The organism is Luteimonas suaedae (assembly GCF_008312895.1).
GTDB classification, from domain to species: Bacteria; Pseudomonadota; Gammaproteobacteria; order Xanthomonadales; family Xanthomonadaceae; genus Luteimonas; species Luteimonas suaedae.
On sequence record NZ_VSSP01000003.1, the window covers coordinates 1 to 230,075 of the forward strand.

Genomic DNA, 230,075 nt, shown 5'->3' on the forward strand with positions numbered 1-230,075 from the left:
AAGTGATGCGGTTGCGCCGGGCTCTGGCGCGAGCTGAGCAGGAGCTCGAGATCCTTAAAAAAAGCCGAGGCGTACTTCGCGAGCGCACCGAAGCGCGGTGCGCCTGGATCCAAGCGCAGCAAGCGGACTATTCGGTGAGCGCCTTGTGCAGGGCATTGGGCGTTTCGTGAAGCGGCTTCCATGCCTGGCAGACACGCTCGCCCAGCGCCCGCCAGCAGGCCGATACGCGACTGGCGGCGGTGATGCAGGCCATGCACATGGAACATCGGCAGGCCTATGGCACACACCGCTTGTGGCGCGTGCTGGTCGCTCGTGGAGAAGATTGCGGACGGCATCGTGTCGCACGCCTGCGGCGCCGGCATGGCATCGTCACCCTGCGACGGCGGCGCTTCGTGCGCGCTCGTGCGCCATACCAGCGTATGCTTGCCGCCCCCAACCGCCTTGCCTGGCCGTTCACCAGCCCCGCTCCCGACCGGGTGTGGGTCGGCGATATCACCCACATCCCCACGCGCGAAGGTTGGTTGTACTTGGCCGCCGTGCTGGACGTGTGCAGCCGGCGCATCGTCGGATGGGCGATGGCCTCGCAGCAGCCCCGGGATCTGGCCGAACACGCTCTGGACATGGCCCTCGTGCAGCGTCGGCCGGCACATGACGTGGTCCTTCATCACGACCCCGGCAGCCAATACACGAGCGCCCGTTACCGGGCGAAAGTGGAGGCAGCGAGTATCGTGTTGAGCATGAGCCGACCCGGCATGTGTTACGACAATGCTATGGCGGAAAGCTTCTTCAGCACGCTCAAACTGGAACTCGTACCAGACAAGGCCTTCGCCTCACGCGAAGCTGCCCGCCTCTCTGTGTTCGATTACATCGAGACCTTCTACAACCGAACGCGCATGCACTCGGCTCTGGACTACCAATCGCCCGTTCAATACGAAGAGCGGTTCAATCACCTAGGGTATGTGCCCTAGGTCCACTGTCCGAAGAACCGGGGCCACTCCACCCCGACCCCGTTCTTTCTCCACCCCTGTTTTTCAGAGCCCCCCGGGCAGAGCCCCCCGGGACTCAGCAGCGGTCGGCGTCGACGACGCCTTGCGTTCTTGGTACGTTTCCGCCCGACGGCAGCACAGTGGATGCGTCGCCGATGTGCTGAACTAATCGCCAGCGCGGTTTTGAGACAAGCGGGCTAGCTCTCTATGGTGAGGAAAGTCACCAAGGGCCGTCTTCACCAGCGTGCTCCGGTGTATCCCCGCGCCGCCGCCGCCCTGACGCAACGATCGAAGCGCAGCGAACCAATTTGCGCGACCATTGCCATTCAGGCGGAGCTGGGAGACATCGCCTCCCGCACGCGCCCAGATATCCTGCTCGATGGGCCCGATTGGATACAGGTCCGTCAAAATGTCCTCCAACTGACGCCATTCTTCCCTGCGGTTATCGCCTAGAACGCCGAAAGCAGCGCTCTTGGCGCCTCCGCGATCCAGTGCGATAGGGAAGTTGTTCTCCAGATCGCTGGCTTTGAAGATTGGATGCTGGCGTCCTGGTGCAGCGCCACGGACCTTTTCGGCGATATGGCTGAAGACCTCGAAAATTCGAATCAGTCCGTCTCCTTCCGTAGCGGCATCGCCACGCAGGGCACCGAGGAGATGCTGCGTGAACAAGCTGTTGGATGCACCTGCCATCACGAGCGAAAACTCCGATGCGCGGGACGATGCGATGAGCACACGGCCGGATCCTTGCGCCAGCCGCACTAACGATTTCTCGCTGAAACCGAGATCAACCGATTTGGCGTCCCTGCTACCCTTGAAGCATCCTGCTCCACCGGAATGGCAAGCATCAATGAAGACGACAAGACGTTGGGCCTTGATGCGTGTAAGCGCGGCGGAAAACTCTGCTTCCAGTAAAACTGTCGCTGAAAGGTCGCTCGGATCGCAGTCTATCGGAACGAGCGCGCTCTCCCTATTGCTAGGATCACCGAGAAGAGCGCCGTGGCCAGAGAAGAAAATCACTACGGTATCATCGACGCCAGCCCGGCCGGCGAGCGCGTCGAGTTCATGGCGGAGCGCCTCCAACGTGGCTTGGCCATCGAGCAACATGATGACGTTGCGCGGATCGTAGCCACAATGGGCTTGCGAGGTAAGCACTGCTGTGATGTCGCGCGCGTCATTGGTGACCATGGCTGGCAACGGCGAAATATTCGGGTAGGCCGCTACCGCCACGACCAACGCGTGTGCTCGCGAAAACCCGGTGCACTTTTCGGAGTTTGCCGGACTATCCATACTCATAGACGATCTCTATCTAAAGGCCACTAGAAGAAGTAGCGGTCGTTCTCCAAATAACGAATCCTGTCATTAGCGGGATAGTCATCACTTATCTCTCTAAGCAGTCGTCGCAGGCGCGGCCGCTTGCCTCGCCGAACTTGGGAGACCGCGTCGCGCCACTGCGATTTCCCGTTTCCGTGTGTCTGCAACTCGGCAACCTGACCGCCAGCCCGACTCCAAAGCTCATTGTCATTGGGCCCAGCCGGGTAGAGATCGATTAACAGTTCCTGCAGCAGATGCCATTTTTCTTCGTTGGTAATGGGCGACAACCCTAGCAAGAAGGCGTCCCATATGCTGATCATGTCGCGGCAGATGCGCAGCGCCTGTTTCACGTCCTGCCGCCCGTTACGAACGAGTTGGACCAAGCTGTCAACGGCTTTGCGCCAGCGCCGATCAAGGACTAGGCGGCCTATCGCTTCCGCGTCGGCTGTTGCCAAAGAGCGCTGCATCGTAGACATGACATCCAACCATGCAATGAAACGTGCTTCATCATGATTGGGCAATACAGCCATTATCCGAATGGCCGTCCCAATACCGTTCGACGTCAAGGCACGTAGCTGCCGGTCCAAGCTCTCCCCGTCGAGAATGGCAGCTTCGAGGCATGGCTCGGGAGCGCAAGCCGAGCTGTCTGCCACCGCACGCTCAAGCCAGCCGGCCGCTGTTGTCTTGAGCAAATCGGTACGCACGGGCTCGTTAACGCTTTGCCAAACTTCGATGCGCCGAGGGTGATTGTTGAGATCGGCAACCGGCGTTTTGGCCAATGCCGCGATCAACTCCGCGTTGGCTTGTCCGCTATCAAGCAGCATCTCGATTACGGTACTGAACGACCGCTGTGGATCGGCTGGACCTTTCCATGCCTCGGCATTGATCGCCAGGGCACGTGCCCAAAGTTCCTGAGCAGGCTTGCTGGTGAAGTCGATATCCTTCAGGAGCTTCGGCTTGCGCGCAACCTCCTCGGCTGCAATCTGCACAACACGAGATTCGACCAGTTCCAGCGCAAGTGCGATCTTCTGGCTTGGCGTGGCCAGCCGCAGTGCGGCCTTGACACCCTCAAGGCACTTCGAGTCGGTGTCTACCTCCAATTGCTTTAGAACCGCATCGCGTGGCGCAAGGCTAGCTCCAACTGCAGCCCCGTGCAGACGCATCCAATCTTTCGACAAGCCGAGCACCCTTACCGTCTGAGCAGCATTGAGACTTATCTTTTCTGGAACTATCTCGGAAAGGCGCGCCTCCAGGTCGTGATCGCGGGGCAGACTCGCACCCAATTCTGCAAGCGTCGCTGGTCGCGCATGCGCCCATCGCCAAAATGCTGCCGAAAAGGATTCGGAATTTACGCTGACCGCAGTAGTGATGCCTCTAGTGATCGCCGAACGCCATGCTTCGACTGCAGCCACAGGAGAGAAAACATTGTCGAAGATCGACAGCATGTCCTCATCGTCACTCTCCAAGAAACTATTCTTAGCAGCCCAGTTTTCCAGTGCTGCCCACAGTGATCTCATGGCTGGAAAACCGGACCCGTTTAAATTTCTGAGTAGCAGTACGTCGCGAACGGAAGCATCGCCCAAGCGCGACAAGAGCCTCATGAGCACCTTAGTCTTACCCGCAGATCCTGCCGAAGGATCGGGTGAAAGTCGATCCACGAGACGAATAGTGCTTATGCACTCATCGAGTTTTGGCGTCGCATGCCCGGCGAGGTCGTACGCCTGGAGGAGGAGCGGAAAATCCGAAAATCTGTCAAGACACGCGCCTATTTCACGTGCAAAATTGAGCACTGGTTTGGGTTCGAATCCACCACTCAGAATTTTCGCCGCGCGCGACACCGTCGCCGGAACCTCGATCCCAATGACCCGATGGCCCGTCCAACGAATGGCCAAACTGGTTGGTGTGCAGACGAGCGCCGGTTTGGGCATTTCGACGAGGTCTTGTGGCGTGAAGCTAAGCCTAAAGGCGAAGCTGGCACGCAGTTCCGGCCAAAAGTGAAACCAAAGCGCAACCACCAGTTCCTCGAAACCTTGAGTTCCTATCCGAACGACTTGGCCGGCGCCTCGCTCCGCCAGCGCTGCGGCAGCAGGAAGTAGGTCAAATGCCTCCGGCAAGCCCCCCGTTGGTGCTGGAACCACGCAGGTTTCCAGATTCGCCGGCAGCTCTGGCGTGGCGATTAACAACGCGAGTAGCGGCCTCAAATCCGTCGTCTCGACTATCTCATCTAGCGGCACGATCAACGCATGAGACAGGACCATGCCAGCCCGTTTCGCTGTGGGATCTGCAAAGGTACGTGCAAGCACGTAGTGATCACCATGAGGGAAGCCGCTTAGAAAGGGCGACCAGTTCGCACCGGGCGGAGCGGTGTCGGGCAGGTCAAGACGCGCGGTCAACGCAGCTGAAATTCCTCCCCCATCACTGGCCAACCGAAGTCCGTGACCCCCGCGGACCTCGCCATAGATCGCCTGCTCGACATTCATATCGGACGCTGCCGCGACATTCAACAGCCGTTTGCGAGAAGGAGTTGAATCGGGAGAGTCAGATCCGTCTTGCGCGTGCCATCAGGCAAGACAACGTAGCCGAACTGCTCGGGACCACGCGCCGCATAGACAGCATCACGGCCATGGGGGCTGAGTGGGCGTTCCAGAGCAGAAAGCCCGAGAATGGAGGGCTTGGCCCAAGTGCTTGCCACGTAACTTGATAACATGGGCAGTCGTTGTGCCAACACTGTAGCCGGCAATTCGTCAGTATCCAGCTCATCCCAGCAGCTCAGGAGCACGCAGAACTTACTTTGCAACGGTTCGTGGCTCGTTGCGCCACTAATGTAGACGAGCATCTGCATCAACTCGATCAATCTGGCCTGATCCGAGACTTGAACCTCGCGGTTGTTGCCTTCGGCTCCTTTAAGCTCTCTTAGCGGACGCGACAGGATGTCGTCGCTAACGCGAGTTTGTTGGAGCCGTAAGAGAAGAAGCCATGCCGGCGCGGCGATGACGCGGTCGCGCCACGCCACCGGAACCCGCCGCGTGGCAGACATGGCTTTTATCTGCTCGCCGCCGTAGTCAGGCCACACAAGTTCTGCCGTACGCCCTCCCACATCAATGACCGGCCAGACGCTATCGACGTAAGTGGTGGTAGGTGTATGGTGCGCGGCCATCCCTTCATTCAGGCTATCCATCGCAGCCTCGAAAGGTTCTAGATTGGTAGCTGCGCCATTCATGCGCAACTGCCCATCACCTTTCATCAGACGCTTCAATAGCTGGGCGCCATAGTGTGTCTTTCCCACCCCCGACTCACCGACCAGCAGTATCGAAGTGTCGCTCACGCTCATTATTTTCTCGCACCGAACAAGAATAGCGGGTCTGAATTCGTAGCTCTCACTGGCGGCAAGCTGATACGTCCGCGTCGAACGCTCAGCGTCCAATCGAGCAGCTCAATAAGTCCTTGGCCCGTGCCGGTAGTTTTGTCTTCTCCAGCCAGTATACTGACAGAGAACTCGACCGCATCTGGCATCAAGCCAAGTACGGTGCCGCGGATTGACGCTTCCATTTCCGGCGAAATAGCAACATCCGACTTCGTCCAAACGAGCGCTAATGGACGGGCGCCACGTTCGGCAGCTATACGCTGGGCAAGAAGTTGAAGAGATCCACGAGCAGAACCCATGTTGGTGCCGGAAAGAGACTCGCGATCAGCGATCAGTAAAAGAGCATCCGCGTGTTCGGAAATCCAGCGAGCGCCTTCTCCGTCGGGGGCATCACGGTTTACCGCCCACTTCTGAAACCACTCTCCTGGAGCATCGGTGAACAGATAGTCCCTCTTGTGGACGGCAGTGCTTCGGAAAGCAAGGTGGAGCAAACCCGGCGCGCGCCCGCCACGACTCGTTGTATGCGGCGGGAACCCAGGCTGTTGTCCCGGCGCCCATCGAAGCGCACTCGCCACAGCTTCCCAACCCGCGAGCGAGTAAGACCCTGCGAAAGAGCGTTCGCCGGCTGTAGCGTGACCCTGGCCGATCAGCAGATACCAAGCTGCGAGTAATGTCGACTTGCCAGCGTTCTGAGGCCCGGCGATGCCGACGACCAGCGGCTTCGCGCGTCCGGCCACGAATCCGACGTCAACTAATCCAAGAGCACTACCGGACCAGGGGAAAAGAAGCTCATTCGTCACGCCCTCGTCGGGTATAGACTCCACCTCGTCTCGGCCTTTCCAAGATGGACAGGCGGCGCGATTCAGATGCCCCAGGTCACAGCTGCTTTCGGGCGCAAAGCAGGTCTGTCGTGAGCAGGCGTTCATGAGGTTCTACGCGCCCGCTTCTTCGGCCTAGGCCCTTCCTGAGCGGCCCGCGCAGCTTGCAGCTCCCTAAAGAGCCAGATCGCCCATTCGGCGATGGTTAGCGACGTCGCAGCTGGTATACCGACATGGTCACGAAACGACTGGCCATCAGGTAAAGGCCTGTTGGCCTGATGACCAAGGAATCCGATGAGGAGACTACGGCCTGCGGGCTCGGGCACCAGTTCCGCCGCAACGTGGCGCAAGGCAACTAGGTCGCTAGAACTCGACGCTTCACTCAAAAGATCGCGCAAGGTTCGCTTCTCTGGGGCGGCTAGCGGTGGCAAGCTCAAGACCGCCTCGTGGAGAAAGGCTATAACACTGGCAGGCGAGAACGTTGGAACCTGCCGATGAAGATCGAATGCCATCAATGCCGCCGCAGTATAGGTCGGCATAGTGCGATAGCTGGCTCTGGCACTCGGCGAGTAGAGCGCCTCTTTCCACCAAATCAGATTTGTCCGTCGCTGAAGGCCTGCGGTTGCGGCACTGACGGACTGTAGCGTGTTGTCCACATGCTCGGAAACGGCTTTGGCTAATTCGCTGAGTGGACGGGACAAGTCGATAGGACTGGTCTTGAGCCCTTCTGCAATTTCATTGAAGGCTCCTGCCAGAAGCCCAGTGAGCTTGGGTGCAAACTGGAGGGCCCAGTTCTGCCCGTTGTTCGGCCAGTATTGATTTCCATCCGTGGCTTCTCCAGCAGCATTGGCCGGACCAACGGCCGCGTCGACAAGCTTAGTTAGAGTCCTCTTGTTGATACTCGGCGCAGTCGTCGCAACCTCGATTTCCTCTGAGGCCGAGAACGTCATGGCCGTGACGCTGATCGACGCAGGCGTGGCCCATTCGGCCTCGGCTCGGGCCTCAACACTCTGTTCGACCTCATCAATCACGTCGGTCCAGATCGCACGCTCGTTTTCGGCTTCCATGAAGGGGAGCGTATTGCGGGCACAGGTTGTGAAAGCGAGGCCAACCTTGTCATTGTCATTCGCTGCTTGGACGAGAGCGTCCAATAGGATTGCCCGGATCACTTCGATGGGCGTGCTGGAAAAGGTATTGACGTAGGTCGCCCAGCGCCTCTGAAGGGCATCAACGACCTCCCTGATGACCGGGTCGTTGGCCGGAGCTTCGGGGTCAAAGGCAATTAGCGCGAAAGGCGCGGCCTTGGAAGGGTTCTTTTTCAGGGCGACCGCGAGATCGGCCGCAGTTTCTCTAAGCCTCTTGAGCTTGGCATCGTCGCCGCCTACATTGATGAGGCCCGCGCTTAAAAAGCGGATCAGGATATCTGTAGTCACTTAACCCCCCTGAGATTCTTCAGAACGCAATATTAATGTCGCTAGCACCCTCCGGATTTAGCCTCACTTACTGAGTCCATTCATCCGCACTTCGAGTACCCACAATTCAAACAAGTCGCACACCCATCCATCAGCACCACGGCCTTGGTGCTGCACTTGTGGCACATGGTGGCGGACGGCGGGAACGAGGCGCCCTCGCCGGTGATGGCGATGTCTTCGGGGTGATCATCGGCGGAGGCGTCGGGGTCGGGGCGGAGAGCGCCCTCACCCCGGCCCTCTCCCGCTGTCGCAGGAGAGGGAGCAGAGCTACCGCCTACGTCAGAGTTTTTTTTTGAGCGCGCTTCGAACTGCTTGCGCTTCTCGGCGATGAGGGCGCGGGTGGTGTCGCTCATCTCGGGGTCGTGCATCATGCCGATGGACTTGAGGTGGTCCTCGACGATGTTGCCGAGTTCGGCGACCAGCGAGGGCATGTACACGCCGCCGGCCTTGAAGTAGCCGCCCTTGGGGTCGAACACGGCCTTCATCTCGTCGACGATGAAGGTGACGTCGCCGCCCTTGCGGAACACGGCCGAGAGGATGCGGGTGAGCGCGACGATCCACTGGAAGTGCTCCATCGACTTGGAGTTGATGAAGATCTCGAAGGGGCGGCGCTGTTCGTGCTCGGTGCCGGCGTTGAGCACGATGTCGTTGATGGTCACGTACATGGCGTGTTCCACCAGCGGCGACTTGATCTTGTAGGTGCTGCCGATCAGCACTTCCGGGCGCTCGATGCGCTCGTGCATCTGGATGACGTCGGCCCTGGGCAGTTCGGCCTCGGCGGTCTCGCGCTCGACGGCGGTGGCGGGCACCTCGCGGGTCTTGTCCTCGGGGGTGACGACGGCGTAGCCCTTGATTTTCTTTTCGATCCTGACGGCCATTGCTGATCTCTTGCGTTGCTTGTGGTGCGGTGGGTGGGTGTGGCGGGTGGGGGTTTGGGGTGTTGCGGGTTGCCCTCACCCCAACCCCTCTCCCGTGAACGGGAGAGGGGCTTATGCGGCGCTACCGTTTGGATGCCGGCTTGCGGGTGGTCTTGGTGGCGGCCTTGCGCGGGGCGGCGGGTTTCGCTGCCTTGCGGGGGGCGGCTTTCTTTGCGGTCTTGCTTGGTGCGGCGGTCTTCTTGGCAGCCTTGCTGGCGGTCTTGGCGGCGGTCTTGGCGGCCGGGGCCTTGCGTGTGGCCGGCTTGGCGGGCTTGCTGGCGGTCGCTTTCTTCGCCGCGGCCTTCTTTGCCGGGGCTTTTTTGGCGGTGACCTGCTTGCTGGTGCTCGTCTTGGCCGCCTTGGCGGTGGCCTTTTTGCCGGCGCCCTTCTTCTTCAGCGCGGCCACTTCGGCCGCGGCGCTGGCCCTGGCGGCGGCGAGCGACTTCTTCGCCTTGCCGACGCGCTTGCCGACGGCCTTGCCGGCCTCGTCGGCGCGCTTGCTCACCGTCTTGCGCGCCTTGGTGGCGGTCTTCTTCGCCTCGGCCATCGCCTTGCGGGCGCGCTGGGCGACATTGTTGCCGACGGCCTGCGCCTTGTCGGCGACAGCCCCGGCCGCGCCGGCGATCGTCGCCGCCACTCCATTCCCGTTGCTCATCGGTGTTTCCTCGTCATGGTCCGGGCACCTTTGCCCGTGGAGCGGAATGTAGCGCGAAGTTTGGGTGGTGTATGCAAGTGGGGCGACGCGGGTGATGGGGCTGTGCGGGTTGCCCTCACCCCAACCCCCGCTCCGCGCCCCGGCCCTCGCCTCCGGCTCGGGCGTTCGCGGATGCGCGAACCCGTGGTTCGCAAGCCGCATCCGCTCACCCCGCAAACGGGAGAGGGGCTAAGGCGGTTAGAACTTGCCGTAGTAGCCTTCCTTGAGGGCGTCGAAGAGGTTGGCGGCGCTGTGCACCTCGCCGTCGTATTCGATCTGCTCGTTGCCCTTCACCTCCACCACTTCGCCGTCCTCGAGTTCGAAGCGGTAGGTGGTGTTCTCCAGGTCCTTCTCCTTGACCAGCACGCCCTGGAAGGCGGCCGGGTTGAAGCGGAAGGTGGTGCAGCCCTTCAGGCCCTGGTGGTAGGCGTAGGTGTAGATGCTCTTGAAGTCCTCGTACGGGTAGTCCGTGGGCACGTTGGCGGTCTTGGAGATGGAACTGTCCACCCATTTCTGCGCGGCGGCCTGCACGTCGACGTGTTCCTTGGGGCTGATGTCGTCGGCGGAGACGAAGTAGTCGGGCAGCTGCGCGTCGGGGGCGTCGGAGAACGGCATCGCCTTGGCGTTGACCAGGTGGCGGTAGGCCAGCAGCTCGAAGGAGAACACGTCCACCTTCTCCTTGCTCTTCTTGCCCTCGCGGATCACGTTGCGGCTGTAGTGATGGGCGAACGAGGGCTCGATGCCGTTGCTGGCGTTGTTGGCCAGCGACAGGCTGATGGTGCCGGTGGGGGCGATCGAGCTGTGGTGGGTGAAGCGGGCGCCGGTGTCGGCCAGGGCGTCCACCAGCTCGGGGGCCACGGTGGCCACCTGCTGCATGTAGCGCGAGTACTTGGCGTGCAGCACCTTGCCGGGGATCTCCTGGCCGATCTTCCAGCCGTCGGCGGCCATCTCCGGGCGCTTGCGCAGCATCTCGGCGGTGACGGTGAAGCGTTCCTCCATGATCGGCGCCGGGCCCTTCTCCTGCGCCAGCGACAGGCCCATCTCCCAGCCGGCCACGGCCATCTCGCGGGCCACGCGCTCGGTGAATTTGCAGCTCTCCTTGGAGCCGTACTTCATCCCCAGCATGGTGCCGGTGGAGCCCAGCCCCAGGAAGCCCATGCCGTGGCGGCGCTTGCGCATGATCTCGTCGCGCTGCTGCTGCAGGGGCAAGCCGTTGATCTCGACCACGTTGTCGAGCATGCGGGTGAACACGCGCACGACTTCCTTGTATTCCTCCCAGTCGAACGCGGCCTGGTCGGTGAAGGGGTTGCGCACGAACTTGGTGAGGTTGACCGAGCCGAGCAGGCAGGCGCCGTAGGGCGGCAATGGCTGCTCGCCGCACGGGTTGGTCGCGCGGATGTTCTCGCACCACCAGTTGTTGTTCATCTCGTTGACGCGGTCGATCAGGATGAAGCCCGGCTCGGCGTAGTCGTACGTCGAGACCATGATCATGTCCCACAGGTGGTGGGCGCGGATCTTGCCGTAGACGCGACAGGCGACCAGGCCGTCGTCGCGGGTCACGTAACCGGCGTGCTGCGGCCACTCCTTCCAGATCACCTGCTCGGGGTCGGCCAGGTCGACGTCGCCGGCTTCCTTCTCGTTGATCGGGAACACCAGCGGCCAGTCGGTGTCGTTCTCCACCGCCTCCATGAAGCCGTCGGTGATCAGCAGCGACAGGTTGAACTGGCGCAGGCGGCCGTCCTCGCGCTTGGCGCGGATGAAGTCCTTGGCGTCGGGGTGGCTGATGTCGAAGGTGCCCATCTGCGCGCCGCGGCGGCCGCCGGCCGAGGACACGGTGAAACACATCTTGTCGTAGATATCCATGAACGACATCGGCCCGGAGGTGTAGGCGCCGGCGCCGGCGACGAACGCGCCCTTGGGCCGCAGGGTGCTGAACTCGTAGCCGATGCCGCAGTTGTGGATCACCAGCAGGCCGGCGTTGCCGGCGAGATAGTTGTTGTGCTTCTCGACGGTGAAGTCGAAGAACGTCTCCGGCAGGTCGAGCGCGCGCTCGATCGCCTCGACCGGGCGCAGGGTGCGAGCGAACGCGATCGGCGCGGCCAGCTGCGGGAAGCGCTGCGCCCAGCGGTCGAGCCAGATGCGGCTGACCGCGGGCTTGCGGTGATAGCCGTGATAGAAGCCCAGTTGCTGGCGCTCCTGGTGGCCCAGCCCGGACGCCAGCGCGTCCAGCGCATCGCGCAGCTCGGCCGGCACGGCGTAGTGGTCGTACTGCCCCGACTTGCAGGCGTGCGCGGCGATGCGGCCGCGCTTGCCGCTGTCAGCCATGTAGCGCGCCACCTCGGCCAGGAACGCCGAATCGGAAATCTTCAGCATCGCGCCGCCGGCATCGCGCACTTCGTGGCCGCGATAGTCGTGGTTGCGCGGCTTGCGCACGGTCAGTGCGCCGTGGACGCCGAACAGGCCCAGCAGCGCCTTGAGCTGGCCGGCGAAGGCGTGGTTGGCGGTGGCGATGGTGACGCTGCCGCGCTCGCGCGAGACGGTGCCGTCGGTGTCGATCAGGCCCGCCAGGAACGGCAGGAAATGCCGCTCGGGGTGCTGCGCGATCCAGGCCGGCACGTGCAGGTGCGCGGTCTTGGCGCCGATCTGGTCGTCGATCAGCTCGGCGGCCCGCGAGGCGGCGAAGCTGGACACGGTGAAGTCCCAGACCGGGGTGCCGTTCGGCGTGGTCGTGCCGACCACCTGGGCGCGGGCGTTGCAGAACCCGGCGAAGAAGGCGGCATAGCGCTCGACCACCTCGCGCTCGGCGGCACGGATCTTGAACACCAGGCGCTGGCCCAGCGCCTGCGCCTTCCGCTGCCAGGCCTGGCGGGTGGGACGGTACTGGTGCCGCTTCGGGTAGGCGCAGCCGTCGCCCAGGTGCGCGCCGGCGAACCAGGCGTCGCGCTTGCCGTCGTCGTCGGCGGTCCACGGGAAGCTGTGCTGCACCAGGGCATCGTCGCTGCGCACCTCGTCGGCGCGCACGTAGCGCAGGCCGCCGTCGCGGTACACCAGCACCGGGTGGCGCACCGAGGTGGTCAGCTCGACGCCGTTGGCGCGGATGCGCAGGTTGTCCTCGCGCGCGACGTGCGTGGTCAGGTGCCGCTGGATGGTGCGCATCTCGAAGCGGCGCGCGTCGCGGTCGTAGCACAGGATCTGCGCGTGGCGGCCGGCGACGGCTTCGTCGGCGGTCACCAGGCCCTGGTCGGTGTAGACCCAGGTGCCCGGCGCCACGCACCCGGCCTTCAGCGTCAGCCCAGCCTCGTGCACCTTCTCCAGGATGCCGTCCATTGAGTCGCCGATGGTGCCGGAGACGGTGCAGTTGATGGTGCTGGTGGCCGGCTTGTGCTCGAGCGCGCCGGCATTGGAGGTGATGCGGCCGGCGGGGATCGCACCGCGGCGCAACGCCCACAGGAAGCGCTCGTACCAGTACTGGCGCTTCTCGGCGTTGGGCTCGGCATCGGCCAGGGCGTGGGCGACGCGCTGGTAGGTGCCGTCGATATCGGCGTCCACCGGGTCGCCCTGCTTGGTCTTGAGGCGGTATTTCTTGTCCCAGATGTCCATCGATGCCGGCTGCATCGGGATCTCGAGCGCCTTGTCGTGTTTCACCGCCTCCAGGCGTACCGTGCTCATGACTGCTGCTATCTCCTTGGTTCCGGTGCGGGTCGTGCCCGCCTATTATTGTTGTCGGTGCCGCCACGCGTGGTGAGCGCCGACGGCGAAGCCGCGACGGTGTGGCTCACGCGCCGCGGCGTTCCTGGCTTTTCGTGCTGCCGTTCACATCCTTGCGCATCAGGGACGAACCCTGCGGCGATTGGAGTTTTCCGAGCGAATCCCCATAACTTGGGCTATATCCACCCCGACGACCCCAAGATGTAGTGGCGAGCGGGATTCAAGCTACGCCCGGTGTCGACGGAAGTCAACACTCCGTTGGGCCGGATCGCACCTCGGCGATTCCGCTGCCGTTGCGCCCTGCGCAGGCACGATGCAGGGGTTCGGGGACACGTTGCGCGGCCGCCTTGATCGGGTCCGGCGACCGCCGCATTTCACGTTTCTGCCACCGCATCTACGGGATAAACAGACTTTCATGCGCCCATTGCCCACACTCCTCGCCCTCGTCGCCGCTGCCGCGTTCGGCGGCCTTGCCGCGGTCGCGATCCAAGACGCCGTGCAGCGCCCGGCGCTGGCGCAGCCGGTGCCTGCCACGGCCTCCGTCGAGGCGCCGGCCCTGGCCTCCTCCAGCGAGGTCCCGACCGGAGTCGCCGGCAGCGCGGCGCTGCCGGTGGCGGTCGAGGGCCAGCCGGTGCCGTCACTAGCGCCGATGCTGCAGCGGGTCACGCCGGCGGTGGTCAGCGTGCAGACCAAGCAGCGGGTGCGGGTGAGCCCGTTCGGCAACGATCCGTTCTTCCGCCGCATGTTTCCGGAGCTGAGCCAGGAGCGGATCGCGCAGTCGCTGGGCTCGGGGGTGATCGTGGACGCGCGCAACGGCTACGTGCTGACCAACCACCACGTGATCGAGGGCGCCGACGAGGTTTCGGTCACCCTGGCCGACGGCCGCACCCTGGAGGCCGAGTTCATGGGCTCGGACGCCGAGACCGACGTGGCGCTGATGCGGGTGCCGGCCGAGGACCTGACCGAGGTGCCGCTGGCCGACAGCGGCACGCTGAACGTCGGCGATTTCGTGGTCGCGGTGGGCAATCCGTTCGGCGTCGGCCAGACGGTGACCTCGGGCATCGTCTCGGCGGTGGGGCGCAGCAACATCCCCGGCGTCGGCTTCCAGAACTTCATCCAGACCGACGCCAGCATCAACCCGGGCAACTCCGGCGGCGCCCTGGTCAACCTGCGCGGCGAGCTGGTCGGCATCAACACCGCCAGCTTCAACCCGCGCGGCAGCGAGGCCGGCAACATCGGCCTGGGCTTCGCCATTCCCTCCAACCTGGCCGGCAGCGTGATGCGCCAGCTGGTGACCACCGGCGAGGTGCGCCGCGGCACCCTGGGCCTGGACACGCAGACGGTCGATGCGCGCCTTGCCGAGGGCCTGGGGCTGCCGGCGGCGCGCGGCGCGGTGGTGACCCGGGTGCACGCCGGCTCGGCCGGCGCCGAGGCGGGCATCCAGACCGGCGACGTGATCGTGGCCGCCAACGGCCAGCGCGTGGACAACAGCGAGACCCTGCGCAACATCCAGGGCCTGCAGGCGATCGATACGCCGATCACCCTGGAGCTGCTGCGCGACGGCAAGCCGCTCAAGGTCAGCGCGCGGCTGCGCGAGATCCCGCGCGACGGCGCCAGCTACGATGCGCGCCTGGCCGGCGCCGTCCTGGCCGACCTGCCCGAGGCGCTGCGCCGCCAGAGCGACCGCATCAGCGGCGTGCTGGTGGAGGATGTGGAGCCGGGCAGCCGCGCCGCGCGCAACGGCCTGCGCGCCGGCGATGCGATCCTGGCCACCACCGGCGGCCAGTTCCACGACCTGGCGGGATTCCGCGCGGCGCTGGCCGATGCCCCGGACGACCTGGTGCTGCTGGTGCAGCGCGGCCGCGGCCGCTACCAGGTCCCGCTCAAATGACATAGCACGTCCCTTCCGTTCCTCCCACCGACCCACAGGAGACACCACGATGAGCCCGACCTCCAGCGACAACGTGAAGCAGAACCTCGGCGATGCCGGCAGCCGTCTCAAGCAGGCCGCGCACGACGCCGGCGACGCCATCAAGGGCGCGGCGCACGTGGCCGGCGACGAGCTCAAGCTCGGCCGGGCGAACGTGAAGGCCGACCTGGCCGACAGCGCACTGTCCGGCCTGTCCGCACTGGAAGGCCTGGGCGACGCCGGTCGCGAGCAGATGGACCAGGTGCTCGACAAGGGCCGCGACCTGGTCGACAGCGCCGCCGACCTGATCCGCGAGCGGCCGCTGGCCTCGTTCGGCGTCGCCTTCGCCGCCGGCTGGATCATCGCCAAGCTCGCCCGCAGCGGCGACCGGTAAGCTGGCGGTCCGCACGGCACGGGACAGGCAGTGAACGAGGACCTCCGCAACGGACCGGGCGACGGCACCGGGACGGGCGACGACGGCGCCGGCGACGACGCCGGCAAGGCGCCGCACCTGGACGAAAGCGTTCGCCGCATCGGCAAGGCGGGGCGCGCCACGCTCAGCTCCGGCGTCGATGTCGGGCGCGCGTTGCGCAAGCTGGTGTCGGCGGACCTGGCGCTGTCGCGCAGCGCGCTCGGCCGCGCGTTGGCGTGGTGCGCGGTGGCGATCATCTTCGGCGCCTCGGCCTGGCTGCTGCTGATGGGCGCGACCATCGCGGTGCTGCAGGCGCTGGGGCTGTCGTGGTTGGCGTCGATCGCGATCACCGCGGCGATCAGCCTGGCGGTCACGGGATTCGCCGGATGGCGGGTGGCGGCGTTCTTCGACCTGGCCGGCCTGCACGCCACGCGCAGGCAGCTGGCGCGGCTGGGGCTGTTCAACGAGGACGACGACGACGAGGACGACGCCCCGTCCGGCACCCGCACCCCGGCACAGAAGCGGGCGGACGCGGCATGAACTTCGAAGGCCTCAAACGCCGCGTCGAGCGCAGCGAACAACTGGTCGAGGGGCGCCTGGAGCAGACCCGCAGCGACTACGACGACCTGCGCGGGCAGTGGCGCGAGGCGTGGACGCCGACCCGGATCCTGGTGGCCGGCGTGGTCAGCGGTTTCGTCGCCGGCAATTCGCAGCCGAAACGGGCGCTGCGACGGCTCGGCAAGCTCGGAAAGGTCGTGGGCGATCCGCGCTGGCTGCGGCTGATCAGCTCGGTGACCGGGTTGCTGGGCTCGATCCAGGCGATGGTCGCCGCGGCCACCGCCCGCAAGGCCGCGGACACCGCGGATGCCGCCGCCGAGGAGGCCGCGGACGTGGCCGAGGACGCCGGCGCGAAAGGGACCGCGCCGCCGCCCGGCGGCAGTGGCGGCAGTGGCGCGCAGGCAGATGCGGATGCTCCGGCCGCCAGCGCCGAACCCGAAGCGGTGCCACCGTCCGATCGCCGCAAGCCGGACCAGCGCTGGGACACGCAACCCTCGCCCGCGGAAGCGGCCACCGAAATATCCGAGCGCTGAACGTGACGACCGGGCCGGCGCATGCATCCGGGCCGACCGGTTCGAACATGCCGGATGGCACACGTCCCCTTGAGCAGGCCAACCTGGGGCACGCCAACTTGAGCAAGCCGAATTGAGCACGCCGCAGGTGCCACCCGCCCCGGACGAGCAACCGCCGCTGCCACCGGCACCGCCGCGGCCGCGCGCGCCGGCGTCGGTCGTGGTGCTGGCGATGCTCGCCACCGTCTACACGTTGTGGGCCGCGCAGGCGGTGGTGGTGCCGGTCTTGCTGGCGATGTTCTTCGCCCTGGTCGGCAACCCGATCCTGCGCGCGCTGCGGCGGGTGTGGATCCCGCGCTTCGTCGGCGCGCTGCTGGTGCTCACGATCGGCATCGCCGCCACCTTCCTGCTCGGCCGCCAGCTGGTGGTCCCGGCCAGCGAGTGGATGCAGCAGGTGCCGAAGGAGTTGCAGCTGCTCACGCCGAAGCTGCAGCAGATGGCGCGGCCGATGCAGCGCGCCAACGAGGCGGCGCGTTCCTTCGCCCAGGCCGCCGACGGCGACCAGGCGCATCGCGTGCAGATGGTGACCGTGCGCGAGAACGATCCGTGGGAGCGGCTGTCGGCCACGCCTCGATTGCTGGGCGCGGTGCTGGCGGTGGTGCTGCTGACGTTCTTCTTCATGGTGTACGGCGAGAGCCTGCAGCGGCACGCGATCGCGCTGCTGCCGCACCGGCACCAGAAGCGGCTGACGGTGGGGATCCTGCAGTCGATCGAGGCGGAGATCTCGCGCTACGTGCTGACCATCGTCCTGATCAACACCCTGCTCGGCGCCGCCGTGGCCGGCGTGCTGGTGTGGCTGGGCATCGGCCTGCAGGAAGCGCTGCTGTGGGGCACGATCACCGCGCTGCTCAACTTCGCGCCGTACGTGGGCCCGGCGATCGGCGCGGTGCTGATGCTGCTGATGGGGTTCGTGACCTGGGACGAGGTGGGGCCGTCGTTGCTGCCGGTGATCGCATACATCGCGCTGCAGACACTGGAAGGCCAACTGATCACGCCGATCGTGCTCGGCCGACGCATGGCGCTGTCGCCACTGGTGCTGATCCTGACGCTGATGCTGTTCGGGTTCCTGTGGGGTATCGTCGGGTTGCTGCTGGCGGTGCCGCTGCTGGTCTGCATCAAGCTGGTGCTGTCGCGGATCGGGGGCTTCGAGGGCTGGGCGCGGCTGCTGGAGTGACCTGCGGCTACCGCGGCTTCAGTTCGCGCTGCCAATAGGCCTCCAGTTGACGTGCCTTGCGCGGCGTGAGTTCGCGGCCCAGCGCCGCTGGCGATTGGCCCGCCTCGGCGGTCTCGCCAAGGCGGTAGAGTTCGCGCGCCAGCTCGACCCGGGCACGCTGGTCGATACGCAGATTGCCGAACGGGTCGAAGTACGAATCCACGCGGCTGCGATCCAGCACGCCATCCCAGGTCGGCATCCGCCGTGCCGCGTCGTCGGCCGCGATTGCGCGATAGCGCTCGATCGCGGCGCCGGCGTCGATCTCACCGGTCAGCAGGTCGTAGCGCGTTCGCAGCAGGTCCGTCTCCGCGTCGCGCCGCTCGGTTTCGAGCGCGGCCAACACCGTCGCCAGCCAGTCCCAGTCGACATTGCCCGTGGATGCCTGCGTCCCGAGCAGGTTGAAACTGGCGACCGCGATCCGGTGCCGGCGCGTGGTCAGGCGTTCGACGGCCTCGGGCGCCGGCGCGCCATAGCGGGAGGGCTGCACGAGGCTGATCGCAGGATCGTCGGAAAGGATCGCCTCGATGTCGTGCTTGTGGAATTCTCCGACCACGACCAGCACTGTCTGCCCCGGGCGCGCCTTCGCGGCCGCCGCGATCCGGCGCGCCTGCATGAACGTGCGGTAGAGGAACATGCGCCGCGGCAGATCGCGCGACATGCGTTGCGGCCAGCCGCGGATCCAGGCATCGGCCTCCGTCAGCGTCCCGCGATCGTCGGCTGCGAACAGCGTGCGACGCAGTTTGTCCGGCTGGGGAAACGAGAGAAAACCATGAAAGCCCTCCGGCGCCCGCACTTCGGGCGGTGTCGACAGGTCCAGCCCCCAGCCGAGCATCTGGTCCTCGTGCGACGGGATCCAGTCGAACGGACAGACCTCGATGCCGTGTTCGCGTGCATATGGCAGCACGATGTCCTGGATCTCGTAGGTGAACTCGTAATGGTCGTTGCGCGCGTACTGTTCCGGTGGCCGCTCGATGCAGACCGCATCCGGCGCCACGCGCTCGATGAACGCCGCCAGCATCCCGGGCTGGTCCTCCTTGGCCACGAGCTGCACGGCGTGATCGACGCCCAGGATCACCACCCGCGCCGGGGAATCGGCTGCCCTTGGCGTCGCCGCCCAAGTCGCGGCGGAGAGCGTGGAAGCCAGCGCCAGGAACAGCGCGAACAGGCGTAAAAGATGCATCGAACACCTCGAATCGGCGAATGCGGGAGAGGAAAAAGCGCGGCCCGGCCGGCATGCCGGCCCCTGACATACGTGGATGCCCGGCGGCCACGGATCGTCGCAGCAGCCTGAGCGTCCGCGTGCCGCTGCCGCCCCGCCCGAGATCCGCCGGCGGCGGCAGAACCGGTCGCGGTAGCGACGGAAGCCTCCGGCATGCGCCCTCTCCCTCACCGTAGGAGCGCGCCATGCGCGCGATGCCGCGGGCATTTCGCCGTCCGCGAATTCCGGCGACCGGCGCGCCTGCCGGTCCAGAATGCGGCATCCACCGGATCCTGCGGCACCCGCGGCATCGCGCGCATGGCGCGCTCCTACGGGCGGCGCATCCGGATGCACCTGCTCTATTCGAATATCCCGGGCGCGACTTCCATCGCTCCCACAAGGATTCGATCCGCCGCATTCCACTGTGGGAGTGGTGGTGGCATGCCGCCACCGGGAAGTCGCGACGAGCCCGCGCCCCGGGGGCGATACAATGGTCGCGTGAGTTTCCCCGTCCGCGCCATCACCCTCGATCTCGACGACACCGTGTGGCCGTTCGCGCCGATCGCCGCGCGCATCGAGCAGGTGCTCGACGACTGGCTGCACGCGCATGCGCCGCGCACCGCCGCGCGCTTTCCCGCCGAGGCGATGCGGGCGCTGCGCGAGCGCGTGTTCGACGAGAACGCGCACCTGCTGCACGACCTCACCGCGCTGCGGCGCATGACCCTGGAGCGGGCGCTGCGCGAGAGCGGCGACGACGCGGCGCTGGCCGAACCGGCATGGGAGGTGTTCTACGCCGCGCGCAACCAGGTGGAGTGCTATCCCGACAGCATCGACGCGCTGCGGCGCATCGCCGCGCGGGTGCCGGTGGCGGCGCTGACCAACGGCAACGCCGACCTGGAACGCATCGGACTGTCGGAGCATTTCGCGTTCCGGCTGACCTCGCGCGACCATGGCAAGGCCAAGCCGTCGCCGTGCATCTTCCATGCCGCCTGCGCGCGCCTGGACTGCGCCCACGGCGACGTGCTGCACGTCGGCGACCACATCGAGATGGACGTCGCCGGCGCCGCGCGCGCCGGGCTGCGCAGCTGCTGGATCAATCGCGAAGGCCGCACCTGGGCGCATCCCGAGATCACTCCCGACCTGCAGTTCGACACCCTCGCCGCGCTGGCCGACTGGTTGGACGCGCAGGCCGCCCACGACCACGACAGGACCGACGCCGCATGAACTTGCCGACCGGATTCGTTTCGCCCGACGCCGCCGCGCAGCCGCGCGCGCTGCACCTGCTCGATCGCGACGCTCTGCCCGCCTGGTGCGAGCGCCAGGGCGCGGCGACCACGCGCTGGCTGCAGGCGCAGGGCTGGGACGCGCCGCCGGGCAGCGTGCTGCTGCTGCCGGGCGAGGACGGTGACGTCGCCGGCGCCGCGCTCGGCATCGGCGACCGGCTCGATCCGTTCGCCTACGCGCACGCGCCGATGGCGCTGCCGGCGGGCGACTGGCGGCTGGCGGACACGTTGGACGCCGATGCGCACGCGGCGCTGCTGCTCGGCTGGGGCCTGGGCAGCTACCGCTTCGACCGCTACAAGCAGGCGCCGCGGGAACCGGCGCGGCTGGCCGTGGCCGAATCGGACGCGGAACGCTTCGACATCCTTGCCGCCTGCTGCCGCGTGCGCGACCTGGTCAACACCCCGACCGAGCACATGGGCCCGGAGGAGCTGGAAACCGCGACGCGCGAGATCGCACAGGCGCACGGTGCGCAGTTCGAGAGCATCGTCGGCGATGCGCTGCTGGCGCGGAACTTCCCGGCGATCCACGCCGTCGGCCGCGCCTCGCACCGTGCGCCGCGGCTGCTGCAGCTGCAGTGGGGCGACGCCGCGGCCCCCCATCTGGCGCTGGTCGGCAAGGGCGTGTGCTTCGACACCGGCGGCCTGGACGTGAAGCCGGCCGAGGGCATGCGCAACATGAAGAAGGACATGGGCGGCGCCGCGCACGCGCTGGCGCTGGCCGGACTGGTGATGGCGCGCAAGCTGCCGGTGCGCCTGACGCTGCTGATCCCGGCGGTGGAAAACGCGCTCGGCCCCGACGCCTACCGCCCCGGCGAGGTGATCGCCACGCGCAAGGGCATCAGTGTGGAGATCGACAACACCGACGCCGAGGGGCGGGTGGTGCTGGGCGATGCGCTGGCCTATGCCGGCGAGCAGGACCCGGACCTGCTGATCGACTTCGCCACGCTTACCGGCGCGGCGCGCATCGCGCTCGGCCCGGACCTGCCGGCGCTGTACAGCAACGACGATGCGCTGGCCGACGCCTGGCTGGAGGCCGGCCTGCAGCAGCGCGATCCGCTGTGGCGGATGCCGCTGTGGCGCCCGTACCTGCGCTACCTGACCAGCCGCATCGCCGACCTGGCCAACGCCGGGTCGCGCATGGCCGGCTCGATCACCGCGGCATTGTATCTCGAGCGCTTCGTGCCCGCGGGCCGGACCTGGGCGCACGTCGACGTGTTCGCGTGGAACGACAATGACCGTCCCGGCCGCCCCGCCGGCGGCGAGGCGCAGGGCCTGCGCGCGGCCTGGGCGATGTTGAAGCAGCGCTACGGCTGAGCGGCGGTTCTCGCGCGGCTGCCAGGATGCGCACCGCCTGCCGTTCGCAGGAGCGCCTCATAGGCGTGATGCCGGCGCGGCGACAGATCGCTGCACGTCCAACTGCGCGGGTATCGCGCGCATGGCGCGCTCCTACGTGGATGTAGGAGCGCCTCATAGGCGCGATGCCGGCGTGGCGACAGATCGCTACACGTCCAACCGCGCGGGTCTCGCGCGCATGGCGCGCTCCTACGTGGGTGTAGGAGCGCCTCATAGGCGCGATGCCGGCGTGGTGACAGATCACTGCACGTCCAACTGCGCGGGTATCGCGCGCATGGCGCGCTCCTACGGGTGGCAGGGGCGCCTACGCGTGTGACGCGTCAGGCCGGCAGGTCGAACAGCAGCACGTCGGCGAGGGGGTCGCCAGCGGTTCCGGCGATGCGCAGCTCGCCGGGCGTGCCGACGATGCCGAGCGCGTCGCCGGCCTCTAAGCCCTGGCCGTCGACCTCGGCCCTGCCCTGCGCCAGGTGCAGCCAGTAGCGGCGTGCGGGGTCGAGCGTCCAGGTCACCGACTCGCCGGCGCCCAGCTGCACGCCACGCAGCCAGGCCTGCTGGCGGATGGCGAGGCTGCCGTCGGCGCCGTCGGGCGAGGCGAGCACCGCCCAGCGGCTACGGCGTACGGCGGGATCGAACGCCCGCTGCGCATAGTCCGGCGGCACGTTGAGCCGGTCGGGCTGGATCCAGATCTGCAGGAAATGCACCGGCTCGCTGTCGGAGGCGTTGAACTCGCTGTGCTCGATGCCGGTGCCGGCGCTCATCCACTGCAACTCGCCCGGACGCAGCACGCCCTCGCCGCCGCTGTCGTCGCGATGCGCGAGCGCGCCCGACAGCACGTAGCTGAGGATCTCCATGTTGGCGTGGCCGTGCGACGGAAATCCGGAACGGGGCGCCACCCGGTCCTCGTTGATGACCCGCAACGGCCCCCAGCCCATCCACTCCGGATCGTGGTAGTGGCCGAAGGAGAACGTGTGGTGGCTGTCGAGCCATCCGGCCTCGACGTGGCCGCGTGCGCTGGCGGAACGGAGAATCGGCATGATCGGATAGATAAGTTCGAGTGGCCTTACGGTGGATGAATCGATGCGACGGCTGCGTCATCGGCGCGGCGAATGCCGCCGGTACCCGAAACCCGTCATCGTGGCGCAAGCGCGCTGCGGTCCGGAATAAATCCATCGGCGTGGATCGGCCGTCATGTTCCGCGCCCACTGCCGCTTCGCCGTACCCTCACCCCAACCCCTCTCCCAAAGGGAGAGGGGCTTTTCCCTTCTCCCTTTGGGAGAAGGTGCCCGAAGGGCGGATGAGGGTACGGCGAAGCGACGACGGCTCCAATCGCCGCCAACGCACCGGGCCGGGAATCGAGTCGCCGTCCCGATGCGCGGCGCCGCGCCTACTCGGCCGCGGCCACCGAAGCCTCGGTGGTGATCCGCAGCTGCACCTCGTCGCCGACGTGCGGCGCGTGCATGCCGAGGTCGAAATCGGTGCGCTTGACGGTGGTGGTGGCGTCGAAGCCGATCGCCTCGCGCTTGGTCATCGGATGCGGGCCCATCTCGTTGAGGGTGACATCGAGCACCACCGGCTTGCTGATGCCCTTGATGGTGAGATCGCCGGTGACCTTGAGCTTGCCCTCGCCCGCCGATTCGACCGCGGTGCTGCGGAAGGTGGCTTCGGGATGGTTGGCGGCGTCGAAGAAGTCGTCGCTGCGCAGGTGCTGGTCGAACTTCTCCACATGCGAGTTCAGCCCGGACAGGGGCAGGGTGACCTCGACGCTGGAGGCGGACACGTCATCGGCGTCGTAGACGATGGCGCCGTCGACATCTCCGAAGTGGATGATGGGGTTGGAGAAGCCGAGGTGATTCCACTGCGCCACCACGTCGGTGTGGTTGGGATCGATCTGGTAGGTCACCGGCGCGGCGAGGGCCGGGGCGGCAGCCAGCGACAGGGCGACGGCGAGCAGAGCGTGCTTGAGGGGGACGATCTTCATGGCTGGGTTGCTCCGTTTCGAGGTTCGACCGGTGGAAGGTGAACGGCTGCCGTGACAGCCGCTAGAGGATCTGGACCGCCGACGCGGATCACGCGATGCGGCAGGCCTCGTCGAACGACAGCCGCGGCGAGCGCCCGAAGATGCTGGCCGGGTCGCCCTTGCCGAGGTTGACGAGGAAGTTGGAGCGGATCGCGGTGCCCTTGAAAAAGGCCTCGTCGACCTTGGCGGCGTCGAACCCGGTCATCGGCCCGGTGTCGAGGCCGAGCGCGCGCGCGGCGAGGATCAGGTAGGCGCCCTGCAGCGAGCCGTTGCGGAAGGCGTGGTCGCGGCGGTTCTCGCGCGGGCCCTCGAACCAGCTCTTGGCATCGGTATGCGGGAACAGGTACGGCAGCTTCTCGTGGAAGTCGAGGTCGTAGCCGACGATCACCACCACCGGCGCGGCCATGGTCTTCTTGCGGTTGCCCTCGTCCAGCGCCGGCTCCAGTTTCGCCTTGGCTTCGGCGGACCGCACGAAGACGAAGCGCGCCGGCGACTGGTTGGCGCTGGTCGGTCCCCACTTCAGCAGGTCGTAGAGCTGATGGAGGGTGTCGTCGCTCACCTCGCCCGAGAACCGGTTGTAGGTCCGCGCACTACGGAAGAGGCGGTCGAGGGCTTGGGCGTCGAGGACATCGGACATCGGGAAATTCTCTCCTGGCGCGGCTTGGCCGCTCGTGAAGTCGACCCGCAGTGTAGAGTTCCGCCGATCAAGCCGCACCCTGGATCCCGGAACGGATGGTCACATTCGTGGAACGAACCGCCGCCGCACCCGCGCCATCGTTGCCGTCGATGCAATGCTGGGCGGTGAGCGACGGCCGTGCCGGGAACCTGCGCCAGGCCGAGGCGCTGGCGCGTGCGCTGGCGCCGGCCGCCGTGCGCGACTGGCGGCTGGCGCCGCGCGCGCCGTGGCGCTGGGCCGCGCCGCGGCGGCTGCCGGGCAGCGAGGGTGCGTTCGGCGGCGACTTTGCCGCGGCCCTGTCGGCGCCGCCCACGCTCGCCGTCGGCTGCGGCCGCCAGGCGGCGCTGGCGACGCGGCTGTTGCGCGCCCACGGCGCGAGGACGGTGCAGATTCTCGATCCGCGGCTCGATCCGGCGCACTGGGACCTGGTGGTGGTGCCCGAGCACGATGGACTGCGCGGGGATAATGTCGTCACCCTGCTCGGCAGCCTGCATCCGGTCGACGACGCCTGGCTGGCGCGGGCACGCACCGAGTTCGCCGCCTTCGCCGACCTGCCGCGCCCGCGCACCGCGCTGCTGCTCGGCGGCAGCAGCCGGCACGCGCGCTTCGACCGCACCAGCTTCGAGGCGCTGGCCTCACGGCTGGACGCCGCGCTGGCGCGCGACGGCGGCAGCGTGTTGCTGACCGCTTCGCGGCGCACGCCGCCGGAGCTGCGCGATGCGCTGCGCGGCCGCTATGCGAACACGCCCGGTATCGCCTGGCTCGGTGGCGACGACGGGCCGAACCCGTACCCCGGGCTGCTGGCCTGGGCCGACCGCATCGTCTGCTCGCCCGATTCGGTCAACATGATCTCCGAGGCCTGTGCCACGCGCGCGCCGGTGTTCGTGCCCGATCCGGCGCGCGTCAGCGGCCGGCCGCGGCGATTCCTCGACACGCTGCTGGCGCGCGGCCGCATCCGCGCGATGGACGCCTCGCTCGCGTCGTTCAAAGCGGAACCGCTGCGCGAGACCGCGCGCGTCGCCGCCGAAGTGCGATCGCGCTTGGCCCTCCCGTAGGAGCGCGCCACGCGCGCGATGCCGCGGGCACATCGCCGCCGACGACTCCGATGACCGGCATGGTTGCCGGTCCGGAATCGCGGCATCCGCCGGATCCTGCCGATACCCGCGGTATCGCGCCCATGGGGCGCTCCTACGGCGGCGGCGATCCGGTCGTAGGAGCGCGCCGCGCGCAATGCCCGCGGGCACATCGCCGCCGCCGACTCCGATGACCGGCGTGGTTGCCGGTCCGGAATCACGGCATCCGCCGGATCCTGCCGATACCCGCGGTATCGCGCCCATGGGACGCTCCTACGGCGGCGGCGATCCGGTCGTAGGAGCGCGCCATGCGCGCGATGCCGCGGGCACATCGCCGCCGACGACGCCGATGACCGGCGTGGTTGCCGGTCCGGAATCGCGGCACCACTGGATCCTGCCGGCTCCCGCGGTATCGCGCCCACGGCGCGCTCCTACGGGGACGTGGCTCCGTCGGCATTTCGTTACATCCGTGCGACCACCAAGCAGCCGTCGCGCCGCTGCGCAGTGGGGAAAACCCCAGGGGCAGCCACAGACAGGAAGGGCCGCGCTACGGCCCCGTGACATCCGCAACGATCTCCGCGGCGATCTCCTCCAGTCGCGCCTGGATCATCTCCTCCGGCAGCCACTGCCCGCGCACCATCACGCCGACGCGGCGCTGCACGTTGGCCACGTCCTCCAACGGATTGGCCTCGAGCAGGATCAGGTCGGCGCGACGGCCGGGCTCGACCGTACCGAACGCATCGGGCGTGCCGAAGTAGGCCGCGGGATTGCGCGTACCGGTGACCAGCACCTCGTACGGCGTGAGACCCGCGGCCACCATCATTTCCATCTCGTGATGGATCGAGAAGCCGGGCACGTTGAAGAACTGCGGCGCGTCCGAGCCGAGCGCGATCGGCGCGCCGCCGTCGTGCAGGGCCTTGAGCAGCTGCCGCCGCACCTCGACGAGCCGCTGCGCCGCTTCCGGCTGGAAATCCTCGCGCGCCGCGAACTCGTGCTTGGAACGCACCCAACTGTCGCGTACCTCCTGCGGCATGTAGCGCATTTCGGGCCAGGCGATCATCGCCTCCGGCGATTCGGGCGACGCCAGATGCTCGACGAGGCTCAGCGTCGGCACGTTCCAGGTGCCCGCCTCCAGGGTGCGCCGCACGGCCTCGGGAATGCGATCGGTGTCGATCAGGCCGGCCCAGCCGCTACCGAAGAACCCGGGATCGCCGCCGCCGGTGTCGGCATCATCCGGCACCAGGAACTCGGCATAGCGGTCGAGATGGTCGATCGAGGTCTGCCGCGCTTCCAGCGCGCGGCCCAGTCCGACGCCGTCCGGGATGTGCCCGCCGAACGGCATGCCGATCGCGTGCGCGGTCTCGGCCATCGGTCCGTAGGCCTCCGGCGGAACGTTGCCGAGCTTGACCAGGTCGAACCCCGCCGCCTCGTATTCCCGCACCGCCTGCTCCGCCGCTTCCGACGTGCCCGCCTTGTCCGGGTTGAGCCACGGGCTGGCCGTGAACAACGTCGGCCCGAGCAGATCGCCATCGGCGAGGCGCTCGCGCAGCTCCAGGTGATAGGCATGCCCGGCCATGTTGCGCACCGTGGTCACGCCGTTGGAGACGTACAGGAACAGCACGTCCTCCGCATAGCCGGGATCGTCCGGCCCCGGTACGTGGCCGTGCATCTCGGCCAGGCCGGGCATCAGCCAGCGCCCGGCGCCGTCGATGCGCTGCGCGCCCTCGGGAATCTCCACCTCGTCCGCCGGCCCGACCGCGGTGATGCGGTCGTCCTCGACGATCACGGTGTGGTCCTCGAGCACGACCTCGCGGTCCATCGGCAGCACGTTGACGCCGGTGAAGGCGACCATGGAGGTAGCCGAACCATCTGCCGGCTCGGCTGCAGGCGCACCTTGCGCCTCCGCCTCGGGGGCTGGCCCCGACGGCGTGCATGCGCAGAGCGCGGCGAGCGCCAGCCCGGCGAACCAGCGAGGAAATCGGCAAAGAGCTAGGGAGGTTTCCGGCAACGACCGCATCAGCATGCTCCGGTGGGGCGGAGCCTCGACCCTACCCAGCCGATCGACTGCGATGCAAGCGGCCGGGCGATCAGGCGCTCCATGGCCCGTGCGGATGTGCGCGCCGAATCCCGCCGGCCGCGCGGGAGTTGCGGCCCGGATCAGGTCATTCCCCCCGTGCCGGCAGGCCGAGTTGCTGCCAGGCGGAGCGGATCGCGGCGCGCGCGGCGGCCATGGGCTCCGAATCCGGCACCAGCCGCGGGCGGCGGTCGAGGGTGCGCCCCAGGCCGAGCGCGAGCAGGGTGGCATGGGCGCGGGTCAAGGCGTCGGCCGTGCCGGCATCGACCAGGCCGGCTTCGCGCAGCGCCTCCAGCAGCGCCGGCGTGGCGCGCGGGCGAAGCAGCGCCGGATGTGCATGCGCCTTGCGCAGCACCAGGTACTGCAGCAGGAACTCGAGATCCACCAGACCGCCCTCGCCCTGCTTGAGATCGAAGCCGGCCTTGCCGCTGCGGTCGAGTTCGGCGCGCATCTTCGCGCGCATGCCGGCGATGTCGTCGCGCAGCTTGCCGGCATCGCGCGGGCGCGCCAGCGCACGCTCGCGCACGCGCTCGAAGTCGGCGCACAGGCTGTCGTCACCGGCGACGCAGCGCGCACGCACCAAGGCCTGGTGCTCCCAGGTCCAGGCACGCGTGCGCTGGTACTCGCCGTAGCTGGCCAGCGACGACACCAGCAGGCCGCTGGCGCCGTCCGGGCGCAGACGGATGTCGACCTCGTACAGCTGGCCGGCGCCGGTGGCGGTTCCGAGCAGGGCGACGACCTTCTGCGCCAGCCGCGCGAACCAGCGGGTGGCGTCGAGCGCACGCGCGCCGTTGGACTGCGCATCGGCCGGGGCGTCGTAGAGGAACACCAGGTCGAGGTCGGAGCCGATGCCGAGTTCTTCGCCGCCGAGGCTGCCGTAGCCGAGCACGGCGAAGCGCGCGCCATCGATCGCGCCATGCGCGGCGCGCATCTCGCGCTGCGCCAGTTCCAGCACCACCGCGACCGTGGCGTCGGCCAGCCACGCCAGTTGCCGCGCGCTGTCCTGCGCCTGCTGGCGGTTGTCGAGCGTGGCCAGGGCGATGCGGAAGCTCAGCGTCTGCCGGGTCTCGTTGAGCGCGAACAGGGCGGCTTCCAGGTCGCCGCGCTTGAGCGCCGCGCGGCAGGCGGCGGCGAGCTGCGCGCGCGAGGGCAGCGGCCCCTCGGCGCGGGCATCGAGCAGCTCGTCGAGCAGCAGCGGATGCGCAGCCACCCGCTCGGCCAGGAAGGCGCTGCGGGTGACCAGGTCGATCAGTCGCGCCAGCGCCTGCGGCTGTTCGTCGAGCAGGGCGAGATAGCTGGTCCGGCGCAGGATGTTCTGCACCAGCGCCAGCAGCCGGCGCACCGCCAGCAGCGGCCGGTCGGCGGGCGCGCTGGCCTGCAGCAGCACCGGCATCACCCGGTCCAGCCGCGCGCGCGCGCCGTCCGCCAGCTCGCGCACGTTCGGCGAGCGTACGAAATCGCGCAGCGTGGCATCGACGGCGTCGGCTTCCATGTCCGCGAACCCGGCGGCAACCAGCACCGCCGCATCGCCGTCGTCGGGCAGCGCGCGCCAGTAGCCGGCGATGTCGCTGTCGACGGCCGGCTGCTGCCGGCGCTGGGCGAGCAGCGCCTCGAACTCCTGCGCCACGCGGGCGCGATGGCCGCCGAGCACTTCCAGCAACGCCTCCCAATCGGCATAGCCGAGGCCGGCGGCGATGCGCGCGCGCTCGAGCGGATCGGCCGGCAATACATGGGTCTGCGCGTCGCGCAGCATCTGCAGCCGGTTTTCCAGCCGGCGCAGGAAACGGTAGGCCGCGACCAGCGCCTCGGCGCTCTCGGGCGGGATCTGGCGCGCGTCGCGCAACGCGCGCAATGCCGGCTGCAGGCGGCGTTCGCGCAGCGCCGGCTCGCGGCCGCCACGAATCAGCTGCAGCACCTGGGCCAGGAACTCGATCTCGCGGATGCCGCCGGCGCCCCGCTTGATGTCGCCTTCGTGCGCCTTGCGCGCGACCTCGGCGGCGATCGCCGCCTTCATGTCGCGCAGGCCGTCGAGCGCGCCGTAATCGAGGTAGCGGCGATAGACGAACGGCCGCAGCGTGTCGATCAGCCGCGCCCCGGCCGCGGAGTCGCCGGCGACCACCCGCGCCTTCTGCCAGGCGTAGCGCTCCCAGTCGCGGCCTTCACGCTGGAAGTAGTGCTCCATCGCCGCGAAGCTCAGGGCAACGCGCCCGGCACCGCCGAACGGGCGCAGGCGCAGGTCGACGCGGTGGCAGAACCCGTCGGCGGTGACCTCGTCGAGCAATTTCGCCAGCGCCTGGCCGAGACGGGCGAAGTACTGCTCGGCCGCCAGCGGGCGCGCGCCGTCGCTTTCGCCGTTGCGGGCGTAGCCATAGACGAGGTCGACGTCGGAGCTGAAGTTGAGCTCCTCGCCGCCGAGCTTGCCGAGCCCGAACACCACCAGCCGCACCACGTCGCCGTCGGCGTCGCGCACGCTGCCGTGGCGCTGGACGAATTCGGCCTCGAGCGCGGTCAGCGCCGTCTGCAGGCAGGCATCGGCCAGGCGGGTGGTGCCGGCCAGGGTGGCATCGACATCGTCGAGCCCGAGCACGTCACGCCAGATCAGCCGCGTGGATTCGGCGGCCCGGTAGCGGCGCAGCAGTCGCGGCCATTCGGCGCGGTTGTCTTGGTGCAGGGCGGGTGGCGGCAGCGGCTCGGCGCCATCGTCGCCGAGCAGGCGCGGGACCAGGCCGGGCTGCCGCGCCAGGGTGTCGATGGCGAAGTCGCTGGCGACCGCGATCTGCCGCAATCTGCCGGCCGCGCCATCCGCATCGAGCGCGCCGGCATCGTCGCCGAGCGCGTCGCGCAGGCGCGACGATGCGCGTTGCACGATCGTCTCCAGGCATGCGTGGTGGTCCATGTGGCGATTGTGGCATTCCGTGCGGGACGCCCGACCGTCGGATCCCGCAGTCTGGACGTGCGTCATCCCTTGAAGAAGTTCTTCGTGGGTTCCGAGGTCCGCACGCCTCCCGCCGCCTCCGTCGTAGGAGCGCGCCATGCGCGCGATGCCGCGGGCGCTTCGCCGCCGGAGACCTCTGATCACCGGCGTGCTTACCGGCTCGAGCCGACGGGCGCGATCCACCGGATACTGCGGCAGGACCGGCATCGCGCGCATGGCGCGCATAAAAAAGCCCGCAACCGGAAAACCGGTCGCGGGCTTTGCTCCCTCCCCCACGTCGGGTGCAGGGCAATCGTGAATGAAGTGTTATGCAACTTGCACGCTGCAGTGCAAAACGATACTTCCAAGTACAAGAACGCCCGCCGTGCACGCATATCCTGAAATCGGTTTCAGTGCATCCGCGACAATCGCTGTTCAGGCGTTCTCGTGCGCTCAGCGCCGATACCAGGCCAGGCAGGTGCCGATGACTGACGGCGGCGTCGCCGAACTTCCCTTCAATCTGGCCGCGGGCCGCGGCGCAGGTCGCGCAGGATCTCGCGCGCGGCGTTGCGGCCGGGCAGGCCGGTGACGCCGCCGCCGGGATGGGTGCCGGAACCGCACAGGTACAGGCCGTCCAGCGCGCCGCGGTAGTCGCCCTGCCCCAGCAGCGGCCGCGCCGAGAACAACTGGTCGAGCCCGAGCGCGCCGTGGAAGATGTCGCCGCCGACCAGGCCGAATTCGCGTTCCAGGTCCAGCGGCGACAGCGCCCGGTAGCCGAGCACGCTGCGCCTGAAGTTGGGCGCGACGGCGTCGACGGTGTCGAGCATCAGTTCGGCCACGGTGTCGCGGTGCGTGTCCCAGCCGCCGTCAACGTCCGGATGCACGTGCTGGCAGAACAGGCTGGCGACATGTTGCCCCGGCGGGGCGAGCGAGTCGTCGAGGGTCGAGGAGATCACCAGTTCCACCACCGGCGCGCGCGACCAGCCGGCGTTGTGCGCCTTCGACTTGGCGTCGAAGTACGCCTGCTCGAAATAGCCCAGCGACGGGCCGATCAGGATGCCGCTCTGGTGGTGCGGCTGCAGTTGTTTCCCCGGCGCGGCGCTGAAGTCCGGCAGTTCGGCCAGCGCCACGTTCATGCGGAAGGTGCCCGAGCCGCAGCGGTAGCCGGCGATGCGTTGCGCGGTGTCGTCGTCGAGCTGCGCGCGCGGCACCAGGCGCTGGTACAGCAGCTTCGGGTTGAGGTTGGAGACCACGGTCTTGGCGCGCAGTTCGCGGCCGTCGGCGAGCGCGACCCCGACCGCGCGGCCGCGGCCGCTGGCGGCGGGTTCGACCAGCACCTGCGCGACCTCGGCGCCGGTCTCGATGCGCACGCCGCGGGCCTCGCACTCGGCCGCCATCGCCTGCGTGATCGCGCCCATGCCGCCGACGGCATGGCCCCAGGCACCGGACTTGCCGTTGACCTCGCCGAACACGTGGTGCAGCAGCACGTAGGCCGAACCGGGCGTGTACGGACTGGCGAAGTTGCCGACGATCGAGTCCCAGCCCAGCGCCGCCTTCAGCGGTTCGGACTCGAACCAGCCGTCGAGCAGGTCGCCGGCGGACTTGGTGAACAGGTCGAGCAGGTCGCGGCGGCCGCGCAGGTCCAGCCGCCGCAGCTGTTTGGCGGTCGCGTACGACGCCAACCAGTCGGCGAGCACGAAGCGGTCGGAGACGTTCGGCGGCGTGCGCAGCATCAGTTCGCGCAGCACCGCGACCACGCGATCAAGCATCGCGGTGTAGGCCGGCAGGCGCTCGGCGTCGCGGCGCGACCAGCGCGCCACCTCGGCCTGCGTGTGTTCGCCGCCGAGCCGGAATGCGCGCCCGTCGGGCAGCGGCAGGAAGTTGGCGTACGGGCGCTCGACCATGCGCAGGCCGTGCTCGGCCAGGCGCAGGTCGCGGATCACCGCCGGATTGAGGAGGCTGACGGTGTAGCTGGCGGTGGAATTGCGGAAGCCGGGATGGAACGCCTCGGTCACCGCGGCGCCGCCGACGATCCCGCGCCGCTCCAGCACCGTCACCCGCAGGCCGGCGGCCGCCAGGTACGCGGCGCAGACCAGGCCGTTGTGGCCGCCGCCGATGATCAGGATGTCGCTGTCGTTGCCCGTCATGCCGCTCCCGGGTGATGGCGTCCACCACCGCGTGTCGAGCCGCCATTGCGCCCGAAAGCCGGCCATCCGGCAAGTCAGACCACAAGCAACGGCGAACCACCCGTCCGTAGGAGCGCGCCATGCGCGCGATACCGCGGGTGCATCGCCGCCGGCGACTCCGATGACCGGCGCGCCTGCCGGTCCGGAATCGCGGCATCCGCCGGATCCTGCCGGCGCCCGCGGTATCGCGCGCATGGCGCGCTCCTACGGTTACGCTGGCCGCGTTTTTTTGCCGAGCCGTTGCGCGAAACCACGCGCGTCGCCACCGAAGTGCGGCGGACCCGGGCCGGCCGATGGCGCCGGTTCAGGACGTGCGCAACATGCGCTCGACCGCGTCGGCCAGGCGCGCCGCCGCCTGCGGCCGGCCCAGCGCGGCGGCCGCGGCGGCGGCCTGCGGCAGCGCCGTCGGCGAGGCGAACAGGTCCGCCAGCAGCGCCGACAGCGACTCCGCCGTCAGCTCCGGCTCCGGCACGCACCAGCCGACGCCGGCCTGCGCCAGCGTCTCGGCGTTGCGGCGCTGTTCCTCGCGCGAGCCGCCGTGCGGAATCGGCACGAAGATTCCCGGGCGCCCGACCACGAGCAGGTCGGCGGCGGTGGTCGCGCCGGCGCGCGCGATCACCAGATGCGCATCGCGCAGGCGCGCGCCCATGTCGTCGAAGAACGGACGGATCTCGGCATCGACGTCGGCTTCGCGCAACCGCGCGACGATCGCGTCCGCATCCTCGCCCTTGTATTGCAACGCGAGCTTGACGTGCCGGCGCACCGCTTCCGGAAGCCGCAGCAACGCCGGCGGCACCACCTCGCCGAACACCCGCGCACTCTGGCTGCCGCCGACCACCAGCAGCCGCAGCGGCGTGTCGGGCGCGATGGCGGGATACGGCGCGCGCGCATCGAGGATCGCGCGCCGCACCGGATTGCCGGTCTCGACGATGCGCGCGGCATCGAAGCCGTCGGCGCCGGCGATCGTCGGGAACGAGGTCGCCAGGCCATCGGCTAAACGCAACAGCTGGCGGTTGGCCAGGCTCAGGCGCGTGGCCTGCTCGTGCAACAGCAGCGGCAGGCCGAGGCTCTTGGCCGCCAGCGCCGGGGCGAAGCTGGGATAGCCGCCGAAGCCGACCATCAGCGCGGCGCCACGGCGCTTCAGGTCGCCGCGCGCCTGCCAGGCGGCGCGGGTGATCGTCGCCATTGCCGCCAGCTTGCCGCCGATCCCGCCGGCCAGGCTGCGCGCCGGCAGCACCACGTGTGGCAGGCCCTCGAGCGCCTGCGTGTACGCGGCGCCGCGGCGCTCGGTGTAGATCACCGCCCCATGGCCGCGCGCAAGCAGCTCGCGCGCCAGCGCCTCGGCCGGAAACAGGTGCCCGCCGGTGCCGCCGGCGGCGAGGGCGATGGTGGTGGCGGGAGGCGCCGGACGCTGCATCGTGGCGATCCGAAAAAAGAGCCGCGACTATAGCGAAAGCGAGAAACGAGTGAAGAGGAGTGAGAACGAGTGAAAAGCGCCACGCACTCCTCGCTCTCCTTCATCCGGCCAAGGGCAGGCTGATCAGCGCCCGCATGCCCCGGTCACCGTTGCGCAACACGACGTCGCCGCCGTGGTGGCGGGCGATGGTGCGGGCGATCGACAGGCCCAGGCCAACGCCGCCCGTTTCGCGGTTGCGCGAGTGCTCCATGCGGAAGAACGGCTCGAACACCTGGTCCATGGCCGCCTGCGGAATGCCGGGGCCGTCGTCGTCGATGACGATGTCCACGCCTTCGCCGGCCCGTACCACGCGCACCCGCGCGCGCTCGCCATAGCGCACGGCGTTCTCGACCAGGTTGCGGATCGCGCGCCGCAGCGCGTCCGGGCGGCAGCGGTAGTGCAGCTTCGGCCCGCCGAGGAAGCGCACCTGCTGGCCGAGCTCCGCAAGGTCGTCGCAGAGGCTCTCGACCAGCGCCGACAGATCCACCGTGCGGGTCGTCTCGACCGTGGCTTCCTCGCGCGCGAAGGCGAGCGCGGCCTCGGTCATGGTCTGGATCTCCTCGATGGTGGCGAGCATCTTCTCCTGCACTTCCGGATCGGACACGAACTCGGCACGCAACCGCAGCGAGGTCAGCGGCGTGCGCAGGTCGTGGCCGATCGCGGCGAGCATGCGGGTGCGGTCGTCGACGAAGCGCTGCAGCCGCGCCTGCATGCGATTGAAGGCCTCGGCGGTGTGGCGGATGTCGTCGGGACCGGACTCGGGCAGCGGCGGCACCGACTCGCCGCGGCCGAGCAGTTCCGCGGCCGCCGCCAGGCGCCGCATCGGCCGCGTGATGCCGCGCGCCGCCAGGATCGCGATGACCGACAGCGCGAGCGCGGTGATCAGCAGCGACAGGATCGACTGCCGCGTCCACGCGCCGTTGGGAATGGACTTGGCGTACGCGGCATTGAGCCAGCTGCCGTCGTCCAGGCGCACCGCCAGGCCCATGCCTTTCGCCTCGCCGAGATAGACGAACCGGGCCGGCCGCGACAGCGGCCAGGCGTGCGAGGACAGCGCCGTCCATTGCAGCGCGGCCCCGCCGGGGGTGGCGGCGCTGGCGGTGGCGATGGGCGCGACGCTGCCGGCGTCGTCCTTGGCGGGTTTGAGGCTGGGCAGCGGCGTCGCCAGGTGCACCCAGGCGTCGTCGCGCCAGGCCGTGGCGTCCGTCGGCTCCCGCGGCGTGGTCCAGAACCGCGTATAGGCGGTGCCGCTCACCTGCAGGATCTCGTCCCGCAGCGCGGGGGGCGTGGTCTCCAGCAACAGGGCGAGCGAGGCGGTGCGGCTGAAGAATTCGTTCTTGGCCGCCGCGCGCAGCGCGTGCCCGCGCTCGTCCCAGGAGATCAGGAATCCGATCGCCTGCGACAGCGCGAGCGCCAGCAGCAGGAACGCGATGAAGCGCGCCGCCAGGCTGCGTCGCCAGATGCGCCTCATGCCCGCTCGACCTCGGCAGTGAAGCTGTAGCCGCCGCCCCAATGGGTCTTGATCAGCGCCGGGTTGCGCGGATCGGCCTCGATCTTCTTGCGCAGCCGGCTCACCTGGTTGTCGATGCTGCGATCGAAACAGTCGGCTGCGCGGCCGACGGTGAGTTCGAGCAGCTGGTCGCGGCTGAGCACCAGTCCCGCATGGTCGAGGAAGGCGCCGAGCAGGCGGAATTCCGCCGTGCTCAGCGGTACCGCGACGCCGTCGGCGCCGAGCAGTTCCCGGCGCCCGACGTTGAGTTCCCAGCGATCGAAGCGCAGCGCCTTCGCCTTCACCCGGCTGCGCTGCGGCGGCAGGCTGTTGACCCGTCGCAGCACCGCCTTGATGCGGGCCAGGAGCTCGCGCGGATTGAACGGCTTGGTGAGGTAGTCGTCGGCGCCCAGCTCCAGGCCGATGATGCGGTCCAGGTCCTCGGCCATGGCGGTGAGGAAGATGACCGGGATGTCGGTGCTGCCGCGCAGGTGGCGGCACAGGCTGAGGCCGTCCTCACCGGGCATCATCACGTCGAGGATGATCAGGTCCGGCGCGCTGCGTTCGAGCAGCCGGCGCAGGGCCACGGCGCTTTCCGCGGTGCTGATGCGGTAACCGTGCCGGTCGAGGTACTTCCCCACCAGATTGCGGATGTCGCGGTGGTCGTCGACGATGGCGATGTGCGGTGCGGTCTCCATGGGGCGCTCCATCATCACGCGGGAAACGGCCGCGGTGGCCGCCGGACGCGGATCACATCGTGGACGATGTCCCCGGCCGGTCTGTATCAAAGTATGTCACCGGCCGCCGACGCGACATCTTGCGATGACTCGCTGCGTCGATGGGCACAGCGTTGTCGCGGAAGGCGATCAGACCGTACGGCATGCATGCGACGGGCACCGCGACCCAAGCACGAGGCGCGGCCGGCCGGCAGCGCGTAGGATCGACCACAGGTGACCCCAGACAGGAGACCCCATGCACCGCGCCCTCCCCCCCGTACTCGCCCTGCTGCCGCTGCTGGCGCTGGCAGGCACTGCCCGCGCGCAGGACGCCGCCGCCGACGGCGAACAGCTCTACCGCACGCGCTGCGCCGCCTGCCATGCCCTCGATCCTGCCCAGAACCGCATCGGTCCGCACCTGGCCGACGTGGTCGGGCGCGCCGCCGGCAGCGTCGAAGGCGCTCGCTACACGGATGCGATGCGCGAGTCCGGCATCGTCTGGGATGCCGAAACGCTGGATGCCTACCTGGCCAATCCGCGCCAGCGGGTGCCGGGCACCAGCATGATGTTCGCGCTGCCGGACGCGACACAGCGGCAGGCCATCATCGCGTTCCTGCAGGATCGGCCCGCGGCGGAATGATGCTCTTTCCCCCTTTGAAAAAAGGGGCAGGGGGGATTTGCCCGGCGCCCGACGAAGCCAAAGCCAGAGCAAATCCCCCTCGATCCCCCTTTTTTCAAAGGGGGAAGATGCGGACCCCTTTTGGAGAAGGGGAACAACGGAATCCAACACCAAGGAGCCCAGCATGGCCCGACTTAACGTCAATGGCACGACCCACGATGTCGACGCCGATCCCGGCACCCCGCTGCTCTGGGTGCTCCGGGAGCAGCTCGGCCTGACCGGCGCCAAGTACGGCTGCGGCATCGCCCAGTGCGGCGCCTGCACCGTCCACATCGACGACATGCCGGTACGCGCCTGCGCGCTGCCGGTGGACGCCGTCGACCCGGAACAGCGGATCGTCACCATCGAGGGCCTGTCGCCCGACGGTTCGCACCCGGTGCAGCAGGCCTGGCTGGCGCTCGACGTGCCGCAGTGCGGCTATTGCCAGACCGGCATGATCATGGCCGCGGCGAGCCTGCTGGCGCAGAACCCGAACCCGAGCGATGCCGACATCGACGCGGAGATGACCAACATCTGCCGCTGCGGCACGTACAACCGGGTCCGCGCCGCGATCAAGCGCGCTGCCGGCGGCGGCCAGCCGGCGCAGGGTTGAGGAGACGAACATGACGATCACCGACACCAAGTCCCGCGGCGCCGCCCGCGACCGCCGCAAGCACAACGACGGCAGGCTCGACGACATCAGGCTCAACGACGGCAGGCCCGCCGGCGTCAGCCTCTCGCGCCGCCGCTTCCTGATCGGTTCGGCCACCGCGCTCGGCGGCCTGTCGCTCGGATTCCACCTGCCCCTGATCGGCAGCGCGGCGGCGGCGGAGCCCGGCGCGGCGGCGCGCGAGGTCAACGCCTGGGTCGTGATCCAGCCGGACGAGACCGTGGTGGTCCGCGTCGCCCGCTCCGAGATGGGCCAGGGCACGCTGACCGGCCTGGCGCAGCTGGTCGCCGAGGAGCTCGAATGCGACTGGGCGAACGTGACCACCGAATACCCCACGCCCGGCCAGAGCGTGGCGCGCGACCGCGTCTGGGGCAACTTCTCCACCGGCGGCAGCCGCGGCGTGCGCGAATCGCACGACTACATGCGCCAGGGCGGCGCCGCTGCGCGCGAGATGCTGATCGCCGCCGCCGCGAACGCATGGGGCGTGCCGGCCGGCGAATGCACCGTGGCCAAGGGCGTGATCACCCACGGCGCCAGCGGCCGCAGCACGACCTACGGCAAGGTGGCGACGGCCGCCGCGCAGCTGACACCGCCCACCGATATCCCGCTCAAGGATCCGCAGGACTGGACCATCGCCGGCAAGCCGCTGCCGCGGCTGGACACGGCCGACAAGCTCACCGGCAAGCAGGTCTACGGCACCGACGTGCAACTGCCGGGCATGCTCAACGCCGCCGTCCGCGCCTGCCCGTACTTCGGCGGCAAACTCGAAAGCTTCGACGCCGCGGCGGTTGCCGGAATGCCGGGCGTCCGCCACGTGGTCCGGGTGGACGACACCGCGGTCGCGGTGGTGGCCGATACCTGGTGGCGCGCCAAGACCGCGCTCGACGCGCTTCCCGTGGTCTGGGACGAAGGCCCGAACCGGGCGCTGACCAGTGCGACGATCGCCGACATGCTGGCCGAGGGCCTGGACGCCGACGACGCCTTCGTCGGCACCCAGGCGGGCGATGCACGCGCCACGCTGGCCGCGCACGCCGGCAAGACCGTCACCGCGACCTACGCCGTTCCCTACCAGCACCACGTGACCATGGAACCGATGAACGCGACGGCGCTGTACACGCCGGAGAAGTGCGAGGTGTGGGTGCCGACGCAGAACGGCGAGGCCAGCCTGGCGGCGGCGGCCGAGGCCGCCGAGCTGCCGGTGGAACGCTGCGAGGTGTACAAGCTGCACCTGGGCGGCGGCTTCGGCCGGCGCGGCTTCCAGGACTACGTGCAGCAGGCGGTGCGCATCGCCAGGCAGGTCCCGGGCACGCCGGTGAAGCTGATCTGGTCGCGCGAGGAGGACATGCTGCACGGCGTCTATCACCCGACCACGCAGTGCAAGCTGACCGGCGCGCTGGACGACGACGGCAACCTCGCCGCGCTGCACATGCGCATCTCGGGCCAGTCGATCCTGGCCGCGGTGCGGCCCGAAGGCATGCAGGGCGGCATGGACCCGGTGGTGTTCCAGGGCCTGTTCCTCGACAACCCGGAAGGCAGCTTCGCCTACGACGTCGAGCACCTGCTGATCGATCATGCGATGCGCAACCCGGCGGTGCCGCCCGGCTTCTGGCGCGGGGTCAACCTCAACCAGAACGCGATCTACGTCGAATGCTTCATGGACGAGCTGGCGCATGCGGCCGGCGTCGATCCGCTGGCCTTCCGCCGCAGGCTGATGGCGAACCATCCCAAGCACCTGGCGGTGCTGGACGCGGTCGCCGAACGAGTCGGCTGGGACAGCGCGCCGCCGTCGGGCGTGCACCGCGGCCTGGCGCAGATCATGGGTTTCGGCAGCTACGTCGCCGCGGCGGCGGAAGTCTCGGTCACCGATGGCCAGCTCAAGATCCACCGCATCGTCGCCGCCACCGACCCCGGCCACGTGGTCAATCCGGCCCAGGTCGAGCGGCAGGTGGAGGGTTCCTTCGTCTATGGGCTTTCCGCGGGCCTGTTCGGCGAATGCGTCGTCGACGGCGGGCGCATGGTGCAGGAAAACTTCGATACCTACCCGGTGATGCTGATGGCGGACATGCCGGCGGTGGAAACGGTGATCGTGCCGTCCGGCGGCTTCTGGGGCGGCGTCGGCGAGCCGACCATCGCGGTGGCGATGCCGGCCGTGCTCAACGCGATCTTCGCGGCGACCGGCAAGCGGATCCGGACGTTGCCGCTGAAACAGCATGATTTGGCGTGAAAGCGAAAAACGACTGGCGAGGAGTGAGAAACGAGAGCCTCTTTGTCCCCTCTCCCCCGCAAGTGGGGGAGAGGGAGCCGATCAAGCGGCCGCGCCGGTTGCTCCCTTGGTGAACGCTCCACCCGGATAACGATGGCTGCCAATCCCTACCTCGCCCTGCTGCTCGCCGTCCTGGCCGTTTTCCCGGTGCAGGCCGCGCAGCCTGCGCCGCCGGGGGCGAGCAGCTGCTCGGGCTGCCATGCGCCGGGCGGTGCGGGCGACGGGATCCCGGGGCTGGAAGGCCTCGACGCCGAGCGCATCGTCGCCGACATGCGCGCATTCCGCAGCGGCGAACGCGAGGCGACGGTGATGGACCGCATCGCCCGGGGCTTCACCGAGGACGAAACCCGCGCCATCGCCGAGTGGCTGGCCTCCGGCGAGGGCGAGCGAGACGCGACCGGGAAAGCGACCACCGGTCAGGACCCAGGAGCGCCGGATGCCGAGCCGTAGACATGTCCTGCAGGGCCTCGCCGCCGGCGCCGCCGTGGCGGCGCTGGGTCCGGTGCCGCGCCTGCGTGCGGCCGCGCCGCCGCGCGTGGTGGTGGTGGGCGGCGGCTTCGCCGGCGCCAGCTGCGCGCGCGCGTTGAAGCGGCTGGATCCCGGTCTCGACGTGGTCTTGGTCGAGCCGGCGGCACGCTACACCGCCTGCCCCTTCAGCAACACGGTGATCGCCGGCCTGCGCGATCCCGAGGCCCAGGTGTTCGGCTACGACGGCGTCGAGCGCGCCGGCGTGCGCCTGGCCCGCAGCAGCGCCAATGCGGTCGATGCCGACCGGCGCCGCGTGCGCCTGGACGACGGCACCACGCTGGACTACGCGCGCCTGGTGCTGGCGCCCGGCATCGAATTGCGCTTCGACGCCCTGCCCGGCTACGACCGCGCCGCCGCCGACGTGATGCCGCACGCCTGGAAAGCCGGCGAGCAGACACTGCGGCTGCGCCGCCAGCTCGAGGCAATGGAGGACGGCGGGCTGGTGGTGCTTTCGGTCCCGGCCAATCCGTACCGCTGCCCGCCCGGCCCCTATGAACGCGCGAGCCTGATCGCGCATTACCTGAAGACGCACAAGCCGCGCTCCAAGCTCATCGTGCTGGACGCCAAGGACCAGTTCTCCAAGCAGTCGCTGTTCGAGGCCGCCTGGCGCGAGCTGTACCCGGACCTGCTCGAATGGGTGCCGCTGTCGATGGGCGGACAGGTCGTCGAGGTCGATCCCGGCGCCATGACCCTGGTCACCGACTTCGACCGCTATCGCGCCGACGTCGCCAACGTTATCCCGCCGCAGCGCGCCGGCGCGATCGCGACCGCCGCGGGCGTGGCCGACCGCACCGGCTGGTGCCCGGTCGATCCAGTCACGTTCGAATCCCGGCTGCAGCCGGGCATCCACGTGATCGGCGATGCGATCATCGCCGGCGCCATGCCCAAGTCCGCCTTCGCCGCCAACGCGCAGGCCAAGGTCTGCGCGGCGGCAGTGGTCGACCTGGTCCGCGAGCGCACGCCGGCCGAGCCCCGGCTCATCAACACCTGCTACAGCCTGGTCGCGCCCGACCACGGCATCTCGATCGCCGGCGTCTACCGTCCCGGCGATGAGTTGCTGACCGAGATCGAGGGCGCGGGCGGCGTCAGCGCAGCCGACGCGCCGCAGGCGACGCGCGCGCTGGAGGCGATGTATGCGGAAAGCTGGTTCCGGACGATCACCGACGAGGTGTTCGCATGAATCGCCACGCGACGAGCCGCCGGAAATCGGCACGCGTAGAGCCGAGCTTGCCTGCGCGAAGTGACACGCTTGCGAGCTGTCCTGTCGACAGCTCGCGTGGCGCTGCGCGCCCGGCCAGGAAAGGCCGGGACGGACGGTCCGGAGCCGGTACGGGTGCGCCCGGGATGGCGACCGTCGTCTGTCCGAATGCCGGAACAGCGGAGCAGGCTCCGCTCTTTGGGACGAGCACTCAAGTATCGACCTGGATGGGAATGAAAGGCGTGCGACAACTGGTGCTGTGCCTTGGCCTGGCAAGTGCGGCCGCATGCGCAGCCGGGGCGCGGGACGCACCGGTGCATGCCGCCGCCAAAGACGGCGCGCTTGCCCGGCCGCCGGGCGTGCGTGCCGGTGACGCGACACGCGGTGCGGCGCTGATGAACGACCGCCACAGGAGCCTGTGCCTGCTGTGCCACGCCGGGCCGTTCCCCGATCCGCACCTGCACGGCACGCTCGCGCCCGACCTGATGGGGATCGGAAGCCGGCTCTCGGAGGACCAGCTGCGCCTGCGCATCGCCGACATGAAGGCAATCAACCCGGAGAGCATCATGCCGACCTACCGCCGCACCTCGGACGATGCCGACGGCGGCGACGCCAGGCGCATCCCTGCCGCCTGGCGCGGCAAGCCGGTGCTGGAGGACGACGAGATCGAGGATCTCGTCGCCTACCTGGCGACGTTGAAGGAATGAGCATGCGCGACGAGACGTACCGAAAACCGGGCGCGTTCGGACGGCGCGACTTCCTCGTCGCTGCCGCGGCCGGGCTGGTCGTGCTGGCGCTGCCCGCGCGCGCGGCGGCGCGGCCGTCCCTGGACGAGGCGGTGCGCAGCTTCACCGGCGGCGCCGAGGCGCCCGCTGGCGGAATGCGGCTGGAGATTCCGTCGCTGGTCGAGAACGGCAACGCCGTTGGCGTCACGGTGAGCGTGGACAGCGCGATGAGCGCGGACGACCACGTGCGTCGCATCGCGCTGTTCAACGAGATGAACCCGCAGGCGGACATCGCCGTGTTCCACCTGGGTCCGCGCGCCGGGCGGGCGCGGATCGCGACCCGGATCCGCCTGGCGACCGCGCAGACGGTCATCGCCGTGGCGGAGATGGGCGACGGCAGCTTCCGCTCCAGCGAGACGAACGTGATCGTGACCCTGGCCGCCTGCATCGAGGACCTGTCGTGACCCGCGCCCTGATCAACGTGCCCAAGACCGCCGGTCGCGGCGAGATCATCGAGATCAAGGCGATGATCTCGCACCCGATGGAAACCGGTCACCGGATGGGGACAAACGGCGTCGCCATCCCGCGCGACATCATCCACCGTTTCAGCTGCCGCTACGGCGACGAGGAGATCTTCGCCGCGGACCTGTTCCCCGCGATCTCCGCCAATCCGTTCCTGGCCTTCAGCACCGTCGCCACCACCAGCGGCACACTGACCTTCACCTGGACCGACGACGCCGGACAGACGTATACCGAGTCGGCCGAGATCACGGTGGAGTGATGGCGCGGCGCACGCGGCACACGGTCGCCATCTGCACCGTGCTGGCGGTCGCCGCGGCGGTGGCGGCGGACATCCCGCGTGACCAGCGCCGATCCGGCGCCGACTTCATGTCGGCCGAGACGCGGGCGATGCAGGACGACGACACCGGCAACCCCGGCATGCTCTGGGTGCTCGAAGGCGAACAGGCTTGGGACACGCCGCAGGGCGCGGGCGACGTCGCCTGCAGCGGCTGTCATGGCGACGCAGCCGACAGCATGCGCGGCGTCGCCGCACGCCATCCAGCCTTCGACGAAGCGCTGGAACGGCCGGTTGACCTCGCGACCAGGATCAACCGATGCCGAAGCACGCACCAGCAGCTCGAGCCGCTGGCGCACGAGAGCCGCGAACTGCTCGCCCTCACCGCCTACGTCGCGCACCAGTCGCGCGGCCTGCCGGCCGCGCCGCCGCCGGATCCGCGCTTGGCGCCGTTCCGCGCGCACGGCCGGCAGTTGTTCGAACGCCGCATCGGCCAGCTCGACCTGGCCTGCTCGGCCTGCCACGACGACCACTGGGGCGAACGGCTCGGCGGCAATCCGATTCCACAGGCGCATCCCACCGGCTACCCGTTGTACCGCCTGGAGTGGCAGTCGCTCGGCTCGCTGCAGCGGCGCCTGCGCAACTGCATGATCGGCGTGCGCGCCGAACCGTATCCGTTTGGCGCTCCGGAAATGATCGACCTGGAGCTCTACCTGATGCAGCGCGCCGAAGGCCTGCCGATCGAGACGCCTGCCGTGCGGCCGTGATCCCGAACGCATCGCCGGCTGCACAAACGCCGGCAAAGAAAAACCCCGCCTCGCGGCGGGGTTTTTCGTGTTGCGGTGACGCGACGGGCGTTTGGATCAGAAATCCATGCCGCCCATGCCGCCCATACCGCCCATGCCACCGCCGCCGCCGCCGGCGGACTCTTCCTTCTTCGGCAGCTCGGCCACCATCGCCTCGGTGGTGATCATCAGGCCGGCGATCGAAGCCGCGTTCTGCAGCGCCGAGCGGGTGACCTTGGTCGGGTCCAGGATGCCGAACTCGATCATGTCGCCGTACTCGCCGTTGGCGGCGTTGTAGCCGTAGTTGCCCTTGCCGTCGGCCACCTTGTTCAGCACCACGCTCGGCTCTTCGCCGCAGTTGGCGACGATCTCGCGCAGCGGCGCTTCCATCGCGCGCTTGGCGATGTTGATGCCGTGGTTCTGGTCCTCGTTGGCACCCTTCAGGTCGCCGATGGCCTGCAGCGCGCGGATCAGGGCGACGCCGCCGCCCGGGACCACGCCTTCCTCGACCGCTGCGCGCGTGGCGTGCAGGGCGTCCTCGACGCGGGCCTTCTTCTCCTTCATCTCGATCTCGGTCGAGGCGCCGACCTTGATCACCGCCACGCCGCCGGCCAGCTTGGCCACGCGCTCCTGCAGCTTCTCGCGGTCGTAGTCCGAGGAGGTCTCCTCGATCTGGGCCTTGATCTGCTTGATGCGCGACTCGATGCCCGCGGTGTCGCCGGCGCCGTCGATGATGGTGGTGTTTTCCTTGGTGATCTGCACCTTCTTGGCGCGGCCGAGGTCGTTGATGGTGGCCTTCTCGAGCTGCAGGCCGACTTCCTCGGAGATCACGGTGCCGCCGGTCAGCACGGCCATGTCTTCCAGCATCGCCTTGCGACGATCGCCGAAGCCCGGGGCCTTGACGGCGCACACCTTGACGATGCCGCGGATGGTGTTGACCACCAGGGTCGCCAGGGCCTCGCCCTCGACTTCCTCGGCGACGATCAGCAGCGGCTTGCCGGCCTTGGCCACGCCCTCGAGGACGGGCAGCAGGTCACGCACGTTGGAGATCTTCTTGTCGTGCAGCAGGATGAAGGGATCCTCCAGCTCGGCCGACATCGACTGCTGGTTGTTGATGAAGTACGGCGACAGGTAGCCGCGGTCGAACTGCATGCCCTCGACCACGTCCAGCTCGTTGTCCAGGCCCGAGCCTTCCTCGACCGTGATCACGCCTTCCTTGCCGACCTTCTTCATCGCGTCGGCGATGATGGTGCCGACCGACTCGTCGGAGTTGGCGGAGATGGTGCCGACCTGGGCGATCGCCTTGTCGTCGGCGGTGGGCTTGCTGATGTTCTTGAGCTGCTCGACGGCGGCGATCACCGCCTTGTCGATGCCGCGCTTGAGGTCCATCGGGTTCATGCCGGCGGCGACCGCCTTCATGCCCTCGCGGATCATCGCCTGCGCCAGCACGGTGGCGGTGGTGGTGCCGTCACCGGCGTTGTCGGAGGTCTTGGAAGCGACTTCCTTGACCATCTGCGCGCCCATGTTCTCGAACTTGTCGGACAGTTCGATTTCCTTGGCGACGGACACGCCGTCCTTGGTGATGGTCGGGGCGCCGAAGCTCTTCTCGAGCACGACATTGCGGCCCTTCGGGCCGAGGGTGGCCTTGACGGCATTGGCGAGAGCGTTGACACCGCGCACCATCTTGGCGCGCGCATCTTCACCGAAACGGATTTCTTTGGCTGCCATTTGAGACTCCGGAATTCGTGATGAGTGATTCGTGATTCGTAAGAGCGGAAAAGCGTGGTTCGGGTCGGAGGCGGGTGCTTCGCGAAGCAGTTGCTTCTAGCGAATCACCTATCACCAATCCCGAATCACGGCCGTTCTCGGCTCAGCTGAGAACGGCGAGGATGTCGTCCTCGCGGACCACCAGGTACTCGGTGCCGTCCAGCTTGACCTCGGTGCCGCTGTACTTGCCGAACAGCACCTGGTCGCCGGCCTTGACCTTCGGCGCGCGGACGCTGCCGTTGTCGAGCGCCTTGCCCTCGCCGGTGGCGACGACTTCGCCCTTGATCGGCTTCTCGGTGGCGGAGTCCGGGATCACGATGCCGCCGGCGGACATCTTTTCTTCTTCGGTACGCTTGATGACCACACGGTCGTAGAGCGGCTTGATATTGCTCATTTCGATCCTCGCTAAGTGATTGATCGGTTTGGAAAATGGGTGGCGACTTTAGCACTCTCGCAAGGAGAGTGCCAGGCGCGCGGACGGCAAAACCCGGCAACGCCGGGATGGATGCGAGATGGGCCCGCCGGTCCGCCTTTCAAGGCCTTCCGGCGAAAAAATTTCGCGGCGCGGGGTCGGCGGGGGGGTACGGACGGACCGAGCGCCGGCTGCGGGTCGTCAGAAGCGCCAGGCCGCCATCAGCATGGTCTCGCCGTCGTTGGGCTGGTGCAGGCTGGCATTGGAGATGTGCCGGGCCAACACGGAGAAGCGGTCCCAGCGCCAGCCGGCGGTGGTGATGAACTGCGGATCGCCGGACAGGGCATCGGTCTCGCCGGCCTGCGCCCCGAGGCCGAACCCCAGGGTCAGGCCGTTGTCGGTGCGCTCGTAGCGCAGTCCGGCATGGGCGACGGTCACGTCGTCCTCCAGGTCCAGCCGGGTGTCGTCGCGCCCGCGCACGTGGATCGCGCCCAGTTCCCAGTGCAGGACCGCATCGTCCATCGCCCGCCACGCCGGCAGCCATGCCGCGGAGATCACCGGCGTGGTCTCGTTGCCGCGGGTGACCGAGACGCCGCCGCCGATCTCGAATCGCGACTGCGCCAGGGCCGCGGAAGCCGGCAACGCGAACAGCGACGCCGCTGTCAGCAACACGGCGAAGGAGGGACTGGAACCATGCATGGAGATACCGGATGGGGGGGACAGGGGGCGCATATCTTAAACCCACCGGTACAGGATACGTGCGTTGCGGGCAGCGGCGGCCACGAAGGCCGGCATCATGACGCCCGCAAGGCCACACGGCCGCCACGGATCGCCGCCGGCGGGCCTCGGCTACCCTATACGCCCCCGCGCATGACCTTCCCGCCTTGAACGCCCTGCTCTGCCTGTGTGCCTGCCCGGATCGCGATGTCGCCGCACGCATCGCCGACACGCTCGTCGGCGAGCGCCTGGCAGCCTGCGTCAACGTGTTGCCCGGGGTGCGGTCGGTGTACCGCTGGCAGGACACGGTCGAGCATGACGACGAGGTGCTGCTGCTGATCAAGACCGCCCCGGCGCGGCTGGATGCGCTGACGGCACGCATCGTCGCCCTGCATCCGTATGAACTGCCCGAGGTGCTCGCGGTCGAAAGCGCCGGCGGCCTGCCCGCCTATCTGGACTGGATCGCACAGGAAACCCGCGTGGAGCCGCAACCGTGACGTCGCACCTGTCGAACTACCGGCATGTCCTCGCCGTGCTGGCGGCGTGCCTGCTCGGCACCACGGCCACGGTCGCGGCCGCGGTCGACGAGAGCGACCTGCTGCCGGTCGACGAAGCCTTCGTACTGACGGCCGCGGCACCCACGCGCAACCGCATCGAGCTGGACTGGAAGATTGCCGACGGCTATTACCTGTACCGCCACCGCATCGATGTCCGGCGGCTCGACGAAGGCTTCAAGATCAACCCGCTGCAACTGCCGGCCGGGCACAAGCACCACGACGAGTTCTTCGGCGAGGTCGAGACCTATCGCGACCGCCTGACCGCGGCGGTTACCGGCGCGCCCGACGACGGGATGACGACGCTGCCCCTGCAGGTCAAGTACCAGGGCTGCGCCGACGCCGGCGTGTGCTATCCACCGCAGACGCGGACCATCCACGTCGCCCTGCCTGCCCAGGCCGCTCCGCCTGCCGCGGGCTCCGCCAGCGCCGGCGACGGCTTCGCCGCGCTCGGCCGCGCGCTGTCGGGCAACGGCGTCATCCCGTCCGGCACCGCCGCGGACGGGACCGTACAGGCGTTGCCGCTGCCGCCGGAACAGGCGTTCGCTTTCGAGGCGATCGCCGGCGACGGCGACACCATCCTGATGCGCTTCACCCCGGCGCGCGGCTACTACCTGTACCGCGATCGCAGCACGTTCGCGCTCGACGGCGCCGACGGCATTGCCGCGGGCGCGCCGGCATGGCCGCGCGGGGTCGACCATCACGACGAACACTTCGGCAAGGTGGTGGTGTACTTCGACCAGGTCGACGTGCCGCTGCCGCTGCGGCGCACCCGCGCCGACGCCGCCGAGGTCACCCTCACCGCGACCTTCCAGGGCTGCCAGGACGAGGGCATCTGCTATCCGCCGATGACCCGCACGGTGACCGTGGCGTTGCCGCCGACTCGCACCACCCCCGCCCCTGTAGGAGCGGTTTCAGCCGCGACAGGGATCTCCCCGGAGGCGGCGGCGGCATCGGTCGCGGCTGAAGCCGCTCCTACAGGGACGGCCGGGGCGGAACGTGCGGGCGATGCCGCCGATGGCGGTCTGCCTCCGGCAGCGGAGGCGGGCGCACCGGCGGCGGCGGCCCCCCTGGCCGACGACAGTCGGCTGGCCGCCGCACTGGCCGGCCCGGATCGGCTGCTGGCCCTGCTCGGCTTCTTCGGCGCCGGCCTGCTGCTGGCGTTCACCCCCTGCGTGCTGCCGATGATCCCGATCCTGTCGGGGCTGATCGCCGGCGCCGGCACGCGCCTGGGCACCGGCCGCGCACTGCTGCTGTCGTTCGTCTACGTGCTGGCCAACGCGCTGGTGTTCACCGTGGCCGGGGTGGTCGCCGCGCTGCTCGGCGCCAACCTGCAGATCGCGTTCCAGACGCCGTGGATCATCGCCCTGTTCGCGCTGCTGTTCGTGGCGCTGGCGCTGTCGGCGTTCGGCCTCTACGAGCTGCAACTCCCGGCGGCTGTGCGCGCTAGGCTCGGCGCGATCAGCGACCGCCAGCGCGGCGGCTCGCTGGCCGGAGTGGCGGCGATGGGCGCGTTGTCGGCGCTGATCGTCGGCCCCTGCGTGGCGCCGCCGCTGGCCGCCGCGGTGCTGTACATCGGCGAGAGCGGCGACCCGGTGCTGGGCGGGACCGCGTTGTTCGTGCTGGCGATGGGCATGGGCCTGCCGCTGCTGGCGTTCGGCGTCGCCGCCGGGCGCGGGCTGCCGACCAGCGGGCCGTGGATGGTGGCGGCGCAGCGGGTGTTCGGCTTCGTGTTCCTGGGGCTGGCGGTGTGGATGCTGTCGCGGATCCTGCCGGGTCCGGCCACCCTCGCCCTATACGGCCTGCTGGCGCTGGCCGCGGCCGCATGGGCGCTGGCGGCAAGCACGGAAACGCCGCGCACGCGCCTGCTGGCGCGCTTCGCCGGCCTGGTGCTGGCGGTGATCGGCGCCGCGCAGCTGCTGGGGGCGATGTCGGGCGCGCACGATCCGCTGCGACCGCTGGACGGCATGACCGCGGCGCGACAGCCGCAGGCGGAGCTGCCGTTTCGCAGGATCAAGACCGTGGCCGACCTCGACCTGGAGATCGCCGCCGCGCAGGCCGCCGGCCGGCCGCTGCTGTTCGACTTCTATGCCGACTGGTGCGTGGCCTGCAAGGAAATGGAGAAGTACACCTTCCCGCAGACCGAAGTGCAGGACGCGCTGGCCGGTTTCGTGCTGCTCAAGGCCGACGTGACCGCCAACGACGCCGAGGACCAGGCGCTGATGCGCCGCTACGGGGTCGTCGGCCCGCCGGCGACGCTGTTCTTCGTCGACGGCGGCGAGCGCCGCGACCTGCGGCTGTTCGGCTTCGAGAAGGCCGCGGCGTTTGCCGCGCGCGTACAGCGCGCCACGGGCGAGGCGCGCTGATGCGTTCGAGCACCAAGATCGTGCTGGTGGCGGTGGCGGCGGGCACGCTGGGCGTGGTCGCCGGCCTGCTGACCCGCGGGCCCGGTCCGCTGCTGCGCACAGAACCCGGACAGCGGATCGCCCAGCAGGTGCTGCAGGCCAATGCGCCCGCGGCTCCGGAGGGCGTGGCGACGGCGAAGCGCGGCGGAACGCTGCCGAAGTTCGCCGTGGCGGCCCTGGACGGCGGTGACATCGTCCTGCCGGACGACTTCGCCGGCCGTCCGCTGCTGGTCAACGTCTGGGCCAGCTGGTGCGGTCCCTGCATCCACGAGATGCCGGAACTGGAGCGCTACGCCCGCGCGCAGGGCGAGGACGGCACCCGCGTGCTCGGCATCGCGCTGGACGATCCAGCGGCGGTGCGCGACTTCCTGCAGCGGGTCCCGGTGTCCTATCCCTTGGCGATCGACACCCCCGGTCGCGCCGACGCCGGCGTGCGCCTGGGCAACCCGCGCGGGGTGCTGCCGTACTCGGTGCTGGTCTCGGCGGACGGCCGGGTGCTGAAGCAGCGCATCGGGCCGTTCGAGGACGGCGAGGTCGACGGCTGGGCACGCTAGCCCGGCCGCCTCTGCGTAGGAGCGCGCCATGCGCGCGATACCGCGGGCATTTCGCCGCCCGCGAATTCCGGTGACCGGCGCGCCTGCCGGTCCGGAATCGCGGCATCCACCGGATCCTGCCGGCACCCGCGGTATCGCGCGCATGGCGCGCTCCTACGGGTACGGAGGCGCCGAGCGCGCGGGAGCACGGCCGCCGCTCGCGGCGCGCGTTGCAATTAGAGCGGAAACTCAAACAAACGCTTAAATTCGGCGAAGATCGGCGAACTGGACAGCATCAACAGCTTGGCCCAGACTGCGCGCCTGCTTCCGGTCCCGGCCCCGATGGCGAAACTGCTGCTCCTGCACGGCCCCAACCTCAACCTGCTCGGCACGCGCGAGCCGGAGGTCTACGGCCGCACCACGCTCGCCGAGATCGACGCCGACCTGGCGCAACGCGCCGGGGCCGCCGGCCACACACTCGAGAACCTGCAGTCCAACGCCGAACACGTGCTGGTCGAGCGGGTGCAGGCGGCACGCGAAGACGGCACCGCCTTCCTGCTGATCAACCCGGCCGCGTTCACCCACACCTCAGTGGCGCTGCGCGACGCGCTCGCCGCGGTGGCGATCCCGTTCATCGAGGTGCACCTGTCCAATCCGCATGCGCGCGAACCGTTCCGCCACAGCAGCTACTTCAGCGACCTGGCCGTCGGCGTGATCTGCGGCTTCGGCGCCGACGGTTACCGCTACGCCCTGGAGGCGGCGCTCGCCCGCCTGCCCCGCTGAACCCACGAATCCCATGTCCCCGCCCGGCGGCGAACGCCGGGACACCACAGAGGCCACCATGGACCTGCGAAAAATCAAGAAGCTGATCGACCTGCTCGAGGAGTCCAACCTCTCCGAGATCGAGATCAAGGAAGGCGAGGAATCGGTACGCCTGTCGCGGCTGCAGACCGGCCCCACGTACGCACCGCCGGCGGCGCCGATGCCGGTCTCGCGCGGCGCCGAGCCGACGATGCCGATGCAGTCCCCGGTCGAGGCTGCCACCGGCGGCCGCGGCGGCGCCGCACCCGCGCCGACAGCGGACGCGGGCAGCGCGGCGCTACCGGAAGGGCATACGGTCAAGTCGCCGATGGTCGGCACCTACTACGCCTCGCCGGCGCCGGACAAGCCGGCCTTCGTCAGCGTCGGCCAGGCCGTCAAGGCCGGCGAGACGCTGGGCATCATCGAGGCGATGAAGATGTTCAACCCGATCGAGGCCGACATCGAAGGCACCGTACTCGCGATCCTGTGCGAGAACGGCCAGCCGGTGGAGTTCGATCAGCCGTTGTTCGTGATCGGCTGACGGGCCGGGAATCGGGAATGGAGAATCGGGAATCGAAGCGGCCACATGAGCGGCTGGAGGTCTGGCGGGACGCCATGGATCTCGTCGAGACGGTTTATCGATTCTCGTCAGCCTTTCCCGACACTGAGCGCTACGCGCTGACCGGCCAGCTCCGGCGCGCGGCGGTGAGCGTGCCCTCCAACATCGCCGAAGGCGCGGCGCGACGCTCGAAAGCCGAATACCTGCGCTTTCTTTCGATCGCCCGCGGCTCGCTGTCGGAACTCGACACCCAAACCCAGATCGCCATCCGCCTTGGCTATGCGAAGCACGACGACGCGCTCGCCGAACTCACGGATCGCGTATTCGCCAGACTCACTGCGCTAATGAACGTACTCGGCAAACCAGGAGTCTCGGCGCAACCCGGCTCTTGCGATTCCCCATTCCCCATTCCCGATTCCCGGCCCTCCCATGCTTGATAAAGTCGTCATCGCCAACCGCGGTGAAATCGCGCTGCGCATCCTGCGCGCGTGCCATGCGCTCGGCATCCGCACGGTCGCGGTGCATTCCACCGTCGATCGCAACCTCAAGCACGTCGCCATGGCCGACGAGTCGGTCTGCATCGGCCCGGCGCCGTCGGCGCGCAGCTACCTGGACATGCCGGCGATCATCGCCGCGGCCGAGGTGACCGACGCGCAGGCGATCCACCCCGGCTACGGCTTCCTCAGCGAGAACGCCGACTTCGCCGAGCGCGTGGAGCAGTCCGGCTTCGTCTTCATCGGCCCCAGGGCCGAGACCATCCGCCTGATGGGCGACAAGGTCGAGGCGATCCGGGCGATGAAGGAGGCCGGCGTGCCCTGCGTGCCGGGCAGCGGCGGGCCGCTCGGCGACGACGCCGAGGCCAACATCGCCATCGCCCGCGAAATCGGCTACCCGGTGATCGTCAAGGCGGCCGGCGGCGGCGGCGGGCGCGGCATGCGCGTGGTGCACACCGAGGCGGCGCTGTCCGCGGCGGTCGTCACCACCAAGCAGGAAGCCAAGGCCGCGTTCGGCAACGACATGGTGTACATGGAGAAGTTCCTGGAGAACCCGCGCCACGTCGAGATCCAGGTGCTGGCCGACGGCCAGGGCAATGCCATCCACCTGGGCGAGCGCGACTGCTCGATGCAGCGCCGCCACCAGAAGGTGGTCGAGGAGGCGCCGGCGCCGGGGATCAGCGAGGACGAGCGCGCCGCGATCGGCAAGGTCTGCGTCGAGGCCTGCCTGCGCATCGGCTATCGCGGCGCCGGCACGTTCGAGTTCCTGTACGAGGACGGCCGCTTCTATTTCATCGAGATGAACACCCGCATCCAGGTCGAGCACCCGGTCACCGAGCTGGTCACCGGCATCGACCTGGTGCGCGAACAGCTGCTGATCGCCGCCGGCCAGCCGTTGTCGATCCGGCAGCAGGACGTGGTGCTGCGCGGGCATGCGATTGAATGCCGGGTCAACGCCGAGGACCCGGACAGCTTCATGCCCTCGCCCGGGCTGATCCAGCATTTCCATGCGCCGGGCGGTCCGGGCGTGCGCGTCGACTCGCACATCTACGAAGGCTATCGGGTGCCGCCCGACTACGACTCGATGATCGGCAAGCTGATCGTGCACGGCGCCGACCGCGAGCAGGCGATCGCGCGCATGCGCGTGGCCTTGAACGAGATGGTGATCGACGGCATCAAGACCAACATCCCGCTGCAGCAGCGGATCATGCGCGATATCGGCTTCCAGTCCGGCGGCCAGAACATCCATTACCTGGAAAAGCGGCTGGCCGAGCGCCGCGACAAGTCGCTGTCGATCGGCTGAGGCCGGGACAGGGAGCACCGCTACGCAAGCGGCGCTTCACATGTGGGAGCGACGGCAGTCGCGACTTGTCGACAGCGGCTGCCGTCGCTCCCACACGATCACCCGGTCAGCGGAACTCGATCGCCGCATCCGGCTCGTCGAGCGGATCCACCGGCACCATCTGCAGTTCCGAAGACGGCGACGCCTCTTCCGGAGCGATGCGCCGGCTCCCCGGGATCGGCTGCACGCCGACGCCGGAGGACTGGCTCACCACGGTCACGTACTCGCTGGAACCGTCGGGCCAGACCACCTTGAAGGTGCTGCCCGGCGGCAGCGACGAAAACGGCGCCCCGCTCTGCGCCCGGTAGACCGCGGCAATCTGCGATGCCCCGCTCATCCGGATCTCGGTCGGTGACTCCGCCGTGGTCACGGCGACTTGCGACAGTTCCCGGTAGTTGTCGTTGAGCGCATCGATCATGACCCCGGCCGCGGTAACCGAATAGGCGACGAACAACAGCACCCAGCAATAGAACTTGAGCTTGTGCACGAAGCGTTTGTTTTTCATTTCGGTACTCCCTCGCTCCTCAGCAGCGAGTCAATCATGTCATCGACGACATCCGCCCCCTGTCGCGGAATCGCAGCGTCGTAAACGAACGTCTGGAAATCCTGTTCCTCGTCCTGCGAGCAGATGCCGCCGTTGGCGCAATAGTTCGTCATCAGCGGACCCTCCCCACTGCAGTCCTGTCCCAACTCGCATCCCGCCAGTTGCCATGCCAGTTCGGTGAGCTGGCTGCCGGCCACCTGACCGGCATGGGCGTCATCGCCGGCCGCCATCACCCCCATCGCCGGCGCCAGTGCGGTATAGGCCTCCGGGTCGGCCGAGCGCTGCACGCGATCGGCCAGGTCGCGGCGGTAGGCCTTGCTGTCGTCGAGCGGTTCGCCCATCGCCAGCAGCGCGGCCTCGGCCGCCAGGCTGCCGGCCTCGGCGGCCTGCGTGCGGCGGAGCAGGATCGTCTGGTAGTCCAGCCGGTCCTCCGGGGCGAACCGCGCGCAGCGACGGCTCACGCGCTCGCGCGCGGCCACCATCGCCGCGGACGCGCGCAGCTTCATTTCGCCGAACAGGCGGGTGTCGCCGGCGTAGGCAGCAGGATCGCCGGCGTACGGCGCGCAGTACTCGTAGACGCGGCTGACCAGCCAGATGGCGTCGGCCTCGCCGGCACGCGCGGCCGGGATCAACGACTGCAGGTAGACATAGAGGTCGGGGGCCCGCGCGAATTCCCGGCGCAGGTGGCGACGCCGGTCGGCCGCGCCCGGCGAAGCGCGCGTGTCGCCGTCGTCGGTCACGGGCGTGGGCGTGGCGATCACCGGCGCGCCGGCGACGGGCGCGCCCCCGAGATCGGCGGCACCGGCCATCGCCGGCACCGGCCCGGCGGAGCGCTCACCGGCGCGCTGATACAGCGCGACGCCGACGAGCAGCGCCAGCGCGGCAACGATCAGCAGCGGCTTGTTCCAGGACATGAGCGTATCCCTTCGCGGCAACCGGCACGACCGCATCCGGACTGCCGTCGTCAGCATGTCGGGCATCTGCGGAAGACCTCGCTGCACCTCAAAGGACCCGTCTCCTGCGGTGGACCGACGTACCAGACGACCGGCACGGCGCGGCCGATCGGACGAGGCCGTCGCACCGGCCTCTTCACCGGCCCGCCCGCCTCGCAGGAGGCCATCTTAGAGCAATTTTCGCGGCGCCACCGCGCCGCGCCGGGCGCGTGAAGGCTTTCCGGCGCAGCGCCCTTTACGCCCGGGGCCGGGCACCGCACCATTCGCCTCCCCCTCCCGGTGCCCCCCCGCCATGCCCCATCTCGAACTATCGCTGCGATGCAGCGAGGACGAACAGCCGCGTTACGAGCGCGCCCTGGCCGATGTCGGCGCGCTGGCGGTGACCATGCTCGACGCCAACGCCGATACCGCCGACGAACACGCGATCCTCGAGCCGGGCGTCGGTGAAACGCCGCTGTGGAACACGCTGGAGCTCAGTGCGCTGTTTCCGCACGACACCGATGCGCTGGTGCTGCTCGCGGCTCTGGAAGCCTTCGATCCGGCGCTGGACTGGACCCGTGCCGCGTTCCGCAACGTCGACGACCAGGACTGGGAACGCGCCTGGATGGACCGCTACACGCCGCTGCGGTTCGGTGCGCGCACCTGGATCGTGCCCTGGAACAGCGACCTGCCGGACGAGGCGGCGCACGCCGATGCCGCCGTGGTGCGGCTCGATCCCGGCCTCGCCTTCGGCTCCGGCACCCATCCGACCACCGCGCTGTGCCTGCAATGGCTCGATGCGCTCGCCGCCGAGGGCGCGCTACAGGGCCGCGAAGTGCTCGACTACGGCTGCGGCAGCGGCATCCTGGCGCTGGCGGCGCTGAAGCTGGGCGCCGCGCGCGCGACCGGCGTCGACAACGACCCGCAGGCGCTGCTGGCCAGCGCCGACAACGCCGAGCGCAACGACGTCGGCGCGCGCCTGCAGGTCTCGCTGCCGCAGGACGCGCCGGCCGGCCCCTATCCGGTCGTCGTCGCCAACATCCTCGCCACTGCGCTCGATGCGCTCGCCGAACCCCTCGCCGAACGGGTCGCGCCGGGCGGGCGCATCGCACTGTCCGGCGTCCTCGACGGGCAGCAGGAAGACGTGCTGCGGCGCTACCGGCCGTGGTTCGAATCGCTGGCGGTCACGCACGAAGGTGACTGGGTTCGCATCGACGGCGTGCGCCGACGTGGTTGAATACAGGGCGGACCCGCCCGCCTTCGGGCGGATCGCGCTGCGCACGGGGAGAAGCACGGATGTCGATGCATGACCGGACAATGACCCGGCGTCACGGGCGGACGACGCTCGTGGCTCCGTTGTCGCGGCCGGTGCCCGGCGAGCGTTAGCACGCCATGTTCATCAACTGCCCGAACTGCGCCGCACTGGTGGCGACCGACTTCGCCACCGATCTGCCGCCCGAGCGCTGCCCGCGCTGCGGGTTCGCCCTGCGCGAAGCGGTCGCGCCGCCAGCTGCCGCCAGTCCCGCGCCGGTCGAACCTCCCACGCAGGTGGCGCCGCCTGCGCCGCCACCTGCAGCCGCCGACACGCCTGCGCCGCCCGCTGTGCCACCGCCCCCGCCCTCGTCGGCACCGCCGCCGCCCGCGCCCGCCAGGTCTCCTGCCGCGACAGCGCAGCCAGTGCCGACCGCTGCGACCGTGCCCGCGGATCGTGGCGACGACGCCAACACGTCCACCGATGACCCGAACGCCGCCGCAGGCGGCAACGGCGCGCCCGCAGCCGAGGCACGCCCGCCGGCCGATACCGCTGCCGCTGCCGCAAACACCGCCGCAAGCGCAGAAGCCCCGGCGACGCAGGCATCGGAGCAGGAAAGCCCGGACACGCCCGCCACGCCGGCGCCCACGGCAGGCGACGCCACGCGCCAGGTCAAGCCCGCACCCAGCTTCGCCCAGCGCCACCTGCGCGCTGCCGCGGGCACAAAGGCACTGCGCCGGCGCTGGCCGGCCGTGGCCGCGGTGGTCGCGCTCGCGCTGTTGCTGGTGTTGCAACTGCTGCTGGCCGATCGCGCCCGGCTCGCGGCCGATCCGCAATGGCGGCCGCTGCTCGCTGCGGTGTGCGGCACGATCGGCTGCACGCTGCCGCCATGGCGCGAGCCGGAATCGATCGCCCTGTTGCAGCGTGACGTGCGGCCGCATGCCGAGCTGGCGGGCGTGCTGCGGGTGAACGCGACGATCCGCAACGACGCGCGCTGGACGCAGGCTTGGCCGCACCTGGTCCTGCGGCTGTCGGACATCGACGGCCGTACGTTGGGCCAGCGCCGCTTTTCGCCGGAGGAGTACCTTCAACAGCCGCCTGCCCCGGCGGGAATGTCCAGCGGACAACGCGCCACGATCCGCCTCGACGTGCTGGAACCCTCGCCGCATACGGTCGCGTTCAACTTCGACTTTGAATAGCCGCGCACATCGCGATCGTGCAGTGCGTCTTGGCGCGCCCGCGCCGGGCGCGCTAGACTCGCTCCCCCGTCGAAGGTCCGACGCCGCCTCTCCAGCGCGGCATGCGACTGCTGCGACGGTTGCAGCAACGCGCCACCCGGACACGATCTTGAACGCCGAACGCCCCGATTCCAGCAACCGCTCCGGACAACGCACGCCTTTGCGCGATCACGTTGCCAATTCGGTGCGTCGTTACATCGGCGATCTCAACGGCAGCGGCGCCGACAACCTGTACGAGATCGCACTGCGCGAACTGGAGATCCCGTTGTTCGTCGAGGTGCTGAACCACTGCGACGGCAACCAGAGCCGCGCCGCGGCGATGCTCGGCATCCATCGCGCCACCCTGCGCAAGAAGCTGCGCGACTACGGACTCAACTGAAAAGCGTAGGAGTGAGTGGAGAGGAGTGAGAAACGAGCCTTGACCCGCTTTTACTCGTTTCTCACTTCTCTTCACTCGTTTCTCGCCTTTCGCCTTCCGCCGCGGACGCTATAATTCCGGCCCCGCGCCGCCATTCCCCACCCATGACCCTCGACCGACTGCCCGTGCGCCGGGCCCTGCTGTCCGTGTCCGACAAGACCGGACTGATCGACCTGGCCCGCGCGCTGGCTGCCCGCGATATCGAGCTGCTGTCCACCGGCGGCACCGCCCGGACGCTGCGCGAGGCCGGCCTGCCGGTACGCGACGTCTCCGAGGTCACCGGGTTTCCCGAGATCATGGATGGTCGGGTCAAGACCCTGCACCCGAAGATCCACGGTGGCCTGCTTGGCCGCCGCGGCACCGACGACGCGGTGATGGCCGAGCATGGCATCGCCGCGATCGACCTGCTGGTGCTGAACCTGTATCCGTTCGAGTGCGTGGCGTATCAGCCCGACGCGAAGTTCGATGACATCATCGAGAACATCGATATCGGCGGCCCGGCGATGCTGCGCGCGGCGGCGAAGAACTTCGCCCGCGTCGCCGTGGCGACCGATCCGACGCAGTACGACGACATCATCTCCGAGCTCCAGGCGAACGACGGCACGCTGTCGCAGCGCACGCGGTTCGCGCTGTCGGTGGCGGCATTCAATCGCGTCGCCCAGTACGACGCGCGCATCAGCGACGTGCTGTCGGCGATCGCCGAACCCTCAGACGCCGGCGCCGCGGGCCGCGCCACGTTCCCCGCGCAGAGCAACGGCAACTTCGTCAAGGTGATGGACCTGCGCTACGGCGAGAACCCGCACCAGCAGGCGGCGTTCTACCGCGACCTGTGGCCGGCCCCCGGCACCCTGGCCACTTTCGTCCAGCTGCAGGGCAAGGACCTGTCCTACAACAACATCGCCGATGCCGATGCCGCCTGGGAATGCGTGCGCCAGTTCGACGCGCCGGCCTGCGTGATCGTCAAGCACGCCAATCCCTGCGGCGTGGCGGTCGCCGGCGACTGCGGCGACGCCTACGAGCGCGCCTACGCCACCGACCCGACCTCGGCCTTCGGCGGCATCATCGCCTTCAACCGCACGCTCGACGCCGCCACGGCCAAGGCGATCCTCGACCGCCAGTTCGTCGAGGTGCTGATCGCCCCCGACCATGCAGCCGACGCGCTCGCCTGCTGCGCCAAGAAGGCCAACGTGCGCGTGCTGCGGATCCCGCACGGCGAAGGCCGCAACAGCATCGACGTGAAGCGCGTCGGCTCCGGCTTGCTGATGCAGACCGCCGACGTCCGCGAGATCGCGCGCGAGGAACTCAGGGTGGTCAGCCGGCGCGCGCCGGACGACATCGAACTGGCCGACCTGCTGTTCGCCTGGCAGGTGGCCAAGTACGTCAAGTCCAACGCCATCGTCTATGCGAAGGACGGACGCACCGTCGGCGTCGGCGCCGGACAGATGAGCCGCGTGGTCAGCGCGAAGATCGCCGGCCTGAAGGCCGAGGAGGCAGGGCTGGCCGTGCCCGGATCGGCGATGGCCAGCGACGCTTTTTTCCCGTTCCGCGACGGCATCGACGCCGCCGCCTCGGCCGGCATCCGTGCGGTGATCCAGCCCGGCGGCTCGATGCGCGACGCCGAGGTGATCGCCGCCGCCGATGAGCACGACATCGCCATGGTGTTCACCGGCGTGCGCCACTTCCGGCACTAGGGCTCGTCGATGACGCTGCTGCTGTTCCTCGGCGGTCTGGCAGCGCTGTTGGGCGGCGCGGAAATGCTGGTGCGCGGCGCCTCGCGGCTCGCCGCCGCGACCGGGCTGTCGCCGCTGGTGATCGGCCTGACCGTGGTCGCCTTCGGCACCAGCGCACCGGAACTGGCGGTCGGCATCGGCGCCGCGCGCAGCGGGGTGGCCGACCTGGCGGTGGGCAACGTGGTCGGCAGCAACATCACCAACGTGCTGCTGATCCTCGGCATGAGCGCGCTGATCGCGCCGTTGGTGGTGGCGCGGCAGCTGGTGCGGATGGACGTGCCGGTCATGATCCTGTGCTCGGTCGCGGTGATGGGGCTGACGGTGGATGGGCACCTGTCGCGCATCGAGGGCGGCGCGCTGTTCCTGGCCTGCCTCGGCTACCTGGGCCTGCTGCTGCGCACTGCGATGCGCGGCGACGACGACGAACCGTCCGACGACGCCCCCGCGCAGGTCCCCCGCGGCATCGCCAGCCGTGCGCTCGACCTGGCACTGGTCGCCGTCGGCCTGGCCTTGCTGGTGCTCGGCGCCGGCTGGCTGGTCGACGCCGCCACCAGCGTCGCCGCGGCGATGGGCGTCAGCGAACTGGTCATCGGACTGACCGTGGTGGCGATCGGCACCTCGTTGCCGGAGATCGCCACCGCGCTGCTGGCGGTGCTGCGCGGCCAACGCGACATGGCGGTCGGCAACGTGATCGGCAGCAACGTGCTCAACCTGCTGCTGGTACTGGCGCTGACCGCGGTGGTCTCGCCGCAGGGCCTGGCGGTGGGCGCGGCGGTGGTCCGCTTCGACCTGCCGGTGATGACGGCGGTGGCGCTGGCCTGCCTGCCGATCTTCTACACCGGCCACTGCATCCGCCGTTGGGAGGGCGCGGTGTTCCTGGCCTACTACGCCGCGTACATGGCCTACCTGCTGCTCGACGCGGCCGGGCACGACGCGCTGCCGGCCTTCAGCGCGGTGATGATGCGCTTCGTGGTGCCGCTGACCGCACTCACCCTCGTTATGCTGGTGCTGCGCGCGCTGCACCTGGGCCGCGCACGTGGATCGCATTCGGAAGAGGACGGGCAATGAAGTTACTGGTGATCGGTTCCGGCGGCCGCGAACACGCGCTGGCCTGGAAACTCGCGCAGTCCGCGCGCGTCGACGAGGTGCTGGTCGCGCCCGGCAATGCCGGCACCGCGACCGAGGCGAAATGCCGCAACGTCGACGTCGCCGCCGGCGACATCGAGGGCCTGCTGGCGCTGGCACGGCGCGAGGCCGTCGCCTTCACCGTGGTCGGCCCGGAAGGCCCGCTGGTCGCCGGCATTGTCGACCGCTTCCGCGAGTCCGGCCAACGCATCTTCGGCCCCACCGCCGCCGCCGCGCAGCTGGAGGGCAGCAAGGCCTTCGCCAAGGACTTCCTCGCCCGCCACGGCATTCCCACCGCGCACTACGCGGTGTTCACCGAGGCCGAGGCCGCGCTGGACTACGTGCAGCAGAAAGGTGCCCCGATCGTGATCAAGGCCGACGGCCTGGCCGCCGGCAAGGGCGTGATCGTGGCCATGACGCTCGCCGAGGCCGAGGCCGCGATCACCGACATGCTGTCCGGCTACGCCTTCGGCGAGGCTGGCGCGCGGGTGGTGGTGGAGGAGTTCCTCGACGGCGAGGAGGCCAGCTTCATCGCCCTGGTCGACGGCAAGACCGCGCTGCCGATGGCCACCAGCCAGGACCACAAGCGCGTCGGCGACGGCGACACCGGCCCCAACACCGGCGGCATGGGCGCCTACTCGCCGGCGCCGGTGGTCACCCCCGACGTACACGCGCGCATCCTGCGCGAGGTGATCGAACCGACCGTGCACGGCATGGCGGCCGACGGCGTGCCGTTCACCGGCTTCCTCTACGCAGGGCTGATGATCGACAAGGCCGGCGCGCCCAAGGTGATCGAGTTCAACGTGCGCTTCGGCGACCCCGAGACGCAGCCGGTCATGCTGCGCCTGCAGTCGGATTTCGCCGACCTGATCGAGGCCGGCATCGACGGCCGCCTGGATACCGTGCAACCGCAATGGGACCCGCGCGCCGCACTCGGCGTGGTGCTGGCCGCGGAAGGCTATCCCGGCAAACCGCGCACCGGCGACGCCATCAACGCCTGGGACGTGCCCGAACCCGAAGGCAGCAAAATTTTCCATGCCGGCACCCGCATCGAGGGCGAACACGTCGTCACCGCCGGCGGCCGTGTGCTGTGCGTGTGCGCCCTGGGCGAGACGGTGACCGAGGCGCAGCGCAATGCCTATGCCGAAGTCGCCGGCATCTCCTGGCACGGCGAGTTCCACCGCCACGACATCGGCTGGCGCGCGATCGAACGCGAGAAGCGCGGGCACGAACAGGAAGCTTCGTAGGAGCGATGGAAGTCGCGACCTGCACACTGCGTTCATGGGCTTTCCGGGTCGCACAGCATCGCTCCTATAGCCGACACAGCGCGCGTTAATTTCACTTCAGCCCGCAACTTAAATTAACGATCAGCGCAGCGCTCAGCCGGGGCTTCGTCCCGGAACGCAACAGCTGTTCCGGTCGATGCCGAGAGACCTAAACCACCCGCATATCTCCGCAGGCACCAATCAGTGCGCTGTGCCGTCGCCGCCTTCCGGCGCCGGCTGCAATTCCTCCGCCAACGCCTCCAGCTCGGCGATCTCCGCTTCCAGGGCATCGTAAAACTCGCTCTGGCGCGTCATCAGCGCCTCGATCTTGGCGGAATGTTTCAGCTTCGACAGCTCGCCGTCGAACAGCAGCCACTGCGTGGTCAGCAACTCGACGTTGTTCTTCGCGTAGTGCCGCATCTCCTTGAGCTGCGCCACCGTATCGTTGACATGCTCGAATGGGCTCTTGTGTTCCGCGGACATGGCGACCTCCTGACTTTCAAGGGTCTGCCTCAGGGTAGCCGCGCGAAGCTGGCCGGGAGCCGAATGCGCAAGCATCCCCCCGGCAAAGCCGGAAGGGTTCTCATAGCTTGGTCCAGAGACTTGTGCAGGACATGGGCAGCAAGCAGACGACTCAGCCAAGCGAGGATTGACCGGAACAGGGAGAACGACCGCCGCCACATCGACCCGCTACACTCCCGCCAAACCGCGAGGAGGCCGCATGGCGCAGGACAAGCCGGACGAGGCATCGACCGAAGGAACGCCGCCCGCAGCGGGGTCGGGGCCCGCGGCGCCGGTCACCCACAGCCAGTTCGGCCTGCTGAAGCAGCGGCGGTTCCTGCCGTTCTTCAACGTTCAGGCAATCAACGCGCTCAACGACAACGTCTTCCGCCAGGCGATCATCGGCATGCTGTTCTGGCTGCAGGCCAGCGACGAGCAGATGGCGCTGTACGCGAGCCTGGCGCCGGCGGTCTTCATCCTGCCCTACTTCCTGTTCTCCGGCATCGCCGGGCAGGTGGCGGAGAAGCTGGAGAAGCACCGGCTGATCCGGATCACCACCGCGATGGAGATCGTGATCATGCTGGTCGCGGCACTGGGCTTCATGGCCCAGAGCCTGCCTGTGCTGCTGGTGGCGCTGTTCTGCACCGGCGTGCAGTCGACCCTGTTCGGGCCGGTCAAGTATTCGATCCTGCCCTCGGTGCTGCGGCCGGAGGAACTGACCGGCGGCAACGGCCTGGTCGAGATGGGCACCTCGATGTCGATCCTGATCGGCATGATCGTGGGCGGCCTGCTGTTCAAGCTGGCCGGCGACCAGGCGCCGTGGGTGGCCGGTGTGGCCGTGGTCTCGCTGGCGGTGCTCGGCAACCTGATCGCGCGGCTGATCCCGCGCGTCGACGCCGGTGCGCCGGACCTGAAGATCAACTGGAATCCGATCCCCGAGTCGGTACGCATGCTCAAGCTGGCGCGCAAGCAGCTGGCGGTGCGCAACGCGGTGCTCGGCGTGTCGTGGTTCTGGTTCGTCGGCACGGTGCTGACCTCGCAGCTGCCGGCCTATGCACGGATCCACCTGGGCGGCGACGAGACGTTGTACATCTTCGCGCTGGCGCTGTTCTCGATCGGCGTGGGCGTGGGCTCGCTGCTGTGCGAGAAGCTGTCGGCACGCACAGTGGAGATCGGCCTGGTGCCGCTGGGTGCGTTCGGCATGACCGTCTGCATCCTCGACCTGTACTTCGCCCGCACCGGCTTGGCGCCGGCCGGCGGGCTGGACGCGCTGGGCTTCCTGGGCGAGGCCGGCAGCTGGCGGATCGTGGCCGACCTGGTCGGCATCGGCCTGTTCGCCGGTTTCTTCGTGGTGCCGCTGTTCGCGCTGATCCAGAGCCGCTCGCCGAAGCACGAACTGTCACGGGTGATCGCCGGACTCAACATCCAGAACTCGGGCTTCATCGTGCTGGCCGCGATGTCGGCGTTGGCCGCGCAGCAGCTGCTGGGCTGGAGCATCCCGCAGGTGTTCCTGGCACTGGCGATCCTCAATGCGCTGGTGGCGATCTGGATCTTCACCATCGTGCCCGAATTCCTGATGCGCTTTCTCAGCTGGCTGCTGGTGCGCGCGCTGTACCGGCTGCGCATCCGCGGCATCGAGGCACACGTGCCGGACGAGGGCCCGGCGCTGCTGGTGTGCAACCACGTCAGCTACATGGACGCGCTGATCCTGGCCGCCGCCATCCCGCGGCCGGTACGCTTCGTGATGTACCACCGCATCTTCAACATCCCGGTGCTGCGCTGGATCTTCCGCACCGCCCGCGCGATCCCAATCGCCGGCGCGAAGGAGGACCCGGCACTGATGCAGCACGCGTTCGACGAGGTCGATCGGACGTTGGCCGAAGGCGAGATCGTGGCCGTGTTTCCGGAGGGGCGGCTGACCGCCGACGGCGCCATCGCCCCGTTTAAGTCCGGCGTGGAGCGGATCCTCGCGCGCCGCCCGGTGCCGGTGGTGCCGATGGCGCTCAAGGGCATGTGGGCCAGCATGTGGAGCCGCAACGATTCGCGGATGGGCCGGATGCGCGTGCCGCGGCGGTTCCGCGCCCATGTCGAGGTGGTGGCCGGGGCGCCGCTGGACGGCGGCGCCGCGACGGCGGCGCAGTTGGAGGCCCGGGTGCGGGCGCTGCGGGGCGATGACGCCTGACCCTTGTAGGGAGCGCCCCATGGGCGCGATACCGCGGGTGTCGGCAGGATCCGGTGGATGCCGTGATTCCGGACCGGCAGGCACGCCGGTCGCCAGAATTCGCGGGCGGGCGAAAGTCCCGCGGTATCGCGGGCATGGCCCGCTCCTACGAGGCAGGTCCGACAGCGATCTGGCCGGTGGGAACGCGTCAGCCGACCCAGCCAGCGATCACGAACAACGCGATCACCGCCAGCCACAGCAGCAGGATGCGCCAGACCAGGCTCATGGCATCGCGCAGTTCCGGCAACTCCGGCGCCGCCGCGACCGGCGGCGGCAGGCCGGCGTCGACGTAGTCGGCGGCCTCGTCCGCCAATTCCTCGCGCACGCTGGCGCGGGCGAGGCGATCGAGAAACCCGCTGTCGAGACCGAACGCGTCGCTGCCGGCTTCGCGCCACGCGCCGACCACCACATCAAAGTTGCCCACCAGCGCCAGCGACACCGCCAGTAGCTGGGTCACCGGCCAGTCCAGCAGTGCCAGCAGGCCGCGGGCGCCGGCCGCCGTCCGCGCCGGCAGCGCCGCCGAGGCCTCGCCTTCGGCGGCGAGCGCCGTCAGGCGGTACAGCAGCGCACCGAAAGGGCCGAGCAACAGGAACCAGAACAGGACGCCGAACCAGCGTCCGCGGGCATTGCGGAACACCCGCGCCACCAGGTCCGGCCCCGTCAGCGACGGCGCTGCGGCATGCGGCCACAACCGCGCCGCGGCGGCGCGCCGTGCAACCGGGTCCGCGGCATCGGCCACCGCCTGCACGTCGAGATCGAGATCGCGCGGCCCCCAGGCGTAGAACAGCACCGCGACCCCGAACAGCAGCGCCGGGAAGCCGAGCATGCGTTCGTCCAGCGCGAACTGGAACAGCGCCACCAGCAGCAGCGGCGGCAACAGCGCCAACGCGATGCCGAAGCGGCCCTGCCACACGCCTTCCTGCGGGAACTGCCCGTCGAGCCAGCGCAACCAGCCCTGGTACCAGCCGTACTGGCGCAACGATCCGGCAAGCGCCGGCGCGACATGACCGAGCACCAGCGCGACGACGACGGCGAGCAGTGTGGCGAACATGTCGGGAGTGTAGCGGGAGCGAAGAGCGAGGAGCGAGGATCCAGGAACGAGGAGAGAGAAACGGGAGACGGGGGGACGGAAGACGGGACCAAAGGCGGCCGTTCGTCGACGATGGTCGCCCCGGCGCAGGCGGATCCATCGTTATCCGGCCGCACCGTCGTCCGCTCCCGCGTCGCCGTCCGGCCCGTATCGTCGTCCATCCCGCACCGTCATCCCGGCGTAGGCCGGGATCCAGCTTGTCCTTCGGCGCAGGTCGAGATGGATCCCGGCCTACGCCGGGATGACGAGCGGGGCCTCGTCCGGTGTCGGCGCTTGCCACAGATGGAAGCCGGCCGGCGGCGGAAATACGGGCGTGATTCCGCCCGCTGCGCCCGCGCTTGCGTTCGAGTCGACGCGCCCGGGCTTGCCGCCGGCAGACCTATCGTCCGCGGCTCCCCCGGTTCCACCAGTCCTCGATCAGCCAGTGCGAGATCGAGATCCCCGGCGACAGCAACGGACCGTCGTCTCCGGATTCGCCGCGCAGGGCGGCGCCGATCTCGTCGCGTCCGAACCAGCGCGCGGCCTCCAGTTCGTCGCTGACCACCGGCGGGTCGGGTTCGGCATCGGCCTCGAAGCCGAGCATCAGCGAGGACGGGAACGGCCACGGCTGCGAGCCCAGGTAGCGGCTGGCGCGCACCCGCACGCCGGACTCCTCGAACACCTCGCGCACCACCGTCTGCTCCAACGTCTCGCCGGGCTCGACGAAGCCGGCGAGCACCGACCAGCGCCGCGGCGGCCAGCCGGCCTGCCGGCCGAGCAGCAGGCGCTCACCATCGGAAACGGCGACGATCACCGCCGGATCCGTGCGTGGATAGTGCTCGAGATCGCAGTGCGCGCAGTGGCCGAGCCAACCCGCGCGCGAGAACGTCAGGGCCTGCCCGCAGGCGCCGCAATGGCGATGGCGGACACGCCAGTACAGTACCGCGCGTGCCTGCGCATAGGCGGTCGCCTCCAGCGCGGGCCAGGCAGCGGCGGCGGTACGCAGGTCGATCCGTGCCGGCGCCTCGACGGCGAGCGCCGTGGACGGCAGCGCGAACCAGCCCTGTCCCGCATGCAGGCCGAGGAACATCGCCTGCGCCGGATCGACGGCCGCTAGCGCCGCCGGCGGCGGCACGAATCGCCCCTGCCGCGCATCGGCCAGGGCGCAACCGTCGGCATCGAGAAACAGCAGGGTCGCCTGCGGCCACAGGGTTGCGAGCGCGTCCGGATCGTTGCGCAGGTGCTCGGCGCGATCGAGCGCGCCGTCGACGAAGGCGAAGGACATGGGGTGGTGATTGGTGATTCGTGATTGGTGATTCGAAAAAGCGTTCCCGCCTGCAGGCGGCAGGACGGATGATGCCATCATCCCGCTTCCCGAATCTCCGCAGTCATCAGGGAACCCCTGAACTGCCGGCATCCCCTAGCGTTCAGCAGCCGAATGGCGGACCAAGCCGGAACGACGAGGTGTCGAGCCCCCTCCCGAATCACCAATCACCAATCACCAATCACCAATCACCAATCACCAATCACGGCCTGCGGCCACCGGCCGCAGGCCTACACCGTAAAACTGCTGCCACAGCCGCAGGTGCTCTTGGCGTTCGGGTTGCGGATGGTGAACTGCGCGCCGTGCAGGCTCTCGACGTAGTCGACCGCCGCGCCCATCAGGTACTGCAGGCTGAGCGGATCGACCAACAGCACCACGCCGTCGGTGTCGACCGCCAGGTCCTCGTCGGCCTGCTGCTCGTCGAACTCGAATCCGTACTGGAAGCCGGAACAGCCGCCGCCCTGGATGTACACCCGCAGCTTCAGTGCCGGGTTGCCTTCCTCGACGATCAGTTCGCGCACCTTGGCCGCCGCCGCCGGGGTGAAGTCGAGCGGGCGCTGCAGGGCCTGGTAGCCGGTCGGTTCGGATTGCATCGTGGTCATGCGCTCAGGATGGGGGGCGCAGTGCGCTGGTTCAAGCACCAGGCGCAGAACGGGCCGTCGCATCGGCCCATGTGAACGACTGCTCGACCTCCGCGCCGCCGGCCGGATCCAGGTGCGCGCTCACCCGCACCGGCGAGAAGCCCTTCGGCAGCAGGATATCGCCCTCGACCTGCTGGAAGTACTTGAACGAGTACTCCACCGGCGGCGCGTCGTGCTGCTGGCGCAGGTCCACCCAGTCCAGTTGCTCCAGCTTGCCGTCGCGCGTGCCCTCGATCGAGAGCTTCAGTCCGCCGCGGCTGACCGCGCCGCGATTGAGGTTCTGGGTCAGGGTGGCGGTGAAATGCCAGACGCCGTCGCCGCTCGGCTGCAGCAGCAGTTCATGCACGGACAGGCCGCGGCGCTGCGCGGTGGCGCCGACGAAGCGTTCGTAGAAGGCGACGTCCGCGCGCAGGCCCGCGATCTCCTCCTCGCGCTCGGTCAGCGCGCTCTGCAGGTCGCGGTTGGCGTCGCGGCTGATCTGGTCGGAACGCGTGAGCGTGGTCACCCGCTGCTCCAGGTCCTCGATCTGCGCCTGCTGCGCGCGCAGCTGGGCGCGGGGATCGGCGGCCGGTCGCCCGCCGAGCACCACCGACAGCCCCCAGGCCCCGAACGCCAGCGACACCAGAAGCACGGCGATCACGATGTAGGTCAGGCGCGGGTGCGGATCGTGGTGCGGGGCGGGCGCCGCGGCGGCAGCCGGTGCCGGCTGCTGCGGGGCGGGCGCATCGGAAGCATCGGGAGGCGGCGCGTCGGTCATCCCGAACGGTATAGCCAGCGCCCGGAGCCGGCGTCAACACGACGCGCCGCCGCGGGTTCGCCCGCATTCACCGGATTCGCGTCTCATCCCACGCCTCCGGGCCGACGCGGCGTCCAGGTCTGAGGCCGAGTGAACCCTTGGTGGGAGTGGCGGCGGCATGCCGCCGCCGGGAAGTCGCGACGGGCCGCCCGCGGCGTCGCGACTTCCGTCGCTGCCATATGCGCGCAGTCGCGACGTCCCGGCACGTATCCATGCCCCGCCTGAAACATGGGCGAATGTCGAGACTACCCGGAGCGCCTGCCTATACTGCGCACAGGCGCGCGCCACCCCGGCGCCCGCGGCGGAGATCCCATGTCCGAGGCACACCTGTTCGCGATCGGCGTGCTGCTGGCCTGGCTGGCCGGCATCCGCGTCTACCTGACCGTGTTCGGCGTCGGCCTGGCCGGCGCGCTCGGCTGGCTGGAGCTGCCGCAGGCGCTCGAGGCCACCACCTCGCCCTGGGTCCTCGGGGTCTCCGGCGTGCTGGCGCTGGCCGAGTTCTTCGCCGACAAGATCCCCGGCGTCGACTCGGCCTGGGATCTGCTGCAGACGCTGGCCCGGGTCCCGGCCGGCGCCTTCCTGGCGGCCGCGGCGCTGTCACCGGACGGCGAGCTCGGCGCGGGCATGCTCGCCACCGGCGCCGGTGTGGCGCTGACCAGTCATTTGCTGAAATCCGGCTCGCGGGCGCTGTTGAACGCCTCGCCGGAACCGTTCAGCAACTGGACCGCCTCCGTCACCGAGGACGCGGTGGTGGTGGGCGCCCTGGCGCTGGCGTTCACCCACCCCTGGATCGCGTTGGCACTGGTGACCGGCATCGGCGTGCTGGTCGCCGTGGCGATCTGGTGGCTGTGGCGGCGCCTGTTCCGGCGCGCGCCCCGCTCCGTCCCCGGCTGAATCCCGCGTCCGGGTCGTCGATCCTGAATACGGATCGCGTGACTGCGGGCGGGCGCACGGAAGCCGGCGGCCACGATCGCGCATAATCGCCGCTCCTGCAGCAGCAAACCTGCCGCCGCGCCACGCGATGCCCATGGGTCGCGCCGGACCGTGCGGCAGCGGACCGACGGCCACGGCCGGGGCAGTTGCCTGCGATCACGGATGGCGGCACAGTCGTACGAATGGGGATGGCAGACGATACGCGACGCGCCGAGTTTCCACCGGCGCACTACTGGCGACGCTGGAGTTCGGACGCGGCTGCCCCGACGCTGCCGGCCGCGGACGACGGCGACGCCATCCGCGAGGAACTGGCGTTGCGGGCGGCCAGCGCGCGCCCGGCCGCGGCGGCCAGCGGCGAGCCGCCCTACCGGGTCTTGATCGTCGAGGACGACCGCAGCCAGGCGCTGTTCGCGCAGAGCGTGCTGCAGGGCGCCGGCATGCAGGCGCAGGCGGTCTCCGACGCCGACCAGGTGATGGCCGCGCTGAAGGCGTTCCAGCCCGACCTGGTGCTGATGGACCTGCACATGCCGGCCATCGACGGTGCCGAGCTCACCAACATGATCCGCGGCAACGCGCGCTATGCGCATACCCCGATCGTGTTCCTGACCGGCGATCCCGATCCCGAACGTCAGTTCGAGGTGCTGGAGATCGGCGCCGACGATTTCCTCAGCAAGCCGGTGCGACCGCGACACCTGATCGCGGCGGTGGAGAACCGGATCAAGCGCGCGCGCGAGCTGCAGGCGCAGCGGCCCGACGACGGTCGCCATTCCACCACCGGCCTGCACACCCGCAACCGCATGCTGCAACGCCTGGCCACGGCGATTCCCGCCGGCGGCGACGGCGCGCTGTACTTCCTCGAGATCGACGGCACCGCCGCGCTGCGCGACCGGCTCGGCTACGCCACGCTGGAGTCGGTGCTGCTCGAGGCCGGGCACCGGATCGCGGAACTGGCTGGCGGGCATCCGGCGGCGCGACTCAACGACAACACCTTCCTGATCCATGTCGAGCGGACCCATGGCGAGCGCGGACAGGCCGCGTCCGCGCCGCACGATCCGCTCGCTTGGGCGCGCGGCCTGCGCGACGGCCTCGGCGGCCGCCCATTCGACGCCGGCGGTGAGCCGCTGCGGCTGCGGGTGCGGATCGGCTACGCCACGCTCGCACACGGATTCGAGGACGCCGGCAGTGCGCTCGCCGCCGCCGAGCAGGCGCTGCGCGCCTCACGCAACGATCCCATCGGCATCGCCGCCTATGCCCCGCCCGACCCGGGCACGCTCGAGCGGGCCCATGGGTTGTCGGACATGATCGCCGACGCGCTCGCCGGCGACCGGCTGGAGCTGGCCTACCAGCCGATCGTCGCGGTGTCCGGTGGCGAGCAGGCGCAGTACCAGACCCTGCTACGGCTGCGTGACGCCGAGGGCAGGTTGTATACCGCCGGCGAGATCCTCCCGGTCGCCGAAGCCGCCGGGCTGCTGCAGGACATCGACCGCCGCGTGCTGGAAAAGGCATTGCTGCTGCTGCAGCAGCAGCAGGCACGCGGCATGCCGTTGCGGTTGTTCGTGTCGCAGTCGCCACGCAGCCTGGCGCGCGAAGGCCATGCCGCCTGGCTGCTGTCGGCACTGCAGGAGCTCGGGATCGACGGCGCCAGCCTGGTGATCGACGTGCGTCAGGAGGACGCCCTGATGCATGCCGTATCGCTGCAGGAATTCTGCACGACGATGGCGTCCGCCGGCACGCAGCTGTGCCTGAGCCAGTACCGTCCCGACGGCGACGTCGACACCCTGCTCGCACAGCTGCCGCTGAACTTCGTGCGGCTGGCGGCGGACTTTTCCAGCAAGCTCACCGACAGCGCCGTGCGCGACGCGATGCGCGATGCGATCGAACGCGCGCACCGGGTCGGGCTGCAGGTCATCGGCCAGCAGGTCGAGGACCCGCAGGCCGCCGCAACGCTGTGGATGAGCGGTATCGATTACATCCAGGGCAACCTGGTGCAACAGGTCGCGGACGACCTCGACTTCGACTTCCATCATTCGGTGCTCTAGACCATGGTCACGCTGACAAGGACACGTCCCTCCTCGTTGATGTTGCGCTGGCTGGCGCTCGGCGCCGCCTGCGGCGCGGCAGTGATGCTGCTGCTCGATTTCATCGGCATGGCCGGCCCATGGCAGGGCATCGCCCTGGTGCTGGCGTTGCTCGCCACCTTCGCCTGCAGCGCCACGATCTACATGATGCAGGCGCGCGACCGCGAGTTCGACGAGGCCGAGGAGACCGTGCGCCGCAACGAAGCCGAGCGCGTCGACCTGCAGGCGCAGCTGGAACGCCATACCCAGCTCGAGCAGGACCTGCGCCAGGCCAAGCAGGCAGCGGAATCGGCGGTGCTGGCCAAGGGCGAGTTCCTCGCCACCATGAGCCACGAGATCCGCACGCCGCTCAACGGCATCGTGCCGATGCTGGACCTGCTGATGCACGCGCGGCTGCCGGCCGACCACGCCGAACTGGTGCGCACCGCGTACACCTCCTCGCAGCAGATGCTCCGGATCGTCGACGACATCCTCGACTACTCCAAGCTCGAGGCCGACAAGCTCGAACTGGAGATCACCGGCTTCAACCTGCGCGAGCTGCTGGAAAGCGTGTTGCAGCTGATGGAGCGCCCGGCGCAGAGCAAGGGCCTGCGCCTGAGCCTGCACATCGATCCGGCGGTGCGGCTGCCGGTGCGCGGCGATCCGGTGCGGCTGCGCCAAGTGGTGGGCAACCTGGTCAGCAACGCGGTCAAGTTCACCGAGCGCGGCTCGGTCGCGGTCAACGTGCGCCGCATCGGCGAGAGCGCCGCGCAGCACCAGCTGCGGATCGAGGTGCGCGATACCGGCATCGGCATTTCCCAGGCGGCGCAGGGGCGCCTGTTCCAGGCCTTCAACCAGGCCGATGCCTCGACCACGCGGCTCTACGGCGGCACCGGCCTGGGATTGGCGATCTCCAAGCGCATCGTCGAACTGATGAGCGGGCATATCGGCGTGCAGTCGGCGCCCGGCCAGGGCGCGACCTTCTGGTTCGAGGTGCCGCTGCTCAAGGTACACGGCGACATGCCGACCCAGGACCGGCTCGCCGACGGTGGCCGCCTGCTGCTGCTCAGCGCCGATCCGCGCCTGCGCCTGCGCCTGTCGATGCACCTGCCCAACTGGGGCCTGCGCGTGAGTGCGGTCGAGACCACGCAGGAAGCGCTCAACCGTCTGCGCGCCGCGGCCACCCAGGGCGCGCCCTGGGCGTACTCGATCGTGCTCGCCGACCTGGCCGGCATGCGCAACACCGCGCTGGCGCTGCACCGCAATCTCGGCCGCCAGGCGGTCTACGGCGACCTCAAGCTGGTCTGCCTGTACGGCGACGACCCGGTGCCGGAGGAACTGCGCGCCAGCGCCACCGTGCTCAGCCGCCAGGCGCCCGACGCCGACCTGCGCGCCGCACTGATCGGCGAGACCGCGAGTGACGAGGATCCGCCCATGATCGCGACCGCGACCGCATCCGAAGCGCCGGCGTCCGCCGCCGACGCCGGGCAGTCCGCGCAGGCGCCGGTCGCGACGAACGCCCCCGCGCCGGCACGGCCCGTGCGCAGCCCGCGGGTGCTGCTGGTCGAGGACAACCCCGTCAACCTCATGGTCGGGCAGCGGCTGCTGTCGGTCCTCGGCATCGCCTGCGACACCGCCGGCAATGGCGAGGCGGCGCTGATGCGGATGTCGGCTTCGCGCTACGACATCGTGCTGATGGATTGCCAGATGCCGGTGATGGACGGCTATACCGCGACCCGGCAATGGCGCGAAAGCGAAGCCGCCGCCGGCGACCATCGCCACGTGCCGATCATCGCCATGACCGCCAATGCCATGGCCGGCGATCGGCAGAAATGCCTGGATGCCGGCATGGACGACTACCTGCCCAAGCCGGTGACCCGCAGCGAACTGGAGCGTTGCCTGAGCCACTGGTGGAACCCTGAACTGGCCGCGCAGGACACCGGCCTGGAGCAGGCCGAGGAGATCGGCTTAGACCACCTGCCGGTCCAGGGCGGCGATGCGTTCGCTGCGGCGCCGCCGCCGGCGGCGGACATCGAAGCGGAAGCGGAACCGGCAATCCCGGCCGCGGTTTCGGAACCGGCCGCTACGGCGCCGGTCACCGCATCCTCCGCCGAGGCCGAACAGCTCGCGCCTGCGGTCGTGGACACGGCCGTTGCAGCCTCGCCGGCACCGGAGGCTCCCGAAGCGATCCCGACGCCGACCTCGTCACCTGCGCCGGCCACGACACCGCCCCGGGCCGAGTGGGCACTGATGCCGATCACCGGCGCGGCCCCCGACGACGGCTCACCGGCATCCCCCGCCCCGGCATCGCCCCCGGCCCAAGCATCGACCCCAGCGCAGCCATCTCCGGCCCAGCCGCCCACCGCCGCACCACAGAGCGGGCGAACGCCGGCATCGGCCGATTCGGCCGCCACGGCGCGCCCGCCGGCACCGATCTCCGCGAAGCCGACGCGGACGGCGATGCCGTTGCCGGCGCCGCTCACCGCCCCGGCGCGAACTCCGCCGGTGGACGCCGCCGACAGCACGGCGACCGGTACCAGCATGGCAACGGCCACCGGCGAACCCACGCCGTCGGCCCCGACCACGCCAACGACCGCCAGCGAAGCTCTGGCGGCAGCCAAGGCCTCATCACCGCCGCCACCCGTGCCCGCCGCACCGCCGCGTCCGCCACCGCCCCCGGTCATCGACCAGGACGTGCTGGACGAACTGCGCTCGATGCTCGGCGACGAAGTCGACCGCCTGATCGAGGTCTTCCTCGAGGATACGCCGCGTCTGCTGGCGCGCCTGGAAATCGCCGCGGCCGGCCCGGACTACGACGCGCTGCGCGATGCCGCGCACTCGCTCAAGTCCTCCAGTGCCAACCTCGGCGCGATGCTGCTCTCGGCGGCCGCCAGGCGCATCGAGCACGGCGCGCGCGAAGGCACCCTGGCGCGTCCCGCAGTCGCGGTCGCACTGGTGACCAACGAGTTCGCCCGCGCCCGACGCCTGCTCCGTTCGGGCAGCCGCACCACCCCGGCCTGACGCGCGCCGCCTCTCACGGAACCGGGCTAGAGCGGGCGTAGACCCGTAGGAGCGCGCCATGCGCGCGATGCCGCGGGCGTCTCCGGTACGGATCATGCTGGTCCCGCCGCGAACCGGAAAGCGCACCGGTGGACGGAATTGCGTGGCGGTGCCATGCCCGCGGCATCGCGCGCATGGCGCGCTCCTACGAAGCAGCGGCGCGGGCCGCAACCGAACCTACTCGTCGATCTTGCTCTGCAGGTAGTTCTGCTCGCCGACGCGCTCGATCAGATCGATCTGGGTCTCGATCCAGTCGACGTGCTCTTCCTCCGACTCGAGGATGTCGGCGAACAGCTTGCGGCTGACATAGTCGTGGACCTGCTCGCAGTACTTGATCGCGTCGCGCAGCAGCGGGATGGCCTCGAGTTCCAGGGCAAGATCGCAACCGAGGATCTCGCGCGGGTTCTCGCCGATCTTGAGCTTGCCGAGCGCCTGGAAGTTGGGCACGCCTTCGAGGAACAAGATGCGCTCGGACAGCAAGTCCGCATGCTTCATCTCGTCGATCGACTCCTCGTATTCGTGCTTGGCGAGTTCGTGCAGCCCCCAGTTCTTCAGCATCTTGGCGTGCAGGAAGTACTGGTTGATCGCGGTCAGCTCGTTGTAGAGCGCCTCGTTGAGATATTTGATGACTTGTGCGTCGCCTTTCATGGGGGAGTCTCCGCAACGGAACGACCCCTACTCTAGCGCTGCGGAGAATCGCATGACGGAACGCGAATCGTGCGCATTTTTTTCTGCGCTGACGCGGGCTTCATGCCGCCCGGGCGATCACCGCGAAAGCCGGCGCGTCGGCGGTGGCGGCCTCGCACCCGGAAGCCGATTGCGCCTGCGCCAACACCTCGCAGGCGGTCGCCACGCAACTGCCGCAACAGGCACCACAACCGGTGCGCATGGTCAGCTCGGGCATGCCCGAACAGCCGGCCGCGGCGGCTTCGTGGATATCGCGTTCGGTGACGGCGTTGCAAAGGCAGACGTACACGGGCAGGCAGGATTTGAGGACGAGACCGCATTCCGCCAGAAACGAGAATGATTGTCAATTAACAGGTGCGGCCAGGCTGCCGCCCGGATCAGGCGCAGCCCGAATCGGTGCTCCTGCCGTTCATGACACCCCCCAGACCGGATTTGGCCCGCTGCCGCCGGGCACCGTGGCGGTGCGGCTCGATCTTCACGAACGGCACCGCCTGCGGCCCGGCCACCTGCCGGGCGAACGGCGCCAGATGCCGCAGCGCATGAGCATAGACACCGCGCTTGAACACGACCACATGGTCCAGCGGGTACCAGAAGTCGACCCAGCGCCAATTGTCGAACTCCGGCTTCTCGGTCAGGTCGAGCTTCAGGTCGCGGTCCTCGCCGGTGAACTGCAGCAGGAACCAGACCTGCTTCTGGCCGATGCAGACCAGGCGGTCGTTGCGCCGGATCGCCCGCTGCGGCAGCCGGTAGCGCAGCCAGCCCGGGGTCACGCCGAGCACGGCAACGTGCTCGGGCAGCAGCCCGGTCTCCTCGTTCAGCTCACGATACATCGCCTCGAGCGGCGTCTCGTCGGTGTTCATCCCGCCCTGCGGGAACTGCCACCCGTCGTGACGCACCCGCCGGGCCCAGAACACCCGGCCATTGGGATGCATCAGTACGATGCCGACATTCGGTCGATAGCCGTCCGGATCGATCACGATGCGGACTCCGGAAATTTCACTGTGTCCGACTCTGCCACGGCCGGGGGGTATCGACAAGCGCGGTGGCGCGGAATTGACGCGAAGGTCCAGGGCATGGACAATTTGCGGTTCGCCGCGCCGCAAGCGCACGGCCCATGGCTATGTAGCTCAGCCGGTTAGAGCACAGCACTCATAATGCTGGGGTCGGTGGTTCGAGTCCACCCATAGCCACCATTGTCTTGCCCTCCTGATTCTCTGGGCGTCCGCGATACTGCCTGCGCCGTCGCCTCACGGCGTGTTCCGGTTCCGCTGCGGGCTTTCCCGCCGTTCGGGCGGCACCACTACACGGATCACCGCATGGACATCTTCAAGGTCTTCACCATCGAGGCCGCGCACCGGCTGCCGAACGTGCCCGAGGGGCACAAATGCGCACGCCTGCATGGGCATTCGTTCCGGATCGAGATCCATGTCGCGGGCGAGCCCGGACCGGAGACCGGCTGGGTGATGGACTTCGCCGACCTGAAGGCCGCCTTCCATCCGCTGTACCAACAACTCGATCATCACTATCTCAACGAGATCGAGGGGCTGGAGAACCCGACCAGCGAGCGACTGGCGATCTGGATCTGGGAGCGGCTCAGGCCGGCGCTGCCGATGCTGAGCGAGGTGGTGGTGCACGAGACCTGCACCTCGGGCTGCCGCTACCGGGGGTGAGGCAACGCGCTTGCGCGCTGCCCGATCGGCAGTTCGCGCGTTGCCGAACGCCCGGGCATGGAGAGCTGGCTGGGCGACCCGGAGCCTGGCGGGTTGCTGCGCCCTGGAGGGCAACGGACCGTTCACCTGAAGCGGCATGCTCGGTCTGCGAGTTCATGACCCGAACGGCCCTGCAGGCCGAAAGGCGCCAACCCCTTGAAATTCAAGGAATCCTGAACAGGAGCATGCCGTTCGTCGGCACAATGTTGCATCGCAACATAAGTCGCCATATGCTGCACCGCACAAACCCGGCAATCCCTGCCGGTCCACCCAAACGCAGGAATCCGCCATGTATCAGTTCAATGAGCAGTTCAACGATCAGTTCACCGCCGCCACCCGCCAGTTCGGCGAGACCGCATCGCAGGTCGGCCAGCTGGCTCTGGAAAACGCCGAGAAGGTGTTCGGCCTGCAGCTGAGCACCCTGGAAGCGAATGCCAACGCCACCTTCGCCTTCCTGGGCGAGTTCGCCGAGGTCCGCGATCTCGACGGCTACAAGGCCGTGTTGCCGAAGGGCGTGCAGGTTGCGCGCGAGAACGTCGAGCGCAGCATCCACGCCGGCCAGGAAGTCTTCGCCCGCACCCTGAAGACCAACGAGGCCATCGGCCAGATCGCCAAGGGCCAGGTCGAGGCCGCCACCGAGCAGGCCCAGTCCGCCACCGCCAAGGCCACCAAGGCCGCCGGCAAGAAGGCCTGAAGCACCACGGCCTGAGCACCGGCCGACGGCCGCCTCCTCTCTCCGGGAGGCCGTCGCCGAAACCAAAACCCCGGCCGCAACTGCGGCCGGGGTTTTTTGTTGTCCGGAAACCACCTGGTCACGGCGGCGGCGCACGCACGCTCTCGCGGCCCTCGGATCAGGCGCTGGGCGGCGGCAACCCGGGCTGGTCGCCGCCTTGCGCGCCGCCGGTAGCCGGTTCCCGCGCGCCCAGGTCGTCCGGCAAAGGCTCGTCGAGCTTGTCGCCGAGCACCCGACGCACGATCACGAAGAACACCGGGATCAGCAGCAGGCCGAGGAAGGTCGCGAACAGCATGCCGCCGATCACGCCGGTGCCCAAGGCATGGCGCGCATTGGCGCCGGCGCCGGAGGACAGGGCCAGCGGCGTCACGCCCATGATGAAGGCGAAGGAGGTCATCAGGATCGGACGGAAGCGCAGCCGCGCCGCCTCGACCACCGCATCGCGCAGGGTCTTGCCCTCGGTCCGCTGCTGCACCGCGAATTCGACGATCAGGATCGCGTTCTTCGCCGCCAGCCCGATCACCGTCACCAATCCGATCTTGAAGAAGATGTCGTTGGACAGCCCGCGCAGCATGGTGAACGCCACCGCGCCGAGAATGCCCAGCGGGATGATCAGCAGCACCGAGACCGGGACCGACCAGCTCTCGTATAGCGCCGCCAGCGCCAGGAACACCACCACCACCGACAGCACCAGCAGCAGGGTCGCGGCATTGCCGGCCAGGATCTCCTGGTACGACAGGCCGGTCCAGTCGAAACCGATGCCAGCGGGCAACTCGTCGCGCACGATCTCCTCCATCGCCTGCATCGCCTCGCCGGAACTGCGCCCCGGCGCCTGCGAACCGACGATGTTGACCGCCGAGTAGCCGTTGTAGCGGGTCAGCGCCGGCGCGCCGGTGGTCCACTCCGGCGTCACCACGTTGCTGAGCGGGATCATCGCGCGGGTGCCGTCTTCGGCGACTTCACCGGCGGGCGTATAGAACCGCCCGAGCGAGCCCGGATCGGTGCGGTAGGGCGCGTCGGCACGCATGTTGACCCGCTTGATCCGGCCTTCGGCGACGTAGTCGTTGACGTACACCGGCGCCAGCATCAGCTGGATCGCACTGTAGACGTCATTGACCGACAGGCCCATCGCCTGTGCCTGCACGCGGTCGACGTGGAGCCGGAGCTGCGGCGCGTCCTCCAGGGTGTTCGGGCGCACGCCGGTCAGCGCCTCGTTCTGCGCCGCGCTGGCGAGCAGCGTATTGCGCGCCTCGGCGAGGGCATCGCGGCCGGCGCCGGCGCGGTCCTGCAGGTACATGTCGAAGCCGCCGAACTGGCTCAGGCCGCGCACCGTCGGCAGGTTGACCACGAAGATGCTGGCGTCGCGGACACCGGACAGCGCGCCGTTGGCCCGCTGGATGAATTCCTCGGCGCTGAAGTCGCGCTCGCTCCAGTCCTTGAGCCGGATGAAGGCCATGCCGACGTTCTCGCCGCGGCCGACGAAGCTGAAGCCGGCGACCTGCATCATGCCCTCGTAGCCGTCCATCTGCTCCAGCGTGCCGCGCACCTCTTCGAACACCGTCCGGGTGCGCTGCAGGGTTGATCCCGGCGGCAGCTGCACGATCGCCAGCGCATAGCCCTGGTCCTCTTCGGGCAGGAAGCTGCCGGGCAGGCGCACGTACAGCAGCCCGCACACCACCGTCAGCGCCACGAACACCGCCATCCAGCGCGGCGCGTGCCGCACCGCGCTTCCGATGTGGCCGACATAGGTGCGGTTGATCCTGTCGTAGTACTTGTTGAACGTACGCACGACGACGTTTTCCTTCTTTTCGCCGTGCGGCGGGTGCTGCTTGAGGAAGGTCGCGCACAGCGCCGGGGTGAAGCCGAGCGCCAGGAACGCCGAGAACCCCATCGAGATGGCGATGGTCAGCGCGAACTGCTTGTAGATCTCGCCCGACGCGCCGCCCTGCAGGGCGCTGGGGATGAACACCGCCGCCAGCACCACCGTGATCGCCACCACCGCGCCGGTGATCTGCCCCATCGCCTTGATCGTCGCCTCGCGCGGCGGCAACTTCTCCTCGGCCATGATCCGCTCGACGTTCTCGATCACCACGATCGCGTCGTCGACCACGATGCCGATCGCCAGCACCATCGCGAACAGGGTGAGCTGGTTGACGGTGAAGCCGATCATGCTCAGACCGAGGAAGGTGCCCAGCAGCGCGACCGGGATCACCAGGGTCGGGATCAGGGTGGCGCGCAGGTTCTGCAGGAACAGCAGCATCACCAGGAACACCAGCACCACCGCCTCGGCCAGGGTCTTGAGCACCTCCTCGATCGAGATCCTGACGAAGGTGGTGCTGTCGTAGGGCGAGAACCAGTCCACGCCCTGCGGGAAGCCGGGCGCCAGCTCGTCCATGCGCGCGCGCACCGCCTCGGCCACGCTGAGCGCATTGGCGCCAGGCAGCAGCTGGATGGCAAACGCGCCGGTCGGCTGGCCGTTGTACCGGGTGTCGAAGCCGAAGCCGGAGGCGCCGGTCTCGACCCGGGCGACGTCCCGCAGGCGCACGGTGGAGCCGTCGGCGTCGGCGCGCAGGACGATGTTCGCGAACTGCTCCGGGGTGCTGAAGCGGCCCTCGGCGGACACGGTGGCGGTGAAGCCCTGGCCGGGCGGCGCCGGGTCGGAACCGATCGCGCCGGCGGCGAACTGCACGTTCTGGCCGCGCACCGCGGCCAGCACCTGGCTCGCCGACAGGCCGTAACCCTGCAGCCGATCCGGGTCCAGCCAGATGTTCATGGCGTACTCGGAGCCGAACTGCTGGGTGCTGCCGACGCCCGGCACGCGCGCGATCTGCTCGAGCACGCGCGAGCCGATCAGGTCGTTGAGCGCGTTGCGGTCGACGTCCGGGTTTTCGGAACGCAGCGCCACCACCATCAGGAAGCCGGCGTTGGCCTTGGCCACCACCACGCCCTGCTGCACCACCTCGGAAGGCAGGCGAGGCGTGGCCAGCGAGATCTTGTTCTGCACCTGCACCTGGGCGATGTCGGGATCGGTGCCGGTCTCGAAGGTGAGGGTGATGTTGGCGCCGCCGGACGAGTTGGAGGTGGAGTTGAAATAGAGCAGGTTGTCGATGCCGGTGAGCTGCTGCTCGATCACTTGGGTGACCGCGCGCTCGGTGGTCTGCGCGTCGGCGCCGGGATAAGTCGCCGACACCGTCACCTGCGGCGGCGCCACGTTCGGGTACGACTCCACGCCCATGTTGAGCACGGCGATGATGCCGCTCAGGGTGATCAGGATGGAGACGACCCAGGCGAAGACCGGGTGGTTGATGAAGAATCTCGGCATGGCCGGTCAGTCCCGCGGCTCGGCTTCGGTGTCGGTGTCGGTGTCGGTGTCGGTGTCGGTGTCGGTGTCGGTGTCGGTGTCGGCGCCGGCCGCGGCCGCGGCCGGCGCGGCGGCCTGCCCGGCTTGCGCACCCTGCGCCGGGTTCGCCTCGCCCTGCGGCTGCCATGGCACCGGATCGGCGGGCTGGCCGACCCTTGCCTTCTGCACGCCGGACACGATTACCCGCTCGCCCGCCTCCAGGCCCTGGGCCACCACCCAGTGGCCGTCCTCGGCACGTTCGGTGCGGATGTTCCTGCGCGCGACGTTGCCATCCTGCCCGACCACCAGCACGTAGGCGCCGGACGCGTCGCGCTGCACCGCCGGCTGCGGCACCAGGAACACGCCGCGCTGCTGGCCCAGGGTCGCCTTCAGGGTGACGTACGCGCCCGGCAGCAGCACCTTGTCCGGATTGGGCAGCGTGGCCCGCAGCGAGACCGCGCCGGTGGCCGGGTCGACCACGTCGCCGGAGAAATCCAGCTCGCCCGGGTGGGCGTAGGCGCTGCCGTCCTGCAGCAGCACCTGCACCTGCGCCGGCGCGGAGCGGTCCAGCTGCAGGCCGCGGATCCGCGCGAGCTCCGACACGCCCATCGAGAAATTCACGTACAGCGGATCGATCTGGTCGACCGTGGCCAGCAGGGTCGCGGCGCCCTGCCCGACCAGCGCGCCCTCGGTCACCTGCTGGCGGCCGGCGCGCCCGGAGATCGGCGCGCGCACGGTGGCGTAGCCGAGATTGATGCGCGCCGATTCCACCGACGCCTGCGCCGCCTGCACCGCGGCCGAGGCGCTGCGTTCGGCGGCCAGGGCGTTGTCGAGGTCGGCGCGGGAGATGAAGTTGTCCGGCGCCAGGCCGCGCGCACGCTCGGCGCTGGCACGGGCGTTGGCGAAATTGGCCTGGGCCTGGGCCAGCGCCGCCTGCGCCGAGCCGAGCTCGGCCCGGTACGGGGCCGGGTCAATCACGAACAGCACCTCGCCTTCGCGCACGTCGCTGCCTTCCCGGTACTGGCGCTTCTGTAGTACGCCCGGCACCCGTGCCCGGACATCGGCGCTGCGGTAGGCCGCCAGGCGGCCGACGAGATCCAGCTGCAACGGCATCGTGACCGGCTGCAGTGTCACCACGCCGACCTCGGGCGGCGGCGGGGCCTGCTGTTCCTGCTCGCCGCCACAGGCGGCCAGCAACAGCGCACAGAGTCCGGCGAGCGCCATTGGGCGCGGGCGCATCGTCATTGGGGAAGCTCCGGGGGGAGGTTGGTTCGAAACGCGGCTGCCTGCGCCACGCAAGTTCTTTTTAATTGCTATACCATTCAGTACAGAATTAGAATAGCGGCCGTTCGCGTGCCGAAAGTCACAGGAAGGAGCGCCGCACACGGATGTGTACCAAAACCTGACTGTCGGCACGCGCGAGACCCCAGGCCCCGCCTTAAGCTCCGCCTGCCCATCGTCGGTCCATCGCAGCAGTGTACTGCCGGGATCCGGCGCAATCGCAGGATTGGCGACGGGTCCGGCCTGAAATGCCGGATCCGGTACACCGGACGGAAGGGCGGCGCGGATCCCGGTTCACAGGACCGCTCGAGATCGGCACGCCTTCACCCGTTTCGCTCCATACGCCCCCAATCACCCCGTATCTCTCCCGAGGCCTCCGATGTCCAAATCTACCGCCACCCGTTCGCCCTCGGTGCGCAAACGCATGTTCTGGATGCTGCTGATCGTCCTGGTGGTGTTCGGCGGCGTGTTCGCCGTCAAGGCCGTGATGGACTACGGCATGAACCAGTTCTTCGACAACATGCCGCAGCCGCCGGTGGCAGTGAGCACGGCCGAAGCGAAGCAGGAACGCTGGAGCAGCGGCGTCGACGCGGTCGGCACCCTGGTCGCGGTCAACGGCACCGACATCACCACCGAGGCCGGCGGCGTGGTGCAGAAGATCACGTTCGAGGCCGGACAGCCGGTTAAGGCCGGCACCCTGCTGGCCGAGCTGAACTCCGCCAACGAGCTGGCCACGCTGAACTCGCTGGAAGCCTCGGCGAAGCTCGCGGCGGTGCAAAGCGAACGCTGGCAGGCGCTGGGCCGAGACCGACTGGTCTCGCAGGCGGACGCGGAAGAGCGCGCCACTCAGGCCGCCACCGCCCGCGCCCAGGCCGACGCCCAGCGCGCGCTGATCGCGCAGAAGCGCATCCGCGCGCCGTTCGACGGCGTGCTCGGGATCCGCAAGGTCAGCCTGGGCGAATACATCGCACCGGGCAGCGCGATCGTCAGCCTGCAGTCGCTGGATCCGATCTACCTCGATTTCACCCTGCCGGAGCAGTACCTGCCGCAGCTCCGGGAAGGCACGACCATCCGCGCCCGCGTCGACGCCCTGCCTGGCAAGGCCTTCGAGGGCACGATCACCGCGATCGAGCCGGGCGCGGACGCCAGCACCCGCAACTTCTCCGTGCAGGCGACGCTGGACAATCCCGACGGTGAACTGCGGCCCGGCACCTTCGCCAAGGTCGACTTCGACCTGGGTGAGGCGCAGGACGCGGTGGTGATCCCGCAGACGGCGGTCAGCTTCAATCCCTACGGCAATGCGGTGTACGTGGTCGCCGACGCGCCGCCCGCCGAGGACGAAGCGCAGCAGGAAGGCGAAGAGGCCGGCCCGAAGCACGTCGTCAACCAGCGCTTCGTCACCACCGGCGCGACCCGCGGCGACATGGTCGCGGTGACCGACGGGCTCAAGCCCGGCGAGGTGGTGGTGACCAGCGGTCTGTTGCGGCTGCGCAACGGCGCGGCGGTGACGATCAACAACGACGTCCAGCCCGCCACCGACGAATCGCCACAGCCGCAGAACCGCTGAGGCATGCGCCATATCGCTGAGCCCGCCCCCGCGGGCTCGCCCTCCCCCCGACCCTCTCCCGCCTGCGGGAGAGGGGGAGAAACCGGATGAAATTCACCGACATCTTCATCAACAAGCCGGTGCTGGCGATGGTCGTCAGCCTGTTCATCCTGCTGCTCGGCCTGCGTTCGTTCACCGAGCTCAACGTGCGCCAGTACCCGGAGCTGCAGAACGCGGTGGTGAACGTCTCCACCACCTATTTCGGCGCCGACGCCGACCTGATCCAGGGCTTCATCACCACCCCGCTGGAGCGCGAGATCGCCAGCGCCGAGGGCATCGACTACCTCGTGTCCACCAGCGCCGCCGGCGCCAGCACCATCCAGGCCTACATCCGCCTGGACTACGACCCCAACGAGGCGCTGACCCAGATCGCGGCCAAGGTCAACAAGCTGCGTGGCGAGTTGCCGGAGGAGTCCGAGGATCCGGTGATCGACCTGCAGCAGGGCCAGCAGATCGCGGCGATGTACGTGTCCTTCGCCAGTGACCGGCTCAACAACAACCAGATCACCGACTACCTGACCCGCGTGGTCGAGCCCCGGATCGCGACCATCGAGGGCGTGCAGCGCGCCGAGATCCTCGGCGCCGGCTCGTTCGCCATGCGCGTGTGGCTCAAACCCGATCGCATGACCGCGCTGCAGGTCACCGCCAGCGACGTGGCCGCCGCGCTGCGCTCCAACAACGTGCTCTCGGCGCTGGGCTCGACCAAGGGCCAGATGGTGTCGGTCGACCTGACCGCGCGCACCGACCTGCGCACGCCGGAGGAGTTCCGCCAACTGGTGGTGCGCGAGGAGAACGGCGCGATCGTGCGGCTGGGCGATATCGCCGACGTCGCGCTCGGCTCCGAGAACTACGGCACCTCGGTGCGGATCAACGGCGATGCCGCGACCTTCATGGGCATCTTCGTCTCGCCGGACGCGAACTCGCTGGACGTGATCAACGATGTGCGCGAGGTCTGGAACAACGAGATCATCCCGCAGCTGCCCGAAGGTATCGAGGGCACCATCCCCTACGACAGCACCGAATCGATCCAGGATGCGATCAACGAGGTGATCACCACGATCGTGGAAGCGGTGATCATCGTGATCGTGGTGATCTTCCTGTTCCTGGGCTCGCTGCGCAGCGTGCTGATCCCGGCGATCGCCGTGCCGCTGTCGCTGGTCGGCGCGCTGTTCCTGATGCTGCTGATGGGCTTCACCATCAACCTGCTGACGCTGCTGGCGATGGTGCTGGCGATCGGCATCGTGGTCGACGACGCGATCATCGTGCTGGAGAACGTGCACCGACACATCGAGGACGGCCTGTCGCCGCTCGATGCCGCGCTCAAGGGTGCGCAGGAACTGGCCTGGCCGGTGGTGGCGATGACCACCACCCTGGTGGCGGTGTACCTGCCGATCGGCTTCCAGGGCGGGCTGACCGGCGTGCTGTTCACCGAGTTCGCCTTCACCCTGGCCGGCTCGGTGTTGCTGTCGGGCGTGATCGCGCTGACCCTGTCGCCGATGATGTGCGCCAAGATCCTCAAGCCACATCACGGCGACGAGGGCAAGGGCCGGCTCGAGGCCTGGCTGGATGCCCGCTTCGACTGGCTGCGCAGCGGCTACCAGCGCAGGCTGCACGGCGCCCTCGACACCAAGGGCGTGATCGCCATCTTCGGCGCGATCGTGTTCGTGTCCTGCGTGTTCCTGTACGTCATCGCGCCGAAGGAGCCGGCGCCGCTGGAGGACGAGGGCTTCATCTTCGCCATCAGCAGCGCCGACGCCTACACCACCCTCGACTACGTCGAGCGCTACACCGAGGAGATGACCGAGATCGCCCGTGAGCTGCCGGAGGTCAACGACTTCTTCCTGTTCAACGGCGGCTTCGGCGGCGGCGGCGGCGCCAGCAACAGCGCGATGTCCGGCTACGTGCTCAAGCCCTGGAGCCAGCGCGACCGCTCGACCAAGCAGGTGCTGGAGCAGGAACTGCAGCCCAAGCTGGCCGAGGTCACCGGCCTCAACACCTTCGCGCTGGTGCCGCCTTCGCTGCCCAGCGCCGGCGGCGACGGCGGCGGCGAATTCCTGATCGGTGGCATCGGCTCGATCGAACAGCTCAATGAACTAGCCGGGGCGATCATCGAGCGCGCCCAGGCCAGCCGCCGCTTCATCTTCCTCGACACCGACCTGAAGATCGACAAGCCGCGCATCGAGGTGCAGATCGACCGCGACAAGGCGGCCACGCTCGGCATCGAGATGCGCACGCTGGCGGCAGACATGTCGGCGCTGCTGGCCGGCGGCTACGTCAACCGCTTCGCGATGGAGAACCGCTCCTACCGCGTGATCCCGCAGGTGCAGCGCAGCGACCGGCTCAATGCCGACCAGCTCAAGGATTACTACACCCGCACCCGCGACGGCGAGCTGATCCCGCTGTCGACCCTGGTGACGCTGAGGGAAAGCACGCAGCCGCAGACGCTCAAGCGCTTCCAGCAGCTCAACGCGGTGGGCATCACTTTCGCCCCGCGCCCCGGCGTGACCAAGGGCGAGGCGCTGCGGGTGCTGGACGAGGCCGCGGCCGACATCCTGCCGCAGGGCTACAGCGTCGACTACGCCGGCGAGTCGCGCCAGTTCAAACAGGAAGGCACGACCATGCTGGTGACGCTGGTGTTCGCGCTGATCATGATCTTCCTGGTGCTGTCGGCGCAGTTCGAGAGCTTCCGCGATGCGTTGATCATGCTGATCACGGTGCCGATGGCGATCAGCGGCGCGCTGCTGGTGCTCAACGCGCTGGCGCTGCTCGGCGGCGTGCTGGGAATGGCCGGGATCGAAGCCTTCCCCGGCATGAGCGTCAACATCTACACCCAGGTCGGACTGGTGACGCTGATCGGCGTGATCGCCAAGCACGGCATCCTGATCGTGGAGTTCGCCAACAAGCTGCAGGTCGAGCAGGGCCTCTCCAAGCGCGAGGCCATCGAGGAGGCCTCCGGCATCCGTCTGCGGCCGGTGCTGATGACCACCGCGGCGCTGGTGTTCGCGATGTTCCCGCTGCTGATCGCCAAGGGCCCCGGCGCGGCGTCACGTTTCGCGATCGGCATGACCATCGCCTCAGGCATGACCATCGGCACCGCGTTCACCCTGTTCGTGCTGCCGGCGTTCTACCTGTACCTGGCACGCGACCACACGCACGATCGCGAGCGCGCTGCACACGACGTCGACGGCGAACCGCTGCCGCCACCGGAGCCGCAGCACGGCTGAGGAGCTAGGAACGAGGAGTGAGGAACGAATTAGGAGCGGCGCGCCGCCTTCTCTCGTTTCTCGCTCCTCCTCCACTCGTTTCTCATTGCGCGTCGGCGACGACCCGCCGCCGCTCCGTAGGAGCGCGCCATGCGCGCGATGCCGCGGGCATTTTGCCGCCCGCGAATTCCGGTGACCGACGCACCTGCCGGTCCAGAGTCGCGGCATCCACCGGATCCGGCCGGCACCCGCGGCATCGCGCGCATGGCGCGCTCCTACGGGGGCGGCCAGGTCAATGTGCGGGCGGCGGCGACGGCATCGGGCGGCTGCATGTGCGGCAGCACGCCCAGGCACGGTGCCGGCAAGGCGTCGCGCAACAACTGTGCGTAGGCGCCGTCGCGGTCGAAGTCCGGCTCGATCCCGCTGCCGATCCAGCCCACCAGGCGGCAGCCGTCGGCCGCGATCGCGCGCGCGCTCAGCCGCGCATGGCTCAGGCAGCCCAGCCGCAGGCCGACCACCAGCACCACTTCCAACTGCAGCGCATGCACCAGCTGTGATTGCTCGAAACCGTCGGCGAACGGCGCCAGCCAGCCGCCGACGCCCTCGACCACCACCCGATCGGCGGTCGCAGCCAGGCGCGCATGGGCGGCGAGCAGCGGCGCCGGCGCGATCGCGATGTCCGCCTCGCGCGCCGCCAGTTGCGGCGCGGTCGCCGCCGGCAGCGGGTACGGATTGACGTCGGCATAGGACGGACGCGGATCGCTGGCGGCCCGCAGCGCGAGCGCATCCTCGTTGCGCCAGCCTTCGGCGGTGCGCTCGCATCCGCTGGCCACCGGCTTCATGCCGACCGCGCGCAGCCCACGCGCGCGCAAGGCGTGCAGCAGCGCAGCGCTCACCAGGGTCTTGCCGACCCCGGTATCGGTGCCGGTGACATACAGGTCGCACGCGCTCATGCCGGCGCTCCGCCTTGCTTCCTTCTTCGAAAAAGAGGGACCGAGGCCGAAGTTTCACGATGTGGCTTACTGCCCGTCCTCCCCCATTGAAAAAGGGGGATTGCCGCTGAAGTTTCCCCACATCTCCTGGCGCTTGTCTTCCCCCTTTGAAAAAGGGGGATTGAGGGGGATTTGCGGCTTTGTCGGGCAGCAGGCAAATCCCCCCAGCCCCCCTTTTTCAAAGGGGGGAGGCGACCAGCACCGAACGTCTCCAAAGCGGGAACGCACGCGGCGGCAGGAGAACATGTCCGGCGAACGCACGCCGAGCGGCGAAGCACCGCGGAAGGTTCATGGGCGAACGGCATCGGTGTCTCCTCCGGCGGCCGGGCCGCTGTTGCTACACTGCGCGGATGTTCGCATCCCAGCGCCTCGACGGCGACAAACCGGAGCAGTACGCACAGCTGACCGCGCAGGCCCAAGCGCTGCTGGCCGGCGAGCACGACCGGATCGCCAACGCCGCCAACCTGTCGGCGCTGGTATTCCACGCGCTGCCGGATCTCAACTGGGTGGGCTTCTATTTCTTCGACGGCACCGAGCTGGTGGTCGGCCCGTTCCAGGGGCAGCCCGCCTGCGTGCGTATTCCGTTGGACAAGGGCGTGTGCGGCGCCGCTGCGCGCAGCCGCCGCACGCAGCGGATCGACGACGTGCACGCCTTTCCGGGTCACATCGCCTGCGACGCCGCCTCGCGCTCGGAACTGGTGGTGCCGCTGTTCGACGGCGACACCCTGATCGGCGTATTCGACCTCGATAGCCCGCTGACGGCGCGCTTCGACGTCGACGACCAGACCGGCCTGGAAGCCGTTGCCCGCATCTGGCTGGAGTCGCTGCGATGACCGCACCCAAGATGCGCAACATCGGTCCGAAGTCCGCCGCCTGGCTGCGCCAGGTGGGACTGCGCACGCGCGAGGACCTGGAAGCGGCCGGCCCGGTCGAAGCCTACATGCGCGTGCGCCGCGCCGGTTTCCGCCCCAGCCTCAACCTGCTCTATGCACTGGAAGGTGCGCTGCTCGACTGCCACTGGCAGGAGGTGCCGGAAGCGCGCCGCCAGCAGCTGGTCGAGGCTGCCGAGGCCGCGATCGCCGACCTGCCGCCGCCCCGTGGTCGCCCCGCGGCGGGGCCGGTGACAACCACCGTGCACCAGGAAGACGCGCCGGCCTCGCCCGACCTTCCGGACACCGACACTGACGATTGAGCCGCCATCGCGAGACAGCGGATCTCTGTCGCGTGGCGCGATGCCTGTACTTCGTAGGAGCGCGCCATGCGCGCGATGCCGCGGGCACTTTGCCGCCCGCGGATTCCGGTGACCGGTGTGCCTGCCGGTCCGGAATCGCGGCATCCACCGGATGCTGCCGGCACCCGCGGCATCGCGCGCATGGCGCGCTCCTACGGCGATGGTTGCCATCGGCACGTGTGCCGACGATCCGGCACCGCCCGGATCGCGTACAATCGCCCCGCTTCAGGTGACCCGACGGCGACCGCCGCCGGGTTGAAACGGGAAGCCGGTGACGCCCTCGCGGCCACTCCGGCGCTGCCCCCGCAACGGTAAGCGAGTCAGGCATCGCAATCGCCACTGTGCCGGTTCCGGATTCCGGAACGATGCATGGGAAGGCGCGATCGCCGGAACCGGCATGCACTGCCGCCGGTTCGCCCGCAAGCCCGGAGACCGGCCTGAAGCAGGGGAATCTTCCCCTGACCGGTTGCCGATGCGGAGGGCGTCGTGGCAGCGATGCCGACGCTTGCCGTCCGCTTCCGCCGCCTCCCTTCTCTTCGCGCAGCTCCACCGGGCACGCGCGTCGCCGCGCGTGCCTTCACCGCTACCGCGTGCGTGGGTGCGCGCGATGGAGACTATGCATGCAGTACCGGATCCTCACCCTGGCCCTCGCGGCCGCGCTCGCGCCGCTGCCGGCGCTCGCCGCTCCCGCGGCCACCGACCTCGACGAGGTCATCGTCACCGCCACCCGCACGAAGATCGCGCTGGCCGACAGCCTGGTCCCGGCGCAGGTGATCGACCGCGCCGAGATCAAGCGCAGCCAGGCTGTCTCGCTGCCCGAGCTGCTGCGCGGCCGGGCCGGCATCAACCTGGTCAACAGCGGCGGGCCCGGCAAGCAGAGCTCACTGTTCATGCGCGGCGCCGGCTCCAACCAGATATTGGTCCTGATCGACGGCGTGCGCATCGGCTCGGCCACCGCCGGCCTGCCGGCGCTGCAGGACATCCCGGTGGCGCAGATCGACCGTATCGAGATCGTGCGCGGCCCGCACTCGAGCCTGTACGGCGCCGACGCGATCGGCGGCGTGATCCAGATCTTCACCCGCCGCGACAGCGGTCCGCCGCGGCCGCGCTTCCACGCCGGCATCGGCAGCCATGGCCTGCGTGAAGCCGGTGCCGGCATCGGCGGCGGCAGCGAGCGCGCCTGGTTCGGCGCCGATGTCGCACACCTGCGCACCGACGGCATTGATGCCTGCCGCGGCACGCTGGCCGGTTTTGGCGCGGGCTGCTTCGCCGAGGAGCCCGACCGCGACGGCTATCGCAACCGCTCGGCCAGCCTGCGCGGTGGCCTGGCATTCTCCGACGCCTGGACGCTCGACGGCGTAGCGCTGCGTTCGGAAGGCGACAACCACTTCGACGGCACCTGGGCGAATTATTCCGAGACCGTGCAGCAGGTGGTCGGCGCCAAGCTCCGTTTCGAACCGTCAGAAACGCTGACGCTGCAGGCCGGCCTCGGCCGCAGCGACGACCGCACCGACGACTACCTCGACGGCGATTTTGTGGCCCATCTGCGCACCCGCCGCGAGCAGGCCTCGCTGCAGGCCGACATCGCCCTGGCCTCGGAGCAGGTGCTGAGCGTCGGCGCCGACTGGCTCGACGACCGGATTGCCGGCAGCACCGAATACGACCTCGCCAGCCGCGACAACCTCGGCGTGTTCGCCCTCTGGCAGGGCGACTTCGGTGCGCAGCAGTGGCAGGCCAGCGTGCGCAACGACGACAACGAACAGTTCGGCAGCCACGCCACCGGCAGCCTCGCCTGGGGCCTGGCCTTCGGCCCGAACCTGCGGCTGACCGCCAGCTACGCCACCGGCTTCCGCGCACCGAGCTTCAACGATCTGTACTACCCGTTCTCGGGCAACCCGGAGCTCGATCCGGAGCAGTCGGACAACCTCAATCTCGGCATCGCCCAGGCCCGCGCCGGCTGGAGCTGGTCGCTCGACCTGTACCAGAACCGCGTCGACGACCTGATCAACTACGACGCCACCACCTTCCGGCCGGTGAACGTCGACCAGGCGCGCTTGCGCGGCGCGGAGCTGACCTTCGCCACCGCGCTGGCGGGCTGGGACCTGTCGGCGCAGCTGAGCCACGTCGATCCGCGCAATCGCAGCGAAGGCGCCAACCATGGACGCCTGCTGGCGCGCCGTGCGCGCAATACCGGCCGCATCGACCTGGATCGCGCATTCGGCGCGTTCCGCTTCGGCGTGACGCTCAACGGCGCCGGACATCGCTTCGACGATGCCGCCAACACCACGCGCCTGGGCGGCCACGCCACGACGGACCTGCGCTTCGAGTACGCCTTCCATCCGGAGTGGACGCTGCAGGCGCGCGCCAGCAACGTCTTCGATCGCACCTACGAGACCATCGCCTGGTACAACCAGCCGGGCCGCGAGTACGGCCTGACGTTGCGCTACGCGCCGGTGCGCTGAGCGGATCCGAGGTCGAGCCGGGCCGTGGTTCCTTTCCCCGGGAGGGACCGGATCTCGAGCGTCCAGCCGAGATGGGTGCAAAGCCGCGCAATGAGGTCGAGGCCGATTCCCCCGCCCTCGCGGCTGCCGCCGCGCGCCGCGCGGGCGTAGATCGCACTGATCTCCTCGGGGGTCATGCCGTGGCCGGGGTCGACGATCTCGACCACCGCCTCGGGCAGCAGGCGGATGCCGATCTCGCCCGAGTCGCTGTTCTCGACGGCGTTGCGCAGCAGGTTGCCGATGGCGGCCTGCACCACCGGCAACGGCGCCAGCAGCTCGTACGACGGCGGCGGCGCGAGGGTCAGCGCCAGCCCCTTGTCCTCGGCCATGGGGCGGTGGTCTTCGACGATGTCCGGCAGCAGCTGGTCGAGCGCGATCCGGTCGTTCGCCTTCGCCAGCCGCGCCGGGTCCTTGGCCAGCACCAGCAGCAGCGAGATCAGCCGTTCCATGTCCTGCGTGGTACGCCGGATCCGGGTCAACTGCTGGCGCGCCGCCGCCGGCATGCCGGGTTGCGCCGTCGCCAGCTCCGCCGCGCCCGCGATCACCGAGATCGGCGTGCGCAGTTCATGACTGGCACTGTCGACGAAGGCGCGCTCGCGCTCGACGAACTGCGCGTTGCGGCGCAGATAGTCGTTGAGCGCGTCGGCGATCACCACCAGCTCCGTGCTCGCCCTGTCGGGGATCTCGACGCGTGCATCGCTGGCCGGCCGCAGTTCGCCGATGCGACGCGCCATGTCGCTCAGCGGCCGCAGCAGGCGTCCGGCGCCCCAGGCCGCGAACAGGCCGAGCAGCACCACCACCACCAGCGCCGAGGCGAGCATGGTGAGCCCGAGTTCCAGTTCGCGGCGTTCGAGGTCGTCGATCTCCAGCGCCAGGACCATCGGCCGCCCCTCCAGCCGCCGGACCAGCAGCACGTGTTCGCGGCCGTCCAGGAGCACTTCGTCATGCAGGCCGGGCCCCAGCGCCGCCAGCGCCGGCGGCAACGCGGCGGCGCCGTCGTAGAGCGTGAGCGTTTCGGTATCGGCCCAGCGGTAGCCCGGATCGGTCCGGCTGCGCAGGACGAAATGATCGAACTCCGCTTCCAGCAACGATTGCCATACCAGCGCCTCGGCACGCTCGTTGACCACGTAGCCGTGCAGCAGCACGGCCAGCGACAACAGCGCCACGTAGCCGAGCAGGCCGATCGTGATGCGGCGCCGCAGGCTGCTCCTAGCCATCGGCGGCGTCCGCTTCGACCGTTCGCTCGGCCAGCCGGTAGCCGACGCGCGGCAGCGTGTGGATCAGCTTGCATGCGAACGGCTCATCCACGCTGCGCCGCAGCTCGTAGATGTGGGAACGCAGCATGTCGCCGTCGGGCGGGTCGTCGCCCCACAGCGCCTGCTCCAGGCGCTCGCGGGTGACGGCGGCGGGGCTTGCGCGCATCAGCACTTCGAGCAGTTTGCGGCAGGCCGGATACAGGTGCAGCACGCGGCCCTCCCGGGTCACGTCGAGGGTGGCCAGGTCCAGGCGCAGGTCCGCCACCGCCAGCACGCGGCTGCGGCCGTGGCCGGAGGCGCGCGCGACCAGCGCCTCCAGCCGCACCTCGAGTTCCGGCAGCGCGAAAGGCTTGGTCAGGTAGTCGTCGGCGCCGGCGCGGAATCCGGCGATCTTGTCCGGCAGTTCGTCGCGCGCGGTCAGCATGAGGACCGGCACGTCGGACCCGGCGTCGCGCAGGCGGCGCAGCACCTCGCGCCCGTCCAGGCGCGGCAGCATCCAGTCCAGCACGATCGCGTCGTAAGTCTGCGTGCCGGCCAGGTGCAGGCCCGTCGGCCCGTCCGGCGCGGCATCGAGCACGTAGCCGCGCGCCTCGAAGTATTCGAACAGGTTCGCGACCAGGCTGCGGTTGTCCTCGACCACGAGCACGCGCATTGCAGACTCCTCAGGTATCGCGCGCAGTCTCCGCCTGGATACGTCGGAACGGCGTCGGAACGCGTTCCGACGATTCTCCCACGTCGCCGCGCGCAGCATCGCCAGCCCGTCCGAACCCGCGCCATGCATGGCCAGCCCCGTCGCCAAGGCCCGATCGCCCCGCCGGGCGCTGTTCCCGCTCGCACTGCTGGCCGTGGCCGCGCTGGTCGCGGGGCTGGGCATGCGCGACCCGTCGCCGCCGGACGAACCGCGCTTCGTGCTCGCCGCGCAGCACATGATCGCTTCGGGCGACTGGCTGGTGCCCATGCGCGGGCGCGAGTTGTATGCGGAGAAGCCGCCGGTCTTCATGTGGCTGCAGGCGACCACCTGGCTCGCCGTGCGCGACTGGCGCATCGCCTTTCTGCTGCCGTCGCTGCTCGCGGCGCTGGCGACGCTGTGGCTGACCGGCGACCTCGCCGCACGGCTGTGGCGGCGGCGCTACGCGCCCTGGGCCGCCGGCGCGCTGTTCGTCTGCCTGCAATTCGGGCTGCAGGCCAAGCGCGCGCAGATCGACATGGTGCTGGTACTGCTGACCACGCTGTCGCTGTGGGGACTGCTGCGGCACCTGCTGCGCGGTCCGGACTGGCGTGCCGCCTGGATCGGCGCGTTCGCCGCCGGCGTCGGCACCGTCACCAAGGGCGTCGGCTTCCTGCCGCTGCTGGTGCTGCTGCCGTGGCTGGCGGCACGCCGGTGGCGGCCGGCCGCTGTTCCGGCACGGGCCGATGGATGGCGCTGGGGAGTGTTCGCGCTGTGCTTCGCCGCCGGAGCGGCGGTGTGGCTCGGGCCACTGCTCGTGGCCGTGCTGAGGTCCGCGGATCCCGCGCTGCAGGCCTATGCCGCCGAACTGCTGCTGCACCAGACCGCGGAACGCTACGCCCGCGCCTGGCACCACCTGCGGCCGCCCTGGTACTACCTGCAGGTGATGGCCACGCTGTGGCTGCCCGGGGCACTGCTGCTGCCGTGGCTGCTGCCGGTCTGGTGGCGGCGGCTGCGACGCGGCGATGCACGCCTGCTGCTGTTGCTGGGTTGGGCAGGGCTGGTGCTGCTGTTCTTCAGCGCCAGCCCGGGAAAGCGCGAGGTCTACGTCTTCCCGATGCTGCCGGCACTGTGCGTGGCCGCGGCGCCGCTGCTGCCTGCGCTGCTGCGCAGGCGCGACGTGCGTGCATTGCTGCTGGCATGGCTGCTGGCCCTTTCGGCGGCGCTGGCGCTGGCAGCGGGGGCGGCGCTTGCCGGCCTCGATGATTGGGCACAGCGCATCGCGGCGCAGCGCGCGATCGGCGCCGGGGAGCTGCAGGTGCTGCTGCTGTGGCTGCTGGCGCTCGGCGTCGCCGGCCTGCTGTTGGCGGCCTGGGCGCGCCGGCGTCGCATCGCCCCCGCACTGCTGGTGTTCTGCGCACTGCTGTGGACGGTCTACGGCATCGGGCTGGCGCCGGCGCTGGACCGCAGCAGCTCCGCGCGCGGCCTGATGCAGGCGGCCGCCGCGCAAATCGGTCCGGACGCCGAACTGGCGCTGCTGGCATGGCGCGAACAGCAGCTGCTGCAGGCCGATCGTCACGTGGCCGAGTTCGGGTTCCGGCAACCGTGGCACCGGCAATGGCGCGAGGCCTCCGCCTGGCTCGCATCGGCGCCGGAACGCAGGTGGCTGCTGCTGCCGGAAGCGGCGCTGGGGCCTTGCGTCGCGCCTGCGCACGCCGTGCGCATCGGCCGCACGAACCGAATCGACTGGTGGCTGGTGCCGGGCACCGCGGTCGCGCGCGATTGCACCGTGCCACCGTTCGACGACCGCACGGCGGACGAGACATAGCCGCGGCCCCGTGCGAGGAAGCACGAAAGCGAGAGCGCCGGGGCCGGGAAAGCGACCGTCGATTTAACGAACTGCAAATTCCACTCCCACCGCTCTCCGACAGGGCCGGTCGGACCATCCCCACGGCCAACCCCCACCACTTCCCTCGCACCCATGCCACAGCCCTCAGAACGCGACGCCATGCAGCGATCCGATCTGCAATGGCGCGCCGCCCCGCACTTCGCCGGATCCGCCACCGCCAGACGTCTTCGGCGCGCGCCGGCGGAGACCGCCGATGCGCGCTGAACGATCGACGCTGCCGCTGTCGGTAGTGATCCCGGCGTACGACGAGGCCGGCAACCTGCCCGCGCTGGTGCTCGAGACGGCCGCCGTGCTGCGCGGGCGAACGGCGTTCGAAGTCCTCTGCGTCGACGATGCCTCGAACGACGGCACGGTGGAGGCGTTGCGCGCACTGCGCGGCCGGGTCCCGGAGTTGCGCCTGCTGCGCCATGCCCGGCGGTGCGGGCAGAGCACCGCGATCCGCAACGGCGTCCGCGCGGCGCGTGGCGCGTGGATCGCGACCCTCGACGGCGACGGCCAGAACGATCCGGCCGACATCCCCCGGCTGCTCGAAGTGCGCGACGCCGCGCACGCGGTGCACCCCGCGGTGAAAATGCTCGCTGGTTGGCGGGTCAGGCGCCGCGACTCCGGCGCCAGGCGCTGGGCCTCGCGCTGGGCGAACCGGATTCGCGCGCGCCTGTTGCACGACGACACGCCCGATACCGGCTGCGGCCTGAAGCTGTTCGAGCGCGCGGCCTTTCTCGAGCTGCCCTACTTCGACCACATGCACCGCTACCTGCCCGCACTGATGCAGCGCGCCGGCTGGCAGACGCGGAGCGTTCCCGTCGGCCACCGGCCGCGGACCAGCGGGATCTCCAAGTACGACAATCTCGGCCGCGCGCTGGCCGGGCTCGCCGACCTGCGCGGAGTCACCTGGCTGATGCGCCGGTCGCGGCTGAGCCAGGTCGAAGAGCTTTGACATGGACTTGAACACGCAGGTCGCCTGGCTGGAATGGACCGGCATCCACCTGTCGCCATGGAAACTGATCGGGCTGACCGGTGCGCTGATGTTCGGTGCCCGCTGGGCGGTGCAGTTCCTCGCGTCGCGCCGCGCGGGAAGGCCGGTGATCCCGCGCGCGTTCTGGATCATGAGCCTGGCCGGCAGCGCGATGACGCTGAGCTATTTCCTGTTTTCGCAGAAGCAGGACGCCGTGGGCGCGCTGCAGAACCTGTTTCCCGCGTTCACCGCCGGCTACAGCCTGTGGCTGGATCTCCGCCACGGGCGTTGCGGCCGGCGTCCCATCCTCGAAGCCGGTCCGGATGCGTGTCGGCGCACCGCGGCTCAGGCGCCCAACCGCCCGGGCAACAGAGGTTCCAGGCGTTTGCCGCGGATCGCGCGCAGTGCGCGCACCAGGTCGCGGTAGCTCGCCGCGAGCTGTTCGAACAGTGCCGCGTAGGCAGTCCGGCTCGACTCGGCCACGCCCTGGTATGCGCCGCGGCCGAGCTCGATGAAGTAATCGGCATCGACCCGGCGCCGCTCCGCCAGCGCCGGGTACAGCCCGGCGATCAACAGGCAGCGGTCGCCGACGTCGCGCAGCGCATCGGCGCGCATGCTGCCCAGTTGCTCCTGCGCGTGCAGCCATTCCAGCGCCTGGGTGCGCGCCAGCAGGTGCGCATCGCGCTGGTGGCGCAGCAGCACGAACACCAGATAGCTCTCGCGCGCCTCCTCGAACGCTTGGCCGCTGCGCTCGCAACCCTCGCGCACCAGGGCCTGGTAGAGCTCGGCCGCAGCGCCCTGCCTGATCGTCGCCATGTCGTCTCCTCCCCGTCGTCGTCGACCCGAACATACTCCGGTCGGTCGTCGATGCCTTGTCACTCCGGAGGGGCGACTGCCAACGCGGCGCCGGGCCGCCCGGCGACGGTTCAGGATCGGACGCTGGCGGCGCGGTCCATCGCGAACAGATCTTCCTGGGCGAGCACGTCCTCGCGCTCGCGGAACCCGGCCAGGCCGACGCCGACCAGCCGGTAGCGGGTGGACGGCGGCAACGTCACGCGCCCACGCAGCGCCAGAGCGATCTCGGTGAACTGCGCCAGGCTGGCCGGTGGAACGTCCGGCGTATGGCTGCGGGTGAGGATGCGGAACTGCGCGGTCTTGAGCTTGAGCACCACGGTGCGGCCGACCCGTTCGGTCTTGCAGGTGGCGGCCCAGGCCTTCTCCGCCAGACGCCGGATCGCCGGTTCGAGTTCGGCCAGCGGCAGGTCGCGTTCGAAGGTGTCCTCGGCGGAGATCGACTGCACCGGCTGGTCCGGCTCCACTGCGCGCTCGTCGATGCCGCGCGCACGCTGGTACAGCCGCGCGCCGAAACTGCCGAAGCGGCGTTCGAGGTCGGCGGCGGCGAAGCCACGCAGGTCGCCGACGGTGGCGATGCCGAGATCGGCCAGCTTCTTCTCCATCACCTTGCCGACGCCGGGAATCCGCCCTACCGGCAATGGCGTCAGGAATGCCTCCACCTGCGCCGGCCTGATCACGAACACGCCGTCGGGCTTGTTCCAGTCCGAGGCGATCTTGGCCAGGAACTTGTTCGGCGCCACCCCGGCCGAGGCGGTCAGCGCCGTCTCCTCGCGGATCTGGGCGCGGATCGCCTCGGCGGTGGCGGTGGCGGTGGCGCTGGGCGCGGGCAGTTTCGGCGCGGTGACGTCCAGGTAGGCCTCGTCCAGCGACAGCGGCTCGACCAGGTCGGTATGGCGCAGGAAGATCTCGCGCACCTGCCGCGAGGCCGTCTTGTAGCGCGGGAAGTCCGGCGGCACGAATACCGCATCCGGGCACAGGCGCTCTGCGCGCACCGCCGGCATCGCCGAGCGCACGCCGTATTTGCGCGCCTCGTACGAGGCCGCGCAGACCACGGAACGCGCGCCGCGCCAGGCCACCACCACCGGCTTGCCGCGCAGCCCCGGATCGTCGCGCTGCTCGACCGAGGCGTAGAACGCGTCCATGTCGATGTGGAGGATCTTGCGCATCGGCACCATTATCCGCCGCGCCGGCGAGGCGAGGACATCCCAGGCACGTGGCTCCGGCCCGGCCCGGAACCGACGACGGTGCACGCACCATGAACGGTGCGCGCGGCTTTGACCTGATCGTGACGACCCGGGCGCGAACATCGATGCGTCACGGAGAACCCCCATGTCCCGTGGAGACAAGCCGGCCGATGCCGACGGATTGACGCGTCGGCCGAGACGATCGGATCGTCGGTACACGAGCACGGCCGACGCCATGAAGGGCACGGCGTGCGTCATTACAGCCATGACCAGCCGGCGGGATCGCGGCGGCAACAGCTCCGGAGCGGACCACGCATGAACACCGAACGCAACGATCGCAAAGCACCTGCCGGCACCAGCACCGGTACCGACACCGGCAAGCACGGCCAGGATGCACCCGAGGACCAGGACGAGCGCAAGCACCACGAGAACGAGAACCAGGACGAGGCGCTGGAAGAAACCTTCCCCGCCAGCGACCCGGTCTCGCCGTTCGTCCCGGCCAAGCCGCGTCGCTGAAGGCCGGATCCGCCGCAACCCGTCGGCGATCACCTGCTAGAGCGGCGTTCGTTCGCAGTCGCCGTCCTGGCCGGCGAGCATGCACAGCGCGTGGCCGCGCGCGCGCCTGCTTGGGTTTCAACTTCTCCAGCAGGTGACTTGCCGGGGAGCGGGAGTCAAAACGCGCATGTCTCCCATCCCGGGGGCGTCGCGCCGGTCGAGTCGCCTTGGAAATGGTTTCGAAGCGTTCTCTGCGCCCACTCGTCGGCCTCGGCGACCTGCGCCCGGCTCAGGCCCACCGCGGCCGAGGCGAGCTTCCGGTCGAGCATGGCGACGCGGTGCCGCTCGGCGCCGAGCCGGTAGAGCTTGAGATAGCGGTAGTGCAGGGCCGGGTCGGCACCGACGAAACCGGCCAGCAGGCCCTGCGCGCCCGGCTCGTATGCCCGCTGCAGCAGGTCGACCACCCGCCAGTCGCCGGCGCCGAGGCCGGCCTCGATCAGCCGCGGCACGTGGCTGCGATAGGCTCGCAGCGACTCGGGGCGATCGAGCAGGCGGCGCGTGTCCAGCAGCGGTCCGCGTTCCAGATAGCAGGCGCGCGCGTCCTCGTCGCCGAGCATCGCGGCCTGCGCGAGGTTGTCCACCAGGGTCGCGAGCATTTTCTCGTTCACCCCTGCACAGAGCGCCTGGTCCATGCCGATGGCGTCCTGGCGCAGTTCCATGGCGTCGAGATGGTGCTGGTAGGTTCGCAGCTGGGCCGCGCTCATGCCCTCGACTTCGCGGCGGGTGAACGCGTCGATGGCCGCCGTCTCCTTCCGCTCCGAACCACGCAGGCGACGGCAGCGGCCGAGATCGCGGACCAGGCGGGCCGCTGCGCTCGCATCGCCGGCGTTCGCACGCGCCTGCAATTCGGCGAACGTCCCACCCAGCGATGCACCGGTGACGGGCAATGGCGCGTCCCTCGCTTCGGCGCGCGGCGGGCGGGTAGGCGGAGATGTCGCCTCGGTCCGGCTCCCGGCGGCAGCGCCTTCGGCTTCGGCCTCCAGCGTCGGAGACGGCCCGGGAGCGTTGGCGTGGCCGAGCAGGTACGCGCCGCCGATCGCGATCAAGCCGGCACAGGCGACAAGCAGGTATCTTCGATTCATGCCGTGAGGATCACTCGTCCGGGAATCCGCAGGGATCCCATCCGGGGACCGTCGCTTCGGTGGAATGGCTGTCGTCGAAGTTGCCCCTGAAGACCGATCGCGCCCAGGCGTCGGCTTCGGCGCGTTGCTGCGGATCGAGCCGCGCTGCGGCCGCCACCAGTTGCCGGTCCAGGTCTTCGATGCGGTAGGGCTCCGCTCCGAGCCGGTAGAGCCTCAGGTAGCGGTAGTGCTGGTGGGCATCCGAGCCCAACGCGCCGGCGAGCAGGCCCTCCGCGCCCGGCCGGTAGGCTTCGCGGAGGATGTCCACGACCTTCCAGTCGCCGGCGGCGATGCCGGCGTCGATCAAGGACGAAACGCTGCCGCGGTAGGTGCCCAGCCGTTCCGGATGGTTCACCAGGCCGCGCGCATCGTAGTTCGGCCCGAGCGCCAGATAGCAGGCGCGCGCATGTTCCTCGCCGAGCTCGGCCGCCTTGCGCAGGTTCGGCACCAGGGAAGCGAGCATGGCGTCGCTGGCGCCGTCGCACAGGACGCGGAGCCGCTGCATGTTCCGTGCGTTGGACTCGATCGCGTCGAGCCGGTGCCGGTAGCTCTCCAGCTGCGCCGGTGCCAACGCATCCACCTGCTCGCGCAAGGTCTCGTCGGCGAGACCGGAGACCCTCCGGTCGATCGCCTCGATGCGGCTGCAGATGCTGAGGTCGCGGTACAGGCGCGTCGCCGCCGCGGCGTCGCCGGCGTTCGCGCGCGCCTGCAATGCGGAGAAGGCGTCCTTCAACCGCGCCGGGCGCGGATACGGCGTCACCTCCCCGCGAACGGCCGGCGCCGCATGCATTCGGGTGTGCGGCTTCGCGTACGCCACGCCTTCGGAGGCCGCGACGGCTCTCGCCGAAGTCCCGATTTCTTGCGGCTGCGGACCCTCGGCGCGGCCCAGGAAGTAGCCGCCGACGGCGATGATCAGCCCGGAAAGCACCACAACCAGCGGCCGGTGGCGAGGCATCGGCCCGGATTATCGCAGAACGGCCCGCACGGGCCGTTCCGCCATGGATTGCCTTCGGTGCAGGCGCATACGCGACGGATCGCGGCTACAGCTCGCTGTCCTGCACGTACGCCGCGGCGGCGATCGAGGTATCGCCGCTCATCACGGCGGTGTTGCGACCGGCGGCGGACGGCAGGCCCACTTTCAGGTTCACCGCGCCCGAGACCAGGGCGACCAGCACGTCCGAGACGATCGGCAACCCAAATGCGACGTTGCCGCAGCCCGTCGCCGCCGGCACCGAAAACGCATTGTCGACCAGGGTGGCACCATCGTTCTGCAGGTATCCGATGTAGTTTTCTTCGTCCGTCCACACGGGATACGCCGTGCCGGGATCGCCCGAGATCGGTTCGTTCGGCGCCGGCGGGTCGGTCGTGCCGGTCTGCAGCTCGACGACGATCGGATTCTCGGCCGATCCGATATAGCAGTTGCCGCCCAGGAACGGGTTCCGCAAGCGCACCCGGACGGCCAGGCGCACGGCCGTCGGATCGCTGCCGTCGGTTGGCGGATACAGCGCGTTGCTGAAATTGGCCTGCACCGGCTCGACCAGTTCCATCGTCGCGGTGACGTCGTTGGCCGTACCGACGATGAGCCAGAAGAGCTGCGACAGCGGACCCGGCCAGTCGGGCGCCGGATTCATGATGCCCAGCAGGCCTCCGGGCACCTTGCCCGGGGGCGCATCGAGCGTTGGCGCGCCGACCGCGTCGTACAACGGCGAAGGACCCAGCGACTCGACCCCGCCCTGCAGCACGATCGGCTCGTCGATCGGCAGCGTGGTGTTGCCGATCGTGAACACACCGGAATCGATCACGCTGTAGACGCAGCTTCCGACATTCGGATCGAGGTATGGGCAGTGCTTGAAGATCGCGTATGGCCCCGAAGGCGTTCCCGCGGTCGCCCCGGGAACCGTGGCGATGCCGGCCAGCGTGGCGGCCAACGCGACGGAAAGCGATAGTCTGAGCATGGCGTGCTCCTGGTGAATGGAATACCGGATGCATGCGGTCATGCATCCACGGTCCTTCCCATGACGCCCGGAAGGCAATCCCGAAGCAGACGAAAAGGCGCCGGACCCGGCAACTCGATGGCACGTCGGCTGACATGCCACCGGAATCTCCTTGAAGAGTGGCAGCATCCAATCTTTTGCCGGGCCCGGCATTGAAGCGAACCCTCCCGCACCGGGCCGTCCATGGCCCCGGCCTCCAGGCCGTCAAACCTCGGTTGGAACTCCTGCGACTCTGACGCCGTGCCGGCCTGCACTCAGGGGAAGACGGCGTCCGCCGTCGGGCTGGAAGACAGGTGCGGGCTTCTCGACTGGACGGTGCAGGCGCCCAGGTTTCCGCTGAAGGAGAAAACGCCGCTGTTGTTCAGCGTTCCGGTCACGTTGCCCGTGCAGGTCACGCCGAGCGCCGGAATCGTCACGCTGATGCCATTGATCGTCACGTTGTTCGGTCCGGCACTGCTGGTCGGCGCCGCCACCGACCAGGGAAGGTTGTTGGCGGTGATCGCCTGGCACGCGCTGGTGGGACCGAAGGTGGCGGCGGTCACCCTGGCGACGCCATTGGTCACCTGCATGGCGAAGTTGGCCTGGTCGCATGGGAGCGAGTTACCGAGGACGGTCGCGTTGGTCGGTCCGGTGAAGTTCGTGGTGCCGTTCGTGTTGCCGCCGACCGTGTAGTGGGCCGCGAATGCCGTGGAAGCGATCAGGGTGCCCGCCGCGGCAAGGCCGCTGATCACGATGGATTTCAGCTTGGACATGATGGACTCCTCGTGTTGGATGGACGTACCGCATGAATCTCCGTAGACACCGCGAATGGTGGAGGCGCTCGCGGTCGATGCCACTGCGGCGAATTCCCTTTCGCGCGACAGGAAGTTCCCGCACTTCTTCAATGCAGCCTGTCAGTAGAATCCCTTGCGAATGCTGAGCCCGATGATCTTCGGGTCCTGGATGAAGACGTTGCTGGTCAGGCCGGTGTCGTCGCTGTTGAGGAACGTGCCGGTAATCGCATCGCCGTCCAGCAGGTTCTTGACGTACAGCTGCACGGCCAGGTCCGTCTCCGGCCTGTACCAGGTCAGCGAGAGGTTGATGTTGTTCCAGTCGTCCAGACGGTCGATTTCGTCCTGGTAGACCCGCGCCCAGCTCTTGCCCTGGTAGTACAGGTCGGCACGCAGGGTCAGGTCGCCGTGCAGAGTGAAGAACGTGTACTGCGGGCTCAGGCTCAGCGTGACGTGGGGCGCGTTCGGCAGATTGTTCCCGCTGAGATCCTTGGCGAAGCCCTGGCCACCGTTCGGCCCGTCGACCAGGGGATCGTAGCTGAACCCGTAGACGTCCTCGTTGACGCTACCCGGCAGGAAGCCCGCACCGGAGGGAAGATTCGAGGTGCAGAAGAATTGCAGGGTATTGGCTGCGTCCGGGGTGCCGAACGCCTGCCCGGAATAGTGGTATTGCAGGACCGTCTCCACCAGGTCCTTGGGCGCGATGCAGTTCGAGGCCAGCTGGATCCACGGCCGCACGACCACCCAATCGGGGTTGCCGGCGGTGCGGTCCATGACGTCGATCGAGGACTGGCCGTCGGCGATGCGGGTCCTGAGCAGGCCGAGGTTGCCGCTGAGCTGGAAGCCGTCCGTGGGCCTCCACACTGCCTCGAGCTCCGCGCCCCAGGTCCTGGCGTCGAAGTTCTCGTTCAACGTGGCGCGGTCGACGATCTGCGAGACCTGGTAGTCCTTGTAGTCGTTGTAGAACAGGGTGGCGTTGAACAGGAATCGGCCGTCCGCCATCACGTTCTTCATGCCGAGCTCGAGGGCGTTGACGTATTCGGCCCTGAACCGCGGATCGCGCACGACGAACGGGAGCACGTCCGGATCGGCGCCGATGCCCGGAGAGTTGGTGCCGCCGGCCTTGTAGCCGCGCGCCAGCGAGGCGTAGAACATGGTGCTGTCCGTGAACGACAGGTCCGGCGACCAGTCCAGCACCAGCCGCCCGGTCGGCTCGTTCCACGTCTGGCGGATCTCCGGCAGGGCCGGATAGCCGCTGTTGACGTAGCCGCCGCCGACGTATCCCGGCGCCAGCAGCAGCTGGCTCGGGATCGGCGTCGTGGTCTTGACGTCGCGGGTGAACCGCAGCCCGGCGGTCAGCCGCAGGGCATCGGAGACCTGCCAGTAGCCTTCGCCGAAGATCGCGGCCGAACGCGTCTCGGCGAGGTTCCGGCTGCGGAAGTAGTTGTGGCCCTGCCCGTCGATGCCGGCGATGGAATTCGGATCGATGTACAGGCACGATCTGCCGGAGCCGTCCGGCCGGGGTTCGGTCTGGCCCGGCGGGCACGAGGCGACGATGTCGCTGCCCGCGAACCCGACGCGGTTGAAGTAGCTCTGCGAGATCGCGGTGAAGACGTTGTTGAAGGCGTAGTAGCTCTCGTCGATCTCGAATTCCAGGTAGTTCGCGCCGATGCTGAAGTTGAACGGCCCGTCGTAGGAAGACTGCAGGCGGAATTCCTGCGACCGCTGCGTGCTCTGCGCGTCCACGAGATCGGCCATCAGCATGCGGTCGGAGCAACCGAGTTGCGGATCGCAGAAGACCCCGCCCGGCGCCAGGTCGTAGGCCGGAGCCAGCGTTCCATCGGGGAGGAACTGGTAGAGGTTGCTGGAGGTGTCGGCGAACACCGGGCCGGACTGGAAGCGGCCGTAGTCCTGCGTGGAGTAGTAGCGGTCGCGGGTATACAGGGTTTGCGAGATGAAGTTCAGCCGGTCGCCGACGCCGACGTCGAAGTTGAGTTGCGCAGCATCGTTCGAAGCGTTGAACTTCGGATCGTAGGTGGTGGCGATCCTGCGCAGGTCGCGCGACTGGGTCGCATCGGCATACGGGTCGAGGCCCGGCTGGATCAACGTGCCCAGGCCGACGAAGTTGCCGTCCTCGTCCAGCTGGTAGCCGGTGATCCCGGCCAGGCCCGCGGCGGCCAGCACGTACGGCAGTCCAGCGCCGTTCGGGACGCCGTAGGCGCCCTCGCCGTAGAGGGAACCGTCGACGCAGCCCTGGCTCATGTAGTTGCGGTCAACCGCGGAGACGGTGGTGGCGCCGATCGTGACCGGTCCGGCATCGTTGTGGCAGAGCTGCTTGCCGGTGCGTGCGCGGGTGTCGTCTTCCTGGTAGTGCTCCCAGACCAGGCTGGCGTCGAAGCGGTCGCTCGGCCGGAAGCCCAGCGAGGTGCGCACGCCCAGGATGTCGCGGTCGTTGACGTCCTTGCCGGTGACCTCGTTGTGGTCGTAGCCGTCGCGCTTGGTGTACTGCGTGGCCAGGCGGAAGGCCAGACTGTCGCTGAGCGGCAGGTTGATCATGCCGTTGACCCGGCGCGTGCCGTAGTTGCCGACTTCAGCCTTGGCATTGGCCTCGAACGCGTCGGGATCGGCCACGTTGGGGATCATGTTGACCACGCCGGCGGTCGCGTTGCGCCCGTACAGCGTCCCCTGCGGTCCGCGCAGCACTTCGACGCGCTCCACGTCGAAGTATTCCTGCTCGAAAAGGCGGTTGCGGATCATCGGCGTGCTGTTGAAGCTGATCGCGACCGCCGGATCGGTGGTCACCGACAGCGCCTGCGTGCCGATGCCGCGGATCTGGAAGTTGTAGCTGGCGAAATTGGTCTTGGTGAAACTGACGTTCGGCGTGGCGGTGACCAGGTCGCCGCCGGTCTCGATCTTGCGATCGTCGAGCTCGCCGCCGCCGAACGCGGTGATCGCGATCGGCACCCGCTGGATGTTCTCGACCTTCTTCTGCGCGGTGACGACGATGGCGTCGAACGTGGTCACGTCCCTGGACCTGGCCTGTTCCCGCACGTCCGGTCCCGCCAGCCGTTCTACCTGGGAGGCCGCCGCCGGCTGCGTGTCAGCGGCCTCCCGGGCGTTTCCCTGGCGTGCTCCTTCGACCGGCGTCTCCTCCCGCTTCTGGGCAACAGCCGATGCGCTGTCGATGAGGATCACGCCCGAGTCACTGGTGGTATACCGAAGACCGGTGTCCGCGAGCAGTTCACCGAGCGCCTGCAGCGCCGGCTTCTCGCCATGCACCGCATGTCCGGTCTTTCCGGTCGCGAGTTCGGGCGCGTAGAGGAGCTGCTGGCCGCTTTGCCGCGCGTATTCCGACAGCGCGGCGTCGAGCCGCTGCTGCGGAATGTCGAACCTGGCGGTCACCTCGCCGTGCGCATACGCCGCCAGGCACGGCAGCAACGCCAGCAATAGCGTACAGGGCCTGGCCACGCGCGCCGGCAGGCACTTCTGGTGTCGCACTGACGTCATCGATTTCCCCTCCGTTTCGCGATCCGTCTTCGCGTGGCCTCGTCTCTATACAGACGCAGCCCGCGGGGAAATCCGAACCCACTCCGCGCACTGTCGTGGCGGAACCTCCGCGCTCGAACGGTCAGGACATGCGACGACGCTGGTTTTTCTGCATCGCAACATTGCCCGCTGCCACCGGTTCGCCCGGGCGAGCTGGCTGGAAGACGGTCCGCGCTTCCCCGCCTTCACGGCAACGCGAGGGGCGCCGTCACCGTAGGCCTTAGCACGACACGGCCGGCCGCGGCCACGGATACCGATCCGCCTCAGCCGCGACTCGGCGCGCGCGACTTCAGTACGATCGTGTCGCCTGCGTGCTCGGCGCGCTCGATCGGGAAATACGCAGTCAAGGCTTCCACGAAAGTCGCGGTATCGCCGGTATTGAAGGCGCCGCTGATCTTCAGCGACGCCAACTGCGCGTCGCCCAGGACCACCTGACTGCGCGAGTAGCGGTTCATCTCGGCGACGGCGTCCGCGAGGCGGTCGTCCTCGAACACGACCTGCCCGTGCCGCCAGCTCACCTCGCGTTTCACGTCGGTGATGCGCACCTGCGGCGGCTCCGCGGCGACGGCGATGAGCTTCTGCCCCGGATGCAGCTCCATGGGCGGCGCCGCGCCGGCCGCCGTGCCGACGCCGCGGGTCACCGCGACCCGCCCCTCGAGCAGCGTGACCTCGAACAGCTGCCCGGAAACGTGCACCTCGAACTCGGTCCCCAACGCGGTCACCTGGCGGCCGTCGGCGGTGACGATGAACGGCCGCGCGCGGTCCGGCGCCACCTTGAACAGCGCTTGTCCGCGCTCCAGGGTGATCGCGCGCACGCTCGGCGCATAGTGCACGGAGACGCGGCTGTCGGTATTGAGCGTGATGACGGAACCGTCCTCGAGCGTCACCATCGAACGCTGGCCGACGCCGGTCTCGTGGACGTCGCCGGCGACCGCGTCCTGGACTTCCTGATAGATCCGCTGCGATGCGCCCGGCCAGACGACCAGCGAACCGAGCAAGACGGCTACGAACAGCGAAGCAGCAATGGACAGGCCATAGGCCCAAACCGTGCGGCGCGGACGCGCACGCGACGCGCGCGCCATGGTTGCACGACGCAGCGCCATGATCTCGGGCGCGTCGGCGACCGCGCCCGCCAGCGCACGCGCGTGCCGCGCGCGCCGGAACGCGGCGGCATGCGCCGGCGAGCGCAGCCGCCAGGATTCGAACGCTTCGCGCACCGAAGGGTCGTCGCCGGCCTCGCGCAGGACTTCGCTCCAGCGCGCCGCCTCTTCGTCGATGTCGTCCGCCATGGGCGGGACCTTCCACTTCATCGTGTACGTCCCCTCGACGAGCGCCGGCCGACCTCGCGAGAAGGCCCAGCCGGGCCACACCTGCACCACTCCGCTCCGCGACTCATTCCGGGCTTCCCTCGCTTTCCAGCGCACGGCCCAGTTTCGCCAGCGCCTTGGCCATGTGCTTCTCGACGGCGCGCACCGAGATGCCCAGCAGGCCGGCGATCTCCTGGTACCTTCGGTTCTCCATCGCACGCAACACGAACACGTCGCGCGTGCGCTGCGGCATCGCGTGCAACTCGGCGACGACCAGTTCCACCGCCTCCTCTCCCAGTAAGACGCGCTCGGGCGAGATTTCCGTAGCGAGCTGGTGGATTTCCTCGTCGTAGGACTCGTGCGCGTCCATGTCGCGGGCCTGCCGGCGGCGATGCCAGTCCCGCAGCGCGTTGGCGGCGATCTGGAACACGTACGGCTTGACGTGCTCGATCGGCCCGCCGCCCGCGCGCCGCACCAGACGCAGGAAGACTTCCTGGGTCAGGTCCTCGACCTCGGCAGGATCGCGCACGCGCTTGGCGAAGAAGCCGCGCAGGGGCGCGCGATACAGCAGCGAGACGTGCTCCCATTGGCTGGCGCGGTCGTCGCCATAGTCGGCGAGCGCCGCCGGTTCGCGCGGCAATGACACCGGATCGGCCATCGAGCCCCCACCCGTACGCGTCGGTATGTTCCGGGCGACAGCATACTCCGTCGAACCGGCAGTCGCGCGCTCGCGCCCAAGCGCATCGGGTGCGGCCGGGAACGCGGTTCTTCCGCAATGCAGCATGCATCCGGCCGGGCCACTCGGCTCGCAGAAGGCCGCATGCACGACAGGCGCGGAAGAATCCCGCGCCCCCGCTCACCTCACTCGACCGTCACGCTCTTGGCCAGATTGCGCGGCTTGTCGACATCGGTGCCGCGCGCCAGCGCGGTGTGGTACGCCAGCAGCTGCACCGGAATGGTGTGCACGATCGGGCTGAGCACGCCGACGTGGCGCGGGGTGCGGATCACGTGCACGCCTTCCGATTCGCCGAAGTTGCTGTCCTGGTCGGTGAACACGAACAGCTCGCCACCGCGCGCGCGCACTTCCTGCATGTTGGATTTCACCTTCTCCAGCAGGCTGTCCTTCGGCGCGATCACCACCACCGGCATGTCGGCGTCGACCAATGCCAGCGGGCCGTGCTTGAGCTCGCCGGCCGGATAGGCCTCGGCGTGGATGTAGGAGATCTCCTTGAGCTTGAGTGCGCCTTCCAGCGCGATCGGGTAGTGCACGCCGCGGCCGAGGAACAGCGCATGGTGCCGAGGCGCGAAGCGCTCGGCCCAGGCGGTGATCTGCGGCTCCAGGTTGAGCGCGTGCTGCACGCTGCCGGGCAGGTGGCGCAACGCATCGATGTACTCGGCCTCCTGCGCCTCCGGCAGGCGGCCGCGCAGCTTGGCCAGGGTCGCGGTCAGGGTGAACAGCGCCACCAGCTGGGTGGTGAAGGCCTTGGTCGAGGCGACCCCGATCTCGGCGCCGGCACGGGTGTAGTAGGCCAGCCGGCTGGCGCGCGGGATCGCGCTTTCCGGCACGTTGCAGATCGACAGCGTGCGCATCTGCCCGAGCGACTTGGCGTACTTCAGCGCCTCCATGGTGTCGAGCGTTTCGCCCGACTGCGAAATGGTGACGATCAGCTGCTTCGGATTGGCGACCGCGGTGCGGTAGCGGTACTCACTGGCGATCTCGACGCTGCACGGCAGGCCGGCGATCGACTCGATCCAGTAACGGGCCACCGATCCGGCGTAGTAGCTGGTGCCGCAGGCCAGGATCTGCACGCTCTCGACGTCGGCCAGCACCTCGTCGGCATTCGCGCCGAACAGTTGCGGGCCGAAGGCGCCGGTATCCATCACCGCCTCGATGGTGTCGCCGAGCGCACGCGGCTGCTCGTGGATCTCCTTCTGCATGAAGTGCCGGTACGGGCCGAGTTCCAGCGATGCCAGCGACACGTCGGACAGGTGCTCCTCGCGCTCGACGCGCGCGCCGTCATCGCCGAACACGCGTACGCCGTCGCGCGTCACCTCGGCGGTATCGCCCTCCTCCAGGAAGATCACCCGGCGCGTCGCCTGCACGATCGCCGAGACGTCGGAGGCGACGAAGTTCTCGCGCTCGCCCAGGCCGATCAGCAGCGGGCAGCCCATGCGCGCGCAGACGATGCGCTCGGGCTCCTTGCGGCTGACCACGGCCAGCGCATAGGCGCCGTCCAGTTCCTTGACCGCGCGCTGCACCGCCGCCAGCAGGTCCGGTGCGGGCTTCGACCCGTCGCCGGTCTTGAGGTGATGATGGATCAGGTGCGCGATCACCTCGGTGTCGGTCTGCGACTCGAACGCATAGCCGAGCGCGGACAGGCGTTCGCGCTGCTCCTCATGGTTCTCGATGATGCCGTTGTGCACCAGCGCTATGCCGTGGCTGATGTGCGGATGCGCATTGAGTTCAGTGACGCCGCCGTGGGTGGCCCAGCGGGTATGGCCGATGCCGAGGCTGGCGGCGAAGCCCTCGGCATCCGCCGCGGCCTCCATCTCCGTCACGCGTCCGGTGCGGCGCACGCGGCGCACGTCGTCGCCGACGACCACGGCGATGCCGGCCGAATCGTAGCCGCGATATTCCAGGCGCTTGAGGCCTTCGATCAGAACGGGAACCACATCGCGATCCGCGATCGCGCCGACGATGCCGCACATGGATGGGGGTCCTTGTTGTTGTTGTCGCGCCAAGTGTAACGGCCACGCCTAGAAAACCGTCCGCGCGGACACGGCCGGCGTCGATGCGGACACCATCGGACACCGCGATTTTCCATTTATATCAATGACTTGTGTGTTGGCACGGTTTCTGCATGCAAACAGGGTGTCCTCCCAGAGCAACCGAACCTCCATGTCCGCACCCAACCGTATCCGCGATACCTCCGGCCAAGACAGCGTGGTCGCCGCCGAGCCGCCGATGCGGCGCCGGCTGCGGCGCTGGCTGCCGCCGGTCGTGGCCGGCGCCGCGATCCTGGCGGCGCTGGTGTGGGTGGTCGCCGGCTGGAGCGGCGGCGGCCGTTCCTACGACGCCGCGCGCATCCGCATCGCCGAAGTGAAGCGCGGCGACCTGGTGCGTGACATCTCCGCCGACGGCCGCGTGATCGCCGCCAACAGCCCCACCCTGTACGCCATCGCCGGCGGCACGGTGACGCTGAAGGTGGTCGCCGGCGACGCCGTGAAGGAAGGCCAGGTGCTGGCCGAGATCGACAGCCCGGAACTGCGCAGCCAACTGGTGCAGGAGGAGTCGACCCTGGCCAGCCTGCAGGCCGAAGCCGATCGCGCCGCGCTCGACGCCCGCATCGCCCGCGCCGAGGCGCGCAAGCTGCTCGACCAGGCCGAGATCGAACGTGTCGCCGCGCAGCGCGATCTCGAGCGCTACGCGCGCGGATTCGAAGGCGGCGCCGTGGCCCAGGTGGACGTGGCCAAGGCCGAGGACGGCGTGAAAAAGGCCGAGGTCGGCCTGGCCTCGGCACGCGAGGACTACGACCTGAAGGGCCAGGGCGCCGGACTGGACGCACGCAACCGGCAGCTGCTGGCGGCGCGACAGCGCTCGGTGGTCGAGGAACTGCAGCGCCAGGTCGATGCATTGAACCTGCGCGCGCCGTTCGACGGCCAGGTCGGCCAGGTGCAGGCCGCGCAGCGCAGCAACGTCGCCGCCAACGCGCCGATCCTGAGCGTGGTCGACCTGGCGGTGTTCGAGCTCGAGATCAAGGTGCCGGAAAGCTTCGCCCGCGACCTCGGCATCGGCATGCCGGCGCAGATCCGCAGCGGTACCGAGACCTTCCCCGCCGAGGTGTCCGCAGTGTCGCCGGAAGTGGTCAACGGCGAGGTGTCCGCGCGGATCCGCTTCAGCGACAAGCAACCGCCCGGCCTGCGCCAGAACCAGCGCCTGTCGGCACGCATCCTGCTCGACACCCGCGACGACGTGCTGATGGTCGACCGCGGCCCGTTCCTGGAGCAGGAAGGCGGCAGCCAAGCCTACGTCGTCGTCGACGGCCGCGCCGAGCGCCGGCCGATCCGCACCGGCGCAGTCAGCCTCAACGCCGTGGAGATCACCGAAGGGCTGCAGGAGGGCGAGCGCATCATCATCTCCGGCAGCGACCAATTCGACAACGCGGACCGTGTCCGCATCTCGGGAGAATGAGCATGAACGCCAGCAACGCCTTTCCGTTCCACCTGCACTGGAATCCGCAGCAGATCACCGATGCGGTGCCGCTGCGACTGTTTGAAGTCGACCTGTTCGCCGTCGACCGCACGGCGTCCGCCAGCGCGAATGCCGGGACGGCTTCGCGCAGCAAGCGCCGCACCACCGGCTACCTGCCGACGCCCGGCCTGCCCCCGCAGTTCCGCGTACGCGGCTGAGCCCAGCGCCTCCGAACCACCAAACCAGGAACCCGCCATGTTGCACATGCAAGCCGTCTCCAAGGTCTACCGCACCGAACTGGTCGAAACCCACGCCCTGCGCGCGCTCGACCTGCACGTGCGCGAAGGCGAGTTCGTCGCCGTCACCGGCCCTTCCGGCTCCGGCAAGACCACCTTCCTCAACATCGCCGGCCTGCTGGAGACCTTCACCGGCGGCGACTACCGCCTCGACGACGTTGACGTCAGGGGCCTGAACGACGACGCCCGCAGCCGCCTGCGCAACCAGAAGATCGGCTTCATCTTCCAGAGCTTCAACCTGATTCCCGATCTCAACCTGTTCGACAACGTCGACGTGCCGCTGCGCTACCGCGGCATGAGCGCCTCCGAGCGCAAGCTGCGGATCGAGGACGCGCTGGGGCTGGTGGGCCTGGGATCGCGCATGAAGCACTACCCGGCCGAGCTGTCCGGCGGGCAACAGCAGCGCGCGGCGATCGCGCGCGCGCTGGCGGGTAGCCCGCGCCTGCTGCTGGCGGACGAGCCGACCGGCAACCTCGACTCGCAGATGGCGCGCAGCGTGATGGAGCTGCTGGAGGACATCAACGCGCAGGGCACGACCGTCATCATGGTGACCCATGATCCGGAACTGGCCGCACGCGCGCAGCGCAACGTCCATATCGTCGACGGCGTCGCCACCGACGTGGTGCGCGAGCCGGCGCTGGTCGGCCATGGCGCCGACGCCACCGCATCCGCTTCCGCCTGAGGCCGCCGCCATGCTCGCCTACTACTTCAACCTGGCCCTGCGCAGCTTCCGCCGCAACCGGGTGCTGACCGCGCTGATGGTGCTGGCGATCGCCTTGGGCATCGGCGCCAGCATGACCACCCTGACGGTGTTCTACGTGCTGTCCGGCGATCCGATCCCGCAGAAAAGCGACCAACTGTTCTATCCGCAGATGGACCCGCGGTCGATGAACAACTTCACCCCGGGCGGGGATCCGGCGGCGCAGGTCACCCGATTCGACGCTGAAACCATGCTGCGCCAGAAGCGTGGCGACCGCCAGACCATGACCACCGGCGGCGCGGCCAGCATCGAGCCGGACGTGCAGGGGCTGAACCCGTTCCTGGTCGACGCCCGCTATGCGACCAGCGACTTCTTCCCGATGTTCGAACTGCCTTTCCTACATGGCAGCGGCTGGCCGCCGAGCGCGGACGAGAACCATGACCGGGTCGCGGTGATCGCCAAGTCCCTCAACGACAAGGTCTTCGGTGGCGAGAACAGTGTCGGCAGGACGCTACGCATCGACAAGGAGGCCTTCCGTATCGTCGGCGTCATCGACGACTGGCGGCCGACGCCGAAGTTCTACGACATGAACAGCGACCGCTACGGCGAACCCGAGCAGGTCTTCGTCCCATTCTCGACCTCGCGCGACCTGAAGATGGGGCGCAACGGCAGCATGGACTGCTGGGACAACGCTGGTGACGACCCGGAGGGCAACACCGGTGTCAACGCGTCCTGCGTGTGGATCCAGTATTGGGTCGAACTCGGTACGCCGGAGAAGGTGGCCGAATACCGCGAGTACCTCGCCAACTATTCGGCCCAGCAGCGCGCAGCCGGACGCTTCGAGCGCCCGGACAACGTGCGCCTGAGCAGCGTCATGGAGTGGCTCGAGTTCAACCGCGTGGTGCCGGGCGACGTCCGGCTGCAGGTGTGGCTCGCGCTCGGCTTCCTGCTGGTGTGCCTGGTCAACACCGTCGGGCTGCTGCTGGCGAAGTTCCTGCGCCGCAGCAGCGAGATCGGCGTGCGCCGCGCGCTCGGCGCCTCGCGCCGGGCGATCTTCGCCCAGTGCCTGGTCGAAGCCGGGACGATCGGCCTGGCCGGCGGCGTGCTCGGCCTGGGGCTGGCGCAGCTGGGGCTGTGGGCCGTACGCCAACAGCCGTCCAGCTACGCCGAACTCGCCCGCCTCGACCCGGCGATGCTGCTGGCCACTTTCTTGCTGGCGCTGGTCGCCAGCCTGCTGGCAGGGCTGCTGCCGGCGTGGCGGGCGATGCAGGTCGCCCCGGCGATCCAGCTCAAGACCCAATAGCCCTCGGCCTGCCCGCCCGGCAGGCGACCCCGACACCGGAGCATTCCATGGACATCCGTCCCATCCTTTCCACCCTGCTGCGTCACAAGACCGCCGCGGCCTTGATCGTGGTCGAGATCGCGCTGAGCTGCGCGATCATCTGCAACGCCCTGTTCCTGATCAACAATCGGGTCGAGCGCATCAACCTGGTCAGCGGCATCGCCGACAACGAGTTGGTGCGGATCCAGATCACCGGAATCGGCGAGGACGAGAACGCTGCGGCACTCACGCGCGCCGACCTCGCCCTGTTGCGCGGCCTTCCCGGGGTCAAGGCGGCGGTCGCCACCAACCAGGTGCCATTCACCAATTCTTCCTGGAACACCTCGGTCGGGCTCAAGCCGGATCAGCAGCGACCCAGCGCCGGCCTGACCGAGTACTTCGGCGACGAGCACTTCCTGCCGACGTTCGGGGCGAGGGTGGTCGAGGGCCGCAACTTCAATGCCGACGAGATCCAGGAATGGGATGTCGTCAATGCTCCCGGCACCGATATTCCGCCAAGCGCGATGATCATCACGCGCAAGGTGGCGGAGAAGCTGTTCCCGGGCGAATCGGCGGTCGGCAAGTCGCTCTATCTCTCCGACAACGCACCCACCCCGATCGTAGGGGTGGTCGATCACCTGATCCGACCGAGCGACCAGGGTGGACCGGCGGAGAAAGAGTTTTCGATGATCCTTCCGCTGCGGTTGCCTTATACGGTCGGCAGCAACATCATGCTGCGCACCGATCCGGAGCGCCGCCTCGAGGTGCTCGAGGCGGCCAAGAAGACGCTGCAGGCCAACGGTCCCAACCGGATCATCCTGGAGGAGAACACCAAGACCCTGGAGGACCTGCGCCACGAGTACTATCAGGAGGACCGGGCGATGGTCTGGCTGCTGGTCGCCGTGTGCATCGCGCTGCTGGTGGTCACCGCGCTGGGCATCATCGGCCTGGCCAGCTTCTGGGTGCAGCAGCGGACCAAGCAGATCGGCGTGCGCCGTGCGCTCGGCGCGACCCGCGGGCAGATCCTGCGCTATTTCCAGGTCGAGAACTTCCTCCTGGCGACCCTCGGCATCGTCATCGGCATGCTGATGGCGTACGCAATCAACCAATTGTTGATGGGCAGGTACGAGCTGCCCCGACTGCCACTCACGTACCTGCCGGTCGGAGCGGTCGCGCTGTGGCTGCTCGGCCAGTTCGCCGTGTTCTGGCCGGCGCGGCGGGCCGCCTTGGTGCCGCCCGCGGTGGCGACCCGCAGCGTCTGACCGCCGCGCCCACGCTATCCTGAGCCGGTCGGGCGGTGCGCCGCCCGTCCCGCTCGCTCCTTGGCCATCTGACCCCGCCCATGCCCCATATTCTGGTCGTCGACGACAATCCCGCCGTAACCATCGCGCTCGAGATGCTGTTCTCGCTGCACGAGATCGAGACCACGGCGGCGGACTCGCCGGAGGCGGCGCTGGAGGCCCTGGCGCGCACGCCGGTGGACCTGGTGATCCAGGACATGAATTTCCGTGCCGACACCACCTCCGGCGACGAGGGAGTCGCACTGTTCCGCGCCATCCACGAGCGCCACCCGGAGCTGCCGGTAATCCTGCTGACCGCCTGGACCCACCTGGAGTCGGCGGTTGACCTGATCAAGGCCGGCGCCGCCGACTACGTGGCCAAGCCCTGGGACGACCACAAGCTGCTGACCACGGTGCACAACCTGCTGGAACTGGCCGAGACCCGGCGCGAGCTGGCCCGGCACCGCGACGGCGCGCGCCGCCATCGCGAGGCGCTGGAGCGTGACTACGACCTGCGCGGCATCGTCTATGCCGACAGTGCCAGCGAACGCGCACTGTCGCTGGCCTGCCAGGTCGCGCGCTCCGACCTGCCGGTGCTGATCACCGGTCCCAACGGCGCCGGCAAGGAGAAGTACGCCGAGATCGTCCACGCCAACTCGGCGGTGCGCGACGGGCCGTTCGTCGCGCTCAACTGCGGCGCGTTGCCCGGCGAGCTGATCGAGGCGGAGCTGTTCGGCGCCGACGCCGGCGCCTACACCGGCGCCAACCGGGCGCGCGAGGGCAAGTTCGAAGCCGCCGACGGCGGCACCCTGTTCCTCGACGAGATCGGCAACCTGCCGCCGGCCGGGCAGATGAAGCTGCTGCGGGTGCTGGAGACCGGCCGCTTCGAGCGCCTCGGCTCCAACCGCGAGCGCCAGGTCAAGGTGCGCGTGGTCAGCGCCACCAATGCCGACCTGCCGGCGCTGATCGCCACCGGCGCCTTCCGCGAGGACCTGTACTACCGGCTCAACGCCATCGAGCTCAGGCTGCCGCCGCTGGCCGAACGGCAGGACGACATCCTGCCGCTGGCGCGGCACTTCCTGCCGGCCGGCAAGACGCTGAGCCGTGACGCCGAGCGCGCCCTGTTGCGGCATCCGTGGCCCGGCAACGTGCGCGAGTTGCGCAACGCGGTGCAGCGCGCCGCGCTGCTCTCGCCCGCCAGCACGATCGAGGCCGAGGCGTTCGGCTTCGCGCCTATGCGAGCGGGCGCCGCGTCCGCCGCCGCGGCAGTAGCGGAGGAGCCCGACCGCGGCAGCATCGAGGCGGCGCTGCGCCGCCATGACGGCGTGCTGGCGCAGGCCGCCGCCGATCTCGGCCTGTCGCGCCAGGCGCTGTACCGGCGCATGGACAAGCTCGGCATCCGCCGCGACTAGGCACGGCGACGATGACGCACTGGTGGCACCGCTTGCCGATGACCCTGGTCCTGGGATCACTGACGGCGCTGTACATGCTCGCCGCCGCGGTGCTCGCGTTGCTGCTGCAACGCTGGCTGCCGGCCTGGGCGGCGGTGGCGATCGGCGTCGGCGCGCCGGTACCGCTGCTGCTGTTGCAGATCCGGCTGATACTGGCGCCGGCGCGTTCGCTGTTCCGGGCGTTGTCCGGGAGCGTGGCCAGCTATCGCGACGGCGACTTCAGCTTCGGGGTGAGCTGGGAAGGCGGCGGTGAACTCGGCGAACTGGTCACCGCCCACAACCGCCTCGGCGACGTGCTGCGCGAGCAGCGCACCGAGATCGTGCAGCGCGAACTGCTGCTCGACACCATGGTGCAGAACACGCCGGTGGCGATGGTGCTGCTCGACTCCGGCCGCCGCATCGTCCACGGCAACATCGCCGCGCGCAAGCTGCTCGGCGACGGCCGCCGGCTGGAGGGCCAGTCCTTCGATGCGCTGCTCGCATCGGCGCCGGAAGCGTTGCGCGACGCCTTCGCGCGCGGCGGCGACGGCATGTTCACGGTCGGCGACGAGAACAGCGAGGACATCTACCACCTCTCGCGGCGCGTGTTCCGGCTCAACGGCCGCGCCCACGAACTGGTGCTGCTGCGCCAGCTCACCGCGGAACTGCGCCGGCAGGAGGTGCAGACCTGGAAGAAGGTGATCCGCGTGATCAGCCACGAGCTCAACAACTCATTGGCCCCGATCGCCTCGCTGGCGCATTCGGGCGCGGAGCTGCTGCGCCGCGGCCAGCACGACAAGCTGCCGGGCGCACTGCGCACGATCGAGGAACGCGCGCGGCACCTGGAGGGCTTCCTCCGCGACTATGCGCGCTTCGCCAAGCTGCCTTCGCCGCGGCTGGAGAACGTGCAGTGGACCGACTTCGTCGAAAAGCTGCGCCACCAGGTGGTGTTCGCCTTCGACGGCAACGGTGCCGAGGGCCATGCGCGTTTCGATGTCGCCCAGCTCGAACAGTGCCTGATCAACCTGCTGCGCAACGCCCATGAATCGGGCTCGCCAGCCGAGGCGGTGCGCCTGTCGCTGCGGCGTCTGCCGGACGCCTGGCGGATCGACATCCTCGACCGCGGCAGCGGCATGAACGAGGCGGTGCTGGCCAACGCGCTGCTGCCGTTCTATTCCACCAAGCGCCACGGCACCGGCCTGGGGCTGGCGCTGGCGCGCGAGATCAGCGAGGCCCATGGCGGCCGCATTTCCCTGCTCAACCGCGACGGCGGCGGGCTGTGCGTGAGCATCACCCTGCCGGCTTAAAGGCAGAAACGAGTGAAGAGGAGTGAGAAACGAGTAAGAGCAGCGTAGTTGCTTTCTCTTGTTTCTCACTCCTCTTCCCTCACTCCTGCTTCTTCGGTCGCTTCCAGTGCTCGATGATCGCCTGCCGCGCGCGCGCGATCGCCAACTTGCCTTCCGGCACGTCGTTGGTGATGACCGACCCGGCGGCGGTGGTGGCATCGGCGCCGATCGTCACCGGCGCCACCAGCGAGGCATTGGAGCCGATGAAGGCGCGGTCGCCGATGCTGGTGCGGAACTTGTTGGCGCCGTCGTAGTTGCAGGTGATGGTGCCGGCGCCGATGTTGGCGCCGGCACCGACGGTGGTGTCGCCGAGATAGGTGAGGTGGTTGGCCTTGCTGCCGACGCCGACGGTCGTGTTCTTGGTCTCGACGAAGTTGCCGATGTGGGCGCCGTCGGCGAGCACGGTCCCCGGACGCAGGCGCGCGAACGGACCGATCGTGACCACACCTTCGGTCACGGCGCCGTCCAGGTCGCAATGGGCGCGCACTTCGGTTCCGGCGGCCAAACGCACGTCCTTCAGCCGGCAGAACGGACCGACACGCACGCCGTCGCCGAGGTGTACCTCGCCCTCGAGCACGACGTCGACATCGATCTCCACATCGCGGCCCACCGTCACCGTGCCGCGGATGTCGACCCGTGCCGGATCGGCGAAGCGCGCACCCTCGACGCACAACGCACGCACGGCACGCAGCTGCCAGGCGCGCTCGAGCTGCGCCAGCTGCCACGGATCGTTCGCGCCCTCGGCCTCCAGCGGATCGTCGACCATCACGATCTCGGCGGCGCTGAACTCGTCGGCGGCCATGGCGAAGATATCGGTCAGGTAGTACTCGCCCTGCGCATTGTCGCTCGACAGCCGCTCCAACCAGCCCTTCAGCGCGGTCGCCTCGACCGCGAGGATGCCGGTGTTGACGACGCCGATGCGGCGCTGCTCGTCATTGGCGTCCTTCTGCTCGACGATGGCGGCGACATGGCCTTCGGAGTCGCGCACGACGCGGCCGTAGCCGGTCGGATCATCGAGTTCGGCCGCCAGCACCGCCAGCCGGCTGTCGACCTCGCGCAGCCGCTGCAGCGAATCGGCGGTGAGCAGCGGTACGTCGCCGTACAGCACCAGCACCTGGGTGCCGTCGGGCACGTCGGGCATCGCCTGGCGCACCGCATGGCCGGTGCCGAGCCGGCGCGCCTGCTCGGCCCAGTGCAGGTCGGTCTGGTCGGCGAACGCGTCGCGTACCTGCTCGCCGCCGTGGCCATGGACGATGTGGATGCCGGCCGGCCGCAGCGCGCGCGCGGCGTCGATGACGTGCGCCAGCATCGGTCGCCCGGCGATCTTCTGCAGCACCTTGGGCAGGTCGGACTTCATCCGCTTGCCTTCGCCGGCGGCGAGGATGACGACGTGCAGGGGGGGGCTCATGGCGGCTCCGGAACGAAAGATTGCGGAATTCTAACGGGCGTCGCTGCTTAGGGCCTGTTAGCAGTCACGGAGCAGATCGCGTTGCGCCGCAGTGGCCGCCAGGCGGTGTTGCGTGGCGCCGCGCCTTGCTGCGGCGGCCACTGCGGCGCAACCCGAAGGGCCGGGCCTGAGGCTGCGTGGGGCGGCGTCATCGCTCGGGCGTGTATTGACATACACTTCCTCGCTCTTCTCTTGCCCCGCACACCCTCAGGCCCGGCGCGACCTGTTCCGTGACTGCTAACAGGCCCTGATGCGGCAGCCTACAATCATCGCACCATGACCATCTACGCCCGATACTGCCGGTCATCCGCGGCTGCCGCCGCGGCACGCGTTCCGGATCCGTGCCGTTGAGCCTGACCCGACAATCCAGCAGCTATCTGGTGATCGGCGGCCTGCAATGGCTGCTGGACTGGGCGGTGATGGTCGCGCTCAGTCATGCCGGTCTGCCGGTGCGCCAGGCCAATGTCGTCGGCCGCATCTGCGGGGCGCTGCTCGGCTACTGGATGAACGGGCGCTTCACCTTCGCCGGCGAGGACACCACGCTCGGCCGCACCCAGCTGCAGCGCTTCGTGCTGATGTGGATGGGCACCACCCTGGTCAGCACCTGGGCGATCGGACAGGTCGACGATTACCTCGGCCTGAAATGGGCGTGGCTGGCGAAGCCGCTCGTGGAAGCGGCGCTGGCCGTGGTCGGTTTCGTGTTGTCGCGGCACTGGGTCTACAAGCGCTGAATCGGCCCGCAGTGGCGGCAGGCGTGGGTCACGATGGTTCAGGGCCGCGGCGCGGCGCGCAACCGCGGCAGTACCCGTTCCAGCGGCAGCGCAGGGATGGTGCCGCGGTGACCGGTCACGGTGTGTGCCCGAAACAGCGAATTGACGATCGCCTCCTCGGTGGCTTCGGCCACGGCCAGGAACAGACCATCCATCGCATCGTTCGTCAGCAGCTGCAGCCGGTGCGTGCGCGCGCCCGCCTGCATGCGGCTTTCCGGTGCGGTGGAGAATGCGATGACATAGTCGCCTGAACCGTTCGACATCGAGGCGCCGGTGCGGCCGAGGCCGATGATCGCGCGTGCGGCGAGGCGCCGCAGCAGGCGCGCATCGAGCGGCGCGTCGGTGGCGACCACGATCATGATGCTGCCGTCGCCGGCCGCGGGCGGACGGTCGGCCGCGGCGGGCGCGGCGGGCGCTTCGAAGCCCGCGGGATCCGGCAGCGCACGGCCGACCGGCACGCCGGTGATGACGAGGTCGCCGCCGTAGTTGCTCTGCACCAGCACGCCGACGGTATGGCCGCCCGCGTCGCCGGGCAGCCGCCGCGAACTGGTGCCGATGCCGCCCTTCCAGCCGAACGCCACGGTTCCGGTGCCAGCGCCAACCGCGCCTTCCTCGACGTTGTCGGTGGACGCCGTCTCGAGCGCCTGACGCACGTGCTCCGGCCGGATCGGCCGCGCGCGGATGTCGCTGAGGAAGCCGTCGTTGGTTTCGCCGACCACCGGATTGAGCGAGCGCACCTGCGCCATGCCCGGCTTGTCCAGCATCCATTCGACCAGGGCGTCCGCCGCCTTCCACACGCCGAGCGTGCCGGTAAGCAGGATCGGGGTTTCCAGCTCGCCCAGTTCCCGCACCTGGGTCACGCCGAGCAGCTTGCCGTAGCCGTTGGCGACGTGGATCGCGGCCGGAACGCGCTCGCGGTACAGATCGCCCGGATGAGGGATCACCGCAGTCACCCCGGTGCGGATGGCATCGCCCTCGACGATCGTGGCGTGTCCGACGGCGACGCCGGGCACGTCGACGATGGCGTTGCGCGGCCCGGTGGGCAGGGTGCCGATCACGATGCCCGCGTCGCGGATCCGCGGGCGCGTTGCGTCAGCCGGGCCGGGTTGTCCGCCTGTCGCCTGTGGACCGGCTTCCCGGGCGAAGCCGGGAGCCGCTCCCGCCATCAAGGCGATGATGAGCAGACTCGCTGCCATTGCGCGCCAATGCCGCATCCGTGGTTCCCCGCCGCGTTCTGCCGTCATCCATTCGACCGTAAGCCGGCGCGGGCGTCCGTGCAAGCGGGATCAAGTCTGCCGTCTCGGAAGACGTGGAAACCGGCGACCCGATCTCGTGGCCGCGGGCGATCCATCCGCGTCTACCCGCATGTTCCGCGGGCGCAGGCATCGGCGGCGCCGGCAGGCGCGTCGTCGGGCGTGCCGATCACGCCGACGTGCCGCAGCGATACGGCCGCCAGCACCGCCAGCAAGAGCGCCGCGACGGCGCCGACCATGGCGGTGACGTTGAAGCCCAGGGTGAACGCAGCCCGTGCCTGCTCCAGCAGGCCATCCGGCAGGCGGTCGGCCAGCTCCGTGGCCGCCCACAAACCGTCTGCGACCGCCGACGAAAGCTCCTGCGGCAGGTCGGAAGGCATCCGCTGGCGGATTTCGCCGCGATAGACCGCAGTCGCCAGGCTGCCGAGCACCGCCACGCCGACCGCGACGCCCAGTTCCTGCACCGTCTCCGACATCGCCGATGCCGCGCCCGCGCGGGACGCCGGTGCCGCGCCGACGACCAGATCCGTCCCCAACGCCGCGATCGTCCCCAGTCCCAGGTAGGCAAGCGAGAAACCGGCCGCCGCCACCACGACTCCAGAAGGCGAATTGTCCAGCCGCGCGAGCAGCAGATAGCCCACGGCCGACAGGACCATGGCGCCGGCGACCACGAATCCCGGGCGGACCCGGCGCGCCAGCAGCGGTGCCGCGATGCCTGCCGCGAGCATCGCCAACGCCGGCGGCCCCATCCAGACACCGGCCGCCAGCGGGGCAAGGCCCACGACCAGTTGCAGGTACTGGGTGACCAGCAGCATGATCCCGGCGACCGCGATCAGCCCGACCAGCAGGATCGCCAATGCGGCGCTGAACGTCCGGCTGGCGAACAGGCCCATGTCGAACAGCGGATGCTCGAGGCGGCCCTGGCGACGCACGAACAGGATCGCGAAAACGGCGCCGACGGCCAACGCCAGCACGGAACCGGCCGCCGGACCGGACCGGGCGACCTCCTTCACGCCGTAGATCGCCGCAAGGATCGAGACCAGCAACAACACCACGCTGGACAGGTCGAGCGGGCCATGGGAGGCAGTGCGGTACTCCGGCAACAGCCGCGGCGCTGCCGCCAGCAACAGCCCGATCACCGGCACCGCCACCAGGAACGCCGAGCCCCACCAGAAGCGTTCCAGCAGCGCGCCGCCGACCAGCGGACCGGCGGCCATCCCCAGCGCGAACATCGTCGCCCACACGCCGATCGCCAGCGCCCGCTGGCGAGCGTCGACGAACATGTTGCTGATCAGTGCCAGCGTGGACGGCATCAGCGTGGCCCCTGCCACGCCCAGCGCCGCCCGCGCAGCGATCAACATTTCCGCGCTGACGGAGAAGGCCGCCAGCACCGATGCGGCCATGAACGCCGCCGCGCCGATCATCAGCAACCGGCGCCGACCGATCCGGTCGCCCAGCGTGCCCATCGGAATCAGGCATCCGGCGATCATGAAACCGTAGATGTCCATGATCCACAGCGCCTGAGTGCTGCTGGGCTGCAGATCCGCCGCAAGCGCCGGTAACGCCAGGTAGAGCAGCGTGACGTCGAGCCCGAGCAGGGCGGTCGGCAGCGCCAGCACTGCCAGGCCGATCCGTTGCCGAGGCCCGGCTCGAGCGATCGCCACCCTCGGGTTCGCGCGCAGCGGGGAATCGCCGCTCCGGTCGCAGTCCATATCGTCTCCTTCCTGTTGCCGTGGAGGCACAGTCTCGGAGCAGATCTATCTTGTTACAATTTAAGAGATTATCCTGTTACCAGAGGTGATAGCGTGGCTGATCGCAGCCTCCGGCGGACGCGCGGGGAGCTCTCGGCATTCCTGCAGCGGCATCGGCGCAAGCTCGCTCCGGTCGATGTCGGCCTCCCCGTCACCGGCAGGCGCCGCACGCCGGGCCTGCGACGGGAGGAAGTGGCGGCGCTGGCGGGTGTCGGTCTCACCTGGTACACGTGGTTCGAGCAGGGACGCGACATCGGCGTCTCGGAGCGCTTCCTGCTCAACGTCGCGCGTGCGCTCCGGCTGGACGATGCCGAGTGCTGCCACCTGTTCCTGCTTGCGCACCGGCGGCCTCCGCCTCCGGAGGCGCACCACTGGCCGACGGTCACTCCGCTGGTCCAGCAGTTGATGGACGATCTGGTCGCCAGGCCGGCCTACGTCATCAACCTGCGCTGGGATGTCGTGGCCTGGAACGCCGCTGCCGATCGGCTGTTCGGCTTCGCGGGCCGCGACCCGGCGGAGCGCAACTTCATGCGCCTGCTGTTCGCGGATCCGGCACTCCGAAGGCGACTGCCCGCCTGGCATGAGGATGCACCGCGGCTGCTGTCGCATTTCCGCTGCGACCTCGCGGTCGCTCCGCAGGATCCGGCCATGTGGACGCTCATCGACGCACTGAAGCGCCTGTCGGCCGACTTCCGGCGCTGGTGGGACGAGGCCCCGCAGATCGAGGGCTACCGCCGCGGGATCGGCACCATCGTCGACCCCGATGCGCTCCACCTGCACTTCAGGCACGAACTGCTCGTCGTGGACGAACACCGGCATCTACGGATGATCGTCTACTTCGTGGAACCGGAACCCGCCTGACGCCACATCGCCTGGGCACGATGCAAACACCTGACAGCAAAACGCTGGCACGAGCGCCGGCGTTCTCCCTGCAGAGGTCCTCGCGCGGGCGCCCGCAGGCGCCGGCTCAGTGCTTCAGGTTCTTGCGCAGGCGCTCGAGCGCCTGCAGCTGCGCGGTGACCTCGGCCAGCTTCTGCTGCGCCTCGGCGACGTCCATCGCCTCGCCGCGGCCGGCGAGCACGCGCTCGGCCTCGTCCTTGGCGGCCTTCACGGCGGCCTCGTCGATGTCGTCGGCACGAATGGCGGTGTCGGCCAGGATCGTCACCACCTGCGGCTGCACCTCGAGGATGCCGCCGCCGATGGCGAAGTCGAGCTGGCTGCCATCGGCCTGGGTGACCACGACCTTGCCGGCCTTGAGCCGGGTGATCAGCGGCGCGTGACGCGGCGCGATGCCGAGTTCGCCCAGCTCGCCGGTGGCGACCACGAGCGTGGCCTCGCCGTGGAAGATCTCGGCCTCGGCACTGACGATGTCGCAACGGATGGTGGTCATGTCTCTCTCGCTTCGCTCGTTCGACGGGATTGGTGATTGGTGATTGGTGATTCGCCAAAAGCAGCGACGTCACGCAGCCGAATCTTTCTCACCATTCGCTCTTGCGAATCACCAATCACGAATGACGAATCACGAAGATCGCCGTCAAGCGGCGATCTTCTTGCCCTTCTCCACCGCCTCTTCGATGCTGCCGACCATGTAGAAGGCCTGCTCCGGCAGGTGGTCGTACTCGCCGTCGACGATGCCCTTGAAGCCGCGGATGGTGTCCTTGAGCGCCACGTACTTACCCGGCGAGCCGGTGAACACCTCCGCCACGTGGAAGGGCTGCGAGAAGAAGCGCTCGATCTTGCGCGCGCGCGACACCGACTGCTTGTCCTCCTCGCTCAGCTCGTCCATGCCGAGGATGGCGATGATGTCCTTGAGCTCCTTGTACTTCTGCAGCGTGGCCTGCACGCGGCGCGCGGTGTCGTAGTGCTCGTTGCCGATCACGTTCGGATCGAGCTGGCGGCTGGTCGAATCCAGCGGGTCGACCGCGGGATAGATGCCGAGCGACGCGATCTGGCGCGAAAGCGTGACGGTCGCGTCCAGATGCGCGAAGGTCGTCGCCGGCGACGGGTCGGTCAGGTCGTCCGCGGGCACGTACACGGCCTGGATCGAGGTGATCGAACCGGTCTTGGTCGAGGTGATGCGCTCCTGCAGCACGCCCATTTCCTCGGCCAACGTGGGCTGGTAGCCCACCGCCGACGGCATGCGGCCGAGCAGCGCCGAAACCTCGGTGCCGGCCAGGGTGTAGCGATAGATGTTGTCGACGAAGAACAGCACGTCGCGGCCCTTGCCGGTCTCGTCCTTCTCGTCGCGGAAGTACTCGGCCATGGTCAGGCCGGTCAACGCCACGCGCAGGCGGTTGCCCGGCGGCTCGTTCATCTGGCCATAGACCATCGCCACCTTCGAGTCCTTCAGCGACTCGAGCTTGATGACGCCGGCCTCGGCCATCTCGTGATAGAAGTCGTTGCCTTCGCGGGTGCGCTCACCGACGCCGGCGAACACCGACAGGCCGGCGTGCTCGGTGGCGATGTTGTTGATCAGTTCGAGCATGTTCACGGTCTTGCCGACGCCGGCGCCGCCGAACAGGCCGACCTTGCCGCCCTTGGCGAACGGGCACATCAGGTCGATGACCTTGATGCCGGTTTCCAGCAACTCGCCGGTCGCGGCCTGGTCCTCGTAGCTGGGCGCCGCGCGATGGATCTCCCAGTGCTCGGTCGCCTCGACCGGACCGGCCTCGTCGATCGGCTCGCCGAGTACGTTCATGATCCGGCCCAGCGTACCGACGCCGACCGGCACCGAGACGGCCTTGCCGGTGTTCTCGGCGATCAGGTTGCGCTTGAGGCCGTCGGTGGAACCGAGCGCGATGGTACGCACCACGCCGTCGCCGAGCTGCTGCTGCACTTCCAGCGTGATCGCGGTGTCCTTGACCTTCAGCGCGTCGTACACGCGCGGCACGCTCTCGCGCGGGAATTCGACGTCGACGACGGCGCCGATGATCTGGACGATCTTGCCCTGGTTGCTCATTTTGTGTCGCTCCGATTACCTATTCTGGTTGCCGGCTCGCGCCGGCGCATTCGTTGTTTCGTGATTGGTGATTCGTCATTCGTGATTCGCAAAGCGCGGTTCGCTGCTCTTTCGAATCACCAATCACCAATCACTAATCACGGCGGCCGTCGTCAGACGGCCGCTGCGCCGCCGACGATCTCCGAGATCTCCTGCGTGATCGCCGCCTGCCGGGCCTTGTTGTAGGACAGGTTGAGGGTGTCGATCAGCTTGGTGGCGTTGTCGCTGGCCGCCTTCATCGCCACCATGCGTGCAGCGTGCTCGGAGGCGACGTTCTCCATCACCGCCTGGTACACCAGCGACTCGATGTAGCGGGTCAGCACGTGTTCGAGCACGGCCTCGGCGTCGGGCTCGTAGATGTAGTCCCAGTCGTGGCGGGCGACCGCCTCGTCGGACGCCGGCAGCGGCAGCAGCTGGTCGAACGCCGCGCGCTGGCTCATGGTGTTGACGAAGTCGTTGTAGACCAGGAACACCCGGTCCATGCTGCCCTCGCTGTAGGCGTCGAGCATCACCTTGATCACGCCGACCAGCTGCTCGACCTGCGGCGTGTCGCCCAGATGGGTGACGCTGGCGAGCATGTTCACCTTGATCCGGCGAAAGAAGGTGGTCGCCTTCTGGCCGATGGTGACCACGTCGACCTCGACGCCCTGCTGCTGGTGCCCGCGGATCTCGCCGAGCAGCTTGCGGAACAGGTTGTTGTTGAGGCCGCCGGCCAGGCCGCGGTCGGAGGAGACGATCAGGTAGCCGACACGCTTGACCTGCTCGCGCTCGACCAGGTACGGATGCCGGAACTCGGAGTTCGCCTGCGCCAGGTGCCCGATCAGCTGCTTCATCGCCCGTGCGTACGGGCGCGAGGCCTTCATCCGCTCCTGCGCCTTGCGGATCTTGGACGCCGAGACCATTTCCAGCGCACGCGTCACCTTGCGGGTGTTTTGCACGCTCTTGATCTTGGTCTTGATTTCTCTGCCGCCGGCCATTGCTCACTCCGTTTGCGGTGATTCGTGATTGGTGATTCGCAAAAGCGAACCCCCGCCAGCCACTTGTATCCGCTCTTACGAATCACCAATCACGAATCACCAATCACGCCGGCTCAGAATGAGCCGGTCTGCTTGAACTCTTCGATGCCCTTCTTGAACCCAGCCTCGATCTCGTCGTTCCAGTCGCCGCTGCCGTTGACCTTGTCCATCAGCTCGCCGGCGGTGTTGGCGAAGTGCGCGTGCAGCGCTTCCTCGAACGCGCCGATCTTGTTCACCGGCACGTCGTCCATGTAGCCCTTGTCGACCGCGTAGATCGAGAGCGCCTGGCCGGCGACCGACATCGGTGCGTACTGCTTCTGCTTCATCAGCTCGGTGACGCGCTGGCCGCGCTCGAGCTGCTTGCGGGTGGTCTCGTCCAGGTCGGAGGCAAACTGCGCGAAGGCCGCCAGCTCGCGGTACTGCGCCAGCGCGATGCGGATGCCGCCGGAGAGCTTCTTCATGATCTTGGTCTGCGCCGCGCCGCCGACGCGCGAGACCGAGATGCCGGCGTTCACCGCCGGGCGGATGCCGGCATTGAACAGGTCGGTCTCGAGGAAGATCTGGCCGTCGGTGATCGAGATCACGTTGGTCGGCACGAACGCCGAGACGTCGCCGGCCTGGGTCTCGATGATCGGCAGCGCCGTCAGCGAACCGGTCTTGCCCTTGACGGCGCCGTTGGTGAATTTCTCGACGTAGTCCTCGTTGACGCGCGCGGCGCGCTCGAGCAGGCGGCTGTGCAGGTAGAACACGTCGCCCGGGTAGGCCTCGCGGCCCGGCGGGCGCTTGAGCAGCAGCGAGATCTGGCGGTAGGCGACGGCCTGCTTGGACAGGTCGTCGTAGATGATCAGCGCGTCCTCGCCACGGTCGCGGAAGTACTCGCCCATGGTGCAGCCGGAATACGGCGCGATGTACTGCATCGCGGCCGATTCGGAGGCCGAGGCGGCGACCACGATGGTGTGGGCCATCGCGCCGTTCTCCTCCAGCTTGCGCACCACGTTGGCGATCGAGCTGTTCTTCTGGCCGATCGCCACGTAGATGCACTTGACGCCGGTGTTCTTCTGGTTGATCACCGCGTCGATGGCCACGGCGGTCTTGCCGGTCTGGCGGTCGCCGATGATCAGCTCGCGCTGGCCGCGGCCGATCGGGATCATCGAGTCGATCGCCTTGTAGCCGGTCTGCACCGGCTGCGACACCGACTTGCGCCAGATCACGCCCGGGGCGATGGTTTCCACCGGCGCGGTCTGCGCCGCGGTGATCGGGCCCTTGCCGTCGATCGGCTCGCCCAGCGCGTTGACCACCCGGCCCAGCAGCTCCGGACCGGTCGGCACCTCGAGGATGCGGCCGGTGGTCTTGGCGGTGTCGCCCTCGCGCAGGTGCTCGTAGTCGCCGAGCACCACTGCGCCGACCGAGTCGCGCTCCAGGTTCAGCGCCAGCGCGAAGGTGTCGCTGCCGTCATCGGACGCGGGCAGCTCGATCATCTCGCCCTGCATCACGTCGGCCAGGCCGTGGATGCGCACGATGCCGTCGGACACCGAGGTGACCGTGCCTTCGTTGCGCGCCTCGGCGGCCAGCTTGACCTTGTCGATGCGGGCCTTGATCAGTTCGCTGATTTCAGAGGGATTGAGCTGGGTGGTTGCCATGGTGTGGGTCCTAGATCGTGTGTCGCGATTCAGTCTCGCGGCTTCGATGTGTGTTTCGTGATTCGTGATTGGTGATTCGTGATTGGAAGAAGCCGTCGCCTTTGCGAATCACCAATCACGAATTCCCAATCACGCGTTAGCTTGCTAACGCACTCTGCAGCCGTGCCAGCTTGCCGCGCAGCGAGCCGTCGATGACCACGTCGCCGGCGGCGATCACCGCGCCGCCGATCAGGGCCTGGTCGACCGCCGTCTCCAGCTCGACCTCGCGGCCGAAGCGCTTCTTCAGCGCCGCGCGGATGCCTTCGAGCTCGCCCGCCGGCAGTTCGGACGCCGAGGTCACCCTGGCGCGCACGATGCGTTCGGCGTCGGCGCGCAGCTGCTCGAACTGGCCGGCGATCTCCGGCAACAGCGGCAGGCGCCGGTTCTCGGCCAGCAGCGCCAGGAAATCGGCGAACGCCTGGCCGGCGCCGGCGCCTTCTGGCGACAGCAGCGCCACCGCATCGGCGTCGTCGAGCCGCGGATGGCCGAGCAGCGCCGCGGCCTGCGGATCCGCGGCCACGCGCGCCGAGAACGCCAGCGCATCGGACCACTGCGCGAAGGCGCCTGCTTCGCGCGCGATCGAGAACGCGGCGCGGGCATACGGACGGGCGAGCGTGAGGACCTGGGTCATCGGATCAGATCTCCGCGGCCAGCTCGTCGAGCAGCGCTTTGTGCGCGGCCGGGTCGATCTCGCGGCGCAGCAGCTTCTCGGCGCCGGTCACCGCCAGCAGCGACACCTGACGGCGCAACTCCTCGCGGGCACGGTTGGCCGACGCCTCGATCTCGGACTCGACCAGCGCCTTCTGGCGCGCGCCCTCGGCAATCGCCTCGACCTTGGCCGCATCGACGATCTGGTTGGCGCGCTGGTGGGCCTGCTCGATGATCTCGTTGGCCTTGGCGCGCGCGGCCTTGAGCTCGTCGTTGACCTTTTCCTGCGCCTGCGCCAATGCCTTCTGGCTGTTATCGGCGGCGGCCAGGCCCTCGGCGATCTTCTGCTGGCGTTCCTCGATCGCGCGCATCAGCGGCGGCCAGATGAATTTCCAGCTGAACCAGATCAGGATCGCGAACGCGATGCCCTGGCCCAGAAAGGTTGCGTTGATTTGCATCGTGTTGCTCCGCTATTGGCGAACGGACGTCAGCGACGTCCGACCCTGTGATGCGCGACCCGATGGCCGCGCATCAGACCGGGAACCAAATCAGCCGCCGACGGCGTTGATGGCGGTGCCGATCAGCGGGTTGGCGAACGCGAAGAACAGCGCGATGGCCAGGCCGATGATGAACGCGGCGTCGATCAGGCCGGCGAGCAGGAACATGCGGCCCGACAGCATCGGCACCAACTCCGGCTGGCGCGCGGCGCTCTCGAGGAACTTCGAGCCCATGATGCCGATGCCGATACAGGCGCCCAGGGCGCCGAGGCCGATGATGATGCCGATCGCGAGTGCGGTGTTGCCCTGGATGGCGGCGACGAGAGCGGTGACTTCCATGGTGATTCCTCAGATAACAGAGTGAGCGAAAAGTGGGTTGGGGTTGGCCGGACGCGGGTCAATGCGCCTCGGACGACATCGACAGGTAGACCACGGTCAGGATCATGAAGATGAAGGCCTGCAGCGTGATCACCAGGATATGGAAGATGGACCAGGCCGCGCCGGCCGCGACCGCGCCGACGAAGGCCAGCGCACCGCCGGCCTTGGCGCCCAGGCTCGCCTCCAGCAGCATGTTGCCGCCGGCCATGCCGAGCAGCGCGATCAGCAGGAACACCAACTCGCCGGCGTACATGTTGCCGAACAGTCGCATCGCCAGGCTGACCGGCTTGGACAGGTATTCGATGACGTTGAGGCCGAAGTTGGGCAGCGCGAGCACCGCCTTCATCCCGGCGCCCTGGGCGTGGAACGGTGCGGTGAACAGCTCCTTGCCGAAACCGAATGCGCCCTTGGCCTTGACCGCGAAGCCGAACATCAGCAGCAGCACCATGACCGCCATGGCGGCGGTGATGTTGAGGTCGGTGGTCGGCACGGCGCGGAAGTACTCCTGGCCGGCGGCGGCGGCCACGCCCGGGAAGAGGTCCACCGGGATCATCTTCAGGGCGTTCATCAGGAACACCCAGACGAAGATGGTCAGCGCCACCGGCGCGACGAAGCGGCGGTTGCCGTGGAACACGTCCTTGACCTGGGTGTCGATGAAGGTGACCACGATCTCGATGAAGGCCTGGAACTTCGACGGCACCCCGGCGGTCGCACGACGACCCATCAGCCAGAAGGTGCCCATGGCCAGTATGCCGATGACCAGCGACACCAGCAGGCTGTCCACGTTCAGGGTCCAGAACGCGCCCTCGCCAATCGACACCTGCCAGTGCTGCAAGTGATGGGTGACGTATTCGCTGGGGCTGTCGCCGGCAACGCGGAGGAGATCGGCAGGAGTCATCGAAGCAACCAGGGCAAGCTCAACATGTACGCCAGGAACGCAACCAGGGCGCCCGCCAGCACGAATCCCGCAGGCAATCCGGCGCTTGTCATGGCCAGGACCAGACCAGCACCGATCACCCCCCACTTCAGCACGGTCCCGACCAGCAGCCGGACGAACATGCGTCCGGCCGGAGCCACTGGCGAGCGTCCCGCGGTCCGCCAGCCGAAGGCCGCGAAACCGGTCGCGACCACGGCAGCGCCGGCGAGGAAGCCCACCGCGGACGAACCGCCGGCGAGCACCGCCAGTAACCCCGCGCCGATCAGCCCGATCGCGATCTGGACCAACGGCAGCAGGAAGGCGGCGCGGCGGGTCCGGTCGGGTCGGAAGTTATCGTGCTTGGGGGGCTGCAAAGCCGCAAAAGTATAGCAGTCTGGCGATTTCAGCGGCAAGCACCGCAAGCCCGTCCCGGCGACGCGCCGACCGGCCTCGCGCCGGACGGAACCGGCCAGGAGCGATGCCCGACGCGCAAGACGCCGGCAGCGGAACCTTCCACGCCCGCGCCGGTCAGTCTTCATGGCCCGTCGTCCATCCTCGTCGAATCTCCGCGGCGGGCCGCCAGAGCCCCGGCCTCACGGTCGGGGCTTCTTCTTGTCCGCTCGCCGAAGCGACGCCCGTCACGTTTCCGCAGGCACGCCGCTGAAGTCGTGCGCGGGCACCGCATCGACGCCTGCGCCCCCACAACAAGCCCTGGCGCCCCGTCGCCAGGCGCGGCTGCGCAGGCCGTGTCCACGAGAACGGGCGTTTCCGACGGTGATCGCCATGCGCGGGCATGAGGTTTCACGTCGGCTGCATCGTGATTGCGGCTCAATCGCTCCCGTGGCGCCGCCATGGAGAGTGCCGCTCCCACACAATCCGGAGTCTCTCGAATGATCCGCATCCCGCACCTTGCCTTCGGGCTGTGCGTGGCGGGCGCGGCGTGCTCGCTGCCCGCTTACGCCGACGACGACCGCTTCATCCTCCGCCTGAGCGCCTTCAATCCCGACGCCTCCCTCGGCGTCGACGCCGCCGGCGCCATCACCGACGGCACCGAGACCGCCACCTTCGACGATGGCGCCTCGTTCGAACTCGGCCGGAAGTGGCGCCCGCGCGGCTCGGTCAGCGTGCGCCTCAGCGAACGCCAGCGTCTGATCGGCAACTTCTACGACTACGAGCGCAGCCAGGGACGCACCTTCGGTGGCGGCACCTTCGATCCCGGCGAATCGGACCTTGCCGGTGAACCGGTCGAGATTCCCGAGGTCACTGCCGATGCGCGCTTCGAATTCGCCTTGGCCAACCTCAACTACGAGTTCGCGGCGGTGAACACGCCGACCTTCCAGTGGGGCGTTGGCCTCGGCGTGACGCACGCGCGGCTGGAGACGCGACTGGACGCGGCTTCGACGGCCACCGATGAACTCTATGCCGAATCGGCCAGCCTGCGCTGGAAGCGCAGCGAATGGTCGCCGGGCCTGCACACACGCCTGGCCTGGACGCCGAACGAGCGATGGCACCTCAGCCTGGAGGGTCAGTACCTCGACGCGCGCTGGGGTGATTTCCTCGAGGAAAAGGGCCATTTCGAGCGCGGCGGGCTGCTGGTCGAATACCGGATCACCGAGCGTGTCGGCGTGCACGCCGGTTACGACTGGTTCCGGCTCAAGCTCTCCGACGATTTCGACGGCAGCCTCGAAACCGGTGACGTGCCGGACGTGAACCGGCTCGACTACGCCGGCAGGCTCACCGGCCGGCTGAAGGTGCACGGCCCGCTCGCAGGCGTGACGATCCGATTCTGACGGCCCATCCGTAGGAGCGCGCCATGCGCGCGATGCCGCGGGCACTGTGCCGCCCGCAACTTCTGGTGACCGGCGCGCCTGCCGGTCCAGAATCGCGGCATCCACCGGATTCTGCGAGCACCCGCGGCATCGCGCGCATGGCGCGCTCCTACGGATCGGGATCGGTGAGGCAACATCACGGAAACCGTTACCTGCCCGCGCGGCGCCAGGGCCGCGCGGGCAGGCATGCGGCATCGCGTCAGTTGCGGATCTGCACGTCGTCGATGTAGACGTTGACGTCGTAGCTGGTCTGCGCACGGTACAGCCAGACCGCGTCGAGCTTGACGGTACCCGCGGTGATAGCGCCGTTGGCGCCGCCGACCCAGGCGTTCCACTGCGCGGCGTCGGTCAGGCTCCATTCGACGTAGGTCCACTGGTTGGCCGGGAGCGAACGGCTGACCGAACGCTCGGTGCCGTCGCTGTCGTCGATGCCCACGCCCACGCTCATGCCGCTACCGCCCGAATAGATCCAGAAACCGATGCGGCCGTTGGCCCGGGTCAGCGCGACATTGCTGCCGGGATTGCCGGAACCGGACAGCAGCCGCACCGCCCAGTTCGCGGAACTCGAGGTGTTGTCCTTCAACAGCACCCGCAGCGAGCAGTTGCCATTGCGGCGGTTGCTGCAGTCACGGCTCGCGGTCGATGCGGTCGAGATACCGGTGGTGCTGCCCGAATAGGCCGGACCGGTGTTGAAGTGGCCGACGCTGGACTCGAAGCGGTCGAGGTACTGCGTGGTCCCGCCGCTGCCCGGGTTGAGCAGGGCGTAGTAGCGGCTCCAGTTCCAGTTGATGCCGGGATCGGTATGGGTCTGGCCGCTGAAGTGCTGGTGGCCCTTGATCTTGACGCTGGTGGGCAGCACGTTGATGCCGCTGCTGGGCGCGCCGCTGTAGGCCGAGGCGCAGCTGATGCCGCTGTAGCTGGCGCAGAAGTGCCGCACCAGCGCCGCCGAGGCGTTGTACATCGCCGTCGTGTACCAGGAACTGTTGTTGACGTAGCCCTCGTGCTCGATGCCCAGGGTATAGCTGTTGTGGTTGCGCACGTGCCAGCCGGTATGGGCGTGGCGCACCATCTGCGTGACCTGGCCGTCGGAGCTGCGGATCACGTAGTGGGCGCTGACGTTGGCCGAGGCGTTCTTGAACCACGAAATCGTGCCGGCGTAGCTGCCCTGTGCGGTGTGGATGGTGACCGCGTTGACCGCCGCGCTGCGCGAGGCGGTGTAGTTCGACGCGTGCGCCGGATTCCAGATCGCAGGGCCATAGTCGGTGCTCAGCGGTTGCATGTCGGGCGCCTTGTCGGCGTCCGGCCTGCGCATCAGGCGCTCGCTGACCGGATCGATCGCAAAGCGCTCGGTTTCGATGCGGTCGCCTTCCACGTCCAGGCGCACGAACGGCGCGCCGAGGCGGGCCAGGGTCGCGGCATCGAACGCCCGTTCCCAGGCGACCGGCCGTTCCGGCACCACCATGCCCTTCTCGTTCACGCCGCGATCCAGCGCCAGCAGCACGTCGAAGGCGAAGCTGGCGCGGGCGTAGTCGCCGATCGCGCTGTCGCCCGCGACCTGGCCGAATCCGGCGTAGCGGGCCAGCTCCGGGGCCAGCGATTCGAGGTCGGACACCGCTTTGCCACGCAGATGCTGGTCGAGCAGCGCCGCCGCGGCGAGGATGTTGGTCGCCGGATCGCCTTTGATCCGCTCGACGGGCACGCCCAGCAGCGCGGCCGCCTCGCCGACCTGGTCGGCGAACCCGCCACCGGCATACAGGCCCATCACCCCGTGCGCGTCGGGCATGTGGTGATGGCCGTGGTTCTCCGCGGCGGGCGTGAGCGGCTGCCAACGGCTCTGCACGTAGGCGATCGCCTCCAGCGTGCCGCGCGGGATCGCCGGATAGGCGGCGTAGGCACGGCGGAAGTAATCCGGGTACGGCGCGCGTTCGGCGCGCAGGCGGGCCTCCTCCTGCCGCAGGCGTTGCTCCAGCGCGCGATCGTGCGCCGCCGCGGACGGCACGGACTGCCTGTCGACCGCTGCATGCCGCGCGTCTTCCGATGCAACGGCGGCGGCGGTGGCCGTGGCCAGCGCAACGCCGCAAAACAGCGCCATCCTGAAACGAATCCTCATGTCCATCCCTCTGCGCGCATTCGCGCTCTGCCGATCCCCCCTGCCCTGAACCGGTCACCCGACTACAGCAAAGGCCGGGCGCGGGGCACAGATGGGAGCCGCCCTAGGGTGGAGCACGAAGCGCGACGTGCTTCCGGCAAAAGGTGACGGTGGTCACGTTTGCGGACTCGAGCTGCAATGGCACCTACTGAGCCGACAAATGTCGTGCCTTTGCCCGTCATTCCCGCGAAGGCGAGAATCCATGGACGTCCAGCCAGCGAAATCAACGTCCCTGGATTCCCGCCTTCGCGGGAATGACGATGCTCAAGTTCGCGGGAATGGCGGTGCTCAGGTAAGCGCCAGTCGTCTCGGGATGGATTCTGGATTCGGGACAGGCCGTGACGCACTTCGCTCGTCATCCCGGCGCAGGCCGGGATCCAGTTGCCTTTCGGGCGCAGCGAAATGGATCCCGGCCTGCGCCGGGATGTCGGAATGTGAGCCTGCCCCGAATCCCTGGTCCCTGGGTCCTGGGACCCGAACCTTACTTCCGCTTCGGGAGGTAGAGATCGGTGATGGTGCCGTCGTAGACCTCGGCCGCCATCGCCACCGATTCGCTCAGCGTCGGGTGCGGATGGATGGTGTGGCCGATGTCGGCGGCCTCGGCGCCCATCTCGATCGCCAGCGCGACCTCGGCGATCAGGTCGCCGGCGTGCGGGCCGACGATCGCGCCGCCGATCACCCGGTGCGTGGTCTCGTCGAACAGCAGCTTGGTGAAGCCCTCGCTGCGGCCGATGCCGACCGCGCGCGCCGACGCCGCCCACGGGAACTTGCCCACGCCGACCTTGATGCCCTTCGCCTTCGCCTCGGTCTCGGTCACGCCGACCCAGGCGATCTCGGGGTCGGTGTAGGCCACCGACGGAATCACCCGCGCCACCCACTCCTTCTTTTCGCCGGCAGCCACTTCCGCCGCCAGCTTGCCCTCGTGGGTCGCCTTGTGCGCCAGCATCGGCTGGCCGACGATGTCGCCGATGGCGAAGATGTGCGGCACGTTGCTGCGCATCTGCCGGTCGACGTCGATGAAACCGCGATCGCCCACGCGCACGCCGGCCTTGTCGGCGTCGATCTTCGCGCCGTTCGGCACCCGGCCCACCGCCACCAGCACCCGGTCGAACAGTTTGGCATCGGGGATGCTCTCGCCTTCGAACGTGCAGGCGATGCCGTTCTTCTGTGCCTTGGCCTCGACCACCTTGGTCTTGAGGTGAATCGCCGCGCCCTGCTTCTTCAGGCGGTCGGCGAGCGGCTTGACCAGGTCCTTGTCGGCGCCCGGCATCAGCTGGTCGGCCAGCTCGACCACGGTGACCTGGCTGCCGAGCGCGCGGTACACCGTGGCCATCTCCAGGCCGATGATGCCGCCGCCGACCACCAGCAGCTTCTTCGGGATCTCGGTGAGTTCGAGCGCATCGGTGGAATCCATCACCCGCGGGTCGTCCCAGGGGAAGCCCGGCAGTTTCAGCGCCTGGCTGCCGGCGGCGATGATGCACTGCTCGAAGCGGATCAGCTGGGTCTTGCCGTCGTCACCCTGCACCTCGAGCTCGTTGGGCGAGACGAATGCGCCGCTGCCGGCGACCACCCGCACCTTGCGCTGCTTCGCCATGCCGGCCAGGCCCTTGTTGAACTGGCCGACCACCTTGTCCTTGTGCCCGCGCAGGCCGTCGAGGGCGATCTTCGGCTTGCCGAAGTCGATGCCGTAGTCGGCCGCGTGCGCGGCCTCGTCGATGACCGCGGCGGCGTGCAGCAGCGCCTTGGAGGGAATGCAGCCGACGTTGAGGCAGACACCGCCCAGCGCCTGGTAGCGCTCGACCAGCACCGTGTCGAGCCCGAGGTCGGCGGCGCGGAACGCGGCGGTGTAGCCGCCGGGACCGGAGCCGAGCACCACCAGGGCGCATTCGACATCGGCCTGGCGGCCGCTGTGCGCAGCCGGCTTGACCGCCGGCGGTTCTGCCGGCGCACCCGGCGACTTCGCGACCGGCGGCTTCGAGGGGCCGCCGTCCGCAGCATCGGATGCGCTCGCATCCGGCGCCTTCGTCTTGCCGTCGTCACCGGAGGCGCCGTCTTCGGTCTCGAGCAGCACGACCACCTTGCCTTCGGACACGCTGTCGCCGACACCGACCTTCACCTCCTTGACCACGCCGGCGGCGGACGAGGGCACCTCCATGGTCGCCTTGTCGGATTCCAGGGTGATCAACCCCTGGTCCTTGTCCACGCGGTCGCCGGGCGCGACCAGCACCTCGATCACCGGCACGTCGGAAAAATCGCCGATGTCCGGCACCTTGATCTCGATGGTCTGGGCCATGGGGGAAACGCTCCTTCAGGATTCGGATAGGGGGGGCGCGGCGGGCGCGTCCGGGGCCGCGTCTTCGGCGATCTCCCGTTCCACGTCCTGCTGCGCGTCATTGCCAGCCAGCGCGGCACGCTCGTGCCGCGACAGGTCGTCGTCGCCGGAGGTGTCCGGCGCGGCGGCGGCTTCCGCCGGCGGCTCTCCGCGCAGCGCGGCGAACGCGGCCTCCCCGTGCAACCCCAGCAGGCTGCGCAGGTGCAGATCGCGCTGCGGGAACGGGATCTCGATGCCGTGGCGCTTGAACGCCGTGTCCAGCTCCCACAGGTAGGCCGCCTCGATCGCGGCGTTGCGGCGCGCCGCGGCCTCGTTGAGCCAGACCGCCAGGATGAACTCGACCGCACTGTCGCCGAAGCCGACCAGCCACACCTGCGGCCGGCGATCACCTTCGGTGGCGAGCGTGAACGGCACCGCGGCGGCGGCCTCGAGCGCGGCCTTCTTCACCAGTTCCTTGTCCACGCCGTAGGCAACCCCGAAACGCACCCGGATCCGGCGGTGGATCGAGCCGTGGGTCCAGTTGACCACACGGCCGCTGACGAACTCGGAATTGGGGACGATGACGTCGATGTTGTCGTTGGTGGTGATCAGCGTGGCGCGGATGTTGATCGCGCGGACGGTGCCGCGCAGGTTGTCGTCGAGCTGTACGAAGTCGCCCACCTTCAGCGAGCGGTCGAACAGCAGGATCAGGCCGGAGATGAAATTGCTGAAGATGGCCTGCAGGCCGAAGCCCAGGCCCACGCCGATGGCGCCGGCGAAGATCGCGAACTTGGTGACGGGAATGCCGGCCAGGTCCAGCGCCACCAGGAAGCCCACCACCAGCAGCACGTAGTGCACCAGGCGCGAGACGGTGTACAGCGCGGCGGCATTGACGTTGTCGTAGCGCCTGCCGTAGCGCGCGATCGCACGCCGCAACAGCACCGACATCAGCCAGGCGACCAGCAGCGCGGCCACCGCGAACAGCAGCCCGCCCACGGTCAGGCGCAGGCCGGACACGGCCACCAGCGGCTGCTCGAGCAGCGGCTGCAAGCCGTTCCAGCCGCGTTCGACCGCCCCGCCCACGTCGGGCAGGCGCTCTGCCGGAGGCGCGGGCCGGGGCGCGGTCATTGCTGCGTGGGTGCCGGCGGGACCACGGTGTTCTGGTCGTACACCAGCCGCCATTCGCCCTGTTCGCGCGCGAACACCAGCGACAGCAGCGCCTCGCGCCGGGTGGCGTAGCTGCCGTCGTGCTGGCGCTGCTGCGACAGGTAGTGCACCAGGGCAATACCGGTGTCGCCGAACGCGCGCACCTGCCGCACCTGGAAGCGCATGCGCCAGTCGTCCTCGGCGAACCAGTCCACGTGCAGCTGCCGGAACTCCTCGCGCGTGGTCAAGACCTTGCCGTTGGGCAGGATCAGGGTCAGCGCTTCACCGTCGGTGACGGTGGCCATCAGCGCCTCCAGGTCGCGCGCCTGGATCGCCTGCAGATGGCGGTCGAGGGTTTCACGCAACGGCGCGGTGGCACCCTGCTCCTGCGCCGCGGCCGTGGCCAGCAGCAGGCATGCGCCCAGGAGCAGGAGCAGGGCGCGCCGGCAACGCGCCCGGCTCACAACAGGATCCGGCGCATGTCACCGAGCAGCTGCGCCAGGTAGGCGGTGAAGCGGGCGGCGGCGGCGCCGTCGATCACGCGGTGGTCGTAGGACAGCGACAGCGGCAGGGTCAGGCGCGGCTGGAAGGCCTTGCCGTCCCAGACCGGCTTCATCGCCGATTTCGACACCCCCAGGATCGCCACTTCCGGCGCGTTGACGATCGGGGTGAAGCTGGTGCCGCCGATGCCGCCGAGCGAACTGATCGAGAAGCAGCCGCCCTGCATCTCCGAGGGGCCGAGCTTGCCGTCGCGGGCCTTCTTGGCCAGCGCCGCGCTCTCCTGCGCGATCTCGATCACGCCCTTGCGGTCGCAGTCGCGCACCACTGGCACCACCAGGCCGTTCGGCGTGTCGGCGGCGAAACCGATGTGGAAGTACTTCTTCAGCGTGAGGGTTTCGCCGGCGGCGTCGAGCGAGGCATTGAACTGCGGATACTTCTGCAAGGCGGCGACGCTGGCCTTCATCAGGAAGGCGAGCATGGTGAGCTTGATGCCCGCCTTCTCGTTTTCCTTGTTCAGGGCGACGCGCAGCGCCTCCAGCTCGGTGATGTCGGCGTCGTCGTGCTGGGTGACGTGCGGGATCATCGCCCAGTTGCGGGCGAGGTTGGCGCCGGAGATCTTCTGGATCCGCGACAGCGGCTTTTCCTCGGTCTCGCCGAACTTGGAGAAGTCAACCTTCGGCCACGGCAGCAGATTGAGCCCGCCACCGCCGGCGGGCGCGCCGGCCGCGGCGCCGCCGCCCTGCAGCGCCGTCTTGACGAACTGCTGCACGTCCTCGCGGGCGATGCGGCCGCCACGGGCGCTGCCCTTGACCCGCAGCAGGTCGACGCCGAGCTCGCGCGCGAACAGGCGCACCGCCGGGCTGGCATAGGGCACCTTGTCGGGCATCACCGCATCGGCATCGAAGCGCACCGGCGGCTCGCCGCCGCCAGGGGTGCGGTGTTCCATCGAGGCCTGCGCGATGTTGTCCGGCTTGCGGCCGGGCGAGGCCGGCTCGGCTGCGGTGTCGTCGGTCTTGTCGGTGGGCTGCGGCGCGGCGGCCTCCGCCCGAGGCGCCTTGGCCGGCGCGGCGGCCTCGGCCCCCTCGATCCGCGCGACCACGCTGCCCTCGGACACGTTGTCGCCGACCTTGACCTTGAGTTCCTTGACCACGCCGGCGAACGGCGCCGGCACTTCCATCGTCGCCTTGTCCGATTCCAGCGTGACCAGGCCCTGGTCCTGTTCGACGCGATCGCCGACGGCGACCAGCACCTCGATCACCGGCACGTCGTCGTAGTCGCCGATATCCGGCACCACGGCGTCGCGCACGCCGCCGCCGGCGGACGGCTTGTCCGCGGCAGGCGCAGGTGGCTCCGCAGACTTGGCGGGCTGCGACGGCGCAGGCCTGTCGCCGCCCGCGGCAGGTTCGGCCTTCGCCTCGCGCTCGCCGGCGCCAGTGTCCGCATCCGCGTCCGCCTCGACCATCGCAACGACGCTGCCCTCGGAAACCTTGTCGCCGACCTTGACCTTGACGTCCTTGACCGTGCCGGCGAACGGCGCCGGCACTTCCATCGTCGCCTTGTCCGATTCCAGCGTGACCAGGCCCTGGTCCTGTTCGACGCGATCGCCGACGGCGACCAGGACTTCGATCACCGGCACGTCGTCATAGCCACCGATATCCGGGACGCGTGCTTCTTTCAGGTCGGCCATGCGGCGCTCCGCGATGCGAGGGGGGAGATCCGTATTGTGGCCGGATGAACGCCGGCCGCCAACCGCGCCCTCGAAACCGACGGAGCGGTATCCGGTGAAACCGTCGTGACGAGGGCGACGTCCTGCGACACCGGTGATGCCGCCGCCTGGTTGAGGAGCGGTGTGCGGCCTGCGGGTGGACGCCGCGCCCTGGCGGCCGGGGAATCGCTTTTCCCCCGGTCAGGGCATCCTGCCCAGGTACACCGTAGGAGCGCGCCATGCGCGCGATGCCGCGGGTGCCGGCAGGATCCGGTGGATGCCCCGATTGTGGACCGGCAGGCGCGCCGGTCACCGGAATTCGCGGGCGGCGACATGCCCCGCGGCATCGCGCGCATGGCGCGCTCCTACGAAGCAGCGGCGCATGGCTGTGGTGTCCTGCAATCGCGCTGCGCCTGTTGGCGTAGACACGCAAGGCGTCGGCCGGGAGTTCCTGACCCGGGCCACGCCTCGGCCGGCAGGCCACGGCATCCATCCGAAGCCGCAGCCTGTCCAGCTGAGGCCTGCACATCCTCAGCAAAAAAAACGCCCCCGGGGGATGCGGGGGCGGAGAAAGTGCGGCGAGACGCCGCTGCAGGGGTTGATCAGGCGCCGTCGCGGTGCTTGCGTTCGACCTCGACCCGCAGCAGGTCGAGCGAGCGGCCGTCGGGCAGGCGGTAATCGAGCGCGTCGTCGATCTCGTCGAGCCTGTGCATGCGCATGCACAAGGCCTCGGCGTTGCGGCCCAGCGCTTCGGCCCGTGGCTCGATCAGCGCCTCGAGTTCGGTGTCGAGGTGTTCCATCCGCTGCAGACGCGCGGTATCGCCGCCGAAGGCGGCGCGGACCGCGCCGCCGACGATATCGCCCATCACCGTGGGCAGGACGTCGCGCACCGCCGCGCCGATGGCCTCGCCGAGCGCGTCGTCGCTGTAGCGGTTGGCGGAAAAGGATTGCGCGAGCCGTGCGTCCAGCCGCTTGCGCGCCGTTTCCAGCTTGCGCCGGGTGGCCTCGGGATCGTTGCTGAAGCCGGTGGCCACCTCGCCCAGGGCGAGGAAGGCGATCTCGGTCGCCTCCAGTCCGATCTCGCGCGCCAGCGGCACGACGGCCCGCGCCTCGCGCTCGTACTCGGCCAGGCGGCGGCGGTCGTCGGCGTTGAGCATGACCCAGCGGTCGTCGACGAACAGCCGCCCCTGCCGCATCACCAGCTGCCGCGGGACGCCCGAGCTGCGGGTGAAGATGACGCTGCGCTCGGACAGGCTGAAGTCGTAGTCGCTGTCGACCTTGCAGGACACGTCGGTGCCGCTCTCGGCCGCGGCGCCGCCGCAGGCCAGCAGCAGTGCCGCTGCCGTCAATCGCCATCCCCTCGTACGCATGTCCCGCTTCCCTTGTCTTGTTGTCTTGCGATTGCGATCGATTGTGCGGCACCGGCGCGATCCCGTCCCGTGCCGGTGGATGGCGTGACTTTCGTCAGGTGCGGTTGCGCTTTCTGAATTGGCTGAAGCGATCGTGAAAGCGCCGGCCGCGATTTAACGCGCGGGCCAAGTGCGGTTCACACCCGTCTCGCTACGGTGGCCGCGCCCTCTCCCCCGGGCACACAACATCTATAAGAGAGGAGATCTCCCCCATGTCTTCATTTCGCAAACTGAGTCTTGCCACCGCCCTCGCCTTGATCGCCAGCCCGGCCGCGTTCGCCCAGGACAGCGGCCCGCTCTCCACCGACACCGCGTCCGGCAAGCGCGTTTCGGTGGTCGGCGGCGTGACCCTGCTGCAGCCCGAGTCCGATCCCCTGCCGGGTTCGCGCATCGACGTCGACGGCGGCCCCGCGCCGACACTGAGCGCGACCTATCACGTCAACGACAACATCGGCGTAGAACTGTGGGGCGCCGCGGACAAGTTCAACCATCGCGTGCGCGGCGACGACGGCAAGATCGGCACCATCGAGCAGCAGCCGGTCGCGCTGAGCGGCCAGTACCACTTCGGCCAGGCCGACAATACCTTCCGGCCGTTCGTGGGCCTGGGCTACTACCAGTCCAACATCAGCAACGAGGACCTCAATCCGGGCGGCGACCACGTCGGCCTGACCACGCCGAAGGGCGCGATCGGCACCGTCGGCCTGGATCTCAACATCACCCCGACCTGGTTCGCCCGTGCCGACGCGCGCTACATGCGCGCCCGTGCCGATGCCGAATTGGCCGGCGAGACCATCGAGCGCGACATCAAGCTCGATCCGTGGACCGTGGGGGTCGGCGTCGGCGCCCGCTTCTGACCGCGGCGCGCAGCGACCGGACGCACCACAGGACGGGCCCGCAAGGGTCCGTCCTGCTTTCCGGTGATGCGCGCCGCAGCTCCGGGCCGGGAACGTACGCGCCGGCGCATCACCGACTGTTGCTCCGGCCGCGCGCCCGCGCGCCCGGCTCAGTCGCCGATGACGCGCAGCCCGAAGATCATGTTCGCGCTTGCGACGTACTGGGCACCGCCACTGATGTTCATCCGGATCGTGGTCGGGTGCTTGAAGAACTGCCAGGCCTGGCTTTCGGTAAGCCCCCATATCTGGACCAGCGCACGGCGCGACACGAAGCCGCCGATGCAGGTCGCGGTATCCCGCTCGCGCACCGCGATCTGCGTATCGGCCGGCAGCGGGACTTCGAAGCTTTCGAAGCTGGTCACCGAGGTCGTCAACCGGCCGTTGAACGGCAGCCCGGTGGTCGGGTCGATCATCGCCGGGTCGCCGAGGACCGCGTTCTCGATCGTCAGCGTGGGCTGATACCACAGCCACGCGACGATCGGCGCGCCGCCGGGCGGGTTCGGGTTGCCGTAGACGATGCCGAGGTAGGGCGAGAACCAGTGGCACAGGAGCGAGTGCGACACGTCCTTGGGCAGGGTGATGCGGGCCACGTCATCGAACGTGAAGCTCGTGAACGCCGGCAACGGCTGCAGTGGCGCACAGGCGCTGCCGACCGTGGTGCCGGGAACGGGCGCCGGGCAGCTGTCCGCAAGATCGATGTTCATCTGCGCCGAACCCAGCCACTTCAGGGCGCGGCCGAACGAATCGGCATCGCCGACGTCGTCGGGGCTGACGGCCTTGGCGGTCGTGGCGTCGGGCAGGATGTCGCGGATGCGCATCGACAGCCGCTGGCGCAGCGGATCGGGAAGCAGATCGGCCGACCGGCGTTCGGCGGCCTCGGCACGCTGCAGCGACGACGACGGAGGGCTGGCGTGACCCGACAGGGACACCAGGGCGGCGGCGAGTGCCGCCGGGGCGAGATGACGGTGCAACGGTTTCACGGGCATTCCTCCTGAACGTACCGGGAGATCGGTACTTCCAGGCAAACGCAAAAGGCCACCGGAATGCGACACCCGCCGGGCCGGGCGGCGCTTCCGGCGGCGCTCAGGGTGGCTCGGCGACGACGTGCACGCGCTCGCGGCGCAGCAGGTACAGGCCGCTGGCGATGATGATCGCGGCGCCGATCCAGGTCACGCGATCGGGCAGCAACTGCCAGACGGTCAGGTCCAGCAGCACCACCCAGACCAGCCCGGTGTATTCGAGCGGCGCGATCTGCGACGCCTCGCCGAGCCGGAAGGCATGGGTCAGCGCCACCTGGCCGAGCGCGCCGGCGAGCCCGACGCCCGCGATCGGCCAGAGGTCGTGCGCCTGGATCGGCACCCAGCCGCGCCAGGCCAGCGCGCCGGCGCCGAGCGCCAGCAGCGCCAGGAACCAGAACACCATCGCCTCGGTGCTGTCGCGCTGGGCCAACACCCGGACCGTGATCGCCGCGGCCGAATAGCAGGCGGCGGCGGCCAGCAGCGCCAGGCCGGCCAGCGTCACCACGCCTTCGCCGGTGGGTCGCAGCACGACCAGCACGCCGACCATGCCCAGCGCGATCGCGCTCCAGCGCCGCGGACCGACCTTCTCGCCCAGGATCGGCACCGCCATCGCCGTGACCAGCAGCGGCGCCACGAACACGATCGCGTACGCGGTCGACATCGGCATCCGCGCCAGGCCGTAGACGAAGCCGAACATCATCGCGATGCCCAGCACGCCGCGCAGCAGATGCAGGCGCCAGTGCACCCGCAGCAGGCTGGCCGCGCGCCCGCTCAGCAACACCCAGACGAAGACCGGCGGCAGCGCCGCGGCGCCGCGCAGGGTCGCCACCTGCAACGGCGGGTAGTCGGCCGCAAGCCATTTCATGCCGGCGTCCATCAGCGCAAAAAACAGCACCGCGAGCAGCATCCACAGCGCGGCACGGCGGGCGGTATCCGGGGGATGGGTCGAAGGCACGGGCAGTCGGCGCGGAACGGGGGCACAGCTTAGTGCCTGCGGGCGGTTCCGGCGCGGAAGAAGCGGGCCGGCATACACTGCACGCATTCCGAGGTTCCGATGACTGCAGGCGCGATGCCCTCCGATCCGATCGAAGCCACCCGCCGCTGGCTGCAGCGCGCGGTGATCGGCCTCAACCTGTGTCCGTTCGCCAAAGCGGTGGTGGCGAAGGACCAGGTACGCCTGGTGCGTAGCGACGCCGCCACGCCCGACGCGCTGCTGCAGGCGCTCGCCGATGAACTCGCGCTGCTGCGCGACACCGCGCCCGAGGTCGTCGACACCACCCTGCTCATCCACCCGCAGGTGCTGGCGGACTTCTACGACTACAACGACTTCCTCGGTGCCGCCGATGCCCTGCTCGCCTCGATGGACCTGGAGGGCGTGTTGCAGGTGGCCAGCTTCCATCCGCAGTATCGCTTTGCCGGCAGCGGCGAGGACGATATCGAGAACTTCAGCAACCGCTCGCCGCATCCGATGCTGCACCTGCTGCGCGAGGACAGCGTGACGCGCGCAGTGGCGGCGTATCCGGATCCGGACGTGATCGTCGAACGCAACCAGCGGACGTTGCGGCGGCTCGGGCACGACGGCTGGCGGCGGCTGCTGGAAGACGGAGCGGAATAGCCGCGCCCTTCGAGTTGCGTCGTTGCGTGCGGGTTGGCGATGCCGGGGCCCGGGTGGTGCCTGCGTCGCGCAGTCGAAGCGCATCGTTGCTGCAGGTCCCGCGGCATCGCGCGCATGGCGCGCTCCTACGGAGGGATGTCGGCGTTGTTTGTGGCGAACAGGCGCGTGCGTGCGTCGGCGTCGAGCTGGCGCCATTCGCCGGCCGCCAGGTCACCCAGCGCGAGCCCGCCGATGCGGCTGCGATGCAGGCGTTCGACGTGGTTGCCGACGGCGGCGAACATGCGCCTCACCTGGTGATAGCGACCCTCGGTGAGGGTCAGCCGGACGCGCTGCGGATCGAGGACGTCCAGCCGCGCCGGCTTGAGCGGCGTCGTGTCCGATTCCAGCAGCAGCGTGCCGCTGGCGAACAGCGCGGCCTCGTCGCCGCGCAGTGGCTGTGCCAGTTCCGCCTCGTACACCTTCGGCAGGTTCGACTTCGGCGCGATGATCCGGTGCAGCAGCGCGCCGTCGTCGGTCAGCAACAGCAGGCCGCTGGTGTCGCGGTCGAGCCGGCCGACCGTGGACAGCGCCGGCGTGCGCAGTCGGAAGCGCGGCGGCAGCAGGTCGTAGACCACTCGCCCCGGGTCGCGGGTGGAGCAAGTGTAGCCGACCGGCTTGTGCAGCATCAGCAGCATGCCCTGCGGCGGGTCCAGCGGCTCGCCGTTGACGCGCACCTCGGCGTGCGCGACCACGTCGTCGGCATACAGCACCTCGCCCCGTGCATCGGTCACGCGGCCTTGGCGGCACAGCAGCGTCGCCTGCCTGCGGCTGCCGTAGCCGAGATTGGCGAGCAGGCGCACCAGCTTCATCTTGCCCTGCGCGCCTCGATGATCTTGAAGCCGCCGCTCTGCGCCGCAATACGCGCGCCGCCGAAGCCGGCGCCCAGCGCCTGTTCGTACGGCAGCTGGCGGTTGGCCACCAGCCACAGCACGCCGCCGGGCCGCAACGACTGCGCGGCGACGGCGATGAAGCGGCGGCCGATGTCCGGCCGCGCGGCACGACCGCCGGCATGGAACGGCGGGTTGCTGACGATGAAGTCGTACTGCCGTGGCAGACCGGTGGTGACGTCGTGCCAGTGGAAGCCGAGCGCCACGCGATCGGCATGCGCGGCGAGATTGTCGGTGGCCAGGTCGAGCGCGCGCTTTTCCGCTTCGTACAGGTCCAGCGCGGTGACGCCCGGGCAGCGTTGCAGCACCTCGGCGGCGAGAAAACCGTAACCGGCGCCGAGGTCGGCGCCGTGCCCGGCCAGCGTCGACGGCAGGTGCGCGGCCAGCAGCGCCGAAGCGGCGTCGATCCGGTCCCAGGCGAAGACGCCGGGACGACTGAGAAAACGCCCCTCGACCACCGGCCGCGGCGCATCCAGCGTACGCCATTGCGCCGCGAGCGCGGCATCGCCGCGGCCGGGCGCCGGCCGTGCCCAGAACACCCGGCACTTGTGCTTGGACAGCGCCGTCACCGGGCCGGCGATGCGCGCCAGATCGGCTTCGCCGGACTTCGCGCCCTCGTCGTTGGCGAGGCTGGCGACGATCACGCCGCCTTCGGCCACCCGCGCCAGCGCCTGCGCGTACAGCGCCCGCGCCTCGTCGCGCTGGCGCGGCGGCAGCAACAGCACCAGCGGATGGCGATCGTCGCCGCTGTCTTCCCGCACCTCGAACCCGTCGCGCCGCAAGGCGTCGAACTCGGGTCGGAAGCTCTGCTCGCAGACCAGGCGGTCGCGCGGCAGCGGCATCAGCGCCGCGCCGGTACGCGCGCGCAGGAACAGCACGTCACCGGGCGGCCACGGCAGGTGCCCGGCCGCGAACGGCAGCAGCAGAGCGTCGAGCGCGGGATCTTGGTGGCCGTTGGGCACAGGCGACGCATCGTGGCGAAATGAAGGCGTGATTCTACGCGCGTCCGATCCGCCGGGCGCCAGCTGCGGACCGCGCGGTCTACGCGCAGCCGGTCATGCCGCCGGCCGCCACTGCGCGCCGGCGCCGCCGGCCGTCTGCCGCACCGTGTCGCCGGGCTGCAGACGGGCCCTGTCGCGAAACGTGTCCAGGTCGTTGATGCACAGCACATTGCGATGGCGGCTGACCAGACCGCTGCGATGCCAGCGCTGGAGCTGCTCGTTCAACTTCGAGCGGCTCACGTTCACCATCGCCGCGAGGATGCTCTGGGTCGGCGGCAGCGCGATCTCGGCGCTGTTGCCGCGGGGCGTTCCCCGCACCTGCAGCTGCGTCAACAGGTAGCGTGCCAGCCGTGCCTCCAGCCGATGCAGGCACATGTTCTCGAGGTTGTCGATCGCCTGGCGCAGGTTGCCGCAGAGCGCGGCATAGGCACGCTCGAGTACCGCCGGGTCCGACAGCAGCGCCGGAAAATGCCGGCGCGCCAGCTTCAGGACCACAGTGTCGGCGTAGGCGATCGCGGTGAAGCTGCGCCGGTGGCGGTCCAGCAGCACCGCTTCATCGACGGCCTCGCCGGGCGCGATCGCGCCGACGATCAACTCCTGTCCGTCAGGACCGTACAGGATCTCGTAGATCCAGCCGTCGGCCACCAGCGCGAGGAAGTCGCCGGGATCGTTCTTGAAGAACAGCGTCTCGCCCTCCCCGAAACGGCATTCGACGCTGTTGGCGGCGACGAACTCCAGCAGCGGCGGTGCCAGCCCGCGCAGCAGTGCGAAGCGCTCTAGCGGATGCTTTCGGTCGTCGGCATGCACGCCGTTCATCGTCATGAGCCGTGCATCGTGGACGCGGCAGCTCGGGCGTCGTTCCCGCGCGTGCGTAGCGGCATCCACGGTGCCACGCGGTGCTCGGCTCGACCGTAGCCGTGCTTTTTCGAGATCCCCATTCACCCCCCTCCTCGCCGTCGGCGGCGGATCTCCGTCGCGCGCGCCGATGGCGTTCGCTGTACCGGCGGCGTCGACCGCCGGATGTCCATGTCCCGGTCGCCGGCAAGCCGGCCTGTGCTGCATGCGCTTCATCACCGTCCGGCAGAGACGGACGCATGCTTCCAGCATCCTGTGGGATGCGGCATCCGGGTGGGGGCTGGCGCGGCCCAGGGGGGCTGTGACCGCGCCGGTGAAGCATCGGATGCCGCTGTCGTTACGGGCCGAGACCGGCCGGCGTCGACGGCTTGAAGGCGTTGAGCACGCTCAACAGGCTGGTCAGGTTGTCGGAGACGCCGGTCTGCGCGACCTTCTCCGTGGCACCGGCGGCAGCGGTGGTGTCGAGGCTGTAGATCTGCATCACCCCCTGGTTGGATCCGGCGAGCGCCAGCGTGTTCTGCTGTTGCTGTGCGGCGACGGCGTTCTCGAACAGAATGCCGGTCGAGTGCGCCATGCTCTGGTAGATCGAGCCCATCGCGAAGGCCGGCGCCTCGCCGATGACCTTGACGTTGGACTGGGTGACCGCATCGGTGATCTGGTTGTTGACGGCAGTGGGATATGCCATGGAAATGTCCTCGCTTGGAAGTCAATGCCGGCCGCGGGGTGCACGGACCGGCGGCGTACGGATTACTGCTTGAACGCGTTGAGCACGGTCAGCAGGCTGGTCAGGTTGTCGGACACGCCGGTCTGCGCGACCTTCTCGCTGGCGCCGGCGGCGGCGGTGGTGTCGAGGCTGTAGATCTGCATCACGCCCTGGTTGGCCGCAGCCATCGCCAGGGTGTTCTGCTGCTGCTGTGCGGCGACGGCGTTCTCGAACAGGATGCCGGTCGAGTGCGCCATGCTCTGGTAGATCGAACCCATCGCGAAGGCCGGCGCCTCGCCGATGACCTTGACGTTGGACTGGGTGACGGCATCGGTGATCTGGTTGTTGACGGCGGTGGGATATGCCATGGAAATGTCCTTTGTCGAAGAATGTCAGCGCCTGCCGAAGCTCGCTCCGGAAGGCGCCGCCGTGCCGCCGAGCGCGGCGGCGCGCGCCATCGTTACTTGAACGCGTTGAGCACGGTCAGCAGGCTGGTCAGGTTGTCGGACACGCCGGTCTGCGCGACCTTCTCGCTGGCACCGGCGGCGGCGGTGGTATCGAGGCTGTAGATCTGCATCACGCCCTGGTTGGACGCGGCCTGCGCCAGGGTGTTCTGTTGCTGCTGTGCAGCGACGGCGTTCTCGAACAGGATGCCGGTCGAGTGCGCCAGGCTCTGGAACATCGAGCCCATCGCGAAGGCCGGCGCCTCGCCGATGACCTTGACGTTGGACTGGGTGACCGCATCGGTCACCTGATCGTTGACTGCGGTGGGGAATGCCATGATTGAACTCCTCGGTGTCGACACGGCACACGCCGTGCGATTCAAATAACGATGCGCGTCCGCGTTCGTGAACTAGGGATTCGCAGCGCCGCTCGAATTCTGTGATGGATCCTGCGCATCGGGCGTCGCCGACGGCGGCGCATGCGCCTCGTTCAGTAGCGCCTCGATCCGGTTCGCCAGCGGCGCCAGCTGCCGCTCGAAACAGGCCTGCACTTCCGTCCTGACCATGTTGGCCAGGCGATCGGCGATCTGCGCGATCACGATCCGGTCGGCGGACGGGCCCTGCCCGGCGCCGTCCGGCAGCGCGGAGGGGCGCAGGTCGGCGAGCGAGCCGGCGCTTTCGACCATCGCCAGGATGGCGCGGTCCTCCTGCTCGCGTTCGCGGGCCATGCGCTGCGCGAGCTCGCGCGCGCCGTCCAGGACGTTCTGGATCGCCGCCTGCGCCTGCCGCCGGGCTTTCTGCACCGTCTGCTCGACCTGCACGGCGGCCGGGGAAGTCTCGCCGGCTCCGTGCCCGCTCGACTGCCGGAAACGCATCAGCTCCCGCGTCTCGGCGGCGGTCAACGGCCGCTTCAGCCAACGCTCGGCCAGCGCGTGCAACTGGGTGGAAAGAGGATCGTCGGATGCATTCATGCTTCGTCTCCGCAAGCAATCGGATTCGGGTTCACACGGCGACGGACCGCCCGGTGCAGCGGTCGCGGAACCTCCGCCGTCGTCGGCTCAGCGCGGGAAGATCAAGCGGGCAATCGCCCGCCGCACCGTTTCGTCCCCCAGCCGTTCCAGCAGCAGGCCGAGCGGGTCCGGCGCCCCGGCGCCGCCGGGTCTTGCCTGCTCCGCCGGGGGGGGCGCCGCGGGCGCCGGCGAAGGCGGGCGGTCGCGCGGTTTCACGTCATGCCCGTCGGGCCGCACATTGAGCAGGTACTCGACGATCTCATCCATACGGACTCTCCTGGGCGGGCAGCGACGCTTCGTCTCCTTCGACAGCCGCGTCACTGCTACACCGCGCTCCGGCGCACCGTCACGACTGAATCGGGCGCCTTGAAACCCTCGAGCAATTCCAGTTTGACCTTGTCCTGCAGGAGCTTGAATTCGGCCGGACCCACCGTGGCGCGCCAGTAGCTCTCGGCAATCGAGCGCAGCAGGTATTGAAGGTCGATCAGCATCTTCGCGTCGATCCGCGTCTCGCCGGTCGGCAGCAGCCCGTAGACCAGCAGGATGAGCATCCGCAGGAACTCGTGCTGGATGTCGCTGTGCTCCGCACCCTGGCCGTCGGCGCCCAGCAGGTAGGACCGCCAGTTTCGGAACAGGGCCAGCACCCGAGCCATCGCCTGATACCTGGATGCGGGCGTGTCGACGCCCCCGGCGGTCGCCAGCACCAGGCTGCAATACGTGTTGTAGAAGTAGTTCTCGGTAACGATCTGGGGATAGATCGGGCCCAGGGCGCTCTGCAGTTGCTGCACGATCCATGCCTTGTTGTCTTTGTCGTCTTTGAGGATCTCGCCCAGTTCACCGGACTGCGTGCTCATGTCGGTGAATTTGGCGATCTGTTCCTGCGTCAGGGCTTCTGACGCCATGTAGGCGACCGCATCGCCGGCGGCATGCAGAACGTTGGTATCGATGTAACCGTCCAGATGCCGGAAACCGCGGTTGATCCGGTAGCTCTCGATCGAATTGAACAGTCCGGAGGCGCCGGTGATCGCGTTGCTGCCCAGGTTGGTATCGAAGGCGATCTGTGAATACTTGGCCCCCATGAAATTGCGATAGTAGTAATCGTGCCCCAGCCGGAAGGCGAACAGCGCGCTGTCCTCGGCGAGCAGCTGGTACCAGGTCCGGTCCGCGCCCTGCGGCGTGCTGTCGAAGGTCTCGCTCAATGCCATGACGTTGCGCTTGGCGTTGTAGGCCGCCAGTTCGCGCGATCTCTCGCTGCTGATGGCGAAGCGCCGCAGCAGCCTGCCTCGGTAGGTCAGCGAATTGTCGTGGAACAGCTCGTCGAAAAGACCGAACGGCGTCGCCGTCCCGCGCGTCCCGCGCGGCGTCACCAGTTGCTTTGCCTCCGCGGCCTTGTAGCACCTGATGATGTATCCGGAGAGATCGGCGAAGAACGACTCTTCCGGGAATCCGGCTTCGTACAGGTAATAGCCGATCATGGAGCGGTTACCGGAGCCGAAGCCGCTGCCTTCGCCGCAATGGATGTGGACGATCAGCTTCAAGGCACGCGGCTTGGCCGGGCCGAAGTTGGCCTGCAGCCCGGCTTCCTGTGCACGAAGGAATTCGAACAGCTCCCTGTAGTTGCCGACCTTGTTCTCAGCGCCGAGCAGGTCGATCCCGACGAGATCGCGCTTGTCGTCCCTCAACAGCGGCAGGATCGCGCCCTCGAGATACGCCTGGAGCTTCCCGTCGGGGAGATACTGCGAAGGTGTATGGACGAGCAGCTTGTAGCTGGTGTCGTTTTCCGCGTTGTACTGGGCCGCCTGTATGGCCAACTCCTTCATTTCGTCCTGCGTCGCGGCCGTCTGCGTATGCGTGATGCCCTCTTCCCGCAGATAATCGAACGTCGCCCGGATCCACGCGCGGTATCTTTCCTGCTGCCAGTCGGCCCAGTCCTCGAATGCGGCCGGATCGCCGTCGCAGAAGAACTTCACGAAAGCTCCCCGCATCTTGTAGCAGTCGTCGAACGGCGTGTACTTGTTGCTGCTGTAGATCTTGCCGTTGAAGTAACGGACCAGCTTCATCAGGGGTTCGTCCGGCTTTCCGGGGGAGTCCAACGCCTTTTTGACGATCCGCGCGCGGACCGCGCCGTACAAGTCCGGGCGATAGGCCGCTTCGGCAAGAAGATCCATGTCCAGGTAGTGGATATGCCCCACCAGCACGGCCGCCACGTAGATGTTCTCGGCGGCGCATTCGGCACGCTCGTACTCCGCACGGCTGGCGCTGCCCACGAGTCGGGCGAGCGGGTTCGTCCGTTCGTCCATCATGAACTGCAGCGCATAGTCGAACAGCTGCAGCTCCGCCTTGTCGCGCTTGTGCGGATCGTTGCGGAAGTGCGCGTCGGCGAGCAGCTTCGCCAGTGACGGCTGCCGCTCGTCCTTGCCGCGGACGGGGAGTACCCCGGTGAAGTGACTGTGGTAGTCCACCGGATAGTTGGTGATCCCTGTGACCGGCGCCAGTTTGAAGTAAGCCATGATGGAATTCCTCGTGTACGGGTCACGTGCTCCGGAGGCGCATCACCCGCGCCGCTATGACGACTTCGGCTTGTGATTCGCCAGCAGGCTGCTGTACTTGGCGATGCTCTGGTCGATCTTGTCGATGGCGAAACTGGCGGACTCGGCTTCCATCGCGCCCGCGGCCGCGGCCACCGCGGCGGCGGCGGCCACCATCACGTCCGTCACCAGCACGCCCAGCGCGTCCTCGGCGGCCTGCGCCAGGTTCTGCTCGACCAGGTTCTGCGTCATCTGCTTGAGCAGAACGCCCTGGCTGGCCAGCGCCAGCTTGCTGGCGCCGTCGAAGTAGGCGGCCGCGGACTGCGCCACCAGGCCGGTGGCCTGGCTGATCATCATGTCGGGACCGATCGCGATCTGCGACGGCGCATAGGCGGTGTCCTCGGCGTTGCTCATCCGCACTGCCTGGACGATCTGCTGGTTGAGTGCATCGGTCGCCGGCGCCGCCGCGCCCGCCTGGGCCAGCAGGTGCGCGTTCATCGCGCTCAGCGTCGTCGGACGCTTGGGTGGCGCCACAGACGGAGGCGGAGGCAGGGACGGCGAAGGTGAAGGTGAAGGCGATGGCGGTGGCGGTGGCGACGCGGGATCCGAGGCCTCCGTCGCCGCACTACCGCTCCCTTCCGGAGTCTGCCTGGACTTTCTCCTGAACCAAAGCGCCATGGCTCACCTCCCCTCGTCCGGAAGGACGGCGCCCGACGATGCGGTGCACCCGTTCACGACTTCTCTCCGATCGCCATGATCAGCCCCACCGCCTTGGAGATGACGGCGCTGGAAATCTGGTTGAGCGCCTGCTGGCTGTGCACCGCGTTCTGCAACGCCAACCCGGTGGAGTGGCTGGCGACCTGGTAGAGCGCGGCGATCGCTTGCGCCGGCGCCTCGGCGACGACCTTGACGTTGGTCTGTGTCACCGCATCGGTGATCTGCGCGTTGACGGGTGTGGAATCGGCCATGGAAATATCCTTGAGCGGTCGCAGGAAGTCGGGCGTCGGTGGAGCCGGCGGTAGCCGCCGTGCTTCTCATCCAAACGCACCGGCGCGCACGTTGTGAACGGCCGCGGCGTTCAATCGCGCGCATCCGCCGTCCGCAGGCGCCGGCGCAGCAGTTCGACGCGTTTGCGCGTCAATGGCTCGCTGATGTGCAGGCGTTCGGAGATCGCCACGTAGGGAAGATCCTCGACGAAGCGGAGGGCGAACAGCCGCTTCTGCTCGCGCGTCAACGCGGCGACTACGGCCACCACCCGGTTCATCTGGTCGCGCAGTTCCGCGTGCTGCAACGGCGACAGGCCACCGCCGTCCCGGGTTTCCAGCGCCGCCTGCACATCGGCGGCGATATCCACGGTCGCACCCTCGCGCCGGCCGCGCCTGACGCCGTCCAGGAAGACATGACGCAGCACCACCATCAGCAGACCCGCCGGATCGGTCAGCGAATCCGGCGATCCGCGCATGAACAGCAATGCCTTGACCGCGGTATCGCCGATCAGGTCCTCCGCACGATCGCGACGGCCACCCGCCAGGCGCAGTGCGCGCCTGCGCAACTCGGGCAGGGTCGCCTGCCACGCATTGACGAACATCTCGTCCGCGGTGCCGAACGCACCGTGGGCCTGCCTCCCGCTTTCCATCGCCCGGCTCCTTCCGTTTCGTGTCGGGCGAGTCTCGGAAGGCGACGCGGGCGGCGGCTGTTACCTGCGGGACACGCAGACCGCACCTGGCGGACCAGTTTCGCCTTGTACGCAGCTTGTCACGCTCTGGAACTGCGAGCAGTCACGGAATGGATCCGCCGTGCATCACGCGGCGCGCCATCGCCGGCGGTGGCGGCGGCGCCATGAACGGCCGGCGGCGGCCGCGCTTCATGCACGGAATGAACGCAGGCTGCAGCATGCATGCAATGCCAACCTTTGCTTCATGCGATGCAAACACCGTCGGCAACACCATCGGACCCATCAATCGATGGAGGTCTGCATGCGTGCTCTTTTCGTTGGCGGTGTCGTCGACAACAGTGAACTCGACATGGAGGGCGATTCGCCGCCCCTGCATTACCCGCCCGATACCGGCGGCGGCCGGCCCCGCTACCGATTGCATCAGGTAGGGCGCAACAACGGCACCGTCGCCTACGCGGTCTACGGTTCACCGGAACTCTCACCCGAGCAGGTCAAGCAGGTCGCGGACGAGCGCGCCTACCCGCGCCGGTTCGACGCCGAACCCAGGGACGTGGAAGCCTGAGGCACGCACCGAATACGCCGCCGCGAGCACATCGGATCCCGCTGCCACCGTAGGAGCGCGCCATGCGCGCGATGCTGCGGGCATGGCGCCGCCCGCGAATTCCGGTGACCGGCGCGCCTGCCGGTCCGGAATCGCGGCCTCCACCGGATCCTGTCGGCACCCACGGCATCGCGCGCATGGCGCGCTCCTACGGCCGGCCGGATCAGCCCTGCAGTTCGCGCAGCGTCACCGACGGCGGCGCATCGAGCACCCGGCGCGTCGCGAACAGGCCGGCCGCCAGGGTGACCAGCACGCCGAGGCCGCCGCCGACCGCCGCCAGCTGCCAGTTCGGATTCCACGACAGGTCGAACACCTGCGAGGCGACCACGCCCGACAGCACCGAGGCCGCGATCGCCGCCACCAGCCCCGACAGCAGGCCGATGGCGGCGAACTCCGATGCCTGCGCCAGCCGGAGCTGACGGCGGCTGCCGCCGAGCACGCGCATCACCCCGCCCTCAAGCAGGCGCTCGTCCTGGCTGGCGCTGACGGCCGCCAGCAACACCAGCACGCCGGCCACCAGCGAGAACCAGAACACCGCCTGCACGACGATCGACACCTGGTCGGCGGTGCTGCGCACCTGGGCGAGCACCGCATCGACGTCGATCACCGACAGGTTGGGAAAACGTTCGACCAGCTCCGCGGTGAAGCGGCCGCGCTCCGGCGGCACCGATACCGCGGTGATGTAGCTGGCCGGGTAGCCGTCCAGCGCGCCGGGCGAGGCGAGGACGAAGAAGTTCGGCCGGAAGCTTTCCCACTCGACGCTGCGCAGGCTGGTGATCGGTGCCTCCAGCCGCTGGCCGGCGACGTCGAAGGCGATGCGGTCGCCGATCTTCCAGCCCAGCGTTCCGGCGAAGCGTTCCTCCACCGAGAATTCCGCCTGCGCCGGGACGCCGTTCCAGAACCTGCCGGCGGTGATCTTGTTGTCGTCGCGCAGCGTTTCGGCCATCGACAGGTTGAACTCGCGCTCGGCCATGCGCCGGGCGCGTGGCTGCGCATCGGCATAGGTCTCGCCGGTCACCGTCTGGTCGTTGCGCCCGACCAGGCGCGCACGCACCATCGGGAACAGGACCGGCGCATCGACCTCCTGCGCGGCCATGAACGCGCGCACCGGGTCCAACTGATCGGGCTGCACGTTGATGATGAAGCGGTTGGGCGCGGTCTCGGCCAGCGCCAGCTGCCAGCGGTCGAGCAGGTCGGTGCGCACGAAGGTCAGCAGCAGCAGCGCCATCAGTCCCAGCCCCAGCGCTGAAATCTGCGCGATGCTGGTGCCGGCCCGGCGACTGACGTTGGCCAGGCCGTAGCGCAGGCTGCCGCGCAGGCGCGGGCGCAGCCGCCGCACCAGCGCGATCAGCGCCCAGGCGAGCAGGGCCAGGACCGCCAGCGTGGCGAGGATGCCGAGCAGCATCGTCGTGGCGAGTTCGGCCGAACCCGCCTTCCACCACAACAGCGCGGCGAGGCCGCCGAGCCCGGCCAGCAACACCACCAGCGCGCCGGGCTCGACCGGATCCAGGTCGCGGCGCAGCACCCGCAACGCGGACACCCGCCGCAGCGCCAGCACCGGCGGCGCGCCGAAGGCCAGCAGCACCACCAGGCCGACGCCATAACCTTGGACCGCCGGCAGCCAGCCCGCGGCCGGCAGGTCCACTTGCAGCGCCTGCGCGATCCATCCGCCGACCGCCCATTGCAGCGCGAACGCCAGCACCACGCCCAGCGTGGCCGCGATCAGGCCGAGCAGCAGCAGCTCGCCGACGTGGATGCCGACCAGGGTGCGCTGGCTGGCGCCGAGGCAGCGCATCACCGCCGCGCCGGACAGGTGCCGCTCGCTGTGGCGGCGCGCGGCCATTGCCACCGCCACCGCCGCCAGCACCACCGACACCAGCGCCGCCAGGCCGAGGAAGCGGCCGGCGCGGTCGAGCGCCGAGTTCACTTCCGGGCGCGCGTCGCGGATCGTCTCCAGCCGCTGCCCGCGCGCGAGGTTCTCGCGGGCATCCGCGGCGAAGCGCTCCACCGCGCCGGTTTCGCCCGCCACCACCAGCCGGTAGCGGACGCGGCTGCCCTCCTGCACCAGGCCGGTGGCCGGCAGGTCGGCGAGGTTGAGGAACACCTTGGGCGCGACGTTGAAATAGTCGATCGAGGCGTCGGGCTCCTGTGTCACCAGCGCCGCCAGGCGCAGCTGCAGCGTGCCGATGCCGATGGTGTCGCCGACCCGCGCGCCGAAGGCGTCGGCGCCGGCGCGGCTCATCCACAACGTGCCCGGCGCGGGCACGCCATCGGCTTCGCGCTCGGGGCCGCCGGCGCCCTCGACGATGCGGAACGCACCGCGCAGCGGGAAACCCTCGCCGAGTGCACGCAACTCGCCCAGCCGCGGCTCGGCGCCGGCGCGGATCATGCTGTCGAGCTCGACCGTCTCGGTGCGCCGCAGGCCGGCCGCGTCGGCGGCGGCGCGCACCTCGTCGTCGATCGGCCCGTCGCCGCGCAGCACCGCATCGCCGCCGAGCAGGCGGTTGGCCTCGATCGCCAGCGCGCGTCCGGCGCGGTCGGTGACGAAACCGACCGCGGTCACCGCCAGCACTGCCAGCACCAGCGCCGCCAGCATGATGCGCACCTCGCCGGCGGCCAGATCACGGCGCAGCTGGTTGGCCGCCAGCGCGAGTGTCCTCATGCGTCGTCCACCAGGCGGCCGCTGTCCAGGCGCAGCATCCGGCGGCAGCGCGAGGCCAGGTGCTCGTCATGGGTCACCAGCACCAGGGTGGTGCCGGCCTCGGCGTTCATCGCGAACAGCAGCTCGATGATGGCCTGCCCGGTCTGGGTGTCGAGGTTGCCGGTCGGCTCGTCGGCGAACAGCAGCGATGGCCCGGTGACGAAGGCGCGCGCCAGCGCCACGCGCTGCTGTTCGCCGCCGGACAGCTGCCGCGGATAGTGGCCCAGGCGCTCGCCGAGGCCGACCTTGCGCAGCGTCTGCTCGGCCGGGCGACGCGCGTCCGCGTCCCCGCGCAACTCCAGCGGCAGCATCACGTTCTCGAGCGCGGTGAGCGAAGGCAGCAGCTGGAAGCTCTGGAACACGAAGCCGACCTTGTCCGCCCGCACCCGCGCGCGGCCGTCCTCGTCCAGCGTCGACAACGGCTGGCCATCGAGCGACACCTCGCCGCTGCTCGGCGTGTCCAGGCCGGCCATCAACGACAGCAGCGTGCTCTTGCCTGAACCGGAGGCGCCGACGATGGCGACGCTGTCGCCGTGCTCGATGCGGAACCCGACGCCGTCGAGAATGGTCAGATCGCCGGACGGCAGCGGCACCCGCTTGCCGAGGCCGGTGACTTGGAGCGCGTGGCGGACGTCCGCCGACGCGGCGGGAGTGGAATCGGCCATGGGTATCCTCGTGTGGGTGCCGGCGATGATCCGGGTCTGGGATTAAACGTTTCTTAAGAACTTCCGGGATCCTCTGTCCCGGTTCATCGACAACTTCGGACCGTGCTGGCGCTTATGCTGGCGGCCGGACCATCGGGAGCAGGAATCGCATGTTGCTTGACCATCTTCGGTATGCGGCCTTCCGCCGCCGCATGCAATGGGCCATCGGTTGGGGGCTGCTGCTCGCGACGCTCGCGACCGCCCACGCGGCGGAGCCCGTCGCGCGCCCGGCCACCGAGGCGGCGCCACGCACGATCCTGGTGATGGGCGACTCGTTGTCGGCCGGCTACGGCATGGCCGCGTCGGAGGGATGGGTGGCGCTGCTGGCCGACGGGCTCGCCGCCAACCACCCCGACTGGCGTGTGGTCAACGCCAGCATCAGCGGCGAAACCACTGCCGGCGGCTCGTCGCGGATCACCGCCGAGGTGTTGCGGCACCGGCCGGCGGTGGTGGTGATCGCGCTGGGCGCCAACGACGGCCTGCGCGGGCTGCCGATCCGCGAGATGCGCCGCAACCTGGCGCGGATGATCGGCGCCTCGCAGCATGTCGGCGCCGAGGTGCTGCTGATCGGCATGCGCATGCCGCCGAACCTCGGCAGCGAGTACACGCGCGACTTCGAGGCCCTGTATCGCGAACTGGCCGATTTCTTCGACGTCCCGCTGCTGCCGTTCCTGCTCGAGCCGATCGCGCTCGAGCGCGACGCGTTCCAGGACGACAACCTGCATCCCACCCCCGCGGCACAGGCGCGGCTGCGCGACCACGTGTGGACGGCGCTGGAGCCGTTGCTGCAACGGTGACGCCGTGGCGCGTGCCGCCGGAACGCAGGCGTCGGGATTCCGTATCGGGTCACCCCTAGGTTGGGGTTGTCCCCAGCTTGAGCGGGGCGGTCGCGCCCGGTATCGATGCGCTATGCATACCCCGCGTATGCCGCGTCGCCTCCTCCGATACCGGACACGACCGTGAGCCTCGAGACCATTTCCAGCCGCTACGACACCACGCTCTCCGATCCCCGCCTGTCCGATGCGCCGGGACGCGCCGGACCCGAGGGCGGCACCGCAAGCGAAGCGCCGCAGCGCAACGGCGGTGCCGGAGAACGTACCGACGGACGCCACGACGCCGGCGACGAGCGCCCCCGGCTGCCGCAGTCGAGCACACCGCTGCCGGCCACCGACCGCGGCACCATCCAGGCCTTCATGCGCAGCAGCCGCCTGGCGGCACCGCTGCTGCCGCCGCAGCCGGCAGTCACGCCACAGCTGACGGTCGATACCGGCGCGCCGATGCCGAGGGTGTCCTACAACGACCAGTCGATGTGGCTGCTCGGCAAGGCCGCGCAGCAGCAGAACGCGCTGGACGGCACGCAGGCACGGCTGCACGCGGAACTGGCACGCACCCTGGTCGGGGCGGAGACCGGCGCCGCCGCGCCCCTGCGACTGGCCGGCACCGACCTGGCCGCGCTCGGCTTGGCCACCGGCGCCTCGGCCGACGCGTTGCGCGGCATGCACCTGGATGCGGCCGCGCGCTACGTCAATACCGCCATCGACCCGGTGCACCAGCAGGATCGCCTGCGCGGCGTGCTCGACATCGCCCACGCGGCGCCGGTGATGACCCCGCCGCAACCCACCACGGCCGAGATGAAGCAGGAACTGCGGGCCCTTCTCGGCCTGCCGGACAAGGCCTTCAAGAAGATGAGCGCTGGCGACATCGCGGCGAAGTACAACGAGGTGATGGCGGCGCTCGAGGCCGGCGGCGACTTCAAGATGAAGTTCGGCAAGTACAAGGTCAGCTTCAGCACCGACGGCGACGGCCAGATCACCGCCTGCAAGGTCAAGAAAGGCGGGTTGTTCGGCGGCCTCTTCTCCGCGATCGGCAACTTCTTCGGCAAGTTCGGCAAGACCATCCTCGGCATCTGCAGTTTCATCCCGATCCCGTGGATCGCGATTCCGGCGCGCATCGTCAGCGGCGTGATCGCGGTCGTCGACGGCGTCAAGAGCGGCAACGTGCTGCAGGCCATCGCCGGCGCCGCGGGCGCGGTGGCGGGCGGCGCCGGCGCGATCGCGGGCAAGTTCGCATCCAGCGTCGCCGGCGGCGTCGCCACCGTCGCCGGCAAGGTGCGCGATGTCGCCCACGGCGCCCAGACGGCGATCGCCTCGTTCCAGCGCGGCGGCTTCAACGGCATCGTCAATGGCGTGTTGCAGGCGGCGTCCACCGCCAGCGGCGCCTTCGGCGACGTGTTCGGCGGCGTGTCCGACGCCGCGCGCGGCGTGCAGCAGTGGGCCGACCGCGTCCTGATCGGCGAGAAGGTGGTGGTCGACATCAAGCACGGGCGCATCGTCGAGGCCATCGGCGGCGCCTCCGGGCTGGTCGGCGATGTCGCCGGCGACCTCGGCGCCGAAGGCGTGGTGCGCGTGACCGGCCAGATCCAGCAGGCGGCGGGCCATGGCGGCGACGCCGTGGAGACGGTGCAGGCGGTGCTGCGCGGCGACGTGACCGGCGCATTGGCCAGCGGCGCCGATCTCGCCACCGGATTCGACCGCGCCTTCGGGACCAACGTGGCGAAGCAGTTCGACGCCGGCAACGGCTGGATCGGCGCGGCCGGCAACTGGATCGCACACGGCGCCGAGGCACTGCGCATCGGTCGCCAGATCGGCGACGGCCGTATCGACCTGGCCCTGGCTTCGACCTCGGCGTTGATCGGCGAAATGGAATGGGACGTTGCGCTCGGCACGATCGGCGGCCAGTCCGGCCTGACCCAGACGCAATGGGACGGCTATCGCAGCCAGGCGCAGCAGGCGATCGATGTCTGGACCGGACTGGTCGGCGACGGCATCCGGGTCGTACAGCAGGTGCGCGGCGGCGACTATGACGGCGCCTTCGCCGGCGCCATCGCCCTGGGCAACGACGTCGCCGGCCGCATCGTGCCCGGCGGCGCGCTGTTCGACCCGCGGGCGGGCTGGGTCGAATCCGTGCAACGCGCGCTTGGCCATGCCGAACAGGGGGTGGCGGTGGTCGGCGATCTGCGCGATGGCGATCTCGACGGCGCACTGGATCGCGCGGCGACGCTGTTCGCCGGCGCTGGAATCGACTTCGGGGCCGGCGACGGCAGCCGCGGCGGGCTGATCCTCGCCCACCTCGGTGCCTGGGCCGGTTTCGGCGCGGAGGGCGTGCGTCTCGCCGCCGCCATGCGCGCGCAGGACATCGGTGCGATCGCCTACGGCGCGCTCGGCCTCGGCATCGGGCTGGGCGGCTATGTCGAGGACGCCGAGTCCGCCGCACTCGGCGCCGAGCCGGCCTGGGCCGGCGAGGCCCGCCGCCGCGGCGCGGACGTGATCGACGCCGGGCTGGAGACCCGGCGCGCGATCGCCGCGCGCGACTTGGTGGCGACCGTCCGCACGGCGCAGGCACTGTGCGACGCCGTGCGTGCCGCGATCGCACGCGGGCAGGATGCGGACGCAGCGTGCGCGCCCCTGGCACGGGCGGCCTGACGGGGGGCGCATCCGCATCCGCGGCCGTGGGCTGAATGGATGGCGACCGCCGGCACGTGCGGCCGCCGATCGCGTTGCAAGCCGTTCCCCCCAGGCGCAGACTCGATCACACGCCTGCGGGAGACCCGTCATGAAATGCCTGCTTCCGATCCTGCTGCTCGGGCTGCTCTGCGCGACCACCGCCGACGCCCGCGTCCGCAACGTCACCGATCCCGATGCGCCGCGCGCGTTGCCGACCGAAGGCCGCGTCAGCGTGGCATGGACCGATCCGGCGGAGTTCACCGAGATCCGCCACAGCCGCAACCGCTGGGAAGCCAAGCGTGGCGACTGGGTGCGCCAGCTGGCCGAGCACCTGCAAACGCGCGCCGAGGAGCGGCTGCCAGAGGGACAGCGACTCGACGTCACCATCACCGACATCCGTCGCGCCGGCAGTTACGAGCCCTGGCATGGCATGCAGCTCGACCACGTGCGCATGATGCGCGACATCTACTGGCCGCGCATCGAGCTCAGCTTCCGCCGCCTCGACGCCGCCGGCAACGTGCTCGAGGAGGGCGAGCGCACGCTGAGCGATGCGGCATACCTGTCCAACACGTCCATGGGGCGTCGCAACGACCTGCTGCGCTACGAGAAGTCACTGCTGGACCAGTGGCTGCGGCGGGAATTCGATTCGTCCGACGCCTGACCGTACGCAGGGATTCGGCCGCGGCCGGTGACGCCGCGGCCGCCATCCCGCCGACGACGGGGAGGCCGTCGAGCGTCGAACGGACGCCCTCTTCGCCATGCGCCTTCTCCGACCGGCAAGGGCCGGGCATGCACCTGTCCCTGTGGGAGCGACGGAAGTCGCGACTGCCGTCGCTTCCACAAGCGGGCAATACGGGCGGACCCGCCTCGCTCAGCGCACGATGTGGAGAAAGTGCATGTGGCGCTGGTACTGGTCGAGCACGTCGTGGATCAGTTCGTCCTTGTGCCAGCCCATGATGTCGTAGTCCTGTCCGCCCTCGCTCAGGTGGACCTCGGCGCGGAAGTAGCGGATCTCCTCGGTGCGCTTGCGGCGCAGGTCGCTCATCGCGAATGACGGCGGATCGTACGGGCGCGGCCGCACCGAATAGAAGAAGTCCATCTCCTCGCCGTGCCCCACCTCGATCCAGACGCGGCCGTCCTCGCCGTCCTGCACGCGCGCTTCCAGCCCCTGCTTCTTCAGCTCGGCGGCCACGTCCTCCAGCGCCGGCCGGACCTCCTGCTGCAGGAACTGCAGCACCTCCTGCCGGCGCGGATGATGCGCCATCGCGCGCAGGCGGGTCTTCCAGTCGACCGGGCCGGTCGCGCCGAGCGGCGCCAGCCGCGCCTCGCGCATGCTCAGCTGCTTGGTCACCTCCAGCCGCATCGCCCGGATCATGCCCCAGCACATCAGCAGCATGACCACGGTGAACGGCAGCGCGCTGGCGATCGTCGCGGCCTGCAGCGCGTCCAGTCCGCCGGCGTAGAGCAGCACCGCGGCGATCGCGCCCTCCACCAGCGCCCAGAAGATGCGCTGCCACAGCGGGCCTTCCTCCTCGCCGCCGGACGTCAGCATGTCGACCACCAGCGAGCCGGAATCGGACGAGGTGACGAAGAAGGTGATCACCAGCACCGTCGCCACCAGCGAGGTGATCGACGACAACGGCAACAGCTCGAAGAACTGGAACAGCGCCACCGAGCTGTCCTCGGCCACGGCCTCCATCAGTCCGACGGCGCCATCGATCATCACCATGTGCAGCGCGGTGTTGCCGAAGAAGGTCATCCACATGAAGGTGAAGCCCAGCGGCACCAGCAGCACGCCGGTGACGAACTCGCGGATCGTGCGACCGCGCGAGACGCGCGCGATGAACATGCCCACGAACGGCGACCATGCGATCCACCAGCCCCAGTAGAACAGCGTCCAGCCACCGATCCAGCCGGTCGGCTCGTACGCGTAGAGGTTGAACGTCATCGAGAACAGGTTGGAAACGTACATGCCGGTGTTCTGCACCAGCGTCTGCAGCAAGTAGACAGTCGGCCCGGCGATCAGCACGAACGCCAGCAGCGCCACCGCCAGGATCATGTTGAGTTCGGAGATGCGGCGGATGCCCGCGTCCAGGCCCAGGCCGACCGAGACCGTGGCGATGCCGGTGATCACCGCGATCAGGATCATCTGCGTGCCGACGCCGACCGGCACGTCGAACATGTAGTTGAGGCCGGCATTGACCTGGATCACGCCGAAGCCGAGCGAGGTCGCCACGCCGAACAGCGTGCCCAGCACCGCGAACACGTCCACGGCATGCCCGATCGGGCCGTAGATGCGCTCGCCGATCAGCGGGTACAGCGACGAGCGGATGGTCAGCGGCAGTCCGTGACGGAAGGCGAAGTACGCCAGCGACAGCGCCACCACCGCGTAGATCGCCCAGGCGTGGACGCCCCAGTGGAAGAACGTGACGCGCATCGCCTGGCGCGCGGCGGCCACCGTTTCCGGATCGCCGACCGGCGGGGTCGCGTAGTGCATGATCGGCTCGGCCACGCCGAAGAACATCAGGCCGATGCCCATGCCGGCCGAGAACAGCATCGCGAACCAGGACAGGTAACTGTAGTCGGGCGTGCTGTGGTCCGGGCCCAGCTTGAGCTTGCCGAAGTTCGAGAACGCCAACCCCACCACGAACACCAGGAAGCCCGCCACCGCCAGCACGTAGAACCAGCCGGCGCTCTCGACCACCCAGCCCTGGACGTCGCCGAAGAATGCGTCCGACCACTCCGGCACGAATGCGCCCAGGGCGACGAACACCAGCGCCAGGATCGCCGAGGTGAAGAACACCGGCGGGTTGATCTTGTACCAGCTGGCCTTGGCAGGTGTGGTTTTTTCGTTCATGGCATTTTCCCCGATCCGCGCGGCGGGCGCCGCGATCGTTGCATGCGGGCCGCGACGGCGCCGTCGCGGCCGCGCGTCAGAAGTAGAAGCCGATGTTGACGTTCAGGCGCGAGCGCCAGCGGTTGGAACCGGGCTCGTCGATGCCGATGCCCGAGCCGCCGACGAACCACATGTTCTTGCCGGCGATCCAGTCGACATAGGTGAACATCTTGTCCTTGGCGAAGCTGCAGCCGGTGACGTTCTGCCACGACTCGCGCAGGTCGGGGGCGTCGTCGACCGGCCGGGTCATGCTGAGATTGTTGTAGCAGGTGATGCCGTCGAACCAGCCCGGGCGCGGCAATTCGTAAGCGACGTTGAAGGTCGGCACGTCGGCCTCGGCAGCGATCTCGAACGGGAACAGGAAGGCCGACATCGCGATCCTCGATTCGGCAATCCGATAACGGTAGCGCGCCCACTGCAGCTGCACCGTGGCCGGGCCGCGTTGCCATTGCGCGTGCAGCGCGGCGCCGTCGTGGCCGTGCTTGCCGCCGTCGACGCGGTGCTCGACCTTGCCGGTGAACAGCGACGCGCCCAGCGCCACCTCGGCGCCGTTCCAGTCGCGCGTGTGCTGGTAGCGCAGGCTCAGCCGCTCGCGCTCGCGATACGGCAGCTCGTCGGTGGTGGCGACGTCGAAGGAATAGCGACCGAAGCGGGCACCGGTGCCGTATTCGTCGCCGAAGAACACGCCCGCATGCCACTGGTGCGCGCCCGCGCCGCGCTGCCAGACCACGCCCATGTCGTAGTCGTCCTCGATCCCGAGGTAGTAGCCGGATCCGAACCAGAAGCTGTGCGAGGCATACGGCAGCAGTCCGAACGGCACCTGCTGGACGCCGGCACGGATGTCGGAACTTTCGTCCAGCTCCCAGCCGGCCCAGGCGTGGTGCACGGCATCGAAGCCGTCGTACCAGCGGTACTGCAGTGAGAAGAACGCCCGTCCTGCGCTGCCCTTGGCGTCGATGCGCACCAGTTCGGGCTCGAAATCCGTGCTCGGCCCGTAATCGAGCCAACCATAGCTGAAGCGGATCGCACCGCCGAGATCGAGTTCCGGATCGCCATCGGCCGCATGCGATGCCGTTGCCGCGATGAGCAGAAAAGCGCCTGAAACAAGGGAAAAACGGCGAAATACCACGGGCTGTCTGCCCTCCCCGATGCATCCATGAACAGGGTTCAGGTTAGCGCCCATGTCTGTGCACCGCAAACCGCGCCCATGCAAAACCGGCGTTTTTGCCGCGTGACACGCATGATCGAAGACGCAGCGAGCGGCTCTTTCGCCAGGGATCGTCGCCATTTGCAAAGCATCGCGAACTGGGCGATTTTGCGATGCGCGATACCTGATCGCAGTTTTGCAGCCGATGCCATGACCGTCTACGTCGATGATGCCGTCACACTTTGGCGCGGCCGCCGCTGGGCCCACCTGATGGCCGACACGCTGGACGAACTGCATGCCTTCGCGGCGCGCCTGGGCATTCCGCGACGTGCGTTCCAGAACCGCACCAGCGGCGCGCACTACGACGTGCCCGCCGAGCTGCGCGACGCGGCAATCGCTCTCGGCGCGACCGCGATCTCACGCCATCGCGATCGTGAACTGGTGCATGCGGTGATCCGCAACGCGCGCGCGCAGGGGCGCGGCGAGGCGCCGTAACGCCGTTCGCGGCTCAGCCTTCCGGCACCACCTGCAGGTCGTCGCCGCGCGGCCGCGCAGTGCGGTAGCGACCGCTGCCCGGATCGAACACCCGGTTCGGCCCCACCCGCACCGCCCCGGGAATGAGCCTGCCGGTGCGGTCGTACACCTTCGTCGGCGCCGTCGGATCGACACGGGACGTGGCGTCCTTCACCGCCGGTGCGCCGGGACGCGGCGATATCGGCGACGGCCCGGTCGCGGGGATCGCGATTTCCTGCCGCGGCCGTGCGGAGAGATCGCCTCGAACGCGCAAGGGCGCGGGCGCCGGCTGCACCCGCACCGGTTCGATCCGCACAGGCGGCTGCCGTGCTTCGCCCACCTGCGCGCACGCGGCACCGGCCACGGCGAGCAGCGGCAGGAGAAGGGACAACGAGAACGGCTCGAGACGCATGAGGCCAACGACCGGAGACGGCCGGCGCCGAACGGGGACTGTCGCCAGTGTAGGGCGTCGGCACTGTCGTTCCCGTGAATCGTGCCCGCACGCCCGCGGGTGAAAAGGCGTACGCGGTCCGGCGGAGACGTCGTGGCGCGAAACCGTTGCGGATCACGGAATGGTCCGCAGCCGTGTCCTTCGTTGCGCGAAGCCGGTCACTCATCGCTCTCCACGCTCAGCGGGTGTTGTTCTTGGTGAGCTTCGATCACGCATTCATTTAACGAACGCACGGCGCCGGTCACACCTCGTGGACACGTCCGCGCAGACACTCGCTCCACATTCCCAACGGAGGAAATGTCATGACCCTCAACAAACACCCGCGCACCGTGCTCGCCGCCGCATTGTCGGCTACGCTGCTCTTCATCGCCGGCGGCGCGATGGCCCAGGACGCCGGCATGGAACCCGAGGAACAGATGGATTCCGATCAGCCGGTGGACGACACCTGGATCACCACCAAGGTCAAGTCGAGCCTGTTGGCCGACACCGACGTCGCCGGCCTGCAGATCGACGTCGAGACCGTCAATGGCGTCGTCACGCTATCGGGCGATGTCGAGGAACAGTCGCAGATCGAGGAGGCCCGGCGGATCGCCGCCGACATCGACGGCGTCGTCGAGGTCGACACCTCCGGACTGAGCACGGCATCCGCCACCAGCGACTACTGACCGCAACAACAACGAGACCGGAGCCGATCCGGCAACGTGTCCGGTTTGCGCCGCGGCCCCGCCTGATGCGGGGCCGCGGCTTTTATCGGTCGCCGCTCAGGCCTTGAGCTTCCAGCCGGTGCGGAAGATCCACCACACCAGGGCAAGGCACGCCACCAGCAGCGTCAGCACCATCGCGGTGCTGACCGCGATGTGCACGTCGGCGCTGCCGTAGAAGCTCCAGCGGAAGCCGCTGATCAGGTACACCACCGGATTGAACAGGGCGATCTTCTGCCACAGCGGCGGCAGCATGTCGATCGAGTAGAAGGCGCCACCAAGAAAGGTCAGTGGCATCACCACCATCAGCGGGATCACCTGCAGCTTCTGGAAGTCGTCCGCCCACAGCCCGATGATGAAGCCGAACAGGCTGAAGCTGAGTGCGGTCAGCACCAGGAAACCGAGCATCCACAGCGGATGCACGATTTCGTAGGGCACGAAGAAGCGTGCCGTGGCCAGAATCAACAGCCCCAGCATCACCGACTTGGTGGTCGCCGCGCCGACGTAGCCGAGCACGATTTCCACGTGCGAGATGGGCGCCGACAGCACCTCGTAGATGGTCCCCGACCACTTCGGCATGTAGATCCCGAACGAGGCGTTGGAGACGCTTTCCGACAGCAACGACAGCATGATCAGGCCGGGAATGATGAAGGCGCCGTAGCTGACGCCGTCGATCTCGCCCATGCGGCCGCCGATGGCGGCGCCGAACACGATGAAGTACAGCGCGGTCGTCAATACCGGCGAGGCGATCGACTGGGTGATCGTGCGGAAGGTGCGTGCCATCTCGAAGCGGTAGATGGCCTTGACCGCGTACCAGTTCATGCCCGCACCTCCCGCGCACCGTCGCGCACCAGGCTGACGAAGATGTCCTCCAGCGAGCTCTCGCTCGAATGCAGGTCCTTGAAATCGATGCCGTGTTCACCCAAGCGTCGCAACAGGGTGGCGATGCCGGTCTCCCCCGCCTGCACGTCGAAGGTATAGACCAGCGCGTGGCCGTCCTCGGCCAGCTCCAGCGGCAGTTCGGAGAACTCCTCCGGGATTGCCGTCAGCGGCGCCTGCAGCTGCAACGTGAGCTGCTTCTTGCCGAGCTTGCGCATCAGCGTGGCCTTGTCTTCGACCACGATCAGTTCGCCGTGGTTGATCACGCCGATGCGGTCGGCCATCTCCTCGGCCTCCTCGATGTAGTGCGTGGTGAGGATGATGGTGGTGCCGCTCTCGCGCAGGCCGCGCACCATCTGCCACATGTCGTGGCGCAGCTCGACGTCGACGCCGGCGCTGGGCTCGTCCAGGAACAGGATCCGCGGCTCGTGCGCCAGCGCCTTGGCGATCAGCACCCGACGCTTCATGCCGCCGGACAGCGTCATGATCTTGCTGTCCTTCTTGTCCCACAGCGACAGGTCGCGGAGCACCTTCTCCAGGTGCGCCGGATCGTAGGGCTTGCCGTACAGGCCCTGCGAGAAGCGCACGGTGGCCCAGACGGTCTCGAAGGCGTCGGTCGACAGCTCCTGCGGCACCAGGCCGATCAGCGCACGCGCGGCGCGGAAGTCGCGCGCGATGTCGTGGCCGTCGGCGGTCACGCTGCCCTGGCTGGCGGTGACGATGCCGCAGACGATGCTGATCAGCGTGGTCTTGCCGGCGCCGTTGGGGCCCAGCAGGGCGAAGATCTCGCCGCGGTGGATGTCGAGGTCGACGTTCTTCAGCGCCTGGAAGCCGGACGCATAGGTCTTGCCGAGATTGCGGATGGAGAGGATCGGCTGCACGCGATGTCCTTTCATTTCGGCGGCGCAGGCGCGCCACCCGGGCCGCCCGGTCACGGGCGGAAGGCGCCGCCTAGCCTAGGGCCCCGGCCTGCATGGATAAAGCCCTCGGGGGAGGAATGATCCTCCCGCCAGCGGGACATTGGCACCCGCGTGCGGCAATGCGCGGCATGTTTGGCCGCTCCCGCCGACGGTCCGCGTTCGGCAATGATGTGGCGGCCGGCCCGCAACAGCCCCGGGGCGGCCGGAAGGATGGCCACGACGATCCGCATCGGTGCTGGCGGGACGGCGGCATGTCCAATGAGATCACCCGGTTGTTGCAACGCCACCGCCAGGGCGAGCGCGCCGCCTTTGATCGCGTGGTGCCGCTGGTCTACGAGCGGCTGCGGATCATCGCCCGCGGCCAGATCGCGCGTGCCGGGCGTCAGGGACAGACCCTCTGCACCACCGCACTGGTGCAGGAGGCGTACCTGCAGCTGATCGACGAGGACGGCGTCGACTGGCAGGACCGCGGGCACTTCTTCGCCATCTGCGCGCGCGCGATGCGCCGCATCCTGGTCGACTACGCGCGGCGGCGGCATGCGGCCAAGCGCGGCGGCGGCGTCGCCGACCTGACCCTTCAGCCGGACCTGGTTGCGGTCGATAGCCAGTCGGCCATGATCCTGGCGGTCGACGAGGCGCTGGAAGGACTGGCCGCGTTCAACGCGCGGCTGGCGCAAGTGGTCGAGTGCCGCTATTTCGGTGGCATGACCGAGGAGGAAACCGCGCAGGCGCTCGATACCTCGCTGCGCACGGTACAGCGCGACTGGATGCGTGCCCGCGCCTGGCTGCTGAAGGAACTGGCGCCGCCATGACCACCGGCGATCCGCGCGCACGCGTCGACGTCCTGTTCGACCAGGCGCTGGCACTGGAAGGCGCGGCGCGCGACGCCTTTCTCGACGGGGCCGCGGCCGGCGAGCCGGCGCTGCGCGCGGAACTCGAAATCCTGCTGGGCCTGGTCCACGCGCCGGCGCCGCAACTCGATCCACAGGCGCTGGCGGACGGCCCGCTGTGGCGCGCCCTGGCCGACGACCTGCAGCCGCCGCCGGAGCTGCCGGCCGACGCCGATGCCGGCCGGCGCATCGGCGCCTGGCGACTGCTGCACGAGCTGGGCCGCGGCGGCATGGGCACGGTGTACCTGGCCGAGCGCGTCAGCGGCGGGTTCGAGCAGCGCGGCGCGCTGAAACTGATCCGGCCCGGCGTGGACTCGGACGAGTTCCTGCGCCGGTTCGCACAGGAGCGGCAGATCCTGGCCTCGCTCGACCATCCCGGCATCGCGCGTTTGCTCGACGGCGGCCGCGACGAGCGCGGGCTGCCCTACCTGGTCATGGAATATGTCGAAGGCCTGCCGCTGGACCGCTACTGCGACGGCCAGCGGCTGGACATCGACCGACGGTTGGCCCTGTTCGTCCGCATCGGGCAGGCCGTCGCGTACGCCCATCGCCACCTGATCGTGCATCGCGACCTCAAGCCCTCGAACATCGTAGTGACCGCCCGTGGCGAGGTGAAGCTGCTCGATTTCGGCATCGCAAAGGTCCTCTCCAACACGGGCACGACGGCCGAACCGCTGACCCGCACCGCGGCACGCATGTTCACGCCGGAGTACGCCGCCCCGGAGCAGGTCGTCGGCAGCGCCGTGACCACCGCCGCCGACGTCTACCAGCTCGGCCTGCTGCTGTACGAGCTGCTGACCGGCCGGCGCGCGCAGCGCAGCGATGATGATTCGATGGCCGCGCTCGAGCGCAGCGTCTGCCACGACGAACCGCCGCGGCCGAGCCGCCAGGCCGCTCTCGCCGATCCGACCGCCTGCACCGCACGGCGCACCACGCCGGCGGCGCTGCGCCGCAAGCTGCGCGGCGACCTCGATACCATCGTCGGCAAGGCGCTGCGCAAGGATCCGGAACGGCGCTACGCCACGGCCATGGAGTTGGTCGAGGACATCGCGCGCTGGCAGCATGGCAGGCCGGTACGGGCGCGGCCGGAAACCTTCGGCTATCGCAGCGGCAAGTTCGTGCGGCGGCATCCATTCGGCGTGACCGGCGCGGCGACCGCGCTGCTGCTGCTGGTCGCCTATGCGGCGACCGTGACCCTGCAGGCCGGCACCATCGCCCGGGAGCGCGACCGCGCACGTGCCGAGGCGACCAAGGCCAGGCAGGTGCAGGCACTGGTGCTGCGCCTGTTCGAAGGCGCCGATCCGGAACTGTCCGGCGGCGCCCAGCTCAGCGCCCGCGAGTTGCTCGACCGCGGCTGGCGCGGCATCGAGGCCGAACTCGGCGACCAGCCCGAGGTCCAGGCCGAGCTGCTCGGAACCGTGGGCGAAGCGTATCGCCAACTCGGCGTCTACGACCGCGCGCAGCCGTTGTTCGACCGGGCGATGGCGGCAGCCGGCACGGTGGCCGCCGACAACCCGCTGCTGCTGGCACGCGCGCTGCGCAACAGTGGCCGCCTGCACACCGACCGCGGCGACTACCCCCACGCCGACATGCTGCTGCACGATGCGCTGGCGCGCTACCGCTCGGCCGCGAGCGAGCCGCACGCAGAGATCGCCACCACCCTCAACGACCTCGGACAGGCATTCTTCCGGCGCGGCGATCACGCCGCCGCCATCGACCTGCACCGCGAGGCGCTGGCGATGCGCAGGCAGCTGTTCGGCGAAGCGCACGTCGACGTGGCCGACAGCCTCGACGAACTGGGCGTGATCCTGCGCCACCAGGGCGACTACGCCGGCGCCGAGCCGCTGCTCAGCCACGCCCTGGCGCTGCGCCGCCGGCTGCTGCCACCGACCCATCCGCAGTTGGCGAGCAGCCTGTCCAACCTGGCGCTGGCGCGCAACGACCTGGGCGAGTACGACTCGGCCGAAGCGCTGTACGCCGAGGCGCTGGCACTGGCGATCCAGATCCACGGCGAGCGGCATCCGCAGGTCGCCAGGGTGCTCAACAACCAGGCACGCCTGCTGCAGACCCGGCGCGACTTCGCCGGCGCCGAGGCGCTGCTGCGCCGATCGTTGGCGATCCGCCGCCAGGTCCTGGGCGAGCGCCACCCCGCCGTGGCACAGAACTTCAACGATCTCGGGCTGGCATTGACCCAGGCCGGCGACCTCGATGCCGCCGAACCGTTCTACCAGCAGGCGCTGCAGGCCTACGAGCCGGACCATCCGTGGCGCGCGGCGACGGTATTCAACCTGGGTTGGCTGGCGGAGTTGCGCGGCGACTTCGAGGCTGCCGAGCGCCACTACCGCGAGGCGCTGGAACGGCAGCGCTTGGACTACGGCGAGGATCACGACCGCGTGGGCACCGACCTGGCCCGCCTAGGCGTGGTGCTGCACAGGCAGGGCCGGCTGGACGAGGCGGAGCACCCTCTGCGGCGGGCGCTGGCGATCTACCGCAAGCGCCTGCCGGAAGGGCACCAGCGGCTGGCGCTGGTGCTGCTGCCGCTCGGCGAGCTGCTGGCCGATCGCGGCGACGCCGACGAGGCCCGGCCACTGCTGCAGGAAGCCTGGCAGGTACGGCAGGACACCTTTGGCAATGCCGATCAGCGCACGATCGACGCCGCGCGGGCCCTGGCCGGCGCCGGGGGCCGGCAGTAGCGCAGTCCTTCGACGTGGTCGGTACCGCCATCCGGCGTTATCGCCAATCCGCCATGCATCCACGGCGTAGGCCAGCGCCACGGCTGCCCGCCGTGGCGTCCCGGCATCAACCCTCCGGCGATCCCCGCGTGGGGCCGCACTCGCCTTTCACCGTCACCCGCACCCGCCGCAGGTTGTTGTTCTCGTCCGTTTCCGCCACCTGCTGTGCCGCATCGGCGTGCACGTACAGCATCGAGACGCCCGGCGCGAGCAACACGTGGCCGCTGGCGATGTGGGGGGCGCCGGCAGCCAATGGCGGTAGTGGATCCTGGGCCAGCTGCGAACCGTCGGGCGCATCGAGGAGGATGCGGTTGACGGCGGCCGCCGAGGCCCCCGGCCCCTGGTTGCGGGTGGGATAGGCATAGCGGAAGGCGCAACGCCCGCCCTTGCGGTACGCCGCGGCGGCGGTCGCCAACTCGGTGCTGGTGCCCCAGCCGATCGGCCCGTTGCCGATGGTGAAGGCGCCGACCAGGGACAGGTCGACTGGCATGACGGCGACCTTCAAGAGCTGGCGCCCCTGCCCCGGGCCACCGTCGTCGCCCTGCTGCGGCGGCACCGCAACGGCGCGCAGCACCGGATCGTCCGCGTTTGCGGACTGCCCGGCGGCATCCGCCGGCTGATCGGCTGCAAGCCGCGGCTGCGCGCCCGCGGTGTCGAGGGCGGAAACGACAGCCAGGCTGGCGGCTGCAAGCATCGTGAGGTGTCTGGACATGGCGTGCTCCTGATTGGGTTGACGGCATAAGGACCCGGCGCCGGCCAGACCGCGCCGCATCGGCAGTGATACGAAGCTGGTCTGCCGGCCCGGCGGCGGGCGCACGACGATTGCGGTGCGCCTCCAGTTCAACAACGGCGATCAGCCGCCCTGGCGACGCGGCGCCGGTGCCAGCCCACCCTTGCCACCGCGTGGCGCGAGATTCCCGGGCAGGCAACGCAACACCGGGTTCACCCCGGGCGCCACCGGCTGCCAGCCGTCGGGGCAGCCGATCGGCTGCGGTGGAGCGGCGCGTCCGGGGGCCTGCGACACGACGATGTCGTCGGGCAGGCAGCGCAGCACCGGGTTGAGGCCGGGTGGCGTGGGCTTCCAGCCCCCCGGGCAGGCATTCGGTCGGATCCGGCGGCGCCGCCGAACCACGGGTCGGTCGCGCTGCGATGCTGCCGGGCAGGCATCGCAGCACCGGGTTCATCTCCGGGCCGACCGGGCGCCAGCCGGCCGGGCAGGCGTTCGGATCGCCCGGCGGCGCACGGCCCGGCGCAGGCCTGGCGACGAGATTGTCGGGCAGGCAGCGCAGTGCCGGATTCAGGCCCGGCGGCACCGGCTTCCAGCCGTCGGGACAGCCGGTCACCGGCGGCACTGCAGTCCGCTGCTGCGCTTGGGCCGACTCGGCCGGCAGTGCGAGGCACAGGGCGGCTGCCAGTCCTGCCAGCAGCGGGACATGGCGCAGGGCGCGCGGGGCGCGGCTGGCGTCGACGGGGGTAGGGACGGGTGCAAATCGCATCGTGGACTCCTTGGGGATGGGTCGAAGGAACGGCGGGTGCCGTCGAGCCGGTCGCCGTCCCGGCGAAGGTCGCCGGTCAGGATGCGGACTCCCCGTTGAAGTCGCGAAGGCGGCCGCGATCCCGCCATCCGCCGGAACAGGCCGGCTGCACCGGGCCGGGCCGCCCGGCACGCGACGGGCCTGCGATGTGGCGGGATCCGGCCGCCGGATACGACTCCCTGGATGCGACCGGTCCGGTTTCCGGCCGTACCTCATCCATCAGGAGCCCCGCATCATGCCCAGCCATCGCAATCTCCAATCCCCCGTCCTGCTGCTCGCCGGCTGCGCGCTGCTGGCCAGCGGCCACGCCGCCGCGCTCGACCCCTCCAAGGGCGTCTACCGCATCCCCTATGCCGACGGCACCCAGGTCAAGGTCACCAACGACCACCTCAAGCACGACCCGCCCGGGCGCATCGACATGCGCGGCACCGGCGGCGGCACCTACAAGATCGTGGCCGCGGCCGACGGCATCGTCCGCCACGTCGTCGACGGCTTCAGCGAGCGCATCGACTGCAAAGCCAATCCGGACAAGCCCAAGAACAACAACTACGTCTGGATCGAGCACGCCAACGGCGAGCGAACCAAGTACACGCACATGAAACAAGGCTCGTCCAGCGGCAAGGCCAAGCTGAAGGTCGGGCAGTTCGTCAAGGCCGGCACCTACCTCGGCGACGAGGGCGACGTCGGCTGCGCCAGCGGCCGTCACCTGCATTTCGAGATCGGCAACGGCGGCGGCATCAAGACCGTCGGCGGCTTCCTCACCGACAATGCCGGCAGCAAGCGCAACCGGATCCCGCGGGTCTGCGGCATCGCCGGCGGACGCTACGCCAGCGGCCAGAGCTATACCGCACGCAAGGTGCCCGGCACGATCAAGCCCGGCGCCAAGGAAGTGGCGCGCCACGGCGTGCCTTCGCGCGACTACCAGTGCCTGTTCGACCAGGCGATCGCCGCGGGCTACGCGCTGGAGTGGATCGACGGCTTCGACGTCGGCGGCGCGGTCTACTACAACGCCGTCTTCCGGCCCAAGGGCAATACCGTATCGGCCGCGTTCCACGGCCTGACCGGCGCGCAGTACCAGCAGCGCTTCAACGCGTTCAAGAACAAGGGCTATCGCCCGCACCAGGTCGAGAGCTACAACGGCAAGCAGGGCGTGCGCTATGCGGTGATCTTCCGCAAGCAGGCGGGGCCGGCATATTCGGCCTATCACGGCCTGTCCGCCGCCGACCACCAGCAGCGCATGGATACGCTGAGCAAGCAGGGTTTCCGTCCACGCAACGTTTCGGTGGTGTCCGTCGGCGGCCAACGCCGCTACACCGCGCTGTACGACAAGGCCGACATCGGCGGCTGGCAGGCGAAGTCGGCACTGACCGCCACCCAGTACCAGCAGGCGTTCAACGACAACGCCCAGAAGAAGCGCCAACTGGTCTACCTCAACGCCTATGTGCACGGCGGACAGCCGTACTTTTCGGCGATCTGGAGCTCGAAGGCCAACGGCCCGTACAAGGCGCGCCATGGCCTGACCGGCGGCCAGTACCAGAGCGAATGGCAGGGCGCGACCGGCGCCGGATTGCTTACGCGCGACGTCACTGGCTATGGCGTGGGCGGCTCTGCGCGCTACGCGGCGATCTGGAGCAAGTAATCCGTCCTCGCGACCGGTGCCGGCCGCCGCCGACACCGGTTTTTTCCGGCCGTGTCGTTTCCGTCGCGCAACCGCGTTCAAGCAGTGACCGTACCCGCAAACTCTGGAGACACCCCATGACCAGCCGCAACCGATACCCTCGCCCGCATCCGCATCAGCCACGACGGCACAGGCTGTGCAGCGCGATACTGGCGGCGACCGCCTGCGGCGCCCTGATGCCGGCGCATGCGGACGAGATGTTCTGGAACGGCAGCCAGTCGGACAGCTGGTTCAACGGACTCAACTGGACGCCGGTGGGGCCGCCCGGGCCCAACGACGATGTCGTCATCGACACCATCGCCCCCAACCTGACCAGCGTGAACGGCGCGGCGACCGGGGCGGTCCTCGACCTCACCGTCGGCCGGACGGGCACCGCCACGCTGCAGATTTTCAATGGTGGACAGGTAGACAACCAGCGGGGGGTCATCGGCGAATCGTCCGGTTCGCTGGGCGCGGTCACGGTGACCCAGGCGGGTTCGGTCTGGAACAACGCCCAGGATCTCCAGGTCGGCCTCGGCGGCAGCGGTACGCTGAACGTCCTGAACGGTGTGCAGGTGAACAGCAACGGCGCTTCGGGCGTCGGTACCTTGGCGGGTTCGGACGGCACCGTGCTGATCACCGGTGCCGGTTCGGCCTGGGACAACACCGGCAGCATCGCCGTCGGCGAAGCGGGCACCGGCACGCTGGTCGTCGCCAACGGCGGCACCCTGAACAACAGCACCAGCGGCTTCATCGGCCGCGCGGCGGGTTCGGAGGGCGCGGTGACGGTGACCGGCGTCGGCTCGGGCTGGAGCAATGGCGCCAATCTGTTCGTGGGCAGTGGCGGCACGGGGATGCTGACCATCGCCGGCGGCGCGCATGTGGACAACATTCAGGGGCACGTCGGCCTGCTGGACGGCGCCGAGGGCACGGTCACGGTCACAGGTGCCGGTTCGCTCTGGAGCAATGCCTCCAGCCTCCGGGTGGCACAGACCGGCACCGGCACCGTGCTGGTCGAGGACGGCGGCAGGGTGGACAGCGCCGGCGGGTTCATCAGCCTCCAGGCAGGCGCCGAGGGCGCCGCGACGGTGACCGGCCCCGGCTCGCTCTGGAACAGCACCGCCGAACTCGTCGTCGGCTACGCCGGCACGGGCACGCTGACCATCGCCGACGGCGGAACGGTGGCCAGCACCGATGGCGTACTGGGCGATTCCGGCGGCTCGTCGGGGACGGTCACGGTGACCGGCGCCGGTTCGGCCTGGAACCACGCAGGCAGGCTGCTGGTCGGCAATGCCGGCAGCGGCGCACTGACCATTGCCGACGGCGGCCAGGTAACCAATGCCGGGATCGGGAACGGCCTGATCGGCGTCGAAGCCGGTGCCGAGGGTACGGTCCTCGTGACCGGTGCCGGCTCTGCCTGGGATACCGGCGGCGGCGCACTGTATGCCGGCCTTGCAGGCAACGGCACGCTGACCATCGCCGACGGGGCGACGGTCAGCAGCAGTTTCGCCGGTATCGGCGACGCGGCCGGCTCGACCGGCATCGCCACGGTAAGCGGCGGCTCGCTCTGGACCATCGGCGCCAATCTCGCCGTCGGCAGCGGCGGCGACGGCACCCTGCTGGTCGACGACGGCAGCGTCGTCACGGGCAGCTCGTTCGGCTTCATCGGCGGCGAAAGCGGGGACGGCACGGTAGCCGTCGACAACGGCTCCGCGCTGAACCTGGCCGGCGGCCTGCGCGTGCGCGGCAACGGCACGTTGCACGTCTCCGGCAATTCGACGGTCGACAATACCAATGCGCTGGTCGGAAACTCCGCTGTTTCGGAAGCCGCGGTGACCGTATCGGGCCCCGGTTCCCACTGGGCCAACAGCGAACACCTGGTCGTGGGCGACCAGGGCCTCGGCACCCTGACTGTCGCCGACGGCGGGATGGTGAGCAGCGCATTCGGAGTGATCGGCGACTTCGCCGACGCGGTGGGCATGGCCTCGGTCGACGGCGCCGGTTCGCTCTGGGCCAGCGTCGGGGTGCTCACTGTCGGCAACGAGGGGTCGGGCGCACTCTCCATCACCGACGGCGGCGCGGTGCAGGCGGCGTTCGGTTTCATCGGACGCCACGAAGGCGCCGTGGGCGAAGTGACGGTGGATGGCGCCGGCACGCAATGGGATCTCGGCAACGGTATGGCGATCGGCAGTGCCGGCGCCGGCCGGATGGTCGTCTCCGGCGGCGGGACCGTGAGCAATGCCGGCGGTTTCATCACCATCGGCGGGTTTACGGTCGGAGCGGGCGAGGTGCTGGTCAGCGGCGCCGGCTCCGCCTTGAACGCGGCCGATGATCTCCTGGTCGGCAGCGCCGGCAGCGGCGTCCTGACGATCGCCGACGGCGGCGCAGTGGCGAACGCAGCCGGCATCGTCGGAGCCGGGGGGACGGCCGAAGGCGCGGTCGCGGTCAACGGAACCGGCTCGGCCTGGAACAACGCCGACACGATCGTGGTGGGCGACGCCGGCGCCGGCACCCTGTTGGTCGAGGACGGCGGCACGACGACGGGCGGCGCGGATGCCGTCATCGCCCGCGCACCGAACTCGGCTGGTACGGTCCGGGTCGCGGGGACGGATTCGGCCTGGAACATCGCCCAGAATCTCGTCGTCGCCGAAAACGGCGTCGGCGCGCTGGGCATCGCCGCCGGCGGCCTGGTGAGCAATGCGATCGGCTACGTCGGTTTCGAAGCGGATGCGGACGGCACGGTGGCGGTGAGCGGCGCCGACTCGCACTGGCAGAACGGCGGCAGCCTGTTCGTCGGCTTCCGCGGCACCGGGGTCCTGGACATCCTCGACGGCGCCTCGGTCGACAATGTCGGCGGCGCGATCGGCACCGTGGCGGGCTCGCAGGGAACGGTCGTGCTGGCGGGCGAAGGCTCGCAATGGACCACCTCGGCGCAGTTCGCCGTCGGCGGCGGCGGTATCGGTAAGGTGACCGTCGCCGAAGGGGGGAACATGCTCAGCGAGGTCGCCGTGATCGGCGCTTCGGCAGGCGGCACCGGCACGGTGACCGTCACCGGCACGGACTCGACCTGGCACAGCACGAGCAGCTTGATCGTGGGCAGCAGCGGAACGGCAAGCCTCGCCATCGCCGACGGCGCCACGGTGAGCAGCGATTCGTTCGCATGGATCGGCAGCGCCGCCGGTTCCGGCAGCGTCACGGTAGACGGCGCAGGATCGCGCCTGGCGCTGGACGGCTCCGCGACGGTCGGCCGCCAGGGCACGGGGCGGTTGGTCGTGGCCAACGGCGGCGGCGTCGACACCGGCCAGATCGCCATCGCCTCCCAGCCCGGGTCCGAGGGCACGCTGGACATCGGTGCGGGCGCCGCCCAGGACGCCGCCGCGCCGGGCAGGCTGGACGTCAATGTCGTCAGCTTCGGCGACGGCGACGGCACGCTCAACTTCAACCACACCGACGACGGCTACGATTTCGCGCCCAGGCTCGGTGGCGCGGGCACCGTCAACGTACTCGCCGGCACCACGGTCCTCGGCGCCGACTCCGGCGGCTTCGGCGGCGAGACCTTCGTCCACGCCGGCACGCTGCAGATCGACGGCGCGCTCGGCGGCACGCTCGCCGTGCTGGCGGACGGCACCCTGGCCGGCACCGGCACGGTCGGTACCACGACGGTCGCCGGCACCCTGGCGCCCGGCGCTTCGATCGGCACGCTGACGGTCGATGGCGATGTGACCTTCGCGCCCGGCTCCGTGTTCGAGGCCGAACTCGGTAGTGCCGGCGACAGCGATCTGCTGGCGGCCACCGGTACCGCGACCCTGAACGGCGGCCTCGTCGCTGCGCTGCCGCTGAACGCCGTTGCGATCGACAGCCCCTATACGCTGCTGACCGCCAACGGCGGTGTGATCGGCACCTTCGATGCGCTGGCGCTGGATGTCGATTCGGCGTTCCTGACGCCGACGCTGGACTACGCGCCGGATGCGGTATCGCTGACCCTGCTCCAAAGCGCCAGCTTCGCCAGCGTCGGGCAGACGCCGAACCAGGCCGCCACCGGCGCCGGCGCGGACTCGCTCGGCAATGGCCATCCGGTCTGGGATGCGGTGGCCGTGCTCGACGAGGCCGAAGCCCGCGTCGCCTTCGACGCGTTGTCGGGCGAGATCCACGCCTCGACCCTCGGCGCGCTTGCGGACGAAAGCCGCTACATCCGCGATGCGACCAACGGACGCCTGCAGGGCGCGGCTGCCGGGCAGGCGGACGCGCGCGGTGTCTGGGCCAAAGCGCTCGGCGCCCGCGGCAGAACCGACGGCGACGGCAATACCGCCAGGCTGGAGCGCTCGGTCGGTGGCCTGTTGGTGGGGGGCGACGGCGAGTTCGGCGACGGCTGGCGGCTGGGCGCCGCCGCGGGCTACCACCGCTCCTCGTACGACGTGGATGCGCGTCGCGCGTCGGCCAGGGTCCACAGCACCCACCTCGCCGGCTACGCCGGCAAGCAATGGGGCCCGTCGGCGTTGCGGCTGGGCGCGGCCTACAGCTGGCATCGCGTCGACGTGGACCGGCAGGTGGGCTTCGCCGGCTACGCCGAAGACCTGCGCGCCGACTACGACGCCGGCACCCTGCAGCTGTTCGGCGAATACGGCTACGGTTTCGATCGCGGCGACATCGCGTGGGAACCGTTCGTCTCCCTGGCCTGGGCGCAGGTCGACGGCGACGGCGTTGAGGAAACCGGCGGCATGGCGGCGTTGACCGCCGCCGACAGCAAGCACGATGTCGCCTACACGACCCTGGGCCTGCGCCTGACGCGCCGTTTCGATGCCGGCCGCGCCACCTCCGCGAAGCTGCACGGCATGCTGGGTTGGCAGCACGCCTTCGGCGACACCACGCCGCAAGGCCGGTTCGCGTTCGCCGGGGGCGATGCCTTCGCCATCGCCGGCGTACCGCTCGCCGGGAACGCGTTGGTCGTCGATCTCGGCCTCGACTTCGCACTCGGCGACAACGCCAGGATCGGGGTCTCCTATGCGGGCCGATTCGCATCGGATGTGCGCGAGAACGCGGCGCGGGCTGTATTCGCGATGGATTTCTAGACGGCGCCTCGCAGCCGGGACCACGCCCGTGAACTTGTTCATGCCGCGGAAACAGGAGCACACTGGCCGGCGTCTGGCCTTGCCGGAGCGTCGATCGCGATGGACAGCAGCGCCGAGATCACCCGACTGCTGGCCGCTGCCGCAGACGATCGCGAGCAGCTGGACCGGGTCTTCGGCCTGGTGTACGCCGAACTCAAGACGATCGCGCACCGCACGCTGGCGCGCAATTCCCGGGGCACGCTGTGCACCACGGCACTCGTGCACGAAGCCTATGCCCGGCTGGCCGAGCACGGCGTTCTCGATCTCAATGGGCGCAAGCATTTCTATGCCCTGTGCGCGCGCGCCATGCGCCACATCGTCATCGACCATGCGCGCCGCCGGCAAAGCGAAAAGCGCGGCGGCGGCCGCGCGCTGCTGGAACTGCAGGAAGGCGATGCCGTCGACTACGCGCAGCCGGACGCCCTGGTCGCACTGGATGCGGCGTTGAACGCGCTGGAGCAGCACGATCCGCGACTGGCCGAACTGCTGCAATACCGGCTGTTCGCAGGCCTGGAACTGCCGGAGATCGCCGAATTCTATGGCCTGACCCTGCGCCAGATGCAACGCGACTGGCAACGTGCGCGGATCTGGCTGTACCGGGCGCTGCTGCCGGACGACGACGGAGGGTAGCCATGTTGCCCGACGACGAACGCTGGCGCGTGCTGGACCGCGAACTGGCACGGCTGCTGGCGCTCCCCCTCGATGCACGCGCGCCATGGCTGGAGGACTGCGCCGTGCGCGACCCGGCGCTGGCCGCCGAGCTGCGCCGGCTGCTGGCCGCGCTGGACGCCAGCGAGCCACTCGACCGCCTCAACACTTCCCCGCTCTATGCCGAGGCGCTGGCCGAGCTGCCCGGCATCGGCCCGGGCGACGCGCTCGGCGGCTGGCAGCTGCTGCAGCGCATCGGCACCGGCGGCATGTCGGAAGTGTATCTGGCCGAACGCGAACACAACGGCGTACGGCAACGCGCGGCACTCAAGCTGATGGCCGCCGGCATGGCCGCGGCCACCCTGCGCAGCGGTTTCATCCATGAGTGCCGGATTCTGGCCGCGCTCAGCGACGCGCGCATCGCGCGCTACTACGACAGCGGCATCGCCGACGATGGCCGTCCGTGGCTGGCGATGGAACACGTCGAAGGCCTTGCGCTCGACCTGTTCCTGCAGGCGAACGCGCTCGCGCTGCAGCGGCGGCTCGACCTGTTCCTCGAGATCGCAGGTGCGGTCGGCCATGCCCACGATCGCCTGATCGTGCACCGCGACCTCAAGCCGTCCAACGTGATGGTGACGCCGGCGGGGCAAGTCAAACTGCTGGATTTCGGCATCGCCAAGGCGCTTCGCGATGCCTTCGACCAGGCGGTGACGGCGGTCAGTACGCGCGTACTTACCCTGGAGTACGCCAGCCCTGAACAACTCAACGGCGATCTGGTCAACGTCGCTTCCGACGTCTACCAGCTAGGCCTGCTGTTGTATCTGCTGGTTGCCGGCCGCTATCCGCATGCCGACACCGGCGGCAACCGCGCGCGCACGATGCAGGCGATCCTGCAGGACACGCCGCAACCGCCTTCGCGCGTGCTGCGCCATGGCGGCGCCGGCCGGAGCGAAGTCTCGGCGGTCGCCGGAGACCTAGACGCCATCGTGCTCAAGGCGCTGGCGAAGGCGCCGGATGCGCGTTATGCCACGGTCGATGCACTGTGCGCGGACCTGCAGGCCTGGCGCGAAAACCGGCCGGTGCAGGCACGCCGCGCCGGCGCCTGGAAACGCAGCGCCAAGTTCATCCGCAGGCATCGCATCGCCGCCGCGATCACCGCGACCACCCTGCTCGCCGGCAGCGTATTCGGCATTGCCTGGGTCGACCAGGCGATGCGCGCGGCGCGCGAGGCGGAAACATCACGGGCGGTGCTCGAACTGCTGGGCGGCGCGCTGCACGCCAACCGCTACGGGGTCGATCCCCAGCCTGTCGAAACCGTCACCGCCCTGCTGGATGAAGTCGAACGCCAGGCGCTGCTGACGCTGCCCGAACGGCCCGAGGCGCTGTTGCAAACTCTGCTGCTGATCGGCCAGGCGCGCCTGGGGCGCGGCGAATACCGCGATGCGGTCGAGGTACTGCAACGCGCGCGCGCGGTTCCCGCGCTTGCGCGGATGCCGGAAACGCTGCGCGACGACATCGATACGACGCTGATCGACGCCCTGCACTTCACCGGCGATTACGACGGCGCGCGACGGCTTGCGACCCTGCACCTGGCGCGCCTGGAACGGCGCCACGGCACCGACGATCCACGCCTGTTCAGCGTACTTGCGGCGTCGACGGATCTCACCCACAGCCTGGGCGACTACCCCGGTGCATTGGCGCTGGCGCAACGGCTGCTGTCGTTGTCGCACGCGCATTTCGGCGAAACCGATACCCGGACCGCCGTCGCCCACCGATTGCTGGGCATGGTGTTGCGGGATCGTGACGAGTTCGGAAGCGCCGAGAAGTCCCTGCAGGCATCGGTTCGGATCGATCGCGCACGGCTCGGCAAACATGTCAATCTCGCCACCGGCCTCGATCATCTCGGCCAGATCCACCTGCAGCGCGGCGACCTGCCGGCTGCACAGGAGACGCTGGACGAGGCGGATGCGATCCGTACGGCGCTGTTCCAGCCAGGCCTGCTGGGCAGGGCCTGGGCAGGGCACCGCCTGGCGCAGCTGCAGCTGCTGCGCGGGGAGATACCGGCCGCGATTTCCCGGCTGCGGCGGATCGTCGAAACCTATGCGCGCGAACTCGGCGAGGGCAGCCATATCACCGCCCTGGCCCGCTCCGACCTGGCCTGGGCGCTGCTGGCCGATGGCCGGCACAGCGCCGCAGCGTCGGAGTTGTCGCGTGCCGAGGCCGTATTCGCGTCCCACGCCGGAGGACGGCATCCACGCCGCGGCGAAATCCTCCTCGGTCAGGCGGTCATCGCCTTGGCCGACGGCGACCTCGGTTCTGCGGGCGATCTGGCGCAGCGGGCGCTCGACCTGCGTCTCGGGGTGCTGGACGAGGGGCACCCTGCACTCGCCGCGTGTTGCCGCGTGCTGCGGATCGCCGGGCGCGACTGCGCGATGACGCCACCGGGCTCCGATCATGCATTGGCATGGGGCCAGCTCGAACTCGCCCTTGCACCGCTGTGACGGACGATGGCGACACCCGGCTGACGGAACGCCGATCTCGACGGCCGCCGGCACCGGTCGAACGGGCCCTTGGAGTCTGTTCCTAGCCGCTGGGCCGATCCACCGACCGCCCCGGTGCGGCGCGGCCGACATCGAGATTGCCGTTGCGCGACATCAGCACCGCGATCGGGCGGGTGCCGCGGAACTCGGACAGTACGATCACCAGCACCGCAGTAATCGGCACCGCGAGGAAGGCGCCGGGAATGCCCCACAGCCCGCCCCAGATGGTCAGGCTGGCGAGGATCACGAATGGGCTGAGGTTGAGCGAGTTGCCCATCAGGAAGGGGTCGAGGAAGTTGCCGATCACGAATTGCGCCGCCGCCAGCAGCGCCAGCAGCGTGATCACCGTGCCGGGGTCGCCGAACTGCACGATCGCCCAGGCCACCGGGAACAGCACGCCGAGGAACGAACCGATGTACGGTACATAGTTGAGCACCGCGATCAGCACCGCCCAGAAACCGGCGAACTCCAGCCCGAACACCGCCATCATCGCCCAGCTCACCACGCCCAGGACGACGTTGATCAGCGTCTTGACGGCCAGGTACTGGCCGGTGCGGATATTGATGCTGTCGAGCACCTGGCGGATGCGGGAGACGTCGCGCGGGTCGTCGGAGAGATTGCGCAGCTTGGCGGCGAGCACCCGCTTCTCGACCAGCAGGAAGGTCACGTACAGCAGCACCACGAGCAGGGTCATGCCGATGCCGGTCACCGACAGCACGGTCGGCCCGATCAGGTCCTGCAGCCGCACCTGATCGAGGAAGTCCTCGCGCAACGCGGTCCAGGTCGGCGCGGCGCGCAGGCCGAAGAATTCGGCGCCCTGCTGGATCCGCTCGAGCAGCTTGTCCTGGTAGATCGGCGCCAGTTGCACCACACGGCCGACATTGTTCACCACCAGCGAGACCCCGGCTGCCAGCACGAAGGCGATCCCGAGGATCGACAACCCGTAGCGCAGCGGCGCCGGCACACGCGGCCCGACCACCGGCACCGCGGTGATCGCGCGCGCCAGGCCGACGATCACGTAGACCACCAGCACGCTGAACACCATCGGCACGAATACCTGCTTGCCGACGTACAGCACCCAGCCGACGATCAGGGCCAACGCAGCGCCGTGGACGACCGATTGCAGGCGATCCCGGGTTCGCGTCATCGGCGCACGCTCCCCTGCGGCGCGTGGCGGCGATCGGAGGTGGCGGCTGCGCCCTGGCGTACTGCGGACATGCGCGTTCCCGGGAACGGGGCGCCGGGTCCGGCGCGGCCCTCCATTCTCGCACCGCGCGGGTCAGTGCGGCACGCTCGGCAGGGCCGGGCCTTCGTCACGTTCAGCGCTGCGATGGTGTGATCTGCCGCCGCGCGCATTTTCCGGGTCGGCACCGGTCGCGACGGCGCCATGCTGCGACGACGATGCGGGCCAACGGCGATGCAGGCGTTCCCGGCATCGTTGCCTCGGAAACTGGCAGCGGAGCCGCGGATGCGGCTTAATGACGCCCACCTCCCGCCGCTGGACGCCCCCGATGCAATACCTGCTGCTGGTCTACACCGACGACACCCTGATCGACGCCCTGCCCGAGGGCGAGGCCGACGACATGATGCGCACCTGTCTCAAGCATGCCGACGAAATGCAGGCCGACGGCAAGCTGCTCGGCTTCCAGCAGCTGGAAGCGCCGGCGACGGCACGTTCGGTCCGCATCCGCGATGGCCGCGCCACGGTGACCGACGGTCCGTTCGCCGAGACCAAGGAGATCCTGGCCGGGTTCAACCTGGTCGAGGCCGATAGCCTGGAGGAGGCGGTGCGGATGGCGCACGAATTCCCGTGGGCGAAGGCCGGATGCATCGAGGTGCGCGCGGTGCGCGATGCCGAGGCGGTGCGGCGGCGCGTGGGCGCCTGACAAAGGCAGGCGGCCTCGGTTGGGATCGCGGGGTCGCGACTTCCGTCGCTCCCACATGGGTGACTGGCAACGGCGGACCGCGGCGCGTGCTCCGGCGCATGCGCGCGTTCACATCACCTAGTGCCACGCGCCGTTAGCTTGCGTCGTTGAAGGGCCCGCGCTGCGGCGCCATCCACGGCACGAGGAACGGCACGATCGGATACCGGGACAGGCATCGCCGGACCCGCGGCGCGATCGCGACAGCGGGCGCGACCGTACTGTGCGCCTGCGCCGGGCCGCAGTCGGCGCTCGATCCGGCCGGACCCGCCGCCGAGACGATCGCGCAGACCTGGTGGCTGATGTTCTGGGCCGCGATCGCGATCTGGGTGCTGGTGCTGGCGCTCCTGCTCTACGCCCTGCTGCGCGGTCGCGATACCCGCGCGCTGGCGCGGCCGCAGCGATTGATCGTAGGCGGCGGCCTGGTGCTGCCCACCGTCGTGCTGGCCGCGCTGCTGGTCTACGGCACCGTCCACAGCAGCCGCGTCACCGGACTCGGCGAAGAGGTCGACCTGGTGATCGAGGTCACCGGGCGCCAGTGGCAATGGGAGTTCCACTACCGCGACGGCGACGGCGCGGCGGCCGCCATTTCGATCGACGAACTGGCGCTGCCGCGCGGGCGCATGGTCGAGTTCCACGTCACCAGCGCCGACGTCATCCACAGCTTCTGGATTCCGCGCCTGGGCGGCAAGATCGATGCCATCCCCGGACGGGTCAACCGCCTGCGCCTGCGTGCCGACCGCGCCGCGCCGATGCGCGGGCAGTGCGCCGAGTTCTGCGGGCTGGAGCACGCGCACATGGTGTTCGCGGTGCGGGTGCTGGAGGAGGACGCCTGGGACGACTGGCTGCGCGCCCATGCCGTCGACCGCACTGCCTCGGGGGCGGCGCCATGATCCTGCGCGAGCGCATCGGCGACGACGTGCAGCGCGAGCGCCTGGCGGCGCTCGGCCGCATCTGGGCCAACGCACCCGGCTGGCGCGGCCAGCTGACTGCGGTCAATCACAGCACCGTCGGCCTGCGCTTCATCGCCACCGGCTTCGCCTTCCTGCTGGCCGGCGGCATGCTGGCGATGTTCATCCGCCTGCAGCTGGCCTGGTTCGACGCCGAGGTGCTGGACCCGCGGCGCTACAACCAGTTCGTGACCATGCACGGCACGACGATGATGTTCCTGTTCGCGGTGCCGATCATGGAAGGCTTCGCGATGTACCTGATCCCGAAGATGCTCGGCTCGCGCGACCTGCCGTTCCCGCGGCTGTCGGCGTTCGGCTACTGGTGCTACCTGTTCGGCGGTCTGTTCCTCTATTCGAGCTTCCTGTTCGACGCCGCGCCCGACGGCGGCTGGTTCATGTACGTGCCGCTGACCGACGCCACCTGGTCACCGGGCATGGGCGCGGATTTCTGGCTGATCGGGGTGACCTTCGCCGAGGTCGCCGCCGTCACCGCCGCGGTGGAGCTGATCGTGGCGATCCTGCTCACCCGCGCGCCGGGCATGGACGTGCGCCGCATGCCGCTGTTCGCCTGGGCGATCCTGGTGACGGCGTTCATGATCGCGTTCGGCTTTCCGCCGCTGATCCTGGCCAGCGTATTGCTGGAGATCCAGCGCGCGTTCGATTTCGCCTTCTTCGAGGTCGCGCGCGGCGGCGACCCGCTGCTGTGGCAGCACCTGTTCTGGCTGTTCGGCCATCCCGAGGTCTACATCATCTTCCTGCCGGCGGCGGGCGTGGTGTCGATGGTGATCGCGACCTTCGCGCGGCGGCCGATCGTCGGCTACACCTGGATCGTGCTGGCGACGGTGGCGGTGGGATTCCTCAGCTTCGGGCTGTGGGTGCACCACATGTTCGCGGTCGGCCTGCCGCTGCTGGCGCTGGCGTTCTTCAGCGCGGCGAGCATGGCAGTGGCGATCCCGATGGGGATCCAGGTGTTCGCCTGGATCGCCACGCTGTGGGCCGGCCGGCCCTGGCTGCGGGTGCCGCTGCTGTACCTGTTCGGGTTCTTCTTCGTGTTCGTGCTCGGCGGCCTGACCGGGGTGATGCTGGCACTGGTGCCGTTCGACTGGCAGGCGCACGACACGCACTTCGTGGTCGCGCACCTGCACTACGTGCTGATCGGCGGACTGATGTTCCCGCTGTTCGCCGGGCTGTACTACTGGCTGCCGCTGGCGTGCGGGCGGATGCCGTCGGAGAGCCTGAGCCGGACCGCGTTCTGGCTGGTGTTCATCGGCTTCAACCTGACCTTCCTGCCGATGCACCTGACCGGCCTGCTCGGCATGCCGCGGCGCGTGTACACCTATTCCGCCGAGCTGGGCATCGAGTGGCTCAACCTGCTTTCGACCGCGGCCGGGTTCGTGCTGGCGTTTGGCATGCTGGCGATCCTGATCGACGCCGCGTTGAGCTTCCTCCACGGCGCACGCGCCGGGCGCAATCCCTGGCGCGCCGGCACCCTGGAGTGGGCGTTGCCGGCGCCGCCGCCGAAGTACAACTTCGCCTCGATCCCGGAGGTCGACGGCCGCTATCCGCTGTGGGAGCGCGCGGCGCTGGCCGACGAGAGCGCACGTCCCGACGGCCTGCTCGGCGATTGCGGTCACGGCCGCCGCGAGCTGCTGGGCACCGGCCTGCTGTCGGCGACGCCGGAACAGGTGGTCCGGGTCTCCCACGCCACCTGGATTCCGCTGTCGGCGGCGCTGACGATCGCGCTGCTGCTGGCGTGCTTCATCGCCAAACTGTACCTGCCGGCGATGCTGCTGCTGGCACCGCTGCTGGCGCTGTTCCTGGCCTGGGCCTGGACCACCGGCGATCGCCGGGCGCCGGTGCGCGTGCCGGCGGCACCCGGACTGGAACTGCCCACGCAGTACGCCTGTCGCAACGCGCCCGGCTGGTGGGGGCTGGTGATCACGCTGCTGATCGACGGTGCGCTGTTCGCCTCGCTGGTGTTCGCGTACTTCTACCTGTGGCTCGGCACCGGGGCATGGCCGCCGCCGGGGATCGGCATCGGCGGCTGGACGCTGCCGCTGCTGGCGCTGGGCCTGCTGCTGGCCAGCGGCGGCGCGGTGCAATGGGCGGTACGGGGGACCGGCAGCGGCGCGCGCATGCGCGGGGCCCTCGGCTGGTCGCTGGCGGCCGTGTTCGGCGCCGGTTTCCTGGTTGCGCACGCCGTCGCGCTGGCCGGTCCCGTGGGCCCGCCGCAGGTGCACGCCTATGCCTCGGTGGTGTGGACGCTGGCCGGCTTCCACGGCGTGCACGTGGTGGTGGCGATGCTCGCTTCGGGCTACGTCGTGGCGCGCATGCGCCATGGCTACATCGACGCCACGCGACCGCTGGAGCCGCGCGTCGCCGCCGGGCTGTGGCGCTACACGGTCGGCCAGGGCGTGGTCGCCTGGGCCGTACTCCACCTGTTTCCGAGGCTGGTGTGATGGGCCGCTGGCCGGGACCGCAACACCTGACCGGGATGGCCGCGCCGATGGCGGTATGGGCGCTGCATCTGCTCGCGGTCTACAGCCTGCAGGGGCTGGCCTGCGCCGAAGACTGGCAGCGCACCCGCGTGGCCGGACTGGAGGCGGTCACCTGGTGGCTGCTGGCGCTCACGGTGGCGGCGCTGGCGGCGATCGCCTGGCTCGGCGCACGCGCCCGGCGCGCCTGGCGCCTCGAGACAACGGCAGCGGCGGACGACGTGCCGGCGCGACGGCGCCGCTTCACTGCCGCGGCCACGACGATCCTGGCCGTGATCGCCGCGGTCGCGGTGACGTACACCGCCGTCCCGATCCTGCTGCTGACCACCTGCGACTGAGGCGCCGATGCGCAAGCAACTCAAGCAACCGACCCCGCGCACCCGCAGCCATACGGTCGAGAGCCGGATGTCGATCATGCACCACCCGATCCACCCGATGCTGGTGGTGTACCCGGTGGCGCTGCTGAGCCTGGTGGTGGTGACCGACCTGCTGTTCCTGTGGGCCGGTGATGCGTTCTGGGCACAGGTCGGCTACTGGCTCAATGCCACGGGCCTGGGCATCGGCGTGATCGCCGGCCTGGTCGGCATGTTCGACATGTTCTCGCTGCGGGTGGTGCGCCGGCACGTGTCGGCCTGGAACCACTTCATCGTGGCAGTCATGGTGCTGGCGATGGCGGCCGCCGGCGTCTGGCTGCGCGCGCCCGACGCCGAGGCCGCCGTCTGGCCATGGGGGCTGTTGTTGTCTTCGGTGACCTTCGTGCTGGTGATGATCGCCGGCTGGCTCGGCGGCACGCTGAGCTTCCGCCACGGCATCGGCGTGTACGGCGACGAGCAGTCCCGGACACCCCGTGAGGACGAGCCGCCGGAGGAGTGAACGTGGCGGCGACGACGCAGTCGATCGAACCATGCGCACCGAGCCGCACGACCATCGCCCGTCGACGCGATTGCCCATGTGCAATCGGCGTAGTTCTCGTTCCAACGTAGGAGCGCGTCATACGCGCGATACCGCGGGCATTTCGCCGCCACGGACGCCGAACCATCGGCACGCCTTCCGGCTTGCGAGACGGGACTGCCGATGGTCGGGCCGCGGACGTCGCCTGCATCGCGCGCATGGCGCGCTCCTGCAAAGCAGCGGTTCGGATGCCGGAGGGGCGCGGCAGACACGCGCGAATCGCCAGTTGCGCCGGCGCGGCGATGGCGCCGGCATCGCGCGCATGGCGCGCTCCTACGGAAGCAGGTCATTCGGCTATCGAACGGTGGTCGCAGCAGGCGGCGGCGGCAGGTTACCCACGGTTTGCGGCTTGGCGGCGGTGAGCGCGGCGATCGCCAGCAGCAGCAGCAGCGGCATCCAGCCCGCCACTCGGTAGAACATGGGTCCATGGCGGTCGCGTCCGTGTCCCAGCTCATACAGCAGCAGGCCGAAGTACAGGTGCAGCAGCACCACCAACGACACCAGCACCAGCTTCATCGCCAGCCAGGCGCCGCTCGGGCCATAGGCGATCAGCACCATGCCGAGCACGATCGCGAGCACCGCCGCCGGCGTCGTCAACCGGAAGAACAGCACATTGGTGACCGGGTTGAAGTACTCCCGCTTGGCGTCATCCTCCACACGGTGGCGGGCGACGAACAGCCTGGGCAGGAAGAACAGCCCGGTGAACCAGACGGCGATCGCCGCGATGTGGAAGAACTTCAGCCAGAAGTACATGCGCCGCTCCGCAAGGCCTGCGCCACCTTACGCCGCCCTGCGCGAAGCGTCCGTGGACGCAGCCGGGCGCCGTTGCGGCACGGGCGCCAGCGGACGCTCAACCGCGCGCGGCGCCTTGCGCGCCGGCAGGTCGTGCGGAGGGCGAGTCGCCGTTGGTCGGCAGCGGCGAGGTCGCCAGGATCGCCGCCTCCAGGCGCCGCAGCGCCACCGCATAGGCGGCCTGGCGCAACGAGGCGTCGAGTTCCTGCGCGGTGTCGTCGACCCGGCGCGCGGCGGCGCGCATGGTGTCCTCCAGTCGCGACTGCACCCGTTCCCCGCTCCATGCATCGCGGCTGCGGTTCTGCAGCCACTCGCAGTACGAGACCACCACCCCGCCGGCATTGGCGAGGATATCCGGGACCACCTCGACGCCGTTGCGCGCCAGGATCGCGTCGGCATCCGGCGTCACCGGACCGTTGGCGATCTCCAGGACCGCGCGTGCACGCACCTCGTCGGCATTGCCCGCGTGCACCTCGTCCTGCAGCGCCGCCAACACCAGCAGGTCGCAATCGCTGCCGACCAGGGCATCGGCGCTGCGCAACCTGCGAACGCCCTTGCCGGTGTAGTCGGCCACGCTGCCGTGGGCGCGCTTCGCCTCGCGCACCCCGTCCAGGTCCAGCCCCGCGGGCGCGAACACGGCGCCCTTCGAATCGCCCAGCCCGACGATACGGTAGCCGTCGCCGTGCAGCAGGTCGGCGAGGGCGCCGCCGGCGTTGCCGAAACCGATGATCGACACGCTGGCGTCCTTTCGCGGCAGGTCCAGGCGCCGCGCCAGCGCGCGCAGCACCAGGAATCCACCCATGCCGGTGGCACCGCTGCGGCCGGCGAGGCCGCCATAGGCCACCGGCTTGCCGGTGATCACCGCCGGCTCGGGCCGGCCCAGGCCACGGGCGTACTCGTCGGCCATCCAGGCCATCGTGCGCGCGTCGGTGGCCACGTCGGGTGCGGGGATGTCGCGTTCCGGCCCGATCATGCGTGCGAACGCGTGCACGTACGCGTGCGCCAGGCGCTGCAGCTCGGTATCCGACAGCGCATGCGGATCGACGCAGACCGCGCCCTTGGCACCGCCGTAGGGAATATCCACCACGGCGCACTTGCAGGTCATCCACAGCGCCAGCGCCATCACTTCGCGCAGGTTGCTGGCCGGATGGAAACGGATGCCGCCCTTGGTCGGCCCGAGCGCATCGTTGTAGCGGCAGCGCCAGGCCTTGTGGGTGGCGAGACTGGCGTCGTCGCGGCGCAGCAGCAGGTTGGCCGCCAGCGTTTCCTTCGGGTAGTGCAGCGTCTGCAGCACCTCGGGATGGGTGCCGAGGCGTTCGGCCGCCTGCCGCACGTGCAGGAATGCGGCGTCGAAGAGATCGGGCACGGCGTCCCGCGGGTTGCGCTTGCTGGTGGCCATGTCGTCCCGGCAATACGACGAATCGGCTCCTGTTGTAACGGCTGGCGCGTGCAGTCACGGTGATCCGTTGTCGCGCCGCAGCTGCAGGCGCGATCGTGGTGTCACACCGCGCGCCTGCCCATGGCCGCAATCGGATCGCGCGCGGAACGCGCGTGCGGCGTCAGTCCTCTCTCTTGCCGATCACTTCCCCGCTACGCGGATCGATGCGCACCTCGACCTCGCGGCCGGTGCTGTCGTCGGCTTCTGCCTTCCAGACGCCGTCATCGAAATCGACATCGTGCACGTTGGTATAGCCGGCGACGGCGAGTTGCGCCTTCACGTCGGCCTCGGTGAGGTTGGAGACCTGGTCTTCCGGATAGACCTCGCCGGTCTCCGGATCCAGGCGCAGGTCGACGCGGTTGCCGTCGGCGCTGCGCGCGTCGGCCTCCCACATGCCGTCGTCGAACTCGATGTCGTTCACGTTGGTATATCCCTGCGCCTCGAGCGTGGCGCGCACCTGCGCCTCGGTCATCGCGTCCTGCGCGGTCGCGGCGGTGGCGGCGAGCGCCAGCGCCAATGCGAGCGGCGCGGCATAACGGTGGGCGGGCACTTGCATGGCATGACTCCTGCTGCGGCGAATGGCGGCAGTCTTGGCCGCGCACCGCGAATTCGGGGTGAATCCGTCTGCGTGGGTTGCAGAGTGTTCAGGCGCCGGTACCGATGCATGGGCGGGAATGCAGGCCGGGATCGACGCGGCATTGACGCATCGCAGCGCAGGATGGCGGTTTTCGCCGCCACCGGAGCGCCGATGACGACGCCCGACTGGCCGCTGCTGGGCGCGGTCGCCTGGCCGCTGCTGATCGCACTGCTGCTGGGCCTGCTGGTGCGGCGCGCGCTGTTGGCGCTGGCGCGGCGCGCCCGCGTGCATGCCGCCACCCATCTGCGCGCACGCGTCGCCCAGGTGATCGCAGTGCCGGCGGCGGTCGCGCTGCCGTTGCTGTTCCTCAGCATCGCCGTGACCGCCACGCCGCTGCCCGAGGCCTGGAGCTCGCGCATCCAGCACTGGCTCGGCGTCGGCGGCCTGCTGTGCTTGACCTGGCTGGCGGTACGTGCGGTGGGCGCGATCGAGCGTCGCATCCTGCGCGAGCATCCGGTCGATATCGAAGACAACCTGGCCGCGCGTCGGGTGCAGACGCAGACCGCAGTGATCAGCCGCGTGATCCAGGGCGCGATCATCCTGGTCGGGATCGCGCTGGCGCTGATGACCTTCCCGGCGATCCGCCAGATCGGCGCCACCCTGCTGGCCTCGGCCGGCATCATCGGCCTGGTCGCCGGCATCGCCGCGCGGCCGGTGTTCGGCAATCTCATCGCAGGCCTGCAGATCGCGCTGACCCAGCCGATCCGGCTCGACGACGTGGTGATCGAGGACGGCGAATGGGGCCGCATCGAGCAGATCACCAGCGCCTACGTGGTGGTGCGCGTGTGGGACGAGCGCCGGCTGGTGGTGCCGCTGACCTGGTTCATCGAAAACCCGTTCCAGAACTGGACCCGCACCACTTCGCAGCTGCTGGGCACGGCGTTCCTGTGGCTCGACTACCGCACGCCGCTGGACGCGATGCGCGCGGAGCTGCAGCGCATCTGCGAGGACGACTCGCGCTGGGACGGACGCGTGTGCGTGGTCCAGGTCACCGAGACCGACCAGACCACGATGCAGGTGCGGCTGCTGGTGAGCGCGCGCAATTCCGGCGAGCTGTTCGACCTGCGCTGCGCGGCGCGCGAGCGGATGATCGCATTCCTGGCCGAGCACCATCCCGAATCGCTGCCGCGGCTGCGCGCCGAGCTCGACGACGGCGACGGCCGCCCGCGGCGCTTCGCCGCACCGACCGCCGATGCTGCCGAGACCAGCTCGCCGGGCGCGGAGGACGTCAACGCATCCGACCTCGACCCCGGCACGGCCGATCCACGCAGTTGACGCCCGCGCGCGATCGCGTCGTGATACGCCGTGGACCGCATCCGGCCGACAGGATCGACACGGATAAGGCATCAAGAGCGAAGAACCTCGATGCGGCTTGATGCCTGTCCGCGTTCATCCGCGCTGATCCGCGGCGAAGTGCGCTCGGCTCGGGCCGTCTAGAATTCCCGCTCCCCACAACGACTACGGCCCCTCCATGACCAACCCGCTGCTCGACTTCTCCGGCACGCCGCGCTTCCACGCCATCCGCCCCGAACACGTCACGCCGGCGATGGACGCGCTGCTGGCAGAAGCGGAGGCGGCGGTGAAGGCCGCGGAAACCGTTGCGCCGGTGACCTGGGACCGCTTCATCGTGCCGCTGGAGGACGCCACCGAGCGGCTCGCCCGCGCCTGGGGCCAGGTGCAACACCTGCAGGCGGTCCTGCACGCCAAGCCGTTGCGCGAGGCCTACAACGCCAATCTGCCGCGCGTCACCCGCTTTTACAGCGCGCTCGGCCAGAACCTGGCGTTGTTCGACCAGTACCGCACGCTGGCGCAATCGCCGGAGTTCGGCGGCTTCGACGCCGCGTGCCGGAAGACGGTCGAACACGCGCTGCGCGATTTCCGCCTCGGCGGCGCCGAACTGTCCGATGACAGGAAGGCCCGCTTCTCGCAGGTCCGGGAGGACCTGGCGGCGCTGGCGGCGAAGTTCTCCGAGAATGTGCTCGACGCCACCGACGCGTTCGCGCTGTACGTCGAGGATGCCTCGGAACTGGCGGGCCTGCCCGACGACGTGATCCAGGCATGCCGCGCCGCCGCGGAACAGGACGGCCGCGCCGGCTGGAAGTTGACGCTGCAGATGCCCTGCTACCTGCCGGTGCAGTCCTATGCCGACAACCGCGCACTGCGCGAGCAGCTGTACCGCGCCTATGGCGTGCGCGCATCGGACAGCGGGCCGGCGGAGCTCGACAACACCGCACTGATCGACCGCATCCTCGCGCTGCGCGCCGAACTGGCGGAGCTGCTGGGCATGTCCAGCTACGCCGAGGTCTCACTGGCGACCAAGATGGCGCGGACGCCGGAAGAGGTGCTGGCGTTCCTGCGCGACCTGGCGGCGCGCGCGAAGCCGTTCGCACAGCGCGACCGTGCCGAACTCGAGGCCTTCGCCCGCGACGAACTCGGCCTCGATACGCTGCAGCCGTGGGACCTGGGCTACGTCAGCGAGAAGCTCAAGCAGGCGCGCTACCGCTATTCCGGGCAGGAGGTGAAGCAATACTTCTCCGAGCCGAAAGTACTGGCGGGCCTGTTCGACGTGATCGGCGCGCTGTACGGCGTCACCGTGACCCGGGACCAGGCGCCGGTATGGCACGAGGACGTGCGCTTCTACCGCCTGACCGACGTCGACGGCCGCCTGGTCGGCCAATTCTACCTCGACCTGTACGCGCGCGAGGGCAAGCGCGGCGGCGCCTGGATGGACGACTGCCGCAACCGCCGCGAGCGCCCCGGCACGGGCGACGGCGCGCAGACGCCGGTGGTGTACCTGGTGTGCAACTTCGGCAAGGGCGCCGGCGGATCGCCTGCCACGCTCCACCATGACGAGGTCACCACGCTGTTCCACGAGATGGGCCACGGCCTGCACCAGCTGCTGACCGAGGTCGGTGAGCTGTCGGTCGCCGGCATCAACGGCGTCGAATGGGACGCGGTGGAGCTGCCGAGCCAGTTCATGGAGAACTTCTGCTGGGAATGGGCGCGCGTGCAGGCGATGACCGCGCACGTCGAGACCGGCACGCCGCTGCCGCGCGACCTGTTCGACAGGATGCTGGCGGCCAGGCACTTCCAGAGCGGCATGCAGACCGTGCGTCAGCTGGAGTTCGCGCTGTTCGACATGGAACTGCACAGCCGCTTCGATCCGGCGCGCGACGAGGTGATGGCGCTGCTCGAACGCGTGCGCGACGAGGTGGCGGTGAACCGGCCGCCGGCGTGGCATCGCTTCCCGCATCAGTTCGCGCACATCTTCGCCGGTGGCTACGCCGCCGGCTACTACAGCTACAAATGGGCCGAGGTGCTGAGCGCCGATGCCTATGCCGCGTTCGAGGAGGCGCCGGACCAGTTGGCGGCCACCGGCGCGCGATTCCGCGACGAGATCCTCGCCCGCGGCGGCAGCCGCCCGGCACTGGAGAACTTCAAGGCGTTCCGCGGCCGCGAGCCGGCGATCGACGCGCTGCTGCGCCACAGCGGCATGGCGGACTGAAGGCCGGCATGCCGATTGGCCGCCGCCACGAGCGGACGACCGGTGCTGGCCGCAAGCCGACGGATCCGACCCTTTCCCGAATCAACGGGGTCGGGTTCGGGGCCGGCGGCGCCGACGTACCGATTCCAATGAACCTCCTTTCACGTGAGCTGCGCTAGCGTCGGCCCGGTCCCAACGGGCGGCACGGCCGAGGAGGAGCACAGCATGTCGATACAGGACGAGCTGTTTCGGATCGAGGAGGGCTTCTGGCTGTCCGGCAAGGAACACTTCCTGCAGTATCTCGACGACCGGTGCCTGCTGGCATTTCCCCAGGCGGGCGAAATGCATGGCGTCCATTCCAGAGACCAAGTCGCCGACACCGCGGCGACGCCGAACCGGTGGCGCGACCTGAAGATCAGCCACCGACATCACGTTCAGCTCGGCGACGACGTCTGCATGATCAGCTACCGCGCCGACGTGACGCGTGGAGACGGCGTGCCCTATGCCGCGCTCATCGGTTCGGGCTATGTCCGCCGGCCGGAGGGGTGGAAGCTCGCCTTCCACCAGCATTCGCCGGCCTGACCTCGTGCCTTCAGAAGTGACCGATCCTGGACGCGCGCGGGATTCGTCCGTTGCGGCTGCGCTCGCCTCCCTCCGGCCATTGCTCCGCAAGTGGAGGCGATCGACGCGCGCGCTTACGGCCATGTCCGCATCTCCATCCGCGAATCCGCGATGTGATCTCGGTCGCGTTTTCCCTGCCCGATAGTCGCGGCCGTCCGGTCGCACGGGCGCGCCAGTACGCGCTGTCACGCGTCCGTCAAGCGATCGTCAAGCGAATGGAATGACACCCTGCGGCAGAACAGTCCAGGTTCGGTCAGCCGGCCCGTGCGCCTGCGGTCGCCCCCTCTCCAGGCGGCCCCATGCGCGCAGGCCGCCCTTTCCGGTCGCTAACTCCCCCGCGTCGGCCCGGAAACCCCGCTCCAGAAGGAACCGCCGATGACACCCAAGCCGTTATCCATCGCCCTGCTCTGTGCCTGCCTTGCCGCCGCTCCCCATGCCGCCGCCGCCGAGCCGCCACTGGAGCTGACGCTGCTGCGCGGAGGTGCCATACAGACCGACCCGGTCGCCGCTGGCCACCTGGTCCATTTCCCGACCGGCCGCACCATCGCCACCTGGGACTATAGCGATCCGGCCGCGCCCGTCCGCGTGGCGACCTCCGAACCCGCAGGCGGGGCGATCAACGGCCTCGCCCGCCACGGCGATCATCTCTATGCCAGCTGGCGCGGCTATGACGGCAGCAGCGGCGTGACCACCTGGTCATTGGCCGATCCCGCCCGCCCGCAACGGGTGGACAACAGCGAGGACTACGTCGACCTCGACAACAAGTTCCTCCTCGGCCTGACGGTCGCCAACGACCAGCTGTACCTGTTCGACAACAACCACGGCGTGTTCGTGTCCGATCTTGCCGACCCGGCGCGTCCCGCGTTCTCGCCCACCGACATCGCCACCGTGCCCACGCAGTACACCCGGATCGTCGCCCACGGCGACATGATCCACGCCACCGGCCGCAACTGGCTCGGCGGCACCGTTCTCGACCTGTACGACGTCAGCGTGCCGAACGCGCCGTTCCAGGTCGCCGGCCATGGCGTGGACGGACTCGACAGCTTCAGTCTGATCGCCGAGCCCGAACGTGCGATCGGCGTCGGCAACCGGCTGACGGTGTTCGATCTCAGCGAACCGACGCTGATGAATCCACGCGGCGCGCTCGACATCCCGCCGGCCATCACTGGCGCGCGCGTGGGCGAGTACGTCTACACCTTCGGCTGGGGCGAGGGCCTGGACGTCTGGAACATCGCCGACGTCGATGCGCCCGAAGCCGCCGGGCACCTCGATCTCTTCGCCCTCGGCGGCCGCCGTTCGCTGGCGATCGAGGGCGGCCCGCTGCTGCTGCCGACCGATACCGACCTGGTGCACGCGCTCGACGTCAGCGCCCCGGCCGCGCCCGCCAACATCGCCACCGGCTGGCTGCCGGGAGGCGTCGCCGCGGTCGACGTCGCCGACCACGGCGGCGACATCGTGCTGTTGCAGGCGAACTACGGCCTGACCATCAACGATGCGCAGACCCTGGCACCGACCGCGCGCTTCGAGGCCGGCCTGCCCGAACACCTGGCGTCGCGCAGCTTCGAGCAGATGGCGATGTCGGGCGACACCGCCTGGCTCGCCGCCTGGGGCTTCGGCTTGATCGGCGTCGACCTCTCCGACCCGGCCGCCCCCACCGAGCTCGGGCGTATCGAGTTCCCGTTCGCCTCCGTGCTCGACGTGGCCGGCGACCACGCCTACGTGGCGAAGTGGACCAACGGCGGCGTGTTCGGCGTGGTCGACGTGTCCGATCCCACCGCGCCGTCGCTGGTGTGGCAGGGCGCGCTGGCGTCGCAGCCGTACGCGCTTCGCGTCGACGGGCAGCACGCCTACCTCGCCGAGGGCAGCCAGCCGGGCACCGAGAACGGCGGCCTGCGCATCTACAGCCTTGACGACCCCGCCAGCCCGGTGCAGGTCGGCCACCTCGACGACGGCTGCGGATCCGCGTTCGACCTGGCCATCGACAGCGAGGTCTCGCTGCTCTATCTCGCCTGCCGCGGCGGCGTGCAGGTGATCGACATCGCCGAGCCGCAGGCGCCGGCGGTGATCGGGCGCTACGACGCCGGCGACGAGGAGTCGTACACGCGCGTCGCCCAGCGCCACGACCGCGCCTGGTTCGGCAACAATGCCGGCCTGCACGAGCTCGACGTCTCCGACCCCACCGCACCGGTACGCACCCAACTCACGGCGCTCGGCCACCAGAGCGTGGCGCGGCTGGCCGCGCTGGACGACGGCCGCCTGGCCGCGCTCGGCGGCAGCAGCGGCGTGCACCTATTCGCCCCCGGCGACGGTGAGGACGCCACCCCGATCGAGAACCGCATCCCGGTGCCGGGCCTGGAGGGCACCGAAGGCGAAGGGCTGCTGTATGCGATCGAGGTTCCGGCGGGCACCGCCGCACTGCACGTGCTCAGCTACGGCGGCCGCGGCAATGTCAGCCTGCTGGTCCGGCACGGCCAGCCGCCGACCGACGACGAAGCCGATGGCCGCTCCACCCGCCCCGGCAACAACGAGACCGTGCGCATCGGCAACCCCGCCGCCGGCACCTGGTACATCCGGCTGGTCGGCGAGACCGCGTTCTCCAACGTCACCCTGCAGGCGCGCTACTGACGCAGGGCGCGATGCCGGTGGCGCATGGCGCATGCGCCACCGGCCGCCTTCTGTCGCAGTCGCGACTTCCTGGTGGCGGCATGCCGCCACAGGGAAGTCGCAACCCGGCGCGGATGAAACACCCGCGAACGCGCGCGCCGACCGCTCCGACAATGTGGGCACCGGCCCTGGCAGAACACGCACGCCGCGAATCGACGGAACACCACGACCATCCTGGCTTGGCGAAAGACCGCCTCCGCGCTACCGTCGTGCCATGCACACCACAGCCATCGCCGCCACCGCACTCGCCCTGTCCCTGGCAACCGCCAGCGCCGTCGCGCAGGTGCAGACCGCGCCCCTGCCCGAACCGCCCGAGACGACCGCCGTCACGCGCGACCGCGCCCGGCAGACCGGCATCGCCACCTTTGAACTGCCCGGCCGCCAGCAGGTGATCGTGCGTTCGTTCGAACCCGATACCGCGCTGCCCGACCGCTACCGCATCAGTTTCGAGGCGCTCGACACCGACGGCGACGGCTTCATCGACCGCAACGAGGCGGCCGCGCATCCCACCCTCGCCGGCGAGTTCCGCGGCGTCGACGTCGATGGCGACGGCAGGCTGAGCCGTGCGGAACTGGTGGGCTGGACCGGCGAACGCTAGGCCGGATCGCCCCCCGCAGCCGATCCCTGTAGGAGGGGCTTCAGCCCGACCTGTCGAAGATCGCGGCAAGGCCACCAGCAGCGCGGGTGGCGGCCGGGAAGGTGTGTGCGGGGAGTCCTGTTCGCGCCTTGCTCGCCTCTCGCGGTCGGGGCTGAAGCCCCTCCTACAGGAGCTTCGATGCGAGGGACGCGAGGCCGGCAGGTCACGAATCCGACAGTTTCCCTCCGAAGCTCGACAGCCGGCGCGGATGTCGCGGCCGCCGCCCGGCACTACGCTGGCATCCAGACGAGATCGCGCGCGCGCCGTGACGGCACGGCCAGCGGGCGCGACAGAGAACGGAGATGCCGGCCATGCCGATCGACCTGGACACGCCCTACCCGCTGACCGACGCGCAGGTGGCGCAATTCCGCCGCGACGGCTTCATCAAGCTCAAGCAGGTCTTCGACGCCGAGACGCTGCGCCGCTACGGCGCGGAAATCACGCGGCTGACCATCGCCCTCAACACCCAGACCAAGCCGCTGACCGAGCGCAACACCTACGATCGCGCCTTTCTGCAGGTGATGAACCTCTGGGAGCAGGGCGGCGCGGCGCGCGAGTTCGTGTTCGGCAGGCGCCTGGCCGGCATCGCCGCGGCGCTGCTGCAGGTCGACGGCGTGCGCCTGTACCACGACCAGTCGCTGTACAAGGAACCGGGCGGCGGCATCACCCCCGCGCATGCCGACCAGTACTACTGGCCGGTCGACAGCGACCGCACCGTCACCGCCTGGGTACCGCTGCAGGCGGTCCCGCAAGACATGGGGCCGCTGGCGTTCTTCGCCGGCAGCCAGCACGTCGAGTTCGGCCGCGACCTCGGCATCTCCGACGAGAGCGAGCGCGCCATCACCGCCGCGATGGAGGGGCACGGCTTCCCGGTGATCGACGCGCCGTTCGACCTGGGCGAGGTGAGCTTCCACCTCGGTTGGACCTTTCACCGCGCCGGCCCCAACCGCTCGACGCGGCCGCGCTCGGTGATGACCGTGATCTACATGGATCGCGACATGCGCCTCAAGGCGCCGGAGAACCACATGCAGCAGTCCGACTGGGAGCAATGGTGTCCTGGAGCGGAGGTCGGCGCGGTGATCGACACGCCGAAGAATCCGGTGCTGTTCGAACGCGCCGCATGACCGGCGGCGTGCTCAGCGGTCCGGCGGCGGTCGCCGACGGCCGCGGCGGGTTCGCGATCGAAACGGTGGAGGTCGACCCGCCGGGCCCGGGCGAGGTGCGGGTGACGATGGCGGCGGCGGGCGTATGCCATACCGACCACGCGTCGCTGCGCTGGCCGGGCCCGCTGGTGATGGGCCACGAGGGCGCCGGCCATGTGGAATCGATCGGCGCCGGCGTGCGCGGGCTGGCGCCCGGGCAGCCGGTGCTGCTGAACTGGGCGATCCCCTGCGGCGCCTGCTTCCAGTGCGGGCGCGGCGCGCAGGCGCTGTGCGAGCGCACGCACGAACTCGACATTCCCACCCTCGGCACCAGTCGCGCGCACCCCGGCGGCACCCGCCTGCACGGGCGCCCGATCGAGCGGTCGTTCCATCTCGGCACCTTCGCGCGCCACGCCCTGGTGCGCGCGGAAGCGGTGACACCGCTGCCGGACGGCCTGTTGCCCGACCCCGCCTGCATCCTCGGCTGCGCGGTGATGACCGGCGTGGGTTCGGCGCTGAACGTGGCCGCGGTCGCGCCGGGCGAGTCGGTGGCGGTGCTGGGCTGCGGCGGCGTCGGGCTCAACGTGATCCAGGGCGCGAGGATCGCCGGCGCCGCCGTCATCGTCGCCGTCGACCGCGTACCGGCCCGGCTCGAACGCGCCCGCGAGCTCGGCGCCACCCACCTGCTGTCGGCGGTTAACGACGATGCGGACGCACTGGTCGCGCGCGTGCACGCGCTGACCGGCGGCCGCGGCGTCGACCATGCATTCGAGGCCACCGGCGTGCCGGCGCTGGCCTTCCTGCCGCTGCAGCTGGCACGCAACGGCGGCAACGCGCTGCAGGTCAGCGGCGCGCACGGCACCGGCAGCGTCGAGCTGCCGCGCTTCTTCTGGAACAAGCGCTACCTGACGCCGCTGTACGGCGACTGCGTGCCCGGGCGCGACTTCCCGCGCCTGTTCGACTGGATCGCGCAGGGCAAACTCCAGCTCGCCTCGCTCGTCAGCCATCGCTATCCGCTCGACGACCTGGGCCGCGCCTTCGCCGACATGCTGGAGGGGCGCAGCGCCAAGGGCGTGTTGCGGATCGCATGAGCATCGACCGCGCCCCGTTCCGCACCCTCAAGCGCTCGGATCCGGCGATCCCGAAGCACGGGCTCGAGTTCCTGACCGTCAAGAGCCGGGCGCTCGCGCAGCGTGCCGACGTCACCCTCTTCACCCTGCCGGGCACCCGTGACATCGCCGACCTGCCGATCGTGCTGTTGCTGCACGGCGTCTACGGCTCGCACTGGTCGTGGGCGCTGCAGGGCGCGGCGCACGTCACCGCGACGCAGTTGGTCGCCGAGGCCGCGCTGCCGCCGGTGGCGCTGCTGATGCCGTCCGACGGCCTGTGGGGCGACGGTTCCGGCTATGTGGCGCATGCCGGACAGGACTTCGAGCGCTGGATCCTGGACGAAGTGCCGGCGCTCGCGATCGACGCGGTGTCCGGGTGCACCGCACGCTCGCCGCTGCTGATCGCCGGGTTGAGCATGGGCGGTTTCGGCGCACTGCGGCTGGCCGGCAAGCACCCGCATCGCTTCGCCGCCGCGGCCGCGCACTCGGCGGTCACCGAGGCTGCGCAGCTCGATGCGCTGATCGAGGAACGTCGCGACGGCTGGAGCCCGGCACCGGCCGACACCAGCGTACTGGCCGCGCTCACCGGTGCGCCGGGGCCACTGCCACCGCTGCGCTTCGACTGCGGGCGCGACGATCCGTTCCTCGCCGCCAACCGCGCGCTGCACGACGCGCTGCTGGCGGCGGGCATCGCGCACCGTTACGCCGAGCGCGACGGCGGCCACGACTGGAACTACTGGTCGACCGCGCTCGCGGACACGCTGCGCTTCTTCGGCGCGGTGCTGCGCGGCGACATCATCCATCACGAGGAGGGCAAGGCATGAACATCGCGAAGACACTGGCGGCGATGGCCGCACTGGCGGTCCTGGCCTGCGCCCCGCCCGCGGCACCGGCGGCGGGCGCCTCGGCGACCGCGTCGGCAGACACGCCGCTGCCGGCGCGCGCGCGGGCCGGCGAGGAGGTCTTCTACCACGTCTTCTTCCGCAGCTTCCGCGATTCCGACGGCGACCACGTCGGCGACCTGCGCGGCTTGACGGAGAAGCTCGACTACATCGCCGGGCTCGGGATCACCTCGATCCTGCTCACGCCATTGCAGCCCTCGCCCTTCTACCACAACTACTTTCCCACCGACTTCGAGACCATCGAGCCCGCCTACGGCACGATGGCGGACTACTTCACCTTCGTCCGCGGCGCACGCGCGCGCGGGCTGAAGGTGTACCTGGACCAGGAGATCCAGTACGTCGGCGCGGGCCACCCGTGGTGGACGCGTTCGCAGGGCCTGCCCGGCGCGCCGTTCGCCGACTTCCTGCTGTGGCGCGACGCGGCGCGCACCGAGGTCGAGCCCTTCCTCGACCGCGCCACCTGGCCGCATTACGACGGTCGCCAGATCGGCATCGCCATGATCGACCTGAACAATCCGCGGGTGCGCGACTACTTCACCCGCGTGCTGCTGTTCTGGGCCGACCCGCACGGCGACGGCAGCGGCCGCGACGGCGTCGACGGCTATCGTATCGACCACATGATGGACGACCTCGACCACAAGGGCGTGGCGACGAACCTGTTCGCCGATTTCTGGCGGCCGGTGTTCGACGCACTGCGGGAGCGACGCCCGGATTTCCGCATCCTCGCCGAGCAGGCCGACTGGGGCTTCGGCGAGGACTGGCTGGTCCGCGGCGATGCCGACCTGGTGTTCGCCTTCCCGCTGCGCGGTGCGCTCATCGAGCTCGACAAGGACCAGATCGTGCAGGCCGTGCGCGAGACCGAGGCGATCACCCCGGCCGGCAAGGGCCAGATCGTGTTCCTTGAGAACCATGACACCGACCGCTTCATGTCGCTGATCGACGGCGATCCGGCACGCGCGCGCGCCGCCGCCGCGCTGTCGCTGCTGCTGCGCGGCGAGCCGCTGCTCTACTACGGCCAGGAGCTGGGCATGCGCGGCACCACCCGCGAAGACGGCATGTCCGACTCCAACCACATCCCGCTGCGCGAGGCGATGCGCTGGTCGGCGGAACTCGACGCACCGGGCGCGGCAATCTGGTATCGCGGCGACAAGCCCTGGTGGACGCATCCCGCCAACCGCGCGCACGACGGCGTCTCGGTGGAGGAACAGCAAGGCAATGCGGACTCGCTGCTCGCCTGGTACCGCACGTTGCTGGCGCTGCGGCAGGCGCGGCCGGAACTGCGCGCCGGCGACCAGCGCCTGCCATGCGGCGACGCCTCCGAGGTCCTCTGCGTGCTGCGCGAATCCGGCGACGCGCGCAGCCTGCTGCTGGTCAACCTGGGCGATGCCGAGGCGCGACCGGTGCTGGAGCCGACGATCGTCGGCGGCCGATGGACCGACCTGATCGACGGCGGCGCGGTCGACCCGGCGGCGCTCACCCTGGCGCCGATGGCGGTGCGCGTGCTCGGCACTCCATAGCCGTACAGCACCTTCGGTTGGTTCGCACCTGTAACTCGAGTTTCCTCCACCACCGGTCGATTCGCACCCGCAATTCAAATTCCTTACCCAGTTGGCGGGTCCGCACCCGCCATTCGACCTCCTCCCCCGCTGGTTGGGTTCACACTCGCAATTCGAACCCCCTCCCCAGCTGGCTGATTCGCACCCGCGATTCGAGCTCCCTCTCCCCCGCTTGCGGGGGAGAGGGTTGGGGTGAGGGGGCAATCCGGAGCCGGCCGGCTTCCAGGCACAAGAAACGATTCGAGTGCAGCTCCGCCGGCCTTGTCCGCATCACCTGGCAGAGAGGTCGTCGACTTCGGCTCGCCCCCCTCACCCCAGCCCTCTCCCCCGCGAGCGGGGGAGAGGGAGCTAAAACGCCTCGTGATCGACTCGCCGGACCCGAATCCATCCGCCGCATCCATCCACGTCGGGAATGTTTCGCAGGGAAGAACCTGTCGATCCAGCCGCATCCGGTTCATCGCAGAAGAGGACCCCACAGGTCCAGCTACCCATCCACAGGAGTACACCCGCATGAAGACCGCCAATCCCTACCTCAACTTCGACGGCAACGCCAGGGAAGCCTTCGACCACTACCGTTCGGTGTTCGGCGGCGAGTTCGCCATGTCGATGTGCTTTCGCGAGTTCGGCGGCGAGTCGATGGGCCTGTCCGGCGACATGCTCGACCGCATCGCCCACATCGCCCTGCCCCTGGGCGACAGCCTGCTGATGGCCTCCGACGTGACCCGACCCGGGGACTTCAAGATCGGCACCAATACCTATGTCGCCGTGGAAGCGGACAGCGGCGAGGAGGCCGATCGCGTGTTCGACGGGCTGTCGGCCGGCGGCCGCGTCGAGATGCCGCTGCAGAAGGTCGAATGGGCCGAGAAGTTCGGCATCTGCGTCGACCGCTTCGGCGTGCAGTGGATGGTCAGCCATACCGGTGACGTGCAGTTCAGCCAGGGCTGATCCGCGTCTGCCGGCGGCGCCCGGCCGCGGTGCCGCCGCGCCGGGCGCTATTCTTCGCACGATGGCCGTGCCGTACCTCGAGCGCCCGATCTGCGAACCGGTGGAACTACGCCCCGGCGCGCGGATCCGCGTCGAGCGCGTGGTCCAGGGTGGCGAAGCTGCCGCCAGCGCACCGTTCCCGCATTTCCACGACGTGCACGAGCTGGTGCTGTTCGGCACCGTCTCCGGCACCTTCACCGCCGAAGGACGGCGCCATGCGCTGACGCCCGGCTGCATCGCCTTCGTGCCGTCGATGCGCCAGCACGATTTCGCCCTCGCCCCCGGCCCGCGCGACTGGCTGCTGGTGCAGATCGACGCCATCGCCGGCGAAACCCTGGCGCATGCGCCCGGACTCGAACGACTGGCGCATGCGTTCTGCGCACTGCCCGACGCCGCGCAGCGCCGGCGCGTGACCATGCTCGCCGAATGGCTGGGCGGACTCGGCAGCGACGACCCGCTCGCCCAGCCGCTGCTGGAACTGCTGCTGCACGCCGCGGTGCGCGCACCCGCGGTCGCAGGCGAGACGCTGCCGGCCGACGCCGACGACCTCGAACGTCTGCGCCCGGCGATCGAATGCCTGCGCCGCGATCCCGCCCACGCGCCCTCGGCCGAACAGGCGGCGGCGCTGTGCGCGCTCTCGCCGGCCTACTTCAGCCGCCGCTTCAAGCGACAGGTGGGTCTGGCCTGGAGCGAATACGTCCGCACCCACCGCCTGCACCTGGCGAGCCAGCGCCTGCGCGACAGCGACCGCAGCATCGCCGCGATCGCCGAGAGCCTGGGCTTCTCCACCCCGTCGCATTTCGGCGAGCTGTTTCAGCGCCGCTTCGGCACGACGCCGGCCGCCTATCGCCGCGCCGAGCGCGTCCGGCGCGGCATGCCGGATGCGCCGACCTGAGCGATCCGCCGCTCAGGCCGCGGCCGCGTGGCCTTGCAGGACCGGCCGCGGCGTGCGCAGCACCTTGACCAGCGCCGCGGCCTCCTCGTTGCCGTAGCCGGCATCCGCCGCGCGACGCTGCGCCGGGTACTCGGCGCTGCGGCGCACGTCCTGAAGACAGGGCGACTCATCGGCGCGATTGCCGAGGACACCGGCCGTCGGTTCCGGCAGGTATCCTGCCTGCAACGGCCGTCGCGAACGGAATACCCTCGATGAAGAAAGCGCTCGCCTGGGGAGTCGCATCGGCGCTGGTGCTCGCAGTGCTCGTGGTCGTCCTGGACCGACTGACACCGTGGCCCCAGGCACTGCTGATCCGCTACGCGTTCGAGAAGGGCGGCGCCGCCATGGCGCAGGCGCTCGAGAAACATGTGCCGCCGGGCGTCGCGGAGGTGCGGGACATCGCCTACCGCGACGACGATCGCGATGCCAGGCTCGACGTGTTCTACCCCGAGCGCATCGCCGGTACCGACACGGTGCTGCCGACCATCGTCTGGGTCCACGGCGGCGCCTGGATCTCCGGCAGCAAGGAGGACGTCGCCAACTACCTGCGGATCCTCGCCGCGCACGGCTACACGGCCGTCGGCATCGACTATTCCATCGCGCCGGGCAAGCGCTATCCGCTGCCGGTGATCCAGGCCAACGACGCGCTGAAGTACCTCGCCGCCAATGCCGAGCGCCTACACGTCGACAGGAACCGGTTCGTGCTCGCCGGCGACTCGGCCGGCTCGCAGATCGCCGCGCAGGTGGCGGCGCTGACCACCAGTCCCGCCTACGCGCGGACGATGCGGCTGACGCCGGCGCTCGAGGCGCACCAGCTGAAGGCGACGGTGCTCGCCTGCGGCGCCTACGACCTGGCGCTGGTGGATTACGACGGTGCGTTCGGCGGCTTCCTGAAGACGGTGCTGTGGGCGTACACGGGGCGCAAGGACTTCCTCGACGATCCCGATCTCGCCTCGGCGTCGGTCGCCGATCACGTCACCGCGGATTTCCCGCCGACCTTCCTCACCGCCGGCAACGCCGACCCGCTGCAACCGCAGTCGCGGGATTTCGCCTCACGGCTGACGCACGCGGACGTCGCCGTCGACACGCTGTTCTATCCCGCCGACCACACGCCTGCACTTGCGCACGAATACCAGTTCGACCTCGACGGCACCGACGGCCGCCAGGCGCTGGCGCGGATCCTCGCGTTCCTGCAGGCAAATACCCGCTAGGCCGAATCCACATCCATGCCCCGTTGTCCCTGTAGGAGGGGCTTCAGCCCCGACCCCAGGCAACAAGCGGATCGGAAGGGAACCCATGCGCGCGCACGCTGTTTCCTCGCGCGATCTTCGGCAGGTCGGGGCTGAAGCCCCTCCTACAGAGGTCGATGGCGGGCGTGAATGCCAAGGCCTGCAGACCGGTAGCGGCCAGCCCGCCGCCCGGGCTCAGCCGGTGCAGGACGCCAGGCGCAGCCGGCGTGCGTCGCGGCGCGCCCAGGCGTACACCAGCAGGCCCGCGACCGCGGTCGCCGCGCCGACGTAGCCGGTCGAGGTCCAGCCGAATCCGGCGGTGATCGCCATCCCGCCCAGCCACGGCCCCAGCGCGTTGGCGGCGTTGAACGCGGAATGGTTGGAGGCGGCGGCCAGGGTCTGCGCGCCGCCGGCCACGTCCATCAGCTGCGTCTGCAGGATCGGCGCCAGCGCACCCATGGTGCCCACCGCCACCACCGCCGGCAGCACCAGCCACGGCGAATGCGCCGCGAACGGGAACGCCAGCAGGACCAGGGCCGACCAGACCAGCACCACCGCAGCGGCGCGGAACTGCAGGCGGTCGAACAACCAGCCGCCGGCCAGGCTGCCGATCACCCCGCCGATGCCGAACGCCACCAGCCCGAGCGGAATCCACGACTCCGCCACCCCGGTCACGTGCACCAGCGTGGGCGCCAGATAGCTGAAGACGCAGAACATGCCGGAGAAGCCGACCGCGCCGATCGCCAGCGCCAGCCACACCTGCGAGCGGTTGAAGTCGCGCAGCTCGCGGATCGGATCCTGCCGCGGCTCATCCGGATCCGGCGGCAGGAACCGCGCCACCAGCGCCACCGTCAGCAGCGCGATGCCCGCGACCAGCGCGAAGGCCCAGCGCCAGTGGAACGTGTGCCCGAGCCAGGTGGCGAACGGATTGCCGATCAGCAGCGCGATCGCCAGGCCCAGCATCACCCGGCCGACCGCGGCGCCGCGCTGGTCGGGGCGGCTGATCGAGGCCGCCACCAGCGCCGCCACGCCGAAGTACGCACCGTGCGGCAGCCCGGCGATGAAGCGGATCGCCAGCAACGCGTGATAGCCCGGCGCCAGCGCGGTGGCCACGTTGCCGAGCGCATAGAAGCCCATCAGCGCCAGCAGCAGCGGCCGACGCCGCAGCCGCGCGCCGAGGATCGCCAGCAGCGGCGCACCCACCACCACGCCCAGCGCGTAGGCGCTGATCGCATGCCCGACCTGGGTCTCGTCGACCGCCATCCCGCGCGCCAGGTCGGGCATCAGGCCCATCGGCACGAATTCGCTGGTGCCGATGGCGAACCCGCCCATCGCCAGCGCGAACAGGATCAGCGTGGTATCGCGCCGCGTGAGCGGCCGCGTGGTCCGGGTGCCGCTGTCTGCCATGTCGGATCCGGCGCGGAGGGCACATCATTATTGTGCATTGCAGCATCGAAGGAAACCATCGGGCGCGGCGTCACATCGTTCCGCACATGGCGCATGGCAGCGACCGTGTCTAGCGCCCGATACCGTAGAAGAACGCCCTGCGCGATACCCGCGCAGCGGGCGCGCGACAGACCCGGTTCGCGGTGTCGGCGACGGCGCCGGCATCGCGCGCATGGCGCGCTCCTACGAAGGGCAATGCCTGCCGCGAAACGGTCAAGCGTTGGACACCCGTGTCACCCGGGCGCTTTGGGAACGCGCAGCATCGCCTTGGCGGTGGTCTTGATCTTGGCCTGCGCCTCGACCGCCTCGGCGGCGGACGAGGCCTTCCACGCCTCGTACTGCCGGTCCAGGTCGGCGCGCTCCTCGGCCGTGAACAGGCGCCGCGCGGAGGCGAACATCTCCTTCTCCTCCTCCTTGGCGTGGTGCTCGATGAACTCGGACAGCACCTTCATCGAACCGGCGAACTGCCGCGAGGTCGGCGGCGAGGCGTGCAGGTCCGGCAGCACCGCCAACTCCACCGCGCGATGCTCCTGGATGGCCTCGGCATGCTGCAAGAGCTGGTCGTGGGAAGCGCGCTCGGCAAAGGCCGGATAGAACACCAGCTCCTCCCATTTGGCGTGCGGGATCAGGTGGGCCTCGATCTTGTCCAGCAATTCGTTGCGCGTCTTCTCCGCGCGATCGGTGGTGGCGTTGATCTTCGTGAACAGGTCGCGGAGCACGTCGTGCTCACTTTTCAGCGTCTTGAGGATGTCGCGCATGGCGTGTGTACCGTGGCCGAGGGAATGGCCATCCAAACGCATCGCGGTTCGCGCGACCGTGAAGACGCAGCGTGTTTGCGCAGCCGCGCCACGCGCACGATGCGCCGGCACCGCACACGCGGTCACCTCGTGCAGCCGCACCGGTATCGGGGGCGCGGCCCGCTCCTGCACACAGGCCGCGCATGCACGCCGAGGAATGCGCCGCGCGCGCCTTCGCGCCGCGTTGATGGCGCCGCGATCACGGTGGACGGGCATGAGCCTCACCGAATACCGGCGCAAGCGTCAGTTCACCAGGACCCGCGAACCGGAGCCGGGCAAGCGGCTGCCGCGGGGGAAGCGCGCGATCTTCGTCGTGCAGCTGCACCATGCGCGCCGTCGCCACTACGACCTGCGCCTGCAGGTCGGCGATGCGCTCAAGAGCTGGGCGGTGCCCAAGGGACCGAGCTACGACCCCAAGGTCAAGCGCATGGCGGTCGAGGTGGAGGACCACCCGGTCGACTACGCCGGCTTCGAGGGCGAGATCCCCGAAGGCGAATACGGCGGCGGCCACGTCGCGCAATTCGACCGCGGCATCTGGGCCACCGAGGGCGACGCCGAGGCGCAACTGGCCAAGGGGCACCTGCGCTTCGAGCTGTTCGGCGACAAGCTCAAGGGCGGCTGGCACCTGGTGCGCTCGGGCAAGTCCGGCAGCAAGCCGCAGTGGCTGCTGTTCAAGGGCGACGATACCTTCGCCGGCAGCCTGGAAGCCGACGACCTGCTGGCGGGCGTCACCGCGCCGCCCAAGGCGGATGCCAAACGCGCCGGCAGCGGCAAGGCGGTGAAGAAGCGGCGCAAGACCGTCACGCCGGCGCGCCGGCGCAAGCGCGACTGGTCGAAGCCGGCCGCGGCGCTGGCCCACGCGCGCAAGCGCAAGCCGCCGGAAGGGCCGTTCGTGCCGCAGCTGGCGCGACTCGGGACCGCGCCGCCGAAGGGTGAGCAGTGGCTGCACGAGCTCAAGTGGGACGGCTACCGGATCCTCGCCACCATCAATGACGGCCAGGTGCGGCTGTGGTCGCGCAACGCGCTGGAATGGAGCGACCGGGTCCCGGAGATCCGCGCGGCGGTGGAGCAACTGAACCTGACCTCCGCCGCCCTGGACGGTGAACTGATTGCCGGCAGCGGCGCGCGCGAGGATTTCGGCCTGCTGCAGTCCACGCTCTCGGGCGAGCAGCAGGGCGCGCTGGCCTACGTGCTGTTCGACCTGCTGTACCTGGACGGCATCGACATCTCGGAAGCGCCGCTGGCCGAGCGCAAGGCGCTGCTGCAGCAGGTGCTGGCCGAGCCGCCGCCGCACCTGGCCTTCAGCTCGCACATCGAGGGCGACGGCGACGCAGCGTACGCGCTGGCGGGCGAGCGCCATTTCGAGGGCATCATCTCCAAGCGCGGCGACCGCCCCTACCGCGACGGACGCAGCGACGAGTGGCGCAAGACCAAGCACCTGGCCAGCGACGAATACGCCGTGGTCGGCTACACCGCGCCCAAGGGCGCGCGCAGCGGGTTCGGATCGCTGCTGCTGGCGCGGCCGGATCCCACGCACGGCTGGGTCTACACCGGCCGCGTCGGCACCGGCTTCAGCGAGCAGCTCATCGAGGAGCTGAGCCGGCGCATCGGCAAGGCCGGCCGCAAGACGCCGACCGTGCACGTGCCGGAACACGACACCGACCTGCGCACGGCGAAGTGGTTCGCGCCGCGCTTCGTGGTGGAGGTGTTCTCGCGCGGCGCCGGGCGCCAGGGCCTGCTGCGCCAGGCCTCGCTCAAGGCGGTGCGCGCGGACAAGGACGTGGCCGACCTGCAGGACGGCGACCGCGGCAGCGGCAGCCGCAGGAAAGCACCGGCCAAGCGCGCAAGACCGGTGAATGACGCCGCGCCGCGGCTCACCAGCCCCGGCAAGATCGTCTTTCCCGACATCCGCGCCACCAAGCAGGACGTGGCCGACTATTACCAGGCGGTGATGGACCACGTGCTGCCGGAAATCGCCGGCCGCCCGCTCTCGATCATCCGCTGCCCGAACGGCTCGGAGAAGCCGTGCTTCTTCCAAAAGCACCACACCGCGGGACTGGAGGCGGTGTCGTTCGCCCGGCTCAAGGAGGAGGTCGGCAACAACGCCAACTACCTGGTCGTCGAGGATGCCGCCGGACTGATGGAACTGGTGCAGTTCAACACCCTGGAGCTGCATCCATGGGGCGCGCGCGCCGACGCGCCGGACCTGGCCGACCGCGTGGTATTCGACCTCGATCCCGGCCCGGGCATGCCGTTCGCCGAGGTCAAGCGCGCCGCCGTGCACGTGCGCAAGCTGCTGCGGCAGCTGGAGCTGGAATCGTTCCTGCGCACCACCGGCGGCAAGGGCCTGCACGTGGTGGTCCCGCTCGACCCGGGCTGCGAATGGGACCTGGTGAAGCGCTTCGCGCACGGTTTCGCCGATGCCCTGGCGAAGTCCGAGCCGCTGCGCTTCGTCGCGGTGTCGACGCTGAAGCTGCGCAACCGGAAGATCTTCGTCGACTATCTTCGCAACGGCCGCGGCGCGACGAGCGTGGCGTCGTACTCGCTTCGCGCGCGACCCGGCGCGCCGGTGGCGCTGCCGCTGGCCTGGAGCGAGTTGTCCAAGCTCAAGCGTGCCGACGCATTCACGATGCGCGACGTGCCGGCGCGGCTGAAGCGGCGGCGCAAGGATCCCTGGCAAGGCATCGACGCAGTGAAGCAGGACCTTTCACGGTGGTCATCGGAGGACTGAACCCGTGACGCCGCGCGTGGGCGGACGGATGAAGCGCTACGCGGATCTCCACGGCGACAGCGGCGTGGTCGCATACGCGCTGCTGCCCAAAGCGATCGCGGTCGAGTTCCGGTCCGGTGCGGTCTACGTGTACACCGCCGACAGCGCCGGTCCAGCCCGACTCGCACGGATGCGCAGGCTGGCGACCTCCGGCCGCGGCCTGAGCACCTACATCAGCCGCCACGCGCACGACCGCTATGCCGAGGTCCACGACGATCGCACGCAGTGGGAAGCCGCGCAGGCGTCACGGCACCCGACGCCGAAGGCGTGAGCATGCCGCGTTCATGACTGCGCTCGCGTGCGTGTCGCGTACGTGTGCATCCATGCGTGGCGCATTCAGCCGTGCGCGGTTGTCGGACGTGCATCCGGCCACAAAAAACCTGCGCGGAATTCGCAGCATCTTGATCCGGGCGCCGCAACACTCGATCTTCCGGCGCACGACGCGCATCCCGGCCACGCCATCCGCCCCACGGAGAATCCCATGTTCGCCCACAACAAGCGCCTGCAGTACTCGGTCCACGTATCCGAGAGCAATCCCGCCCTGGCCAACCTCATGCTCGAGCAGTTCGGCGGCCCGCAGGGCGAACTCGCCGCGGCGATGCGCTACTTCACCCAGGCCCTGGCCGAGGACGATCCGGGGCGCAAGGACATGCTGCTCGACATCGCCACCGAGGAGCTCAGCCATCTCGAGGTGATCGGCACGATCGTCGCGATGCTCAACAAGGGCGCCAAGGGCCGCCTGGCCGAGGCCGTGGAGGAGGAGGCCGAACTGTTCCGCTCGCTGCAGGGCGCCGGCAACGACTCCCACGTCACCCAGGTGCTGTACGGCGGCGGCCCCACGCTCACCAACTCCGGCGGCCAGCTGTGGACGGCCGGCTACATCGACAGCATCGGCGAGCCCACCGCCGACCTGCGCTCCAACATCGCCGCCGAGGCACGCGCCAAGATCGTCTACGAACGGCTGATCAACGTCACCTCCGACCCCGGGGTGAAGGAGGCACTGGGGTTTCTGATGACACGCGAAATGGCGCACCAGAAATCGTTCGAGAAGGCGCTGTACGCCATGGAGCCGAACTTCCCGCCGGGCAAGCTGGCCGGGATGCCGGAGTTCGAGGAGATGTACGTCAACACCTCGCAGGGCGAGGGCGACATGCGCGGCCCCTGGAACAGCGATGAGAACTTCCGCTACGCCGACGGAGATCCCGCCACCTTCGTCGCCGCCGGCGGCGGCGACGGGCTGTCCTCGGTCAAGCTCGGCCGCAAGGAGAAGAGCGTGGTGGCGGCGATGGCCAAGCGCACCGCGTCCAATCCAGCCGTCAATCCGGTTACCGGCATCGAACTCGGCAAGGCCGAAGGCACGATGGCGAAGACCGCCGCGGTCAAGCAGCAGGCGCCGGAAGCGCCGGCGCAGCCGGCGACGCGTGCGCGCAAGCCCAAGAAATAGCTGGACTGCGGCCGACGCTACAGGAGCGTTCCCGACGCGTCGGTGTCGGCGCCGGCGCTGCCCGGGCCGCCGGCGTACAACCGCTGGCAGGCCTCGCAGAAGAATGCGCGGCGTCGCGCCCGGCCCAGGTGCTTGCGGTAGCTCAGGCGGCAGCCATCGCGCGGGCAGATCGTCTTCGTGTGCACCTGGTAGTGCTGCCGCAGCACGAACGCCCGCTTCCAGCGCAGGAAGTCGAAGCTGTACTCGCGCGCCTGGTCGATCAGTTCCGACAGCTTGCGCGGCGGCAGCGCGGCGATGCGGCTTTCCGGATGCACGCGGATGCGGTGCAGCACCTCGTTCTTGATGATGTTGCCGACGCCGGCGAACACCTCCTGGTCGAGCAGCGCGTCCGCCGCCAGTACCTGCGGTCTCAGCTTCAGCTTGCGCCGCGCCTTCGACCGGTCCCAGTCCGGGCTCATCACATCGCCGCTCCAGTCGTACACGTCGTCGGGGGCGCCTTCGATGAAGCGCACCGAGCAGGCGTAGAAATTCAGCTCCTCACCTGCGCTGAAACCGAGGCTGAGCCGCGGCGGCGTGTCCCTGCGCTCGTTGATCCGGTAGCTGCCGAACAGCAGGAAGTGGATCCGCAGGAAGAACCCGTCGAACGCCAGCAGGAAGTGCTTGCCCCAGCTGCGTACGCCCAGCACCGTGCGCCCGGCCATGCGGCCGATGTCCTGCTTGCTGTTGCCGCCGACGCGCAACACCTTGCGGCCGGCGAAACCCGCGGCCGCGTCCCTGAGGATGACGATGGAAGGGCCCTCGGGCATGCAGGGCAGTATCGGGTCGGGCGGTGAGGCCGGCGTCAACCGGCGCGACGCCTCGCGGCTCGTGCGGCGGTTCCGTAGGATGGGCGGCGCGTGGTCGTCGCACCTGTCGCGAAGGCGCGCATCCATCACATCCGGGGTATCCGATCATGTTGCATCACTTGCGATCCTGTGGCCTTGCCGTCGTGCTGACGGTCGCCGGCGGCCTGCACGCCGCCGAACCCGTGGGCATGGTGCGCGTCGCGTTCGACCGCGACGGCGTCACCGAGATCCGCGCCAGGGGCCTGGCCGACGTGGCGGCCGGGCGCGCGATCGGTGCGGAGGATCCGGCGCGGATCGCATCGATCTCCAAGCTGGTCACCGCGATCGCGGTGATGCGGCTGGTGGAGGCCGGCGAGCTGGACCTGGACGCCGACGTATCGGACCTGCTCGGCTGGTCGCTGCGGCACCCGCGATACCCCGACCGGCCCATCACCCTGCGCCTGCTGCTGTCGCACCGCTCGAGCCTGACCGACGCGGCCGGTTACTACGCGGTGCCGCTGGACGGCGCGGTGAAAGACATCCTGGACGATCCGCGCGCATGGGACGCGGCGCATGCGCCGGGCACCTACTTCCGCTACACCAATCTCAACTTCCCGCTGATCGCCGCGGTGATGGAAAACGCCACCGGCGAACGCTTCGACCGGCTGATGGACGCGCTGGTGCTGCGTCCGTTGGGGATCGCCGGCTGCTTCAACTGGGAACTGTGCGACACCACCACCGCCGCGCGCGCCGTGGTGCTGTACGACGCCGAGGGCACGCCGGTGCGCGACGACCACCGCGGCCGCAAGCCGGCCTGTCCGGTCAACCACGCCAGCGACGGCGGTTGCGACCTGGCGCACTGGCGACCCGGGGTGAACGGCGCGCTGTTCTCGCCGCAGGGCGGGTTGCGTATTTCCGCGATCGAGCTCGCCCGGATCGGCCGGCTGCTGCTCGGCGACGGCAGCGTCGACGACGTACGCCTGCTAAGCCCCGAGTCGGTGCGCACGCTGGTGCAACCGCTGTGGACCTGGGCGCCCGGCAACGGCGTCACCTTCGAGGAAGACGACAGCGGGCAGTCGCGGCAGGGTTTCATGTGCCGCTACGGCCTGGCGGTGCAGATCCTGGCGACGCCGCGCGACGGCTGTCGCGACGATCCGTTCGGCGACGGCGTGCCCCGCGTCGGGCATGCCGGCGCCGCCTACGGCCTGCTGTCGGGCCTGTGGATGGACCACGAGGCCGGGACCGGTGTGGCCTACTTCGCCACCGGCATGCCGGATGCCCCGGTCGGCGCGCACTCGGCGTTCACCGCGATCGAGGAACGGATGGCGCGCGCCGACTGGTGACCGGTCACCGCCGCCATGGCTTGCGACGCCGCCGTCATGCAGCTGGGGACGGCGAGGTGGCCTTCTGCAAAGGCGCCATCGCCCCGCATCGGCGGAATGACGAAACATGAGGTGCGGAACTGCGGAACCATCCGTAGGCAACAGCGGAACACGACGCGGAGAACAGCTCGACTCATCTACACATCGTCATTCCAGCGCAGGCGGGAAGCCTTACAACAGCCCGAAGGGCTGGTCATCCAGGGACTTTCCGCCGTTCCCGGCGCCCTTTCCGGCCCGGCGATCGAAGCACCCGCGCCCCGCATCATGGTTCCACGCGGGCGACCACGGCCGCATGCGCGGCCGGATATCGGCGGTGTCCGTGGTGAAGGTCGCACACAAGCGGAAGCCGCGCCCGCCGGCGATCTCGTAGTCGTAGGGCGTGCCGTCCACCGGATCGGCGATCGCCAGCCGCTGGCCCGGCTGGGCGGCCAGGGTGGCGAGGTCCGGCGGCAGTGCGTCGTGGTGCTCGTAATAGCGATCGACGGCGTCGACGATACGCTGCAGGTCGTGAACGCGCCGGTCGTCGAGTTTCGCCTTGCGCTGTGCCGACGGCGAGCCCATCACCGCAATGGCGACGGCGACCACCGCGATCACGACCGAGCCCGCGACGATCAGAAGCCGGCGCCCGGCGCCATCCGCGCTCACGCCTCCTTCTCCTCGCGGCGCAGGTCCAGCAGGTAGTAGCCGAAGATCGCGCCGGCGATCACCGCCGCCACCAGCACCTTGAGCACGAAGCGCAACGTCAGTTCGCCGCCGAGCAGGTTGTAGACCAGCGTGATCATGTCGCCGACGAGCACCGCCGCAGCCAGGAACAGGGTCAGGTACGTCAGCCAGCGGCGCACCGTCGACAGCCGCTTGACCGGATTGCGCGCCAGCTCCTTGCCCAGGTAGTGCGCGACATAGAGGAACACCGGAAACGCGATGATCACCGAGGCGGTCGACCAGCGCATCGAGCGCGCGAGGCCGCCGACGACGTAGTCGGGATCGGCCGGATCGGGCAGCGCGCGGTTGATCAGATCGAACAGCAGGCTGCCGAGGTGGTAGGCCGAGACGTAGAGCGTGGCGAACAGCACCAGGTAGAGGAAGGCCTCGCGCGCCGACAGGTACGGCCGCGGCCGCGGAACCGGCACGGAAAACGGAACCTCGGCATAGGCGCCGAGCGCGCTGCGGACCTGTTCCGGCGGCCACCCCGCCGCGGTCAGCGCCGCCTCGACCGCAGCCCTCGACTCGCCTTTCGCCAGGGCCTCGCGGACGAACCACTCCAGATCCTGCGTTGCCGAGGCCATGCCCTGTTCCTTGCCGGTTGCGGACGGCCAATCTAGCAGGTCGGGCCGCCGCCAGACGGACGGCCGCGCGCCCGGCGCGATGGCGAACCGGTGCTTTCGCGCGACGGAACGCCCGCAGGACGCCGCTTCCGTAGGAGCGCGCCATGCGCGCGATGCCGCGGGTGCTTGCAGGACCCGGTGAATGCCGCAACTCCGGACCGGCAGACGCGGCGGTCACCGGAATTCGCGGGCGGCGACACGTCCGCGGCATCGCGCGCATGGCGCGCTCCTACGGGACGACCGCGTCCTTCGTCGTCAAAGCATTGGCGTGCCGCCGGTCACCCCATAGCGCGCGCCGGTGACGTAGCTCGCGTCGTCCGAGGCCAGGAAGACGAACACCGGCGCCACTTCCTTCGGCTGGCCCGGCCGCTTCAACGGCACCTGCGAGCCGAACGTCTTGACGTCCTCCGGCGGCATTGTCGAGGGGATCAGCGGCGTCCAGATCGGACCCGGCGCCACCGAGTTCACGCGGATCCCCTTCTCCGCCAGCAGCCCGGCCAGGCCTGCGGTGAAGTTGGCGATCGCGCCCTTGGTGGTCGCATACGGCAGCAGCGTCGGCCGCGGCTTGTCGGAATTGATCGACGAGGTATTGATGATCGCCGAACCCGGCTGCATGTGCGGCACCGCCGCCTTGCACAGGTGGAACATCGCGGTGACGTTGACCTGGAAGGTGTAGTCCCACTCTTCGTCCGGGATCTCCTCGATCGACTCGCGCGTCATCTGGTAGGCGGCGTTGTTGACCAGGATGTCGATCCGCCCGAATTCATCCAGAGTGCGCCTGATGATCGCGCGGCAGTGCGCGGGATCGGCGATGTCGCCCGGCACCAGCACACAGCGGCGGCCGGCGTCCTCCACCCAGCGCTTCGATTCCTCGGCGTCCTTGTCCTCGCACAGGTAGCTGATCAGCACGTCGGCGCCCTCGCGCGCGAAGGCGATCGCGACCGCGCGGCCGATGCCGCTGTCGCCGCCGGTGATCACCGCCACCCTGCCGCTGAGCTTGCCGCTGCCCTTGTAGCTCTCCTCGCCGTGGTCGGCCTTCGGCTCGAGCTCGGGTTCGGTTCCGGGAACGTCCTGCTGCTGTTCTGGCTGGTTCATGCGTGCCTCATGTGCTGCGCCCGGTCCTGCACGGGCGACGGGTCGTCGCCGGCATGATGGTGTCGCATGCGCAGGACCCCGGCGGGAAACGTCACCTTGGGACGGCCCGCGTCGAACCGGCGTGATTCACCACGGGATCACGGATGCCTAACCGGCGCCCTCGCAAAGTGGCGGCAACAACCTCACGTCAGGAGACCCGCCATGCCGTACCAGAGCATCGCCGAGCTGCCCGACAACGTCCGCGACAATGTGCCCAAGCATGCGCAGGAGATCTACAAGGAAGCCTTCAACAGCGCCTGGGAGCAGTACGACAAGCCTGACGAACGCCGCGGCGATGCCTCGCGCGAGGAGACCGCGCACAAGGTGGCGTGGTCCGCGGTGAAGGACAAGTACGAGAAGGGCGACGACGGCAACTGGCACGCCAAGTAGACAAGATTTTCGGCAGCGCCGGCACGTCCTCGGTCGCGATCATCGGCCCGGGACGCGGCCGGCGGCGCCCTGCGGAACGGCAGCCTCGCCACCCTCGGGCGACAGGCCCCCGACGCGATCGACCAGGAACTCCACCACCGCGCGCACACCGGGCAGTTGGCCGCGGCGATGCGGGATCACCAGCGTCGTGGTGATCGTCCCGGCATGCCAATCCGGCAACACCCGGATCAGCCGACCGGTCTCCAGCGCGGCGCGGCACATTCCCTCGGGCAGGCAGACGATCCCGAGCCCGGCGACCGCCGCGCTGATCAGCGCCGTCGACTCGTTCGCCACCATGCGCGACAGCGGCTCGGCTTGCCGCTGTCGTCCGGCGCGGTCGAACAGACGCCACGTACCGGCGGCGGGACCGGTCAGCAGCCCGTCGTGCGAGGCGAGTGCGTCCGGTGACGCCGGCGCCCCGCGCGCTGCGATATAAGCGGGCGCGGCGACCAGGATGATCCGCTCCACCAGCAACTGGCGCTGCACCAGCCCCGAATCCGGCAGCGGTGCGCTGTGGCAGCGCAGGGCGATGTCGTAGCCCTCCTGCACGATGTCGACGAAGCGGTCGGTCACGTCCAGCTGCAGCCGCAACTTCGGCCAGGCCTTGGCAAGCGTGGGCAGGTGAGGGGCGAGTAGCTCCTGCCCGGTCGGGATCGAAGCCGTCAGCCGAACCGTGCCGCTGGGTTCGGCCAGGCGCGTGCGGACGATGGTTTCAGCGGCCTCGGCCTCGATCAGGGCCGCCCGCGCGTGCTCGTGGAAGTCCCGTCCGAGCTCGGTGAGGGTGAAGCTGCGCGAAGTGCGGTGGATCAGGCGGGCGGCCAGGGCGTGCTCGAGCGCGGCGACGCGCTTGCTGATCGTCGACTTCGGCACCGCCAGCCGGCGCGAGGCCGCGGCGAAGCCACCGCTTTCGACCGCCGCCACGAACAGTTGCAGGTCGTTGAGGTTGAGCATGCGCAATGTCCATGGAAAGAGACTTTGAAACTCATTTTCACCCACTACCCGGTCAAAGGCCACAAACATATCCTTTCCTTGCCGCATCACTGCAGCCCAACCCCTTCCCAGGAGAAACACCCATGAGCCCCATCCTCTTCTACGGCGTCCCCTCCGGTTGCTCGCTCGGTTCCATCGTCGCGCTCGAATGGCTGGGCAAGCCCTATCGCCTGTGCCGCATCGAAATGCCCGAAGTCGCCTCGAGCGCCGAATACCGGCGCATCAATCCGGTCGCCGAGACACCGTCGCTGCTGGCCGGCAGCGGCGAGATGATCAGCGAAAGCCTGGCGATCCTCAACCATATCGGCGCGAACACCGCCGGGACCGGTCTGGCATTCGCCCAGGGCACGCCCGGGTTCGATCGCCTCAACCAGATGCTGGCCTTCCTCAACACCACGTTCTTCTCCGCCTTCTCGCCCCTGTGGTTCGCGATCGAGGAGCAGGACATCGACGACAACGACAAGCGCGCCCTGACCAATTACGGCCGCACGCTGGTCAAGCGCGCCCATGCGCAGCTGGAGGAGATGCTCGGCGCCAAGCCCTGGCTGCTCGGCGCGCAGCGCACGCTGGCCGACGCCTACTTCATCGGCATCGCCCGCTGGACCAGGTACCACGACGTCGTCGATCGTCGCGACTACCCGAACCTGCAACGCCTGTACGACAAGCTCGAGGCGGATCCGGCGGTGCAGTTCGCCCACGCCATCGAGGGCGGGCGGGCGGCGACGTCGAGCGGGGGATTCCGGGGCGAGGTTTCCCTGGACGAGGCGCTGGGGCTGCTGAGGCAGGCGGCGTAGCGCGTCCGTCGTCGAGACCGCTCGCACGCGTCTGCGGGCAGGCCGATCTGCCATGCCCATGGCAGGCCGCATCATCCGACGCGGCCCGCCATGGTGCATACGCCCGGCGCTCATGCCCGGCCGAACCCGGCAGCGCATATGACCGGCGTCGTCATCGACTTTCGCGTGCGGCGATCGCACTCCCCGGCTGGCCCGTGGTGCCACCGCCGATCCGCTCGTGGCCGGGCGCCAGCCCATGCCGCGCCTGCCCGGCCGCGTTCCCCGCCTTCATCCCGAACAGCGGCCGCAGCACGCGCACACGGCGGACCAGGTATTCGGTGATCAGCAGGCAGCCGGCGACAGTGATGGCGACCACCAGCAGCGGTTCGGCGATCGGCCCGAGCGACAGTTTCGCCAGGCCGTAGCCGGCGACCACCGTGATCGTCTGGTGCAGCACGTACCAGGGATACACCGCCTGGCTTGCATACGGCAGCCAGCGGAACGGCCGGTTCAACAGGTGATGGCCCCAGGCGAGCACCAGCAGGATCCAGGTCCAGCTGTTCAGGCGCCTGGCGAACGCATAGGCCGCCCACGCGAGCTCCGACCCGGAATCCGGCCCGGTCCCCACCAGCAACGCGAGGAACGCGGCGAACGTCGCCACCGCCGCGCCCAGCAACCACCAGCGGCAGCGTCGCAGTTCGGCCCACAGGCCGGCGTCGGCGCCGATCCAGTAGCCGAACAGGAACGTCGGCAGGTAGATGGCGTGGTTGTGCCAGTCGTGGATCAGGTCGTGCGTGGACGGAAAGCGCCCGGCCAGCAGCCAGGTCGCCGCCGCCAGCGGCAGCACCGGCAGCAGCCACAGCCGCCACCCGCGCAGGCCGCGAAACCAGTCGCGCAGTGCATGGCCGGCGCGGCTGTCGAGCAGCGGCAGCAGCGCCGTCAGCAGCAGCGAGTACGCCAGCAGGTACGGCAGGTACCACAGGTGGTTCCAGGTGATGCCGATGTCCGAACCGTCGAACGCGCCGGGCGGCCACGGCCGGAAGGTGAAGTAGTGCAGCAGGAACTGCAGGTAATTGCCGTCGAAGGCGCCGTTGGACAGCGCCTGCAGGTAGGCCTGCGGTGGCACCACCACCGCCATGCCGAACAGCAACGGCAGCAGCAGGCGCTTGAGCCGGTCACGGGCGAAGCCCGCCCCGCCGCTGCCGCGCAGCAGGAAGTTGACCGCCAGCCCGGAGATCAGGAACAGCAGCGACATCCGCCACGGGTTGACCGCCAGCATCAGCCACTGCAGCCACTCGGCGAGGTAGGCCGACTTGATGTGCCAGCCCCAGTCGGCGACGTAGAACATGCCGGTGTGATAGAGGATCAGCACCGCGAAGGCGAGCACGCGCAGCGCATCGATGTCGTGGCGGCGCGGCTGGCCGGGAACGGTCGGGGAGGTGGATGACATGGCGGGACTCGTCCGGTTCGGGACCGCCAGCGTCCGGCCGCGGCGGCATGCCCGAAAGCGAAAAGTGACGCCACGCGGCGCCCGTGGGACGAGTGGCGGGCGGCAGGGACGAGCCGTGACCGCCCGACACGGCCCAGGCCCGGTCTTGCGCGCTTCGATCCACGACCGGCCGAACCGGCGGGCTAGACTGCCCCGGCCGGGCACGGCCCGCCCGGACGGAACCACCGTGCAGCCACAGACCTATCTCCGCTACCGGCGCCCGTTCGAGGCGGGCTTCTGGATCCTGATCCTGGGCATCCACGCCGTCGCCAATGCGATCGTCACCAACATCGACATCGCCCGCTCCGGGGCGGCGGACGTCGCGCGCTGGGAGCCATGGGCCTGGGAGTGCTCCAGCGGCCTGGTCCTGCTGGCGCTGATCCCGCTGCTGATCCTGTTCGACCGGCGCTTCCCGCTGCAACGCGGCCGCATGGCGCGCAACGCCGCCGCGCACCTGGCCTTCAGCGTGCCGTTCTCGCTGCTGCACGTGGCCGGCATGGTCGCCCTGCGCGAGGTCGTCTACGCCTGGATGGGCTCGGATTACCGCTTCGGCGACCTGGGCACCAATCTCGGCTACGAATACCTCAAGGACGTGCGCACCTACGGCTACTTCCTGCTCGCGCTCTACCTGTATCGCTTCGTGCTGCGCCGCTGGCAGGGCGAGGCCGGGTTCCTCACCGAAGGCCGCGAGGACCTGCCCGCGCAGCCGGTGACCGACCGCTTCCTGATCAAGAAGCTGGGCCGCGAGTTCCTGGTGCGGGTGGAGGACATCGACTGGATCGAGGCCGCCGGCAACTACGTCACCCTGCACGTCGGCGAGCGCCTGTACCCGCTGCGCGAGACCATGGCCGGCATCGAGCAGAAGCTGGACGGCCGCGGCTTTGCCCGCGTGCACCGCAGCGCCATCGTCAACCTCGACCGCGTGCGCGAGATCGAACCCTTCGACACCGGCGACGCCCGCGCGCACATGCACGGCGGCGCCGTGGTGCCGGTCAGCCGCCGCTACCGGCAGGCGCTGAAGGAACGGCTGGCCTGAGCGCGGCCGCTCATGGGTCCAGCCGATAGCCGGCGCCGCGCAGGGTGACGATGTGCCGCGGCCGGGCCGAGTCGGTCTCCAGCTTGCGGCGCAGCTCCCACATGTGGGTGTCGACCGTGCGGGTCATGATCGACGACGAATAGCCCCAGACCGCCTGCATCAGTTCGAGCCGGGATACGACCTCGCCGCGCCGCTGTAGCAGCTGCACGAGCAGGGCGAACTCCTTCGGACGCAACGCCACCGGCGCGCCCGCCTTCGACACCTTGCGCGCGGCGAGGTCGACCTCGACGTCGCCGAACCGGAAGGCCGGCGCGCCGGCCGCGTCCGCACGCGCGCCGAGCGACTGACGGCGCAGTAGCGATTCGATGCGCGCCAGCAGCTCGAGCAACCCGAAGGGCTTGGTGACGTAGTCGTCCGCGCCGAACCGCAGGCCCCGCACCTTGTCCGCCTCGTTGCCGCGTGCGGTCAGGATGAGCACCGCGATCCGCTTGTCGCGCTCCCGCAGCCGGCGCAGGACGTGCATGCCGTCGATCCTCGGCAGGGTCAGGTCCAGCACCAGCAGGTCCGGACGCCAGGATGCGGCCAGCGCCAGCGCGCGCTCGCCATCGCCGGCGACGTCGACCGCGTAGCCTTCGATCTCGAGGTTGTTGCGCAGGCCGGTCGCCAGGTCGGCGTCGTCTTCCACCACGAGCACGCGCGTCATGGCCGCGCCGCTCCGGTTGCCCGCTCAGACTCGCGCGCCAGCGGCAGCACGACGACGAACCGCGCCCCGCCCCCGGGTGCGTCCTCCACCGCGCAGCGCCCGCCGTGCCGCGAGACCAGCTCGCCGACCACCGCCAAGCCGATGCCGGTGCCGGACACCGCCGAACGCCGGTCGCGGTCGAGCCGGAAGTACGGCCGCCATATCCGCTCACGGTCGCCCGGCGGCACGCCGGGACCGGCATCGTCCACCTGGAGGCGAGCCATGCCCGCGTCCTCGCACAACCGGATGCGGACCGGCGCCGCGCCGCCGTACTTACAGGCGTTGTCGAGCAGGTTGAGCAGCACCTGACGGAACGCGTCCGGGCCGATCCTCGCCTCGATGCCGGCCCCGGCCACCAGCTCGATCGGCGGAACCGCTCCCTGCACGGAACGGAACTCGTCGACAACCTCGCGGGCGAGCGCCGCCACGTCGACCCGCTCGTCGGGAATCGGATCCTGTTCTTCTTCGCGGTTGCCGGGCCGACGGGAGAACTGCAGCACGTTGTCGACCAGCAGCGACAGCCGGCGCGCCGCGCGGTCGAGCGCCTGCAACGCCGACTTCCGCTCCTCGTCGCTCCGCACCCGGTCCAGCAGCAGGGTCTCGGCGAACATGCGAATCCGGGTCACCGGCGTGCGCAGTTCGTGCGAGGCACGGGCGATGAAGTCCTCCCGCGCCAGGGCATGGCGCTGCTCGCGCCGGAACTGGAACAACGCCGCCAGGAACAGGCCCATGCACAGTGCGAACAACCCGATCAGCCAGCCGGTCCTCGAGCGCGGCAAGCCGCCGATCACCAAGCGATCGGCGGCGGACGGCGCCATCGCCACCGCCACGGAGAATCCCGGCAATGCCCCGCTGCGTGCCCGCTCCCCCATGTCCCGCACCGCCAACGGTGTATCGCCGCCTTGCCCCGGATGCGAGGAGAACACTACATGCCCCGTCCGCGAACGTACGACCACCGTCATCGACGCCTCGGTTGCCCCGCGGTCCACCAGCGCCTGCGGCAGCAGTGGATCGCCGAGCGCATGCTCGGACAGCCAGGCGCCGACCTGGTCCAGGCGTGCCTCGAAACCGACCAGGCGCCGCTCCGGTCCGGCGCCCCGCTCGCCGGCGACGACGAACAGCCGCGGCCGGCCGCCGTCGTCGACTTCGACGAGCCGGAACTGCGGCGCGGCCTCACCGGCAGCGGCCAGCGGCAGGCGCGCCAACTGCCGGCCAAGGTCCCGCGGCACGTCCATGTCGCGTGCTTCCAGATGCCCGTCCGGCCCCGATTGCCTGAACATGCCGCCCACCAGTTCGGCGGCCCGCCGGGAACGCGGCGGGATCGCGGCGGCCAGCGACTGCGGCGCAGGCAGTGCGCCGTCGTGCGCCACCGTATCGGCCAGTCCGCGGATGGCCATCGCGAACCCGTAGTCGCCGATGTACGTGGTCGCGCGCCGCACGAACTCCTCGGCGGCGAGATCCGCGTAGTCGTGCAGTACGGTCTCGGCCAGAGCGCGATGCGACCGGCCCGTCGCCAGCGCCTGGTAGGCGAGCGCGATCGTGAGCACCGCGCTCGCCAGCAACAGGACCAGCGACAGTCCTCCTGTCGCAAAGACGTTCCTGGCGAGCGACCGGCACATGGTCCCGAGTCTGGTCGTCGGGTTCCTGCCCGGCAAGCGCCCCGCATCCCTTGCGGCGACAGGCTGTGGCGATTTGACGCAATCCTGACAATCCCGGACCCGGCTCGGTCCCGGCCGCCGCTGTTCGCCGCCAACATGTCGGGAACGTCCATTCCGGGAGCCGCCCATGCATCGCAGGCACGTCCTTGCCGCCACCGCTCCGGCCCTACGCGGCAGATCGATCGCGATCCTCGTGCTTGCCCTCGCCGCGGTCGCGCTGGTCGTGGCGACGTCCCCCGCCGCCAACACCGCCGGCACGCCTGCGGGTGCCGCCGCTGCGGCGACGCCGCTACGGCAGTCGTTCGACATGCAGGTGCCCGCGCCGCCGACACCTGTCACCGTCGCGGGAAAGCCGCAACTGGTGTACGAACTGCACCTCACCAACTTCACGTCGGCGCCGCTGGTGCTGCAACAGGTGGACGTGCTGGACGCGCGCGATGCGACCGTCATCGCCGCCGTGCGCGACGACGCTCTCGACCGCCGCCTGCACCGGCCGCATGCCCCCGCCGGCAGCGGCCCGCGCACCATCGCGCCTGGCATGCGCGGGGTGCTGTACTTCGAACTCGCGATCGACGGCGACACGCTGCCGCGCCTGCTGGAGCACCGGATCGCATTCCACGACGCCGGCCGGCCGGCGCAAGCGCCGGCGATCGTTCGCGGCGGACGCGTTGCCGTGAGGACCGGGGCTCCGGTCGTGCTGGGCCCACCATTGCGCGACGGGCCATGGGCCGCGGTCTACGATCCGTCCTGGGAGCGCGGCCATCGTCGGGTCGTCTACGCGTTCGAAGGCCGTGCGCGGATCCCGGACCGTTTCGCGATCGACTGGGTCAAGCTCGACGCGGGCGGCCGGCGCGCCCACGGCGACGAAGACGCGGTGGGCAACTGGTACGGCTACGGCGCCGACGTCCTGGCAGTGGCGGACGCCGTGGTCGTGGCGACCCGCAACGACATTCCCGAAAGCGCCACCCTGTCCGGCCGCCTGCAGTACCGGTTCGAGGACGGCGCCGGCAACCATGTCGTCCTCGATCTCGGCGACGACCGCTACGCGTTCTACAAGCACCTCAAGCCGGGCAGCGTCCGGGTCGCGCCCGGCGAACGCGTCCGGCGCGGCCAGGTGATCGGCGCGGTCGGCTTCTCCGGCCATGCCGGCGGCCCGCAGCTGCACTTCCACGTTGCCGACGCCGACTCGCCGCTCGGCGCTGCCGAGGGCCTGCCGTTCGCGCTCGCGGACTTCGAGGTGCTGGGCGCCTATGAAGACTTCGACACGCTCGGTCGTGCGCCCTGGACACCGTTGGGCGACGAGATGGCGGCAAGACGCACCCGGGAACTGCCGGCACCGATCACCGTCGTCGCGTTCGGGACGCACGGATCGCAATGACGGCTTTCAGTTCCCCGCACACGCCTTGGCCGGCACGATGTCCTCGGCCCGGCCGTCGGCATCGCGTCGGATGTCGGCACGGTCACGTTCGTCGATCATCGCGACCGCGGTATTTCCGTCAGTCCGCGGACGGCGTCTCGTTGCTCGGCACGTCGGCGCGCGCGC

The 230,075-nt window shown here is 69.4% G+C and carries 195 protein-coding genes, 1 tRNA gene, 3 pseudogenes and 1 riboswitch (1 of these 200 running past the window's edge); of the genes and pseudogenes, 96 read left to right on the forward strand and 103 right to left on the reverse strand.

Going from position 1 to position 230,075, the window contains the following annotated elements; translation table 11 throughout:
* Positions 1–182 precede the first annotated feature (182 nt).
* Positions 183–968: pseudogene (locus tag FXO19_RS06210) on the forward strand (IS3 family transposase); the annotation flags it as partial.
* A 183-nt stretch (positions 969–1,151) separates the two neighbouring features.
* Here FXO19_RS06210 and FXO19_RS06215 read toward each other — a convergent pair.
* From FXO19_RS06215 to FXO19_RS06250, 8 genes are all read right to left on the reverse strand, one after another.
* Positions 1,152–2,279 (reverse strand): caspase family protein, encoded by a 1,128-nt coding sequence (locus FXO19_RS06215; RefSeq protein ID WP_223115439.1) that lies wholly within the window; start codon positions 2,277–2,279, stop codon positions 1,152–1,154.
* Between the two features lie 23 nt (positions 2,280–2,302).
* Positions 2,303–4,777: a GAP1-N1 domain-containing protein gene (locus FXO19_RS06220; protein WP_149194220.1), complete on the reverse strand. Its 2,475-nt coding sequence runs from the start codon at positions 4,775–4,777 to the stop codon at positions 2,303–2,305.
* 20 nt (positions 4,778–4,797) lie between these two features.
* Positions 4,798–5,628: a TRAFAC clade GTPase domain-containing protein gene (locus FXO19_RS06225; protein WP_149194221.1), complete on the reverse strand. Its 831-nt coding sequence runs from the start codon at positions 5,626–5,628 to the stop codon at positions 4,798–4,800.
* Positions 5,628–6,587, reverse strand: coding sequence for a TRAFAC clade GTPase domain-containing protein (locus FXO19_RS06230; RefSeq protein WP_149194222.1), 960 nt, complete (start codon positions 6,585–6,587; stop codon positions 5,628–5,630). The genes FXO19_RS06225 and FXO19_RS06230 overlap by 1 nt, the downstream gene beginning before the upstream one ends.
* Complete coding sequence (locus FXO19_RS06235; RefSeq protein WP_149194223.1) at positions 6,584–7,912, reverse strand: GTPase-associated system all-helical protein GASH; 1,329 nt, start codon at positions 7,910–7,912, stop codon at positions 6,584–6,586. Before FXO19_RS06235 ends, FXO19_RS06230 begins: the two co-directional genes overlap by 4 nt.
* A gap of 80 nt (positions 7,913–7,992) precedes the next feature.
* A complete protein-coding gene (locus FXO19_RS06240; RefSeq protein WP_149194224.1) occupies positions 7,993–8,829 on the reverse strand; it encodes a TSCPD domain-containing protein in 837 nt (278 codons plus the stop codon).
* Between the two features lie 121 nt (positions 8,830–8,950).
* On the reverse strand, positions 8,951–9,505 hold the full coding sequence (locus tag FXO19_RS06245) for a hypothetical protein (RefSeq protein WP_255516324.1): 555 nt from the start codon (positions 9,503–9,505) through the stop codon (positions 8,951–8,953).
* Positions 9,506–9,760: 255 nt separating this feature from the next.
* On the reverse strand, positions 9,761–13,231 hold the full coding sequence (locus FXO19_RS06250) for an adenosylcobalamin-dependent ribonucleoside-diphosphate reductase (RefSeq protein ID WP_187775655.1): 3,471 nt from the start codon (positions 13,229–13,231) through the stop codon (positions 9,761–9,763).
* 454 nt (positions 13,232–13,685) lie between these two features.
* On the opposite strand from FXO19_RS06250, the gene FXO19_RS06255 reads away from it, so the two are divergent.
* The 5 genes from FXO19_RS06255 (at position 13,686) to FXO19_RS06275 (ending at position 17,895) form a co-directional block, all read left to right on the forward strand.
* Positions 13,686–15,161 carry a Do family serine endopeptidase gene (locus tag FXO19_RS06255; RefSeq protein ID WP_149194225.1) on the forward strand — a complete coding sequence of 492 codons (1,476 nt, stop codon included), beginning with the start codon at positions 13,686–13,688 and terminating at the stop codon, positions 15,159–15,161.
* A gap of 49 nt (positions 15,162–15,210) precedes the next feature.
* A complete protein-coding gene (locus tag FXO19_RS06260; protein WP_149194226.1) occupies positions 15,211–15,573 on the forward strand; it encodes an ElaB/YgaM/YqjD family protein in 363 nt (120 codons plus the stop codon).
* A 30-nt stretch (positions 15,574–15,603) separates the two neighbouring features.
* Positions 15,604–16,131, forward strand: a complete 528-nt coding sequence (locus FXO19_RS06265) for a phage holin family protein (protein WP_149194227.1) — start codon at positions 15,604–15,606, stop codon at positions 16,129–16,131.
* Positions 16,128–16,682 (forward strand): protein sip-5, encoded by a 555-nt coding sequence (locus tag FXO19_RS06270; protein WP_149194228.1) that lies wholly within the window; start codon positions 16,128–16,130, stop codon positions 16,680–16,682. Before FXO19_RS06265 ends, FXO19_RS06270 begins: the two co-directional genes overlap by 4 nt.
* Before the next feature lie 112 nt (positions 16,683–16,794).
* On the forward strand, positions 16,795–17,895 hold the full coding sequence (locus tag FXO19_RS06275; RefSeq protein ID WP_255516325.1) for an AI-2E family transporter: 1,101 nt from the start codon (positions 16,795–16,797) through the stop codon (positions 17,893–17,895).
* 7 nt (positions 17,896–17,902) lie between these two features.
* Here the strand turns inward: FXO19_RS06275 and FXO19_RS06280 are convergent, their stop codons facing one another.
* Positions 17,903–19,114: a hypothetical protein gene (locus tag FXO19_RS06280; RefSeq protein WP_149194229.1), complete on the reverse strand. Its 1,212-nt coding sequence runs from the start codon at positions 19,112–19,114 to the stop codon at positions 17,903–17,905.
* A 516-nt stretch (positions 19,115–19,630) separates the two neighbouring features.
* On the opposite strand from FXO19_RS06280, the gene FXO19_RS06285 reads away from it, so the two are divergent.
* The gene (locus tag FXO19_RS06285; protein WP_149194230.1) at positions 19,631–20,356 is read left to right on the forward strand and encodes an HAD family hydrolase; all 726 of its coding nucleotides are present in this window, start codon (positions 19,631–19,633) and stop codon (positions 20,354–20,356) included.
* Positions 20,353–21,729, forward strand: a complete 1,377-nt coding sequence (locus FXO19_RS06290) for a leucyl aminopeptidase family protein (protein WP_149194231.1) — start codon at positions 20,353–20,355, stop codon at positions 21,727–21,729. The genes FXO19_RS06285 and FXO19_RS06290 overlap by 4 nt, the downstream gene beginning before the upstream one ends.
* Before the next feature lie 359 nt (positions 21,730–22,088).
* Here FXO19_RS06290 and FXO19_RS06295 read toward each other — a convergent pair whose 3' ends face one another.
* From FXO19_RS06295 to FXO19_RS06305, 3 genes are all read right to left on the reverse strand, one after another.
* On the reverse strand, positions 22,089–22,802 hold the full coding sequence (locus FXO19_RS06295) for a pirin family protein (protein WP_149194232.1): 714 nt from the start codon (positions 22,800–22,802) through the stop codon (positions 22,089–22,091).
* 350 nt (positions 22,803–23,152) lie between these two features.
* Positions 23,153–23,746: a YceI family protein gene (locus tag FXO19_RS06300; protein ID WP_149194233.1), complete on the reverse strand. Its 594-nt coding sequence runs from the start codon at positions 23,744–23,746 to the stop codon at positions 23,153–23,155.
* Between the two features lie 88 nt (positions 23,747–23,834).
* The gene (locus FXO19_RS06305; protein WP_149194234.1) at positions 23,835–24,422 is read right to left on the reverse strand and encodes a malonic semialdehyde reductase; all 588 of its coding nucleotides are present in this window, start codon (positions 24,420–24,422) and stop codon (positions 23,835–23,837) included.
* Positions 24,423–24,571: 149 nt separating this feature from the next.
* On the opposite strand from FXO19_RS06305, the gene FXO19_RS06310 reads away from it, so the two are divergent.
* Complete coding sequence (locus FXO19_RS06310) at positions 24,572–25,516, forward strand: mitochondrial fission ELM1 family protein (RefSeq protein WP_149194493.1); 945 nt, start codon at positions 24,572–24,574, stop codon at positions 25,514–25,516.
* 565 nt (positions 25,517–26,081) lie between these two features.
* On the opposite strand, the gene FXO19_RS06315 is transcribed toward FXO19_RS06310, so the two are convergent.
* The 6 genes from FXO19_RS06315 to FXO19_RS06340 form a co-directional block, all read right to left on the reverse strand.
* Positions 26,082–27,386 carry an amidohydrolase family protein gene (locus FXO19_RS06315; RefSeq protein WP_187775656.1) on the reverse strand — a complete coding sequence of 435 codons (1,305 nt, stop codon included), beginning with the start codon at positions 27,384–27,386 and terminating at the stop codon, positions 26,082–26,084.
* Between the two features lie 310 nt (positions 27,387–27,696).
* On the reverse strand, positions 27,697–30,504 hold the full coding sequence (gene glnE, locus FXO19_RS06320) for a bifunctional [glutamate--ammonia ligase]-adenylyl-L-tyrosine phosphorylase/[glutamate--ammonia-ligase] adenylyltransferase (protein ID WP_149194236.1): 2,808 nt from the start codon (positions 30,502–30,504) through the stop codon (positions 27,697–27,699).
* Between the two features lie 533 nt (positions 30,505–31,037).
* Positions 31,038–32,669: a phytoene desaturase family protein gene (locus FXO19_RS06325; protein ID WP_149194237.1), complete on the reverse strand. Its 1,632-nt coding sequence runs from the start codon at positions 32,667–32,669 to the stop codon at positions 31,038–31,040.
* 343 nt (positions 32,670–33,012) lie between these two features.
* Positions 33,013–34,125, reverse strand: a complete 1,113-nt coding sequence (locus FXO19_RS06330; protein WP_149194238.1) for a UDP-N-acetylglucosamine--N-acetylmuramyl-(pentapeptide) pyrophosphoryl-undecaprenol N-acetylglucosamine transferase — start codon at positions 34,123–34,125, stop codon at positions 33,013–33,015.
* Between the two features lie 100 nt (positions 34,126–34,225).
* A complete protein-coding gene (locus tag FXO19_RS06335; protein ID WP_149194239.1) occupies positions 34,226–35,635 on the reverse strand; it encodes an ATP-binding protein in 1,410 nt (469 codons plus the stop codon).
* Positions 35,632–36,351 carry a response regulator gene (locus tag FXO19_RS06340; RefSeq protein ID WP_149194240.1) on the reverse strand — a complete coding sequence of 240 codons (720 nt, stop codon included), beginning with the start codon at positions 36,349–36,351 and terminating at the stop codon, positions 35,632–35,634. The genes FXO19_RS06335 and FXO19_RS06340 overlap by 4 nt, the downstream gene beginning before the upstream one ends.
* Before the next feature lie 274 nt (positions 36,352–36,625).
* Here FXO19_RS06340 and FXO19_RS06345 point away from each other — a divergent pair, with 274 nt between their 5' ends.
* The 9 genes from FXO19_RS06345 to soxA all read left to right on the forward strand — a co-directional run bounded on the left by FXO19_RS06345 (position 36,626) and on the right by soxA (position 43,974).
* Complete coding sequence (locus FXO19_RS06345) at positions 36,626–37,009, forward strand: c-type cytochrome (RefSeq protein ID WP_149194241.1); 384 nt, start codon at positions 36,626–36,628, stop codon at positions 37,007–37,009.
* Between the two features lie 163 nt (positions 37,010–37,172).
* Positions 37,173–37,640, forward strand: coding sequence for a (2Fe-2S)-binding protein (locus tag FXO19_RS06350; protein WP_149194242.1), 468 nt, complete (start codon positions 37,173–37,175; stop codon positions 37,638–37,640).
* A gap of 10 nt (positions 37,641–37,650) precedes the next feature.
* A complete protein-coding gene (locus tag FXO19_RS06355; protein ID WP_149194243.1) occupies positions 37,651–39,921 on the forward strand; it encodes a xanthine dehydrogenase family protein molybdopterin-binding subunit in 2,271 nt (756 codons plus the stop codon).
* 132 nt (positions 39,922–40,053) lie between these two features.
* A complete protein-coding gene (locus FXO19_RS06360; RefSeq protein ID WP_149194244.1) occupies positions 40,054–40,410 on the forward strand; it encodes a c-type cytochrome in 357 nt (118 codons plus the stop codon).
* Positions 40,397–41,668, forward strand: a complete 1,272-nt coding sequence (locus tag FXO19_RS06365; RefSeq protein ID WP_149194245.1) for an NAD(P)/FAD-dependent oxidoreductase — start codon at positions 40,397–40,399, stop codon at positions 41,666–41,668. The genes FXO19_RS06360 and FXO19_RS06365 overlap by 14 nt, the downstream gene beginning before the upstream one ends.
* Positions 41,669–41,832: 164 nt before the next feature.
* A complete protein-coding gene (soxX, locus tag FXO19_RS06370; RefSeq protein ID WP_223115440.1) occupies positions 41,833–42,393 on the forward strand; it encodes a sulfur oxidation c-type cytochrome SoxX in 561 nt (186 codons plus the stop codon).
* Positions 42,394–42,395: 2 nt separating this feature from the next.
* Entirely contained in the window at positions 42,396–42,875 is a 480-nt protein-coding gene (locus tag FXO19_RS06375) for a SoxY-related AACIE arm protein (protein ID WP_187775657.1), read from the forward strand.
* A complete protein-coding gene (gene soxZ, locus FXO19_RS06380; protein WP_149194247.1) occupies positions 42,872–43,192 on the forward strand; it encodes a thiosulfate oxidation carrier complex protein SoxZ in 321 nt (106 codons plus the stop codon). Before FXO19_RS06375 ends, soxZ begins: the two co-directional genes overlap by 4 nt.
* Positions 43,192–43,974: a sulfur oxidation c-type cytochrome SoxA gene (gene soxA / locus FXO19_RS06385; RefSeq protein WP_149194248.1), complete on the forward strand. Its 783-nt coding sequence runs from the start codon at positions 43,192–43,194 to the stop codon at positions 43,972–43,974. Before soxZ ends, soxA begins: the two co-directional genes overlap by 1 nt.
* Before the next feature lie 96 nt (positions 43,975–44,070).
* On the opposite strand, the gene groL is transcribed toward soxA, so the two are convergent.
* The 3 genes from groL to FXO19_RS06400 form a co-directional block, all read right to left on the reverse strand.
* On the reverse strand, positions 44,071–45,720 hold the full coding sequence (groL, locus tag FXO19_RS06390) for a chaperonin GroEL (protein ID WP_149194249.1): 1,650 nt from the start codon (positions 45,718–45,720) through the stop codon (positions 44,071–44,073).
* Between the two features lie 142 nt (positions 45,721–45,862).
* On the reverse strand, positions 45,863–46,153 hold the full coding sequence (gene groES, locus FXO19_RS06395; RefSeq protein WP_149194250.1) for a co-chaperone GroES: 291 nt from the start codon (positions 46,151–46,153) through the stop codon (positions 45,863–45,865).
* 219 nt (positions 46,154–46,372) lie between these two features.
* The gene (locus FXO19_RS06400; protein WP_187775658.1) at positions 46,373–46,870 is read right to left on the reverse strand and encodes an acyloxyacyl hydrolase; all 498 of its coding nucleotides are present in this window, start codon (positions 46,868–46,870) and stop codon (positions 46,373–46,375) included.
* Between the two features lie 185 nt (positions 46,871–47,055).
* Here FXO19_RS06400 and cutA point away from each other — a divergent pair, with 185 nt between their 5' ends.
* The 7 genes from cutA (at position 47,056) to accC (ending at position 53,537) form a co-directional block, all read left to right on the forward strand.
* Positions 47,056–47,385, forward strand: coding sequence for a divalent-cation tolerance protein CutA (gene cutA / locus FXO19_RS06405; RefSeq protein ID WP_149194252.1), 330 nt, complete (start codon positions 47,056–47,058; stop codon positions 47,383–47,385).
* Positions 47,382–49,808 carry a protein-disulfide reductase DsbD gene (locus FXO19_RS06410; RefSeq protein WP_149194253.1) on the forward strand — a complete coding sequence of 809 codons (2,427 nt, stop codon included), beginning with the start codon at positions 47,382–47,384 and terminating at the stop codon, positions 49,806–49,808. Before cutA ends, FXO19_RS06410 begins: the two co-directional genes overlap by 4 nt.
* Positions 49,808–50,401: a TlpA disulfide reductase family protein gene (locus FXO19_RS06415; protein ID WP_149194254.1), complete on the forward strand. Its 594-nt coding sequence runs from the start codon at positions 49,808–49,810 to the stop codon at positions 50,399–50,401. Before FXO19_RS06410 ends, FXO19_RS06415 begins: the two co-directional genes overlap by 1 nt.
* Positions 50,402–50,722: 321 nt before the next feature.
* Positions 50,723–51,163, forward strand: a complete 441-nt coding sequence (gene aroQ, locus FXO19_RS06420; RefSeq protein ID WP_149194255.1) for a type II 3-dehydroquinate dehydratase — start codon at positions 50,723–50,725, stop codon at positions 51,161–51,163.
* 58 nt (positions 51,164–51,221) lie between these two features.
* Positions 51,222–51,722 (forward strand): acetyl-CoA carboxylase biotin carboxyl carrier protein, encoded by a 501-nt coding sequence (gene accB, locus FXO19_RS06425; protein WP_149194495.1) that lies wholly within the window; start codon positions 51,222–51,224, stop codon positions 51,720–51,722.
* Positions 51,723–51,739: 17 nt separating this feature from the next.
* Complete coding sequence (locus tag FXO19_RS06430) at positions 51,740–52,177, forward strand: four helix bundle protein (RefSeq protein ID WP_149194256.1); 438 nt, start codon at positions 51,740–51,742, stop codon at positions 52,175–52,177.
* Positions 52,170–53,537, forward strand: a complete 1,368-nt coding sequence (gene accC / locus FXO19_RS06435; RefSeq protein WP_149194257.1) for an acetyl-CoA carboxylase biotin carboxylase subunit — start codon at positions 52,170–52,172, stop codon at positions 53,535–53,537. Before FXO19_RS06430 ends, accC begins: the two co-directional genes overlap by 8 nt.
* Positions 53,538–53,739: 202 nt before the next feature.
* Here accC and FXO19_RS06440 read toward each other — a convergent pair.
* A pseudogene (locus FXO19_RS06440) lies at positions 53,740–54,081 on the reverse strand (hypothetical protein); the annotation flags it as partial.
* Positions 54,078–55,034, reverse strand: a complete 957-nt coding sequence (locus FXO19_RS06445) for a hypothetical protein (RefSeq protein WP_255516326.1) — start codon at positions 55,032–55,034, stop codon at positions 54,078–54,080. The gene FXO19_RS06445 and the pseudogene FXO19_RS06440, both read right to left, overlap by 4 nt.
* Before the next feature lie 331 nt (positions 55,035–55,365).
* Here FXO19_RS06445 and prmA point away from each other — a divergent pair, with 331 nt between their 5' ends.
* The 6 genes from prmA (at position 55,366) to purD (ending at position 62,062) form a co-directional block, all read left to right on the forward strand.
* A complete protein-coding gene (gene prmA, locus FXO19_RS06450; protein ID WP_149194258.1) occupies positions 55,366–56,289 on the forward strand; it encodes a 50S ribosomal protein L11 methyltransferase in 924 nt (307 codons plus the stop codon).
* A gap of 155 nt (positions 56,290–56,444) precedes the next feature.
* Entirely contained in the window at positions 56,445–57,503 is a 1,059-nt protein-coding gene (locus FXO19_RS06455) for a DUF3426 domain-containing protein (protein ID WP_149194259.1), read from the forward strand.
* A 148-nt stretch (positions 57,504–57,651) separates the two neighbouring features.
* Positions 57,652–57,921, forward strand: coding sequence for a DNA-binding transcriptional regulator Fis (gene fis, locus FXO19_RS06460; RefSeq protein WP_149194260.1), 270 nt, complete (start codon positions 57,652–57,654; stop codon positions 57,919–57,921).
* A gap of 143 nt (positions 57,922–58,064) precedes the next feature.
* Entirely contained in the window at positions 58,065–59,651 is a 1,587-nt protein-coding gene (purH, locus tag FXO19_RS06465) for a bifunctional phosphoribosylaminoimidazolecarboxamide formyltransferase/IMP cyclohydrolase (protein WP_149194261.1), read from the forward strand.
* A 9-nt stretch (positions 59,652–59,660) separates the two neighbouring features.
* Positions 59,661–60,758 carry a calcium/sodium antiporter gene (locus FXO19_RS06470; RefSeq protein ID WP_149194262.1) on the forward strand — a complete coding sequence of 366 codons (1,098 nt, stop codon included), beginning with the start codon at positions 59,661–59,663 and terminating at the stop codon, positions 60,756–60,758.
* The gene (gene purD / locus FXO19_RS06475; protein ID WP_149194263.1) at positions 60,755–62,062 is read left to right on the forward strand and encodes a phosphoribosylamine--glycine ligase; all 1,308 of its coding nucleotides are present in this window, start codon (positions 60,755–60,757) and stop codon (positions 62,060–62,062) included. Before FXO19_RS06470 ends, purD begins: the two co-directional genes overlap by 4 nt.
* A 219-nt stretch (positions 62,063–62,281) precedes the next feature.
* On the opposite strand, the gene FXO19_RS06480 is transcribed toward purD, so the two are convergent.
* Entirely contained in the window at positions 62,282–62,563 is a 282-nt protein-coding gene (locus tag FXO19_RS06480) for a hypothetical protein (RefSeq protein ID WP_149194264.1), read from the reverse strand.
* Positions 62,564–62,801: 238 nt separating this feature from the next.
* Between FXO19_RS06480 and FXO19_RS06485 the strand changes: the two genes are divergently transcribed.
* On the forward strand, positions 62,802–64,763 hold the full coding sequence (locus FXO19_RS06485; RefSeq protein ID WP_149194265.1) for an MFS transporter: 1,962 nt from the start codon (positions 62,802–62,804) through the stop codon (positions 64,761–64,763).
* A 187-nt stretch (positions 64,764–64,950) separates the two neighbouring features.
* Here the strand turns inward: FXO19_RS06485 and FXO19_RS06490 are convergent, their stop codons facing one another.
* From FXO19_RS06490 to FXO19_RS06505, 4 genes are all read right to left on the reverse strand, one after another.
* The gene (locus tag FXO19_RS06490; RefSeq protein WP_149194266.1) at positions 64,951–65,853 is read right to left on the reverse strand and encodes a regulatory signaling modulator protein AmpE; all 903 of its coding nucleotides are present in this window, start codon (positions 65,851–65,853) and stop codon (positions 64,951–64,953) included.
* Between the two features lie 418 nt (positions 65,854–66,271).
* Positions 66,272–67,156 (reverse strand): NAD(+) diphosphatase, encoded by an 885-nt coding sequence (nudC, locus tag FXO19_RS06495; protein ID WP_149194267.1) that lies wholly within the window; start codon positions 67,154–67,156, stop codon positions 66,272–66,274.
* Between the two features lie 269 nt (positions 67,157–67,425).
* Positions 67,426–67,797, reverse strand: a complete 372-nt coding sequence (erpA, locus tag FXO19_RS06500) for an iron-sulfur cluster insertion protein ErpA (protein WP_149194268.1) — start codon at positions 67,795–67,797, stop codon at positions 67,426–67,428.
* 31 nt (positions 67,798–67,828) lie between these two features.
* Positions 67,829–68,593 carry a DUF6776 family protein gene (locus FXO19_RS06505; RefSeq protein WP_187775659.1) on the reverse strand — a complete coding sequence of 255 codons (765 nt, stop codon included), beginning with the start codon at positions 68,591–68,593 and terminating at the stop codon, positions 67,829–67,831.
* A gap of 351 nt (positions 68,594–68,944) precedes the next feature.
* On the opposite strand from FXO19_RS06505, the gene FXO19_RS06510 reads away from it, so the two are divergent.
* The 3 genes from FXO19_RS06510 (at position 68,945) to FXO19_RS06520 (ending at position 74,643) form a co-directional block, all read left to right on the forward strand.
* The gene (locus FXO19_RS06510) at positions 68,945–69,526 is read left to right on the forward strand and encodes a DUF4126 domain-containing protein (RefSeq protein ID WP_149194269.1); all 582 of its coding nucleotides are present in this window, start codon (positions 68,945–68,947) and stop codon (positions 69,524–69,526) included.
* A gap of 227 nt (positions 69,527–69,753) precedes the next feature.
* Positions 69,754–71,604 (forward strand): EAL domain-containing protein, encoded by a 1,851-nt coding sequence (locus tag FXO19_RS06515; RefSeq protein ID WP_255516327.1) that lies wholly within the window; start codon positions 69,754–69,756, stop codon positions 71,602–71,604.
* Between the two features lie 3 nt (positions 71,605–71,607).
* Positions 71,608–74,643, forward strand: coding sequence for an ATP-binding protein (locus FXO19_RS06520; RefSeq protein WP_255516328.1), 3,036 nt, complete (start codon positions 71,608–71,610; stop codon positions 74,641–74,643).
* Positions 74,644–74,859: 216 nt separating this feature from the next.
* On the opposite strand, the gene bfr is transcribed toward FXO19_RS06520, so the two are convergent.
* From bfr to FXO19_RS06540, 3 genes are all read right to left on the reverse strand, one after another.
* On the reverse strand, positions 74,860–75,330 hold the full coding sequence (gene bfr / locus FXO19_RS06530) for a bacterioferritin (protein ID WP_149194271.1): 471 nt from the start codon (positions 75,328–75,330) through the stop codon (positions 74,860–74,862).
* 100 nt (positions 75,331–75,430) lie between these two features.
* Complete coding sequence (locus FXO19_RS06535) at positions 75,431–75,658, reverse strand: (2Fe-2S)-binding protein (RefSeq protein ID WP_187775660.1); 228 nt, start codon at positions 75,656–75,658, stop codon at positions 75,431–75,433.
* A gap of 88 nt (positions 75,659–75,746) precedes the next feature.
* Positions 75,747–76,346 carry an RNA pyrophosphohydrolase gene (locus FXO19_RS06540; protein WP_149194272.1) on the reverse strand — a complete coding sequence of 200 codons (600 nt, stop codon included), beginning with the start codon at positions 76,344–76,346 and terminating at the stop codon, positions 75,747–75,749.
* Positions 76,347–76,485: 139 nt separating this feature from the next.
* Between FXO19_RS06540 and FXO19_RS06545 the strand changes: the two genes are divergently transcribed.
* The 3 genes from FXO19_RS06545 (at position 76,486) to FXO19_RS06555 (ending at position 77,772) form a co-directional block, all read left to right on the forward strand.
* Positions 76,486–76,562 (forward strand) — tRNA-Met (locus FXO19_RS06545).
* Between the two features lie 123 nt (positions 76,563–76,685).
* Positions 76,686–77,039, forward strand: a complete 354-nt coding sequence (gene queD / locus FXO19_RS06550) for a 6-carboxytetrahydropterin synthase QueD (RefSeq protein WP_149194273.1) — start codon at positions 76,686–76,688, stop codon at positions 77,037–77,039.
* A 328-nt stretch (positions 77,040–77,367) separates the two neighbouring features.
* Positions 77,368–77,772 (forward strand): phasin family protein, encoded by a 405-nt coding sequence (locus FXO19_RS06555; protein ID WP_149194274.1) that lies wholly within the window; start codon positions 77,368–77,370, stop codon positions 77,770–77,772.
* 157 nt (positions 77,773–77,929) lie between these two features.
* Here the strand turns inward: FXO19_RS06555 and FXO19_RS06560 are convergent, their stop codons facing one another.
* Together FXO19_RS06560 and FXO19_RS06565 are read right to left on the reverse strand one after the other, a co-directional pair.
* Positions 77,930–81,133: a multidrug efflux RND transporter permease subunit gene (locus FXO19_RS06560; RefSeq protein WP_149194275.1), complete on the reverse strand. Its 3,204-nt coding sequence runs from the start codon at positions 81,131–81,133 to the stop codon at positions 77,930–77,932.
* Between the two features lie 6 nt (positions 81,134–81,139).
* A complete protein-coding gene (locus FXO19_RS06565) occupies positions 81,140–82,396 on the reverse strand; it encodes an efflux RND transporter periplasmic adaptor subunit (RefSeq protein WP_149194276.1) in 1,257 nt (418 codons plus the stop codon).
* 415 nt (positions 82,397–82,811) lie between these two features.
* Between FXO19_RS06565 and FXO19_RS06570 the strand changes: the two genes are divergently transcribed.
* Both FXO19_RS06570 and FXO19_RS06575 read left to right on the forward strand, forming a co-directional pair.
* A complete protein-coding gene (locus FXO19_RS06570) occupies positions 82,812–83,999 on the forward strand; it encodes an efflux RND transporter periplasmic adaptor subunit (protein ID WP_223115441.1) in 1,188 nt (395 codons plus the stop codon).
* Between the two features lie 86 nt (positions 84,000–84,085).
* The gene (locus FXO19_RS06575; protein ID WP_149194277.1) at positions 84,086–87,262 is read left to right on the forward strand and encodes an efflux RND transporter permease subunit; all 3,177 of its coding nucleotides are present in this window, start codon (positions 84,086–84,088) and stop codon (positions 87,260–87,262) included.
* A gap of 254 nt (positions 87,263–87,516) precedes the next feature.
* Here the strand turns inward: FXO19_RS06575 and bioD are convergent, their stop codons facing one another.
* Complete coding sequence (gene bioD / locus FXO19_RS06580) at positions 87,517–88,194, reverse strand: dethiobiotin synthase (RefSeq protein ID WP_149194278.1); 678 nt, start codon at positions 88,192–88,194, stop codon at positions 87,517–87,519.
* Between the two features lie 389 nt (positions 88,195–88,583).
* Between bioD and FXO19_RS06585 the strand changes: the two genes are divergently transcribed.
* The 3 genes from FXO19_RS06585 to btuB all read left to right on the forward strand — a co-directional run bounded on the left by FXO19_RS06585 (position 88,584) and on the right by btuB (position 91,926).
* Entirely contained in the window at positions 88,584–89,066 is a 483-nt protein-coding gene (locus FXO19_RS06585; RefSeq protein ID WP_149194279.1) for a GAF domain-containing protein, read from the forward strand.
* Positions 89,063–89,425, forward strand: coding sequence for a TfoX/Sxy family protein (locus FXO19_RS06590; protein WP_149194280.1), 363 nt, complete (start codon positions 89,063–89,065; stop codon positions 89,423–89,425). The genes FXO19_RS06585 and FXO19_RS06590 overlap by 4 nt, the downstream gene beginning before the upstream one ends.
* 249 nt (positions 89,426–89,674) lie before the next feature.
* Positions 89,675–89,919: riboswitch (cobalamin riboswitch) on the forward strand.
* A gap of 165 nt (positions 89,920–90,084) precedes the next feature.
* On the forward strand, positions 90,085–91,926 hold the full coding sequence (gene btuB / locus FXO19_RS06595) for a TonB-dependent vitamin B12 receptor (RefSeq protein WP_149194281.1): 1,842 nt from the start codon (positions 90,085–90,087) through the stop codon (positions 91,924–91,926).
* Here btuB and FXO19_RS06600 read toward each other — a convergent pair.
* Both FXO19_RS06600 and FXO19_RS06605 read right to left on the reverse strand, forming a co-directional pair.
* A complete protein-coding gene (locus tag FXO19_RS06600; protein ID WP_149194282.1) occupies positions 91,908–93,182 on the reverse strand; it encodes a sensor histidine kinase in 1,275 nt (424 codons plus the stop codon). The genes btuB and FXO19_RS06600 overlap by 19 nt on opposite strands.
* Positions 93,175–93,873: a response regulator transcription factor gene (locus FXO19_RS06605; RefSeq protein ID WP_149194283.1), complete on the reverse strand. Its 699-nt coding sequence runs from the start codon at positions 93,871–93,873 to the stop codon at positions 93,175–93,177. The genes FXO19_RS06600 and FXO19_RS06605 overlap by 8 nt, the downstream gene beginning before the upstream one ends.
* A 127-nt stretch (positions 93,874–94,000) precedes the next feature.
* Between FXO19_RS06605 and FXO19_RS06610 the strand changes: the two genes are divergently transcribed.
* The 3 genes and pseudogenes from FXO19_RS06610 to FXO19_RS06620 all read left to right on the forward strand — a co-directional run.
* Complete coding sequence (locus tag FXO19_RS06610) at positions 94,001–95,716, forward strand: glycosyltransferase family 39 protein (RefSeq protein WP_149194284.1); 1,716 nt, start codon at positions 94,001–94,003, stop codon at positions 95,714–95,716.
* 274 nt (positions 95,717–95,990) lie between these two features.
* Positions 95,991–96,734: a glycosyltransferase family 2 protein gene (locus FXO19_RS06615; protein WP_149194285.1), complete on the forward strand. Its 744-nt coding sequence runs from the start codon at positions 95,991–95,993 to the stop codon at positions 96,732–96,734.
* Position 96,735: 1 nt separating this feature from the next.
* Positions 96,736–97,035 (forward strand): annotated as a pseudogene (locus tag FXO19_RS06620) (lipid-A-disaccharide synthase N-terminal domain-containing protein); the annotation flags it as partial.
* A 62-nt stretch (positions 97,036–97,097) separates the two neighbouring features.
* Here FXO19_RS06620 and FXO19_RS06625 read toward each other — a convergent pair.
* Positions 97,098–97,568, reverse strand: a complete 471-nt coding sequence (locus FXO19_RS06625) for a hypothetical protein (protein WP_149194287.1) — start codon at positions 97,566–97,568, stop codon at positions 97,098–97,100.
* A gap of 110 nt (positions 97,569–97,678) precedes the next feature.
* Entirely contained in the window at positions 97,679–98,782 is a 1,104-nt protein-coding gene (gene dinB, locus FXO19_RS06630; RefSeq protein ID WP_187775661.1) for a DNA polymerase IV, read from the reverse strand.
* 324 nt (positions 98,783–99,106) lie between these two features.
* Between dinB and FXO19_RS06635 the strand changes: the two genes are divergently transcribed.
* The gene (locus tag FXO19_RS06635; protein ID WP_149194289.1) at positions 99,107–99,307 is read left to right on the forward strand and encodes a hypothetical protein; all 201 of its coding nucleotides are present in this window, start codon (positions 99,107–99,109) and stop codon (positions 99,305–99,307) included.
* A gap of 155 nt (positions 99,308–99,462) precedes the next feature.
* Here FXO19_RS06635 and FXO19_RS06640 read toward each other — a convergent pair whose 3' ends face one another.
* The 8 genes from FXO19_RS06640 to glmS form a co-directional block, all read right to left on the reverse strand.
* A complete protein-coding gene (locus FXO19_RS06640) occupies positions 99,463–100,428 on the reverse strand; it encodes a hypothetical protein (RefSeq protein WP_149194290.1) in 966 nt (321 codons plus the stop codon).
* Between the two features lie 10 nt (positions 100,429–100,438).
* On the reverse strand, positions 100,439–101,422 hold the full coding sequence (locus FXO19_RS06645) for a S24/S26 family peptidase (protein WP_149194291.1): 984 nt from the start codon (positions 101,420–101,422) through the stop codon (positions 100,439–100,441).
* Between the two features lie 85 nt (positions 101,423–101,507).
* A complete protein-coding gene (locus FXO19_RS19405; protein WP_223115442.1) occupies positions 101,508–102,614 on the reverse strand; it encodes a hypothetical protein in 1,107 nt (368 codons plus the stop codon).
* Positions 102,615–102,715: 101 nt separating this feature from the next.
* Entirely contained in the window at positions 102,716–103,213 is a 498-nt protein-coding gene (locus FXO19_RS06655; protein ID WP_149194292.1) for a hypothetical protein, read from the reverse strand.
* Positions 103,214–103,354: 141 nt separating this feature from the next.
* Positions 103,355–106,738 carry a TonB-dependent receptor gene (locus tag FXO19_RS06660; protein ID WP_149194293.1) on the reverse strand — a complete coding sequence of 1,128 codons (3,384 nt, stop codon included), beginning with the start codon at positions 106,736–106,738 and terminating at the stop codon, positions 103,355–103,357.
* A gap of 302 nt (positions 106,739–107,040) precedes the next feature.
* The gene (locus tag FXO19_RS06665) at positions 107,041–108,087 is read right to left on the reverse strand and encodes a FecR family protein (RefSeq protein ID WP_149194294.1); all 1,047 of its coding nucleotides are present in this window, start codon (positions 108,085–108,087) and stop codon (positions 107,041–107,043) included.
* 82 nt (positions 108,088–108,169) lie between these two features.
* Positions 108,170–108,742: an RNA polymerase sigma factor gene (locus FXO19_RS06670; RefSeq protein WP_187775662.1), complete on the reverse strand. Its 573-nt coding sequence runs from the start codon at positions 108,740–108,742 to the stop codon at positions 108,170–108,172.
* Between the two features lie 203 nt (positions 108,743–108,945).
* Positions 108,946–110,793, reverse strand: coding sequence for a glutamine--fructose-6-phosphate transaminase (isomerizing) (gene glmS, locus FXO19_RS06675; RefSeq protein WP_149194296.1), 1,848 nt, complete (start codon positions 110,791–110,793; stop codon positions 108,946–108,948).
* A 190-nt stretch (positions 110,794–110,983) separates the two neighbouring features.
* On the opposite strand from glmS, the gene FXO19_RS06680 reads away from it, so the two are divergent.
* From FXO19_RS06680 to FXO19_RS06710, 7 genes are all read left to right on the forward strand, one after another.
* Positions 110,984–112,276 carry an efflux RND transporter periplasmic adaptor subunit gene (locus FXO19_RS06680; RefSeq protein WP_187775663.1) on the forward strand — a complete coding sequence of 431 codons (1,293 nt, stop codon included), beginning with the start codon at positions 110,984–110,986 and terminating at the stop codon, positions 112,274–112,276.
* Positions 112,277–112,278: 2 nt separating this feature from the next.
* Positions 112,279–112,494, forward strand: a complete 216-nt coding sequence (locus FXO19_RS06685) for a hypothetical protein (protein ID WP_149194297.1) — start codon at positions 112,279–112,281, stop codon at positions 112,492–112,494.
* Positions 112,495–112,531: 37 nt separating this feature from the next.
* On the forward strand, positions 112,532–113,254 hold the full coding sequence (locus FXO19_RS06690) for an ABC transporter ATP-binding protein (protein ID WP_149194298.1): 723 nt from the start codon (positions 112,532–112,534) through the stop codon (positions 113,252–113,254).
* A gap of 10 nt (positions 113,255–113,264) precedes the next feature.
* Complete coding sequence (locus FXO19_RS06695) at positions 113,265–114,575, forward strand: ABC transporter permease (protein WP_149194299.1); 1,311 nt, start codon at positions 113,265–113,267, stop codon at positions 114,573–114,575.
* 47 nt (positions 114,576–114,622) lie between these two features.
* Positions 114,623–115,855 carry an ABC transporter permease gene (locus tag FXO19_RS06700; protein ID WP_149194300.1) on the forward strand — a complete coding sequence of 411 codons (1,233 nt, stop codon included), beginning with the start codon at positions 114,623–114,625 and terminating at the stop codon, positions 115,853–115,855.
* An 80-nt stretch (positions 115,856–115,935) separates the two neighbouring features.
* Entirely contained in the window at positions 115,936–117,285 is a 1,350-nt protein-coding gene (locus FXO19_RS06705) for a sigma-54-dependent transcriptional regulator (protein ID WP_149194301.1), read from the forward strand.
* Between the two features lie 11 nt (positions 117,286–117,296).
* Positions 117,297–118,610, forward strand: coding sequence for a sensor histidine kinase (locus FXO19_RS06710; protein ID WP_149194302.1), 1,314 nt, complete (start codon positions 117,297–117,299; stop codon positions 118,608–118,610).
* Positions 118,611–118,689: 79 nt separating this feature from the next.
* On the opposite strand, the gene glmU is transcribed toward FXO19_RS06710, so the two are convergent.
* Entirely contained in the window at positions 118,690–120,057 is a 1,368-nt protein-coding gene (gene glmU / locus FXO19_RS06715) for a bifunctional UDP-N-acetylglucosamine diphosphorylase/glucosamine-1-phosphate N-acetyltransferase GlmU (RefSeq protein WP_149194303.1), read from the reverse strand.
* Positions 120,058–120,443: 386 nt separating this feature from the next.
* On the opposite strand from glmU, the gene FXO19_RS06720 reads away from it, so the two are divergent.
* Positions 120,444–120,827 (forward strand): GtrA family protein, encoded by a 384-nt coding sequence (locus FXO19_RS06720; RefSeq protein WP_149194304.1) that lies wholly within the window; start codon positions 120,444–120,446, stop codon positions 120,825–120,827.
* A 38-nt stretch (positions 120,828–120,865) separates the two neighbouring features.
* On the opposite strand, the gene FXO19_RS06725 is transcribed toward FXO19_RS06720, so the two are convergent.
* Positions 120,866–121,924 (reverse strand): DmpA family aminopeptidase, encoded by a 1,059-nt coding sequence (locus FXO19_RS06725; RefSeq protein WP_223115443.1) that lies wholly within the window; start codon positions 121,922–121,924, stop codon positions 120,866–120,868.
* Positions 121,925–122,223: 299 nt separating this feature from the next.
* Complete coding sequence (locus FXO19_RS06730) at positions 122,224–123,783, reverse strand: MFS transporter (protein ID WP_223115444.1); 1,560 nt, start codon at positions 123,781–123,783, stop codon at positions 122,224–122,226.
* 141 nt (positions 123,784–123,924) lie between these two features.
* Here FXO19_RS06730 and FXO19_RS06735 point away from each other — a divergent pair, with 141 nt between their 5' ends.
* Entirely contained in the window at positions 123,925–124,731 is an 807-nt protein-coding gene (locus FXO19_RS06735) for a helix-turn-helix transcriptional regulator (protein ID WP_149194306.1), read from the forward strand.
* A 106-nt stretch (positions 124,732–124,837) separates the two neighbouring features.
* Here the strand turns inward: FXO19_RS06735 and FXO19_RS06740 are convergent, their stop codons facing one another.
* The 9 genes from FXO19_RS06740 to FXO19_RS06780 form a co-directional block, all read right to left on the reverse strand.
* Positions 124,838–125,260: a F0F1 ATP synthase subunit epsilon gene (locus tag FXO19_RS06740; protein WP_149194307.1), complete on the reverse strand. Its 423-nt coding sequence runs from the start codon at positions 125,258–125,260 to the stop codon at positions 124,838–124,840.
* Between the two features lie 144 nt (positions 125,261–125,404).
* Entirely contained in the window at positions 125,405–126,829 is a 1,425-nt protein-coding gene (gene atpD, locus FXO19_RS06745) for a F0F1 ATP synthase subunit beta (protein WP_149194308.1), read from the reverse strand.
* Positions 126,830–126,981: 152 nt separating this feature from the next.
* Positions 126,982–127,845: a F0F1 ATP synthase subunit gamma gene (atpG, locus tag FXO19_RS06750; protein WP_149194309.1), complete on the reverse strand. Its 864-nt coding sequence runs from the start codon at positions 127,843–127,845 to the stop codon at positions 126,982–126,984.
* Positions 127,846–127,958: 113 nt separating this feature from the next.
* Positions 127,959–129,524 (reverse strand): F0F1 ATP synthase subunit alpha, encoded by a 1,566-nt coding sequence (atpA, locus tag FXO19_RS06755; protein WP_149194310.1) that lies wholly within the window; start codon positions 129,522–129,524, stop codon positions 127,959–127,961.
* A gap of 136 nt (positions 129,525–129,660) precedes the next feature.
* On the reverse strand, positions 129,661–130,194 hold the full coding sequence (locus FXO19_RS06760) for a F0F1 ATP synthase subunit delta (protein WP_149194311.1): 534 nt from the start codon (positions 130,192–130,194) through the stop codon (positions 129,661–129,663).
* 4 nt (positions 130,195–130,198) lie between these two features.
* On the reverse strand, positions 130,199–130,669 hold the full coding sequence (locus FXO19_RS06765) for a F0F1 ATP synthase subunit B (protein ID WP_149194312.1): 471 nt from the start codon (positions 130,667–130,669) through the stop codon (positions 130,199–130,201).
* A gap of 90 nt (positions 130,670–130,759) precedes the next feature.
* Positions 130,760–131,047, reverse strand: a complete 288-nt coding sequence (atpE, locus tag FXO19_RS06770) for a F0F1 ATP synthase subunit C (protein WP_149194313.1) — start codon at positions 131,045–131,047, stop codon at positions 130,760–130,762.
* Positions 131,048–131,105: 58 nt separating this feature from the next.
* Positions 131,106–131,984, reverse strand: coding sequence for a F0F1 ATP synthase subunit A (atpB, locus tag FXO19_RS06775; RefSeq protein ID WP_149194314.1), 879 nt, complete (start codon positions 131,982–131,984; stop codon positions 131,106–131,108).
* Positions 131,981–132,415, reverse strand: a complete 435-nt coding sequence (locus tag FXO19_RS06780) for an ATP synthase subunit I (protein WP_187775664.1) — start codon at positions 132,413–132,415, stop codon at positions 131,981–131,983. Before FXO19_RS06780 ends, atpB begins: the two co-directional genes overlap by 4 nt.
* Positions 132,416–132,892: 477 nt before the next feature.
* Between FXO19_RS06780 and FXO19_RS06785 the strand changes: the two genes are divergently transcribed.
* Complete coding sequence (locus FXO19_RS06785; RefSeq protein ID WP_149194316.1) at positions 132,893–133,792, forward strand: porin family protein; 900 nt, start codon at positions 132,893–132,895, stop codon at positions 133,790–133,792.
* A 238-nt stretch (positions 133,793–134,030) separates the two neighbouring features.
* Here FXO19_RS06785 and FXO19_RS06790 read toward each other — a convergent pair whose 3' ends face one another.
* The 6 genes from FXO19_RS06790 to FXO19_RS06815 form a co-directional block, all read right to left on the reverse strand.
* On the reverse strand, positions 134,031–135,923 hold the full coding sequence (locus FXO19_RS06790) for a peptidoglycan recognition protein family protein (protein WP_187775665.1): 1,893 nt from the start codon (positions 135,921–135,923) through the stop codon (positions 134,031–134,033).
* Positions 135,924–136,461: 538 nt separating this feature from the next.
* A complete protein-coding gene (lpdA, locus tag FXO19_RS06795) occupies positions 136,462–138,273 on the reverse strand; it encodes a dihydrolipoyl dehydrogenase (protein WP_149194318.1) in 1,812 nt (603 codons plus the stop codon).
* 15 nt (positions 138,274–138,288) lie between these two features.
* Positions 138,289–139,419, reverse strand: a complete 1,131-nt coding sequence (locus FXO19_RS06800; protein WP_149194319.1) for a mechanosensitive ion channel family protein — start codon at positions 139,417–139,419, stop codon at positions 138,289–138,291.
* Entirely contained in the window at positions 139,416–139,901 is a 486-nt protein-coding gene (locus FXO19_RS06805) for a YybH family protein (RefSeq protein WP_149194320.1), read from the reverse strand. The genes FXO19_RS06800 and FXO19_RS06805 overlap by 4 nt, the downstream gene beginning before the upstream one ends.
* Positions 139,898–141,625 carry a dihydrolipoyllysine-residue acetyltransferase gene (aceF, locus tag FXO19_RS06810; protein WP_149194321.1) on the reverse strand — a complete coding sequence of 576 codons (1,728 nt, stop codon included), beginning with the start codon at positions 141,623–141,625 and terminating at the stop codon, positions 139,898–139,900. Before aceF ends, FXO19_RS06805 begins: the two co-directional genes overlap by 4 nt.
* Positions 141,626–142,245: 620 nt before the next feature.
* Entirely contained in the window at positions 142,246–143,013 is a 768-nt protein-coding gene (locus tag FXO19_RS06815) for a DUF2884 family protein (protein ID WP_149194322.1), read from the reverse strand.
* Between the two features lie 251 nt (positions 143,014–143,264).
* Between FXO19_RS06815 and FXO19_RS06820 the strand changes: the two genes are divergently transcribed.
* Positions 143,265–143,906, forward strand: coding sequence for an OmpW/AlkL family protein (locus tag FXO19_RS06820; RefSeq protein ID WP_149194323.1), 642 nt, complete (start codon positions 143,265–143,267; stop codon positions 143,904–143,906).
* Between the two features lie 149 nt (positions 143,907–144,055).
* On the opposite strand, the gene FXO19_RS06825 is transcribed toward FXO19_RS06820, so the two are convergent.
* Positions 144,056–144,925 (reverse strand): hypothetical protein, encoded by an 870-nt coding sequence (locus FXO19_RS06825; protein WP_149194324.1) that lies wholly within the window; start codon positions 144,923–144,925, stop codon positions 144,056–144,058.
* Positions 144,926–145,028: 103 nt separating this feature from the next.
* A complete protein-coding gene (locus tag FXO19_RS06830) occupies positions 145,029–145,919 on the reverse strand; it encodes a DMT family transporter (RefSeq protein ID WP_425481452.1) in 891 nt (296 codons plus the stop codon).
* A gap of 99 nt (positions 145,920–146,018) precedes the next feature.
* Between FXO19_RS06830 and FXO19_RS06835 the strand changes: the two genes are divergently transcribed.
* The gene (locus tag FXO19_RS06835; RefSeq protein WP_149194325.1) at positions 146,019–146,579 is read left to right on the forward strand and encodes a DUF1415 domain-containing protein; all 561 of its coding nucleotides are present in this window, start codon (positions 146,019–146,021) and stop codon (positions 146,577–146,579) included.
* A gap of 125 nt (positions 146,580–146,704) precedes the next feature.
* On the opposite strand, the gene FXO19_RS06840 is transcribed toward FXO19_RS06835, so the two are convergent.
* From FXO19_RS06840 to FXO19_RS06895, 12 genes are all read right to left on the reverse strand, one after another.
* Positions 146,705–147,427 (reverse strand): pseudouridine synthase, encoded by a 723-nt coding sequence (locus tag FXO19_RS06840; RefSeq protein ID WP_149194326.1) that lies wholly within the window; start codon positions 147,425–147,427, stop codon positions 146,705–146,707.
* Positions 147,424–148,467, reverse strand: coding sequence for a class I SAM-dependent methyltransferase (locus tag FXO19_RS06845; protein WP_149194327.1), 1,044 nt, complete (start codon positions 148,465–148,467; stop codon positions 147,424–147,426). The genes FXO19_RS06840 and FXO19_RS06845 overlap by 4 nt, the downstream gene beginning before the upstream one ends.
* A 93-nt stretch (positions 148,468–148,560) precedes the next feature.
* Complete coding sequence (locus FXO19_RS06850; protein WP_223115445.1) at positions 148,561–149,328, reverse strand: Crp/Fnr family transcriptional regulator; 768 nt, start codon at positions 149,326–149,328, stop codon at positions 148,561–148,563.
* A gap of 370 nt (positions 149,329–149,698) precedes the next feature.
* The gene (locus FXO19_RS06855) at positions 149,699–150,046 is read right to left on the reverse strand and encodes a RebB family R body protein (protein WP_149194328.1); all 348 of its coding nucleotides are present in this window, start codon (positions 150,044–150,046) and stop codon (positions 149,699–149,701) included.
* Positions 150,047–150,108: 62 nt separating this feature from the next.
* On the reverse strand, positions 150,109–150,432 hold the full coding sequence (locus FXO19_RS06860) for a RebB family R body protein (RefSeq protein ID WP_149194329.1): 324 nt from the start codon (positions 150,430–150,432) through the stop codon (positions 150,109–150,111).
* 92 nt (positions 150,433–150,524) lie between these two features.
* Positions 150,525–150,845 carry a RebB family R body protein gene (locus FXO19_RS06865; RefSeq protein WP_149194330.1) on the reverse strand — a complete coding sequence of 107 codons (321 nt, stop codon included), beginning with the start codon at positions 150,843–150,845 and terminating at the stop codon, positions 150,525–150,527.
* A 72-nt stretch (positions 150,846–150,917) separates the two neighbouring features.
* Positions 150,918–151,478, reverse strand: a complete 561-nt coding sequence (locus FXO19_RS06870) for a hypothetical protein (protein ID WP_149194331.1) — start codon at positions 151,476–151,478, stop codon at positions 150,918–150,920.
* A gap of 87 nt (positions 151,479–151,565) precedes the next feature.
* Entirely contained in the window at positions 151,566–151,784 is a 219-nt protein-coding gene (locus tag FXO19_RS06875; RefSeq protein ID WP_149194332.1) for a hypothetical protein, read from the reverse strand.
* Positions 151,785–151,840: 56 nt separating this feature from the next.
* A complete protein-coding gene (locus FXO19_RS06880; RefSeq protein WP_149194333.1) occupies positions 151,841–154,027 on the reverse strand; it encodes a hypothetical protein in 2,187 nt (728 codons plus the stop codon).
* Positions 154,028–154,081: 54 nt separating this feature from the next.
* Entirely contained in the window at positions 154,082–154,543 is a 462-nt protein-coding gene (locus FXO19_RS06885) for a hypothetical protein (protein WP_187775666.1), read from the reverse strand.
* A gap of 233 nt (positions 154,544–154,776) precedes the next feature.
* Complete coding sequence (locus tag FXO19_RS06890; protein ID WP_149194335.1) at positions 154,777–155,013, reverse strand: RebB family R body protein; 237 nt, start codon at positions 155,011–155,013, stop codon at positions 154,777–154,779.
* 110 nt (positions 155,014–155,123) lie between these two features.
* On the reverse strand, positions 155,124–155,681 hold the full coding sequence (locus FXO19_RS06895; RefSeq protein ID WP_149194336.1) for an RNA polymerase sigma factor: 558 nt from the start codon (positions 155,679–155,681) through the stop codon (positions 155,124–155,126).
* A gap of 340 nt (positions 155,682–156,021) precedes the next feature.
* Here FXO19_RS06895 and FXO19_RS06900 point away from each other — a divergent pair, with 340 nt between their 5' ends.
* Entirely contained in the window at positions 156,022–156,282 is a 261-nt protein-coding gene (locus FXO19_RS06900) for a hypothetical protein (protein WP_149194337.1), read from the forward strand.
* 202 nt (positions 156,283–156,484) lie between these two features.
* On the opposite strand, the gene FXO19_RS06905 is transcribed toward FXO19_RS06900, so the two are convergent.
* Both FXO19_RS06905 and FXO19_RS06910 read right to left on the reverse strand, forming a co-directional pair.
* Positions 156,485–158,983, reverse strand: a complete 2,499-nt coding sequence (locus FXO19_RS06905; RefSeq protein ID WP_149194338.1) for an ABC transporter permease — start codon at positions 158,981–158,983, stop codon at positions 156,485–156,487.
* Entirely contained in the window at positions 158,980–159,687 is a 708-nt protein-coding gene (locus FXO19_RS06910) for an ABC transporter ATP-binding protein (protein ID WP_149194339.1), read from the reverse strand. Before FXO19_RS06910 ends, FXO19_RS06905 begins: the two co-directional genes overlap by 4 nt.
* 152 nt (positions 159,688–159,839) lie before the next feature.
* Here FXO19_RS06910 and FXO19_RS06915 point away from each other — a divergent pair, with 152 nt between their 5' ends.
* From FXO19_RS06915 to FXO19_RS06925, 3 genes are all read left to right on the forward strand, one after another.
* Complete coding sequence (locus tag FXO19_RS06915) at positions 159,840–160,523, forward strand: arylesterase (protein WP_255516329.1); 684 nt, start codon at positions 159,840–159,842, stop codon at positions 160,521–160,523.
* Positions 160,524–160,685: 162 nt separating this feature from the next.
* Entirely contained in the window at positions 160,686–163,208 is a 2,523-nt protein-coding gene (locus FXO19_RS06920) for a hypothetical protein (protein WP_149194340.1), read from the forward strand.
* Between the two features lie 130 nt (positions 163,209–163,338).
* Positions 163,339–163,890, forward strand: coding sequence for a DUF3016 domain-containing protein (locus tag FXO19_RS06925; protein ID WP_149194341.1), 552 nt, complete (start codon positions 163,339–163,341; stop codon positions 163,888–163,890).
* Between the two features lie 210 nt (positions 163,891–164,100).
* Here FXO19_RS06925 and FXO19_RS06930 read toward each other — a convergent pair whose 3' ends face one another.
* Both FXO19_RS06930 and FXO19_RS06935 read right to left on the reverse strand, forming a co-directional pair.
* Positions 164,101–166,086 (reverse strand): BCCT family transporter, encoded by a 1,986-nt coding sequence (locus tag FXO19_RS06930; protein ID WP_149194342.1) that lies wholly within the window; start codon positions 166,084–166,086, stop codon positions 164,101–164,103.
* 76 nt (positions 166,087–166,162) lie between these two features.
* Positions 166,163–167,254, reverse strand: coding sequence for an OprO/OprP family phosphate-selective porin (locus FXO19_RS06935; protein ID WP_255516330.1), 1,092 nt, complete (start codon positions 167,252–167,254; stop codon positions 166,163–166,165).
* A gap of 228 nt (positions 167,255–167,482) precedes the next feature.
* Here FXO19_RS06935 and FXO19_RS06940 point away from each other — a divergent pair, with 228 nt between their 5' ends.
* Positions 167,483–167,767, forward strand: a complete 285-nt coding sequence (locus FXO19_RS06940; protein WP_149194507.1) for a DUF4031 domain-containing protein — start codon at positions 167,483–167,485, stop codon at positions 167,765–167,767.
* Between the two features lie 13 nt (positions 167,768–167,780).
* Here the strand turns inward: FXO19_RS06940 and FXO19_RS06945 are convergent, their stop codons facing one another.
* Positions 167,781–168,197: a hypothetical protein gene (locus FXO19_RS06945; RefSeq protein WP_149194343.1), complete on the reverse strand. Its 417-nt coding sequence runs from the start codon at positions 168,195–168,197 to the stop codon at positions 167,781–167,783.
* 341 nt (positions 168,198–168,538) lie between these two features.
* Here FXO19_RS06945 and FXO19_RS06950 point away from each other — a divergent pair, with 341 nt between their 5' ends.
* Entirely contained in the window at positions 168,539–168,901 is a 363-nt protein-coding gene (locus FXO19_RS06950; RefSeq protein ID WP_149194344.1) for a BON domain-containing protein, read from the forward strand.
* 96 nt (positions 168,902–168,997) lie between these two features.
* Here FXO19_RS06950 and FXO19_RS06955 read toward each other — a convergent pair whose 3' ends face one another.
* Both FXO19_RS06955 and FXO19_RS06960 read right to left on the reverse strand, forming a co-directional pair.
* Positions 168,998–169,759: an ABC transporter permease gene (locus FXO19_RS06955; protein WP_149194345.1), complete on the reverse strand. Its 762-nt coding sequence runs from the start codon at positions 169,757–169,759 to the stop codon at positions 168,998–169,000.
* Positions 169,756–170,697, reverse strand: a complete 942-nt coding sequence (locus FXO19_RS06960) for an ABC transporter ATP-binding protein (protein WP_149194346.1) — start codon at positions 170,695–170,697, stop codon at positions 169,756–169,758. Before FXO19_RS06960 ends, FXO19_RS06955 begins: the two co-directional genes overlap by 4 nt.
* A 290-nt stretch (positions 170,698–170,987) precedes the next feature.
* Here FXO19_RS06960 and FXO19_RS06965 point away from each other — a divergent pair, with 290 nt between their 5' ends.
* Together FXO19_RS06965 and FXO19_RS06970 are read left to right on the forward strand one after the other, a co-directional pair.
* On the forward strand, positions 170,988–171,548 hold the full coding sequence (locus tag FXO19_RS06965; protein WP_149194347.1) for an ECF-type sigma factor: 561 nt from the start codon (positions 170,988–170,990) through the stop codon (positions 171,546–171,548).
* Positions 171,545–174,319 (forward strand): serine/threonine-protein kinase, encoded by a 2,775-nt coding sequence (locus tag FXO19_RS06970; protein WP_149194348.1) that lies wholly within the window; start codon positions 171,545–171,547, stop codon positions 174,317–174,319. The genes FXO19_RS06965 and FXO19_RS06970 overlap by 4 nt, the downstream gene beginning before the upstream one ends.
* Positions 174,320–174,425: 106 nt before the next feature.
* Here the strand turns inward: FXO19_RS06970 and FXO19_RS06975 are convergent, their stop codons facing one another.
* Both FXO19_RS06975 and FXO19_RS06980 read right to left on the reverse strand, forming a co-directional pair.
* The gene (locus tag FXO19_RS06975) at positions 174,426–175,070 is read right to left on the reverse strand and encodes a CARDB domain-containing protein (RefSeq protein WP_187775667.1); all 645 of its coding nucleotides are present in this window, start codon (positions 175,068–175,070) and stop codon (positions 174,426–174,428) included.
* Positions 175,071–175,211: 141 nt separating this feature from the next.
* A complete protein-coding gene (locus tag FXO19_RS06980) occupies positions 175,212–175,412 on the reverse strand; it encodes a hypothetical protein (RefSeq protein ID WP_149194350.1) in 201 nt (66 codons plus the stop codon).
* A gap of 716 nt (positions 175,413–176,128) precedes the next feature.
* On the opposite strand from FXO19_RS06980, the gene FXO19_RS06985 reads away from it, so the two are divergent.
* From FXO19_RS06985 to FXO19_RS07000, 4 genes are all read left to right on the forward strand, one after another.
* Entirely contained in the window at positions 176,129–177,532 is a 1,404-nt protein-coding gene (locus FXO19_RS06985) for a peptidoglycan DD-metalloendopeptidase family protein (protein ID WP_187775668.1), read from the forward strand.
* Between the two features lie 215 nt (positions 177,533–177,747).
* Complete coding sequence (locus tag FXO19_RS06990; RefSeq protein WP_187775669.1) at positions 177,748–182,619, forward strand: autotransporter domain-containing protein; 4,872 nt, start codon at positions 177,748–177,750, stop codon at positions 182,617–182,619.
* A gap of 99 nt (positions 182,620–182,718) precedes the next feature.
* Complete coding sequence (locus tag FXO19_RS06995) at positions 182,719–183,288, forward strand: ECF-type sigma factor (protein WP_149194353.1); 570 nt, start codon at positions 182,719–182,721, stop codon at positions 183,286–183,288.
* A 2-nt stretch (positions 183,289–183,290) separates the two neighbouring features.
* A complete protein-coding gene (locus FXO19_RS07000; RefSeq protein WP_149194354.1) occupies positions 183,291–185,807 on the forward strand; it encodes a serine/threonine-protein kinase in 2,517 nt (838 codons plus the stop codon).
* A gap of 82 nt (positions 185,808–185,889) precedes the next feature.
* On the opposite strand, the gene FXO19_RS07005 is transcribed toward FXO19_RS07000, so the two are convergent.
* Positions 185,890–186,993, reverse strand: coding sequence for an AI-2E family transporter (locus tag FXO19_RS07005; RefSeq protein ID WP_149194355.1), 1,104 nt, complete (start codon positions 186,991–186,993; stop codon positions 185,890–185,892).
* 364 nt (positions 186,994–187,357) lie between these two features.
* Between FXO19_RS07005 and FXO19_RS07010 the strand changes: the two genes are divergently transcribed.
* The 5 genes from FXO19_RS07010 (at position 187,358) to FXO19_RS07030 (ending at position 192,086) form a co-directional block, all read left to right on the forward strand.
* A complete protein-coding gene (locus FXO19_RS07010) occupies positions 187,358–187,732 on the forward strand; it encodes a YciI family protein (RefSeq protein WP_149194508.1) in 375 nt (124 codons plus the stop codon).
* 146 nt (positions 187,733–187,878) lie between these two features.
* Positions 187,879–188,661, forward strand: coding sequence for a cytochrome c oxidase subunit II (gene coxB / locus FXO19_RS07015; protein WP_255516331.1), 783 nt, complete (start codon positions 187,879–187,881; stop codon positions 188,659–188,661).
* Positions 188,658–191,177, forward strand: a complete 2,520-nt coding sequence (gene ctaD, locus FXO19_RS07020; RefSeq protein ID WP_149194356.1) for a cytochrome c oxidase subunit I — start codon at positions 188,658–188,660, stop codon at positions 191,175–191,177. The genes coxB and ctaD overlap by 4 nt, the downstream gene beginning before the upstream one ends.
* Positions 191,177–191,551, forward strand: coding sequence for a hypothetical protein (locus FXO19_RS07025; RefSeq protein WP_149194357.1), 375 nt, complete (start codon positions 191,177–191,179; stop codon positions 191,549–191,551). Before ctaD ends, FXO19_RS07025 begins: the two co-directional genes overlap by 1 nt.
* A gap of 7 nt (positions 191,552–191,558) precedes the next feature.
* Entirely contained in the window at positions 191,559–192,086 is a 528-nt protein-coding gene (locus tag FXO19_RS07030; RefSeq protein WP_149194358.1) for a DUF2231 domain-containing protein, read from the forward strand.
* Positions 192,087–192,458: 372 nt separating this feature from the next.
* Here the strand turns inward: FXO19_RS07030 and FXO19_RS07035 are convergent, their stop codons facing one another.
* From FXO19_RS07035 to FXO19_RS07045, 3 genes are all read right to left on the reverse strand, one after another.
* Positions 192,459–192,917 carry a CopD family protein gene (locus FXO19_RS07035; protein WP_149194359.1) on the reverse strand — a complete coding sequence of 153 codons (459 nt, stop codon included), beginning with the start codon at positions 192,915–192,917 and terminating at the stop codon, positions 192,459–192,461.
* Between the two features lie 97 nt (positions 192,918–193,014).
* Positions 193,015–194,355: a Glu/Leu/Phe/Val family dehydrogenase gene (locus FXO19_RS07040; RefSeq protein WP_149194360.1), complete on the reverse strand. Its 1,341-nt coding sequence runs from the start codon at positions 194,353–194,355 to the stop codon at positions 193,015–193,017.
* Between the two features lie 160 nt (positions 194,356–194,515).
* Positions 194,516–194,950, reverse strand: coding sequence for a PepSY domain-containing protein (locus tag FXO19_RS07045; protein ID WP_149194361.1), 435 nt, complete (start codon positions 194,948–194,950; stop codon positions 194,516–194,518).
* 192 nt (positions 194,951–195,142) lie between these two features.
* Here FXO19_RS07045 and FXO19_RS07050 point away from each other — a divergent pair, with 192 nt between their 5' ends.
* The 11 genes from FXO19_RS07050 (at position 195,143) to FXO19_RS07100 (ending at position 209,025) form a co-directional block, all read left to right on the forward strand.
* Complete coding sequence (locus FXO19_RS07050) at positions 195,143–196,306, forward strand: mechanosensitive ion channel family protein (RefSeq protein WP_149194362.1); 1,164 nt, start codon at positions 195,143–195,145, stop codon at positions 196,304–196,306.
* Positions 196,307–196,502: 196 nt separating this feature from the next.
* Positions 196,503–198,536, forward strand: a complete 2,034-nt coding sequence (locus FXO19_RS07055; protein WP_149194363.1) for a M3 family metallopeptidase — start codon at positions 196,503–196,505, stop codon at positions 198,534–198,536.
* Positions 198,537–198,740: 204 nt separating this feature from the next.
* A complete protein-coding gene (locus FXO19_RS07060) occupies positions 198,741–199,097 on the forward strand; it encodes a hypothetical protein (protein ID WP_149194364.1) in 357 nt (118 codons plus the stop codon).
* A gap of 414 nt (positions 199,098–199,511) precedes the next feature.
* Positions 199,512–201,761 carry a pre-peptidase C-terminal domain-containing protein gene (locus FXO19_RS07065; RefSeq protein WP_149194365.1) on the forward strand — a complete coding sequence of 750 codons (2,250 nt, stop codon included), beginning with the start codon at positions 199,512–199,514 and terminating at the stop codon, positions 201,759–201,761.
* A 253-nt stretch (positions 201,762–202,014) separates the two neighbouring features.
* Positions 202,015–202,398, forward strand: coding sequence for an EF-hand domain-containing protein (locus tag FXO19_RS07070; protein ID WP_149194366.1), 384 nt, complete (start codon positions 202,015–202,017; stop codon positions 202,396–202,398).
* A 350-nt stretch (positions 202,399–202,748) separates the two neighbouring features.
* Positions 202,749–203,561 carry a phytanoyl-CoA dioxygenase family protein gene (locus FXO19_RS07075; protein WP_149194367.1) on the forward strand — a complete coding sequence of 271 codons (813 nt, stop codon included), beginning with the start codon at positions 202,749–202,751 and terminating at the stop codon, positions 203,559–203,561.
* The gene (locus tag FXO19_RS07080) at positions 203,558–204,670 is read left to right on the forward strand and encodes a zinc-binding dehydrogenase (protein ID WP_149194368.1); all 1,113 of its coding nucleotides are present in this window, start codon (positions 203,558–203,560) and stop codon (positions 204,668–204,670) included. Before FXO19_RS07075 ends, FXO19_RS07080 begins: the two co-directional genes overlap by 4 nt.
* Positions 204,667–205,512 (forward strand): alpha/beta hydrolase, encoded by an 846-nt coding sequence (locus FXO19_RS07085; RefSeq protein WP_149194369.1) that lies wholly within the window; start codon positions 204,667–204,669, stop codon positions 205,510–205,512. The genes FXO19_RS07080 and FXO19_RS07085 overlap by 4 nt, the downstream gene beginning before the upstream one ends.
* Complete coding sequence (locus FXO19_RS07090; protein WP_149194370.1) at positions 205,509–207,107, forward strand: alpha-amylase family glycosyl hydrolase; 1,599 nt, start codon at positions 205,509–205,511, stop codon at positions 207,105–207,107. The genes FXO19_RS07085 and FXO19_RS07090 overlap by 4 nt, the downstream gene beginning before the upstream one ends.
* Before the next feature lie 549 nt (positions 207,108–207,656).
* Complete coding sequence (locus FXO19_RS07095; RefSeq protein ID WP_149194371.1) at positions 207,657–208,091, forward strand: VOC family protein; 435 nt, start codon at positions 207,657–207,659, stop codon at positions 208,089–208,091.
* Between the two features lie 61 nt (positions 208,092–208,152).
* A complete protein-coding gene (locus FXO19_RS07100) occupies positions 208,153–209,025 on the forward strand; it encodes a helix-turn-helix transcriptional regulator (RefSeq protein WP_149194372.1) in 873 nt (290 codons plus the stop codon).
* Positions 209,026–209,037: 12 nt separating this feature from the next.
* On the opposite strand, the gene FXO19_RS07105 is transcribed toward FXO19_RS07100, so the two are convergent.
* Entirely contained in the window at positions 209,038–209,250 is a 213-nt protein-coding gene (locus tag FXO19_RS07105; protein WP_149194373.1) for a hypothetical protein, read from the reverse strand.
* Between the two features lie 26 nt (positions 209,251–209,276).
* Between FXO19_RS07105 and FXO19_RS07110 the strand changes: the two genes are divergently transcribed.
* Positions 209,277–210,275: an alpha/beta hydrolase gene (locus tag FXO19_RS07110; protein WP_149194374.1), complete on the forward strand. Its 999-nt coding sequence runs from the start codon at positions 209,277–209,279 to the stop codon at positions 210,273–210,275.
* Between the two features lie 213 nt (positions 210,276–210,488).
* Here FXO19_RS07110 and FXO19_RS07115 read toward each other — a convergent pair whose 3' ends face one another.
* Positions 210,489–211,700 (reverse strand): MFS transporter, encoded by a 1,212-nt coding sequence (locus tag FXO19_RS07115; RefSeq protein ID WP_149194375.1) that lies wholly within the window; start codon positions 211,698–211,700, stop codon positions 210,489–210,491.
* Positions 211,701–211,972: 272 nt separating this feature from the next.
* Complete coding sequence (locus FXO19_RS07120) at positions 211,973–212,776, reverse strand: hemerythrin domain-containing protein (protein WP_255516332.1); 804 nt, start codon at positions 212,774–212,776, stop codon at positions 211,973–211,975.
* Here FXO19_RS07120 and ligD point away from each other — a divergent pair.
* The 3 genes from ligD (at position 212,751) to FXO19_RS07135 (ending at position 216,750) form a co-directional block, all read left to right on the forward strand.
* On the forward strand, positions 212,751–215,267 hold the full coding sequence (ligD, locus tag FXO19_RS07125; RefSeq protein WP_149194376.1) for a DNA ligase D: 2,517 nt from the start codon (positions 212,751–212,753) through the stop codon (positions 215,265–215,267). The two genes, FXO19_RS07120 and ligD, sit on opposite strands and share 26 nt — an antisense overlap.
* Positions 215,268–215,295: 28 nt before the next feature.
* Positions 215,296–215,577: a hypothetical protein gene (locus FXO19_RS07130; RefSeq protein WP_149194511.1), complete on the forward strand. Its 282-nt coding sequence runs from the start codon at positions 215,296–215,298 to the stop codon at positions 215,575–215,577.
* 210 nt (positions 215,578–215,787) lie between these two features.
* Entirely contained in the window at positions 215,788–216,750 is a 963-nt protein-coding gene (locus FXO19_RS07135) for a manganese catalase family protein (protein WP_149194377.1), read from the forward strand.
* A 17-nt stretch (positions 216,751–216,767) separates the two neighbouring features.
* Here the strand turns inward: FXO19_RS07135 and FXO19_RS07140 are convergent, their stop codons facing one another.
* Positions 216,768–217,556 carry a DNA-formamidopyrimidine glycosylase family protein gene (locus FXO19_RS07140; RefSeq protein WP_149194378.1) on the reverse strand — a complete coding sequence of 263 codons (789 nt, stop codon included), beginning with the start codon at positions 217,554–217,556 and terminating at the stop codon, positions 216,768–216,770.
* Between the two features lie 146 nt (positions 217,557–217,702).
* Here FXO19_RS07140 and FXO19_RS07145 point away from each other — a divergent pair, with 146 nt between their 5' ends.
* Positions 217,703–218,917, forward strand: coding sequence for a serine hydrolase domain-containing protein (locus FXO19_RS07145; protein ID WP_149194379.1), 1,215 nt, complete (start codon positions 217,703–217,705; stop codon positions 218,915–218,917).
* 210 nt (positions 218,918–219,127) lie between these two features.
* Here FXO19_RS07145 and FXO19_RS07150 read toward each other — a convergent pair whose 3' ends face one another.
* The 3 genes from FXO19_RS07150 to FXO19_RS07160 form a co-directional block, all read right to left on the reverse strand.
* Positions 219,128–219,601, reverse strand: coding sequence for a hypothetical protein (locus FXO19_RS07150; protein ID WP_149194380.1), 474 nt, complete (start codon positions 219,599–219,601; stop codon positions 219,128–219,130).
* A complete protein-coding gene (locus FXO19_RS07155; protein WP_149194381.1) occupies positions 219,598–220,242 on the reverse strand; it encodes a DUF5671 domain-containing protein in 645 nt (214 codons plus the stop codon). The genes FXO19_RS07150 and FXO19_RS07155 overlap by 4 nt, the downstream gene beginning before the upstream one ends.
* A 294-nt stretch (positions 220,243–220,536) precedes the next feature.
* Positions 220,537–221,376, reverse strand: a complete 840-nt coding sequence (locus tag FXO19_RS07160; RefSeq protein ID WP_149194382.1) for an SDR family oxidoreductase — start codon at positions 221,374–221,376, stop codon at positions 220,537–220,539.
* Between the two features lie 201 nt (positions 221,377–221,577).
* Between FXO19_RS07160 and chaB the strand changes: the two genes are divergently transcribed.
* A complete protein-coding gene (gene chaB, locus FXO19_RS07165) occupies positions 221,578–221,805 on the forward strand; it encodes a putative cation transport regulator ChaB (protein ID WP_149194383.1) in 228 nt (75 codons plus the stop codon).
* Positions 221,806–221,844: 39 nt separating this feature from the next.
* Here the strand turns inward: chaB and FXO19_RS07170 are convergent, their stop codons facing one another.
* The gene (locus tag FXO19_RS07170; protein ID WP_149194384.1) at positions 221,845–222,795 is read right to left on the reverse strand and encodes a LysR family transcriptional regulator; all 951 of its coding nucleotides are present in this window, start codon (positions 222,793–222,795) and stop codon (positions 221,845–221,847) included.
* Between the two features lie 122 nt (positions 222,796–222,917).
* Here FXO19_RS07170 and FXO19_RS07175 point away from each other — a divergent pair, with 122 nt between their 5' ends.
* Complete coding sequence (locus tag FXO19_RS07175) at positions 222,918–223,628, forward strand: glutathione S-transferase family protein (RefSeq protein ID WP_149194385.1); 711 nt, start codon at positions 222,918–222,920, stop codon at positions 223,626–223,628.
* A gap of 151 nt (positions 223,629–223,779) precedes the next feature.
* On the opposite strand, the gene FXO19_RS07180 is transcribed toward FXO19_RS07175, so the two are convergent.
* Positions 223,780–225,057: an acyltransferase family protein gene (locus FXO19_RS07180; RefSeq protein WP_149194386.1), complete on the reverse strand. Its 1,278-nt coding sequence runs from the start codon at positions 225,055–225,057 to the stop codon at positions 223,780–223,782.
* Between the two features lie 226 nt (positions 225,058–225,283).
* On the opposite strand from FXO19_RS07180, the gene FXO19_RS07185 reads away from it, so the two are divergent.
* A complete protein-coding gene (locus FXO19_RS07185) occupies positions 225,284–226,132 on the forward strand; it encodes a LytTR family DNA-binding domain-containing protein (RefSeq protein WP_255516333.1) in 849 nt (282 codons plus the stop codon).
* A 10-nt stretch (positions 226,133–226,142) separates the two neighbouring features.
* On the opposite strand, the gene FXO19_RS07190 is transcribed toward FXO19_RS07185, so the two are convergent.
* Together FXO19_RS07190 and FXO19_RS07195 are read right to left on the reverse strand one after the other, a co-directional pair.
* Positions 226,143–226,835, reverse strand: coding sequence for a response regulator transcription factor (locus FXO19_RS07190; protein ID WP_149194388.1), 693 nt, complete (start codon positions 226,833–226,835; stop codon positions 226,143–226,145).
* Positions 226,832–228,493 (reverse strand): sensor histidine kinase, encoded by a 1,662-nt coding sequence (locus FXO19_RS07195; protein WP_187775670.1) that lies wholly within the window; start codon positions 228,491–228,493, stop codon positions 226,832–226,834. Before FXO19_RS07195 ends, FXO19_RS07190 begins: the two co-directional genes overlap by 4 nt.
* A gap of 166 nt (positions 228,494–228,659) precedes the next feature.
* Here FXO19_RS07195 and FXO19_RS07200 point away from each other — a divergent pair, with 166 nt between their 5' ends.
* Positions 228,660–229,910, forward strand: coding sequence for a M23 family metallopeptidase (locus FXO19_RS07200; RefSeq protein ID WP_149194390.1), 1,251 nt, complete (start codon positions 228,660–228,662; stop codon positions 229,908–229,910).
* Positions 229,911–230,028: 118 nt separating this feature from the next.
* Here FXO19_RS07200 and FXO19_RS07205 read toward each other — a convergent pair whose 3' ends face one another.
* Positions 230,029–230,075, reverse strand: the 3' portion of a protein-coding gene (locus tag FXO19_RS07205) for a YciI family protein (RefSeq protein WP_149194391.1). It continues 346 nt past the right edge of the window; 47 of the gene's 393 nt are visible here — the last part of the coding sequence; its start codon lies off the right edge, out of view; its stop codon occupies positions 230,029–230,031.

Bases quoted from the DNA above. Each gene is read 5' to 3' on its own strand.
- FXO19_RS06215 (WP_223115439.1), bottom strand. From the start codon at position 2,279: ATGAGTATGGATAGTCCGGCAAACTCCGAAAAGTGCACCGGGTTTTCG.
- FXO19_RS06220 (WP_149194220.1), bottom strand. From the start codon at position 4,777: ATGAATGTCGAGCAGGCGATCTATGGCGAGGTCCGCGGGGGTCACGGA.
- FXO19_RS06225 (WP_149194221.1), bottom strand. From the start codon at position 5,628: ATGAGCGTGAGCGACACTTCGATACTGCTGGTCGGTGAGTCGGGGGTG.
- FXO19_RS06230 (WP_149194222.1), bottom strand. From the start codon at position 6,587: ATGAACGCCTGCTCACGACAGACCTGCTTTGCGCCCGAAAGCAGCTGT.
- FXO19_RS06240 (WP_149194224.1), bottom strand. From the start codon at position 8,829: ATGGCCGTCAGGATCGAAAAGAAAATCAAGGGCTACGCCGTCGTCACC.
- FXO19_RS06250 (WP_187775655.1), bottom strand. From the start codon at position 13,231: ATGAGCACGGTACGCCTGGAGGCGGTGAAACACGACAAGGCGCTCGAG.
- FXO19_RS06255 (WP_149194225.1), top strand. From the start codon at position 13,686: ATGCGCCCATTGCCCACACTCCTCGCCCTCGTCGCCGCTGCCGCGTTC.
- FXO19_RS06260 (WP_149194226.1), top strand. From the start codon at position 15,211: ATGAGCCCGACCTCCAGCGACAACGTGAAGCAGAACCTCGGCGATGCC.
- FXO19_RS06270 (WP_149194228.1), top strand. From the start codon at position 16,128: ATGAACTTCGAAGGCCTCAAACGCCGCGTCGAGCGCAGCGAACAACTG.
- FXO19_RS06280 (WP_149194229.1), bottom strand. From the start codon at position 19,114: ATGCATCTTTTACGCCTGTTCGCGCTGTTCCTGGCGCTGGCTTCCACG.
- FXO19_RS06290 (WP_149194231.1), top strand. From the start codon at position 20,353: ATGAACTTGCCGACCGGATTCGTTTCGCCCGACGCCGCCGCGCAGCCG.
- FXO19_RS06295 (WP_149194232.1), bottom strand. From the start codon at position 22,802: ATGCCGATTCTCCGTTCCGCCAGCGCACGCGGCCACGTCGAGGCCGGA.
- FXO19_RS06300 (WP_149194233.1), bottom strand. From the start codon at position 23,746: ATGAAGATCGTCCCCCTCAAGCACGCTCTGCTCGCCGTCGCCCTGTCG.
- FXO19_RS06305 (WP_149194234.1), bottom strand. From the start codon at position 24,422: ATGTCCGATGTCCTCGACGCCCAAGCCCTCGACCGCCTCTTCCGTAGT.
- FXO19_RS06310 (WP_149194493.1), top strand. From the start codon at position 24,572: ATGCAATGCTGGGCGGTGAGCGACGGCCGTGCCGGGAACCTGCGCCAG.
- FXO19_RS06315 (WP_187775656.1), bottom strand. From the start codon at position 27,386: ATGGTCGCCTTCACCGGCGTCAACGTGCTGCCGATGGACCGCGAGGTC.
- glnE (WP_149194236.1), bottom strand. From the start codon at position 30,504: ATGGACCACCACGCATGCCTGGAGACGATCGTGCAACGCGCATCGTCG.
- FXO19_RS06325 (WP_149194237.1), bottom strand. From the start codon at position 32,669: ATGACGGGCAACGACAGCGACATCCTGATCATCGGCGGCGGCCACAAC.
- FXO19_RS06330 (WP_149194238.1), bottom strand. From the start codon at position 34,125: ATGCAGCGTCCGGCGCCTCCCGCCACCACCATCGCCCTCGCCGCCGGC.
- FXO19_RS06335 (WP_149194239.1), bottom strand. From the start codon at position 35,635: ATGAGGCGCATCTGGCGACGCAGCCTGGCGGCGCGCTTCATCGCGTTC.
- FXO19_RS06340 (WP_149194240.1), bottom strand. From the start codon at position 36,351: ATGGAGACCGCACCGCACATCGCCATCGTCGACGACCACCGCGACATC.
- FXO19_RS06345 (WP_149194241.1), top strand. From the start codon at position 36,626: ATGCACCGCGCCCTCCCCCCCGTACTCGCCCTGCTGCCGCTGCTGGCG.
- FXO19_RS06350 (WP_149194242.1), top strand. From the start codon at position 37,173: ATGGCCCGACTTAACGTCAATGGCACGACCCACGATGTCGACGCCGAT.
- FXO19_RS06355 (WP_149194243.1), top strand. From the start codon at position 37,651: ATGACGATCACCGACACCAAGTCCCGCGGCGCCGCCCGCGACCGCCGC.
- FXO19_RS06360 (WP_149194244.1), top strand. From the start codon at position 40,054: ATGGCTGCCAATCCCTACCTCGCCCTGCTGCTCGCCGTCCTGGCCGTT.
- FXO19_RS06365 (WP_149194245.1), top strand. From the start codon at position 40,397: ATGCCGAGCCGTAGACATGTCCTGCAGGGCCTCGCCGCCGGCGCCGCC.
- soxX (WP_223115440.1), top strand. From the start codon at position 41,833: ATGGCGACCGTCGTCTGTCCGAATGCCGGAACAGCGGAGCAGGCTCCG.
- FXO19_RS06375 (WP_187775657.1), top strand. From the start codon at position 42,396: ATGCGCGACGAGACGTACCGAAAACCGGGCGCGTTCGGACGGCGCGAC.
- soxA (WP_149194248.1), top strand. From the start codon at position 43,192: ATGGCGCGGCGCACGCGGCACACGGTCGCCATCTGCACCGTGCTGGCG.
- groL (WP_149194249.1), bottom strand. From the start codon at position 45,720: ATGGCAGCCAAAGAAATCCGTTTCGGTGAAGATGCGCGCGCCAAGATG.
- groES (WP_149194250.1), bottom strand. From the start codon at position 46,153: ATGAGCAATATCAAGCCGCTCTACGACCGTGTGGTCATCAAGCGTACC.
- FXO19_RS06400 (WP_187775658.1), bottom strand. From the start codon at position 46,870: ATGCATGGTTCCAGTCCCTCCTTCGCCGTGTTGCTGACAGCGGCGTCG.
- FXO19_RS06415 (WP_149194254.1), top strand. From the start codon at position 49,808: ATGCGTTCGAGCACCAAGATCGTGCTGGTGGCGGTGGCGGCGGGCACG.
- aroQ (WP_149194255.1), top strand. From the start codon at position 50,723: ATGGCGAAACTGCTGCTCCTGCACGGCCCCAACCTCAACCTGCTCGGC.
- accB (WP_149194495.1), top strand. From the start codon at position 51,222: ATGGACCTGCGAAAAATCAAGAAGCTGATCGACCTGCTCGAGGAGTCC.
- FXO19_RS06430 (WP_149194256.1), top strand. From the start codon at position 51,740: ATGGAGAATCGGGAATCGAAGCGGCCACATGAGCGGCTGGAGGTCTGG.
- accC (WP_149194257.1), top strand. From the start codon at position 52,170: ATGCTTGATAAAGTCGTCATCGCCAACCGCGGTGAAATCGCGCTGCGC.
- FXO19_RS06445 (WP_255516326.1), bottom strand. From the start codon at position 55,034: ATGTCCTGGAACAAGCCGCTGCTGATCGTTGCCGCGCTGGCGCTGCTC.
- prmA (WP_149194258.1), top strand. From the start codon at position 55,366: ATGCCCCATCTCGAACTATCGCTGCGATGCAGCGAGGACGAACAGCCG.
- FXO19_RS06455 (WP_149194259.1), top strand. From the start codon at position 56,445: ATGTTCATCAACTGCCCGAACTGCGCCGCACTGGTGGCGACCGACTTC.
- purH (WP_149194261.1), top strand. From the start codon at position 58,065: ATGACCCTCGACCGACTGCCCGTGCGCCGGGCCCTGCTGTCCGTGTCC.
- FXO19_RS06470 (WP_149194262.1), top strand. From the start codon at position 59,661: ATGACGCTGCTGCTGTTCCTCGGCGGTCTGGCAGCGCTGTTGGGCGGC.
- purD (WP_149194263.1), top strand. From the start codon at position 60,755: ATGAAGTTACTGGTGATCGGTTCCGGCGGCCGCGAACACGCGCTGGCC.
- FXO19_RS06480 (WP_149194264.1), bottom strand. From the start codon at position 62,563: ATGTCCGCGGAACACAAGAGCCCATTCGAGCATGTCAACGATACGGTG.
- FXO19_RS06485 (WP_149194265.1), top strand. From the start codon at position 62,802: ATGGCGCAGGACAAGCCGGACGAGGCATCGACCGAAGGAACGCCGCCC.
- FXO19_RS06490 (WP_149194266.1), bottom strand. From the start codon at position 65,853: ATGTTCGCCACACTGCTCGCCGTCGTCGTCGCGCTGGTGCTCGGTCAT.
- nudC (WP_149194267.1), bottom strand. From the start codon at position 67,156: ATGTCCTTCGCCTTCGTCGACGGCGCGCTCGATCGCGCCGAGCACCTG.
- erpA (WP_149194268.1), bottom strand. From the start codon at position 67,797: ATGACCACGATGCAATCCGAACCGACCGGCTACCAGGCCCTGCAGCGC.
- FXO19_RS06505 (WP_187775659.1), bottom strand. From the start codon at position 68,593: ATGACCGACGCGCCGCCTCCCGATGCTTCCGATGCGCCCGCCCCGCAG.
- FXO19_RS06510 (WP_149194269.1), top strand. From the start codon at position 68,945: ATGTCCGAGGCACACCTGTTCGCGATCGGCGTGCTGCTGGCCTGGCTG.
- FXO19_RS06515 (WP_255516327.1), top strand. From the start codon at position 69,754: ATGGCAGACGATACGCGACGCGCCGAGTTTCCACCGGCGCACTACTGG.
- FXO19_RS06520 (WP_255516328.1), top strand. From the start codon at position 71,608: ATGGTCACGCTGACAAGGACACGTCCCTCCTCGTTGATGTTGCGCTGG.
- bfr (WP_149194271.1), bottom strand. From the start codon at position 75,330: ATGAAAGGCGACGCACAAGTCATCAAATATCTCAACGAGGCGCTCTAC.
- queD (WP_149194273.1), top strand. From the start codon at position 76,686: ATGGACATCTTCAAGGTCTTCACCATCGAGGCCGCGCACCGGCTGCCG.
- FXO19_RS06555 (WP_149194274.1), top strand. From the start codon at position 77,368: ATGTATCAGTTCAATGAGCAGTTCAACGATCAGTTCACCGCCGCCACC.
- FXO19_RS06560 (WP_149194275.1), bottom strand. From the start codon at position 81,133: ATGCCGAGATTCTTCATCAACCACCCGGTCTTCGCCTGGGTCGTCTCC.
- FXO19_RS06565 (WP_149194276.1), bottom strand. From the start codon at position 82,396: ATGACGATGCGCCCGCGCCCAATGGCGCTCGCCGGACTCTGTGCGCTG.
- FXO19_RS06570 (WP_223115441.1), top strand. From the start codon at position 82,812: ATGTCCAAATCTACCGCCACCCGTTCGCCCTCGGTGCGCAAACGCATG.
- FXO19_RS06575 (WP_149194277.1), top strand. From the start codon at position 84,086: ATGAAATTCACCGACATCTTCATCAACAAGCCGGTGCTGGCGATGGTC.
- bioD (WP_149194278.1), bottom strand. From the start codon at position 88,194: ATGAGCGCGTGCGACCTGTATGTCACCGGCACCGATACCGGGGTCGGC.
- FXO19_RS06585 (WP_149194279.1), top strand. From the start codon at position 88,584: ATGTTCGCATCCCAGCGCCTCGACGGCGACAAACCGGAGCAGTACGCA.
- FXO19_RS06590 (WP_149194280.1), top strand. From the start codon at position 89,063: ATGACCGCACCCAAGATGCGCAACATCGGTCCGAAGTCCGCCGCCTGG.
- btuB (WP_149194281.1), top strand. From the start codon at position 90,085: ATGCAGTACCGGATCCTCACCCTGGCCCTCGCGGCCGCGCTCGCGCCG.
- FXO19_RS06600 (WP_149194282.1), bottom strand. From the start codon at position 93,182: ATGGCTAGGAGCAGCCTGCGGCGCCGCATCACGATCGGCCTGCTCGGC.
- FXO19_RS06605 (WP_149194283.1), bottom strand. From the start codon at position 93,873: ATGCGCGTGCTCGTGGTCGAGGACAACCGCAGCCTGGTCGCGAACCTG.
- FXO19_RS06610 (WP_149194284.1), top strand. From the start codon at position 94,001: ATGGCCAGCCCCGTCGCCAAGGCCCGATCGCCCCGCCGGGCGCTGTTC.
- FXO19_RS06615 (WP_149194285.1), top strand. From the start codon at position 95,991: ATGCGCGCTGAACGATCGACGCTGCCGCTGTCGGTAGTGATCCCGGCG.
- FXO19_RS06625 (WP_149194287.1), bottom strand. From the start codon at position 97,568: ATGGCGACGATCAGGCAGGGCGCTGCGGCCGAGCTCTACCAGGCCCTG.
- dinB (WP_187775661.1), bottom strand. From the start codon at position 98,782: ATGGTGCCGATGCGCAAGATCCTCCACATCGACATGGACGCGTTCTAC.
- FXO19_RS06635 (WP_149194289.1), top strand. From the start codon at position 99,107: ATGAACACCGAACGCAACGATCGCAAAGCACCTGCCGGCACCAGCACC.
- FXO19_RS06640 (WP_149194290.1), bottom strand. From the start codon at position 100,428: ATGAATCGAAGATACCTGCTTGTCGCCTGTGCCGGCTTGATCGCGATC.
- FXO19_RS06645 (WP_149194291.1), bottom strand. From the start codon at position 101,422: ATGCCTCGCCACCGGCCGCTGGTTGTGGTGCTTTCCGGGCTGATCATC.
- FXO19_RS19405 (WP_223115442.1), bottom strand. From the start codon at position 102,614: ATGCCGGGCCCGGCAAAAGATTGGATGCTGCCACTCTTCAAGGAGATT.
- FXO19_RS06655 (WP_149194292.1), bottom strand. From the start codon at position 103,213: ATGTCCAAGCTGAAATCCATCGTGATCAGCGGCCTTGCCGCGGCGGGC.
- FXO19_RS06660 (WP_149194293.1), bottom strand. From the start codon at position 106,738: ATGACGTCAGTGCGACACCAGAAGTGCCTGCCGGCGCGCGTGGCCAGG.
- FXO19_RS06665 (WP_149194294.1), bottom strand. From the start codon at position 108,087: ATGAAGTGGAAGGTCCCGCCCATGGCGGACGACATCGACGAAGAGGCG.
- FXO19_RS06670 (WP_187775662.1), bottom strand. From the start codon at position 108,742: ATGGCCGATCCGGTGTCATTGCCGCGCGAACCGGCGGCGCTCGCCGAC.
- glmS (WP_149194296.1), bottom strand. From the start codon at position 110,793: ATGTGCGGCATCGTCGGCGCGATCGCGGATCGCGATGTGGTTCCCGTT.
- FXO19_RS06680 (WP_187775663.1), top strand. From the start codon at position 110,984: ATGTCCGCACCCAACCGTATCCGCGATACCTCCGGCCAAGACAGCGTG.
- FXO19_RS06685 (WP_149194297.1), top strand. From the start codon at position 112,279: ATGAACGCCAGCAACGCCTTTCCGTTCCACCTGCACTGGAATCCGCAG.
- FXO19_RS06690 (WP_149194298.1), top strand. From the start codon at position 112,532: ATGTTGCACATGCAAGCCGTCTCCAAGGTCTACCGCACCGAACTGGTC.
- FXO19_RS06695 (WP_149194299.1), top strand. From the start codon at position 113,265: ATGCTCGCCTACTACTTCAACCTGGCCCTGCGCAGCTTCCGCCGCAAC.
- FXO19_RS06700 (WP_149194300.1), top strand. From the start codon at position 114,623: ATGGACATCCGTCCCATCCTTTCCACCCTGCTGCGTCACAAGACCGCC.
- FXO19_RS06705 (WP_149194301.1), top strand. From the start codon at position 115,936: ATGCCCCATATTCTGGTCGTCGACGACAATCCCGCCGTAACCATCGCG.
- FXO19_RS06710 (WP_149194302.1), top strand. From the start codon at position 117,297: ATGACGCACTGGTGGCACCGCTTGCCGATGACCCTGGTCCTGGGATCA.
- glmU (WP_149194303.1), bottom strand. From the start codon at position 120,057: ATGAGCCCCCCCCTGCACGTCGTCATCCTCGCCGCCGGCGAAGGCAAG.
- FXO19_RS06740 (WP_149194307.1), bottom strand. From the start codon at position 125,260: ATGACCACCATCCGTTGCGACATCGTCAGTGCCGAGGCCGAGATCTTC.
- atpD (WP_149194308.1), bottom strand. From the start codon at position 126,829: ATGAGCAACCAGGGCAAGATCGTCCAGATCATCGGCGCCGTCGTCGAC.
- atpG (WP_149194309.1), bottom strand. From the start codon at position 127,845: ATGGCCGGCGGCAGAGAAATCAAGACCAAGATCAAGAGCGTGCAAAAC.
- atpA (WP_149194310.1), bottom strand. From the start codon at position 129,524: ATGGCAACCACCCAGCTCAATCCCTCTGAAATCAGCGAACTGATCAAG.
- FXO19_RS06760 (WP_149194311.1), bottom strand. From the start codon at position 130,194: ATGACCCAGGTCCTCACGCTCGCCCGTCCGTATGCCCGCGCCGCGTTC.
- FXO19_RS06765 (WP_149194312.1), bottom strand. From the start codon at position 130,669: ATGCAAATCAACGCAACCTTTCTGGGCCAGGGCATCGCGTTCGCGATC.
- atpE (WP_149194313.1), bottom strand. From the start codon at position 131,047: ATGGAAGTCACCGCTCTCGTCGCCGCCATCCAGGGCAACACCGCACTC.
- atpB (WP_149194314.1), bottom strand. From the start codon at position 131,984: ATGACTCCTGCCGATCTCCTCCGCGTTGCCGGCGACAGCCCCAGCGAA.
- FXO19_RS06785 (WP_149194316.1), top strand. From the start codon at position 132,893: ATGATCCGCATCCCGCACCTTGCCTTCGGGCTGTGCGTGGCGGGCGCG.
- FXO19_RS06790 (WP_187775665.1), bottom strand. From the start codon at position 135,923: ATGGCGCTGTTTTGCGGCGTTGCGCTGGCCACGGCCACCGCCGCCGCC.
- lpdA (WP_149194318.1), bottom strand. From the start codon at position 138,273: ATGGCCCAGACCATCGAGATCAAGGTGCCGGACATCGGCGATTTTTCC.
- FXO19_RS06800 (WP_149194319.1), bottom strand. From the start codon at position 139,419: ATGACCGCGCCCCGGCCCGCGCCTCCGGCAGAGCGCCTGCCCGACGTG.
- aceF (WP_149194321.1), bottom strand. From the start codon at position 141,625: ATGGCCGACCTGAAAGAAGCACGCGTCCCGGATATCGGTGGCTATGAC.
- FXO19_RS06815 (WP_149194322.1), bottom strand. From the start codon at position 143,013: ATGCGTACGAGGGGATGGCGATTGACGGCAGCGGCACTGCTGCTGGCC.
- FXO19_RS06820 (WP_149194323.1), top strand. From the start codon at position 143,265: ATGTCTTCATTTCGCAAACTGAGTCTTGCCACCGCCCTCGCCTTGATC.
- FXO19_RS06835 (WP_149194325.1), top strand. From the start codon at position 146,019: ATGACTGCAGGCGCGATGCCCTCCGATCCGATCGAAGCCACCCGCCGC.
- FXO19_RS06840 (WP_149194326.1), bottom strand. From the start codon at position 147,427: ATGAAGCTGGTGCGCCTGCTCGCCAATCTCGGCTACGGCAGCCGCAGG.
- FXO19_RS06850 (WP_223115445.1), bottom strand. From the start codon at position 149,328: ATGACGATGAACGGCGTGCATGCCGACGACCGAAAGCATCCGCTAGAG.
- FXO19_RS06855 (WP_149194328.1), bottom strand. From the start codon at position 150,046: ATGGCATATCCCACTGCCGTCAACAACCAGATCACCGATGCGGTCACC.
- FXO19_RS06860 (WP_149194329.1), bottom strand. From the start codon at position 150,432: ATGGCATATCCCACCGCCGTCAACAACCAGATCACCGATGCCGTCACC.
- FXO19_RS06865 (WP_149194330.1), bottom strand. From the start codon at position 150,845: ATGGCATTCCCCACCGCAGTCAACGATCAGGTGACCGATGCGGTCACC.
- FXO19_RS06870 (WP_149194331.1), bottom strand. From the start codon at position 151,478: ATGAATGCATCCGACGATCCTCTTTCCACCCAGTTGCACGCGCTGGCC.
- FXO19_RS06875 (WP_149194332.1), bottom strand. From the start codon at position 151,784: ATGGATGAGATCGTCGAGTACCTGCTCAATGTGCGGCCCGACGGGCAT.
- FXO19_RS06880 (WP_149194333.1), bottom strand. From the start codon at position 154,027: ATGGCTTACTTCAAACTGGCGCCGGTCACAGGGATCACCAACTATCCG.
- FXO19_RS06885 (WP_187775666.1), bottom strand. From the start codon at position 154,543: ATGAACGCGCACCTGCTGGCCCAGGCGGGCGCGGCGGCGCCGGCGACC.
- FXO19_RS06890 (WP_149194335.1), bottom strand. From the start codon at position 155,013: ATGGCCGATTCCACACCCGTCAACGCGCAGATCACCGATGCGGTGACA.
- FXO19_RS06895 (WP_149194336.1), bottom strand. From the start codon at position 155,681: ATGGAAAGCGGGAGGCAGGCCCACGGTGCGTTCGGCACCGCGGACGAG.
- FXO19_RS06900 (WP_149194337.1), top strand. From the start codon at position 156,022: ATGCGTGCTCTTTTCGTTGGCGGTGTCGTCGACAACAGTGAACTCGAC.
- FXO19_RS06905 (WP_149194338.1), bottom strand. From the start codon at position 158,983: ATGAGGACACTCGCGCTGGCGGCCAACCAGCTGCGCCGTGATCTGGCC.
- FXO19_RS06910 (WP_149194339.1), bottom strand. From the start codon at position 159,687: ATGGCCGATTCCACTCCCGCCGCGTCGGCGGACGTCCGCCACGCGCTC.
- FXO19_RS06925 (WP_149194341.1), top strand. From the start codon at position 163,339: ATGAAATGCCTGCTTCCGATCCTGCTGCTCGGGCTGCTCTGCGCGACC.
- FXO19_RS06930 (WP_149194342.1), bottom strand. From the start codon at position 166,086: ATGAACGAAAAAACCACACCTGCCAAGGCCAGCTGGTACAAGATCAAC.
- FXO19_RS06940 (WP_149194507.1), top strand. From the start codon at position 167,483: ATGACCGTCTACGTCGATGATGCCGTCACACTTTGGCGCGGCCGCCGC.
- FXO19_RS06945 (WP_149194343.1), bottom strand. From the start codon at position 168,197: ATGCGTCTCGAGCCGTTCTCGTTGTCCCTTCTCCTGCCGCTGCTCGCC.
- FXO19_RS06950 (WP_149194344.1), top strand. From the start codon at position 168,539: ATGACCCTCAACAAACACCCGCGCACCGTGCTCGCCGCCGCATTGTCG.
- FXO19_RS06955 (WP_149194345.1), bottom strand. From the start codon at position 169,759: ATGAACTGGTACGCGGTCAAGGCCATCTACCGCTTCGAGATGGCACGC.
- FXO19_RS06965 (WP_149194347.1), top strand. From the start codon at position 170,988: ATGTCCAATGAGATCACCCGGTTGTTGCAACGCCACCGCCAGGGCGAG.
- FXO19_RS06970 (WP_149194348.1), top strand. From the start codon at position 171,545: ATGACCACCGGCGATCCGCGCGCACGCGTCGACGTCCTGTTCGACCAG.
- FXO19_RS06975 (WP_187775667.1), bottom strand. From the start codon at position 175,070: ATGTCCAGACACCTCACGATGCTTGCAGCCGCCAGCCTGGCTGTCGTT.
- FXO19_RS06985 (WP_187775668.1), top strand. From the start codon at position 176,129: ATGCCCAGCCATCGCAATCTCCAATCCCCCGTCCTGCTGCTCGCCGGC.
- FXO19_RS06990 (WP_187775669.1), top strand. From the start codon at position 177,748: ATGCCGGCGCATGCGGACGAGATGTTCTGGAACGGCAGCCAGTCGGAC.
- FXO19_RS06995 (WP_149194353.1), top strand. From the start codon at position 182,719: ATGGACAGCAGCGCCGAGATCACCCGACTGCTGGCCGCTGCCGCAGAC.
- FXO19_RS07000 (WP_149194354.1), top strand. From the start codon at position 183,291: ATGTTGCCCGACGACGAACGCTGGCGCGTGCTGGACCGCGAACTGGCA.
- FXO19_RS07005 (WP_149194355.1), bottom strand. From the start codon at position 186,993: ATGACGCGAACCCGGGATCGCCTGCAATCGGTCGTCCACGGCGCTGCG.
- FXO19_RS07010 (WP_149194508.1), top strand. From the start codon at position 187,358: ATGCAATACCTGCTGCTGGTCTACACCGACGACACCCTGATCGACGCC.
- ctaD (WP_149194356.1), top strand. From the start codon at position 188,658: ATGATCCTGCGCGAGCGCATCGGCGACGACGTGCAGCGCGAGCGCCTG.
- FXO19_RS07025 (WP_149194357.1), top strand. From the start codon at position 191,177: ATGGGCCGCTGGCCGGGACCGCAACACCTGACCGGGATGGCCGCGCCG.
- FXO19_RS07030 (WP_149194358.1), top strand. From the start codon at position 191,559: ATGCGCAAGCAACTCAAGCAACCGACCCCGCGCACCCGCAGCCATACG.
- FXO19_RS07035 (WP_149194359.1), bottom strand. From the start codon at position 192,917: ATGTACTTCTGGCTGAAGTTCTTCCACATCGCGGCGATCGCCGTCTGG.
- FXO19_RS07040 (WP_149194360.1), bottom strand. From the start codon at position 194,355: ATGGCCACCAGCAAGCGCAACCCGCGGGACGCCGTGCCCGATCTCTTC.
- FXO19_RS07045 (WP_149194361.1), bottom strand. From the start codon at position 194,950: ATGCAAGTGCCCGCCCACCGTTATGCCGCGCCGCTCGCATTGGCGCTG.
- FXO19_RS07050 (WP_149194362.1), top strand. From the start codon at position 195,143: ATGACGACGCCCGACTGGCCGCTGCTGGGCGCGGTCGCCTGGCCGCTG.
- FXO19_RS07055 (WP_149194363.1), top strand. From the start codon at position 196,503: ATGACCAACCCGCTGCTCGACTTCTCCGGCACGCCGCGCTTCCACGCC.
- FXO19_RS07060 (WP_149194364.1), top strand. From the start codon at position 198,741: ATGTCGATACAGGACGAGCTGTTTCGGATCGAGGAGGGCTTCTGGCTG.
- FXO19_RS07065 (WP_149194365.1), top strand. From the start codon at position 199,512: ATGACACCCAAGCCGTTATCCATCGCCCTGCTCTGTGCCTGCCTTGCC.
- FXO19_RS07070 (WP_149194366.1), top strand. From the start codon at position 202,015: ATGCACACCACAGCCATCGCCGCCACCGCACTCGCCCTGTCCCTGGCA.
- FXO19_RS07075 (WP_149194367.1), top strand. From the start codon at position 202,749: ATGCCGATCGACCTGGACACGCCCTACCCGCTGACCGACGCGCAGGTG.
- FXO19_RS07080 (WP_149194368.1), top strand. From the start codon at position 203,558: ATGACCGGCGGCGTGCTCAGCGGTCCGGCGGCGGTCGCCGACGGCCGC.
- FXO19_RS07085 (WP_149194369.1), top strand. From the start codon at position 204,667: ATGAGCATCGACCGCGCCCCGTTCCGCACCCTCAAGCGCTCGGATCCG.
- FXO19_RS07090 (WP_149194370.1), top strand. From the start codon at position 205,509: ATGAACATCGCGAAGACACTGGCGGCGATGGCCGCACTGGCGGTCCTG.
- FXO19_RS07095 (WP_149194371.1), top strand. From the start codon at position 207,657: ATGAAGACCGCCAATCCCTACCTCAACTTCGACGGCAACGCCAGGGAA.
- FXO19_RS07100 (WP_149194372.1), top strand. From the start codon at position 208,153: ATGGCCGTGCCGTACCTCGAGCGCCCGATCTGCGAACCGGTGGAACTA.
- FXO19_RS07110 (WP_149194374.1), top strand. From the start codon at position 209,277: ATGAAGAAAGCGCTCGCCTGGGGAGTCGCATCGGCGCTGGTGCTCGCA.
- FXO19_RS07115 (WP_149194375.1), bottom strand. From the start codon at position 211,700: ATGGCAGACAGCGGCACCCGGACCACGCGGCCGCTCACGCGGCGCGAT.
- ligD (WP_149194376.1), top strand. From the start codon at position 212,751: ATGAGCCTCACCGAATACCGGCGCAAGCGTCAGTTCACCAGGACCCGC.
- FXO19_RS07130 (WP_149194511.1), top strand. From the start codon at position 215,296: ATGAAGCGCTACGCGGATCTCCACGGCGACAGCGGCGTGGTCGCATAC.
- FXO19_RS07135 (WP_149194377.1), top strand. From the start codon at position 215,788: ATGTTCGCCCACAACAAGCGCCTGCAGTACTCGGTCCACGTATCCGAG.
- FXO19_RS07140 (WP_149194378.1), bottom strand. From the start codon at position 217,556: ATGCCCGAGGGCCCTTCCATCGTCATCCTCAGGGACGCGGCCGCGGGT.
- FXO19_RS07145 (WP_149194379.1), top strand. From the start codon at position 217,703: ATGTTGCATCACTTGCGATCCTGTGGCCTTGCCGTCGTGCTGACGGTC.
- FXO19_RS07155 (WP_149194381.1), bottom strand. From the start codon at position 220,242: ATGGCCTCGGCAACGCAGGATCTGGAGTGGTTCGTCCGCGAGGCCCTG.
- FXO19_RS07160 (WP_149194382.1), bottom strand. From the start codon at position 221,376: ATGAACCAGCCAGAACAGCAGCAGGACGTTCCCGGAACCGAACCCGAG.
- chaB (WP_149194383.1), top strand. From the start codon at position 221,578: ATGCCGTACCAGAGCATCGCCGAGCTGCCCGACAACGTCCGCGACAAT.
- FXO19_RS07170 (WP_149194384.1), bottom strand. From the start codon at position 222,795: ATGCTCAACCTCAACGACCTGCAACTGTTCGTGGCGGCGGTCGAAAGC.
- FXO19_RS07175 (WP_149194385.1), top strand. From the start codon at position 222,918: ATGAGCCCCATCCTCTTCTACGGCGTCCCCTCCGGTTGCTCGCTCGGT.
- FXO19_RS07180 (WP_149194386.1), bottom strand. From the start codon at position 225,057: ATGTCATCCACCTCCCCGACCGTTCCCGGCCAGCCGCGCCGCCACGAC.
- FXO19_RS07190 (WP_149194388.1), bottom strand. From the start codon at position 226,835: ATGACGCGCGTGCTCGTGGTGGAAGACGACGCCGACCTGGCGACCGGC.
- FXO19_RS07195 (WP_187775670.1), bottom strand. From the start codon at position 228,493: ATGTGCCGGTCGCTCGCCAGGAACGTCTTTGCGACAGGAGGACTGTCG.
- FXO19_RS07200 (WP_149194390.1), top strand. From the start codon at position 228,660: ATGCATCGCAGGCACGTCCTTGCCGCCACCGCTCCGGCCCTACGCGGC.